At 58.7% G+C, this 230,686-nt stretch carries 210 protein-coding genes, 5 pseudogenes and 2 riboswitches (2 of these 217 cut by a window edge); of the genes and pseudogenes, 110 read left to right on the top strand and 105 right to left on the bottom strand.

The window, feature by feature from the left end; genetic code table 11:
- From OEG84_RS21495 to OEG84_RS21465, 7 genes are all read left to right on the top strand, one after another.
- On the top strand, positions 1-2,902 hold the 3' portion of the coding sequence (locus OEG84_RS21495; protein ID WP_267655642.1) for a helicase-related protein. 362 nt of this gene lie to the left of the window's left edge; 2,902 of the gene's 3,264 nt are visible here — the last part of the coding sequence; the start codon falls outside the window, past its left edge; the stop codon is at positions 2,900-2,902.
- On the top strand, positions 2,899-3,567 hold the full coding sequence (locus OEG84_RS21490) for a DUF4391 domain-containing protein (protein WP_267655641.1): 669 nt from the start codon (positions 2,899-2,901) through the stop codon (positions 3,565-3,567). The genes OEG84_RS21495 and OEG84_RS21490 overlap by 4 nt, the downstream gene beginning before the upstream one ends.
- 20 nt (positions 3,568-3,587) lie before the next feature.
- A complete protein-coding gene (locus OEG84_RS21485; protein WP_267655640.1) occupies positions 3,588-4,601 on the top strand; it encodes a site-specific DNA-methyltransferase in 1,014 nt (337 codons plus the stop codon).
- A 5-nt stretch (positions 4,602-4,606) separates the two neighbouring features.
- The gene (locus tag OEG84_RS21480) at positions 4,607-5,101 is read left to right on the top strand and encodes a DNA methyltransferase (RefSeq protein WP_267655639.1); all 495 of its coding nucleotides are present in this window, start codon (positions 4,607-4,609) and stop codon (positions 5,099-5,101) included.
- Between the two features lie 17 nt (positions 5,102-5,118).
- Positions 5,119-5,487 carry a hypothetical protein gene (locus OEG84_RS21475; protein WP_267655638.1) on the top strand — a complete coding sequence of 123 codons (369 nt, stop codon included), beginning with the start codon at positions 5,119-5,121 and terminating at the stop codon, positions 5,485-5,487.
- Positions 5,488-5,705: 218 nt separating this feature from the next.
- Entirely contained in the window at positions 5,706-8,789 is a 3,084-nt protein-coding gene (locus tag OEG84_RS21470; protein WP_267655637.1) for a type III restriction-modification system endonuclease, read from the top strand.
- Between the two features lie 185 nt (positions 8,790-8,974).
- The gene (locus OEG84_RS21465) at positions 8,975-9,520 is read left to right on the top strand and encodes an urea carboxylase-associated family protein (protein ID WP_267655636.1); all 546 of its coding nucleotides are present in this window, start codon (positions 8,975-8,977) and stop codon (positions 9,518-9,520) included.
- A gap of 259 nt (positions 9,521-9,779) precedes the next feature.
- Here the strand turns inward: OEG84_RS21465 and OEG84_RS21460 are convergent, their stop codons facing one another.
- Positions 9,780-11,021 carry a type II toxin-antitoxin system HipA family toxin gene (locus OEG84_RS21460; RefSeq protein WP_267655635.1) on the bottom strand — a complete coding sequence of 414 codons (1,242 nt, stop codon included), beginning with the start codon at positions 11,019-11,021 and terminating at the stop codon, positions 9,780-9,782.
- A 12-nt stretch (positions 11,022-11,033) separates the two neighbouring features.
- A complete protein-coding gene (locus tag OEG84_RS21455) occupies positions 11,034-11,300 on the bottom strand; it encodes a helix-turn-helix transcriptional regulator (protein ID WP_267656284.1) in 267 nt (88 codons plus the stop codon).
- Positions 11,301-11,748: 448 nt separating this feature from the next.
- Here OEG84_RS21455 and OEG84_RS21450 point away from each other — a divergent pair, with 448 nt between their 5' ends.
- From OEG84_RS21450 to istB (OEG84_RS21440), 3 genes are all read left to right on the top strand, one after another.
- Complete coding sequence (locus OEG84_RS21450; RefSeq protein ID WP_267655634.1) at positions 11,749-12,051, top strand: HNH endonuclease signature motif containing protein; 303 nt, start codon at positions 11,749-11,751, stop codon at positions 12,049-12,051.
- 359 nt (positions 12,052-12,410) lie between these two features.
- Positions 12,411-13,943 (top strand): IS21 family transposase, encoded by a 1,533-nt coding sequence (gene istA / locus OEG84_RS21445; RefSeq protein ID WP_267655633.1) that lies wholly within the window; start codon positions 12,411-12,413, stop codon positions 13,941-13,943.
- Positions 13,933-14,703 (top strand): IS21-like element helper ATPase IstB, encoded by a 771-nt coding sequence (gene istB, locus OEG84_RS21440; RefSeq protein WP_267654092.1) that lies wholly within the window; start codon positions 13,933-13,935, stop codon positions 14,701-14,703. Before istA (OEG84_RS21445) ends, istB (OEG84_RS21440) begins: the two co-directional genes overlap by 11 nt.
- Before the next feature lie 486 nt (positions 14,704-15,189).
- On the opposite strand, the gene OEG84_RS21435 is transcribed toward istB (OEG84_RS21440), so the two are convergent.
- The 13 genes from OEG84_RS21435 to OEG84_RS21385 all read right to left on the bottom strand — a co-directional run bounded on the left by OEG84_RS21435 (position 15,190) and on the right by OEG84_RS21385 (position 30,266).
- Positions 15,190-15,693 (bottom strand): DDE-type integrase/transposase/recombinase, encoded by a 504-nt coding sequence (locus tag OEG84_RS21435; protein WP_267655632.1) that lies wholly within the window; start codon positions 15,691-15,693, stop codon positions 15,190-15,192.
- A 100-nt stretch (positions 15,694-15,793) separates the two neighbouring features.
- A complete protein-coding gene (istB, locus tag OEG84_RS21430; protein WP_267652424.1) occupies positions 15,794-16,552 on the bottom strand; it encodes an IS21-like element helper ATPase IstB in 759 nt (252 codons plus the stop codon).
- 12 nt (positions 16,553-16,564) lie between these two features.
- Positions 16,565-18,094 carry an IS21 family transposase gene (istA, locus tag OEG84_RS21425; RefSeq protein WP_267652423.1) on the bottom strand — a complete coding sequence of 510 codons (1,530 nt, stop codon included), beginning with the start codon at positions 18,092-18,094 and terminating at the stop codon, positions 16,565-16,567.
- Positions 18,095-18,311: 217 nt separating this feature from the next.
- Positions 18,312-19,622, bottom strand: coding sequence for a TRAP transporter large permease (locus OEG84_RS21420; protein WP_267655631.1), 1,311 nt, complete (start codon positions 19,620-19,622; stop codon positions 18,312-18,314).
- Entirely contained in the window at positions 19,615-20,223 is a 609-nt protein-coding gene (locus OEG84_RS21415) for a TRAP transporter small permease (protein ID WP_267655630.1), read from the bottom strand. Before OEG84_RS21415 ends, OEG84_RS21420 begins: the two co-directional genes overlap by 8 nt.
- Positions 20,224-20,249: 26 nt before the next feature.
- Entirely contained in the window at positions 20,250-21,374 is a 1,125-nt protein-coding gene (locus OEG84_RS21410) for a C4-dicarboxylate TRAP transporter substrate-binding protein (protein WP_267655629.1), read from the bottom strand.
- Positions 21,375-21,521: 147 nt separating this feature from the next.
- On the bottom strand, positions 21,522-23,600 hold the full coding sequence (locus OEG84_RS25420) for a carboxyl transferase domain-containing protein (protein WP_324288267.1): 2,079 nt from the start codon (positions 23,598-23,600) through the stop codon (positions 21,522-21,524).
- Positions 23,488-24,330 (bottom strand): ATP-binding protein, encoded by an 843-nt coding sequence (locus tag OEG84_RS25415; protein WP_324288234.1) that lies wholly within the window; start codon positions 24,328-24,330, stop codon positions 23,488-23,490. The genes OEG84_RS25420 and OEG84_RS25415 overlap by 113 nt, the downstream gene beginning before the upstream one ends.
- Positions 24,287-24,841, bottom strand: a complete 555-nt coding sequence (locus tag OEG84_RS25410; protein WP_324288233.1) for a biotin carboxylase N-terminal domain-containing protein — start codon at positions 24,839-24,841, stop codon at positions 24,287-24,289. Before OEG84_RS25410 ends, OEG84_RS25415 begins: the two co-directional genes overlap by 44 nt.
- A 45-nt stretch (positions 24,842-24,886) precedes the next feature.
- Positions 24,887-26,965, bottom strand: a complete 2,079-nt coding sequence (locus OEG84_RS21400) for a 3-hydroxyacyl-CoA dehydrogenase NAD-binding domain-containing protein (RefSeq protein ID WP_267655628.1) — start codon at positions 26,963-26,965, stop codon at positions 24,887-24,889.
- A gap of 57 nt (positions 26,966-27,022) precedes the next feature.
- Entirely contained in the window at positions 27,023-28,630 is a 1,608-nt protein-coding gene (locus tag OEG84_RS21395) for an AMP-binding protein (RefSeq protein WP_267655627.1), read from the bottom strand.
- A gap of 51 nt (positions 28,631-28,681) precedes the next feature.
- Complete coding sequence (locus OEG84_RS21390; RefSeq protein WP_267655626.1) at positions 28,682-29,095, bottom strand: Zn-ribbon domain-containing OB-fold protein; 414 nt, start codon at positions 29,093-29,095, stop codon at positions 28,682-28,684.
- A gap of 1 nt (position 29,096) precedes the next feature.
- Positions 29,097-30,266 carry a thiolase domain-containing protein gene (locus OEG84_RS21385; protein ID WP_267656283.1) on the bottom strand — a complete coding sequence of 390 codons (1,170 nt, stop codon included), beginning with the start codon at positions 30,264-30,266 and terminating at the stop codon, positions 29,097-29,099.
- A 337-nt stretch (positions 30,267-30,603) separates the two neighbouring features.
- On the opposite strand from OEG84_RS21385, the gene OEG84_RS21380 reads away from it, so the two are divergent.
- Positions 30,604-31,620 carry an IS110 family RNA-guided transposase gene (locus OEG84_RS21380; RefSeq protein WP_267653408.1) on the top strand — a complete coding sequence of 339 codons (1,017 nt, stop codon included), beginning with the start codon at positions 30,604-30,606 and terminating at the stop codon, positions 31,618-31,620.
- 576 nt (positions 31,621-32,196) lie between these two features.
- Here the strand turns inward: OEG84_RS21380 and OEG84_RS21375 are convergent.
- Genes OEG84_RS21375 through OEG84_RS21355 form a run of 5 tightly spaced genes read right to left on the bottom strand, consistent with a single transcriptional unit; the run spans position 32,197 to position 37,577 of the window.
- Positions 32,197-33,162, bottom strand: coding sequence for an ABC transporter ATP-binding protein (locus OEG84_RS21375; protein WP_267655625.1), 966 nt, complete (start codon positions 33,160-33,162; stop codon positions 32,197-32,199).
- Positions 33,163-33,164: 2 nt separating this feature from the next.
- Positions 33,165-34,163: an ABC transporter ATP-binding protein gene (locus OEG84_RS21370; protein WP_267655624.1), complete on the bottom strand. Its 999-nt coding sequence runs from the start codon at positions 34,161-34,163 to the stop codon at positions 33,165-33,167.
- A 10-nt stretch (positions 34,164-34,173) separates the two neighbouring features.
- The gene (locus tag OEG84_RS21365; protein WP_267655622.1) at positions 34,174-35,049 is read right to left on the bottom strand and encodes an ABC transporter permease; all 876 of its coding nucleotides are present in this window, start codon (positions 35,047-35,049) and stop codon (positions 34,174-34,176) included.
- The gene (locus OEG84_RS21360; RefSeq protein ID WP_267655621.1) at positions 35,042-35,986 is read right to left on the bottom strand and encodes an ABC transporter permease; all 945 of its coding nucleotides are present in this window, start codon (positions 35,984-35,986) and stop codon (positions 35,042-35,044) included. Before OEG84_RS21360 ends, OEG84_RS21365 begins: the two co-directional genes overlap by 8 nt.
- 22 nt (positions 35,987-36,008) lie before the next feature.
- Positions 36,009-37,577: an ABC transporter substrate-binding protein gene (locus OEG84_RS21355; RefSeq protein WP_267655620.1), complete on the bottom strand. Its 1,569-nt coding sequence runs from the start codon at positions 37,575-37,577 to the stop codon at positions 36,009-36,011.
- 143 nt (positions 37,578-37,720) lie between these two features.
- Here OEG84_RS21355 and OEG84_RS21350 point away from each other — a divergent pair, with 143 nt between their 5' ends.
- Positions 37,721-38,659 (top strand): 2-hydroxyacid dehydrogenase, encoded by a 939-nt coding sequence (locus tag OEG84_RS21350; RefSeq protein WP_267655619.1) that lies wholly within the window; start codon positions 37,721-37,723, stop codon positions 38,657-38,659.
- Positions 38,660-39,051: 392 nt separating this feature from the next.
- Here OEG84_RS21350 and OEG84_RS21345 read toward each other — a convergent pair whose 3' ends face one another.
- The 11 genes from OEG84_RS21345 to OEG84_RS21295 form a co-directional block, all read right to left on the bottom strand.
- A complete protein-coding gene (locus tag OEG84_RS21345; protein WP_267655618.1) occupies positions 39,052-39,933 on the bottom strand; it encodes an SMP-30/gluconolactonase/LRE family protein in 882 nt (293 codons plus the stop codon).
- A 5-nt stretch (positions 39,934-39,938) separates the two neighbouring features.
- Positions 39,939-40,925, bottom strand: coding sequence for an ABC transporter permease (locus tag OEG84_RS21340; protein ID WP_267655617.1), 987 nt, complete (start codon positions 40,923-40,925; stop codon positions 39,939-39,941).
- Positions 40,922-41,929, bottom strand: coding sequence for an ABC transporter permease (locus tag OEG84_RS21335; RefSeq protein WP_267655616.1), 1,008 nt, complete (start codon positions 41,927-41,929; stop codon positions 40,922-40,924). The genes OEG84_RS21340 and OEG84_RS21335 overlap by 4 nt, the downstream gene beginning before the upstream one ends.
- Positions 41,930-41,932: 3 nt before the next feature.
- Entirely contained in the window at positions 41,933-43,435 is a 1,503-nt protein-coding gene (locus OEG84_RS21330; protein ID WP_267655615.1) for a sugar ABC transporter ATP-binding protein, read from the bottom strand.
- Between the two features lie 63 nt (positions 43,436-43,498).
- Complete coding sequence (locus tag OEG84_RS21325) at positions 43,499-44,563, bottom strand: substrate-binding domain-containing protein (RefSeq protein ID WP_267655614.1); 1,065 nt, start codon at positions 44,561-44,563, stop codon at positions 43,499-43,501.
- Between the two features lie 217 nt (positions 44,564-44,780).
- Positions 44,781-45,530 carry a GntR family transcriptional regulator gene (locus tag OEG84_RS21320; protein ID WP_267655613.1) on the bottom strand — a complete coding sequence of 250 codons (750 nt, stop codon included), beginning with the start codon at positions 45,528-45,530 and terminating at the stop codon, positions 44,781-44,783.
- Between the two features lie 93 nt (positions 45,531-45,623).
- On the bottom strand, positions 45,624-46,310 hold the full coding sequence (locus OEG84_RS21315) for an E3 binding domain-containing protein (RefSeq protein ID WP_267655612.1): 687 nt from the start codon (positions 46,308-46,310) through the stop codon (positions 45,624-45,626).
- Positions 46,311-46,347: 37 nt separating this feature from the next.
- Entirely contained in the window at positions 46,348-48,783 is a 2,436-nt protein-coding gene (locus OEG84_RS21310; RefSeq protein WP_267655611.1) for a thiamine pyrophosphate-dependent enzyme, read from the bottom strand.
- A gap of 241 nt (positions 48,784-49,024) precedes the next feature.
- Positions 49,025-49,606 carry an SDR family oxidoreductase gene (locus OEG84_RS21305; protein WP_267655610.1) on the bottom strand — a complete coding sequence of 194 codons (582 nt, stop codon included), beginning with the start codon at positions 49,604-49,606 and terminating at the stop codon, positions 49,025-49,027.
- 67 nt (positions 49,607-49,673) lie between these two features.
- On the bottom strand, positions 49,674-50,441 hold the full coding sequence (locus tag OEG84_RS21300; protein ID WP_267655608.1) for an SDR family NAD(P)-dependent oxidoreductase: 768 nt from the start codon (positions 50,439-50,441) through the stop codon (positions 49,674-49,676).
- 63 nt (positions 50,442-50,504) lie between these two features.
- Complete coding sequence (locus tag OEG84_RS21295) at positions 50,505-51,488, bottom strand: C-terminal binding protein (RefSeq protein WP_267655607.1); 984 nt, start codon at positions 51,486-51,488, stop codon at positions 50,505-50,507.
- Between the two features lie 452 nt (positions 51,489-51,940).
- On the opposite strand from OEG84_RS21295, the gene OEG84_RS21290 reads away from it, so the two are divergent.
- The 15 genes from OEG84_RS21290 (at position 51,941) to OEG84_RS21220 (ending at position 67,579) form a co-directional block, all read left to right on the top strand.
- Positions 51,941-53,509: an ABC transporter substrate-binding protein gene (locus tag OEG84_RS21290; RefSeq protein ID WP_267655606.1), complete on the top strand. Its 1,569-nt coding sequence runs from the start codon at positions 51,941-51,943 to the stop codon at positions 53,507-53,509.
- 60 nt (positions 53,510-53,569) lie between these two features.
- On the top strand, positions 53,570-54,496 hold the full coding sequence (locus OEG84_RS21285) for an ABC transporter permease (protein ID WP_267655605.1): 927 nt from the start codon (positions 53,570-53,572) through the stop codon (positions 54,494-54,496).
- On the top strand, positions 54,493-55,212 hold the full coding sequence (locus OEG84_RS21280) for a PIG-L deacetylase family protein (protein WP_267655604.1): 720 nt from the start codon (positions 54,493-54,495) through the stop codon (positions 55,210-55,212). The genes OEG84_RS21285 and OEG84_RS21280 overlap by 4 nt, the downstream gene beginning before the upstream one ends.
- Positions 55,213-55,289: 77 nt before the next feature.
- Positions 55,290-56,093 (top strand): ABC transporter permease, encoded by an 804-nt coding sequence (locus OEG84_RS21275; RefSeq protein WP_267655603.1) that lies wholly within the window; start codon positions 55,290-55,292, stop codon positions 56,091-56,093.
- Positions 56,093-57,091, top strand: a complete 999-nt coding sequence (locus OEG84_RS21270) for an ABC transporter ATP-binding protein (RefSeq protein WP_267655602.1) — start codon at positions 56,093-56,095, stop codon at positions 57,089-57,091. Before OEG84_RS21275 ends, OEG84_RS21270 begins: the two co-directional genes overlap by 1 nt.
- Positions 57,088-57,882 (top strand): ATP-binding cassette domain-containing protein, encoded by a 795-nt coding sequence (locus OEG84_RS21265; protein ID WP_267655601.1) that lies wholly within the window; start codon positions 57,088-57,090, stop codon positions 57,880-57,882. Before OEG84_RS21270 ends, OEG84_RS21265 begins: the two co-directional genes overlap by 4 nt.
- A 14-nt stretch (positions 57,883-57,896) precedes the next feature.
- A complete protein-coding gene (locus tag OEG84_RS21260) occupies positions 57,897-58,583 on the top strand; it encodes a GntR family transcriptional regulator (RefSeq protein ID WP_267655600.1) in 687 nt (228 codons plus the stop codon).
- A gap of 14 nt (positions 58,584-58,597) precedes the next feature.
- Positions 58,598-59,398 carry an SDR family NAD(P)-dependent oxidoreductase gene (locus OEG84_RS21255; RefSeq protein WP_267655599.1) on the top strand — a complete coding sequence of 267 codons (801 nt, stop codon included), beginning with the start codon at positions 58,598-58,600 and terminating at the stop codon, positions 59,396-59,398.
- Between the two features lie 109 nt (positions 59,399-59,507).
- A complete protein-coding gene (locus OEG84_RS21250) occupies positions 59,508-60,425 on the top strand; it encodes an aldose 1-epimerase (protein ID WP_267655598.1) in 918 nt (305 codons plus the stop codon).
- Between the two features lie 225 nt (positions 60,426-60,650).
- Positions 60,651-61,823, top strand: a complete 1,173-nt coding sequence (locus OEG84_RS21245) for a mandelate racemase/muconate lactonizing enzyme family protein (protein WP_267655597.1) — start codon at positions 60,651-60,653, stop codon at positions 61,821-61,823.
- Between the two features lie 198 nt (positions 61,824-62,021).
- Positions 62,022-63,044 carry an ABC transporter ATP-binding protein gene (locus tag OEG84_RS21240; protein ID WP_425602930.1) on the top strand — a complete coding sequence of 341 codons (1,023 nt, stop codon included), beginning with the start codon at positions 62,022-62,024 and terminating at the stop codon, positions 63,042-63,044.
- Positions 63,041-64,069 (top strand): ABC transporter ATP-binding protein, encoded by a 1,029-nt coding sequence (locus OEG84_RS21235; protein ID WP_267655595.1) that lies wholly within the window; start codon positions 63,041-63,043, stop codon positions 64,067-64,069. Before OEG84_RS21240 ends, OEG84_RS21235 begins: the two co-directional genes overlap by 4 nt.
- 296 nt (positions 64,070-64,365) lie before the next feature.
- Positions 64,366-65,703 (top strand): ABC transporter substrate-binding protein, encoded by a 1,338-nt coding sequence (locus OEG84_RS21230; protein ID WP_267655594.1) that lies wholly within the window; start codon positions 64,366-64,368, stop codon positions 65,701-65,703.
- 63 nt (positions 65,704-65,766) lie between these two features.
- Positions 65,767-66,714, top strand: coding sequence for an ABC transporter permease (locus tag OEG84_RS21225; protein ID WP_267655593.1), 948 nt, complete (start codon positions 65,767-65,769; stop codon positions 66,712-66,714).
- Positions 66,707-67,579 (top strand): ABC transporter permease, encoded by an 873-nt coding sequence (locus tag OEG84_RS21220; RefSeq protein ID WP_267655592.1) that lies wholly within the window; start codon positions 66,707-66,709, stop codon positions 67,577-67,579. Before OEG84_RS21225 ends, OEG84_RS21220 begins: the two co-directional genes overlap by 8 nt.
- A gap of 156 nt (positions 67,580-67,735) precedes the next feature.
- Here the strand turns inward: OEG84_RS21220 and OEG84_RS21215 are convergent, their stop codons facing one another.
- Positions 67,736-68,617 carry an AraC family transcriptional regulator gene (locus tag OEG84_RS21215; RefSeq protein WP_267655591.1) on the bottom strand — a complete coding sequence of 294 codons (882 nt, stop codon included), beginning with the start codon at positions 68,615-68,617 and terminating at the stop codon, positions 67,736-67,738.
- A gap of 194 nt (positions 68,618-68,811) precedes the next feature.
- Between OEG84_RS21215 and OEG84_RS21210 the strand changes: the two genes are divergently transcribed.
- The 6 genes and pseudogenes from OEG84_RS21210 to OEG84_RS21185 all read left to right on the top strand — a co-directional run bounded on the left by OEG84_RS21210 (position 68,812) and on the right by OEG84_RS21185 (position 74,777).
- Entirely contained in the window at positions 68,812-70,026 is a 1,215-nt protein-coding gene (locus OEG84_RS21210) for an amino acid ABC transporter substrate-binding protein (protein WP_267655590.1), read from the top strand.
- A 69-nt stretch (positions 70,027-70,095) separates the two neighbouring features.
- Complete coding sequence (locus tag OEG84_RS21205) at positions 70,096-70,968, top strand: branched-chain amino acid ABC transporter permease (RefSeq protein ID WP_267656282.1); 873 nt, start codon at positions 70,096-70,098, stop codon at positions 70,966-70,968.
- The gene (locus OEG84_RS21200) at positions 70,965-71,879 is read left to right on the top strand and encodes a branched-chain amino acid ABC transporter permease (protein ID WP_267655589.1); all 915 of its coding nucleotides are present in this window, start codon (positions 70,965-70,967) and stop codon (positions 71,877-71,879) included. The genes OEG84_RS21205 and OEG84_RS21200 overlap by 4 nt, the downstream gene beginning before the upstream one ends.
- On the top strand, positions 71,873-72,604 hold the full coding sequence (locus OEG84_RS21195) for an ABC transporter ATP-binding protein (protein WP_267656281.1): 732 nt from the start codon (positions 71,873-71,875) through the stop codon (positions 72,602-72,604). Before OEG84_RS21200 ends, OEG84_RS21195 begins: the two co-directional genes overlap by 7 nt.
- A pseudogene (locus OEG84_RS21190) lies at positions 72,597-73,070 on the top strand (ABC transporter ATP-binding protein); the annotation flags it as partial. The gene OEG84_RS21195 and the pseudogene OEG84_RS21190, both read left to right, overlap by 8 nt.
- 258 nt (positions 73,071-73,328) lie before the next feature.
- Positions 73,329-74,777 carry an aldehyde dehydrogenase gene (locus OEG84_RS21185; protein WP_267656280.1) on the top strand — a complete coding sequence of 483 codons (1,449 nt, stop codon included), beginning with the start codon at positions 73,329-73,331 and terminating at the stop codon, positions 74,775-74,777.
- A gap of 87 nt (positions 74,778-74,864) precedes the next feature.
- On the opposite strand, the gene OEG84_RS21180 is transcribed toward OEG84_RS21185, so the two are convergent.
- From OEG84_RS21180 to OEG84_RS21160, 5 genes are all read right to left on the bottom strand, one after another.
- Entirely contained in the window at positions 74,865-76,496 is a 1,632-nt protein-coding gene (locus OEG84_RS21180; protein WP_267655588.1) for an FGGY-family carbohydrate kinase, read from the bottom strand.
- A 25-nt stretch (positions 76,497-76,521) separates the two neighbouring features.
- Positions 76,522-77,250: an SDR family oxidoreductase gene (locus OEG84_RS21175; protein WP_267655587.1), complete on the bottom strand. Its 729-nt coding sequence runs from the start codon at positions 77,248-77,250 to the stop codon at positions 76,522-76,524.
- Between the two features lie 18 nt (positions 77,251-77,268).
- Positions 77,269-78,516 (bottom strand): sugar ABC transporter permease, encoded by a 1,248-nt coding sequence (locus tag OEG84_RS21170; RefSeq protein ID WP_267655585.1) that lies wholly within the window; start codon positions 78,514-78,516, stop codon positions 77,269-77,271.
- Complete coding sequence (locus OEG84_RS21165) at positions 78,513-79,319, bottom strand: ATP-binding cassette domain-containing protein (protein ID WP_267656279.1); 807 nt, start codon at positions 79,317-79,319, stop codon at positions 78,513-78,515. The genes OEG84_RS21170 and OEG84_RS21165 overlap by 4 nt, the downstream gene beginning before the upstream one ends.
- A 64-nt stretch (positions 79,320-79,383) precedes the next feature.
- Positions 79,384-80,421: an ABC transporter substrate-binding protein gene (locus OEG84_RS21160; protein WP_425602878.1), complete on the bottom strand. Its 1,038-nt coding sequence runs from the start codon at positions 80,419-80,421 to the stop codon at positions 79,384-79,386.
- Between the two features lie 205 nt (positions 80,422-80,626).
- Between OEG84_RS21160 and OEG84_RS21155 the strand changes: the two genes are divergently transcribed.
- The gene (locus OEG84_RS21155) at positions 80,627-81,673 is read left to right on the top strand and encodes a helix-turn-helix transcriptional regulator (protein WP_267655584.1); all 1,047 of its coding nucleotides are present in this window, start codon (positions 80,627-80,629) and stop codon (positions 81,671-81,673) included.
- A gap of 90 nt (positions 81,674-81,763) precedes the next feature.
- On the opposite strand, the gene OEG84_RS21150 is transcribed toward OEG84_RS21155, so the two are convergent.
- Positions 81,764-83,428 carry a GMC family oxidoreductase gene (locus OEG84_RS21150; protein WP_267655583.1) on the bottom strand — a complete coding sequence of 555 codons (1,665 nt, stop codon included), beginning with the start codon at positions 83,426-83,428 and terminating at the stop codon, positions 81,764-81,766.
- 207 nt (positions 83,429-83,635) lie between these two features.
- Between OEG84_RS21150 and OEG84_RS21145 the strand changes: the two genes are divergently transcribed.
- The 7 genes from OEG84_RS21145 (at position 83,636) to OEG84_RS21115 (ending at position 91,425) form a co-directional block, all read left to right on the top strand.
- Positions 83,636-84,541 (top strand): LysR family transcriptional regulator, encoded by a 906-nt coding sequence (locus tag OEG84_RS21145; protein WP_267655581.1) that lies wholly within the window; start codon positions 83,636-83,638, stop codon positions 84,539-84,541.
- Positions 84,542-85,034: 493 nt separating this feature from the next.
- Entirely contained in the window at positions 85,035-86,525 is a 1,491-nt protein-coding gene (locus OEG84_RS21140; protein ID WP_324288232.1) for a CoA-acylating methylmalonate-semialdehyde dehydrogenase, read from the top strand.
- Between the two features lie 209 nt (positions 86,526-86,734).
- Positions 86,735-87,811, top strand: coding sequence for an ABC transporter ATP-binding protein (locus tag OEG84_RS21135; RefSeq protein ID WP_267655577.1), 1,077 nt, complete (start codon positions 86,735-86,737; stop codon positions 87,809-87,811).
- An 18-nt stretch (positions 87,812-87,829) separates the two neighbouring features.
- Positions 87,830-88,789: an ABC transporter permease gene (locus OEG84_RS21130; protein WP_267655575.1), complete on the top strand. Its 960-nt coding sequence runs from the start codon at positions 87,830-87,832 to the stop codon at positions 88,787-88,789.
- Between the two features lies 1 nt (position 88,790).
- Positions 88,791-89,618 carry an ABC transporter permease gene (locus OEG84_RS21125; protein WP_267655574.1) on the top strand — a complete coding sequence of 276 codons (828 nt, stop codon included), beginning with the start codon at positions 88,791-88,793 and terminating at the stop codon, positions 89,616-89,618.
- A gap of 90 nt (positions 89,619-89,708) precedes the next feature.
- Positions 89,709-90,743, top strand: a complete 1,035-nt coding sequence (locus OEG84_RS21120; protein WP_267655573.1) for an extracellular solute-binding protein — start codon at positions 89,709-89,711, stop codon at positions 90,741-90,743.
- Between the two features lie 25 nt (positions 90,744-90,768).
- Positions 90,769-91,425 (top strand): cysteine hydrolase family protein, encoded by a 657-nt coding sequence (locus OEG84_RS21115; protein ID WP_267655572.1) that lies wholly within the window; start codon positions 90,769-90,771, stop codon positions 91,423-91,425.
- 32 nt (positions 91,426-91,457) lie between these two features.
- Here OEG84_RS21115 and pdxR read toward each other — a convergent pair whose 3' ends face one another.
- From pdxR to OEG84_RS21100, 3 genes and pseudogenes are all read right to left on the bottom strand, one after another.
- A complete protein-coding gene (gene pdxR, locus OEG84_RS21110) occupies positions 91,458-92,927 on the bottom strand; it encodes a MocR-like pyridoxine biosynthesis transcription factor PdxR (RefSeq protein ID WP_267655571.1) in 1,470 nt (489 codons plus the stop codon).
- Positions 92,928-93,228: 301 nt separating this feature from the next.
- Positions 93,229-93,849, bottom strand: a complete 621-nt coding sequence (locus tag OEG84_RS21105; RefSeq protein WP_267655570.1) for a LysR substrate-binding domain-containing protein — start codon at positions 93,847-93,849, stop codon at positions 93,229-93,231.
- A gap of 155 nt (positions 93,850-94,004) precedes the next feature.
- Positions 94,005-94,130: pseudogene (locus tag OEG84_RS21100) on the bottom strand (LysR family transcriptional regulator); the annotation flags it as partial.
- A 111-nt stretch (positions 94,131-94,241) separates the two neighbouring features.
- On the opposite strand from OEG84_RS21100, the gene OEG84_RS21095 reads away from it, so the two are divergent.
- Entirely contained in the window at positions 94,242-95,273 is a 1,032-nt protein-coding gene (locus OEG84_RS21095) for a YeiH family protein (RefSeq protein ID WP_267655568.1), read from the top strand.
- Between the two features lie 188 nt (positions 95,274-95,461).
- Here OEG84_RS21095 and OEG84_RS21090 read toward each other — a convergent pair whose 3' ends face one another.
- The 7 genes from OEG84_RS21090 to OEG84_RS21060 all read right to left on the bottom strand — a co-directional run bounded on the left by OEG84_RS21090 (position 95,462) and on the right by OEG84_RS21060 (position 102,650).
- On the bottom strand, positions 95,462-97,081 hold the full coding sequence (locus OEG84_RS21090) for a dihydroxyacetone kinase subunit DhaK (protein WP_267655567.1): 1,620 nt from the start codon (positions 97,079-97,081) through the stop codon (positions 95,462-95,464).
- On the bottom strand, positions 97,078-98,088 hold the full coding sequence (locus OEG84_RS21085) for an ABC transporter ATP-binding protein (RefSeq protein ID WP_267655566.1): 1,011 nt from the start codon (positions 98,086-98,088) through the stop codon (positions 97,078-97,080). Before OEG84_RS21085 ends, OEG84_RS21090 begins: the two co-directional genes overlap by 4 nt.
- Positions 98,081-99,178 (bottom strand): ABC transporter ATP-binding protein, encoded by a 1,098-nt coding sequence (locus OEG84_RS21080; RefSeq protein ID WP_267655565.1) that lies wholly within the window; start codon positions 99,176-99,178, stop codon positions 98,081-98,083. The genes OEG84_RS21085 and OEG84_RS21080 overlap by 8 nt, the downstream gene beginning before the upstream one ends.
- Positions 99,179-99,181: 3 nt before the next feature.
- A complete protein-coding gene (locus OEG84_RS21075; protein WP_267655564.1) occupies positions 99,182-99,370 on the bottom strand; it encodes a hypothetical protein in 189 nt (62 codons plus the stop codon).
- Positions 99,367-100,305 carry a carbohydrate ABC transporter permease gene (locus OEG84_RS21070; protein ID WP_267655563.1) on the bottom strand — a complete coding sequence of 313 codons (939 nt, stop codon included), beginning with the start codon at positions 100,303-100,305 and terminating at the stop codon, positions 99,367-99,369. The genes OEG84_RS21075 and OEG84_RS21070 overlap by 4 nt, the downstream gene beginning before the upstream one ends.
- Positions 100,302-101,249: a carbohydrate ABC transporter permease gene (locus OEG84_RS21065; protein WP_267655562.1), complete on the bottom strand. Its 948-nt coding sequence runs from the start codon at positions 101,247-101,249 to the stop codon at positions 100,302-100,304. The genes OEG84_RS21070 and OEG84_RS21065 overlap by 4 nt, the downstream gene beginning before the upstream one ends.
- 87 nt (positions 101,250-101,336) lie before the next feature.
- Positions 101,337-102,650 (bottom strand): ABC transporter substrate-binding protein, encoded by a 1,314-nt coding sequence (locus OEG84_RS21060; protein WP_425602929.1) that lies wholly within the window; start codon positions 102,648-102,650, stop codon positions 101,337-101,339.
- A gap of 209 nt (positions 102,651-102,859) precedes the next feature.
- Here OEG84_RS21060 and OEG84_RS21055 point away from each other — a divergent pair, with 209 nt between their 5' ends.
- Complete coding sequence (locus OEG84_RS21055; protein ID WP_267655561.1) at positions 102,860-103,879, top strand: LacI family DNA-binding transcriptional regulator; 1,020 nt, start codon at positions 102,860-102,862, stop codon at positions 103,877-103,879.
- A gap of 147 nt (positions 103,880-104,026) precedes the next feature.
- Here the strand turns inward: OEG84_RS21055 and gdhA are convergent.
- The 3 genes and pseudogenes from gdhA to OEG84_RS21040 form a co-directional block, all read right to left on the bottom strand.
- Positions 104,027-105,429, bottom strand: a pseudogene (gdhA, locus tag OEG84_RS21050) (NADP-specific glutamate dehydrogenase).
- A gap of 572 nt (positions 105,430-106,001) precedes the next feature.
- Positions 106,002-106,934 carry an MYG1 family protein gene (locus OEG84_RS21045; RefSeq protein ID WP_267656276.1) on the bottom strand — a complete coding sequence of 311 codons (933 nt, stop codon included), beginning with the start codon at positions 106,932-106,934 and terminating at the stop codon, positions 106,002-106,004.
- Between the two features lie 209 nt (positions 106,935-107,143).
- The gene (locus OEG84_RS21040) at positions 107,144-107,443 is read right to left on the bottom strand and encodes a YjiS-like domain-containing protein (protein WP_267655560.1); all 300 of its coding nucleotides are present in this window, start codon (positions 107,441-107,443) and stop codon (positions 107,144-107,146) included.
- A 752-nt stretch (positions 107,444-108,195) separates the two neighbouring features.
- On the opposite strand from OEG84_RS21040, the gene OEG84_RS21035 reads away from it, so the two are divergent.
- Both OEG84_RS21035 and OEG84_RS21030 read left to right on the top strand, forming a co-directional pair.
- Entirely contained in the window at positions 108,196-108,429 is a 234-nt protein-coding gene (locus OEG84_RS21035; RefSeq protein ID WP_267655559.1) for a GreA/GreB family elongation factor, read from the top strand.
- Positions 108,430-108,809: 380 nt separating this feature from the next.
- Entirely contained in the window at positions 108,810-109,751 is a 942-nt protein-coding gene (locus OEG84_RS21030; protein WP_267655558.1) for a mechanosensitive ion channel family protein, read from the top strand.
- Positions 109,752-109,839: 88 nt separating this feature from the next.
- Here OEG84_RS21030 and OEG84_RS21025 read toward each other — a convergent pair whose 3' ends face one another.
- From OEG84_RS21025 to OEG84_RS20970, 12 genes are all read right to left on the bottom strand, one after another.
- On the bottom strand, positions 109,840-110,901 hold the full coding sequence (locus OEG84_RS21025) for a glycerol dehydrogenase (RefSeq protein WP_267655557.1): 1,062 nt from the start codon (positions 110,899-110,901) through the stop codon (positions 109,840-109,842).
- Positions 110,898-111,686 (bottom strand): SDR family NAD(P)-dependent oxidoreductase, encoded by a 789-nt coding sequence (locus OEG84_RS21020; RefSeq protein ID WP_267655556.1) that lies wholly within the window; start codon positions 111,684-111,686, stop codon positions 110,898-110,900. The genes OEG84_RS21025 and OEG84_RS21020 overlap by 4 nt, the downstream gene beginning before the upstream one ends.
- 5 nt (positions 111,687-111,691) lie before the next feature.
- Positions 111,692-113,380: an ABC transporter permease gene (locus OEG84_RS21015; RefSeq protein ID WP_267655555.1), complete on the bottom strand. Its 1,689-nt coding sequence runs from the start codon at positions 113,378-113,380 to the stop codon at positions 111,692-111,694.
- Between the two features lie 68 nt (positions 113,381-113,448).
- Positions 113,449-114,774, bottom strand: coding sequence for an ABC transporter substrate-binding protein (locus tag OEG84_RS21010; protein ID WP_267655554.1), 1,326 nt, complete (start codon positions 114,772-114,774; stop codon positions 113,449-113,451).
- Between the two features lie 44 nt (positions 114,775-114,818).
- Positions 114,819-115,907, bottom strand: a complete 1,089-nt coding sequence (locus tag OEG84_RS21005) for an ABC transporter ATP-binding protein (protein ID WP_267655552.1) — start codon at positions 115,905-115,907, stop codon at positions 114,819-114,821.
- A gap of 3 nt (positions 115,908-115,910) precedes the next feature.
- A complete protein-coding gene (gene xylB / locus OEG84_RS21000) occupies positions 115,911-117,452 on the bottom strand; it encodes a xylulokinase (protein WP_267655551.1) in 1,542 nt (513 codons plus the stop codon).
- 1 nt (position 117,453) lies between these two features.
- On the bottom strand, positions 117,454-118,956 hold the full coding sequence (locus tag OEG84_RS20995; RefSeq protein WP_267655550.1) for an FAD-binding oxidoreductase: 1,503 nt from the start codon (positions 118,954-118,956) through the stop codon (positions 117,454-117,456).
- Between the two features lie 114 nt (positions 118,957-119,070).
- Positions 119,071-120,108, bottom strand: coding sequence for a LacI family DNA-binding transcriptional regulator (locus OEG84_RS20990; protein WP_267655549.1), 1,038 nt, complete (start codon positions 120,106-120,108; stop codon positions 119,071-119,073).
- Between the two features lie 315 nt (positions 120,109-120,423).
- Complete coding sequence (gene hisD / locus OEG84_RS20985) at positions 120,424-121,716, bottom strand: histidinol dehydrogenase (RefSeq protein ID WP_267655548.1); 1,293 nt, start codon at positions 121,714-121,716, stop codon at positions 120,424-120,426.
- A 43-nt stretch (positions 121,717-121,759) separates the two neighbouring features.
- Positions 121,760-123,055, bottom strand: coding sequence for a TRAP transporter large permease (locus OEG84_RS20980; RefSeq protein ID WP_267655546.1), 1,296 nt, complete (start codon positions 123,053-123,055; stop codon positions 121,760-121,762).
- Positions 123,052-123,525: a TRAP transporter small permease gene (locus OEG84_RS20975; protein ID WP_267655545.1), complete on the bottom strand. Its 474-nt coding sequence runs from the start codon at positions 123,523-123,525 to the stop codon at positions 123,052-123,054. The genes OEG84_RS20980 and OEG84_RS20975 overlap by 4 nt, the downstream gene beginning before the upstream one ends.
- A 168-nt stretch (positions 123,526-123,693) precedes the next feature.
- Positions 123,694-124,734, bottom strand: coding sequence for a TRAP transporter substrate-binding protein (locus tag OEG84_RS20970; protein WP_267655544.1), 1,041 nt, complete (start codon positions 124,732-124,734; stop codon positions 123,694-123,696).
- 209 nt (positions 124,735-124,943) lie between these two features.
- Between OEG84_RS20970 and OEG84_RS20965 the strand changes: the two genes are divergently transcribed.
- The 7 genes from OEG84_RS20965 (at position 124,944) to OEG84_RS20935 (ending at position 132,080) form a co-directional block, all read left to right on the top strand.
- The gene (locus OEG84_RS20965; RefSeq protein ID WP_267655543.1) at positions 124,944-125,489 is read left to right on the top strand and encodes a helix-turn-helix domain-containing protein; all 546 of its coding nucleotides are present in this window, start codon (positions 124,944-124,946) and stop codon (positions 125,487-125,489) included.
- 583 nt (positions 125,490-126,072) lie between these two features.
- Positions 126,073-127,149 carry an ABC transporter ATP-binding protein gene (locus OEG84_RS20960; protein WP_267656275.1) on the top strand — a complete coding sequence of 359 codons (1,077 nt, stop codon included), beginning with the start codon at positions 126,073-126,075 and terminating at the stop codon, positions 127,147-127,149.
- A gap of 9 nt (positions 127,150-127,158) precedes the next feature.
- Positions 127,159-128,229, top strand: a complete 1,071-nt coding sequence (locus OEG84_RS20955) for an ABC transporter ATP-binding protein (RefSeq protein WP_267655542.1) — start codon at positions 127,159-127,161, stop codon at positions 128,227-128,229.
- Between the two features lies 1 nt (position 128,230).
- Positions 128,231-129,097, top strand: a complete 867-nt coding sequence (locus OEG84_RS20950; RefSeq protein ID WP_267655541.1) for a carbohydrate ABC transporter permease — start codon at positions 128,231-128,233, stop codon at positions 129,095-129,097.
- A 73-nt stretch (positions 129,098-129,170) separates the two neighbouring features.
- Positions 129,171-130,001 (top strand): carbohydrate ABC transporter permease, encoded by an 831-nt coding sequence (locus tag OEG84_RS20945; protein ID WP_267656274.1) that lies wholly within the window; start codon positions 129,171-129,173, stop codon positions 129,999-130,001.
- A 12-nt stretch (positions 130,002-130,013) separates the two neighbouring features.
- Positions 130,014-130,295, top strand: coding sequence for a DUF2160 domain-containing protein (locus OEG84_RS20940; RefSeq protein WP_267655540.1), 282 nt, complete (start codon positions 130,014-130,016; stop codon positions 130,293-130,295).
- Positions 130,296-130,358: 63 nt separating this feature from the next.
- A complete protein-coding gene (locus OEG84_RS20935; protein WP_267655539.1) occupies positions 130,359-132,080 on the top strand; it encodes an ABC transporter substrate-binding protein in 1,722 nt (573 codons plus the stop codon).
- Positions 132,081-132,193: 113 nt separating this feature from the next.
- Here the strand turns inward: OEG84_RS20935 and OEG84_RS20930 are convergent, their stop codons facing one another.
- From OEG84_RS20930 to OEG84_RS20875, 12 genes and pseudogenes are all read right to left on the bottom strand, one after another.
- Positions 132,194-133,033 carry an NAD-dependent epimerase/dehydratase family protein gene (locus OEG84_RS20930; protein ID WP_267655538.1) on the bottom strand — a complete coding sequence of 280 codons (840 nt, stop codon included), beginning with the start codon at positions 133,031-133,033 and terminating at the stop codon, positions 132,194-132,196.
- Positions 133,034-133,426: 393 nt separating this feature from the next.
- Positions 133,427-134,317, bottom strand: a complete 891-nt coding sequence (locus OEG84_RS20925; RefSeq protein WP_267655537.1) for an amidohydrolase family protein — start codon at positions 134,315-134,317, stop codon at positions 133,427-133,429.
- Positions 134,314-135,483: a vWA domain-containing protein gene (locus OEG84_RS20920; RefSeq protein ID WP_267655536.1), complete on the bottom strand. Its 1,170-nt coding sequence runs from the start codon at positions 135,481-135,483 to the stop codon at positions 134,314-134,316. The genes OEG84_RS20925 and OEG84_RS20920 overlap by 4 nt, the downstream gene beginning before the upstream one ends.
- Positions 135,480-136,358 carry an AAA family ATPase gene (locus tag OEG84_RS20915; protein WP_267655535.1) on the bottom strand — a complete coding sequence of 293 codons (879 nt, stop codon included), beginning with the start codon at positions 136,356-136,358 and terminating at the stop codon, positions 135,480-135,482. Before OEG84_RS20915 ends, OEG84_RS20920 begins: the two co-directional genes overlap by 4 nt.
- A 2-nt stretch (positions 136,359-136,360) precedes the next feature.
- A complete protein-coding gene (locus OEG84_RS20910; protein WP_267655533.1) occupies positions 136,361-137,383 on the bottom strand; it encodes a xanthine dehydrogenase family protein molybdopterin-binding subunit in 1,023 nt (340 codons plus the stop codon).
- A 1-nt stretch (position 137,384) separates the two neighbouring features.
- Positions 137,385-138,751: pseudogene (locus tag OEG84_RS20905) on the bottom strand (xanthine dehydrogenase family protein molybdopterin-binding subunit).
- An 11-nt stretch (positions 138,752-138,762) separates the two neighbouring features.
- A complete protein-coding gene (locus tag OEG84_RS20900; RefSeq protein ID WP_267655532.1) occupies positions 138,763-139,245 on the bottom strand; it encodes a (2Fe-2S)-binding protein in 483 nt (160 codons plus the stop codon).
- Positions 139,246-139,332: 87 nt separating this feature from the next.
- The gene (locus OEG84_RS20895; RefSeq protein ID WP_267655531.1) at positions 139,333-140,133 is read right to left on the bottom strand and encodes an FAD binding domain-containing protein; all 801 of its coding nucleotides are present in this window, start codon (positions 140,131-140,133) and stop codon (positions 139,333-139,335) included.
- A 23-nt stretch (positions 140,134-140,156) separates the two neighbouring features.
- Positions 140,157-140,600 (bottom strand): SRPBCC family protein, encoded by a 444-nt coding sequence (locus OEG84_RS20890; protein WP_267655530.1) that lies wholly within the window; start codon positions 140,598-140,600, stop codon positions 140,157-140,159.
- 81 nt (positions 140,601-140,681) lie between these two features.
- The gene (locus tag OEG84_RS20885) at positions 140,682-141,539 is read right to left on the bottom strand and encodes a helix-turn-helix domain-containing protein (RefSeq protein WP_267655529.1); all 858 of its coding nucleotides are present in this window, start codon (positions 141,537-141,539) and stop codon (positions 140,682-140,684) included.
- A 330-nt stretch (positions 141,540-141,869) separates the two neighbouring features.
- Positions 141,870-142,343 carry a 6,7-dimethyl-8-ribityllumazine synthase gene (locus OEG84_RS20880; RefSeq protein ID WP_267655528.1) on the bottom strand — a complete coding sequence of 158 codons (474 nt, stop codon included), beginning with the start codon at positions 142,341-142,343 and terminating at the stop codon, positions 141,870-141,872.
- Between the two features lie 78 nt (positions 142,344-142,421).
- Positions 142,422-142,551: riboswitch (FMN riboswitch) on the bottom strand.
- Positions 142,552-142,804: 253 nt separating this feature from the next.
- Positions 142,805-143,931 (bottom strand): IS3 family transposase gene (locus OEG84_RS20875; RefSeq protein WP_267653243.1). Its coding sequence is split into 2 segments (ribosomal slippage): positions 142,805-143,667 and positions 143,667-143,931, totalling 1,128 coding nucleotides; the frame shifts between segments, so codons are not numbered across the junction.
- 682 nt (positions 143,932-144,613) lie between these two features.
- Between OEG84_RS20875 and OEG84_RS20870 the strand changes: the two genes are divergently transcribed.
- From OEG84_RS20870 to OEG84_RS20850, 5 genes are all read left to right on the top strand, one after another.
- Entirely contained in the window at positions 144,614-145,510 is an 897-nt protein-coding gene (locus OEG84_RS20870) for a sugar kinase (RefSeq protein WP_267655527.1), read from the top strand.
- 161 nt (positions 145,511-145,671) lie between these two features.
- Positions 145,672-145,863, top strand: coding sequence for a hypothetical protein (locus OEG84_RS20865; RefSeq protein WP_267655526.1), 192 nt, complete (start codon positions 145,672-145,674; stop codon positions 145,861-145,863).
- A gap of 261 nt (positions 145,864-146,124) precedes the next feature.
- Entirely contained in the window at positions 146,125-146,871 is a 747-nt protein-coding gene (locus tag OEG84_RS20860) for an SDR family NAD(P)-dependent oxidoreductase (RefSeq protein ID WP_267655524.1), read from the top strand.
- Positions 146,872-146,969: 98 nt separating this feature from the next.
- On the top strand, positions 146,970-147,722 hold the full coding sequence (locus OEG84_RS20855) for an amidohydrolase family protein (RefSeq protein ID WP_267655523.1): 753 nt from the start codon (positions 146,970-146,972) through the stop codon (positions 147,720-147,722).
- A 27-nt stretch (positions 147,723-147,749) separates the two neighbouring features.
- The gene (locus OEG84_RS20850; RefSeq protein ID WP_267655521.1) at positions 147,750-147,893 is read left to right on the top strand and encodes a hypothetical protein; all 144 of its coding nucleotides are present in this window, start codon (positions 147,750-147,752) and stop codon (positions 147,891-147,893) included.
- Positions 147,894-147,953: 60 nt separating this feature from the next.
- On the opposite strand, the gene OEG84_RS20845 is transcribed toward OEG84_RS20850, so the two are convergent.
- Positions 147,954-149,573 (bottom strand): long-chain-fatty-acid--CoA ligase, encoded by a 1,620-nt coding sequence (locus OEG84_RS20845; protein WP_267655520.1) that lies wholly within the window; start codon positions 149,571-149,573, stop codon positions 147,954-147,956.
- Positions 149,574-149,999: 426 nt separating this feature from the next.
- Here OEG84_RS20845 and OEG84_RS20840 point away from each other — a divergent pair, with 426 nt between their 5' ends.
- The 4 genes from OEG84_RS20840 to OEG84_RS20825 all read left to right on the top strand — a co-directional run bounded on the left by OEG84_RS20840 (position 150,000) and on the right by OEG84_RS20825 (position 153,669).
- A complete protein-coding gene (locus OEG84_RS20840) occupies positions 150,000-150,920 on the top strand; it encodes an MBL fold metallo-hydrolase (protein WP_267655519.1) in 921 nt (306 codons plus the stop codon).
- 71 nt (positions 150,921-150,991) lie between these two features.
- Entirely contained in the window at positions 150,992-152,248 is a 1,257-nt protein-coding gene (locus tag OEG84_RS20835) for a 3-isopropylmalate dehydratase large subunit (protein WP_267655518.1), read from the top strand.
- A gap of 10 nt (positions 152,249-152,258) precedes the next feature.
- Complete coding sequence (locus OEG84_RS20830; protein ID WP_267655517.1) at positions 152,259-152,774, top strand: 3-isopropylmalate dehydratase small subunit; 516 nt, start codon at positions 152,259-152,261, stop codon at positions 152,772-152,774.
- Positions 152,775-152,799: 25 nt separating this feature from the next.
- A complete protein-coding gene (locus tag OEG84_RS20825; RefSeq protein WP_267655516.1) occupies positions 152,800-153,669 on the top strand; it encodes an isocitrate lyase/PEP mutase family protein in 870 nt (289 codons plus the stop codon).
- Between the two features lie 232 nt (positions 153,670-153,901).
- Here OEG84_RS20825 and OEG84_RS20820 read toward each other — a convergent pair whose 3' ends face one another.
- The 6 genes from OEG84_RS20820 to OEG84_RS20795 form a co-directional block, all read right to left on the bottom strand.
- On the bottom strand, positions 153,902-154,597 hold the full coding sequence (locus OEG84_RS20820; protein ID WP_267655515.1) for an ABC transporter ATP-binding protein: 696 nt from the start codon (positions 154,595-154,597) through the stop codon (positions 153,902-153,904).
- Positions 154,581-155,375, bottom strand: coding sequence for an ABC transporter ATP-binding protein (locus OEG84_RS20815; protein ID WP_267655514.1), 795 nt, complete (start codon positions 155,373-155,375; stop codon positions 154,581-154,583). The genes OEG84_RS20820 and OEG84_RS20815 overlap by 17 nt, the downstream gene beginning before the upstream one ends.
- On the bottom strand, positions 155,368-156,294 hold the full coding sequence (locus OEG84_RS20810) for a branched-chain amino acid ABC transporter permease (protein ID WP_267655513.1): 927 nt from the start codon (positions 156,292-156,294) through the stop codon (positions 155,368-155,370). Before OEG84_RS20810 ends, OEG84_RS20815 begins: the two co-directional genes overlap by 8 nt.
- A 4-nt stretch (positions 156,295-156,298) precedes the next feature.
- Positions 156,299-157,186: a branched-chain amino acid ABC transporter permease gene (locus tag OEG84_RS20805; RefSeq protein ID WP_267655512.1), complete on the bottom strand. Its 888-nt coding sequence runs from the start codon at positions 157,184-157,186 to the stop codon at positions 156,299-156,301.
- A 1-nt stretch (position 157,187) separates the two neighbouring features.
- Positions 157,188-158,348 carry an ABC transporter substrate-binding protein gene (locus OEG84_RS20800; protein WP_267655511.1) on the bottom strand — a complete coding sequence of 387 codons (1,161 nt, stop codon included), beginning with the start codon at positions 158,346-158,348 and terminating at the stop codon, positions 157,188-157,190.
- 236 nt (positions 158,349-158,584) lie between these two features.
- Complete coding sequence (locus tag OEG84_RS20795) at positions 158,585-159,457, bottom strand: IclR family transcriptional regulator (protein WP_267655510.1); 873 nt, start codon at positions 159,455-159,457, stop codon at positions 158,585-158,587.
- Between the two features lie 128 nt (positions 159,458-159,585).
- On the opposite strand from OEG84_RS20795, the gene OEG84_RS20790 reads away from it, so the two are divergent.
- Positions 159,586-161,193: an FAD-binding oxidoreductase gene (locus OEG84_RS20790; protein WP_267655509.1), complete on the top strand. Its 1,608-nt coding sequence runs from the start codon at positions 159,586-159,588 to the stop codon at positions 161,191-161,193.
- Between the two features lie 62 nt (positions 161,194-161,255).
- Here OEG84_RS20790 and OEG84_RS20785 read toward each other — a convergent pair whose 3' ends face one another.
- Genes OEG84_RS20785 through OEG84_RS20775 form a run of 3 tightly spaced genes read right to left on the bottom strand, consistent with a single transcriptional unit; the run spans position 161,256 to position 164,286 of the window.
- Positions 161,256-162,302 carry a phosphotransferase family protein gene (locus OEG84_RS20785; RefSeq protein ID WP_267655508.1) on the bottom strand — a complete coding sequence of 349 codons (1,047 nt, stop codon included), beginning with the start codon at positions 162,300-162,302 and terminating at the stop codon, positions 161,256-161,258.
- 5 nt (positions 162,303-162,307) lie between these two features.
- Positions 162,308-163,522, bottom strand: coding sequence for an acyl-CoA dehydrogenase family protein (locus OEG84_RS20780; RefSeq protein ID WP_267655507.1), 1,215 nt, complete (start codon positions 163,520-163,522; stop codon positions 162,308-162,310).
- Between the two features lie 8 nt (positions 163,523-163,530).
- Positions 163,531-164,286: an SDR family NAD(P)-dependent oxidoreductase gene (locus tag OEG84_RS20775; RefSeq protein WP_267655506.1), complete on the bottom strand. Its 756-nt coding sequence runs from the start codon at positions 164,284-164,286 to the stop codon at positions 163,531-163,533.
- Positions 164,287-164,563: 277 nt separating this feature from the next.
- On the opposite strand from OEG84_RS20775, the gene OEG84_RS20770 reads away from it, so the two are divergent.
- The gene (locus tag OEG84_RS20770) at positions 164,564-165,259 is read left to right on the top strand and encodes a TetR/AcrR family transcriptional regulator (protein ID WP_267655505.1); all 696 of its coding nucleotides are present in this window, start codon (positions 164,564-164,566) and stop codon (positions 165,257-165,259) included.
- Between the two features lie 76 nt (positions 165,260-165,335).
- Here the strand turns inward: OEG84_RS20770 and OEG84_RS20765 are convergent, their stop codons facing one another.
- The 4 genes from OEG84_RS20765 to OEG84_RS20750 form a co-directional block, all read right to left on the bottom strand.
- On the bottom strand, positions 165,336-166,622 hold the full coding sequence (locus OEG84_RS20765; RefSeq protein ID WP_267655503.1) for a TRAP transporter large permease: 1,287 nt from the start codon (positions 166,620-166,622) through the stop codon (positions 165,336-165,338).
- Position 166,623: 1 nt separating this feature from the next.
- Entirely contained in the window at positions 166,624-167,106 is a 483-nt protein-coding gene (locus OEG84_RS20760) for a TRAP transporter small permease (RefSeq protein ID WP_267655502.1), read from the bottom strand.
- A gap of 83 nt (positions 167,107-167,189) precedes the next feature.
- On the bottom strand, positions 167,190-168,212 hold the full coding sequence (gene dctP, locus OEG84_RS20755) for a TRAP transporter substrate-binding protein DctP (RefSeq protein ID WP_267655501.1): 1,023 nt from the start codon (positions 168,210-168,212) through the stop codon (positions 167,190-167,192).
- A gap of 20 nt (positions 168,213-168,232) precedes the next feature.
- Entirely contained in the window at positions 168,233-168,934 is a 702-nt protein-coding gene (locus tag OEG84_RS20750) for a GntR family transcriptional regulator (protein WP_267655500.1), read from the bottom strand.
- Between the two features lie 526 nt (positions 168,935-169,460).
- Here OEG84_RS20750 and OEG84_RS20745 point away from each other — a divergent pair.
- Positions 169,461-170,246 (top strand): SDR family NAD(P)-dependent oxidoreductase, encoded by a 786-nt coding sequence (locus tag OEG84_RS20745; RefSeq protein ID WP_267655499.1) that lies wholly within the window; start codon positions 169,461-169,463, stop codon positions 170,244-170,246.
- Between the two features lie 99 nt (positions 170,247-170,345).
- On the opposite strand, the gene aldA is transcribed toward OEG84_RS20745, so the two are convergent.
- Positions 170,346-171,902 carry an aldehyde dehydrogenase gene (gene aldA / locus OEG84_RS20740; RefSeq protein ID WP_267655498.1) on the bottom strand — a complete coding sequence of 519 codons (1,557 nt, stop codon included), beginning with the start codon at positions 171,900-171,902 and terminating at the stop codon, positions 170,346-170,348.
- A gap of 176 nt (positions 171,903-172,078) precedes the next feature.
- Between aldA and OEG84_RS20735 the strand changes: the two genes are divergently transcribed.
- The gene (locus OEG84_RS20735) at positions 172,079-173,053 is read left to right on the top strand and encodes a dihydrodipicolinate synthase family protein (RefSeq protein ID WP_267655497.1); all 975 of its coding nucleotides are present in this window, start codon (positions 172,079-172,081) and stop codon (positions 173,051-173,053) included.
- 168 nt (positions 173,054-173,221) lie between these two features.
- Complete coding sequence (locus OEG84_RS20730; protein WP_267655496.1) at positions 173,222-174,127, top strand: dihydrodipicolinate synthase family protein; 906 nt, start codon at positions 173,222-173,224, stop codon at positions 174,125-174,127.
- Between the two features lie 75 nt (positions 174,128-174,202).
- Here OEG84_RS20730 and OEG84_RS20725 read toward each other — a convergent pair whose 3' ends face one another.
- Positions 174,203-174,445 (bottom strand): tautomerase family protein, encoded by a 243-nt coding sequence (locus tag OEG84_RS20725; protein WP_267656273.1) that lies wholly within the window; start codon positions 174,443-174,445, stop codon positions 174,203-174,205.
- 99 nt (positions 174,446-174,544) lie between these two features.
- Positions 174,545-176,047 (bottom strand): UxaA family hydrolase, encoded by a 1,503-nt coding sequence (locus tag OEG84_RS20720; protein ID WP_425602877.1) that lies wholly within the window; start codon positions 176,045-176,047, stop codon positions 174,545-174,547.
- A 306-nt stretch (positions 176,048-176,353) separates the two neighbouring features.
- Between OEG84_RS20720 and OEG84_RS20715 the strand changes: the two genes are divergently transcribed.
- From OEG84_RS20715 to OEG84_RS20670, 10 genes are all read left to right on the top strand, one after another.
- Complete coding sequence (locus OEG84_RS20715) at positions 176,354-176,986, top strand: hypothetical protein (RefSeq protein ID WP_267655495.1); 633 nt, start codon at positions 176,354-176,356, stop codon at positions 176,984-176,986.
- 106 nt (positions 176,987-177,092) lie between these two features.
- The gene (locus OEG84_RS20710) at positions 177,093-177,557 is read left to right on the top strand and encodes an Rrf2 family transcriptional regulator (RefSeq protein WP_267655494.1); all 465 of its coding nucleotides are present in this window, start codon (positions 177,093-177,095) and stop codon (positions 177,555-177,557) included.
- On the top strand, positions 177,554-179,179 hold the full coding sequence (gene ccoN / locus OEG84_RS20705) for a cytochrome-c oxidase, cbb3-type subunit I (RefSeq protein WP_267655493.1): 1,626 nt from the start codon (positions 177,554-177,556) through the stop codon (positions 179,177-179,179). Before OEG84_RS20710 ends, ccoN begins: the two co-directional genes overlap by 4 nt.
- 4 nt (positions 179,180-179,183) lie before the next feature.
- Positions 179,184-179,918: a cytochrome-c oxidase, cbb3-type subunit II gene (gene ccoO / locus OEG84_RS20700; protein ID WP_267655492.1), complete on the top strand. Its 735-nt coding sequence runs from the start codon at positions 179,184-179,186 to the stop codon at positions 179,916-179,918.
- Positions 179,915-180,079, top strand: coding sequence for a cbb3-type cytochrome c oxidase subunit 3 (locus tag OEG84_RS20695; RefSeq protein ID WP_267655491.1), 165 nt, complete (start codon positions 179,915-179,917; stop codon positions 180,077-180,079). Before ccoO ends, OEG84_RS20695 begins: the two co-directional genes overlap by 4 nt.
- A complete protein-coding gene (gene ccoP, locus OEG84_RS20690; RefSeq protein WP_267655490.1) occupies positions 180,070-180,936 on the top strand; it encodes a cytochrome-c oxidase, cbb3-type subunit III in 867 nt (288 codons plus the stop codon). Before OEG84_RS20695 ends, ccoP begins: the two co-directional genes overlap by 10 nt.
- A complete protein-coding gene (locus OEG84_RS20685; protein WP_267655489.1) occupies positions 180,933-181,097 on the top strand; it encodes a hypothetical protein in 165 nt (54 codons plus the stop codon). Before ccoP ends, OEG84_RS20685 begins: the two co-directional genes overlap by 4 nt.
- Before the next feature lie 11 nt (positions 181,098-181,108).
- Complete coding sequence (locus OEG84_RS20680; RefSeq protein WP_267655488.1) at positions 181,109-181,930, top strand: DUF2189 domain-containing protein; 822 nt, start codon at positions 181,109-181,111, stop codon at positions 181,928-181,930.
- Positions 181,927-182,106: a cbb3-type cytochrome oxidase assembly protein CcoS gene (gene ccoS / locus OEG84_RS20675; RefSeq protein WP_267655487.1), complete on the top strand. Its 180-nt coding sequence runs from the start codon at positions 181,927-181,929 to the stop codon at positions 182,104-182,106. Before OEG84_RS20680 ends, ccoS begins: the two co-directional genes overlap by 4 nt.
- Positions 182,099-182,332 carry a hexameric tyrosine-coordinated heme protein gene (locus OEG84_RS20670; protein WP_267655486.1) on the top strand — a complete coding sequence of 78 codons (234 nt, stop codon included), beginning with the start codon at positions 182,099-182,101 and terminating at the stop codon, positions 182,330-182,332. The genes ccoS and OEG84_RS20670 overlap by 8 nt, the downstream gene beginning before the upstream one ends.
- Positions 182,333-182,502: 170 nt before the next feature.
- Here OEG84_RS20670 and gntR read toward each other — a convergent pair whose 3' ends face one another.
- On the bottom strand, positions 182,503-183,525 hold the full coding sequence (gene gntR, locus OEG84_RS20665) for an HTH-type transcriptional regulator GntR (protein WP_267655485.1): 1,023 nt from the start codon (positions 183,523-183,525) through the stop codon (positions 182,503-182,505).
- Positions 183,526-183,640: 115 nt separating this feature from the next.
- Here gntR and OEG84_RS20660 point away from each other — a divergent pair, with 115 nt between their 5' ends.
- The 6 genes from OEG84_RS20660 (at position 183,641) to OEG84_RS20635 (ending at position 189,347) form a co-directional block, all read left to right on the top strand.
- Entirely contained in the window at positions 183,641-184,207 is a 567-nt protein-coding gene (locus tag OEG84_RS20660; RefSeq protein WP_267655484.1) for a gluconokinase, read from the top strand.
- A 57-nt stretch (positions 184,208-184,264) separates the two neighbouring features.
- Positions 184,265-185,287, top strand: coding sequence for a TRAP transporter substrate-binding protein (locus tag OEG84_RS20655; RefSeq protein ID WP_267655483.1), 1,023 nt, complete (start codon positions 184,265-184,267; stop codon positions 185,285-185,287).
- A 94-nt stretch (positions 185,288-185,381) separates the two neighbouring features.
- On the top strand, positions 185,382-185,960 hold the full coding sequence (locus OEG84_RS20650; protein ID WP_267655482.1) for a TRAP transporter small permease subunit: 579 nt from the start codon (positions 185,382-185,384) through the stop codon (positions 185,958-185,960).
- Positions 185,960-187,279: a TRAP transporter large permease gene (locus tag OEG84_RS20645; RefSeq protein WP_267655481.1), complete on the top strand. Its 1,320-nt coding sequence runs from the start codon at positions 185,960-185,962 to the stop codon at positions 187,277-187,279. The genes OEG84_RS20650 and OEG84_RS20645 overlap by 1 nt, the downstream gene beginning before the upstream one ends.
- Positions 187,280-187,282: 3 nt before the next feature.
- A complete protein-coding gene (locus tag OEG84_RS20640; RefSeq protein ID WP_267655480.1) occupies positions 187,283-188,488 on the top strand; it encodes a mandelate racemase/muconate lactonizing enzyme family protein in 1,206 nt (401 codons plus the stop codon).
- An 85-nt stretch (positions 188,489-188,573) separates the two neighbouring features.
- Positions 188,574-189,347 carry a MipA/OmpV family protein gene (locus tag OEG84_RS20635; RefSeq protein WP_267655479.1) on the top strand — a complete coding sequence of 258 codons (774 nt, stop codon included), beginning with the start codon at positions 188,574-188,576 and terminating at the stop codon, positions 189,345-189,347.
- 124 nt (positions 189,348-189,471) lie between these two features.
- Here OEG84_RS20635 and OEG84_RS20630 read toward each other — a convergent pair whose 3' ends face one another.
- Together OEG84_RS20630 and OEG84_RS20625 are read right to left on the bottom strand one after the other, a co-directional pair.
- Positions 189,472-189,720 (bottom strand): hypothetical protein, encoded by a 249-nt coding sequence (locus OEG84_RS20630; protein WP_267655478.1) that lies wholly within the window; start codon positions 189,718-189,720, stop codon positions 189,472-189,474.
- A gap of 138 nt (positions 189,721-189,858) precedes the next feature.
- Positions 189,859-190,302: an Lrp/AsnC family transcriptional regulator gene (locus OEG84_RS20625; protein WP_267655477.1), complete on the bottom strand. Its 444-nt coding sequence runs from the start codon at positions 190,300-190,302 to the stop codon at positions 189,859-189,861.
- A 247-nt stretch (positions 190,303-190,549) separates the two neighbouring features.
- Between OEG84_RS20625 and rocF the strand changes: the two genes are divergently transcribed.
- From rocF to OEG84_RS20600, 5 genes are all read left to right on the top strand, one after another.
- A complete protein-coding gene (gene rocF, locus OEG84_RS20620; protein ID WP_267655476.1) occupies positions 190,550-191,473 on the top strand; it encodes an arginase in 924 nt (307 codons plus the stop codon).
- A gap of 112 nt (positions 191,474-191,585) precedes the next feature.
- Positions 191,586-192,638, top strand: coding sequence for an ornithine cyclodeaminase (locus tag OEG84_RS20615; RefSeq protein WP_267655475.1), 1,053 nt, complete (start codon positions 191,586-191,588; stop codon positions 192,636-192,638).
- 67 nt (positions 192,639-192,705) lie between these two features.
- Positions 192,706-193,203 carry a YaiI/YqxD family protein gene (locus OEG84_RS20610; protein ID WP_267655474.1) on the top strand — a complete coding sequence of 166 codons (498 nt, stop codon included), beginning with the start codon at positions 192,706-192,708 and terminating at the stop codon, positions 193,201-193,203.
- Between the two features lie 187 nt (positions 193,204-193,390).
- On the top strand, positions 193,391-194,347 hold the full coding sequence (locus OEG84_RS20605; RefSeq protein WP_267655473.1) for a LysR family transcriptional regulator: 957 nt from the start codon (positions 193,391-193,393) through the stop codon (positions 194,345-194,347).
- A 202-nt stretch (positions 194,348-194,549) separates the two neighbouring features.
- Positions 194,550-195,908 carry a uracil-xanthine permease family protein gene (locus OEG84_RS20600; RefSeq protein WP_267655472.1) on the top strand — a complete coding sequence of 453 codons (1,359 nt, stop codon included), beginning with the start codon at positions 194,550-194,552 and terminating at the stop codon, positions 195,906-195,908.
- A 79-nt stretch (positions 195,909-195,987) separates the two neighbouring features.
- Here the strand turns inward: OEG84_RS20600 and rpe are convergent, their stop codons facing one another.
- Complete coding sequence (gene rpe / locus OEG84_RS20595; RefSeq protein WP_267655471.1) at positions 195,988-196,659, bottom strand: ribulose-phosphate 3-epimerase; 672 nt, start codon at positions 196,657-196,659, stop codon at positions 195,988-195,990.
- A gap of 179 nt (positions 196,660-196,838) precedes the next feature.
- On the opposite strand from rpe, the gene OEG84_RS20590 reads away from it, so the two are divergent.
- Positions 196,839-197,231, top strand: a complete 393-nt coding sequence (locus tag OEG84_RS20590; protein WP_267655470.1) for a VOC family protein — start codon at positions 196,839-196,841, stop codon at positions 197,229-197,231.
- A gap of 27 nt (positions 197,232-197,258) precedes the next feature.
- Here OEG84_RS20590 and OEG84_RS20585 read toward each other — a convergent pair whose 3' ends face one another.
- Positions 197,259-198,473, bottom strand: a complete 1,215-nt coding sequence (locus OEG84_RS20585) for a mandelate racemase/muconate lactonizing enzyme family protein (protein ID WP_267655469.1) — start codon at positions 198,471-198,473, stop codon at positions 197,259-197,261.
- Between the two features lie 181 nt (positions 198,474-198,654).
- Between OEG84_RS20585 and OEG84_RS20580 the strand changes: the two genes are divergently transcribed.
- From OEG84_RS20580 to OEG84_RS20515, 14 genes and pseudogenes are all read left to right on the top strand, one after another.
- Positions 198,655-199,857: a glycosyltransferase gene (locus OEG84_RS20580; protein ID WP_267655468.1), complete on the top strand. Its 1,203-nt coding sequence runs from the start codon at positions 198,655-198,657 to the stop codon at positions 199,855-199,857.
- Entirely contained in the window at positions 199,854-201,029 is a 1,176-nt protein-coding gene (locus OEG84_RS20575) for a glycosyltransferase family 2 protein (protein WP_267655467.1), read from the top strand. Before OEG84_RS20580 ends, OEG84_RS20575 begins: the two co-directional genes overlap by 4 nt.
- Positions 201,030-201,082: 53 nt before the next feature.
- Positions 201,083-201,286, top strand: a complete 204-nt coding sequence (locus OEG84_RS20570) for a hypothetical protein (protein ID WP_267655466.1) — start codon at positions 201,083-201,085, stop codon at positions 201,284-201,286.
- Positions 201,287-201,330: 44 nt separating this feature from the next.
- Entirely contained in the window at positions 201,331-202,113 is a 783-nt protein-coding gene (locus OEG84_RS20565; RefSeq protein ID WP_267655465.1) for a hypothetical protein, read from the top strand.
- A 24-nt stretch (positions 202,114-202,137) separates the two neighbouring features.
- On the top strand, positions 202,138-203,454 hold the full coding sequence (locus tag OEG84_RS20560; protein WP_267655464.1) for an NAD(P)-binding protein: 1,317 nt from the start codon (positions 202,138-202,140) through the stop codon (positions 203,452-203,454).
- Positions 203,417-204,313: a class I SAM-dependent methyltransferase gene (locus OEG84_RS20555; RefSeq protein WP_267655463.1), complete on the top strand. Its 897-nt coding sequence runs from the start codon at positions 203,417-203,419 to the stop codon at positions 204,311-204,313. The genes OEG84_RS20560 and OEG84_RS20555 overlap by 38 nt, the downstream gene beginning before the upstream one ends.
- 348 nt (positions 204,314-204,661) lie before the next feature.
- Complete coding sequence (locus tag OEG84_RS20550; protein ID WP_267655462.1) at positions 204,662-205,384, top strand: WbqC family protein; 723 nt, start codon at positions 204,662-204,664, stop codon at positions 205,382-205,384.
- Positions 205,371-206,151, top strand: a pseudogene (locus tag OEG84_RS20545) (cephalosporin hydroxylase family protein). Before OEG84_RS20550 ends, OEG84_RS20545 begins: the two are co-directional and overlap by 14 nt.
- A gap of 267 nt (positions 206,152-206,418) precedes the next feature.
- Positions 206,419-207,345, top strand: coding sequence for an ABC transporter permease subunit (locus OEG84_RS20540; RefSeq protein ID WP_267655461.1), 927 nt, complete (start codon positions 206,419-206,421; stop codon positions 207,343-207,345).
- Positions 207,345-208,703: a high-affinity branched-chain amino acid ABC transporter permease LivM gene (livM, locus tag OEG84_RS20535; protein ID WP_267655460.1), complete on the top strand. Its 1,359-nt coding sequence runs from the start codon at positions 207,345-207,347 to the stop codon at positions 208,701-208,703. Before OEG84_RS20540 ends, livM begins: the two co-directional genes overlap by 1 nt.
- Positions 208,704-208,714: 11 nt before the next feature.
- Positions 208,715-209,704, top strand: a complete 990-nt coding sequence (locus tag OEG84_RS20530) for an ABC transporter ATP-binding protein (protein ID WP_267655459.1) — start codon at positions 208,715-208,717, stop codon at positions 209,702-209,704.
- Positions 209,701-210,432 (top strand): ABC transporter ATP-binding protein, encoded by a 732-nt coding sequence (locus tag OEG84_RS20525; protein ID WP_267655458.1) that lies wholly within the window; start codon positions 209,701-209,703, stop codon positions 210,430-210,432. The genes OEG84_RS20530 and OEG84_RS20525 overlap by 4 nt, the downstream gene beginning before the upstream one ends.
- A 14-nt stretch (positions 210,433-210,446) precedes the next feature.
- On the top strand, positions 210,447-210,797 hold the full coding sequence (locus OEG84_RS20520) for a DUF6867 family protein (RefSeq protein ID WP_267655457.1): 351 nt from the start codon (positions 210,447-210,449) through the stop codon (positions 210,795-210,797).
- Positions 210,798-210,966: 169 nt separating this feature from the next.
- Positions 210,967-212,070 carry a branched-chain amino acid ABC transporter substrate-binding protein gene (locus tag OEG84_RS20515; protein WP_267655456.1) on the top strand — a complete coding sequence of 368 codons (1,104 nt, stop codon included), beginning with the start codon at positions 210,967-210,969 and terminating at the stop codon, positions 212,068-212,070.
- A gap of 107 nt (positions 212,071-212,177) precedes the next feature.
- On the opposite strand, the gene OEG84_RS20510 is transcribed toward OEG84_RS20515, so the two are convergent.
- The 4 genes from OEG84_RS20510 to OEG84_RS20495 all read right to left on the bottom strand — a co-directional run bounded on the left by OEG84_RS20510 (position 212,178) and on the right by OEG84_RS20495 (position 215,830).
- Positions 212,178-212,789 carry a nucleoside triphosphate hydrolase gene (locus tag OEG84_RS20510; protein WP_267656271.1) on the bottom strand — a complete coding sequence of 204 codons (612 nt, stop codon included), beginning with the start codon at positions 212,787-212,789 and terminating at the stop codon, positions 212,178-212,180.
- A gap of 32 nt (positions 212,790-212,821) precedes the next feature.
- A complete protein-coding gene (locus OEG84_RS20505) occupies positions 212,822-213,598 on the bottom strand; it encodes an ATP-binding cassette domain-containing protein (RefSeq protein ID WP_267655455.1) in 777 nt (258 codons plus the stop codon).
- The gene (locus OEG84_RS20500; RefSeq protein WP_267655454.1) at positions 213,598-214,659 is read right to left on the bottom strand and encodes an ABC transporter permease; all 1,062 of its coding nucleotides are present in this window, start codon (positions 214,657-214,659) and stop codon (positions 213,598-213,600) included. Before OEG84_RS20500 ends, OEG84_RS20505 begins: the two co-directional genes overlap by 1 nt.
- Positions 214,660-214,792: 133 nt before the next feature.
- Entirely contained in the window at positions 214,793-215,830 is a 1,038-nt protein-coding gene (locus tag OEG84_RS20495) for a sugar ABC transporter substrate-binding protein (RefSeq protein WP_267655453.1), read from the bottom strand.
- 221 nt (positions 215,831-216,051) lie between these two features.
- Here OEG84_RS20495 and OEG84_RS20490 point away from each other — a divergent pair, with 221 nt between their 5' ends.
- The 8 genes from OEG84_RS20490 to gcvP all read left to right on the top strand — a co-directional run bounded on the left by OEG84_RS20490 (position 216,052) and on the right by gcvP (position 225,612).
- Entirely contained in the window at positions 216,052-217,278 is a 1,227-nt protein-coding gene (locus OEG84_RS20490) for an ROK family transcriptional regulator (protein WP_267655452.1), read from the top strand.
- A 152-nt stretch (positions 217,279-217,430) separates the two neighbouring features.
- Positions 217,431-218,312, top strand: a complete 882-nt coding sequence (locus OEG84_RS20485; protein ID WP_267656270.1) for a metal ABC transporter substrate-binding protein — start codon at positions 217,431-217,433, stop codon at positions 218,310-218,312.
- Entirely contained in the window at positions 218,309-219,202 is an 894-nt protein-coding gene (locus OEG84_RS20480) for a manganese/iron ABC transporter ATP-binding protein (protein WP_267655451.1), read from the top strand. Before OEG84_RS20485 ends, OEG84_RS20480 begins: the two co-directional genes overlap by 4 nt.
- On the top strand, positions 219,199-220,062 hold the full coding sequence (locus tag OEG84_RS20475) for a metal ABC transporter permease (protein ID WP_267655450.1): 864 nt from the start codon (positions 219,199-219,201) through the stop codon (positions 220,060-220,062). The genes OEG84_RS20480 and OEG84_RS20475 overlap by 4 nt, the downstream gene beginning before the upstream one ends.
- A complete protein-coding gene (locus OEG84_RS20470; RefSeq protein WP_267656269.1) occupies positions 220,062-220,904 on the top strand; it encodes a metal ABC transporter permease in 843 nt (280 codons plus the stop codon). Before OEG84_RS20475 ends, OEG84_RS20470 begins: the two co-directional genes overlap by 1 nt.
- 90 nt (positions 220,905-220,994) lie before the next feature.
- A riboswitch (glycine riboswitch) is annotated at positions 220,995-221,082 on the top strand.
- 146 nt (positions 221,083-221,228) lie between these two features.
- A complete protein-coding gene (gcvT, locus tag OEG84_RS20465) occupies positions 221,229-222,368 on the top strand; it encodes a glycine cleavage system aminomethyltransferase GcvT (protein WP_267655449.1) in 1,140 nt (379 codons plus the stop codon).
- Between the two features lie 20 nt (positions 222,369-222,388).
- A complete protein-coding gene (gcvH, locus tag OEG84_RS20460) occupies positions 222,389-222,751 on the top strand; it encodes a glycine cleavage system protein GcvH (RefSeq protein ID WP_267655448.1) in 363 nt (120 codons plus the stop codon).
- 8 nt (positions 222,752-222,759) lie between these two features.
- A complete protein-coding gene (gene gcvP, locus OEG84_RS20455; protein ID WP_267655447.1) occupies positions 222,760-225,612 on the top strand; it encodes an aminomethyl-transferring glycine dehydrogenase in 2,853 nt (950 codons plus the stop codon).
- Between the two features lie 58 nt (positions 225,613-225,670).
- Here the strand turns inward: gcvP and bcsN are convergent, their stop codons facing one another.
- The 4 genes in view from bcsN to bcsA are tightly spaced (at most 25 nt apart) and all read right to left on the bottom strand, a layout consistent with a single transcriptional unit that may run on beyond the window.
- Positions 225,671-226,618: a cellulose biosynthesis protein BcsN gene (gene bcsN, locus OEG84_RS20450; protein WP_267655446.1), complete on the bottom strand. Its 948-nt coding sequence runs from the start codon at positions 226,616-226,618 to the stop codon at positions 225,671-225,673.
- A 5-nt stretch (positions 226,619-226,623) separates the two neighbouring features.
- The gene (locus OEG84_RS20445) at positions 226,624-228,783 is read right to left on the bottom strand and encodes a hypothetical protein (RefSeq protein WP_267655445.1); all 2,160 of its coding nucleotides are present in this window, start codon (positions 228,781-228,783) and stop codon (positions 226,624-226,626) included.
- On the bottom strand, positions 228,780-229,160 hold the full coding sequence (locus OEG84_RS20440) for a hypothetical protein (RefSeq protein ID WP_267655444.1): 381 nt from the start codon (positions 229,158-229,160) through the stop codon (positions 228,780-228,782). The genes OEG84_RS20445 and OEG84_RS20440 overlap by 4 nt, the downstream gene beginning before the upstream one ends.
- Before the next feature lie 25 nt (positions 229,161-229,185).
- Positions 229,186-230,686: the end of a UDP-forming cellulose synthase catalytic subunit gene (bcsA, locus tag OEG84_RS20435; RefSeq protein ID WP_267655443.1), read on the bottom strand. It continues 2,717 nt past the right edge of the window; 1,501 of the gene's 4,218 nt are visible here — the last part of the coding sequence; the start codon falls outside the window, past its right edge; the stop codon is at positions 229,186-229,188.

Genomic DNA, 230,686 nt, shown 5'->3' with positions numbered 1-230,686 from the left:
CGTGACCTCTGCGCCAATGCAACAATTCGCTCATGTTCAAAAGCCCGACACAGGCGCTGCTTACATGCCGCTGTCGGGGTTCACGGCTGTCGATCTGGGTTACCAACGCGGCAATGCGGTTTCCAGTTACACGCAGGTAATGGACGAGCCTCAGTTTGCTCAGACATACCTGAGCCTGTTTGACCAGATATGGCATGACAAGGAGAAGCTGCGCGATGTCACAGCCGAGGTGTTGGAGCACATCGAGTCAGTCTATCAGGAGAACCCAGCTGAACGTGTGTATTTCCTGATCCTGTTCAACCTGTTCAAGGACTTCCTCAGTGAGATAAACGAGGACGTCCTACCCAAGGATCGGACCGGATATCTGGAAAGCCTCGTCTGGAAAAAGTTGTTCAATTACCAGCGCGATGCAGCAGTTGGTGTCATCAACAAGCTGGAGACGTACAACGGGTGCATTCTGGCCGATAGCGTTGGCTTGGGCAAAACCTTCACTGCGCTGGCCGTGGTCAAATACTATGAGCTCCGCAACAAGGACGTGTTGGTTCTGTGCCCCAAGAAGCTCGCGGACAACTGGCGCAATTACAACGCCAATCTGACTACTAACATCTTCGCCAAGGACAGATTTCGCTACGACGTGCTTTGTCACACAGACCTGTCACGCACATCAGGCGAGTCCTTCGGGATGCGGTTGGACCGCGTGAACTGGGGAAACTATGACCTGGTCGTCATCGATGAGTCCCACAATTTTCGAAACAATGATGTCTTCAAGGACCGCGAGACCCGTTACCAGCGGCTGATGGACAAGGTCATCAAGGCAGGTGTCAAAACCAAGGTCCTGATGCTGTCGGCGACCCCTGTGAACAATCGCTTCACCGATCTGCGGAACCAGTTGGCTCTTGCCTATGAAGGGCAGTCGGACGCGCTGAGCAAGAACCTGAAAACCAAGACCAGTGTGGAAGAGATATTCCGCCGTGCGCAGGCGGCCTTCAATACGTGGTCGAACTTGTCACCGGAGCAACGGACACCGGCTTCGATCCTGCGGACCCTTGATTTCGATTTCTTCGAGCTTCTGGATGCGGTGACGATTGCCCGTTCCCGCAAACATATTGAAACCTTCTATGACACCGCTGATATCGGCAAATTCCCCACACGGTTAAAGCCGCTGTCACATCATTTGCCGATCACCCATCGCGAGGATGTCATCGGTTTCAATGAGATATTTGCGCAGCTGAGTGACTTGAAAATGGCCGTCTATGCGCCGGTCAATTACATCCAGCCCAGCCGGCTGAAGAAATATGAGGACCTCTACGATACCAAGACCGAGGGCGGCAAAGGCACCCTGAAGCAGGCCGACCGCGAGAAAAGCCTTCAGGCCCTTATGACGACCAATCTGCTCAAACGGTTGGAAAGCTCGGTCCATGCCTTCCGGATGACCCTTGGCAAACTGTCCGCCAACATTGACCATACGCTTGATGCTATTGCCCGGTTCGAGGCCTCGGGCGGCAGTGCGACCTATGAAGACCTGGATATCGACCTGGAGGCAGTAGCCGAGGAAGACGACGACTTCGCGGATTTCTCTGTTGGCAAGAAGATCAAGATCGATCTCGCCGATATGGACATCACCTCATGGAAACAAGAACTCTCTGTCGACAAGGCGATCATCGACGGGCTGATCACCGAAATGGAACGCGTGACGCCAGCTGATGACGCAAAACTCCAGCACCTGATCGCCGAAATCGCGGGAAAAATGGCCAACCCATTGAACCCCGACAACCGGAAAGTGATCGTCTTCACGGCTTATGCCGACACTGCGAATTACCTCTTCGATCAGCTCGCCCCGCATTTTGCCAAGGCGCAAGAAATCCACTCCGGCATTGTCACCGGATCGGGCAATCCGAGAACCACGCTCAAGAAATTCTATGACTTCCAGTCCGTCCTGACGCTGTTTTCTCCGCGTGCCAAGGAGAAGGAGATGATCATGCCCGATGATCCGGCAGTGCTCGATATTCTCATCGGGACCGACTGTATCTCGGAAGGGCAGAATCTTCAGGATTGCGATTACCTGATCAACTACGACATCCACTGGAACCCCGTCCGCATCGTCCAGCGCTTCGGCCGGATAGACCGGATTGGTTCGCCAAACACGCAAATCCAGCTGTCAAATTATTGGCCCGACATCACATTGGACGAATACATCAACCTCAAGGAGCGCGTCGAGAACCGTATGCATATCGTCGACATGGCGGGCACCGGCGAAGACAACGTGCTGACCTCAAAAAGCTCAGACGTCGCTTACCGAAAAGAGCAGCTGCAGCGCCTGCAGAACGAGGTGATCGAGCTGGAGGATGTCAAGACCGGCATATCCATCACCGATCTCGGGCTGAACGACTTCCGTATGGATTTGCTGAATTACCTCAAGACCCATGATGACCTGCCGCAGATGCCAAATGGGCTGCATACGGTTGTGCCTGCGGACCCAAAACGGGGACTTGTCCCAGGGGTGATTTTCGCGCTGCGCAACATCCATGACAGCGTCAACATAAATCAGCAGAACCGGCTACATCCCTATTACCTGATCTATATTGGGCACGACGGGAACATTGTGGCTGATCAGACACAGGTCAAACGCCTGCTCGACCTGATCCGGACTGGCTGCAAAGGCAATGACACCCCATTCCGCGACCTCTGTGCATCATTTAATGCGGAAACGCAGGATGGGCGGGAAATGGAGACCTATTCGGGCCTGCTGAACGATGCCATCCGTTCAATGATTGAGGTCAAGGAAGAGCGCGAGATCGATAGCCTGTTTTCTGGCGGGCATACTTCAGCACTGACCCAGACCATCGCCGGTCTGGATGATTTCGAACTCATTGCTTTCATCGTGATCCGTGAAAACACATGACCGGGCTCTACCAATACCCACCCCAAACTGCGCTCAAACGCGTTATCCCCAAATCCCGCATCTACGACAGTGTCGGTGCAAGCACAGCGCTGCGAGAGCGCTTTGCGCGGGAGCTCGACCAGATTGTGTGGGCGCACAAGCTAGCGCCTGAAACCCTGAACCTGCCGGCCACCACCGCTGTCCCGGAGATTCAGGTATTCCGTCTGATACTCAAAGGTGAAGTGCTGCATGACGATATCCTGCGCGCCATTGATCGGGCCATTCCGTTTCCTTTGCTGTATGAGATAAATTCACAAGACAATGTCATGGCCGCCGCCGCCCATAAGCGCCCATCCGATTCAGAGAAGGGCAAATGGGTTTTGTCAGACCACTTGCGCGGCGAGTGGGTTGCGCAGGATGCACCCCGCCTGGCGCTGCCGGTAGCGGTCAACATGGGCGCTCTTTATGAGCAGATGGTGTCTTCGCTGGTACCCGTTCAACCATTGCCGGGTGAGGATGTGGAAACGCGCCTTGCGCGGCTGGCCGCGATCAGGGCAAAAGAGCGGGAAATTGCACAGCTTCAGTCCAAGCTGAAACGCGAAAGCCAGTTTAACATGAAGGTGACCCTGCATGGCCAATTGGCCGAGGCGCAGTCGGAATTTGATCATTTGAAGAAGCCCGAATAACGGGCGGCAGAGAGGCCAGAATGCCAGATAGTCCAGAAAGCACTCCGATCGAAAAGCTGAAGATGCACAGCCCCGACCTGACCGCGCAGAACATCGAGAAGATTGCGACACTCTTTCCGGGATGTGTGACGGAAAGCACGTGCCCAGATGGCACACTGCGCCGTGCGATTGATTTTGACCTGCTGCGTCAGGAGTTGTCCGACAGCATCGTCGAAGGGCCGCAAGAACGGTATCACCTTGACTGGCCCGGCAAGCGGCAGGCGTTGATCGCGGCCAATGCGCCGATTGCAAAAACACTGCGCCCGGCGCGGGATGAAAGCGTGGATTTTGACACGACCCGCAACCTCTTTATCGAGGGCGATAATCTTGAGGCGCTCAAGCTGCTTCAGGAGACCTATTTGGGCGAGATCAAAATGATCTATATCGACCCACCCTATAACACAGGTAGAGATTTCGTATACAATGACGACTTCGCGGAAAACAATAATCAATTCTTAAAAAAATCACTTCAACTAGATGAAGTTGGAAATAAGCTTGTCTCGAATACAGAATCGAACGGAAGATTTCATTCTGATTGGCTATCGATGATGCATTCAAGAATCAGCCTTTCAAAAAGACTTCTTAAAAAAGATGGAATTATATTTATATCGATTGACGATGGAGAAGTGTCAAATCTAAGGAAGTTGTGTGACGAAGTGTTTGGCGAAGAACAATTCGCCGCGCAGATAATCTGGAAGAAACGGAACACACCTCCAAATGATAAATTAATTGGGACACAGCATGACTATATTATTGCCTACGTCAGAAGGGATTTTTCTGGGATTAAATTACGCCCCAGAAGTGATGACCAGATCGCACGTTACAAAAATCCCGACAACCACCCAAAAGGGCCTTGGGTTGCAGGTGATCTTACAGCAAACGTAAAGGGGGGCGTTTTGTCGAAACTCTCTTTTATCCAATTACTAATCCACGGACGGGGCAGGAATTCTATCCAGCAAACAACGGGAATTGGCGGTTCAACAGTGATCGCGTAAAGGCCTTGATCGAAAACGACGAAATCTATTTTGGAAAAGACGATAGGGCATCGCCAAAGTTGAAACGTTTTCTACGTGACGTCAAAGAAGGAATGACGTGGACAACTCTCTGGGATTTTGCACCTTTTAACACATCAGGTTCGAATGAAATGAGTGAGATATTTGGAAACTCGGTAATGTTCGAGAATCCGAAGCCCGTTGGCCTGCTTGAGCACATTATTGATATGGGTGCTGAAGGCGATGACATCGTTCTAGACTTTTTTGCTGGCGCTTCATCTACTGCACATGCGGTGATGAAAAAAATGCCTCCGACGGGGGGAAACGCAAATTTGTCATGGTTCAGCTTCCTGAATCAACTGGACACGCTTCTGAAGCAAGTAAGGCAGGCTTTGCGACAATTGCCGATCTATCGAAAGAACGCATCCGTCGGGCTGGCGCAAAAATCCTCGAAGGGGAGTGTCATCCCGATTGGAACCGGGATGTTGGCTTTCGCGTACTGAAAGTTGACAGCTCGAATATGGCCGAGGTCTACTACACTCCGGATGCAACCGCGCAAGCTGACCTTCTAACCCGGGTGGACAATATCAAAGCCGGCCGGTCGCCCGAGGATTTGCTGTTTCAGGTGCTGCTCGATTGGGGCGTGGACCTGACCCTGCCCATCTCCCGTGAAACTGTGGCCGGCAAAACAGTGTTCACCGTCGCCGGCGCCGCCCTGGTTGCGTGTTTCGACAACAATGTGGACGAAGTGCTGGTGAAGGAACTGGCTGCCCGCAAACCGCTGCGCGTGGTGTTCAAGGATACTGGCTTCAAGGACGACTCCACCAAGATCAACGTGAAGCAGATTTTCAAATCCCTCTCGCCGGATACGGATGTGAAGGCGATCTGATCCCATGAAGCAATTCGCCCTATGCCAGAAGCTGCAATCCCTGCTAGCCACCTGGCGATACAGTGGGCAAGGTGTCGATGCCAGAGAGCTGGCCTTTGGTGGCAAGATTTTTAGTACCGGTTCCAGGACGGCCCCAAGATGGAAGCTCTGCGAATGAAACCAGAACATCCTACGAAAGAAATTATGAGAGAATCGCCTGATTTACGAAAGCGGCAGTCATGAAGATCAAGTTCAAGTCGCAGCCTTATCAGACGCAGGCGGTCGACGCAGTGGTCGATTGTTTTGCCAGCCAGCTCCGGCAAGACTCGTTGAAATACACAATCGATCCTGGTGCAGCAGCCCAATCCCGGATGGAGGTGGATGGTTTCGGCAATTCTCCCATCAAGCTGCCCGAGGACGTACTGCTGGACAACATTCGCAAAGTCCAGCGCCGCGCAGTGCTGCCGCTCTCTGAAAGTCTTACGCATCATATCGATGACAAGGGCAAGAAGAAACCGGCCAAGTACAAGCCTGGTGCGCGGATCAATTTGGATGTCGAGATGGAGACCGGGACGGGCAAGACCTATGTCTACATCAAGACCATGTTTGAGCTGTACAAGAACTATGGCTGGTCGAAGTTCATCATCATGGTGCCAAGCGTTGCCATCCGTGAAGGCGTCGCGAAATCGATCCAGATGACAGCCGAGCATTTCCAGCAGGAGTACGGCCGGAAAGTGCGGGCATTCGTCTACAACTCCAAGCGGCTGCACGAGCTTGAGAGTTTTTCGTCTGATGCGGGGATCAATGTGATGGTCATCAACGTGCAGGCGTTCAATGCATCTGGTGCGGATAACCGCCGTATCTATGACGAGCTGGATGATTTCCAGTCCCGCAAGCCTATCGACGTGATCGCCAAAAATCGTCCAATCCTGATTCTGGACGAGCCGCAAAAAATGGAAGGGCCTGCCACCCAGGAAGCGCTTCCGAAATTCAATCCGCTGTTTATCATGCGCTACTCAGCAACGCACAGAACGATCCACAATAAGGTGCATCGTCTGGATGCCGTGGATGCGTTCAACGAGAAGCTGGTCAAGAAAATCCGTGTCCGTGGTGTCGAAACCAAGGGGTTGAGCGGGACAAACCCCTATCTTTTCCTGCACCGTATTGAGACCTCCCGCGCCGCCCCAGTGGCTTGGGTCGATATCGAAGTGAAGACCCAGACTGGGATCAAGCGGGTCCCCCGCAAGCTGGAGCAGGGGCGCAATCTTTTCGATCTGTCTAAGGGGCTGGAAGTCTACAAGGGGTTCATCGTCAGCAATATTGATGCCCGTGACGACACGGTCCATTTTACCAATGGCGATGTATTGGTTGCCGGTGAAGCCTCTGGAGATGTGACCGAGCGCGACATCCGCCGTATTCAGATACGCGAGACCATATCGGCCCACCTGGAGCGCGAGCAGGTATTGTTTGCACGCGGGATCAAGGTTTTGTCACTCTTCTTCATCGACGAGGTGGTGAAATACCGTGATTATGACCAGGCCGATGAACAGGGTGAATATGCCCGTGTCTTTGAAGAGGAATACGCTCAAGCCGTGGATGATCTGCTGGGAGAGCTGCCCTTGGAGAATGATGAGTATCGCACCTATTTGCAGGGCATAGAGGTTGGCAGAACCCACCGCGGCTATTTCTCGATTGACAAGAAAGGCCGGATGACTGACCCGAAGGCTGCAGCTCGGGGCGAACTGGCAGGGCAATCCACTGAATCCAGCGACTATGATCTTATCCTGAAGGACAAGGAGCGCCTGCTGTCTTTCGAAGAACCCACACGGTTCCTGTTTTCCCATTCCGCCCTGCGCGAAGGCTGGGATAATCCGAATGTCTTTGTGATCTGCATGCTCAAGCACAATGAAAGCCAGAATACGATTTCAAGGCGGCAAGAGGTCGGGCGAGGACTGCGGATCGCGGTCAACCGCAACGGCGAACGAATGGACCACCCTGTCACTGTGCATGACATCAATGTCCTCACTGTGGTCGCTTCGGAAAGCTACAAGGGGTTTGTCACCGGCTTGCAGAAAGAGATCGTCGACAACCTTTCAACCCGACCCAAGCAGGCTGATGCCGAGTATTTCGATGGCAAGACCCTCAAGACCGATGATCTGGAGCTGGTTCTTGACAAACAGTTGGCCAAGAAGCTCGAACGCTTCCTGCTCAAGAACGACTATGTCGATGACGACGGTCTCATCACAGCGGCCTACCACGAGGCGCGCAAGTCTGGCGAACTGGCAGAGCTGCCTGAAGAATTCCAGGCGCATAGCGACGCCGTCTTTGCCTTGGTTGACACGGTCTTCAACGGAAAAGCCGTGGAGGACATGTTCAGCAATGGTCGCAAGCCGAAAAAGAACCGGCTCAATGACAACTTCCATCGGAAAGAGTTTCAGGAACTATGGCGGCGGATTAACCGCAAGGCTATCTATCAGGTCGAATTTGACAGCGCTGCGCTCGTCAGGAGCTGTATCGACCGGCTGGATCGGGACTTGCAGGTCGCTCCGCTGCAATATCTGGTAACAGAAGGCAGCCTTTCCGATCAGGTGACTGATGAAAAGCTACGTGCCGGCGAAGCCTTCGTGCAAGGCAAGCTTCGCGCCGAAACCGGCAAGAGCGCGCATTCCCGTGTCTCATACGATTTGATTGGTGCGATAGCCGAGAACACTGACCTCACACGCAAGACCGTGACAGAAATCCTGTCCGGAATTCAGGCTGTGAAATTTGGTGAATTCGCGAAGAACCCTGAGCAGTTCATCGCGGACGCCTCGCATATGATCCAGGAGCAGAAGGCGATCGCGATCATCGAAAAGCTGACTTACGATGCCGTAACAGAACGATATGACTCTGAGATTTTCACAGCTGCCGAAACTGGCGCTGACTTCAAGAAAGCTTCAGATAAGCTGAAAAATCATATCTATGATTATGCCATCCTAGATTCACAGGTTGAACGAGATTTCGTCAAGGACCTCGACACCAGCACAGAGGTAGTCGTCTACTCCAAGCTGCCACGCGGTTTCCTGATCCCCACACCAGTGGGTGATTACAATCCTGACTGGGCAATTGCCTTCAAAGAGGGCGACATTAAACACCTCTATTTCGTAGCAGAGACTAAGTCCGATCAGCCCTCGATGAAAATGCGAGAGCTGGAACAGACGAAAGTCAAATGTGCCCGAAAGTTCTTTGACGAGATTGGCCGGATGATCAACGAGGACCGGGTCAGGTACGATGTCGTCACCAGCTATGCGGACCTGATCGCGCTTGTGAAGCAGGCCGCGTGACAGGGCTAAGCTACCGTGATGCGGAGCAACTAGTTCCATTCGAAGCGGAAATTATTTCCGCTTTATGAGCGGGCGCAGTGACTGCTGCTTGACGTACAATTGGTCTTTTGCGGACGATCCTTCCGAATGAGGAGAGGCGCTCAGCGATTGTGTCACGGCCGATAGAGGCTAATGCGGAGAATTTTATGAAGCCTGATCCGATCACAGAAATTCCGGAAGACGCAGCCGCTCGCAAAGCGGTCAAGCCAGTTGTATGCTATCCAATAGAGATGCTGCCGCGCCCTGATCTTGCAGCATACCGTGCTCTGCGCGACAACATGGAACTTATAGAGGCGATCGTTATACCCCCTCGCGATGCTGCCACCTGGGTCGTCCCGGCCGGACACTTCTGCCGATTGGTTTGCTCGGACGGACCTCAGGTGGGCGATCTCAATCTGCATAACCTCCACAACATCAATGAACGTTTTTACAGCGGCAAGACACGCGAACTTAACGGCACGCACGTTGGACTTGGCGATCAGCTGTTCTCAAACTTTCCTTACATGCGTCCTATTGCAACTATCACTTTGGGCAACATGTCGGCCTGCCCTGGAGGGGACTGCTCGTCCAAGCACTCCTCTGATGAAGTCGCATGCTACCCGCTCCTTGCCGAAGTGTACAAACCGACGGCACATCCCGACGGATGGCAGGAGCCAATGCCAAATGGATACGACAGAAGTCACGGCGCTTGACGCGCAGCATGCTGACCCGTTCGGTCTTTGACTCGCGGGCTCTCCAGAAACCGACAAGTCGGGGATACTTGAAATCCGTGATGCAAGAAGCTTGTCGATTTCCTGCACTTTATGGCCCACCTGTCTCGATAGCGCTCATGATTTCCTCGTGGGGTGAAATCTTTACCCTGCGGCGCTCGTTAGTCGAATCTTCAGTGAGAGAGGCCGTGTTCTTCAGACCCGCCATCACCAACTTGAGGACTGCACCGGCTGCGTCTTGCTAACGAAGCTGCCGGTTTATCCGCCGACACCGCTTGCCTATCAGATGGCCTAGTTTGTCGGCCATCTCTACGCCTCTGCCCTGCCCGCCCGAAAGCATGTCAGGTCTGGCGTCCAGCTGGCTTGCAATCTGGTCCAACATTTCACGCACACGCTTGATCACCGAGACTGGGCTCAAGCCGACAGCTTCGGCAAATCGACGCCAATCATCGCCGTGAAGCTCATTAGCATTTCGCTTTGTCGCGATCTTTTGAGGGAGCGACTGGTCTACCTGTTTGTAAGCCGCAGCGCACATCAAGTCATAGAGCGGTGCGAGTTTGGCCGTGCCGGCCGCCCCAATGAGAACGGAGTAGTTCTTGGCATGGGAGTCGGAGTTGCAGATCAGAATGTTGAAAATCACCGCGTCGAGCATCCTCAGCCGTTCTGCGGGCGAAACGTAACGAGCCAGCGCGTCAAACATCTGCACGAGTGACGCGCCACCGCGCTGACCAAGCCCAGCGCGCTCGTATTTTTCTGTCGGGAAGAACCCTAGCAGCTGGCAGAAATCCTCCTGATGGATGCGACGGATCGTGCCCTGGCTGTCTGCGATGCGATCATAGCGCTTGACCAGAAGAAAGTCCCGCTTGCCCGCCCTGTCGGTTGTCACTTCCGCCGCCTCCAGACCGCACAGCTTGGCCAAGGTCATGCAAAAGGCTTCATTCTGAACGCTGCCGGCCAGGCGTTTGATGTCGGGTTTCAGGATGTGCGTGGAAGGCGTCCCATCTACGGGGATGGCGATCTTGCCGTCTTCACCGACGTAGACTGGCAGCTTGTCCTGAACGCCCGCCAGCGACATCGACACGCCCTGCTCTCCGACCAGGAAGGGCCGCTCGGGCAGCTCGTTCAGGATGCGCTCAAGAGCTGCCTCATCGGGAACAACGCGGAAATTATTTCCGTCTCGGCGGGGCTCGCCGATCGAGAAGGCTCCCGCTGTATCGCGGCCGAGGTTCATGAGAAGGCCGACGATATCCTGAGGCGAAATCTTCAGCTGCTGGCCGATCTCGGAGAGGTGCGTTTCCGGCAGAAGATTGGCAAGCCAGGGCATGATCTGATCAGCCCCATAGGGACCTGCCCTCAGAGGCATGGTCAATGAAATCGGGAATGCAGAGGCGCGGCTTTCCCAGCTTGGATCGTACGTAAGAAAAATCCCGTCGCGGTCGATGAGGTGAGCGACGGGCCAGGTCTCGTAGTAGATCGTTGTCATAAGGGCACCCGATCAGGAGAAACGAGGCAGGAAGCCGAGATCGTCATCGGCTTCAGGGACAACGGGCGACGTGGCGGATTTCAGGTCGCCGAGATCGATGCCGACGGTGCGCGCCGCGATGAGCGATTTTTCGAGATGGCAACTGGGCTTGCCGTTCTCCAGGTCGACGATGAAGCGTTCACCGGTCCCGCAGCGTTCGGCGAGCTGGGCCTGTGTCCATCCCTGCTTTTTCCTGTTCTCTCGGACAAGTGCGCCGAATTCTGTGGCCGAACGGATCATGATCGTTTCTCCAAACTGTGGCTTACCGTACAGGAAGAACTCCCAAAAATCTATCCAAACTTCCCGATAAGGAAGATTCTGGTTTGGAAGATAAAATCCTTCCCGATCGGGCAGCCACCGGCCGAGAGATTGATCGGACCCCATTTCGTGATAGGTTGATATCGGATGGAGGCAAGACATTTGGCTTGCCTGGAGTTTTACCGAACTCGTCAGCGAAAGGCCAATATTGGTCGTTCATACCGTTCAAAGACTGCGGAGTGACGTGTTTCATATACGTCGTCTTGTGCGAGGATAATTCCTCCCAATTGAGGGATGACCCAGACGGGTCATTGCACGTCCGCTTCAGAAATGAAGCAAAGGACGTGAACTCATGCCATCAAGAAACAGACTCAAGAACCTCAGAAACCAGGCGGCCCGACAGCAAGGATGGCGCTGCCACTATTGCGAGATGCCGATGTGGGACTCCAGTCCCGAGGAGTTCATCGCGCGCTATCGAATTCCGCCGGGACTCGCCAAACGCTTTCAATGCACCGCCGAACATGTCGAGGCCCGATGCGATGGCGGCAAGGATGTGGGCCCGAACATCGTCGCCGCCTGCCGCTTCTGCAACGCGACACGGCACAAGGCAAAGAACCCTGCGGATGCTGTGACCTACGCGGCTCGTGTGCGTTCGAGGCTGGCCAACGGCAGGTGGCACCCATCACAGGTCAGCGCGGTTTTCACCGAACGAAGGGCTGACCCAGCGCAATAAGCATCATTCGGCGCTGACCCTCGTCTTTACGCTTCCCTCGGAATTGTCTTGCACGACTGTCCCCCGGGTGTGTATGACAATTTTGTCTTACAAGAACTGCGGTGATCGGATTTCACCAACCATTTCAGATGCTTGTGAGGGGGTCGAAAAACCTTAGCTGGGGATCCAGGCTCCCCAGCCAACAACCTTCTGCATTTCCGGACTGACCGTTTTGTCGCCAATAACTGTGTTTTTCCGTTGCTGAGCTGTTGATTTCCACCCAGAAGTGACCCGGGTAGCGGCCTAATTTCCATTGAGAATTGACCCATGTGACCCTTCCCCCTGCGCCATGCGCAACGGGGGACATTGGAGTGATACACATGGGACTTTTGAACATCATCCGACGTATGGCTTTGCGAGAGAAGTTGCCTCTGCGCGAGATTGCGCGGCGGACCGGAATGTCGCGCAACACCATCAAGAAGTATTTGAACTCGGGCATGATCGAGCCTCTGTTCGCGACGCCAGAGCGGCAAAGCAAGCTCGATCCGTTCGCCGAGAAGCTGGCCGGCTGGCTGAAGACGGAGGCGGGGAAGTCTCGCAAACAGCGGCTGACGCTGAAGCAAATGCATGCCGATCTGGTGGTTCTCGGCTTTGACGGGTCCTACAATCGGGTTGCGGCTTTTGCACGTGACTGGCGGGCCGATCGGCAGCGAGATCAGCAGACGACAGGCCGCGGCACCTTCGTCCCCCTGTTGTTTCGTCCGGGCGAGGCGTTCCAGTTTGACTGGAGCGAGGATTTTGCAGTTCTCGGCGGCGAACGCACCAAGCTGCAAGTTGCCCACATCAAGCTGTCGCACAGCCGGGCCTTTCTGGTCCGGGCGTATCTGCTGCAAACCCATGAGATGCTGTTTGATGCCCACTGGCACGGGTTCAGGGTCTTCGGCGGTGTCCCGGAGCGCGGCATCTACGACAACATGCGCACCGCGGTTGACCGCGTCGGTCGCGGGAAGGACCGACAGGTCAACATGCGGTTCCTTGCGATGGCAAACCACTACTTATTCGAGGCCGCGTTCTGCAATCCCGCTGCCGGCTGGGAGAAGGGACAGGTCGAGAAGAACGTGCAGGACGCCCGACATCGTCTATGGCAACTCATGCCGAGCTTTCCTGATCTCGCAGCACTGAATGACTGGCTGGAACAGCGCTGTGTCGCGCTGTGGACTGAGATTCCGCATGCAGCGCTGCCGGGCAGCGTTGCCGACGTCTGGGTCGCAGAACAAGCCGCGCTGATGCCATTGCCCCCTGCCTTCGATGGCTTCGTCGAACTGAGCAAGCGGGTGTCCCCGACCTGCCTGATCAGCTTTGAGCGCAATCGCTACAGCGTCCCGGCGTCATTTGCGAACCGCCCTGTCAGTCTGCGCGTCTATCCGGACAGGCTGGTAGTTGCCGCCGAAGGACAGATCCTGTGTGAGCATACGCGCGTGATCCAGCGCAGTCATCAACTCCCACCACGCACGATTTACGACTGGCACCACTACTTGGCCGTCCTTCAGCGCAAGCCCGGCGCATTGAGGAACGGTGCCCCCTTTGCCGAATTCCCTCCGGCATTCAAACAGCTGCAAGATCTCATGCTGCGCAAACCTGGCGGTGACAGGGAGATGGTCGACATCTTGGCGCTGGTTCTGCATCACGATGAACAGGCCGTGCTGGTCGCCGTGGAAATGGCGCTGGCTGAGGGGGTCGCAACCAAAACTCACGTGCTGAACCTTCTGCATCGTCTGATCGACGGAAAGACGATCGGCGCGCCCGACATCGACACCCCACAGGCCCTTGCTCTGCGCCGTGAGCCAAAGGCCAATGTCGAACGCTATGATGGCCTGCGGGCCCGGACCGCCGGAGGCCGCCATGCGTCATGATCCCGCCAGCGGTGCCATTATCATCATGCTGCGAAGTCTGAAGATGCATGGGATGGCCCAGGCCGTCACCGACCTCATGGAACAAGGCGCACCGGCATTTGATGCCGCGGTGCCAATGCTCACCCAGTTGCTGAAGGCCGAAGTGGCTGAGCGGGAGGTCCGGTCCATTGCCTACCACATGAAGGCTGCCCGCTTCCCGGCTTATAAAGATCTGTCCGGCTTCAACTTCGCGGCCAGTGAGATCAACGAGGCCACGGTGCGCCAACTTCATCGCGTCGAGTTCACGGACGGCGCACAGAACGTCGTGCTGATCGGCGGCCCCGGGACTGGCAAAACGCATGTCGCGACAGCCCTTGGCGTGCAGGCCGTCGAACATCACCGCCGCAAGGTCCGCTTCTTCTCGACTATTGAGCTCGTCAACGCGCTCGAACAGGAGAAGGCAAAAGGCAAAGCCGGACAGCTTGCCGAAAGCCTCACCCGCCTCGATCTCGTGATCCTGGACGAGCTTGGCTATCTGCCATTCAGCGCGTCAGGCGGCGCATTACTCTTCCATTTGCTGAGCAAGCTTTACGAACGCACCAGCGTCGTCATCACCACGAACCTGAGCTTCAGCGAATGGGCCACGGTCTTCGGTGATGCAAAGATGACAACCGCGCTGCTCGATCGGCTCACTCACCGCTGCCACATCCTGGAGACCGGAAACGACAGCTTCCGCTTCAAGGCCAGTTCGGCCGCAGCTGCGGGGAAAACCAAGGAGTAAACTAATGCCTTGACCAAAGCCTGACCCACGAAACATAACCTAAAGGTGGGTCAGTTCTCGATGGAAAATCCGGGTCACTTCTGGGTGGAAATCAACATTGCTGAGCCACAAGTCGGGATAACTGAGACGCCTAAAGCGGCCGATTTCGGGGGGCAATTCCCGCTTTGTCATTGTTTGCCTTTTCGGGGCTGACAATTTGCAGATACCGGCGTCGTCAGAGAAACGAACGCCGATCAATGAAAATCCATTGCGGTACTTTCAGCTCGCTAGCTGATGTCAATCTTTCAACGCCATGGCGCGTTTGGGCTTGAAGTTTTCTCGGCTATCGAGGTTACGCTCCTGGTTGAAATGATTGGAAACCGATGCGTGAACAGAGGCGAATTTCTGCAGACTTCCCATTTGCTGAAAACGGAGCATCGCCCGTTCACGCCTTCGAAATGGTTGGTGTTAATTTTCAACACGATTGTTCCTCCAGCGGCCGGTTTCCTACCGATCACGGATGCCGAGCTCCTTGAGCACAGCGCCATAGGAACGGAGGCGATCCGTCACCAGCTTATCGGCGCGACCATAACGTTTCAGAGATTTCTTGAGGATTTTCAACGCAGCTTTCTTGTCGCGCGTCTTCGTCACGAGGCATTCAAGCACCTCTCGCGCGTGCTCGACGGCCCGCCAAAGATAGTGCTGCTCCCCGTTGATCTTTACGAAGACCTCATCCCGATGCCACCGGCAGCCGCTTGACCACATCCCCTCAACACGTTGTTCCCTGATGGCTGCGGCGAAAATCGGACCGAACCTATTCCAACAAAACGACACGGTCTCGTGGCTCATGTCGATGCCAAGCTCATGCCGCAGGTCCAAGAAATTTGTTCTGACAGTGCCGTACGGCGGCATGCGTCGCCATTTTTTGACGTGATGCCGCGGCGCTCGCGAAACAGCCAGATCGTCGAAGATAGCTACGTTAAAAAATGCAGACAGGGCATGGATGCGCATTCCGGAGTATCCGGCCGGCCATTCCGATAACATCCGGCCACCTAAACCGGGGTATCCGGCCACCCTTATATAGCGGCTGCGAGGCCTGATGATTTGGTTATCAGGATTGGATGCTTTCGTCACCTGTTCCGAGTTTGGTTTTCCTCATGCTCTGGCCGTCGAGTTCGACGCGATAGGCGTTGTGTACGAGGCGATCGAGAATGGCATCGGCGAAGGTGGGTTCCCCGATCACGTCATGCCAGGTGTCGATGGGCAATTGGCTTGTGATCAAGGTTGATCCAACCTCGTATCTGTCCTCGACTATTTCCATAAGGTCACGACGCTGACTGGCATTGAGGCGATCCGGTCCCCAGTCGTCCAGGATTAGCAGTTGAGTTTTGGTAAGGGCCTTGAACAGACGCGGAAAGCGTCCGTCACCATGGGCCAGTTCCAATTCATCAAAGAGACGTGGCATGCGCTTGTACAGCACAGTGATACCGTCTCGGCAGGCGGCTTGCGCCAGAGCGCAGGCCAACCATGTTTTGCCAACGCCGCAGGGGCCAGTGATCATCAGGTTGCGCTTGTCCTTGATCCAGCGCCCGGTCAGCATCTGCTGGAACATGGCTTTGTCGAGGCCGCGCCGCGACTTGTAATCCACGTCCTCCGGCGAGGCACCGACGTGGCGCAGTTTTGCTGTACGCATGCGGCTTTCAAATCGCCTCGTCTCACGACTGGCGGTCTCTCGATCAATGAGCAGCCCAAGCCATTCAGCGTGGCTAAGCCCGGCTGTGCCGTCCTGTTTTTGCATCTCGGCAAAGGCTTCTGCCATGCCGTCGAGCCTGAGTGTTTTGAGCTGATCCAGCGTTGGGTGATCAAGCATTCTCTATCCTCTTCAATGGAAGTAATCCGCACCACGGATATTGGGGTGAGTGATCGCAGGGCCGTCCGTGGTGGGTTCGCGGCGCTGACGGTCCAAACCATTCTTCAGAATGGAATGCAGGGATGTGTAGGAGTGGGCGTTGATCTCAAGCGCACGCAAACAGGCGGCATCCAGGCGCTCCCGCCCGAAGGTCTTGGCCAGCCGTAAAACACCGAGGCACGTTCTGTATCCTTGTTCGGGATGTTTGCGCTGGCGCATGATCACATCGACAAAGACCTCAACATTTGGGCCGATGCGCACAGCTTGCCCGCGGATACGCTGTGGCGTCCAATCCTCGCGGAAGCGATGATGGGCGGGCATGTGATCGCGGATCGTGGAGTGCTGGCGATTGCCCGAGGTTCTGGCGTGAGAGGCAACGCGTTGCCCATTAAAGTATACCTCTACGGTGCGTGCGGTGATCCTTGCCCATAGTTTTTGCTTCAGCAACTGATGCGGCACCGAGTAATAATGGCGGCCAATATCGACATGGTAATCGAGGCCCGCGCGGCACTGCTTCCATTCGGCATAAACATAGGCCTCCATAGACAAGGGCTTCAGAGCGGGCCGATCCAGGCGTTCAAACAGATCGCGGCGGCTTGCACCAAGATGGCGACTGACTTTGCCGTTGAGCTGATCCAGCAATGGCCGGATGGCAGCGTTCACCTCATCAAGGCCAAAAAAGTGCTGGTTGCGCAGCCGCGCCAAAATCCAGCGCTCGGCCAGCAAAACAGCGCCTTCCACCTTTGCCTTGTCTTTCGGCTTTCCAGGCCGCGCCGGAACGATGGCGGTATCGTAATGTGCCGCCATATCACCATAGGTGCGATTGATCTCAGGATCATAAAAACAGGCCTTGGTGACGCCTGCCTTGAGATTGTCTGGAACCAGCTGCGCAGGCACGCCACCGAAGAACTCAAAGGCACGCACATGGCTGGATACCCAGTCCGGCAGGCCCTGTGTCCAGCTGGCTTCGACATAGGTGTAATTGGACGCTCCCAGCGTCGCGACAAAGATTTGTGCGGTGCGCACCTCTCCCGTTTTGGGGCAGACAACATCAACTGTCGGGCCCGCGTAATCGACAAACAGCCGCTCGCCTGCAGGATGACGCTGACGCATCACCGGAGACAGCTTGCCTTCCCAGCGGGTGTAGAGCTCACAGTATCGGCTATAGCCGTATCCATCGTGATGAACCCCGCGATACTCCTCCCACAGCAGCGACAGCGTCACGCCCTTGCGCCGCAACTCGGCATGCACATGCGCCCAGACAGGCTGAGGAACCGCGCGACGGACATCGCCGGGGCAAACGGGAAACAGGCGGTTCTCAAGGTCGGCGTCCGACAGATCAGCAGACAGAGGCCAGCTCAAACCTTCCAGATCAGCGCGCCGAAAATATTCCGAAATCGTCGCACGGGCCACGCACAGGCTTTGCGCCACCTGGCGGCCTGAAAATCCATCCGCCCGAAGCCGCAGGGCTTCCCTTATCTTCCGCATAGGCAATCTCTTCATAAAGGGCTCTCTCCATCCAAAGGAACGGAACAGTAGCCCTGTTACAGATCGCCTCGCAGCAGCCTAAACTGGGTTGAAATGGGGGTGGCCGGATGCCCCGGAATCCCCGGCCGGATCAAATCGGAATGGGTGGCCGGATGCTATCGGAATCAGTGGCCGGATCGCCCCGGAATACGCACATGGAGAGATCCCGACCGGCCCGCAGCTGTCTCTCTGGTCAATTGCCAATCAGGTTGGGAAGCCCTGTTACCAAGCCGGGAAACGCAATCATCAAGCCAACAACAACGAAATCAATCATAAGGAACCACCATATTCCGCGGAATATTTGTGTGGTGGAAACCTGGTTGCCGACGACACTTTTGACGACGAAGACGTTCAACCCCACCGGGGGGGTGATCATGCCCATTTCCAGCAGCTTAACGATGAGGACCCCATACCAGATGAAGCTTGCATCCGATGCTTCCATCACCGGCAAAACGACCGGCAAGGTGAGCAGCATTGCGCCGATAGGCTCCAGAATGAGACCAAGTACCATGTACAGGCAGGTCAGGCCGATTGCCAGCATCCATGGCTCGGCACCAAACCCGGCGATCGTTTTCGACAGGACCGTGGCAACATCACTTAGCGACAGAAAACGGGTGAGAAGATTGGCGCCAATGGTGATGACAAAAATACTTGCCGTCGTCACCGTGGTTTCAACGATTGAATTCCACACGACGCTCCGGTTCAGACTTCGGTTGAGTGCCGCGACGATGAAAGAAGCAAAGGCACCGACAGCACCGGCTTCGGTGGCCGTGAAGATACCGCTAAACAGGCCGCCGAAAGCGATCGCGATCAGCAATAGCGTCGGCCAGGTTTCACGCATTGCCTGTCGCCGCTCTTCACGGCTGATCGGTACGGTCGACCTGGGCGCCAGCGACGGGTTCAGTTTCACCCGCAGCAGAATGACCGCGATATATGCGATCGTCGTCAATAGGCCGGCCCCGACGCCACCAAGAAATAGAAGGCTGACGGGCGTCTGGGTGAATACGCCAAAAAGAATGAGAAGGATGCTTGGCGGGATCAGGGCTCCGATGGTGCCCGCGGCTGCGATGCAGCCGGTGGCAAGTTCGGGTTTGTAGCCCAAACGCAACATTTCCGGCACCGCAATCCTGCCCATGGCGGCTGCAGTGGCAACAGACGAACCAGTTACGGTGGCAAAGCCGGCGGCTCCCACGACCGAAGTTATGGCCAGACCACCGGGCAACCCCGACAGCCAGACCCTGCAGGTGTTGAACAATCCGCGGGTCAAACCGGCATGGAAGCAGACAAACCCCATCAGCAGGAACATCGGGATGGAGGTTAAGGTCCAGTTCGCCACAAAATCGTAGACCACTGCGGACAGGATACCGTAAGCAGCTCGCTCGCCCAGCAGGATCAGGATTCCGACAAACGAAACTGATGTCAGTGCAACCGCGATCGGAATACGGGCAAGAATGAGCAGGACTGCCACCGCCACACCGGAAAACCCGATCATTAGGTCAGTCATGATAACTCGCAGGGACAGCATCTGTATCGAGCGGGTAGTCCGCACCCAATCCATCATGCTGTGGACGGAAGAGAGCAAGGATCCTATACGCCAGCGTAAGCACCATCAGACCGAAACCAATGGGCAGGAAATAATAGCAAGGCCAGACGAAAAGCCGCACGCCCTGGCTGAAGATGAATGCGCCGATACGTTGCTTTTCAACGGCATCTAAAAATGTCTGATGCGCCAGCACCGCGAAAGTAATAATCGAGAGGATCCAGGCCACAATCAGCAGCCCGCGCTGGATCGACAGGGGCAGGATCGAGGTCACCACCTCCACTGAGATCTGAGCATTTTGCTTTTCGGCCAGCGCAAGCGGCAAGAACGCCAACCCCACCAGATAATAATTGGAAACTATCTCGACCGTCGCGGGAAAGCCGTTAGAGATCGAATATTTCAGAATGACGTCAAAGACCACATGCAGCATCATCGCGATAACAAGGATTGCGGCAATGACTTGGGTGGCATCCAGAGTGCGGGAAAGCAGGCGACCTGCCCTGAAAAAAGTGTTTGGGAACCTGACATGCGGTTGGCCTTTTTCTACAGGTCGTCGGCGAGCCATTAAATAGGCTCGCCGAAACCGTGCAATCACATGCCGTAGGTCGACTTATCGATGCTGCCGAAGACGTTCTCACGATAGAGATCGGCAACTTGGTCAGCGTTAGATGGGTCGATTTTGTCCACCAGCCCTTCCCACTTGGTTACCAGTTCACGAAAACGCTCGATCTTCGACGCCGCATCGATCACCCCGAACGTAGTTTCGTTCAGCGCAGCTATGGCGGGCACATCCTTGTCCACGAATGCCTTGGTCGCGTCGATGACTTCCTGGTCGGGCTGAACAACCTCGACTCCCAGTTCGGCAACGCCGCCATCAGCAAATGCAAGATCCTCAGCATAGGTAGCCGCCGCTGCGCGGCCAATCCCCTCGACAGCCGTATCCATCACCGCGATGCGCGTCTCGGCATCCCATTCGCGCCAAAGATCGAGATTGGTATCAAACAAGGCGTTGATGTAGAACGTACCGAGCGGCAAATCCGTCACATATTTGGCTACGTCCTTCAGGCTTAATGTCACCAATGCCTCATAGGGATGCATGTTGACGTCGATCGTCCCCTGCGAGAAACCCTGGTAAATATCGCCCGCCGGCAGGTTCACCTGAACCCCATCCAAAGCTTCCACCCAGCGGCCATACGCCGAAAAACTGCGAATCCGCTTGCCCTTGATGTCGGCGAGAGACTTGAGCGGCGACGTTGAAATCAGACGATAGGGCGGAGTCGATCCAAAGCCGAGAAAGACCTGTCCCTGATTGACGTACTCAGCGGCGCATTCGGCATCCGAGAAACAATATTCACTCGCCGCGCCAGCCATCACCACGAGGTTCGAACCGAGCATACCCAGATCACCAATGAGGTTGGATTCCTTGAGCTCTGCGCGGTGATATGCAGCCACAACGTAACCCATATCGGCAATACCATCTCGGACGCCCGACAAGGTTTCGGTGAAATTGAGCAGCGAGGAGCCGGTGAACAGCTTCGCGTCCACCTTGCCGTCAGTACGCTGCGGTATTGTCTCGGCAAAATATTTCATCGCGGACACGACGGTGAAGTTTTCCGGTACACCGATGGCAAAACGCAGGGTTTCTGCCTGCGCCCACCCAGTCACGAGCACTGCAGCGGTACAGCCAAGCGCAATTTTCCTCAGATTTCTAAGCATTCAGCATTTCCTCCCTGGCCGCATTCTGCGGGCTCCTCATCGGAAAATAAGTAAGCACAATCCTTGCAGCCAGGCAAGGCAAAAGTTATCAGACGACGCTTGTTTCATCTGATGAACCTATTGATGAAATCAAACCGCAGGCATTACTCACCAGGTATCAATGCGTGTAGCCGGAGAACCAACCGTGCCCTCACGGCGCCCCACCGCCCGGAAGGTCGCGCTGATCCGGGCGCGTGTTTCTGCCGGGTCGATGACATCATCGATTTCAAGCGTACTGGCGACATTGAGCGCCTTGCCCTTCTGGTACATCTGATCGACGAGCGTGCGGAACAGGCTGTCCCGTTCCACGCCTTCCGCGGCAGCGGCAAGATCAGCGCGATAGGCCAGCCGGACCGCCCCCTCAATCCCCATCCCGCCAAACTCACCCGTTGGCCACGACAGCGATGCTGCCGGGGCATGAAAACTACCGCCCGCCATCGCCATCGCTCCAAGGCCATAGGCTTTGCGGAGCACGACTGTCACCATCGGCACGGTCAGGCCAGCCGCAGTGATGAACATGCGCGAAACATGGCGGACAAGCGCCTTTTCCTCGGCCTTCGGGCCGACCATGAATCCCGGCGTGTCGCAGAGGGTCAGAATCGGAAGTCCAAAGGCTTCGCACAACTGCATGAACCGGGTTGCCTTGTCGGCGCAATCGCCGTCGATCGCTCCGCCAAGGGCAAGGGAGTTGTTGGCAATCACGCCAATGGCCCGCCCTTCGATTCGGATCAGCGCTGTCACGAGGCTCGGCGCAAAACCGTGTCGCAATTCCATTGTTGTTCCGGTATCAGCCAGCAACTCGATCACCGTGCGCACTTCATAGGCACGGAGCCGATTTGCTGGCACAGCCTGCCGAAGCGCATCTTGGTCCGGGACCTCCCACTCGGCCAGGTCACCCTGGAAGTAGCCAAGATAACGACGCCCGGCGGCAACCGCTTCTGCCTCGTCCTCGACCAGCAGATCGATAACCCCATTCGGCTCCTGAACCGTTGTGGGCCCAACCTCCTCGGGTTTGAAGACTCCGAGTCCCCCGCCCTCGATCATTGCCGGGCCGGCCATGCCGATGTTGGCGTCACGCGTGGCGATGATGACATCGCAGCACCCAAGCAGCGCGGCGTTTCCGGCAAAGCAACGGCCAGTCACGAGACCAACCAGCGGCACCAGTCCGTTAAGTTTGGCCAGACGTCGAAATGTCATGGAATCCAGACCACTGACCCCAGTGTAGTCCGTATCGCCAGGGCGACCACCACCACCTTCGGCAAACAACATCACCGGAATGCGCCACTGCTCAGCCAACTGCAGCATGCGATCCTTCTTGTGATGGGAATTGATGCCCTGCGTTCCGGCAAGCACCGTGTAGTCATAGGCGAGCGCCATGCAGCGGCTTGCATCTTTACCGAAAGCATCGCCATTGACATGACCAACAGCTGCAATCAAGCCGTCGGCCGGGCTGATCCGCAGCAATTCCTCAACACTGCGCCGCGACTTCTGCGCCGCGTATGTCAGGCTGCCATATTCCTCGAACTGACCACCATCAAAAAAATCCGCGAGGTTTTCGCGTATCATGCGCTTGCCAATACGGCGACGACGCTCCACGGCCTCCGGGCGAGCCCTATCAAGCAATCCTTCTCGCCGCACGCGTAGTTCCGCAAGTTCGGGGCGGATCGCCTTGGGATCACTGACAATGACATCGCCGGCATCTGCCGTGAGGTCGTCACCGGGTTCAAGATAGGCGAGCGCAGCAGCTAGATCGACGGTGCAACCTACGCTGCACCCGATATGTGAGACGCGACCGGCAAAAGGCGCTAGCACAGGCATCTCCATTTTCATGGCCTCAATGATGGCAACCTGCGATCCGGCTGCAATCATGTCACCCACGGCAACATCCATCCGGACGATCAGACCTTGCATCGGCGCGCTCACGGCGATCGCGTCAGGAGCAAGATCAACCGGCACCTCCTGTGGTTTCGTTGACGTCAAGCCATCTGTTCCAACGTCAAGCACCGCCGGCCGCCGGGTATCGGCGATGTCCGCCGCCAGGATGTCGCCCATGTGCATCTCGATGAATCGCGTATCAAATTCTCCGGCGCGAACCTCCGGCTGCGCCAGCAGGCAACGCAAAAAGCCGGTGTTGGTCTTCACGCCTTCGATTCGGGTGTCGCCCAAGGCACGATCGGCCTTTGCAATTGCCTCCGAAAAATCTCCCGAACGGGAGCGCACAATGATTTTTGCCAGCAGCGAGATCGAAGGAGGGATTGGTGCGATATCCGGTGTAGCCGAAGCTGTCGACACGAATGCCCGGACCTGAAGGGAGATCGAATGCGTGGAGCACCCCGCCGCTCGGCAACACGGATCCATCCGCCTGCAATTCCTCCATATTGATGCGCAACTGCACCGCGTAGCCTTTCGGCGATGCAATCTGCTCCTGAACAAGGCCAAGATCATCGAGGGTCGCACCCATCGCAACTTTCAGTTGGGCTTCGACCAGATCGTATCCGGTAACTTCCTCGGTCACCGTATGTTCGACCTGGATCCGGGGATTGGCTTCCATAAAATGAAACCGTGCCGGTTGATGATCAGCCTCGACCAGGAATTCAAAAGTGGCCAGTCCACGATACCGTGTTTGCCGCGCCATGCGCAGCGCGGCATCAAGAATGCCTTGCCGCAATTGCGGCTCGACCACCAATGAAGGCGCGATCTCGACAAGCTTCTGGTGACGGCGCTGCAAGCTGCATTCCCGGTCCCAGAAATGGATCGCATTACCCTCGCCGTCGCCAAGCACCTGGACCTCAACATGCCGCGCCGAAACGATGAATTCCTCCATATAGACGACGTCATTTCCGAACGCTGCAGAGGCCTCCGAGCGGCACCGTTCATAGGCTTCGGGCAATTCCGAAGCCGACCGAACAACTCGCATGCCTCGCCCGCCCCCCCGCGACAGCCTTGATCATCGCCACTCCGCCCTCACCCAAGGAAGCAAAGAAAGCTTGAGCTTCTTCCAGGGTCGTCTCACCGACAGTTCCACGCGGAACCTGGACATCAAGCGAAATCGCGAGGTTTCGGGCTGCCACCTTATCTCCGAAAAGTTGCAGGACCTCGGAGGACGGGCCCACAAAAGCAATGCCGTACTGTTCGCAAAGCCGCGCAAAGTCGGCATTTTCGCTTAAAAAGCCATAACCTGGGTGGATCATGTCGCATTTCTCGGCCACTGCCGTGGCGACGATTGCCTCCATGTCGAGATAACCGCTCGGGCCGCGACCGGGCAGGACAATGCTCTTGTCTGCCTTGAGCAAGTGCAGGTTTTCTTGGTCATCAACGGAGCAGACAGCCACGCTGCGCAAACCGAGAGACGCCGCAGCATTGGCGATCCGGATTGCGATCTCGCCACGGTTTGCAATCAATAGCGACCTTGGATTTTCCATCGGCATGCCTTCCAAACGACGCAGATCCCATCCACGCCCGGTAAATACGGATTAGTCTAGTCTGCCGGTTGTCCCGGCGCGTTCGACCAGCAACGGGGCAGGCTCCCAACCGGGAAACCGGGAGGCCGATGCAAATTCGTTGATACGATCCACGATGCGGGCCAGGCCCATGCGCTCGGCATGATGCATCGGACCGCCCTTGAGGTCTGGAAATCCAAAGCCGCGGACGTAGACGACATCAATATCGGAAGCACGCTGGGCGTGCCCCTCCTCAAGTATTTTCGCGCCTTCATTGACCAGAGCGTAAATGCAACGATCAACAATCTCTTCAGCATCAATGTTACGCGGCTCTATACCGGCACGCGCACGCACATCATCAAGCAGGTCCAGGAGTTCCGGTGAATCCAGACCTTGCCTGCTGCCTTCGAGATAAATGTACCACCCCTTGCCCGTCTTCTGACCGTACCAGCCGCGCTCGGCGGCCGCATCGGCGATTTCGGGAAACCGGTAGGATTTGTCCTCAGCCAGATGACGCTTTCGGTTCAGCCACGCGACATCATTGCCCGCCATATCAGACATTTCGAACGGCCCCATGGCAAATCCGAAACCGCGCATGGCATCATCCACCTGGCGCGGTGACGCCCCCTCCATCAGCAATTCGTTGGCGCGCAGAAAGTACTGGTCGATCATGCGGTTTCCAATGAAACCATCACAATTGCCCGCAACCACACCAATCTTACCGAGTTTCCTGACGACAGCCATGGCGGTCAGCAATGCCGCATCCGATGTATCCCGCACGCGGATCACCTCGACGAGCCGCATGATGTGGGCGGGTGAGAAGAAGTGCATCCCAAGAACACGCGCCGGGGTTTCTGTCACGGAGGCAATCTCGGCGACATCCAAAAACGACGTGTTGGTGGCAAGCACAGCATCGGGGCGAACCATGGTATCGAGCTCGGCAAAGATAGTTTTCTTGACCGCCATGTCCTCGATCACCGCTTCGACAATTAGGTCGGCATCGGCCATCGCGTCAAGCGAAGTGACGGTGGCAATGCGGGCTTGCGCCGCTTCCGCGGCCGCGTTGTCCATCTTGCCGCGGCGTTGAGCTGATGCATAGGCTTTTGATCGAATCTCCTCACTCCTTGCGAGCGAGTTGGCATTTGCGTCAAACAGATGAACCCGAAAGCCAGAATTGGCAAAAGCCATCGCAATTCCGGTACCCATCGTACCGGCGCCAACCACACCGACAAGTTTGATCGTCCGGGACGTTGCCCCTGAGGCCACGCTTTCAATTCGGTTCGCGCTTCGCTCGGCGAAGAACAGATGCTGCAGAGCTATGGCTTCGGGCGTTGCTGCCAGTTCGAAAAATGCTGCGGTATCGGCAGCTTCTGCTTCATCCGGGCGAGATCCTGCTGCCCGCGCAACACTGGTGACAATTGCCTCCGGAGCGGGACCACGGCGCATGGAACGGGCCTTGTCCATAGCCCTTGCCAGTTCTGCTTCCGGTTCGCCGTTAAACCGAACCGGCATGTCCTGTACCCGCGGTGGCGACTCTTCCGAAATTACCATTTCCGCCGCAAATTGCATGGCGCGGGTAACCGGCTCGCCTTCAGTAACCGCTTCGACGAGACCAAGCTGTTCAGCCTCTGCGCCGGTTATGAACCGACCCTCCATCATCATCTCCAACGCAATGCCGGCCATGATCAACCGCGGCAGACGCTGCGTACCCTGCGCCCCCGGCATGACCCCCAACTTAACTTCAGGCAAGCCGAGAAGCGCCTGCCCCGAGGCAACCCTGCCATGGCAGAACAACGCCAACTCGAGCCCGCCACCCAGCGCAACACCCTCTATGGCGGCAATGCACGGTTTTTCGGATTCCTCCAGCAGCCGCCCTATATCGATGATGCTGGGAAAAGCGGAAGCGTCTTCGGTATTGAACTCGCGAACATCCGCCCCACCACTGAAGCGTCCGCCCTCACCCGACAGCACCAGAGCGTCAACCCGGTCATCTGCAAGCGCGGCACCGACCGCCTCGTATATATCCTTGCGTGTTGCAAGTGACAGTGCATTCACCGGCGGATTTGACCAGGTAATATGGACGACATTGGGCTTGCTGTGGGCTTGTTTCATAATCTGACCTTGGTGGATAACTTGCGGATTTGGGACAATGACGCCCATTTTCGGCACTCAGTTTCGTTGAATTCGAATGCCGGCCGCTTCACGGTCCCAGACGTCCCCCTGAGACCGTCCGGTGCTGCGCAAAACGTGCTTTTCAATTTTCTGCGTCGGGGTTTTCGGCAAGTCCGCAAGGATGCGCACGTAACGGGGGATCATGAAATAGGTCAGATTTGAACTTAGGAACCTGATCAGGTCGGCCGGGTCGAGCGAGACATTTTTGTTGAGTGAGACCACAATCATGACCTCGCTTTCGCTGATTTCGCTCTCGGTAGCCACCGCCGCCGCCTCGCGAATGGCCGGATGGGCCATCACGGCCGCCTCGACTTCGAAGGAGGAGATGTTCTCTCCGCGGCGGCGGATCGTGTCCTTCAGCCTGTCGACAAAGAAATAGTAGCCGTCCGCATTCTTGCGGAAGATGTCACCGGTGTGGAACCAGCCATTGCGCCAAGCCCGCGCGGTGGCGTCGGCATCCTGATAATAGCCGTGCATCATTGCCCACGGCTGGTCGGTCCGGATGATCAGTTCGCCGGTGTGGCCCACCGGCACCTCACAATCGTAGGCATCAACGATCCTGAGTTCGACGCCATCACGCGCCTTACCGCAGGTTCCCGGAACCGGCGGGTTGGGTTCGGATACGATCGGAAGCGAAACTTCGGTCATGTTGAAAGAGGTGTAGATGTCGATGTTGAAACGGGCTCGCAAAGCGGGAGCATCGTCATCAAATGGCTGCTGGATGATGTAACGGAGATACCCGGCCTTTTCCGCTGGGGTTTCCGGCCTGGAAAGCAGGTACCGCGTCATCACTCCGAGCAGAATGGCAAATGTCGCCTTTGTGGCGGCGATGGTCTCCCAGAACTGGTCTGTCTTGAAGCGCTCTATAACGGCGATGGAGCCACCAAGTGACATCATCAACATGCACGGAAGGATGCCGGCGATATGATAATTTGGCAGATTAACCAGATAACGGTCCTCGGCATCAAGGAAATAGACCGCCTTCCCTGCGCTGGTGACATGCATGTATGAACACATCACGCCCTTCGATGGGCCTGTGGTTCCCGACGTATAGATTATGCATTGCAGATCAAACGGGAGGATTTCTCGCGCTGGCGCTTCAGGCTGGTCGCCGACACCATCGAGGACACCGACATCAAGCAGCGAAATACCCGGCAACAGCGTAGATGTTTCCCCCAAAGTGACGACCGTTTTCAAATCGGCGGTGGCAACCTGAGAAACCGGCTCCACCATGTCCGCGACACAGACCAGAAGCTCGGCACCTGAATTGGAAATAACGCGTTCCAGCAGTGCGCCGCGGTAAGCCGGATTCACATGCACGGCGACACCGCCGATATAGTTGACGCCGAACCAAATCCGGAGTGCGTCCTTGCCGTTGGGAAGGGCTATCAGGACCCTGTCGTCCTGCGCAACTCCGAGCGATTGCAGGCCGGCGGCGGCTTGCCGCGCCTGGCGCAAGGTTTCGGAAAAACTCCATTCTGTGCCATCCTGAAATACCGCATAGATATCATCGGGCCGCTGGGCGGCGTTGCGTTCGAGCATCGCCCTTAGAACGCACTCATCCTGTGGCAGAACGCGTGGGTCGAAGTTATGGTGGGTCTGCATGACAGGTTCGCTTCTACACTTGATGATCCGACGACAGGCAACCGTGCAGGGCTAGCCGGCAAACTCGCCGGCCGGTTTGAACACCGGCACCGGAGAACCCCCGTCGGATTCCACGAAGACGAGGCTCACGGGCATGCCGATGCTAATATGGTCTATCGCGCAATCGACAATATTGGTCATCATCGTGGGACCTTCCGCCAGCGTGACATAGGCAATCGCATAAGGGATCTTGGCGCGGCGCATGATGCTATAGGAATACACCGTCCCGCTGCCTTCAGCCTGCTCAAGTCCGGTGTCGGCCGACAGGCAACGGGGACAGCGCGAACGTGGATAGAAATAAGCTTCGCCACAACCATGGCATCGCCCTATCATCAGTTTATGCGCATCGGCGGCCTGCCAATATTCGACCGTCTCAACAGTCGGCTCCGGGGCAGCAGGAATGCGTTTTCCAAGAGGTTCGGTCATGTCAATGGCGCTCCAAAATCAGGGTCGCTGCCGCATGGCGCGTGCCGAGCGAACCACCCATGGCCTGCGCCAGTGCGAGCCGACAATTCTTCACTTGCACCTGCGGCGCCGCCTGCCCCCGCAACTGCCGCACAGCCTCGATGATCTTGGTCATCCCGCCACGGTATCCCGGGTGATTGTTGCACAACCCTCCGCCATCGGTATTGACCGGCAGGCGCCCGACCCCGGATATCAGGCCGCCATCAGCAACAAATCGACCACCATCCCCCTTGGCGCAGAACCCCAGATCTTCCAATTGCGTGATGACGGTGATGGTGAAACTGTCGTAGATTGACGCGTAATCTATATCGGAAGGGGTGACTCCTGCCTCGGCAAAGGCGTCCGCTCCGGAATAGGCTGCTGCAGAGAAAGTCAGATCAATCTGTCCACCATTTTGATGCTTGACCGCCTCCCCATGGCCAAGAACCTTGACGACCGGCTGTTTGAGGCTTGCGGCGACATCAGGACTGACAACCACGATTGCGCCGCCGCCGTCACTGACGATGCAGCAATCCATCCGGTGCAGAGGATCCGCGATCATCGGCGAACCAAGTACATCCTCCACAGTCACGACTTTGGGAAGCATGGCTAATGGATTGTGCTGAGCGTGGTGCGAGGCGGCAACCTTGACCCAGGCCAGTTGTTCGGCGGTCGTGCCATACTCATACATATGCCGCATGGCCGCGAGCGCATATTCATTGACCAGTTCCGCGCCATAGGGCAGTTCGAACTGCAAATCCGGTGTGGAAGGCGGGAAAGGACGGGGCGCGACGCCCCCGGCCGCCGCGTCGGCACGTGGTCGCCCCGCCATCGAGATGACCGCCACCTTCATCTTGCCCGCCGCAATTGCCTCTGCAGCATGGGCAACCTGGGACAAATATGTGGCCCCGCCGCTTTCAGAAGCTTCAACATGGCGCACCCGCATGCCGAGATAATCCAGCATGGAAAGTGCGCCAAGGCCCGGCGCATCGCTGTCACAAAAGAAGCCGTCGACATCACCCTTGTCAAGGCCCGCATCCGCAAGCGCTCCGGCGATCACATCCCCATGAAGCGCGGCCAATGAGATATCCGCCGCGTTCCGGGTAGGATGTTCATAGATCCCGGCGATGCAGGCTTGATTACGTATGCTCATTGCTGCTCCCTGACCCGCACTACGACAGGCCGCGGCCAAAGACTGTCCCCAATGACACCCTCCCGCACACCTCAGATGGAAAGATAGGATAGGGATCGAACTCGTGTCAACAGACAAAATGAGTTCCAATAGATAACATTTACTGCTGCAACCTGAGCTCCGCTCCCCCGAAAATCGGACGCTGACGTGAGCTGCGATTTGTTGTCTGCTGTTCTTCAACACAAAGGAGATCGGCGATGTCGAGACGAAGGCAATGAACTGATGCGGTGGATGCCCCCACCCAGCGGCATCGGGTATACCAAGACGGTTCTATATTCACCGAGCGGAGGGCGCATCAATGACATCGAAGATCAGCATTCTGGCAATCGACTTAGCAAAAGGCAGCTTTCAGGCTTGTGCGGTCGGATCTGATGGGAGGGTACTGTATAATCGGGCACTGTCTCGGAACCGGTTGGCGACGCTTCTGGGCGAGCAGCCGGCCTGTGTAGTCGCGATGGAGGCATGCGCCACGTCGCATCACTGGGGCCGGATGGCGCAGTCTCACGGTCATGAAGTGCGTCTGGTGCCGGCGGCGTATGTGAAACCGTTCGTCAAGCGCCAGAAGAATGACCGCGCGGACGCGGAGGCTATCGCAGAGGCGGCCATGCGCCCGACCATGCGTTTCGTGGCAGTGAAGAGTGCCGAAACCCAAGGCCGTGCTGTGGCGTTCCGCACCCATCAATGCTTGGTCCGGCAGCGCACGCAGCTCATCAACGCGCTCCGCGGACATCTGGCCGAATTCGGGCTGGTGGCGCCGAAGGGACCGGCGAGCCTGAAACTACTCGAGAATGCGTTGGCGGACGAGAGCAGCGACCTGCCTGACCCGGTTCGTGAGATGGGGGCGGTTTATCTCGAGCAGATCGCGCGGCTGACCGACGTGATCGAACGGCTGGCAAACGAGTTGGAAGATGCATCGAAGACAGATTGTGAGTTGCGGCGGCTTTGCACCATCCCCGGGATCGGCCCCGTGACGGCAGGCGCCGTGGCGGCGTTTGCGCCCGACCTCGACACTTTTGACAGTGGGCGGAACTTTGCGGCCTGGCTCGGCCTGGTGCCACGGCAGAGGTCCACGGGGGGCAAGGCCAGGCTGGGGTCGGTCAGCAAGATGGGGCAGACCGACATCCGCCGACTGCTAATCGTCGGAGCGATGAGCGTGATCCGCTGGGTCGTCCGAAAGGGTGGCAGTTCGAATCGCTGGCTCGCTGCTCTCGTAGCACGCAAGCCAAGGATGGTCGCGGCCGTTGCGCTGGCGAATAAGATGGCCCGAATGATCTGGGCCATGTCGACCAAGCAAGAGAATTATCGAATGGCGTGACCTGAAACCGAGAAGGGAAAAGGCACGACATGGCCGCAAGGCCGGGGTGAGCGATCGACGAGGAGTACGCGACACGGACTTCGAAGTTCAAGGCAGGGAAATTCAGACCCGGGGCTCGAGCGCTTGCAGCTCTCTGAACCGATGTGAACCCAGCTTTCCGAACAGCATACCGGCCCGTGGCGTCATCGAAGGCCACAACCTGAGGCCTGACACACGTCCGATCGAAGACCCCGCCGAAAAATCGAAGATAAAGCTTGCCAAACAGGGGGCATCCACACACGCCCCGGGTGTCATTTTGCTCTTCTGCTAAGTCGCCTGGCTAAACGCGCGCAAACTTGTCTATCGCAAACCGGAACTGGGGGCTTCTCATTGCCAGCTCTCATCCCACCCTGAGCCGTCCCCCCAAAAGCGGACAGTGACGGAAGCTACGATCAGACCATGTCAAAAAGCAGGAACCATGACACGGGCTTCAAGGCTTGCATTGCGTTGGAGGCCGACAAGGGAGCGTGCACCGTGTCGGAACTGGCCGCCGAATATTGCGTGTATTGAGAATACCTCTGCGACCACTCTTTCTATTCACAAATGACAGGCAACCAGATGATCGGTGCTCTGCGCAATCAATTGAGGTTCTTCGGTTCGACAGCGGTCAAACGCAAATGGACAGCGCGTGTGGAAGCGACAGCCCGTTGGTGGGTTGATCGGACTGGGAACATGCCCCTGCAGATCGATTGTGCCTGCCGGTCGATCCGGTTCAGGAACTGGAATTGCGGAAATCAGAGCGCGAGTATAGGGGTGCTGGGGATGGTTGTAGAGCTCTGATTTCGGAGCGAGCTCCACGATCTTGCCCAGATACATGACAGCAACTCTGTCGGCTATATGACGGACGACCGCGAGATTGTGCGAAATGAAAAGATAGCTGAGTTGCAGTTCATTCTTCAAGTCGGTCATCAAGTTGATAATCTGAGCCTGAATAGAGACGTCAAGCGCGGAAACGGGCTCATCGCAGACAATCAGACGAGGATCAAGCGCAAGGGCGCGTGCAACACCGATACGCTGACGTTGCCCGCCAGAGAATTCGTGCGGGTAACTATCCGCCACCGAGCTGGAAAGCCCTACCCTCTCAAGCAGTTCCTGCCCTCGGGCTCGCCGTTCAGGCCTGCTCATCTTTCCTTCTATCGCAAGTGGTTCGGTTACGATGTCCCAGATGCGCATTCGCGGATCCAATGAGCCGTATGGATCCTGAAAAATGAACTGACATTTCTTGCGCACGGCATGAAGTTCGGTCGCCTTGAGATTCAACAGGTCCTGCCCACCGAAGGTCACGCTGCCTTCTGTCGGTTCAATCAATCGTACAACCAGCCTGCCAAGAGTGGACTTGCCACAACCGGATTCGCCAACGAGCCCTAGTGTTTCGCCAGCCACAAGATCAAAGCTGACACCATCCACGGCTTGAACGACTTGGCGCCGCGATTTGAACAGGCTAGTGCCAATACGAAAATGCTTCTTGAGGTCCCTGACCTGAAGTAAGCTTTCTGGAGTCATGTTTAGACTACCTCATAATCGTCGTATCTTATGCAAGCGGCGCTATGTCGCTTGCCGAAGAGTTTCAGCGGTGGAACCTGTGCGGTGCAGGCTGCTTTGGCGTACTGACATCGCGGCTGAAACCTGCACCCTGCCGGGAGTTCGGTGGGTGGCGGCACTACCCCCTCGATCGCCAGCAAGCGGTCAACGTCACTATAAAGCGGAGGAATGCTGCGCAGCAGTCCTTCCGTATAGGGATGAAGGGGCCGGCGGAACGCTTCCGACACCATTGCGTCTTCAACGACCTTGCCCGCATACATTACAATCATTCTTTCAGCGAACTGTGCGACAACACCAAGATCATGGGTGATCAACAGGATTGCCATGCCCAGCTCAGCCTGCAACTGCTTCAATAACTGGAGGATTTGGGCTTGAACCGTGACATCCAAGGCAGTTGTCGGCTCGTCGGCGATGAGAAGCTTCGGTTGTGACGACAGCGCCATAGCGATCATTACACGCTGCCGCATCCCGCCTGAAAGCTCGTGCGGATACTGGTCTATTCTGTGCTCGGGTGACGGAACCTTGACCAATGACAACAGTTCGATTGCACGCATCCGTGCTGCACGACCGCGCAATCCCTGATGCAGCGTGATGGCCTCGCTGATCTGAGCGCCCACAGTGAAAACTGGGTTCAGCGAACTCATTGGCTCCTGAAAAATCATCGCGAGTTCGCCGCCGCTCATCCTCCGCATTTCGGAGCGTGACAATTTGAGCAGGTCCTTCCCGGCAAAATTGACCGTCCCGGAAGATATGCGCGCTGCATCTGGAAGCAAGCGCATGATCGAGAGCGCTGTCATCGTCTTTCCAGAGCCGGATTCGCCGACGACTGCGAGCCGCTCGTTGGCGCCGATCTCAAAACTGATATCATCAACCACTGTAATCGGTTTGCGTGCTGGGCCGAACTCGGTCCGCAAGTTGGATATCTTGAGCAATGGAGCCATGGTTGCATTTGCTTTGGTCATTGTGATGCGATCATCTCGATGTCAGCCGGGGATCGAGAACGTCACGCAATCCATCACCCAGAAGGTTCAATCCCAGCACGCTGAACCCGATGACAAGGCCTGGGAACACGCTGATCCAGGGTGCTTCCACAAGGTAATCGCGACCATCCGCAATGATGTTGCCCCAGGTCGGGACAGGCGGAGGCGGCCCGACACCCAGAAAGCTGAGCGCGGCTTCTGCAAGAATCGCATAGGCAAACACAAAGGTCAGATCAACGATCAATGGCGCCATGGTGTTGGGTAGAATATGCTTGAAGATAATGAAGCGATCGCTCGCCCCAGAGAGCCGTGCTGACTCGATATACTCCGATTTGCGCACACCAAGAACGGCGGCGCGAACGATCCGCGCGGTTCGGGGGATATAGGTTATGCCCAATGCCACAATGAGGTTCAGCAACCCCGCCCCCAACGCGGCGGCGATGGCGATGGCCAGCATGATTGATGGAAATGCCATTAATGCATCCATGCAACGCATGATCACTCCGTCCAGGCGCTCAAAATATCCAGCGATTGCACCAATCAGAACGCCAAAAACGGCAGTAATGGCAACGACGCTGATACCAATCAAAAGCGATAGATGCGTACCTGCTACCACCCGGCTCAAGATGCTGCGCCCATAATGATCAGTGCCGAAAAGGAACTCGGCAGAAGGTTCGACAAAGCGGGACTGATAACTGATTTTGAGTGGATCCCCGGCCAGGCCTAGCAGCCCGATGATCCCGGCCACCGCCATTACCGTCAGAATCGCGACACCAATGACAAGTCCGCGGTGACCAAGCGCCCGCTCGGTCAGAGGGTTGCGCAGCGCTTTCCGGGACGTGGCGGGAGTGGACGTCAGCTCAGTCATTGCGCAGTCTCGGATCAAGATAGGCGTAAAGCAGGTCAACGACGAGATTGATAAGAACCAGCAGCACGGCAACTGCAAGAATGGAGCCCTGGATAACGGGATAATCGCGCCGAAGTATGCCTTGAACCACAAGTTGCCCGACTCCGGGGAGAACGAAGATCTGTTCGATGACGACTGCGCCCGCAATAGCGATATTGACGAGCAACCCGACAACAGTAACGATTGGAATCATGACGTTGGAGAGCGCGTGCCTGCCAACGGTCTTCCATTCGGAAACACCCTTTGCCCGCGCCGTGCGAATGAAGTCTTGTCTGAGCACTTCAAGTGTCGTGGCACGTGTCATCCGTGCCAGAAGTCCGATCTGCAGGACCGCCAGCGAGATGGCAGGCAAGGTAAGTGAACGCAGGCAGGCTATAATCCCCTCGCTTGGAGGTACATATCCACTTGAGGGAAGCCATCCCAGTGCCACTGAGAATACAAGAATACCCATGATGCTCAACCAGAAGCTGGGCACGGAGACGCCGAGCAGAGCAACGGTCATCACGGTCGTATCCACCCATGTGTTTTGCCTGTAGGCAGCGAGCAAACCGGCGGCGATCCCGATCGGCATCGAGATGATGATCGAATAGGTGGTTAGCAATAGAGTCGTCGGCAGGCGCTCCTGAACTGCTTGCACCACACTGCGCCCCAACATGAACGAATTCCCGAGATCACCCTGGAACAGGTTCATATACCAGGCGCCCATCTGAATATGGAGCGGCCGATCGAGCTCAAGCAGTTCGCGGATCGACTGGACCTGGTCGGCGGATGCATCTGGCCCGGCGATCACGATGGCGGGATCGCCGGGAATGATATGGATCAGCCCGAACGTAATCAGGCTGACCCCGAACAACACCGGTATGATGCTGATCACGCGGCGCAGTATTACCTCTAGCATGAAGGCGCCTTTCCGGTGCCGCTCATGACATCCAGACGTTCCACATGCGCATGGCGTCGAATGGCTTGAAATTCTGCAAGCCCGCTTGTGCGATCTGCTTGATGCCCCTATCGCCAAGTTTCAGCAGATAGGCTTCATCGTTTAGCTGGAATTCGATCTTGTCCCAGGCAGCACGGCGGTTCTCCAGTGACTTGGCCTCCAACAACTCGACCCATGCCGATTCCATCTTCGGGTCTTCCTCGTAATAGAACCAGTTGTCCGGCCCGGAAATGAGGCGCTGATACTGGAACGGTCCGAGCATGGGCTGGATGGCATAGGCCGTGCTGAACATGTTGTAAGCAGTCGGATCGGCGCGCATGGCGTTCGCACCTGGCCAATCAAGCACCTGCACGCGAACGGGAATGCCGATGGACTTGATCTGCTCCGACATTACGACTGCAGCTTCTTCCAGTGACACTATGTCCGAACTTGTCAGGATCACCACTTCCTCGCCCTGATAGCCCGCTTCCTGAAGCAATGCTTTTGCGCGATCCGCATCGTTGGCATTGTAAACCAGCCGGTCGATGTCGTCCGGATAGTATTCGCTGTCCGGATAGACGAAAGAAGGATTGAGGTTGAACAGGCCATCTGTGGCGATGCCCATAATTTCCTCAGTATTCAGCACTTGCTGTATTGCCTTACGCACCAGGCGATTGTCGGTCGGTGCTCGCTGAACGTTCATGGGAACAAGGTTGATCGAGATGGGCAGGCGGTCATATGTGGTCAGCATCGAGTTCGACGCCAGACGCTTTGCTGCGGGAACCGGAATATCATCGGCAATAGTCAACTCCCCAGCCTGAATTCCACTTACGCGGCTGCTGGCTTCCGAGACGACTTTAAAGATCACTTCATCAAGATAGGCAGTCCGTCGCCCACCATAGCCGTCGCGTCCTTCGTAGCTTTCGTCAGGAACATAATCTTCATAGCGTTTGATACGTAACTGCGTGACGCCATCCCAATCGACGAATTCAAAAGGACCGGTTGCGATCGGAGAGATCTCGTTCGGACCCTTGTCACACTCTTCCGAGGGAATGATGGTGATGGGTGAAGCGGGTGATTTGATCAGTTCGATCCAGCTTGGCATCGATTTGTCGAGCGTCACGATGACGGTGTAAGGATCCGGCGTCTCAATGCGTTCGATAGGTGTGAGCCGGACCTTTTCGGGGCTGACACGAGCGTAACGCTCAAGTGACCGGCGCACGTCCTCTGACGTCATCTCCTTGCCGTTGTGGAATGTTACACCCTGCCTCAGCGTAAAGGTGTACACACGAAAATCGTCTGAAACATCAAGCCCTTTGGCGAGTTGAAGCTTGGGCGCGCCCGTCTCGTCAATCGTTACAAGCGTCTCATAAATATGCATAAGGATATTGCGCGCCGCCTGCGAACGCGAAAAATGCGGATCAATGGTTTCGGTCGCCGCGTTCATCGCAACGATTGCTGTTCCGCCCCGCTTTGGCTCCATGGTTTGAGCGAACGCTCGCAACGAATAGCTCGAGAACTGGCCTGCCAGACCAATCGTGGCAGCGCTTTTAAAGAAGTCGCGTCGTTTCATGGCCATGTTGCAGTTCCCCCGGTGATTATCGCGTTTTGGATTGTTTCCGTGTGGCGTCAGTGCGTTGCATTCTCCCATTGCACGCACCGAACCATCGTATACAATAATACGACTGTCAACAGGGTTCGAATGAGGGAAGCACCATGCCCAAGCCTGAAATTGTGTTCGTGGGAGGTGGCCCGGACTGGTATATCCAACGCTTCGCCGATGATTTCATCCTGCATAGGCTGCATGACGGCGATGCCAGCAAGCTGGAACAGGATGTCAGAGAACGGGTCCGGGCAATCCTGGCTGCAGGGCCAGTGACGGAGTTGCTGATCAACTCGCTGCCCAAATTGGAGCTGATTGTTAATGCCGGCGCGGGATACGACAAGATCGATATGGACGCTGCCATTCAACGCTCGATTGCGGTAACCAACACACCAGATGTAACCGACGCTTGCGTTGCCGACCTTGCGCTTGCCCTCATCCTTGCCACAGCGCGCGACCTGATTGCCGGCGACCGCTTTGTCAGATCAGGACGGTGGTTGCAGGAAGGCTACCCTTTAGTTCGCAAGGTCGGGGGACGCAGGGTAGGCATTCTCGGCATGGGCCGCATTGGACGAGCAATTGCAAAACGTGCCGCGGCTTTCGACATGTCCATCGGTTATCACAACAGGAGACCGGTGCCTGACCAAACACACACATATTTTGATTCACTGATCAAACTCGCAAACTGGTCGGATATTCTCGTCGTAGCCTGTCCCGGAGGCCGTGCCACTTATCACCTGATTGATCGCGCTGTCCTGGAAGCTCTCGGGTCGGACGGAATCATTGTGAATATTTCCCGGGGCTCTGTGATCGACGAACAGGCGATGATCAACGCATTGGATGAGGGAACAATAGCCGGGGCGGGCCTTGATGTGTTCGAGCACGAGCCCGCAGTCCCCCAACGGTTACTCCAAATGGACAACGTTGTTCTGATGCCTCATCGCGGCGGCGGTACGATCGAAACCTGGGAGGATGCTTGCGACTTGGCGAAGGCAAATCTATCCGCTTTCTTCGCAGGGCAGCCGCTTATGACGCCCATCAATGCCAGATAAACGCCTGGTAATTTGATCATTTATGGACTTGTTGGGGCTTGGTGAACCACGGCAGGTCCCACTGACCGTTGATCGTCACGAAGACCTCATCCAGATGCCACCGCCAGAGGCTCGGCCGCGTTCCCAAAACCTGATTTCTGCGGCGAAAACCGGACCGAACCTGTTACACCAGAAACGCACGGTCTCGTGGCTGATGTCGATGCCCCGCTCATGCCGCAGGTCCTCGACATTGCGGAGCGACAAAGGGAACCACCACCAGGCGGATAATTTCGGGCGAAGTTTCGAAGTACCGGAATGGGGGTCGCTGGGTCATTCCGCGACGCTAAGCGACCGCCCTGCCCACCCAAGAATTTGGTTTTGACAGTGCGGTAATGTGAGGGAAACGCGATGAGCTAACCGCCATAGGGCGGCAAGATCAGCCCCTTGCTGCCAAGGCCGGAAATAGCGAACAAACCGCCCGGCGATTGCTGGCCTGTCAACTCGCTGTCGCTTCGGCGCAAGCGTGCAGTGGTGACATACAGCACATCGAGATCCTTGCCGCCGAATTCGCAGCAGGTAGGAAGGTCGCAGGGCATGTCGATTTCCCTCATGAGCTTTCCGTCCGGATCATAGGCCAGCAGCTTGCCCTTGAATGGAATGGTGAGCCAGTAACAGCCATCCGCATCGACCGTGGCGCCATCGACAATGAAATCACGATCGGAAAGATCGATGAAGATCCGGCGGTTCGACACCTCGCCGCTTTCCGGGTCGAAATCGTACACCCAGACCAGATGGGTGTGACTGTCGGTGAAATACATCTTGTCACCATCGGGGCTCCAGGCCAGACCATTGGCGCAACCGACACCGTCAATCACCTTGTGAACGGAATGATCGGTATCGAGCCGGTACAGCGCACCGATTTTCGCGGCCGGCTTGCCCGGCGCCTCGAACATCGATCCGGACCAGAAACGCCCCTGGCGGTCGGTCTTGCCATCATTGAAGCGCGTGTCCTGAAGATCCTGCTCCGGGTCGACAATCGGCGTGAAGCTGCCGGTGTCGGGATCGAAGAAGTGGAAGCCGGTGGCCATCGTCAGCACAAGCCCTCCCGAACGGCGCAGGCCAAGGCAACCGAGGTTTTCCGGCGCGGTCCAACTGCGGTTCTCACCACTTGCGGGATCAAAGCGATAAATCGTTGGACCGTAAATATCGATCCACCACAAGACACCGGCTGAGGGATCCCAGACCGTTGCCTCGCCTAGTTCGGCGCCCGCATCGACGACACATTGGATTTCCATGGCTTCTACTCCCCTCCCTGTGGGCGTGACCTTTTGCGAAACAAAACCTGACCGAGCCTTTGCACCGTCTCGCCGCTTGCGGCCACCGTCACCAATATGACAAGGCCATAAACCACCTGCAATGCTCCACTGCTCAGGTTGAGGGCAGGCAACAGGCCGTTGAGGATCGTCAGGATGAGGGCGCCGGCGACGGTGCCGACGTAGGTGCCGGTTCCACCGAGGATCGATGCGCCGCCGATGGCGACGGCTGCGACCGAGGTAAACAAGTAGGCATCGCCCATGCCCAGATAGGCCTGTCCGGAATAGCCAGTCAGCAGGATGCCCGCCAGGGCCGCGGTAAATCCGGAAATTACATAGGTGGCGATTGTCGTTCGAACCGTGGGCACGCCTGAATAGCGGGCGACCTCGGCATTGTCGCCGACTGCGTAGAGTTGCCTGCCGAAGACCGTCCGCGATAGAACGAATGTTGCCACCACCGCAAGCACCAGCCAGATGAGGCCGAGAACCGGGACAGGACCGATGCGTCCCACGGCGAGATAGGTGATGAATTCGGGCGTCGGCGGCGTCGGGCGACCTCCCGTGAAGACTAGGATGACACCCTGCAGGATGACATTGGTGGCCAGTGTCATGATGATCGGCGGGACGCCGGCAATGGCAACGCCGATGCCGTTGAAGATGCCGACAGCCATCCCCCCGAACAGCACCAGCGGCACCACCCAGGCCAGATTCCCGTCCTGTCCGCCGGCGAGCATCGCCATCGTCACGGCGGCGCAATTGAGCACCCATGGAATGGAGAGATCGATCCCAGCGCCGATGACGACGAAAGTCTGCCCGATGCTGACAATGCCAATGAAGGCGGCGAGGATCACCGTCAGCCTGAGATTGGATTCGGAAAGAAAACCAGGCGAGACGAAGCTCGTCGCAATCAGCAGGATGATGGCGCTTGCATAGGCGAGCAGGATCTGGCTGCGGCCTTCCAGAAGTGATCTCATGAGCTTGAGGCCCTGGTTTTCTTCTCGATGATCGAGGTGACGAGAACGGCGCATAAAAGAATGGCTCCCGAGGCCACCGGCTGCCAGTAGCTGGAGATCCTGAGCACGAAGATCAGATTGCCGATGATAGTGAGGATGAAGGCGCCGATGACGGTGCCAAGCAGGTGTCCGCGTCCACCAAAAAGACTGACGCCGCCGATCACGCTCGCCGCCACCGATGCAAGGATGTAATCGCTACCGATATTGGGCGATCCGGCGCCGATTTGGGTGGTGAGGTAAAGGGCGGCCATGGCGGCAAACAGACCCGACAGCCCATAGCAGACCATATTCACGCGCATTTCCGAGACGCCGGAGAGATACGCCGCCTTGGCACTCGAGCCGACCGCCTTGATGGTCGTGCCGGTGCGGGTGGCGGCAAACCAGACCCAGAACAGCAGCAAGGCAGCAATCAACCAGACCGGCATGACTATTCCGTAAAGCTTTTCATTGGCAAAGCTGATCCACCAGCCGGGAACCTTTCCGCCATCGGTGGGCAACACCATCATTGCCACGCCGCTCAGGATCGACCACATCGCCAGTGTGACCAGGAACGGCTGCAACCGGAAGGTTGTCATGATCCAGCCGTTGAGCGCGCCGATCAGCGCCCCACCGGCAAGCACGATCGCCGACCAGACCATGACCGAAATGGCGCTGTCTCCGACCTGGGTCGCAAATACCGAGGTGCCGAGACTGATGATTCCGCCGATCGACAGATCGATGCCGCCGCGCATCATGACGATGGTTTGCGCCGTTGCCGCCAGCACCAGCGTCAGCGCCGCGGCTGAATCGATGTTGAGCTCTTCGATGGTCAGCACACCGCGCCCGAGCGAGGCGTAGACCATCAGGATAACGAGCAACATCGCAGCCGCAAACAGCAATGACATGTGGTTGCGCATAACCGCCCTGATCCGTCGGCTGGGCGCCCGAGCGGTCTGCATGCTCAGATCGTTTGTCTGTATCGACATCAATCAGTGGCCTCTCGTGTCCAGCACAGCGGCGCTCAGGATCGCTTCTTCGGTGAGATCGGGTGTGGCGATGGTATCGACCGTTTCGCCATTCCGCATGACAATGACCCTATCCGCTACATTGACGAGTTCCGACAGGTCGCTTGAATAAAACAGAATTGCGTACCCTTGCGCGGCAAGCTCGCGCATCAGCCGGAATATCTCGGCCTTGGTGCCGACATCGACCCCGCGGGTCGGGTCGTAGAGCAGCAGCACCTTGGCCCCGGTCAACAGCATCTTGCCGATAACAACCTTCTGCTGGTTTCCGCCCGACAAGGTGCCAACAGTCTGCGCGCGCGAGCCGACCTTGATGCTCAGTTTTTCAATCATCTGATCGACAGCGGAGGCTTCTCGGGTGCGGTCGACAAGCCCCGAGCGTGACAGAAGCGGCAGGATCGACAAGGTCAGGTTCTGTGCCACCGACTTGTCAAGCAGCAGGCCCTGGCCTTTGCGGTCTTCGGGAACCAGGGCGATCCCGTCTTTCCCGGTGAGCGCGTCACGGGGAGAGCCGATATTGGCCGGGCGGCCCCAGAGTTCAACACCGCCTTCTGCCGAAGAGGCGCCGAAGATCGATTGAAACAGTTCGCGCTGGCCATGCCCCTGCAATCCGCCGACGCCGAGAACCTCGCCTTCGCTGAGCGCGAACGACACATCCTTCAATCCCTGCCGGCTGTGCATGCGATCGACGCGGAGCGCAATTCGCCCGGTCTCGCTTGGCGTTCGGTGCGGATAGAGGCTCGCCAATCGACGGCCGATCATCTGGGTAACGATATCATCATCGGACACCGCATCGATCCTGTGGGTTCCGACGGTTTCACCGTTGCGAAAGATGGTCAACCTGTCGGCGACGAAACGGACTTCGGACATGCGGTGCGAGATGAAGATGACAAGACGGCCTTCCTCGGCGATTTTGCGGCTGGTCTTCAGCAACCATTGTGCCTCCGTTGCCGGCAGGGCTGAGGTCGCCTCGTCCAGGATGATGACCCTGGTATTCTTGGATAGACCCTTGGCAATCTCGGTTATCTGCTGTTCGGCCAGATTGAGGCTGCGCAGATCGGCATCAAGATCAAGCGGGGGGAAATTGTAGGCCGTCAGCAGTGCTTCGGAGCGGCGCCGCATCTCGCGCCGATCGACCATGCCGCCAAACTTTCTCGGCTCGCGGCGAAACCAGATATTCTGCTCGACCGTGAGATCGGGAATAACCGAGAGTTCCTGAAACACCGCGGCAATGCCGGCGCTGGCAGCCATGTCGGGGGTTGCCGCGGTGAACGCGGCGCCACCCAGGCTGATAGTGCCACTGTCGGGCCGCAGGGCACCGGAAAGAATCTGGATAAAGGTACTCTTTCCGGCGCCATTTTCGCCCAGCAGCGCGTGAACTTCACCTTCCGCGCCACTGAAAGACGCATTGTCGAGCGCAACGATTCCACCGAAACGCTTCGACAAACCGTTCACATCCAGGAAAACCATCACTCCGCTCCATCGTCTTCGGCAAGTTTCCCGGGAGATTGCAGTTCGGGCAAGCCCGAGCCTTCAGTTGGTGCCGGCGGATTCGGCTGGTGTGATTTCCATCCAGTCCGGCGATACCGGCAAGGTCAGGCCCGGCGCCAGATCGGGGAACGCGTTCTTGCCGTTCTCCAGTTCGACGACATCGGCTTCGGGATGCAGCTTCGACGTGAAGCCCCCTGTTGCCAGGAACGGGCCATTGACCAGGATGTGTCGTTCTTCAGGACGCTCGCCACTGTCGAGGATCTGCACGGCGAGACGGATTGCCTCGGACGACAGATAGGCCGGGTTGGATGCCAGGATGCACTTGGCGCCCTCGGTTTCCAGGCAGGTGAGCGCCGAAACGTTATAGGAAAATCCTGTCACCGGAACCACCGGACGGCCGGCATCCTGCAAGGCCTTGATGGCGCCCGAGCCGTAACCCTGGGTCAGGATGCCGTCGATCTGCGGATGTGCGGCCAGCAGCGAGCCGACGCCGGCCTGCTCCGGTCCGAGCGCATAGTCGCCATTATAGGTGCCCACGACCTCGATATCGGGATAGTTGGACAAAACCCCGCGATAGCCCTTTTCGATATTGGCCGATATCGGAACACCGGCGAGACCGCTGTCGATGATGACCTTGCCCTTGCCGCCGAGCTGATCGGCCATCCATTCGGCCATCACATTGGGAATCCGGTTCCAGTCCGATTCAACCGCATAGGCGCAAGGCGCGGAAATGGTCTGGTCGAAACTGATCACCACAATGCCGGCATCGCAGGCCTTCTGAATGGTCGGATTGAGCGCTTCCGCGGACGCTGCATCGACAAGAATCGCATTGGGCTTGCTGCGGATGATGTTGTTGAGCGAGTTAATCTGCGCCTGAACCGTGCCTTCGACATTCTCGATCCGCAGATCGACGCGGCCGGCAAACGGCTCCTTGTTGGCGGTGACTTCAGCCACGCGCAGCATCTGCTGGCGCCAGTCATTGCCGACAAAGTTGTTGGAGAGATAGATGACATATGGGTCTTCAGCATAAGCGCCGGGCATGGCCGCAGTCGTGGCCGCGGCCAGCACCGCAAAACTGCAAAGAGCGCGGATTGATCTTGATTTCATGATGAACTCCTCCCGTTAACGAATCTCGCCCGACTTCTCCGCCGGGCCGAAGGGCGCCACACCCCGCCGTCTCCCCCCAAAGTCCGTCAGACGATCAGGACGGTGTCAGACATGGCAACCATCGTTAAAAGTTATGCTATTATAATCTTATGGAGAGTCAAGCGGATTTCTGCCGCAACGCCAATCCAGAGTGTCGTTCGATTGATTTGGGGATACCCTACGGTCCCGCACTCGAGGCCTTGTAGGTAATCCGGAATTGCTCGTTGGGGTGTTCAGCGACAGTGTACTCGATCTTTTTCTGATCATCGGTCTCGAACAGCATCTCCACCACAAGGGCTGCGGACCCAGCCGGAATATTCAGATCCGCGGCCATTTCGGCATCGGCGATATCGGCGCGAATGACGACATTGGCGACTGAAACCTCGATCCCCAGCCGGTTCTGCACTGTCCGGAAAATCAAGGTGTCCTTGAAATCACTCTTTTTCAGGCTCGATCCAATTTCCGGTGGGAAATAGGTTGTAACGCGGGTGCGCCGGCCGCCGGGCCCATGCAGGATGCTGCGCAGGCGATAGCCCTTCACGCCCGCCGGCAGCCCGAACCGCTCCTGCAGGATCACGTTGTCCGACCGCTCATAGTCAAGCACTTCCAGCCGGGCGTCCTTGGTGAACATCGCCATGTCGGTGAAATTCTGAAAACTCCAGTTGAGATTGTTGTCCGCGCCGACGCCGGTGACGACCGCCGGCTTGGCGGAGCGCTTGCGAATCAGCCCTGCCGATTCGAGATCACGCAGTGCCTGGCGCACGGTGATGAGGCTGACGGAATATTTGCCGGCGATTTCCGCTTCTTTCGGCAATTCATCGCCGATGGCCAGATCACCCTGCTGGATAGCGCCGCTTAGAACCGAGGCAAGCTGCTGATAAAGCGGGCCGCGTTTTCGCGACAACTCCGCGGTGGGAAGTGCCGCCATTGCGTCCGATAGTTCTGTTGTCCGTGCCAATGCGATCACCCTTCTTGCAAGAGCGTCCAGCTATAATATCATAACACCAGATTCGCCAAGCGCTCAGCAAATCCCGCCAAGCGGATTGGCCAGGTGTTGTCGCAATGCAGCCAACAGGTTGCACTCAGCCTCGCTGAGGCCGTCAGCGTAAACCAGCAGGCAATTGTAGCTGCCGGCCGCTTCATCAATCGAGACAATCAACCGGCGCGCGACGCCCGGCCACAACGGGACAAGCATGGGTGTAAGGCCAGTGTACCGATCGATGCGAACGGACAAGTCGATCTCCCGGTCGTCAAAGCCACTATGATCTTCTTCAGCCAAAAATCGCGTGATGGCGCCGATGGAACGCTGCGCCATGGCCGGACACGCCAGCGGACCATCCGTGCGCTCAAACTGTATTTTCGCCGCTCCGCCTTCACGAAGGCCGCAGTCGTCGGCCGCCACCGCGACCAAACGCAGCACCAGCGCCTCGAAGGCAATTGCTGCGCCGGCCTTGCTGAAATCGTCCAGCAGCGACTTTACCGCCGCGGTCGATCCGGACGCAGCATAGACCGCAATCGAAGTGGGCCTCGGTGCCGGTTGTGTTTCAGCCGTCACCGGACGGTCACGACCTGCTTTGACATCCGCGAGCACGATCCGCCCCTTCGGCCCGGTGCCCGCGATTCCGGCAAGGTCGATATGCCAATCCCGGGCACGATGCCGAGCCAGCGGCGAGACTCTCAAACGCGGCGTGTTGGTATCATGAAACATAAGACTTCCCGGTCCTGGAGAAACAATGGAGTGCAGCCTATCCGGCCGCTCGGGAGATGAAGCCGAGTTCGGCTCCCATCGGAACCACCGATCCCGCAGCCTGATCGATGGCGCTCAGGACGCCTGACGCGGGCGCGTCCACCTCGACCACGGCCTTGTCGGTTTCGATTTCCACCATCACCTCGCCTTCGCTGACGCTATCGCCAACCTGCTTCAGCCATCTGACGACCGTGCCTTCCGACACTGTCAGATCACCGAACGGCATGGTGACGGCTTCGCCATCGCCGCGTGATGCGTGCTGTGCGCCGGGGGCTGCAGCAACCGGCGCAGCCGATTGACTGGACACCTTGGCGGGCGCGACCGGATCGGCCGCAGCAGATGCGGCAAGGCCAGTGACACGCCAGTGCATCGGCACCGGTGCGATTCCCCTGGTCACCTGTCTGGCCGCCTCGATCACTTTCTCGGTGCTGAGCAGCATCGCCTGCTCGAGCCCCGGCGCGAACGGGTGCGAGGTGGGCAGAGAATGCAGCCGGCCAACTGGCGCGTCCAGCTCATCGAAAGCCAGTTCGTTGATCGACTGGGCGATTTCGGCACCCAGGCCGCACATCGCCCAGGCCTCATCGACAATCAGCAGACGGTGCGTCCTGGTCACGCTCTCGACCACGGAATTGATATCGAGTGGCATGATCGTGCGCAGGTCGATGACTTCCACGGAAATCCCCTCCTGCTCCAGCGCTTCGGCCGCCTGTGTTGCCAGATGCACAGCGGTGCCGACCGCGACGATGGTCAGGTCTGTGCCTGCCCTGGCGATCCGCGCGACACCAAAAGGCACATAGTGTTCTCCCTCGGGTACCGGCCCCTTGGAGGAAAACAGTGCCTTGGGCTCGATCATCATCACCGGATCACTTGCCTGTAGAGCGGTTTTCATCAGCCCCTTGGCATCGGCCGGGGTGGAGGGAACACAGACGATCAGGCCGGGCATGTGCGCAAACATCGGGTGGTAGAGACCACTGTGGTGCGGCCCGGCGCTACGCAACGCACCGCCCGCCACGCGGATCACCGCGGGCGCGCTCATCTGCCCGTCACTCATGTAGCGAAGTTTAGCCGCCTGGAGAAAGATCTGCCCCGCGGTCTCGAACACGAAATCGGCAAACATCAGGTCTGAAACGCTGCGCACCCCGGTTGCCGATGCGCCGATCGCGGCGGCCGTGAAACCCTGTTCGGAAATCGGTGTATCGACCATCCTCTCGGCGCCAAACTCCTGCCAGAGGTTTTTTGTGTGGGCGAAACTGCCACCGCGCTCGCCGGTGCCTTCGCCAAAATAGATGATGTGCGGGTTTTCGCGCATTTCCTCGGCAATTCCGTCACGCACGGCATCGAGCCACCCCTGGACGACCGTTGCCCCTGCTGCGGGAGCGGCCAAAGCCTTGGGCGGGTTGATCGGTTCGGCAAACACATTGCGGGTTACCGTCGACGGATCCGGCGGCGGCGATGTGCGCGCGAAATCGAGCGCATCGGCAACAATTGCTTCTATTTTTGAATCGATTTCCGCAAGCACCGCCTCGTCGGCCGCCTTGAATTCGGCGATCAGGCGCCGCCTGAACATATCGATCGGATCGCGCTTGAGCCATGCATCGATCTCTTGCTGATCGCGGTAGGTGCCGACAACCGGGTCGCCTTCATGGTGACCGACCACCCGATAGGTCTTGCACTCCAGCAAGGTCGGTCCCTGCCCGGAACGAGCGCGTTTCGTTGCCGCTTCCATCGCCTGGTAGACGGCGAAGACATCATTTCCATCGACCGCGAAGGCGGGAAGGCCGTAGGCTTTGGCTTTCTCGGCAATTTCGGGGTTGAGCGTCACATCCGACAGTGGGGTGGCGGTCGCATAGAGATTGTTCTCACAGACGAAGACGGTGGCGGATTTCAGCACTGCGGCGAGATTGACCGCCTCATGAAACGCGCCATGATTGCTGGCGCCATCACCGAAGAACGCCACACCGATGTCGTCGGTTCCGCGCAGGCGGGCACCCAGACCGATGCCAACCGCATGGCCAATTCCGGCCGCGACGATGCCGTTGGTGCCAAACAGTCCGACACTCTTGTCGTAAAGATGCATGGTGCCGCCACGGCCGCCGCAGATGCCCCCGGACTTTCCGAACAGTTCCGCCATGACCCGGCGTGGCTGCGAGCCCTTGGCCAGAGCGTGACCATGCCCCCGATGGTTCGATGTCACCCAGTCGGTCGGCCGCAAATGGGCGCAGATCCCCGCGCCGGTCGCCTCTTCGCCAATATAGAGATGGAGAAAGCCCGGGGTTTCGCCCTTCCGACATGCGGTCTGCGCGACGGTTTCAAAACGCCGCAGCAACACCATGGTTTCGTAGAGATCCAGCAAAACAGCGTCATCTGGTTTGTTTGAACCTTTCGCAGATCCACCCTCCACCGGATTTCCCTTCGGTTTTTCGCTGTCCAACACTTTTACATCCTCCACCTGAAAACCGAAGCGTGGGCAAACCCCACACGCTCGCCCTTAGCCTAGTGAATTTCATATAAGTATAATAGTATAATGTCTAGTGTCGACTTATGCGAATGGGGAAGCGAGCACGGTATCGTGCCGCGCCATCGCGCACCGCACGTCCAGGCCCAACAGTATTTCACATGGGGTTTCGCGCGGGCTCACTACACAGCAATTGGCCCAGGCTAGGTGGCAGGCCGGGTCAGAAATTGCGCCCGTACCCGACACTCCAGCCGCCATCGACGCACAAAAGCTGGCCATTAGTGTAGGAATTGAGCGGGTCGCAGAAGAACAGAACCGTATTGACGATGTTGTCGTGGGTGCCAGTTCTTGGCAGCGGGACATGTCGCAAGAAGGCAGGATCGCCGATGATGTTATCGCCGTCAGCGACATGACCGACACCGACCGCATTGACCTGAATTTTTGCACCATAATCCATCGCCAGCACCCGCACACAGGAATAGGCCGCAGCCATAGCCTGCGAATATTCGCGGCGATGGCGGATCGGCACCGCCGCGGCGGCGGAGAGAACCACCACGATGCGGCCGCCGCCGCGCGCATGCATTGCTTTTGCTATCCGTTCCAGTTGGGCGCATATCTGCGTGAGAGCAGGGACCTGTGCGGCCGGGTCCAGCGGCAAGACGGCCACGGCAATATCGCTGGCTTCGGGGTTGAGGCTGGAGGTCGCCCCCTGCGCGCGAAGCGCATTGCCGATTGCCTTAGCCACTGCGCAGCTTTCGCCCAGTACGGACGATCTTGTGTCATCTGGCAGGGTAATTCTCATCCAGACCTCCCACATTTCCCTGCGTGTTGCATGGTATCTCCTACCCAGCAGCGCCCGTTCACCCTGATCATGACGCACCAATGGCGGAATAGCCGGCGGTCCAGCCACCGTCGACGCACAGAACCTGCCCGTTGATGTAGCCCGCTTCTTCAGATGCCAGAAACAGGGCCACTTCGCCGATCTCTTCGGGCTGACCCGGACGGCCTGATGGAATATGGGTCATGAATTCCTTCGCTTTTTCCACGAACGAACCGTCGTCGTCGTAGAAAAGCTGCCGGGTCACCGCCGAGGCGATCGACCCCGGGGCGATCGCGTTGGTCACAATTCCGCGCGGCCCGAATTCCAGCGCCATTACCCGAGTCAAATGCGCCACGGCGGCCTTGGCTGCGGCGAACGGCGCCTGCAGGCGCATCGCCGCGACACCAACAACGGAACCGATATTGATGATACGTCCGCCGCTGCTGTTGCGGCCCAGCAGGTCGACCGCCGGTCCGGTCATCCGGAACAACCCGTCAAGATCAATGCCGATGATCCGGCTCCATTCGTCGGCAGGATAGTCGTCCAGCGTTACCCGATGTTTGACACTGTTGACGCCAGCATTGTTGACGAGAATATCCAGTCTCCCGAAGGCATCCATGGTCGCCGCAAGCGCATTGGCGACGGAAGCATGATCGGTGATATCGGTCGCAACCGCAATTGCATCGGGTAGTTCGGCTGCCACACCCCGGGCGGCTTCCTCATCGATATCGGCGATTACAAGACGCGCGCCATTGGCCGCCAGACGCCGGGCGATGGCCGCGCCGATCGCGCCGCCACCACCGGTTACGATCGCCACTCTGCCGGTCAAGTCGCATTGCATGGCTGTGCCCTTTCCATGGCCGTTTCCCTCACCCACGCACTATCCGCTGGCAGGTACAGGACAGCGCGGTTCCCTGCCTGCCAGGCCGCGGGCGATTTCATCGGCTACACAGGACTGCAACTTGTCAATCGCCGAATCCGAGTACCATGCCGCATGCGGCGTGAGGGTAAGGTTTTCCAAGCCGCGGAACGGGTGGTCGGCCGCCAATGGTTCGGCCTGAAACACATCAAGTGCCGCAGCGGCAATGGTCCCAGCCTGCAACGCCACCGCCAGCGCTGCCTCATCGATCAGGTCGCCGCGTGCCGTGTTGATCAGGATGGCGCTGTTTTTCATTTGCGCCAGCGCAGAACTTGAAATGATGTGTCGGGTCTCGGCAGATGACGGCAGATGCAGGGTTAGCACGTCGGCCTGTGCAAGCAGGGTCTCCAGATTTGATGCATGCTCGGCGCCCAGTTGAGCTGCATCCTGATAGGACAAGGCGGGGTCGCGGATCAGAAATCGGAAACCGAATGGCTTCAGGCGCTCGAGCACGGCGCGACCAATCCGTCCAAGACCGAGAAAACCGATACATGTTTGCGAGAACGCCGGCATCGGCCGGGCACGAGCGACCGCGCTCCACTCGCCAGCCCGCACACTTCGGTCGAGATCCGCAACCTTGCGCAGCCGCGCAAGGATCAGCGTTGCCGTGTGGTCGGCAACTTCATCGGTGCAATAATCGGGAACATAGGCGACCGGGTGATTGTTCCGGAGGGCCGAGGCGATGTCGATATTGTCGTATCCGACGCCATAACGAATGATGCGCGCCCCCGGCGCCAGCCCGGCGATGGCTTTCGCGCTCAGCGGCGCAAACTGCACAGCCACCACCGTGGCCCCAGCGACCGCATCGATAACCTCGGTTTCACTGGCGCACTGGAAGGCGGCGAACCGGGCCTTGCCGCTGGCCGCTGCGGCTTCTTCCCTGGCGAGGGTCGGAAACGTGTAATCGGTGACGACGACATAAGGCAATGGCTGGTTCTTGCTCAAGGCTTCCTCCCTGGATTCTTGCGCAATGCGGATTATTGATGTAAGTATTATACTATTATGTTACTTGTCAATCACATGCTTGCGACACCTGGTACGCGTCGGCTTATCCAGCTTCCGTATCTTGCGTTCGATGATTGCGGGTTGTGATCACCGTCGTGGACCGCGATCACGGTCCCAGTGACGTAGGAAACAGGCTGTTTGTCCGCCATGTAGAGGAGGCGCCCGCAGGTCCTGTCAAGCAAATCGAATTAAGCCGAGCAGGCTCGTCGGGTAAGATCTGGCCATGAACCAGCGATCCCCATTCCTGTACTTAAAAACCTCGCCCGAGATCATCCGACCGGCAGTGATGATGCATGAACGGTGCCCTTTGCCGGCAATTTGACATTCGGTATACCGTATGTACTACTCTGTGAGCTAACTTAATTTTGCACCGAACACGGATAGGATACACCATGAGCGATTATCGCAAGGGCGACCTCGGGTCGTCAATTTTGCCGCAGTCTCGGCGGTCATTCTTGAAGACCATGGCAGCAACCGGTTTATCCAGCGCGACCCTTGTCGGGCTGTCGAGTGTATTGCCGGCGCAGGCGCTCGCGCAGGACGGAGTGCCAGCCGGCACTTTAACCTTTGGCAACGCGGAGCCGCCAACAGCCAACTACTGGGATCCGGCCGCTGGCTTTGGCCTGGTGGATGAACAGGTCGCCTCGCTGGTGCACGACACCCTGCTTTCCCACGACGAGGCAGGCACGCTGCAGCCCTCGCTGGCAACCGAATGGGAACTCAAAAGCCCCACCGTGGTTGCGCTGACACTGCGCAGCGATGCCAAGTTCCATGACGGAACCCCGGTGACGGCGGAGGACGTGAAGGCTTCAATCGACCGGCTTGGCGCAGGCTCGCTGGCGCAGGCAATGGTGGTAACGCCGGGCATCTCCGTCAATGTGACGTCGCCGACGGCGATCGAAGTGGTGTCGCCGACCGCATTTGGCGTTGTGCTGAGCGCTTTGGGCTTCGTCAAGATTTTGCCCAAGGCCAATATCGATGCGCCGGACAACTTCAAGAGCGGGGCATTGGGATCAGGGCCGTACAAGTTCGTGTCCTATACCGGCAACGATGTGACCCTGGAGGCAAATCCGGACTACTGGGGCGGTGCCCCGAGAATCAAGACCGTCACGTTCCGCTATATCGAAGACGCACAGGCCCGTATCAACGCGCTTCTGTCCGGTCAGGTTGATATCCTCAGCCGCGTGTCGTCCGATGATCTTGATCGGGTTCAGGGTAACGATGAATTCCACACCGTGAATATTTCGCCACCTGCACAGATCGTCGCGATCTACCAGCACAATGGCCCGCTCGGCGATCTCAAGCTGCGCCAGGCCATGGCACATGCTATCGATCGCGAAGGCATCGCAAAATCGATCATGGGCGGTTACAACCCGGTGCCGTCATCGAGCCTGCCAACCAACTCCCCATTCTACACGCCACTTGAACCAAAATTTGAATACGATGTGGAAAAAGCCAAGGCGCTGCTAGCCGAATCTGCTTACCCCGACGGGGTGACACTCCGCATGTCGACATCGACATTGGTGCCACATCAGATCGAAATCGATCAGATAATTGCGGCATCGCTGCAGCAAATTGGTATCAAGGTTGAAATCGAAAGGCTGGAAGTCGGCGCATTCCGTTCTTCCTACAATACCTACGATATCAACCTGAACACGCTGGCAACCTTCACCGGTGATCCAGACTTCCTGCTCGGCTTCTATACATCCGACCTTGGCGAGGCCGTGTTCCACTACAATGACGAAACCTACAATGAATTGCACGCCGCCCAGCGGGCTGCGACACCGGATGTTCGTCCGGCGGCGGTCACAGCGGCTGCCCAGTATTTGTGGGACAATCAGGCGACACTCTATCTGGCGGACGAGGTTTGGTACTTCATCGTCAACCAGCGGGTTGAAGGTTACACGCGCGTACCGCTGATCGGTGAGCCGATGGTGGCAAAGGCCTCTGTCACCACCTAACCTTGAAGAGGAGGCGGAGCACGCTCCGCCTCCTCTTCGCGCTAACCCTCGGAGCCTATCGTGGGCACATATGCTTTCCGAAGAATCCTCCAGTCGATCATAATCGTCGCGGTGATCGCGGTTTCGGTTTTTCTCGTATTGCGCCTCTCGGCCGGTGATCCCGCGCGCATCAGAGCGCCGGTATTTGCGCGCGCCGATGTGATCGAACAATACCGGCGCGAGTTCGGTATTGACCGTCCGCTGATCGAGCAACTGGGCTCCTTTATCGGCAACGCGCTTCGCGGCGACTTCGGCGATTCCTTTCGGTTCCAGGCCCCGGTGATGGATCTCATCCTTCAGGCATTGCCCAAGACGTTGATGCTTGCTGGCGTGTCACTTGCGTTGTCATTGTTCATTGCCGTTACACTCGGCAGTATAGCGGCACTCAGACCGAAATCTTTCTGGGGCTGGCTGAGTTCGGCGCTCGCAGCATTTGGTCAATCGGCTCCGGTGTTCTGGACCGGCGCGGTGCTGGTACTGATTTTCGCTGTTGGTCTGCGCTGGCTGCCATCGGGAGGATTTAACGGGCCGCTCAGTCTTGTGCTTCCCGCAATCGCCGTGACGCTCTCGATCCTGCCGACGCAATTGCGCGTGTTGCGCTCATCGATGGAAGCAGTGCTGAAGGAGGAGTTCATTCTCACCGCCACGGCGTTCGGCATGCGGCAAAGCCGCATTACCTTCGTCTATGCGCTCAAAAATGCATGTCTTCCGCTGCTCACAGTTATCGGTGTCGACGTCGGCTACCTGCTTGGCGGCGTGATCGTCGCCGAAGTGGTGTTCGCATTCCCCGGCATCGGTGAACTTGCATTGGTGGCGCTCAACGCCCGGGACTATCCGCTGATCCAGGGCATCACAATAATCACGGCAAGCACGTTCGTCATCGTCAACCTGCTGATTGATCTGCTTTACTCGCGGATCGACCCGCGCATTCGAATGGAACAATCATGAATATTCTCGCCATAGGCGCACACCCTGATGACATAGAGTTGCAGTGCGCAGGCACCCTGGCGCTTTATGCTGCCCAGGGCCACAAGGTCTTCATGGCCATCGCAACAAACGGAAACGTCGGATCACCGCACCTCAGCCGCGATGAAATTGGAGCGGTCCGCCATAAGGAACAAATTGCATCCTGCGCCTTGATCGGGGCGGAGTTGATCTGGATGGATTTCGACGACGAATGGTTGTTCAATGATCGACCGACCCGAACGCGCTTCATTGATGCGATCCGTCAGGCCGACCCGGACGTGATGATCATTCATGGCCGGACCGACTATCATCCAGACCACCGGGTTTCCGGTCAGGTCGCTGAGGACGCGCGGATTCCGGCATCGGTGCGCCTGGTCGAAACGAGCCTGCCGCACATCAACAAGGTCCCTCACCTTTTCTATATGGACAATCCCGTTGGCCTGGAGTTCGAGCCAGAGGCCTATGTCGACATTTCCTCGGTAATCGAGACAAAGCGAAAGATGCTGCTGAGCCACGAAAGTCAGGATTCGTGGATTCGTGCCGTGTTTGGCGAACATACCTCGATCACCGACATGATGGAGAAAAATGCGGCGTCGCGGGGCAGTGCTGCCGGAGTTGCCTACGCCGAGGGTTTTCGAGAGGTCAAAACCTTCCCCAGAACGGGTTCATTTGGCCTGTTGCCGGGCATCGGAATGTGACCATGGCTGCGAGCAGTTCCACTCCTCAACCGGCGAACCGGGCTGGATGGGCGAAGCGCTTCAATCCCAATATTGCCTTGAGCACGGGCGTTGTGCTGCTGACTGTCATGGTGGTTTCGGCCATTGCCGCGCCGCTTCTTGCGCCATCTGGCCCCACCGCCGTCGACCTTTCATCGGTGAAGTTGTCACCGAGCCTGGACCACTGGTTTGGCACCGATGCCATCGGCCGGGACGTATTGGCGCGTGTGCTGTTCGGTGGTCAGGTTTCACTGCTTGTGGCCAGTGCGGGCATGGTGGGATCGCTGACGCTGGGCACGGTGATGGGCATGCTGGGCGCGTTCGGGCACCGGTTCGTACGGCCGGTGGTCGACCGCGCGATTGATGTGCAGCTGGCTTTTCCATACGTGCTTCTGGCCATCGCCATCACCAGCGCCGTGCGCCCATCGACGCCGGTATTGATCTTGTTGATGGTGCTTGCTGCCTGGGCGGGTGCTGCACGTGTTGTACGGTCGATCGCGCTGCAGGAACGGGGCAAGGATTATGTCAAGGCGGCCGAAGTCATTGGCGCGTCAAAGCTGCGCATTGCCGCTTTTCATGTGTTTCCTTCCGTCCTCCCCAGCCTGATGGTGCTGGCCGCCATGCAAATGGCCGCCATGATTGTGTTTGAAGCGACGCTGTCGTTTCTGGGGATGGGTGTGCAACCACCGACGCCGTCCTGGGGCGGCATCATGCTCGATGGAAAAAATTACATCACAAGCGCCTGGTGGCTGACATCGCTTCCCGGACTGGCCATCGTTGTAACGTCATTAAGCCTGGTGTTGATCGGTGACGGCCTTCAGGCGCGGACAGACGCTGCACGACTGCGCGAAGGAGACGAATAATGAGCGGCGAACAGGTTCTTTCTGTCGAAAATGTCTCCGTCAGCTTTCCGGGCAACGACGGCCCGTTATGCGTGGTCAAACAGGTCTCGTTTGGGTTGAACGCCGGAGAATGCCTTGTCATCGCCGGGGAATCCGGATCGGGCAAGTCGATGATTTGCAGAACGTTACTGGGCATTGTGCCTGACCAAGCGAAAGTCGCGGGAACGCGCATCGACTGGCTTGGGCGTGACCTGCTGACCTTGGAATCCAAGGATTGGCGCGCGATCAGGGGAGCCGAGATCGCCATGATTTTCCAGGACCCTACTGCGGCGCTGAACCCGTTGATTACCGTCGAACATCAGATCAGCGATACGATCAGAGATCATCGCCGCTGTACCCGTTCCGAGGCGCGCGCCAGAACAATTGAAGTGTTGGGCATGGCAGGGTTTCCCGATGCCGAGCATCGCATGAAAAGCTATCCGGCCGAATTGTCTGGCGGTTTGCGTCAGCGTGTCGCCATTGCGTTGGCGCTCTCCTGCAGCCCCAAACTGATCATCGCCGATGAGGCCACAACCAATCTGGATGTTTCCATCCAGGCGCAAATTGTGAAACTGCTCAAGGATTTGCAGCGCGATCTGGATCTGGCCCTGATCTTTGTGACCCATGATCTCGGGCTTGCTGCCGAAATCGGCGACAAACTCATGGTCATGTATGCGGGCCATTCTGTGGAAACAGGCAAGGTACGTGATGTGCTCGATGATCCTTGCCATCCCTATACGCGGGGCTTGTTGCGCTCAGCGCCAACACTGAAATCCAGTCGCGACAATCCACTGCGCCCGATTCCGGGACAATCACCGAAACCCGGCAGCATTGGCGAAGGCGCGCCGTTTCGCAGCAGGTGCCCGGTGGTCGTTGACGGGGTTTGCGAGGTCAGTTGCCCGGATTGGACGGAAGCGGGTCCGGATCATCTAGTCGCGTGTCACCGCTTCGCCCGGGATGGACGGGAGGGGTTGCAATGAATGCGCTGCTTGAAGCCCGCAATGTCGTCAAGGTGTTCACAACCACACGGGAAGGCAAGACTCAGAAAATTCAGGCCGTGCGAAACGTCAGCATCAACATACACCCTGGTGAAATAGTCGGACTTGTTGGCGAAAGCGGGTGCGGAAAATCGACGATCTCACGGATCATGATCGGCATTGAACCCTCGACGTCAGGCAGCGTGATTTACGAAGGGAAGGAAGTGCGAACCCGGGCTGACTGGAAGGCGCTGCGCCGTCATGTCCAGTATGTTTTCCAGGACCCGTTTACAGCCCTCTGCCCGACAATGCGGATTGGCGATGCCCTGGCCGAGCCATTGATAATCCACCGGATCGGAATCCCTCGGGAGCGCGTCGACCGGGTGGCGCATATGCTGGAGATGGTGGGTCTGCATCCCGACATGGCCCGTCGCATGCCGAGCCAACTCTCGGGAGGCCAACGGCAAAGGGTGAATTTGGCACGCGCGCTGATGCTGGAGCCGAAAATCCTGATCTGCGACGAAATCGTGTCCGGTCTGGATGTCTCTGTGCAAGCGCAAGTCCTGCAATTGCTGATCGACTTGCAGGAAAAGTTGGACTTGAGTCTGATGTTCATTTCACACGATCTACGTGTAGTACACTACCTGTCTAGTCGGGTGCTCGTGATGTATCTGGGTGAGATTGTCGAACAAGGCCCTACAAAGGTCGTTTTTGATAACCCCGAAGATGCCTATACACGATCGCTACTGGCAGCCATTCCAGACCATTCACGCCGATCGGCGGCGAACACTTAAGACAAGGACTAGTAATGCCCATTTCAACTGAGAGAGGTTCCGGTGCTCTGTCACCGATCACCCGCCCCAAGTCGACGGCGGAAGAAGTCGAGGACCGCTTGATCATGGCGATCGCCCGTGGCGACAAGGTCGCAGGAGAACGGATCACCGAGGCCGAATTGGCGTCAGCGTTGAAAGTCAGCAGGGTCCCTGCCCGCGAAGCGATGCAGAAACTCAATCTGCGCGGTATTCTAGTTGGTGGGGCTTCCCGCGGACTGCGCATCGCTGACTACGGACCGGAGCGGCTGGAGGAACTGATGGAGCTGCGCCTCAGCATCGAAAAAATCGTGCTGCGGCAACTCATGAAGGAAGGCGCAGACAATTCTGCACTGATCACCGATCTTGAACGGATTGTGGCCGGTATGGCGTCCTTGTCGAATTCCGGTGATCCAGTCGAGTTGGGGTCGATCGATCTGGAATTCCACCGGACAATCATGCGCTATTCTGAAAAGAGCCTCGCTGCCCAGATCTGGGAAGGTCTGGCTCAACACATGCTGATCGTCTTTTGCCGCGACTGGAATGATGCGTTTGATCGCACGGGTGAAGTCGCGCTGCACGAGACCCTTATCAAATTCCTGCGCGAAGGAGACGTCAAAGACGTCGAATCCGTACTCACTCAACACTATTCGACGCCGTTGGAACGGCCACGAATGAAGAGCTGAAAGGCTGGTAGTCGATGGCGGATACGCTGCAAAAATCCGAGGCGCTTTCCGGGCGTGTTGCACTTGTGACAGGTGCTGCACGTGGTATCGGACAGGCCATTGCCACACATCTTGCACGGATGGGCGCGAGCGTCGCACTGGTTGATCGTGATCACGAAGAACTGGAGGAAGCGACGGCTACGCTTGCCGCAGACGGACATGACGTGCTGGCAATAGTTGCAGACATCACCGACGAAAATGACTTGGCCAGAATGCAAACAGCGGTGGCTGATCGCTGGGATCAGCTGGATATTCTGGTCAACAACGCTTCCATCCTTGATGCGACACCGATCGCCGAGCTGACGCGATCACGTTATGATCAGGTGCAAGCGGTCAACCAGAACGCCGCCCTGTGGGTGACTCTGGGATTGCTGGAAATGCTGCGAAAATCGAAGACTGGCCGCGTGGTCAACATCGCCTCGATTCTGGGGATCCGCGGCGCCGAGGATACATTGCCTTATTCGACGGCAAAGGGCGGTGTGGTCAACATGACGCGCGGGTTGGCGGTCGATCTTGCCTCAGACGGCATATTGGTCAACTGTATTTGCCCCGGTTTTGTCGACACGCGCATGGCGTTGCTGCCCGATGGCAGTGGCCACGAACATCAGACAGACTGGTTCCAGGATATCTATATCAAGTACGGGCGCATTCCATTGCGCCGTGCAGCTGACCCCGCTGATATTGCCGCTGCGGCAGCTTTCTTTTGCGGCGATGATTGCCGCTACGTCACGGGTCAGGTCTTGCTGGTTGATGGCGGCGTCTCTGCCACATTCTGATTGGAAGAGCCATGAGTATCCAATCAAGAGTATTGCTTGTTCCAATCGGTTATGGCTGGAATAAAGCCACCGAACTGGCGAAAGATCTGCAGACCGTGTTGAGCGGCAAGTGAGCGCGCCTGTGCGCATTGCGGCCGGTGATCTGAGCCTGGATTTGCGCCCGGAACTCGGCGGTTCGGTTTCCTCATTTCGGTTAGACTCGGGCCCCGGCCCGTTCGATTTGATGCGGCCGCTGGCTGCGCCGGAAGGTGCCGCCCCGCACGCGCTCCATTCCGGTATGTTTCCAATGGTTCCGTTCGCCAACAGCATTCGCGACAATGCGTTTCGATTTGACGGCGCCAGATACTCAATCTCCCCCAACATGCCGGATACGCGCCTGAACTACCACGGATCAGGCTGGCAGCTTCCGTGGCGTGTTGCGCGGCACGACGCCTCTCGGGTTGATTTGGTGCTGGAGGACGCGACGGTCGATGACGTCTATTTGTTTGCCGCACGTCAGACGTTCGCGCTAACGCCGCACACTCTGACAGTTGAACTGGCGGTTGAAAACCGGAGTGAGCGGACAATGCCGTTCAGTTGCGGTCTGCATCCCTGGTTTCCGCGTCATCGGGGGGCAATGGTGAGATTTAGCGCCGGTTGGTACTGGGCGGAGGACGCCGAAGGCCATGCCACAACCCTCACAGCACCGGAAGATGACACGGATTTTGGCGACTGGAACGCGCCGCCAACCATCTATCAGAACAAATGCTTCACTGACTGGAATGGCGTGGCGGAAGTCCTCTGGCCAGACGCGGGAATTCTGTTGCGCATGAGGGGCGATCCTTTGATGAATCACTTGATGTTTCATGTACCGCCGAACGGCGCCCCGGTATTTTGCCTTGAGCCGCAAACCAACGCGCCTTGCGCATTCGACGATTTGGAACGTGGTGTAGTCAACAAGGGGGTGCATTTGCTCGCGCCCGGACAGGACCTCAGCGTTTCTTGTCGTTTCGAGGTGCGCACAGATCTACCCCTCAATCAGACCTGATCTGCCAGGTTTGCGTAGTTTACCCGTGAAAACCTGGATTCTGTATCTCTGCCCACGATAAATCCTGTTGCTGATCTCGTCTAAAGCTTGCGACCCATTTTGGTATATCGTATGCAATAAGACGAAAACCATCGAATGAACTCCATAAGGGGCCGATGCATCAATGCCGCAATTTGAAGTCCCGGGGTTCAAAACGAGCCAAGCAAGAACAAGAAGGCAGGAACCATGAAGATCGAGAGTGTGGATTTTTTCTACCTGGCTATGCCCGAGGTCACCACCGCCGCTGATGGCAGTCAGGATGCCCTGATCGTACGGGTGACTGCCGGGGGGCATGTGGGCTGGGGAGAGTGTGAAGCATCACCATTACCTTCGATCGCTGCATTTGTGACGCCGATGTCGCATGGCGCCTGCCGTCCGGTTTCGGATTCGGTGCTCGGCCAGTCCCTTGATGACGCCGAGGATATAAAACGCATCGCCGACCTTTTGGCTTACAACAGCATGGACCTTCTGCAAGCCGCGCACACGTGGTCGGGCATTGAAATGGCGCTGTGGGATTTGCTCGGGCGCGCGCGATCTCAACCGGCCTGGCAGTTACTGGGCTATTCCGAAAACCACCCAAAGACCCCCTACGCTTCCGTGCTTTTCGGCGCTACTGCTCAGGAAACCCTGGAGACCGCAGTGGCCATGCGCGGACGCGGGTTCAAAGCCGCAAAATTCGGATGGGCCCCCTTTGGCGACTCGCTGGAAGGCGATGTCGCGCATCTGGACGCAGCCCGTGAGGGATTGGGCACAGACGGGATTTTGTTGGTTGATGCTGGTCAGATATTCGGCGAGGACGTCGACGCGGCGGCATTGCGGCTCGATGCAATGGAACGCAATCGCGTGACATTCTTTGAGGAACCGTTCGGCGGCTCAGCATTGCGTGCTTATGCCGGGCTCGTCGCCAAAGCGCAAACCGTGAAAATCGCTGGTGGCGAAGCCGCACATAACCGGCATATGGCAGAGCACCTGATCGACTTTGGCAAAGTTGGCTACATTCAGATTGATTGCGGCCGCATTGGCGGACTCTGGCCGGCCAAATTGGTTGCCGACTATGCCGATCAGCGCGGCGTAACCTACATAAATCACACTTTCACATCCAACCTGGCATTGAGCGCCTCCCTGCAACCCTTTGCGGGTTTGGAAAACCACAAGATCTGCGAATATCCAACTACCCTGCAACAGTTGGCAGCAGATCTGACGGTCAATCACATCGAGCCAGACGAGAATGGCGAAATCAGAGCCCCGGATGCGCCTGGCCTGGGCATGGAGATCAACACCGCTACCTTGAAGCAATATGCCGTCGACGTGGAAATCAGGGTTGGTGGCAAGACGCTGTTCTCGTCGCCCACCAAATAGTCTGAGCGGAGAATTCCAAGACGACCCAAATCGACCTGAATGAACAATTGGCGGTCGCCGCCAGCAGCTCGAATAGCGCTAGCCTTGGAGATACCGAAAACGCGCGCCAATACATCCGATGGATTTCGATACCCCGTTCGCTACGCTGCTTTTCTCCATCAACACTATGCGGGCTTACGGACGATCAGAGGTGAGGAAATGGGTGATCCATTAATCCAGGTTTCCGGGTTGACTGTTCGTCTCACCGGCAAAGATGCGGCGACGCTGGTGGACGACGTGTCGTTTTCATTATCGGCGGGCGAAGTGGTCTGCATCGTCGGGGAGAGCGGATGCGGCAAGACCGTGACCGCGCGGTCCATAATCGGATTGAACCGCCACGATCCGCGTATTTCCCTGTCGGGCGAGATCATGTTTGACGGTCGAGATTTGCTCACGCTGGATGAAGTGGCGATGCGTCGTGTGCGTGGCGCGCAGATATCGATGATCTTTCAGGATCCGATGACCTCGCTCAATCCGCTTCACACGATCGGCGAGCAGATTGCCGAGGCAATCAGTGTCCACGAGCGGCTTACGCCCGAGGCGCTGAGGTTGCAGACCATCGATCTGTTGAGCCAGGTCGGCATTGCCAATGCCAGCGGCCGTGTTGACGAATATCCGCATCAGTTTTCCGGTGGAATGAGACAGCGGGCCATGATCGCCATGGCATTGGCATGCAGGCCGGCATTACTGATCGCCGACGAACCGACGACCGCCCTTGACGTGACCACACAAAGGCAAATTCTGGCGCTGTTGTCACAGCTCAAGGACGAATACGGCATGGGTGTAATTCTGATTACCCATGATCTTGGCGTGGTCGCCGAAATCGCCGATCGGGTGATGGTCATGTATGCTGGCCAATGCGTTGAAATGGGCCAGGTGCGTTCTGTATTCAAATCACCGAGCCATCCCTATACGGCGGGTCTGCTGGCATCCATCCCCGCTGCCAACCGGGTGCGCAGTGCCCGTCTTCCTTCAATCAGGGGAACCCCGCCGCTGCTGAGCGAAGGGCGACCAGAGGGGTGCGCCTTTCGTGCGCGCTGCGACTTTGCGTTTGAAAAGTGCCTGGAATCACCAGGCCTGAAACCGGCGGGCCAGGATGCGGATCACCTGCAACGCTGCTGGTTGTCACATGAAGAAAAACAGCAGGTCTTGAAACCGGCAGATGCAGGAGCAAAAGGATGAGCGCCCGGGATGGTGGACCGTTTCTGAAAGTTGAAGCGCTGACAAAGCACTTTGAACGCCGGAAGAGCCTGTTCGGTGCAAAATCCCGTGTCTATGCCGTCGATGGCGTTTCGTTCGAAATTGCGCAAGGCGAAACTTTGGGCCTTGTCGGCGAATCCGGCTGCGGAAAGTCCACTCTCGGCCGCTGCGTTATCCGCCTGCTGGAGCCCAGCACGGGGCAAATCGAATTTGAAGGGCTGGACATCACCCACACGCCGATGGCCCGGCTAAGGTATTTGCGCCGCCGTCTGCAACTGATCTTTCAAGACCCTTATGCCAGCCTCAATCCACGCAAGAAAATCGGCGCCACCCTAACCGGCGCTTTGAAATTGCATGGCATCGGCGCTGACCGTGAAGAGCGTAAACAGCGCGCGCAAAAATTGCTCGAGCGGGTCGGTTTGCCGGCATCTTTCTTTGACAGAATGCCCCGAGATCTGTCCGGCGGACAACGTCAACGGGTCGGGATCGCCCGCGCATTGGCTCTTGATCCCAAGTTCATCGTCGCGGACGAACCGGTATCGGCGCTGGATGTGTCGGTTCAGGCCGAGCTGCTCAATTTGCTGAAAGAACTGCAGGCCCAACTCGACCTCACCCTTTTGTTCATTTCCCATGATTTGGGAGTCATCCGTCATATGGCTGATCGGGTCGCCGTCATGTATCTGGGCAAACTGGTGGAGGTGGCACCGGCGGATGCCTTTTACGAGGCGCCCATGCACCCCTATTCCGAAGCGCTGTTTTCGGCGGTGCCACTGCCCGATCCCGATGCCCATTTGTCGCGCAAGAGAATTGTGTTAACCGGGGATATTCCCGACCCTTCCTCGCCCCCATCGGGGTGCCGGTTCCACACCCGCTGCCCATATGCGCAGCCCAAATGTGGCGAAGTTGAACCTGCCCTGGAATCTGGCGGAACAGACCATTTGGTAGCCTGCCATTTCCCGTTAATCGCTCCTGCCAAGGCTGACCAAGGTGAAAAACAACCATCTTGACTGGTTCAGTATAAAGTATACCATCTACTAAATTAGCGTTTTGGGAGGGAGCTATTATGACTGACAAAAATGATAATCTGGGCCCCGTCAGTGGGTTCAAGGTCAACCGCAAGGAATTCCTGCGGCTGTTTGGCGCCGCAACTGCGATGACTGTGATGCCCGCGATGCTGGGCGGCGCTTCTGGCGCATTTGCTCAGGAAAGCGGTGACCTGATAGTTGGAATTTCCAGTGATATTCCGACGCTTGACCCTCAAATGTCGCCCAATGACGTCTTCCGTCACACAATCCGGTCAGCGGTGTTCGAGGCGCTGGTCTTTATCAATCCCGATACGCTTTCCGCCGATCCCATGCTGGCTGAATCCTGGGATATCTCAAGTGACGGTCTGACCGTTGCCCTCAAGTTGCGCAGCGGTGTGACCTGGCACAATGGCACGCCTTTCACCTCTGCAGATGTGGCCTATTCAATCGCCCGCGTTCAGGATACCGAGGTTGGAAGCCCGTTCGCGCCGCAACTGACTGCAGTGACCAATGTCGACACTCCTGATGATTTGAGCGTGACCTTGACGCTTGCCAATCCGGTCCCTGGCATTCTTGCAAACCTTGCAGTGATCCAGATCGTAAACGAGGCCACAATCGGTACGATCACAACCGAACCCGTTGGCACCGGCCCGTTCAAATTTGCCAATTGGTCTCCGGGGGACAAAATTCGCGTCGAGAAATACGACGGCTATCGCAAGGCAGGGTTCCCTAAGCTCGCAGCTATCGAATGGCGGATTGTTCCTGACTCTCAAGCACGCCTGGCCGGGCTGCAGGATGGCACTCTGCAGATGGTGGCCCTGGTCGAGGGCAAGGACGTGGTGCAGGCACAAAGTGTTGCTGGTATCAACGTCATCCAGACGAAGCCCTACATCCTGTACGAGAACTTCAACATCAACACTGCGCGCGCACCCTTCAGCGACAAGCGTGTGCGTCAGGCGCTGGCTCATGCCTTTGACCGTGAAAGCTACGCCAAGACAGTCTGGTTCGGGTTTGCGCGCCCCACCATCAATCCGGTACCGCCCGAAATGGCCACCTATCTCGAAGGGTCAGCAGAGCGTTATCCGTTTGACCTGGACAAGACCGCAGAGCTGCTCGCCGAGGCCGGCTTTACGGCAGATAAACCGCTGGAGATGGAAATCCTGACCATTCAGGGCTTTGATGCCTTGAAGTCGATGGCGCTGATCATGCAGGACGCGCTTAACCGCATTGGACACAAGGTCACTGTACGTGAGCTGGAAGTTACCGTTTGGCTCGATCGTGTATTGACCAACCCGGACTACGACATCACGACCGACAACTTCAATACCGGCCCTGAAGATCCTGCCAGCATGTTCAATTCGCCGAACCTGGCGCCAGCGAGCAACGTCAACCAGTGGAACCCGGATGGTTACGCCGATCTGGTTGCCCGTGCGGCGGCGGAGTTGGACCCTGACAAGCAGGTGGAACTCTATCACGAGCTGCAGGAATTGATACTCGAAGAAATGCCCCAGATTACGGTCGACCATCTGCCGTTGTTCTTCCTGGGTACGGATGCCGCAAAGGCGCTTGTCATCGGGCCGAGCGGTATTGATGATTACACGCAAATCGAGCCGTAAATCATCCCAGAAAAACGCACGTAGTGGCCAGGCGGGCCACTACGTGCCGAATGGAAATGTACAATGTTAGGCTATCTACTTGGGCGGTTGACCGGTGGCCTTGTGACGCTTCTGGGTGTTTGCGCGCTGGCCTTTTTTGCCACCGCTCTAGCCCCGGGAAACCCCGCGGCTGTATTGCTGGGCAATCAGGCCACGCCAGAGCGCATCGCAGCAGTCACCCACCAACTGGGCCTGGATCAGCCGTTGCCAATACGGTTTGCGATCTGGCTCGGACAAACGGCTCAAGGCGACCTTGGCACTTCGAACCTGAGTTTCAAACCTGTCAACGATCTGGTTCTTGCTGCGCTCCCGCCAACCCTTGAACTGGCGCTGGCCAGTCTGACCCTGGCCATTGTTGTTGCCATTCCCCTGGGGTTGCTGCTGGCACAACATGCCAACAAGTGGTGGGCGCGTCCGGCGGCTTCATTGGTAACGCTGGGGATTTCAGTGCCAGGCTTTTGGGTGGGACTGATGTTGATCACCATTTTTTCCGTGATGCTGGGACTTCTGCCCTCCGGCGGCTTCGTACCGGTTTCGCGCGATATCGGCGAAAACATCCGCTCATTGATCCTGCCAACGGTGACCTTGGCGATTTATCTCATTCCCTCGATCGTCCGCTTTGTCCGGGTCACCGCGGTGGCAGTCCTGCAAGAGGATTACGTCGACACCGCCCGCGCAAAAGGCGTTTCGCCAGGCCGCATTCTGATGCACCATGTGGCCCCCAATACCTTAATTACAACGATGACCTATCTCGGTCTGCAACTGGGGGTCCTGATCTCCGGCGCGATCGTCATCGAAATCGTCTTTTCAATTCCCGGGCTTGGGCGGTTGGGCATGAATGCGGTGCTCAATCGCGACTACCCGGTGATTCAGGGCGTCGTCCTGATTGCGGCAAGCGGCTATGTGCTGGTCAATCTGCTCATCGATCTGACCTATGCATTCATCGACCCGAGGATCCGGACGAATGACTGACCTGGCTGAAACAGCACGCACGGAGCCCGTGCCTCGCCGCAACCGGTTCGCCGTCCTTGGGTTTCTGATCAGGCGAGCGCCTCTCGCTTTGGCGCTGGTCAGCCTTTTCCTGCTGGCCGCTATTTTCGGGCCTTGGCTCGCACCCCATTCGATGACGGATACGAATCTGCTCGCTGCCTTGCAAGGTCCGAGCGCCGAGCATTTTCTGGGCACCGATCCACTGGGGCGCGATGTATTCAGCCGGTTGCTGGGCTCGACCAGAGTTGCTGCACAGGCCTTCATCATCGTTGTGCTGATTGGTGGCGTGTTTGGCACAGCCATCGGCTTGATTGGCGGTGGTCTTGGAGGCTGGGCCGACCTGGTGGTTTCCCGGGTGACGGAAGTGCTGCAGGGATTCCCGACCATCCTGGTGGCGATCGTTATCGTCGCGCTGATAAGCCCGTCTCTTACCAATGCGATGATCGCCGTTGGACTGGCCGCCATCCCGGATTTCGCGCGCGTCTCACGAAGTGTTGCCATTCAACTGAGGGACCGGGAGTTCGTTCAAGCGGCGCGTGGTCTCGGCGCGGGAGAGACCCGCATTCTGGTTAGCGAAGTGCTGCCCAATCTGGTGGGGCCGCTGATCATCATCGCCAGCTTTGACGGCGCCCAGGCAATCATGTGGGAAGCAGCACTTTCCTATCTCGGGCTGGGAGTTCAACCGCCGGCCCCTTCATTCGGGTCGATGTTGCGCGATGCGCAAAGTTACCTGTCCATCCAACCAGCCCTTGCCGTGACCGCTGGCACCGCTGTCACGGCGGTCATTTTCGGATTGAACCTGCTCGGCGATGCGCTCGGCGACTTTTACAACAAGTCAGACCGGTAAATGTGAGCTTTCAGCGTTCTCAGGAGGTTCCCACGGGAGCCATCGGTGCAGCGCCATGATGCGTTTGAATTTGACGTATTCACGGCTGCGAAGATGATCCGCCAGCATGAACGATTTCAAACCAAAGGATGACCGCGACGCATTTCTGCAAGCCGCTCATGGCCAGGCTGCATAGGTGCGGTCGCCCTGCTCGCGTCGGTGGCGCAGGACATGGCGATACTTGCCGGGGCTCTGCCCGGATTGCCGGGTGAAGAAACGGTTGAAATAGGCCGGATCAACAAACCCGAGCCGGAAGGCGATCTGGCTCACGGGAAATCCTGTGCTGGCAAGCAATTCGCAGGCATCGCGCATGATCTCGCGATGCAAATAAGCTTGCGGGGACAATCCGGTCGCGCGCCTGACCGCCACACCCAGCCGGTCCCGTTTGGTGGCCAATGCACGGGCGTAATCTTCGACTGTCCAGTGCTGATGCTTGTGCACACCGGCGAGCATGAGGAAGCGCTCGGCAAGCCCCTGCGGCGAACGCTCGTGCGAGACCAGGTTTGCGCCAAGCAGCCGCCAAAGGTGCAACAAGACCAGACCGACGTAATGTTCCATGGCTTCGGAGCTGCCTGGGCCATGGGTCTGTTTTTCGGCGGCGATGCCCTCCACCAGTGACACGATCGCGTCAGTGCCACCGAGCGACTGCGACAGAGCCTGCTTGAGGACGATCCCCATCCGGTCCGCAAGCAGGCTTTCGGGCAAGGCACGGACCAGAGTCTGCTGGGATGCGAGCATGATGATTCCTCTGGAGCCGGCCTCGGCCGCCAACTCGGCAGCCTTGCCGGCGGGGATCCAGACCAGTCGGGGCGCTTCGAACTGCTGCGCATCTTCCAGCGCTTCCGGCACAAAAATCTTGGTGAGGCTGCCCGCGAACAACAGCGCCAGGCAAGCCGATCCGGCCGGCACGCTGTAACCAACCCGCGTCTGCGGGCTTTTGATGTGCAACAGGGTCAAAAGCGACCGACCATCGCCAGCGGGCATACTGATGTTTGTCATGGCGGCAATTTCCGACGTGCGCGTCGAGAATGCAATCAAAAGTACAATTCTTAGCCGCAAAAGTGCATATTCATATATCGGATGCTGATCGATACTCATTTCAAGCCGTGAACGGGAGTCCGGCTGAAGCAAGGCATATACGGGGAGAAGCATCCGCTTGTTCCGGAACATGCCGGCAATTGGGAGGAGCACTTATGACCATTACCCGACGCAACACCCTGCTCGCGCTCGCATCAGGCGTGGCAATGACCCTGCTTATGGGCGCGAATATGGCGCATTCAGCCGACGAGACCGTCAAAATCGGCTATGCCGTCGCCAAGACAGGCCCCAACGCCACCGGCGCCGGCATCACCACCATTCCTAATTATGAATTGTGGGTGAAGGACGTTAATGCCAACGGCGGACTGACCCTGCCCGATGGTACTCAACGGATGATCGAAGTCATCGAGTATGATGACCGCTCGTCGAATGAAGATCTGGTTCGCGCCATCGAACGTCTGGCCACCAAGGACAAGGTCGACCTGATCCTGCCGCCCTGGGGGACGGGATCCAATCTCGCCATCGCACCGCTGATGGACCGGTTCGGCTACCCTCAACTGGGCGTCACTGCGGTGACCGACAAGGCGCCGGAATTCGCCGCGCGCTGGAAGCGCAGCTACTGGATGCTTGGCGGCGGGCATGACTACGCCGAAGGCCTGGCAAGTGTTCTCAAGGACGCGGTCGCGGCGGGAACGATTAACAACAAGGTCGCCGTCGTCTCGGTTGCCGACGGCTTCGGCATCGATCTCGTCAACGGTGCCCGTCCGGCTTTTGAAGAAGCCGGCCTGGAAATTACCTACGACAAGACCTACCCGCTCGGTACCTCTGACTTCGCCGCCCTGATGGCGGAAGCGCAGAAGAGCGGCGCCGACAGCTTCGTTGCCTTTTCCTATCCGCCAGACAGTTTTGGAATGACCAAGACCGCCCAGTCGATGGGTTACAACCCGAAGGTGTTCTATGTCGGGGTCGGCGGTGCGTTCCCGATCTACGGCAAGATTGCCGATGGTAAGCAGGATGGTGTGATGTCGATCGGCGGCGTCGATGCGGCGTCCCCGGCAATCAAGGACTATTTCGCACGCCATACCGAAAGCGCCGGTGCACCGCCGGATAGTTGGGCTTCGGCAATCACCTACGCCTCGCTCGAGATGCTGGCGCAGTCTATCGAACGCGTCGGCCTCGATCATGCCAGGCTGGCTGAAGAGTTGTCGACCGGCACGTTCAGCACGGTCATCGGCGACGTAAAGCTGGAAGACAACCAGTTGCGCGATCTCTGGTGGGTCGGACAATGGCAGAACGGCACCTTTGTGGCCGTGAACCCGTCCAGCAGGGAAGGCGCCGTGGCGCCGGTTGTTCCCAAACCCGACTGGTAACGTACCTCGCATGAGAAGGGCGGCCACGAATGGCGGCCCTTCTTTTCCGGCAATCGACAAAGGCGGAACATCGCAATGACGACGCTTGTGCTCGGCTTGGTGCTGGGCGGCACTTATGCGCTGCTGGCACTCGGGCTGACGCTGCAATACGGCATCGCCCGGATCATGAACCTGGCCTATGGCGAGGTGACATTGCTGGCCGCTTTCGTGCTGGTCTTCCTGTTCCAGTCGGCAGGCCTGTCGCCGCTGGCCTCCATTCTGCTGATCGGTCCGGCCGGTTATCTGATGGGCTCGCTACTCTATTCCGTGATGATGCGGCCGCTGGTTAAACGGGCAGAAGGCAAACCTGGCAAGCTGGAAGTAGATTCCATTCTGGCGACATTCGGGCTGCTGTTCGTCCTTCAAGGCGTCATGCTAGTGTTATTCGGCGCCAACTTCACCTCGATTTCCTATCTCGACCAAGGCGTCGACGTGTTCGGCGTATCCGTTGCGCTGAACCGGCTGATTGCCTTTGCGATCTGTCTGGTCGCCGGCCTTTCGCTGGTCATGCTGCTCGCGCGCAGCCGTTGGGGGCTGATCCTTCGTGCGGTGGCGTTGACCCCGGGATCGGCTCCGCTTGTCGGCATTGATGTCAACAAGGTCAGCCGCCAGGGTTTTGCGCTCGGCACCGCACTGGCCTCGATCGGCGGCGCCAGTGTTGCCATGTACCAGACGTTTTCAGCCAATGATGGCGTCGTCTTCACCATGAAGGCGCTGATCATCGTCATCATGGGTGGGGTCGGCAATGTCGCCGGTGCGCTCGCAGCAGGCTTCGCGCTGGGACTGGTGGAAACCTTCGTTGCCACCATGTTCGACCCTGGACTGACACTCGCGGCCACCTTTGCTATCTTTCTCATCGTGCTGATCTGGCGTCCGCAAGGCCTGTTCGGGAGGCGCTCATGATCCGTCTGGTCTTTGGCCTCCTGGCACTTGCTTTGCTCGTCATCGTGCCGCTGTTTGTTTCCGAATACGAACTCGGGCTGATGATCGGTATGGCCACCTATGTGGCGCTGGCTTCGGCCTGGGCCTTGTTCTCCGGCCACACCAATTACATCTCGCTGGCGACCGTGGCCTTCTACGGCACCGGCGCCTACACCGTCGCCGTGCTCAACGAGTCCCTGCCCTACCCGGCAGTGATCCTGTGTGCGGGTCTTATCGGTGCGGCGATGGCCTTGCTGGTGGGGCTTTCCACCTTGCGTCTTTCCGGCATCTACTTTGTGATCTTTACCTTTGGTCTGGCCGAACTGGTGCGCCAACTGATCACCTGGTACGAGGTGACGATCACCGGTACGCTTGGCCGCTACATCTTTCTCGATCTGACCGCACGCGACATCTACTGGCAAATGCTGGCACTGGTGGTTGTTTCAATTGGCCTGACCGCATGGATCAACCGCTCACGGCTGGGGCTGGCGCTCAGGGCGATTGGCGATGACGAAGTGGTTGCGGCTCATTCAGGCATTCCACTGGCGCGCACCAAGCTGATCGCCTTCACGCTCTCGGCGACACTGATCACGCTTGTCGGCGCCGTGGCTTCGCCGCGCTGGGTCTATGTGGAGCCGCTGATCGTGTTCAACCCGACCGTCAGTTTCCTCACCGTGATCATGGCGCTTCTGGGCGGGGCCAACCGGTTGTGGGGACCACTGGTTGGCGCCATTCCACTGTTCCTGCTGTTTGAATGGCTGTCAGTCAATTTTCCCGACACCTATCCGATCTTTCTCGGGCTGATGTTCATCGCGGTCGTCTTCGTTCTGCCAAACGGCATTATTGCCGGACTGGACAACCTGCGCGCATCACTCAAGGGGAGCAAATCATGACCCTTTTGCAGATTGAAAAGGCCGCACGGAATTTCGGCGGACTGAAGGCCGTCGACCAGGTTTCCTTCGAGATCGAAAGCGGCACGATCATGGGGCTTCTGGGGCCTAACGGTTCTGGCAAGACGACATTGCTCAATCTGATCTCCGGCTTCCTCACCCCGTCGGCGGGCAGGATCGTGTTCAACGGACGCGATCTGGCCGGCGCCAGACCCGACAAGATCGCCCGCGCCGGCATCGCCCGTACGTTCCAGCTGGTGCGGATCCTGCCGTCGCTGACGCTGCTTGAAAACGTCATGCTGCCCGCCGTCTTCGGTCACCGCTCGCATTGGGGCAAGGAGGCCGATCGGGTGGCGCGCGCAGCACTCGAGAAAACCGGTCTCGGCGAGCGCGCTTCAGCAAGTGCCGGAGATCTCAACTACATCGATCAAAAGCGTCTGGAACTGGCGCGCGCGCTGGCGGCCGAACCCGAGCTGTTGCTGCTTGATGAGTGGCTTGCCGGTCTCAACCCGACCGAACTGCAGGAAGGCATCGCACTGATCCGCTCGCTGTCAGGTTCGGGTATACCAATCATCATGGTCGAGCACATCATGGAGGCAGTGCGCGCACTCTGCCCGCGCTGTGCCGTGATGAACGCAGGCAAGCTGATCGCCGATGGCGAGACGGCCAAGGTACTTTCCGACAAAGCCGTGATTGCAGCCTACCTGGGAGACGCGGAAGATGCTTGAAGTCCGCGATATCAGCGTCATTTATGGCAAGCATGTTGCCATTGACTCTATCTCGCTCGATGTCGGCGAGGCCGAGATGGTGGCGATCCTGGGCGCCAACGGTGCGGGCAAATCCTCGTTGCTGGGCGCCATCGGCGGCCAGATCAAACCCGCCGGCGGCCAGGTTCTTTATCACGGCCGAGACATTCTGGCTTTGCAACCGCATCAGGTGGTCGAGCACGGTATTGTCATCGTACCGGAAGGGCGCGGCATCTTCCCGCTGCTGTCTGTTGCCGAAAACCTTAAGCTCGGTGCGCTGCCAAAACGCGCCCACGCGAATGCCAAGAAGAATCTGGATCTCGTTCTGACGCTTTTTCCCAGGCTGGCCGAACGCCAGACCCAACTGGCGGGAACCATGTCGGGCGGCGAACAGCAGATGGTCGCCATCGGCCGCGCCATGATGTCGGCGCCTGACCTTCTATTGCTTGATGAACCCTCGCTCGGGCTGGCTCCGATCGTGGCGCAGGAGGTCTTTGCGGCATTGGCCAAGATTGGCGAGACAGGCATGACCATCGTCATTGTCGAACAGAACGCCCGCGCGACGCTGGCGCTGGCCGACCGCGCCTACCTGATTGAAACCGGCTCGATTACCGGCTCCGGCACTGCCGCTGATCTGCGCAGCGATCCGGCCGTCATTCGCGCCTTTCTGGGCGGAAACCAAAACTCCACAACGAGGCACAGCACCATGAAAAATCTCGACCTCTATATCGACGGAAAGCACGTCGCTGCTTCCAACAACGCCACGTTCGAGCGGAAGAACCCGGTGACCGGAGAAACCGTGACGATTGCGGCTGCGGCGTCCCTTGAAGACGCAGCAAAGGCGGTTGACGCGGCAGCCAGGGCGTTTCCGGCCTGGTCGGAAACCGGCCCGGCGGAGCGGCGCAAGATGCTGCTTGATGCTGCTACGTCTCTCAACAGTCGCGCCGACGATATTGTGAAGGCCATGGGCGAGGAAATCGGCGCAACCGAGGGCTGGGCACGGTTCAACGTGATGCTGGCTTCGAACATGCTGATCGAAGCCGCTTCGCTGACCACGCAGATCAAGGGCGAAATTGTTCCGTCGAACCGGCCCGGATCGATGGCAATGGCCATTCGTCAGCCAGCGGGCGTAGTGCTGGCAATGGCGCCCTGGAACGCGCCGGTTATTCTCGGGGTGCGCTCGATCGCAACGCCACTGGCCTGCGGCAATACGGTAGTGATGAAGACGTCTGAGCTCTGCCCGCGGACGCACGCGTTGATCATCGAGGCCGTGGCCCAAGGCGGCCTGCCTGACGGCGTGCTGAACGCGATTTCCAACGCACCCGAAGACGCGCCGGCATTGGTAGAGGCAATGATTGCAAACCCGGCAGTCCGGCGGATCAATTTCACCGGCTCGACGCGGGTCGGCAAGGTGATCGGCGAACTGGCGGGTCGCTATCTCAAGCCGGCATTGCTGGAACTTGGCGGCAAGGCCCCGATGATCCTGCTCGAAGACGCCGACGTCGATGCGGCAGTCGCTGCGGCCGGTTTCGGCGCCTACATGAACCAGGGACAGATCTGCATGTCGACGGAACGCATCATCGTGGTGGGGGCCGTCGGCGATAAATTTGTCGAAGCGTTTTCAAAGAAGGTGGCGCAGCTAACTGCCAGCGATCCACGCGAAGGCTCGACGCCGCTTGGCTCACTTGTCACCCTCAGCGCGGCCGAACGGATTCAGGATCTCATAGAGGACGGCGTTGCCAAAGGCGCCAAACTCATCGCCGGTGGCGGCAAAGGCACCATATTAAACGCAGCGGCGCTTGATTACGTCACCCCCGACATGCGGCTTTACACCGAGGAAAGCTTCGGACCGGTGGTCAGCATCATCCGTGCCGGTTCGGTTGACGAGGCCGTGCGGATTGCCAACGACAGCGAGTTCGGGCTTTCCTCGGCTGTGTTCAGCAAGGATGTCATGCACGCCATGAGTGTTGCCAAGCGGATTGAAAGCGGTATCTGCCATATCAATGGCCCAACTGTGCATGATGAAGCGCAAATGCCCTTCGGCGGCGTCAAGGCTTCCGGCTATGGGCGATTTGGCGGCAATTGGGGCATTGCCGAATTTACTGAACTGAGATGGATCACAATTCAGGACGGCACCCCGCATTACCCGATCTGATCCCTGCCCCCCGTCCGGTCACATTGAGTGTCGTGACGGGGGAATTTCTCCCGCAAATTGGTGCGCTCAACCTACGATCAGATCAGGTCAAATGCCAGCGGCCGTCCTCGCCACGGTCTGCAACTGCTGGAATATGTCGAACCGGGTATCATGAAGATCCCGAACTGCACCTTGCTTCGGTTGATAGTGCGATGAGAAGGAGGACATCTTCGACATCGCAATGTGAATGTCTTCATGTATCCCGGCCGCCACGCTGCCCAGAATTGCCGCGCCCAGGAGAACCGGCTCCTCGGTTGCAGGGGCGGCGAGTTCGACGCCCGTTGCATCCGCCAGCAACTGCCGAACCAGATCGCTGCGGCCCGCGCCGCCGCTGATGACGATGCGGTCCACCTTGGCTCCCGCCTTGGCTTGTGCATCGATGATCTGGCGCAAGCCGTACGCGATGCCGCACAGGCCAGCGATATAAAGCGCGACCAGGTTGTCGACGTCCCGTTCCATCCCCAGACCGGCAATGACGGCGCGGGTCTTCGGGTCTGCATAGGGCGCCCGGTTGCCAAGGAATTCCGGCACCACATAGACTGATCCAGCCAGTGCGCCCGCATTGGAACTGCCATTTAACGTGGCACCAGCGCGCCGCGCCAGCCAGGCCGGTAGGGACAGGTCCTCGCGCGCGGCCGCGGCGTGGGCCTCGGCGGCATAGGGGTGGAAATCCAGCAGTTGATCAATGGCTGCCCCGGCCGCTGACTGGCCGCCTTCATTGAGCCAAAGACCCGGGACCATCGCCGAGAAATAAGGGCCCCATACGCCCGGCACGAAGACCGGCTCACGGGTTGTGGTCATGGTGCATGAGGATGTTCCGAACACATAGGCGAGATTGGCGTCGGCTCCGCCGCCTCCCTCTGCCCCGACAGACCCGATACCACCTGCATGGGCATCAATCAGGCCTGCCGCCACGGGCGTTCCGGGCAGTAGGCCCAGGTCGTTTGCAGCCTGACTGGTCAGGCCTGAACCAAGAGGCGAACCGGCGGCAACCACATTCGTGCCTATGCGCTCAAAGCCCTCGTCGACCAGTTCCTGCAGTCCGATGGCATTAAAATAGTCAGGATCCCATCTGTTTTCGTGCGCCAGATAGGTCCACTTGCAGGTCAATGTGCAGATCGAGCGGGAAAGATCGCCGGAGGCTCTCCAAGTCAGGTAATCGGTCAAATCCATGAATTGCCAGGCCTTGGCGAAAATCTCCGGACGGTTCTCCTTGAGCCACAGCAGTTTCGGCGTTTCCATCTCCGGCGAAATCTGTCCGCCCACATAATTGAGCACCTTTTGGCCAGTCGCATTTATGCGTTCTGCCTGTTTTATCGCCCGATGATCCATCCACACCATGATATTGCGTTCAGGGTAATCAGGGTTCCCCACAGGCAGCGGTGTGCCGTTCTCGCCAAGCACGACAAGTGAACATGTAGCATCAAAACCAATGCCGCGAATTTGTTCTGGCGCCACGCCTGCTGCGGCCACCGCACCGCGCACCGACTTTACAACTGCCTGCCAGATGTCCTCGCTCGATTGCTCGACGACATCGGCTCCTTCACGGTAAATCGACACTGGAGATTTGTCGGAGCCGACCAGACGTCCGTCTGTCGTGAAAACACCTGCTCTGGCGCTCCCCGTCCCCACATCTATTCCCAGTACATAGCCGTCTGAGCCATTGTTCATTTTGGTCATGGGTTCCCCCCAAGGCTTGAACCGATCACAGATCAACACTGTTTGGCAGGATCACCATGTCGCGGATAACGACACCGCGAGAACGCGTCAACATGAACAATACAGCTTCGGCAACTTCGCGCGGCTGCATCAGCGAGCCATTGGCAAGCGCCTCTTCCATCTTTTCCTTGGGCCAGTCGTCCAGCAGAGCCGTGACAACTGGTCCGGGGAGAACGGCGCCCATGCGGATGCCGTGTTGCGAAACCTGGCGGCGTGTGGTGTGAAGAAACGCCTGCACCGCAAATTTCGAGGCCGTGTAGATCGGCTCCCAGACCACCGGGACAACACCTGCGATGGAGCTGGTAAAGATCACGTCTCCGGTTTTGCGCTCAATCATGCCCGGCAAAACGGCCTGCACACTGCGGAACGCCGCGTTGATGTTGAGATTGAGAACCCGGTCCCATTCGTCCGGATTGCCTTCCGCGGCAGCCCCGCCCACATAGGCGCCGGCATTGGCATGAAAGATATCGAGCGGACCAACCAGCGCTTCGATCTGCGGCACCATCACCGAAACTTTGGGGCCGTCGAGAAGATCAATCACGAGCGGTTTGGCATTGTCGCCCAATTCCTCGCAGAGCTCGTTCAGCCGATCCTTCGCCCGGTCGATCAACACGACCTGCGCACCTTCTTCGATCAGGATCCGGGCACATTCGAGCCCGATCCCCGATGCCGCACCGGTAATGGCTGCAGTCTTGTTTTCCATCTTTTTGTTCATTGCATTTTCTCCCGGGACCTAGGCGCGACCGTGGCTTGCACGCGACCGGCGTGCGAGCGAGTCAACGATGACCGCAATGGCGAGAACGGCGCCTGTGATCATGTAGCGAAGCGATGAGCTCAGATTGAGCAATGTCAGGCCGTTGGAAATTGCCATGATGACGAGAACACCCAACAAGGCTGACCACGCCGACCCGCGCCCGCCGAACAGCGACGTGCCGCCAATCACCGCGGCGGCGATCGCATTGAGGTTGACGTCACCGGTTCCCGCCTGCTGGCTGGCGGAGGCAAGGCGGGCGGCTGCGAACACGCCTCCAAGGGCTGCGAAGGTCGAACAGACCACGAATGCCGACAGGCGAATGCGCTGGACGTTTATCCCCGAACGGCGGGCTGCTTCAGCATTGCCACCCACGGCAAACATTGACCGGCCCCATTGGGTGCGGGTCAGGGCGTAATCAAGGATCATGACGAAAAGCACGAAAACACCGAACATCCAGGGCACGCCGCGCCCCTGCCCCAAATAGAACACTGCGAAGACCAGCGCGGCTGTCAGGGACACGGCCTTGACGACCGTCACACTCATTCCGGACGAAGAAAGGTTCGCCGCAGTTCGCCGTTGATTGGTGTGGATGCCGCCAATCACCAATAGCGCACCGGGAATGACAGCAACCAGATAAGAAAGCCATGCTGGCATGATCATGATCTGTCCGAACCGCACGAGCGCCGAGGTGAAGGGCATATTGATCGATCCGGTCGGCCCCAGAATATAGAGTTGCATTCCCAAGAGCGCCAGCAGCCCTGCCAGGGTTGCCACGAAACTTGGCATCTCGAAGCGATTGCGCAAAAAGCCGTACAGAAGCCCGACCAGCGCGCCAGAGACCAGCACGGCAAGGATCGTGACAGGCAAGGGAATGCCCATATTGACCCAAAGCACGCCGGTAATCGCGGAGGCAAGACCGCTCATCGAGCCGATCGACAGGTCAATCTCTCCAAGCAGCAGAACGCAGACAACCCCGAGCGAAATGAAGCCAACGGCTGCGGCATCAAAGAGCAGGTTTACCAGATTATTAGGTGCAAGAAATATCGGGTTGAGGGTGCTGAAAACCACCGAAATCAGCAAGAGACCAACGACGACCGGCAGCATTCCAAGGTCACCCGAGCGAACCCGGTCGGTAAAGCCGCGCAGCGCGCCCGACAGGCCCGCGTCATGGCGCATGCGCGTATCAGCGCGATCAAGTTGTGGAGCGGATTGTGTTTCCTGAGTCATTGGTTTTCACTCACGGGCTCTAGTTGGCGTGCTGCACGGCGCGAGACCGAATTTTCGCTGGCGCCGGTAATGGCCGCCACGAGGTCCTGATGCGATGTTTCGGCGGTGAAGACGCCATTGTTCTTTCCCAGACGCAACACGACGACGCGGTCTGCAACAGCGCGGACATCTTCCATATTGTGCGAAATCAGAATGACGCCGTGACCGCGATCACGAACCCGCTCGATCAAATTGAGGACCTCTGCCGTCTGGGCCACACCCAGTGCCGCAGTCGGTTCGTCCAGCATGATGATTTTGGGGTCCAGCAGCAACGAGCGCGCGATGGCCACCGTCTGCCGCTGACCACCCGAAAGAGAGGCGATGGGCTCGCGCACCGACGGGATGCGGGCCGCCAGTTCCTTCAGCAGCGTCCAGGCGCGCACTTCCATTTGCACCTCATCCATGCGCCACGGCGAAATTTCGTGGCCGAGAAAGAGGTTGGCAACAACATCGAGGTTCTCACACAGCGCCAGATCCTGAAAAACCGTAGCAATGCCCATCTCCAGCGCCTTGCCGGGTGTATCCAGCGTTACTTTCTTTCCAAGATACTCGATGGTGCCGGAGGTCGGTTGATGCACACCGGCCAGAACCTTGACCAGCGTCGACTTGCCCGCACCGTTGTCCCCCACCAGGGCGACAACCTCACCTGCATGAACGTCGAGCTCAATGTCTTCCAACGCGGTCACGGCACCGAATTGTTTGCCGATACCCCGCAAGCGAAGAATCGGCTCGCCGCTGCCCGGGCCGGTCTGTTGCTCTGTCATGACGTTTCTCTCCCAAAGAATGGTTGCGTGGCGCCATCTAGAGACGCCACGCAATAGGCCCAATTTATTTGATGTCGAGAGCGGCGCAAGCATCGGCATATTCGGCCGTGCAGACTTCGGCAGCGGTCTGGATGCCGGCATCAAAGATTTCCGCCTTGATGTTCTCCTTGGTCACCACGGCCGGCACAAACAGCTTGGACGGCGTATTGTACAGGGTGGTGCTGGCTTCAGGTGTTTCACCCTTGAGCAGCATGACGGCAATATCGGCGGCCGCAGCGGCGACGATTTCAGACGGCTTGGAAATCGTGTTGTACTGATCGCCGGCAATAATCAGCTGCAGTGCGGCAATGGTCGCGTCGTTGCCTGTGACGGGCGGAAGCGGATCAACACCCGCAGCTTTCAGAGCGGCAATTGCACCACCGCCGGTTCCGTCGTTGGCTGCCACGATGCCCTTGATGTCCGCTCCAAAACGGGTGATCTGACCAGCAGCCCATTCCTGTGCCTTAGGCGGGGCCCAATCGGGCGTGTCAAACTCGGACAAGGTCTTGTAGGGCGACGCATCAAGCGCGCGATCGATACCATCGCGGATCAGGCCGGCTGCCGCATCGGTGGGCGAACCGTTGATTTGAAGAACCCCTGAACCTTCGGGCACGCCCGACGCCTGCAGGTGCTCGACCAGCGACTGTGCGATAGCGTAGCCGATGCCTTCATTGTCAAACGAAACATAGAAGTCCGCCGGAGAGTCCGGGATTGGCCGATCATAAGCGATCACCTTGACATCCTGGGAGTGGGCAATCTGCACCAGCGCAGCTGCGGCGGCGGAATCTACCGGGTCAAGAACGACCACGGTCGCACCCTGGGTGATGACCGAGTTGAACTGCTGCTGCTGAAGCGCAACGTCGGCGTTGCCGTTCTGGTAAATCAATGTGCAGTCCGGGCAGGCCTTGGCCATTGCCGCCTGAAAGCCGGGCCAATCATGCTCTTCATAACGTGTCGAAGCCTGATCGGGCATAAGGAAAGCGACAGTCTGCGCATATACAGGCGTGGCAAACATGGCCGCGACGAGCGTCGATGCGGCCGCAAGCAAAGTGGTCCTGGTCATTTGAATTTTCCTCCAAAAGCGTGTGAGCGACTCTTATGCGGAGGACGGATAACAAAGGAGATACCGCAGTTCTGACCGCCCGTCGGAACGGGTTGCTGCGGCTCGCATTAATGTCCTCCCCCGCACATATTCAGGTGCGCAATCGAATGAACATTGTGCTCATTCGATTGAGCAAACATTGCTCCATCGATTTATCTGAGTCAAGATGCATTTCCAAAGCGCCGGAAAACTGCGCCGGGCCGAGAAGGGCAAGATGGATAAAAATACAAAAAGAACAACTATTTACGATCTTGCAACGCTGGCCGGCGCCTCTCCGAGCGCGGTCAGTTCCATTCTCAACGGGACCTGGAAGAAGAGAAGAATCGGCCAGAAGCTGGCTGAGCGCGTGATACGGCTTGCGGAAGAGCAGGGATACGCTGTCAATGTTCAGGCCAGCCTCTTAAGACGGGAGCGCTCCAACATAGTCGGGATGATCGTCCCGAAATACGACAACCGGTATTTTGGCAAGATTGCAGAGCAATTTGAGCAAGTCGCGCGCGAGCACGATCTTTTTCCGGTCATTACCTGCACACAGCGGGACCCGGAACTGGAATTCGAGGCCGCAAAGGAACTGGTTTCGTACCAGGCTGAATGCGTTATCTCGACCGGGGCAACCGACCCGGATCGCATATCCGCGTTTTGCAGGGCATCTGGCGTGCAATCGATCAATCTGGATTTGCCGGGAAGCGACGCGCCTTCAGTGATCTCCGACAATTATACGGCGGCACGAGATCTGACCGATCTCATTCTTGATCGTTGTGAGAAGGATCTGGGGTGGAACGGCCCCTTGAAATTCGTCGGTGGCCGGTTGACCGACCACAATACGGCTGCGCGCCTCGAAGGCTTTCTGGCAGCCCAGCGCGCACGCGGAATTTCAGTTCCCGATACGTACATCATGGCATCGGGCTACTCGGCCGAGAAAGCAGCGGGGGCTCTGGCAGACTTCGCGCCCGATGGCCCCTCCGGCCTGTTCGTCAACTCGACCATTTCTCTTGAGGGCGTTGTCCGCTGGCACAGCGAACTAGCGAGTGGCGCCGACTGGGTAAGATATGGTTGTTTTGACTGGGACCCGTTCGGTTCTTTCCTACCGGGCAACGTGGGGATGGTCGAACAGGATGTCACCACCATGCTCAACACGGCATTCACGCTGGTCGGCACACAGACCGAATCGAAAGAACGAATATTGATCCCCTGCATACTCAGGGCTTTCTGATAGGAACAAGGCGATGTCAGATCGCGCTCAGTGATCAGCCCTGGATCACTGAGAAGCCATCCCATAGCCACGTGAAAACGCGCAGTTGCGCTATCGGCCGGACAGGATCCAGCGTGCGGCTTTTTCGGCGATCATCAGCGTCGGGGAGTTGGTATTGCCGCTGGTAATTTCCGGCATGATGCTGGCATCCACGACCCGCAAGCCTTCAACGCCCTTGAGCCGCAATTGCGGATCAACCACCGCGCTGGAATCGTCCACACGGCCCATCTTGGCGGTGCCTACCGGGTGGAAGATGGTTGTGGCGATATCCCCCGCCAGCTTGGCCAGTTCGTCATCACTCTGGTACTGGGTGCCGGGCTTGAATTCTTCGGGCTGATAGACCTGCATCGCCGGTTGCCCCATCAACTGCCGCACCTGCTTGAGGCTTTCGGCGGCAATCTTCCGGTCTTCCTCGGTGGCAAGATAATTGGGCGCGATTTTCGGCGGATCCCGGAAATCGGCTGAGCCGATATGGACATGGCCGCGACTGGTGGGATTGAGATTGCAGACACTCACCGTCACGGCGGGAAAATCGTGCAGGTCCTCACCGAACGCCTCAAGGCTGAGTGGCTGGACATGGTATTCGAGGTTGGCATAGGGGCGCGCCGGATCGGAGCGCACGAACGCACCGAGCTGACTGGGCGCCATGCTCATCGGGCCGGAGCGCTTGAGAAGGTATTCCAGCCCGATCAGCGCCTTGCCGAACAGGCTGTTGGACAGGGTGTTAAGCGTCCGTGTGCCCCTGACCTTGTAGACTGCGCGGATCTGAAGGTGATCCTGCAGATTTTCTCCGACCGGCGCGTCGAGGATAACGTCAATTCCGTGAGATTTCAGAAGTGCAGCCGGACCAATGCCCGACAATTGCAGGATCTTCGGCGAATTGACCGCTCCGGCCGACAGCACGACTTCGCGCCTAGCACGGACGCGCTCGGTTTGCCCACCGCGATGAACTACCGCCCCCGTACAGCGCAGCGTGCCGTCCGCAGCGGTCTCAAAGTTCAGCTTCTCGACTTGTGCCTCAGTCCAGATCGTCAGATTTGACCGCGACTTCGCCGGCCGCAAAAACGCCTTCGAGGTATTCCAGCGCCAGCCGGAGCGTTGATTGACGTCAAAATAACCGACACCCGCATTGTCACCGCTGTTGAAATCATTGGTCTTCTCGATCCCCATTTCGACTGCCGCTTCGGCGAAACTATCGAGCACATCCCAACGCAGCCGCTGCTTTTCAATGCGCCATTCGCCGCCATGGCCGTGAGTATCGGAAAACCGGCTATTGCCCCCGGTTTCAGGATCGGCGCCATCATCGAGCCGATAGTGATCCTCATGCGCCTTGAAATCATTCAGGGAATTTTCCCAGTTCCAGGCCTCGTCGCCGGTCTGCCTGGCCCAGTTGTCATAATCGCGGGCCTGGCCGCGCGTGTAGAGCATACCGTTGATCGAGGAACATCCGCCCAGCGTCTTGCCACGCGGATAGCGCAAACTGCGGCCATTGAGCCCCTTGTCCGGTTCAGTGTGGTACATCCAGTCAGCGCGCGGATTACCTATGCAATAAAGGTAGCCTACGGGGATATGTATCCATGGATAGGTATCGCGCTTGCCGGCCTCAAGCAGCAGCACACGGTTGGCCGGATCTGCGCTCAGGCGGTTGGCCATCAGGCAGCCGGCGGTCCCCCCACCAATCACGATATATTGGAATGTCGCATCATTATTGGTCAAGGTTGCTGTTTCCCTTCATTCAGCGGCCGGAGGCCCTATGGAGGGAACAGTCACGAGATAACCCACCAAGCCCCTGCGACTGTGGTCCGGAGCTTGAATAGCGGGTATAGCCGCGCCCCTCCCAGTCCGCGACCTGACACGACCCTAGAAATGCTGGCCAAAGAAATCCAATGACAAAATGCACAATACGATATTAGGGTTTTTTATATGGACAGACTTTCCAACATCAACACATTGCTGGCGTTCGTTACCGTTGCACGGGAAGGCAGCGTTTCACGGGCGGCCGAGATGCTGAATCTGACCCAGCCGGCAGTCAGCCACCAGATCAAGCGGCTGAGCGAAGAGACGGGGATCACATTGTTCCGGCGCACAGCGGCAGGGCTTCAGATCACCGAGGACGGCGCGGCAATCCTGCAAAAGGCCGAACATGTGCTGTTGGCCATGAACGAGTTCCGGCGCAGTGCGCGCCAGCAATTGGGCCGGGTAGCAGGCACGCTGAAGATCGGAACCATTGTCGATCCTGAATTCATCCGCCTCGGTCGGCTGCTCAGTCAGCTCAGGGTCGAGTTTCCCGAAATCGCCACAGAGCTCATCCACGGCGTCAGCGGAGATATCCTAAACCAGCTCAAACGCGGACGGATTGACGCCGGTTTCTATCTCAGCGCGCCCGACGCGGTCGAACATCCTGATGCCGAAGAACCGATCCATGCCGTCAAGCTCGCGGACTTTTCCTATCGTGTGATCGCACCGTCGGGATGGGACAAATGGGTCGAGAACGCTGGCTGGGGTGAACTGGCGGTGCTGCCCTGGATCGGAACACCCGAAGATTCGGCGCATAACCGGTTGTTAACGAGCATTTTTGCCGAGCAGGGGTGCAAGCAGAATATCGTGGCGCTGGTCGATCAGGAAGCATCGATGTTGGAGATGGTGCGCTCGGGTGTCGGCCTGAGTCTGTGCCGCGAGTCGATCGCGCTCCATCAAAGACAATCCTTCGGGCTTGCCATTGGCAACGCGGTCTCGGTGCCCGCATGCCTGAGTATCATCACGCTGGAGCGACGCAAGGATCACCCGGTCGTTTCAGCCCTCTTCAGCCTGCTTCAAAACACCTGGTGATCAGCTCGATCAACACGGCAGCCGCTGCTTCTGCGCAGGCCAACAGATTGTTGCTGTTGGAAAACCGAGACAAGTTTGCATTGGCCTGACACAGTCGGGTTGTGTTCTGCCCCCCAATCACCACCCTGCTCGGCTCAACCGGGCCACCTGAAGCGGGTCGGGAGATCGTTTCCGGGAAAATGCTGCCCTTCAGCCAGGCCTCCGACGTCCCGCAGCAACAAAAACACCGATCTCTGTCGCGCCAGCCACGTCATTTCACGGGACACGCCCCACGTCGGAGGTCAGGGAAACAACCGGCAGCCACCAGATCGTACCCAACTTGATGGCAGCCCACCCGCCGGCACTCTGAATGCAAACGCCCGCGCGGGCCAGTTGCCGTGACATCTGTACCCATCTTATTCGCCGCCCTGTACCTAGAAGAAACTCGGAAGTTCGCAGAAGCTATTGATCGTAATACGTTCGTGCCACGCAAAGTTATCATTACCTCCGCGGCATGTTTATCCAAAACTTCCCCAAGGGATGGATTCTGATGAACGACCTTCTTACACTTCCCAATGTCGCTTCGATTGTTTCGGGAAAACCATACGCGACAGAAACAACTTCACTCGTTATCGACCCGTCACTTGATAACCCTGTTGCGCGGCTTTCCCATGCCGATGACACGATCGTCGAGCGGGCGGTCGAAGCTGCTTCTGCCGCGTTCAAGACATGGCGTGACGTTACCCCTGCCCAGCGCGCGCGCTGCCTGATGCGGTTTCGCGACATCGTTGACCGCAATCGTCAGGAACTGGCGGCCGTAATCGTACGCGAACATGGAAAGCCGACCGCCGACGCGATGGGATCAATCGATCGGGGACTGGAAGTGGTGGAGTTTGCCATGGGCGCTCCGCACCTGCTGAAGGGCGAGAATTCGGATCATGTCGGGACCGGTGTCGCCACCCGCTCATCGCGCCGGCCTTTGGGGGTCTGTGCTGGAGTTGTGCCATTCAACTACCCGGCCATGATACCAATGTGGATGTTTCCGATGGCCCTCGCCTGCGGCAACACATTTATCCTCAAACCCTCGGAGAAGACGCCAAGCGCAGCCAATATGATCGCGCAGATGCTCGCAGAAGCCGGCGTTCCCGAAGGCGTCTTCAGCGTTCTTCACGGCGGACGGGAAGTCGCGGAAGCGCTGATTTCGCACCCCGATGTGGCGGCTGTGTCCTTCGTCGGATCAAGCGCTGTTGCCAAATCCGTCTATCAGACCGCGACCCGGCACGGCAAACGCGTGCAGGCACTGGGCGGCGCCAAAAATCACGCCATCGTAATGCCAGACGCAGACATGAAAAGCACTGTAGACGCAATACTCAGTGGCGCATTCAACTCGGCCGGTCAGCGCTGCATGGCGATTTCGGTGTTGGTTACCGTCGCCCAAGCCCACGACCAACTCATGCCGGCTCTTGTGGAAGCGGCTTCCCATCTCAAACTGGCAGCTGGAAAGCGCGCAGATTGCTTCGTTCCACCTGTCAATTCCGCCGATCAGTATCAGAGGATACTGCAGCATATCGATAACGGTATCGAGGAAGGCGCGTCGCTGCGTCTCGACGGAAGGCAGGGCAGTGAAACGTCGAAAGGATTTTTCATCGGACCCGTCATCTTCGATGACGTAACGCCTGCCATGTCTATCTACCAACAGGAAATATTTGGACCTGTCCTCGTTGTAATGCAGGTAGATGATCTCGATGAAGCCATCGAACTAAGCAACAACCACGCCCTTGGTAATGGCGCAGTTATTTTCACCAGCTCCGGAAAATCCGCAAATACATTCGAGCGCGACATCCTGTGCGGCATGCCTGGTGTCAATGTCCCGGTGCCATCCCCCGTTGCGTACCATTCCTTTGGTGGAACCAAGCAGTCTCTTTATGGCGACCTCGCCGTTCATGGGCCGGATGGCATTAACTTCTACACACGCAGGCAGGTGTTGACGACCCGATGGCCCTGAAAACCTGCCCACAGCCTGCCTGTTTTAGACGCCATGCCTTCGCTTTGTTCGAGCAGCGCAGCAGACGCTACTCGTGCCCGACAGCATCCTCTCCCTGCAACCATTCCTGTGAAAACGTTGTCTTCGTGAAATTACATCAAGTTCAAAGGTCCACCATCAAGGTTACTTAATCGGCGGCATGCGTGTCGAAAAACTATTGGAGCCACTCAGTGACAATAGAATTCAACTCCGTTAGCAAGATATTCGCCAACAGCGGATCAACCCGCGTTCTGGATGACGTAAATCTGGTGATTGAGGACAATGAGTTTTTCACGCTCCTTGGCCCATCTGGCTGCGGCAAGACCACATTACTTCGCATGATCGCCGGTTTCGAGCATCCAACTTCAGGTTCCATCACCCTGTTTGGGGACCCGCTTGAGGCAACACCGCCAAACGCGCGGCCGGTCAATACGGTTTTCCAGCACTATGCGTTGTTTCCCCACCAGACAGTCGAACAAAACGTAAGTTTCGGCTTGAAAATGCTGCGCCGTCCGGCAGCAGAAATAAAAGTTGACGTTGAACGGGTTCTCGATCTGGTTCAACTCGGCGATCTGGCGAGGCGGTTGCCGCATCAGCTTTCCGGAGGACAACAACAGCGCGTCGCCCTGGCGCGCGCCCTGGTGACCCGCCCGCGCGCGCTGTTGCTTGATGAACCGCTGTCGGCTCTCGATTCCAAGCTGCGTGACGAGATGCGCGTCGAACTGAAAACGCTGCAGCGCGAAATGGGTATCACTTTTGTTTTCGTCACCCATGACCAGGGAGAGGCGCTGGCGATGAGTGATCGCATCGCGGTCCTGTCAGGAGGTCGTATCCAGCAGGTCGGCTCTCCGGACGAAATATATGATCGGCCCGCCAACCGCTTTGTCGCCCAGTTCGTCGGAGACACCAATTTTCTGGAAGGGACAGTTTTTTGCGGACCTGGGCGAGAGTCCGTATTCCGCACCAGTGCGGGCGCAATCATCCCCATTGCCGACACCTCTTACCAGGAAAATCAGTGTGCAACTCTGGCCTTCATCCGTCCGGAAAAACTTCATCTGAGCAGTTATGCTGATGCGGAAGCGAGCGGACGTAAAGGGCTGCGTGGCGTTGTCAGCAACAAACTCTATCTCGGCACAGACACAGTCTACTCGATCGATCTGGACGGCGGGGAAACCTTGCGGGCTCAGAATCCAGAACACGAGCGCAGCGGAAAACCATTTCGAGATTGGCGTCCCGGTCAATGTCAGCGCCGAGCACAACGCGTTTAGAACATTGGGCGTGCCATCATGAGTTTCATCCCTGCCAAACTGGAAACAACACCCCGGCGCAGCGTCGGTACGCAACCGACACGAAACGCGATGAAGTTTCTTCAAGCCAAACTTCTTGTCCTGCCGGCCGTTCTCGTTATCGGGATATTCCTAGTCGTTCCACTTCTGATCATTGTCACCTATTCTTTTCTGGAACCGGCGACATTTGGCGGCGTGGTCTGGACCTTCTCGACGGAAGCCTACACTCAGTTTCTGTTCGAGCGAGACATCTTCGATGACACGCTGGCCTTCAACACGTCCTATCTCCAGATCTTTTCCCGGTCCGTCTTTCTGGCAGTTACAGCGACTGTTATCAGTCTCATAATTGGATTTCCGACGGCCTATTTCATAGCCACCCGATCGGAAAAGCAGAAGAACATACTGATATTTCTGATAACCCTGCCGTTCTGGACGAACCTCCTTATCAGGACCTATTGCGTGTTGCTTATCTTAAGGGACGACGGGATCGTTAATTCGATCGCTATAGGCCTCAACATCTACGACACCCCTGTTACGTATCTTTACAATAACTTCGCGATGGGCGCCGGTCTCGTATACAGCTACTTGCCGTTCATGATTTTGCCGCTCTATGCGAACCTCGAAAGAATGGACAAGCGCGTCATTGAAGCGGCATATGATCTCTATGCGACGCCGCTTCGCGTCTTCACTCATGTGATACTGCCACACGCACGATCCGGCATCATCGGCGGCTGCCTGCTGGTTTTCATTCCGAGCCTTGGCACGTATCTGGTCCCCGACATGCTTGGCGGCGGCGGAAAGTTGCTGATCGGAAACCTGATTGCCATGCAGTTCGGCATGAGCCGCAACTGGCCATTTGGCGCAGCATTGGCGGTCATTCTTCTCGCAGCCATCCTCGTCGTGCTGATGGTCGCGGCCGGGCGCATTCGTGCATCGCGTGCCGCGCTGGAAGGACACTGAAATGGGGATCCTGTCGCACAAGAAGCCAAAGTCTATCGTTTCATTTCGCGGCTTCGGCCTCGTCACGGGCCTGTGTCTTTTCATCCTCTACGTTCCGATGATGGTGCTCGTCTTTTTTTCGTTCAACGCCAACCGCGCCGTAACCGTTTGGGGTGGCTTCAGTTTTCAATGGTACGTCAAGGCGGCCTCCAATAGCGGCCTGCAAAACGCTGCCCTGAATTCACTAACAGTGGCGGTAATCGCCACGACGTTGGCTACCGCAATCGCGACGGCGGCCGCCCTAGCAACGGGCCGGGGCCAACGTTTCCGCGGCGCACAGTCGTTCTACATGTTGGTAAACCTGCCGCTGATGCTACCCGAAATCATTATCGCGGTCGGTACCCTGTCGTTTTTCGCGCTGGCCGGCATGCAGCTCTCTCTCGTGACAATTGTCATCGCGCATACCGTTTTTTGTATCCCTTTCGCCTATCTGCCGATCCGCAGCCGCCTGGAGACGATGGACGGCAGGCTCGAGGAGGCCGCCGCCGATCTCTACGCATCTCCGTTTGAGGCCTTCCGTTACGTGACAATGCCGTTGCTTATGCCGGGCATTGTGGCCGGCGCAATGCTCGCATTCGTCGTTTCGTTGGATGATTTCATCATCACCGCGATGGTTGCAGGTGCGGGATCCGGCACGCTGCCCGTCTACGTCTACACGCAACTCAAGCAAGGCGTAACACCCGAGATCAATGCCATCTCGACAGTCCTGCTTGCCGTATCGGTCGTTCTGGTCTCCGCATCCTATTTCGTTTCGCAAGCAGGTTCCAAGACCGTTCGTACGTCCGTTTAGCACCAGATGAATTCAACACGGAGGGAGGCAGCAAAACGTTCGTGGGTCCGCATGGGAGTGGACAACTTAATCAACAAGGGAGGAATCAAAATGAGACATTTTTTGAAGGCCGGCTATGTGGCTATCGCCGCTTGTATGTTGCCAACGCTGCCTGCCCACGCCGAGGGGGCGCTCGCCATATTCAACTGGGGTGACTACATCTCGGACGAGATGGTGAAGAAATTTGAAGCCAAATATGATGTCAAGGTTACGGTTGATACGTATGATTCAAATGAAACAATGCTCGCCAAGCTGCAGTCAGGCATATCCGGGTATGACCTGGCGGTTCCCGGCGACTACATGGTCGAAATCCTTATACAGGAAGGATTAATCGAAAAGGTCGAACCGAATACATTTGAAAACTACGGCAATCTCGAGCCCAAGTGGGCAGATGTATATTGGGACCCCGGTCGGCATTATTCTGTGCCCTGGGTGTGGGGAACAACCTCATTCACGGTCAGCACGAAGGTCTACAAGGGCGACGTCGACACACTCGCTGTGATGTTCGATCCCCCAGAGGAGTTAAGGGGACGGATCAATCTGCTTCGCGATGTCAACGATGTCATCAATGCCGCGTTGCGCTACCTGGACCTTCCGCGCTGCAACGAAACGCCGGAGGATCTCAAGAAGGTTCAGGCGTTGCTTGCGGACCTGAAGCCGTCGGTGAAAAGCTTTGCCTATGAATCGAAAGAGCTTGCGGAATCCGGTGAAGTCGATCTTGCTCAGATCTGGAACGGCAAGGCATATATTGCACGACAGGGCCGCCCTGAACTCCAATACGCCTACCCCAAAGAGGGCTATACGGGCTGGATGGACAATCTTGTGGTCGTCAAAGGCGCTCCAAATTTGGAAAATGCAAAACTGTTCATGAATTTCCTCATGGATCCCGAAAACGCGGCGATGATGACGAATTTCACGGGATACCCTAACGGCGTTCTCGGCAGTGAAAAATTCGTCAATGCCGACTTGCGCGATTCGCATGAATACCGTCCGCCGGAAGGCGCGCCGGATCCGGAGTTTGTCAAAGTCTGCAATGAAACAGTCATCAAACTCTATGACCGGGTTTGGACTAATTTTCTGAAGTAGTAGCTCTCTACAAAGGCTGTTCAACATGGCACTAGGAAACCATCCACAATGGGGCGAACTCGAACTCTCCGAGTTTCTAAATGGCTCCGCGCTGCTGGTGATTGACCCCACCAATGGCGTTCTTCATCGGGATGGTGCGCAATCGGCCGACGGTCTTTGGCAACGGGCGCGGCGCGAAGGCGGCTCACTGAACGGAATACTCCGGTTGGTCGCCTTCGCGCGTTCGCGAAACATTCCAGTCGCCTGGCTTCGCTACGAGTATATGCGACAGCATTTTCCGGCGACGCCGCTCGATGCGGCCCAGTATGCCTATTGGTATCAGAACCGGCGATGGACACCCGAGCAGAAAGTCTGGGAACGGTCGGCTGTTGAGGAGATCGCCACCATCAAACAGGATGGCGATCTCGACAGTGTCTACACCAGTTTCGGCAATGTCTTCATCGGCTCCCCGCTGCTTCCGACATTGAATACCTGGGGAGCCCGGACACTTCTGATCTGTGGCTACCATCTCGATCACTGCGTCGAGCAAGCAGCGCGATCAGCCCGTGATTTCGGGTTGATGCCATTCGTGGTGGGCGATTGCTGCGGGGCTTCAGAGGAATCGGATGAGGCGCCGACATTGGCTCGAATCGACGCCAATTGGGCACCGGCGATTTCAGTGAAGGATGTTATCACTGGTTGACCGGCGGATGTCTTTACCGGCCTGATCGCATTTCATTCCGAGGCCGCAAGCGCGAGATGCGCAACACCTGGCCAGATGCGTTCATCCGGTATGGATGAAAAGCTCATTCGGAAGTAATTTCGCCCCTGTTCGGGATCTGCGAAATATACGTTTCCAACTTCTATTACCACGCCTCGCCGCATGGCCCGAGCCGCAAGGGTGCTCGCATCGAGGTTTTGGGGCCCCTCAACCCAGAACGAGGTACCGCCGAAAATCGGCGCGTGTGCCCAGCCAGAGAAATACTTTCCAAGGGCGGCCGACAGGGTTTGCCAACGCATCGCATAGACCTGATGGAGTTTCGCTATTAGTGCGTCGTGATGACCAAGCGATAAAAACAAAGCGGCGACGCGCTGATTGTTAACCGGAGGATGGCGAATAAGCAGTCGCCTGAGAGCCCGTGCTTCGCGGATCAACTCTCTGGGGGCTACCATGAACCCGATGCGCAAGCCGGGCATGAGCGATTTCGACAGGCTGGAGGTGTAGAGTACGCGTCCGGTTGTATCGAGGGACTTGAGCGCTGGAATGGGGTTCCCATTGTAATTCGTCTCGGATTCATAGTCATCCTCGATGATCAACGTGTCTGAGGCTGTTGCCCAATCCAGCAACTGACGTCGACGCTCCAAACTCATCGTGATATTTGTCGGAAACTGATGGCTTGGCGTGACAAACGCAATCTGCGCATCCTTCAATTCGTCAACCCGAATGCCCTGCGCATCGATTGCCACAGATCGGACATTGGCTAACAGCAGTGAGAACATGTTGCGGACGTCAGCGTAACCCGGATCTTCCATGGCGATCGGCATGCCCGGCCTGATCAGCAGACTGGCGAGCAGATATAGGGAATTCTGCGAGCCAACCGTCACCAGGATTTCATCGGGAGCCGCGTGGATACCGCGCCGTGTAAGCACGCGCCGACGGATTTGCTCGACCAGCATCGGATCGTCTTCGGTATAGCGGTCTTCCGTCCAGGCATAGATGCCTTTTCGGCTCATTGCCTGGCGAGTGCATTCCCGCCAGGCGCTGACCGGAAATGAATCGGCATCGACCTGCCCGTAAATAAATGGATATGGATACTTATACCAATTAACCGGCTTTGTTATATTGTATTGCTTGGATGGATTGAGAAACAACTTCGATTTCCAGCTAACACCGGAAGCCTTCTCCTCGACGATATCGTCCTCTGGTGAAGCAACTTCGGCGAGCTTGTTTCCGCATATTCCTTGCGTAACATAGTAACCCGAGCGGACACGGGAAATAAGGTACCCATCGTCGACCAGCGACCGATACACTTGAAGAACTGTGTTCAGCGAGACGTCCAGGCGCTTTGCCATCGCTCGGCTCGACGGGAGAGGTGAACAGGGAGGAAGGTGTCCCGCCAGTATGGCGTCTACTAGAAATTCTCGAATTTGAACTTGCAAGGTCCGTTTGCTTGATCGATCAATGTAAAAAAGGATATCTCGCATGGACGCATCCGGTTGGGACTTAATTGTCCCATTTCACATACCTGTTTATACATGCGGACTCCACACCTGGCTAGACCCAGTCAATCTTGATGGGTATCCCGTGAATTGCCTCTGCGAGGAGCCATAGTCGTGTGCCCTGTGGGGATCAGAGCTCGCTGCGGATTTATGCTGAGGCCTGGGCCCGGTGGTGTCATCGAAAACGCCCCTGAGATGGGCATATCGGAACTGGTTGCGGCCCAACCATGAACCCCGCCTTTTCCTGCACGGGATCCCGGTCGGGTCAGAGCATTACAAGCGGGCGTCAGACAATCTCGTCAACTTCGGATGGTTCGCTCAACAGATCCATCATCGCCCGTACCGAGCGTGCGACGTGATGGTCGGCATGACGGATCATCGTGAAATGCCGGACAGGCAGGCTGAAATTGACCTGATGAAACGCACCCTCGGCAAGTCGCGGCAACACCGCACGCCTGGATAACGCCGTCGCACTTTGCCCAACCTGAACGGCTGCCAGACAGGCCTCGTTTGACGGCATTTCAAGGATCACCTGCAACTCCGACGGATCCTGGCCAAGCGCCCTGATATCCGATTTGAAAGCAGCCCGGGTACCCGATCCCTGTTCACGCATTATCCAGGTAGTCGCGTCCAAATCCGCAACATCGACAGGGCGACCGTCCGCCCAGGGATGATGCTCGCTGACGACGATCACGAGGCGGTCTTGCGCGACGATCTGCTTGATCAGCTTATCGTTTTCGATCTCACCCTCAACGATGCCAAGATCGCAGCTTCCATCCAGAATGGCGCCTGCAACAGTGCGGGTGTTGCCTGGTGTGAGCGCAATGTCCACCTGCGGGTTGAGCGCCCGGTAGCGCACCAGATAGCGCGGCAGCCAGTAGTTGGCGACCGTCTGGCTGGCGTGCAAGCGCAAGCCCCCCGAGGCGACACCGTGCAGATCGGCGAGAAAGCGCTCCGCTTCCTTGGCCTGGCGGAGAACCCCCTCGCCTCGCTCATGAACGACCGGCCAGCCTCGGTCAGCTCAATACGGCGGCCGATGCGGTTGAACAGGACAACGCCATGGCGCGCCTCGAGTGCGGATACGGCAGCGCTGACCGCGGACTGGGTCATGTTCAGCGCCTGCGCGGCACGGGTGACGTGCTCGAAAGTTGCCACCTCAAGGAAAATCCGAAGTTGGTCAAGTGTCATCACGGCACGCCTTCATTCGATAAAATCGAACAGAATAAAACTATTTACTCGTTGGATCGATTGATTTGCAAGAACTAATCATACGGAAAGTTCAAGACAAGGCGTCATCGTATGAAGACAAGAATTGGCATCGATTTCCTTGACATCACGGGAGCCCAGGAAGATTTCAACTCACTTTTACCCGGACTGGTTCTGACCGCAAGCATTGCGGTTATCGCCATTGCGGCGAACAAGCTATTTGCGATCACGGCGCTGAGCCCGATGATCCTGTCGATCATTTTGGGGCTGATGCTGCAAAACACCCTGGGCACTCCAAGCGGTATCGCACCGGGGGTCACATTCTCAATGAAGCGCCTGCTGCGTCTGGGGATCATCCTCCTCGGCCTGCAGATCACCTTGGCCGACGCTCTCAGCCTCGGTGGCATTTCTGTGGCAATCATCGCGGCAACCCTGACGATATCCTTCATCGCCATCCGGCTTGTGGGACGCGTCCTCGGCGTCGATGACGCGCTGTCGAACTTGATCGCCGCCGGCACCTCGGTTTGCGGCGCCTCGGCCGTCATCGCCGCAAACACCGTGGCGAAGGGCAGTGATGAAGATGTGGCCTACGCAATCTCTTGCGTCACCGTGCTCGGCTCGGCCTCAATGTTCATCTATCCGATGCTGGCCAGCCCGCTCGGCCTCAGCGATCTGGCTTACGGCGTTTGGACCGGGGCAACTGTTCACGAAGTGGCGCAGGTTGCCGGCGCAGCATTCCAGCATAGTGATGCCGCAGGCCAGTACGGCACGATTTCGAAGCTGACCCGCGTTGTCATGCTGGCGCCACTGGTGCTGGCAATGGCAGCCGTCGGCAACATCGGGCATCAGGGCGAGATACGTGGTCACGTAACGATGCCATGGTTTGTCATGGGCTTTGTCTGTCTCGTGCTGATCAACAGCGCAATCGATCTGCCACGCATGGTCCTCGACAACGCTTCGCTGGTCACGACTTTTCTGCTGTCGATGGCCTTGGCCGCGATGGGAGTGCAGACCGACATCCACAAATTGCGCGCCAAGGGCGTTCAGCCGCTGCTGCTGGGAGTATTCGGGTGGCTCTTCATCACAGGCTTCGGGCTGTTGATGATCAAGAGTGCCGGCTATTGATCAACCCGTGAAATGGTGCGCGCATCTCTGAACGTTGTTTGGAGACCTTCCGTGAATGCCGTTGCATTGGCTGGCAACGAACACACTTCTGCAGCGCCGCACATCCAATCGGATGCGCGGCGCTGTAGAGGTTTGAAAATACGCATGTACGTTACCGTTCAAATGAAGCCGTTTGAGCGCGGCATGCATTAACCTTGCAGATGCTCGAACAAGCGCGCCACCGCTTCAGCGCCTGGATCGGTATGTCCTTCAAGCTGCTGGGCATTGATGTAGGTTGCCCGGCCCGCGTTCGCCTTGGTCAGGGTCGCTGTGTGATCCGCACCCGCACGCGCGGCCTTGGCCGCCAGATGCAGATTGTCTTCCAGAGCCTCAAGTGCCGGATAAAGCGCATCCACCATGGTCCGGTCGCCCAGTTTGGCGCCACCGATTTCCTGCATTCTGACCAGACCTGCCTTGAGCGCCCCGGTCATCGAAAGGCCACTTGAAGCTGCATCGCCTGCCGCTGCGAAGAAGATGGCAAGCAGCACACCGGAGGAACCACCCATCGTCTGGCTGAGTTCCTGGCCGAGGGCGCGGTAAAGTTGGGTGTGATCTGCCAATGGAAGCGTATCCATCGTCGCAATCAGCGCGCGCGCAGCCCCGGCCAGCGTCGATCCGGTATCGCCATCACCGGATTTCGCATCCAGAGCATTCAGGTCGCTTTCGGATTTGATCAGGATCTCGCAGCACTTGGTCAGAAACGCGCGGGTTTCTGCGTGTTCCGATGGGAGCGGCTTTATCGGCGCCAGCCCATCGGGCAAGTTGAGGATTGTCACCGGCGTGATCTCGGAGATGCCCGGCCAGGCCGAAAGCGGCGTTGGGTGAGAAAGCGCCTCAAGGTCTTCGACATCGGCCGGATAGACCGATACCGAGAAACCGCGCATATCCAGAGATGTAACCATTGCGGCCGGGCCGATGATCCATTTCAGCTTGCCGGCAATACTCGAATTGGCCAATTCGTTGGCCAGAATGGCCATTTCGAGAACAGAAGCGCCACCGAGATTGTTCAGCAAGGCGACATGCTGGCCCTCACCCATATGCTTGCCGAGCTTGGCGGCAACCGCATCCATGGCTTGCCGTGCATCGGAATACTGGATTTGCTCCACGCCGGCTTCGCCATGGATGCCAAGACCGAGCTCGGCCATCCCTTTCGGAATTCTGCTTTCTTTCGGTGATCCCGGAACAGTGCAGGTATCGAGCGACATGCCAATGGTCTTCGTGCCGGCGATGACTTTCTCGACCCGCCGGGTGATCTCGTCAAGCTTGACACCGCGTGCCGCCAGCGCACCGGCGATCTTATGTACAAACAAGGTTCCGGCCACGCCACGTGCCTGTGGCAGATCCGGCAAAGCAACATCGTCGTCGACAACGACCATACTGACATCGAGACCAAAGGCCCTGGCGCGTTCCGCCGCCAACCCAAAGTTCAGCCGGTCGCCAGTGTAATTCTTGACGATCAGCAAGCAGCCGGCAGGACCGGTCACGGCCAGGATTCCGGCCAGCACAGCGTCAACCGACGGAGAGGCAAACACATCGCCACACACGGCAGCGGTCAACATGCCTTCACCGACAAATCCTGCATGCGCAGGTTCGTGGCCTGATCCTCCGCCGGAAACCAAAGCCACTTTCGACTTGTCCCAATCGTTGCGGAGCACCACCCGGATGTGCGGGTAACCATCCAGCCGGGCAAGCTTGCCGCCCGATACCGCAATGACACCGTCAATTGCTTCGGTGACGATATCTTCCTTGTTGTTCATAAACTGGGTCATCGGACGTTCTCCTCGGCAATTCGCGCGCCGTCAGCATCGAAATAGAACGGCTTCTCGGGCCTGATTTTGACGATGTCGCCTTCACTCAACGTTGTGTGAGCATCCGTCACGGACACCAGATCATGGTTCTTGAAAGACAGATGCAAGCGTGTCTGGTCACCCAGATGTTCGACGCGTTTGACAACGCTGTCTTCGCCGGCCCCCTGGACAATCTGCTCGGGCCGCAAGCCGATCTTGACCGCCCTGGCAGGCGCTCCCTTGAACAGATCGGCGGGCAGAATATTGATCCTCGGCTGGCCGAGACGGCTGGCTGCGTAAATACTCACCGGGTTTTCATAGATTTCCCGCGGGCTGCCGAACTGGACCAGCTTTCCGCGGTCGAGCACGCCGACATGGGTCGCCATGGTCATGGCTTCGATCTGGTCGTGGGTGACATAAAGCAGGGTGGCGCCGGACATGGATTGAATGCGCTTCAATTCAATCCGCAAATCGGCGCGAAGCTTGGCGTCGAGCGAGCTCAGCGGTTCATCCATCAGGTAGATGGAGGGGCTTCTGACAAGCGCGCGGCCTATGGAAACACGCTGCATTTCTCCGCCGGACAGGGCTGTCGCCTTATTGTCGAGCTTGTGGGAAATCTGCAGAACCTCGGCAACCTCCTTGATCTTGCGGGCGATCTCGTCGGCAGGCGTATTGAGCAAGGGCGACTTCAGCGGAAACGCCAGATTCTCGCGCACCGTCAGATGCGGATACAGCGAGTATTGCTGGAACACCATGGCCACGTTTCTCTGGGCTGGTGTCAGCCCGGTCATCGATTGGCCACCGATGAAAATTTCGCCTGAATCAGGTGTATCAAGGCCAGACACCATGCGCAGGGTTGTGGTTTTGCCCGCGCCCGTGGGCCCAAGCAGAACCACGAAGGATCCATCCGGAATCGTCATGCTCACATTATCGAGGGCAACCTCGGAGTCGAAGCGCTTGGTCACATTTTTCAAGATGACATCAGCCATGTCCCAAGACCTCCTGATTGGCTTGTGACAGCAAAGCCCGTCCCCTTGCGGTATCGAAGATCGTGATGGTGCGTGGATCAAATTCCAGCCCCACCCGTTCGCCAACAGTGACCGGTTGAGCGGCACTGATGCGCGATTTCAAATCTCCGTTGGGCGTGGCGACGGTGATGATCTGCGTCGTGCCAAGATACTCGGTTGCAAGAACTTCGCCCCTGTAGGCGCTAGCATCAGAAAACCGCACGTGTTCCGGCCGCACCCCAAACGCCAGCTTCCCCGCTGCACCCTCAAGCAATGCGGGGATTGCGAAATCGACCCCATGCATCTCGATCGTGGCCTGGTTGCTTGCCAGTGAACCCTCGAAATTCAGGAAATTCATCGATGGGGAGCCAAGAAAACTGGCCACAAACATGGTCGAAGGCCAATCATAGATCTGTTGCGGACGCCCGAACTGTTCGACAACGCCGTGGTTCATCACCACGATCTTGTCGCCCATTTGCATCGCTTCCAGCTGGTCGTGGGTGACATAGACAGTTGTCGCCCCCATCCGGTCGTGAAGCGCGCGAAGCTCTTCCGACATGTGTTCGCGAAACTCGGCGTCGAGCGCTCCCAGCGGTTCGTCCATCAGGAAGGCTTTGGGGTCACGGACAATTGCACGCCCGAGTGCCACCCTCTGGCGGTCGCCGCCTGACAGCCCACCCACCGGGCGATTGAGAATATCGGTAATCCCGAGAATCTCGGCAACCTCTCCGACTTTCTTTTTCACCTGAGCCCTGGGCATGCCCTGGCTGATCAGCGGATAGGAAATGTTCTTGCCGACATTCATGTGCGGATAGAGTGCAAACATCTGGAAGACGAAGGCGATGTCGCGCTGACTGGCAGGCTTCATGCCCACCTCCTCACCACCGATGTAGATTTCGCCGCTTGTCGGAAGTTCAAGCCCGGCCATCATCCGCAAGGTCGTGGTCTTGCCGCAACCGGAGGGACCGAGCAGCATGAAGAATTCACCGTCCTCAACCGTGAAGGTGGATGATTTGACCGCATTGAACGACCCAAAGTCCTTGCGCAGATTCTTGATCATGATCTGTGCCATGGGCTACTCCGGGAAATGGCTGACGATGATGAACATCACGGTGCCAACCAAGGTTATGATGAAGGAATAGGTGAACAGCCACAGGGCGAACGGTTGCATCAGCATGACGACGCCCAGCGCGATCAGAATCGATGCCAGCATTTCCCATGACCCGCGCCGCAAGCGCAGCAAACCATTGAAGAAGTTTGTCATTTGCGAACCGCTCCAAAGGTGATGCCACGAAGCAGATGCTTGCGCAGGAGGATGGTAAAAACCATCACCGGGACCAGGAAGATGGTTGCGCCGGCTGCCACTGCCGGCCAGTCCTGGCCGCCCACGCCAATGATCGTCGGAATGAAGGGGGGCGCGGTTTGTGCGGTGCCGGAGGTCAGCAGCACGGCAAGCGCATATTCATTCCACGAGAAGATCAGGCAGAAGATGGCGGTGGAGGCGATCCCGGTGGCGGCCTGCGGCAGCACGACCTTGTAGAACGCCTGAAACCGTGTGTAGCCATCGATCAGTGCCGCTTCTTCATATTCGATCGGGATCTCGTCGATAAAGCCATTGATCAGCCAGACCGCAAGCGACAGGTTGATCGCCGTATAGAGCAGAATCATGCCGGCGTGGGTGTCGTTCAGCCCCAGGTTCCTGAACATCAGGAAGATCGGAATCGCGACCGCGATCGGCGGCATCATCCGCGTCGACAGAATGAAGAACAGTAGATCATCCTTGAGCGGTACCTTGAATCTCGAAAACGCATAAGCAGCAGCGGTTCCCAGCACGATGGCAAAGAATGTCGACCCGAAGCCGATGATCACGGAGTTGAAAAACCGCTCGGAATAGCGCGATGCGCCGACGATCGTATTGCCCTTGTTGCGCACCAGTTGCTCGTACCAGGGCAGGTCATCACGTGGCTCGGCGGCAAGTTCAGCGCTTAGGCGCGTCTGCGCCGTGAAGACGTTGACATAACCCTCAACCGTCGGCTCGAACAGGATTTTTGGCGGATAGGCGATGGAATCGACGGATGACTTGAAGCCCGTGGCGACGATCCACAAAAGCGGCAGCATGGTGATCAATGCATAGCCAATCACCAGAATTCCGGCGATCCATTTCTGCCTGACAGACGGCTGCGTAACGGAGTAGCTCATCTTTGTTTCACCTTGTTGAGCGCCTTCACATAGATCGATGCGAGGCCAAACACCGTGACAAAGAGGATCACGGCATAGGCGGAAGAAAATCCGGTGCGCCATTTCTCAAAAGCTTCGCGCTTGAGATCGATTGACGTCAGCGTGGTGGTGTTGCCCGGCCCGCCGCCGGTCAATTGGACCACCAGATCGAACATCTTGAAATTCTCGATGCCGCGGAACAGTACCGCCAGCATCAGAAATGGCAGGATCATCGGGATGGTGATGGTCCAGAACTGGCGCCATTTGCTGGCCCGGTCGCATTCCGCGGCTTCGTAGATGCTGTCGGGGATGGACCTCAGTCCTGCAAGACAGATCAGCATGACGAAGGGTGTCCACATCCAGGTGTCGACAATCACGATGGACCAGGGTGCGAGTGAAACCTCGCCGATCATCGAAAAGCTGGAAGGATCTGCACCGGTGACAAAGCCGACGACATAGTTGAAAAGGCCTATTTGCGGCTCGTAGAGGAAGGTCCAGAAATTGCCGACCACTGCGGGCGAAAGCATCATCGGAAACACGATGATCGTGGTCCAGAGATCATTGCCCTTGAACTTCTTGTTGATGAGATAGGCCAGCGCAAAGCCGATCACCACCTGGCAGACAATGGTCCAGATCAGGAAATGGGCAGTCGCCTGCATGGTCATCCAGATATCCGCGTCGCCCAGAATGCGCTCGTAATTGCGCAACCCGACCCATTCGATGGCATTGTTGGGACGGTTCACCCGGAAATTGGTGAAGCTGAGATAAATGGTCCAGATGAGCGGGAAAATATTGATCGCCAACAAAATGAAGATTGTCGGGGCGACGAAGATCCAGGCAATCGCTCTGTCTGAAAGCCCTTTTACCTTTTGCGCGACAACAGTCGGGGTCGCCCGAGCAGCGCGGTCTATCACTGAGTTTGACATAGCAGATTCACCTGATTCCCATCGGTGAGGCCGGAGTACGATCTTCCGGCCTCACCGCTCATTGGGAGGAGCACAAGGGGTTAAGGCTTACTTTTTGCCTTCGTCTTCAAAGACCTCATCCCAGTCCTTGACCAAGCCATCCAAGGCTTCCTTGGCGGTGCCGTTACCGGCAACAACGTAGTTGTGCACACGCTGCTGCATCGGCAACAGCAAAGACGCATAGGAAGGCTCGGCCCAGAAATCCTTCACGATGGCCATGGAATCGAGGAATGTCTGGGCGAATGGCTGGCTTGCAGCAAAGCCCGGCGCTTCGACGACAGCACGCATTGCGGATGCACCGCCCACGTCCCACCATTTCTGCTGGACTTCCTTCTGAGCGAACCACTTGATGTATTCCAGCGCCGCATCCATGTTTTCAGTGTTCGCAACAACGGAAATACCCTGACCGCCGAGCTGCGCGAACTGACCTGCAGGGCCGGCCGGGTTGGCAAAATAACCTGACTTGCCGCCGCCCACATTCGGATCGGCTTCAACGCCGGGCCAAATAAACGCGAAGTTCATCTGCATGGCGACCTGACCAGACTTGTAGGCGTCGATGTTCTGGGACATGTAGGCATCTGATGCGCCCGGAGGGGTGCAGCAATCATACAGGGCCTTGTAGAATTCGAGACCTTCTATAGCGCCGTCAGAATTGACGAAGCCTTCCAGGTCGTAAGGCTTGTCAGGGTTCTCGTACTGGAAGCCATAATTGTACAGGACGTTGGTGACGCCCATGGTGATGCCTTCCGAACCGCGCTCGGTATAGATCGCTGCACCATAGACCTTCTTGCCATCAATCTCGCGCCCCTGGAAAAACTCGCCAACCTGCTTGAGCTCTTCAAGGGTCTTCGGCGCGTCCAGATCACGGCCGTATTTTTCCTTGAATTCAGCCTGAATTTCAGGCCGCGAGAACCAGTCCTTGCGGTAGGTCCAGCCGACTACGTCTGCATAGGCCGGCAGCGCATAATAGTTCGGCGTGTTCTTGGGCCATTCAGCATAACCGGTCACTGTGGCCGGCAGGAAATCATCCATCTTGATGCCTTGGGCATCGAAGAAGTCGTTCAGTTTCACATACTGACCATTTTCGGCAGCGCCACCAATCCACTGGCTGTCGCCGATCAGCAAATCACAAAGCTTGCCGCCGGAATTGAGTTCATTGAGCATGCGGTCAGCGAAGTTCGGCCACGGAACAAACTCGAAGCTCATCGTGTGTCCGGATTCGGCTTCGAAATCCTTGCTCATTTCGACCAGCGCATTGGCCGGATCCCAGGCAGCCCAGCACAGCGTCAGATCAGCGGCCTGGGCAGAACCAGCGCCTGCCGTCGCTCCGAACATAAGACCGATCGCTGCAGCGGAATTCATCAGATTGAATTTCATAGTAGATATTCCTCCCGGTTTACAATCCCGCCAGCATGGCAGGGCCTCCTGTTATCACCCATAATGAGGTGCGCACCTCATTGCAAGCGAATCATGAGGTGCGCACCTCAAAAGTTGCATTCCGGCAATTTTTATTGAACAAATCGGCTGACGAGCGATATGAGCAACCCGATTGACGCGGAACATTTCAACTGATGCGACCAACAGCAAAAGACTTAGCGGCAGAAGCAGGCGTCAGTCTCGCCACGATTGACCGCGTATTGAATGGCCGTCCGGGCGTCAAACAGCACACAGTGTCCAAGGTAAACGAGGCGATTGACAGAATTGGCTTCGTTCGCAATCTGTCGGCGGTCAATCTTGCGCGAAAGAAAACATATCATTTCCGATTTTTACTTCCCGAACAAGGAGATCAATTTCTAGACGTTCTGATCAAACATATAGAAGAAGCCAACAGGGCATTTTCTGCCGAAATGGTCGATGCCGCCGCCGTCCGCCTTCCCGCCGAAGATCCGTACTGCCTGGCAGGCTATCTGGGCAAACTGGATGCCAAACTGGTCCATGGCATCGCCATCGCGGCGCCGGAATCACCACAGGTTCGCGATGCCATCAACCGTCTTCTGGAACGCGGTATAGAAGTCGTCCAGTTTCTTGCCGGACAACCCAAAGCAGCCAGCATCGACTTCGTCGGCATCAACAACCACGCTGCAGGTGCCACAGCCGCGCAACTACTCGGCCGCTTTCTGGGCGGACGCGAAGGGAAAATCGTGATCGTCTCCGAGACCATGCAATCGCGCGACAGCATTGAGCGCCGGCTGGGTTTTGACGACGTCATCAACCGGGAATATCCGGAACTCAAGACCCTGCCTTCAATCGAAACCCACGGAGACCTGCAGAGAACCAGACGGATTTTCAGCAACGTTTTTGCCAATCATCCAGATATTTCAGGTCTGTATATTCTAAGCGCAGAAGCTCGCATCCCGATTGAGGAAATATCAAAGGTCGCAACAAAACCGCTGGTGAAAATCGTCCACGAGCGTACTCCTTTCACGGAAGCCGCACTGCAAAATGGACAAATCGATGCCGTGATTGCGCAAAACCCTGGCCATCTGGTCAGAAGTGCAATCCGCATCCTCAAGGCCAGGCATGATCAACGGGAGCCTCTGGCCTCACAAGAGCGAATACGTATTGAAATTCTCTTGAAGGAGAACCTGTAGGGGCGCGGTAGCATTAACCGGCATCGGTCACCGATGCCCCTGCCTGCACGATCGGGCTTGCAAGCTGATATTGGTTCGCCCTGCAAGCCCATGCGGCCTCGAATCGTACCGAGACCGGATCATTTCATCTGCGTGCGGCGTGACCGATCAAATTATGCCCATCGCCCGCATGGCGTCGGCCACGCGCACGAAACCGGCGATATTTGCGCCGAGGACATAATCACCCGGTGCACCAAATTCCTCGGCGGTCTGGTCGCAGGCCTCGTGAATTCCGCGCATGATCTCAGCCAGCCGGTCTTCCGTCTTCTGGAACGACCAACTGTCGCGGCTTGCATTCTGCTGCATTTCCAGCGCCGATGTGGCGACCCCGCCGGCATTTGCAGCTTTGCCCGGAGCGAACATGACGCCAGCGGTCCGGAACTGCTGCACCGCTTCGGGCGTGCTGGGCATGTTGGCCCCTTCGGCAACGGCGATCACGCCGTTCTTGATCAACGCCTTGGCATCTGTGCCATTCAGCTCGTTCTGGGTAGCGCAAGGCAACGCGATCTCGCACGGGACCTGCCAGACCGAACCACCCTTGATGTAGGTGCAGCCCTGTCCCTTGAGATCGGCATATTCGGAAATCCGGGCCCGCCGCGCCTCCTTGATCTGCTTGACCAGATCGAGATCGATACCGTTTTCATCTACAATATAGCCGGCGGAGTCCGAGCAGGCGACGATCTTGCCTCCAAAAGACAGGATCTTTTCCATGGCATAGATGGCAACATTGCCCGAGCCTGAGACGACACAGCGCTTGCCTTCGAAATCTGTGCCTTTCTTTTCCAGCATCGATTGCACGAAATAGGCCAGACCAAATCCGGTCGCCTCCTTGCGCGCCCGGGAGCCACCGTAGGCCAGACCCTTGCCAGTCAATACACCGGCTTCAAACCGGTTATTCAGTCGCTTGTACATGCCGAACATGTAGCCAATCTCGCGCGCACCGACGCCAATATCGCCTGCCGGAACGTCGACATATTCGCCGATATGGCGGTGCAGTTCGACCATGAAGGATTGGCAGAAACGCATGATTTCCCGGTCCGAGCGCCCCTTCGGATCAAAATCCGATCCGCCCTTGCCGCCGCCAATGGGCATGCCCGTCAGCGCGTTCTTGAACACTTGTTCGAAACCGAGAAACTTGATGATCCCGACATTGACCGAAGGGTGAAAGCGAATCCCCCCTTGTAGGGGCCAAGTGAAGAATTGAACTGAACGCGAAATCCGCGATTGATCCGCACCTGATTGTTGTCGTCGATCCAGGGAACCCGAAAGATGATCTGTCGCTCCGGCTCGCAAATGCGCTCGATCAGCGCTTCATCGGAATATTCGGGATGTCGGGCGACGACACGCCCCAGGCTTTCCAACACCTCGCGGACTGCCTGGTGGAATTCCGGTTCACCGGCATTGCGGTGCAGGACGGTAGCAAGGATGGGTTGTAGTTTTTCATCAATTCCATTCAACGGAGTCAGACCTTTTCTGCTATGCTGATCGTGTTTGGCGCACGGTTGCCACATTTGCAATGGCGCAACCTGCCTGCCAATCTCTTTTTGCTTTGCCGACAACATACCGGGCTATGCGGCAGGCAAGGTTTCGCCCTGAACCTGTCGGCACTTGCTCAACGGCGATCATGGCGAAGCGCTGCTGGCCGAAAACTGAAATGAGTCCCGCCCACAAAACCACATCTACGCCAATGCGGAGACGTCTTCAACGATCCCGCGCTTCAGGTCTGAGCGGCTTGCCACTTACAGGAATTGCTCGCTGGCAAGGTCACCCCGCTCGCAATCATCCGTCTGGCCTCGGGCTGCGGTCGCACATGACCGCTGACCCAGATGGTTTCCGCGACGACGCACAATTCAGGCCGGTTTACAGCGTGCCGAGGGCCTTCGCCGGACTGGGTCACTGCACCCCATTTTCGGGCGAAATCTTAACGCAAGACGTTCCAGGAGCCGAGCCCCCGGCTGTACGGCATGGCGCTTATCCGGAATCGTCACGGCGGGCTGCCTGGTGCAGGCTATGAAAGCCTGCATGCCCTGTCAGAATTTTCGGGCTGTACTTCCAGCCGCTGCGAAGCCTGAAGCTATGCCATTCAAGCTTGCGTGGCCGCCCCAGCTTCGCTGACCGCCAATTCGGCCATGGTGAGTGCTGCCTTGCGAGTCTTGGCGGCGGCGATGAAGCGGCCATTATGGCAAAAGCTTGCGCCTTCCACACCGCAAGCGGCCTCCAGTTCGCCATTGGTCAAGCCGGCCCAGGCTGCGGGCAGATCAGCGCGAAGCTCAAAGCCCTCATCAGCACGGCGGATGCCGGTCAGGCACCAATCCTTGTCGCGCGGGTGAACCACGAACAGCAGATGATCCGCGCCTGATTTCATGACTGCCGAACGGAACGGCATCCCCATCGGTAGTTCCAGAACCCGGTTTTCGCCTGCATCCACAACTGCCTGGAGCACGATGTCCTCAGCCCGGAGCTTTGCCGCACTTCCGGCGATCTTGGCCTCGAGAAAACTGCGCGCAATCCCAAGTGCCGCGTGGAACGCAAGCTCCAGCGCCTCGGGATCGGGCTCATCGAAGACCGGCTTCAGGGTTTCAAGCAGAACCGGCAATGTCAGCACCGCCAGCGGTCCTGCAACGGCGGGACTCATCGCGCCGTTGTCCATCAGATCGATGGGCAGGACAAAACTGGCGTCCAATGCCGAATGGATGGTATCGATATGGGCTTCGGGAAGTCCCCGGGCAGCAAGATAGGCGTGGCCATAATGCTTCCAGATCAACCCGAAGGAGCTGTAGGGCTGTCCATCCTCCCGCAGCGGCGCGCCGCGCTGATGGTGATCGAAGATCCGCGCATCTGCATCATAGGCGCCGCCCACATCGTAGACGATCCGGTCCGTGCCGGGCGTGATCCATTCCGGTGACCGGCTGCGGACCACGTGCGCCTGCGGAAACAGTTGCGTCAGGACGACGCTGGACAACAGTTCGTCGGCATGAAAACCGCCGGAATGGGTAACGAGAAAATCTGGGGTCACGGGAGAATGCGCCTTGTTGTTCGCGGTGTTCCGCATGGGGCAAACTCCAGATAGCCACATGCGGGCACCAACTCAAGCCGATGCTGTCGAGATGGCGGCCGGAAAAGCACTTTCCCCAAGCAATCCGGCTCATAATCCCGGCACATGCGCGGTCTCTGCTTGTAACGACCGCACTTCCGTTGCCACCACCAAGCTAAAACCGATGGCGGTCATGCCGCTTTCCTGAAATCCTCTGTCTTTATCCGGGAGACGGTATTGAGAGGCGCCAGGGGCATCATTCGCACTTGGTGGTCGACACTCCCATTCACCGCGCGTGTAATGTCAGCGCGATAGAGGCCAATGTCTCGCAGCAACCTGTCATCCATGGCTTCAAGCGCCAAGATCGCCTGGTGGCACCCCCATTTCCGAACAAGAAACTGCCATCCCCGGCGGAGAAATCCGGACCGCTTTTCCATTTTCAGCGGGTACAAATCGGGGTTGAGCATATGGCGGGTGATGTAGATGGACATGTCGTCCTCCAATCCAGAAATTACCAATACCGGGACATTGGTTGTGCTAGGCCGGGCCGGGAGGAATTGTCTTCCCCGCCATCCCCGTGCTTCGCGCACGCCGCCGTCCATTTCCTTCGATCATTTTCAGATCGTCCGATACCCCGAGACGAAGGCCGGCGCATGGCACCGTCTCCGCTCGGGGTTACTGGCGGTTGAGTAATTGTCCTGCGGAAAGCAGGGATCTCTTGAGAATCCTTGACATGGTCATGATCTTTAAATGGCCATCACGACCGATGCCTTCAATCGGGGAACCTACGTCTGCGACCTTTCGGCACAGAGGCCCCGATTAAGGCGGCATTCGCGGCTTACGGCTGCTTACAAGCCCCCTGCCAGATCCCCGACGATTGACTAATACAGAGCCCGTACCTACCTGTATGGGCATGTTGAAGTATGCAAATCATTTCCGGTTTCTTCTGCTCAACCGCCTGTTTCCCCGGGCGGTGTAGGCGCCCGCGCGCCTGTCCGACCTCCCGGGGTTTCCGCACAATTCTGAATTGAGCGCGTGACGATGATGTCGTCCGAGGAGAAGTCATGACCAGCATCCGTCGTATCAATCCATCCACCCCCTGTATCCTTGCCGATCCGAAGTCGCCGCCACCAAGGCGGCTTCCCTGGACGGTGCTTCCGCATGCTCGAAGCGACCCCCGCTTCCCTTCATTTTGCCCTCCCGTCTCCGTTCGCTTTTGCGAGTCCCTGTAGGAGTTTTGAGAATGACGTCCCACATGACCGCTTCGGTCACACAGCATCTCGGACTGCTGCCCTATAACGCCGTCAACGTCGATATCGACCATCAGCAGGGTTTGGTGGCGACACCAAACGGCGTGGCGCTTTTGGGTCTGACTGAAGGCACCATGTCTTGTTGGAATATCCGCACCAACCAGCGCCGAATATTGACCGTAATCCGTGCCGAGCGGGCCACCAGCAACAATGGGGGACCAGACTGAAAATGCAGATTTCTGTGAGGAACTATCCAGTCGCACATTCCACGCCCGAAGGAGGCAGCATCGTGATCTAGACCAGTGACATTGCTTCCTTCGGGCTACCCAAGTGCCACGCCGCATTCAGCCTAATTTCCCGGAGCAAGCAAGATGACGACTCTTCTCGCGCGCAATAGCTGCGCCCACTGTAACAAGCCCCTGCCCCGCGCCGCATTCAGCAGATGTCTGTTCTGCTTTGTGTCGATCGGCAGACCCGGCGTCAGCCCCAACATGATCTGCCGCCGCTGCAATACCCATATCCCGCACGCCCATGCGGGCCAGTGCCCCTCCTGCCTCATTTCCCATCGTGCCACCTACAGTACAAGCGCATCGGGAGGTCACCGCCAATGACCGCAAGACAACATGTCAAACGCCTTGCCTGGCCGGCATTCTTCATGATTCTGAGCCTTGGGCTGGTTTTGTTTCACACCGATCTGGCGCGCTATTTCGGATTCAGCGAGACGGTTTCACTTAGCCTGACCGCATTGGCCTATTTCGCGTCCGCGTGGCTGGTCAGTCGGATCTTCGCGATGGCTCTGGACCAGGCAGCGTCGAGCACCCGACGCTATCCCAGATTGCTAAACGACATCGTCGCAGCACTCCTGTTCCTGGTCGCGTTCGCGGGAACCGTATCCCTGTTCATGGGCCAGGGCGCATTCGGCGCGCTGGCGGGATCCGGACTTATCCTGGCCATGCTGGGCTTTGCAATTCGTAACGTCGTGGCCGATACATTGTCCGGGGTCGCCCTGGGCATCGAAGGACCGTTCCGGATTGGCGACTGGGTCGACATCGACGGATTGGCGCGCGGCAAGGTGATCGAGATTGGCTGGAGGACGACGCGGGTTCTGACCCGGGATTCGGCCTATCTGATCCTGCCCAACAGCCAGATCGCCCGCCAGCGGATCACAAACTACTCCGCCCCCAAACCGCAATACCGCGCGCAGGTCACCATCACGCTCGACCATACCCTGCCCATCGGCAAGGCCCGAAAGGTGATGCTGAATGCCATGAAGGAAGCCAGATTGATCCAGTCGGAACCCGAGCCCGACGTGCGCGTCCTTGCCTATGAGGCAGGGGGCATCACCTATGCCCTGCGCTACTGGCTCAACCGGTATGACAGAGATATCGATTGCCGCGATGAGGTGTACTGTCTTGTTGACGATGCGTTGCGCCGTGCCGGAGGGGGCGTTCCCTCCCGCAGGATAGAGCTGCTCCCTCCACAGGTAACACATCTCTCCAGGCAGCCCGATGATCAGTCAGCATCGGTGCCGGACCAGCCGCCCTCATGAACACCGGGATTGAGCAGTTCTTCCCGATCCCCGCAGACATCCGCTGACCGGCATTCTGATGCATTCAGACCAAGCGTTGATGGGTTGATCAGTGCTGCTCCAGGCTCCGGATTGCGCCGGCAATGATGGCTGCGGTGACCGGACGCTCGAAATTGCGGATATAGGGGGAACTTTCGAAGGTCACCTGGGCGATCCTTTCGGCATCCTCGTCGGTACCGCCGAAATCGGACAGCCGTCGCGGCAGACCGAGTTCGCCTAAAAGCTGGAAAAATTCATCCCGCTCGGCATATGAATCAGGTGTCATCGCCAATTGCACCAGCGTCCCAAATCCGACCTGCTCGCCATGCAGAAATGCCTGCAAGGCAGGGATCACCGAAAACCCGCGCGTCAGCGAATGGGCAATCGAGAGCCCGCCATTCTCAAATGCCAGCCCGCTCAACAATACCGCCGCTTCGATCACCGATTCAACCTCGGGACTGGTGCGGTGCGCCCGCACATCATTGGCGGCAATAACCGCGTCACGGCGCAGGACCACATCGCAATGGTTAGCGATCGCCCGCAGACATTCGGTCTGCGCGCCACCATAAAAATTCGTGGCGCCGGAATTCACACATTGAATCGCCTCGTATTTCTTTGACAGCGCGTCACCCACGCCCGAAAGAAAAAACCGCACCGGCGCTTCAACGATCAGCTTGCTGTCAACCAGAACCGCGTCCGGGTTTGTCGCCATCAGCCGGACCTCGGAAATCGAGTGGTCTTCCTTGTAAATGACCGAAAGCCGCGACGTCGGGCTGTCATTGGAGGCAATGGTCGGCACGATGACAATACGACCGCCGCGCTTGATCCGCACGCCCTTGGATGTGTCGATCGCCTTGCCGCCGCCCATGCCGACAATGACGTCGGCTCCATGGCTATCGGCAAGCCCGACCATGCGGTCAATTTCGGCAGATGTGCATTCACCGCCAAAAGCTGCAACCACCGCAGACGGTCCAAGCAGTTCGGCAAGCCGCGAGCCGTATCTTTCCGCGACGAACGGATCGGCCACCATAAACACCTTGCTGCCCAGGCCGGACAGAAGCTCAGGCAGCCGCTCAAGAGTATCCGGCCCCTGGATATAGAGGTGCGGAGCGCCGAAGATACGTGTCGTCATGATGCAGTCCCGTCCTGGTCCCAGTGAAAATCACGCTTGCCGCCATCAATACAGATCAGCGCACCATTGATGAAATCGGCCGACCGACCACACAGATAGGCAGCCAAGGCACCCACTTCAGCCGGCTTGCAGAAACGGCCGATCGGGTTCTGACTGGTAATGACATGACGCTGGTGGTCGGTGAAGCCGGAAATCAGGTCAGTTTCGACATAACCTGGCGCAATCGCATTAACGGTGACCCCGCGCGGGCCCTGCTCCTTGGCGCTGGTCCGGGTGAAGCCGGCGATCCCGGCCTTGGCTGCCGCATAATGGGCCACTCCGGGACGACCACCACCGGTAAAATTCATCGAGGAAATATTGATGATCCGGCCATAACCCGCATGCCCCAGATGCGGCAGGGCTGCGCGCGTGCATAAAAACGTCGCGGTGAGATGGCTGTCGAGGATGATGCGCCAGCTTTCATCGCTGATGTCCTCGACCCGGTGACCAAGATGGCGACCACCGGCCCCGGCATTGTTGATGAGAATATCGAGCTGTCCGAAAGCCCCGGCCGCATCTTCCACCACGGAATTGGCGCTGTCGGGTTTCGACACATCGCCCGGAACTGCAATCGCTTCAAACCCTTCGAGGTGGAGCAACTTGACCGCATCGACTGCGCGGTCTGGATCAAGATCATTGATCACCAGCCGCACCCCCTCGCCTGCCAGCGCCCGCGCCTGTGCCATGCCCAGGCCTCCGGCACCACCGGTAATCAGCGCAACACGGCCGTCGATCTGCAAGTCCATCGAGACTATCCCTTCACCGCGCCAGCGCTCATGCCCTGAATGAAATACTGCGAGAGCAGCGCAAAGGCGCCAAACAATGGCAGCGCGATCAGCGTCGACCCGGCCATGATCTCGCCCCAGCGCAGATCGAACGAGCCGATCATCGAGGCGAGACCCACCGGAACCGTCTTGTTGGCATCCGAGCCGATCATGATCAGCGCAAAGGTGTAATCGATCCACGACAGCAGGAACGAGAAGATTGCGACGGTAAGCAGGCCGGGCAGCGACAGCGGCAGAACCACGCGCAAGAACGCCCCGAGCCGAGTGCAGCCATCCACCATCGCCGCTTCTTCAAGCTCGAACGGCATGTTCTTGAAAAAGCCCCAGAGGAACCAGACGCCGAGCGGCAAGGTCATGGTCAGGTGTGCAGCCACCAGGCTGGTCAGGGTGTCGCCAAGGCCGATCCGCGTGAAGAACGTGTACATCGGAATGGCGATCAGCAGCGGCGGAAACATGTAGGCGTAGAGCATCGAAGCGACGATCACCTTCTTGCCGCGAATCCGCTGCCGGGTGACGGCATAGGCGATGATCACCGAGAAGAACATCGTCACCACCACGGTGATCAGCGCCACCGTCAGGCTGTTCATGAACTGCGTCGGGTAGTCGGTCAGCTCAAGCAGGTTGGCGTAGTACTCGCTGGTGAACGGACCGGGCCAAAGCGAACTGCTAGAGAACATCGACTGCGGCGCACGCGTCGAGGAGACGATCATCCAGTAGACCGGGAAAGCGGAATAGATCGCGATGACGATCGCTGTCAGATACAGCGCCAGACGGCCAAAAAGCGAACGGGTCATGATTCTTCCTCGTCGAGTGGAAAGATGCGGAAGTAGATGAAGACGGAAATTGCCAGGAACAGGAACGAGAGCGTTGCGATTGGCGCCGCCACCGATATCGAACTTGGTGAAAGCGGTGGTGTAGGACAGGATCGCCAGATGCTCGGTGCTGCCCACGGGGCCGCCGCCGGTCAACAGCCAGATCACGTCGAACTTGTTGAAGGTCCACACTGCGCGCAGCAGCACAACCACGGTCAGAACCGGCTTCAGCATCGGCAAGGTGATGTGATAAAAACGCTGGATGGCGTTGGTTCCATCCACCTTGGCCGCCTCGTAAAGCGAGGTCGGAACTGTTTGCACGCCGGCGAGAAACGCGGTGGTGACAAACGGCGTCCACAGCCAGACCGATACCATCACGCTCGAGGCCATCGCGGCCTGCGGGCTTTCAAACCAGTGGACCGGCGGCAAACCCAGCGCCGCAATCCCCTTGGTGATGATGCCGATCGAGCCATCCACCATCCATTTGAAGGTCAGGACAAAAACCACGGTTGGCAAGAGATAGGGCAGGATCGACAGGCCGCGAACCAGGTTGCGTCCCGGAAACGCCTGGTTGAGCACCAGCGCCATGCCAATGCCGAGAACGACCTGCAGCACAATCGTCGAAATCGAATATATCAGCCCGTTACCGAGCGCATTCCAGAACGCGCCGGTCGAGAGCACACGGACATAGTTTGCCAGCCCGATCCATTCCGGATCGGCGACAAAGCTGTCCATTGTGTAGAAGCTCAGACTGATTGCGTAAAACACCGGCGCGGCGATCAGCGCCAGGGTGATCAGGAGCCCAATGGTCAGGAATAACGCGAATGTGGCTTTGGAACTCATTGAAGCATCCTGCGAAGAATAAGGGCACTGGAGCGGATATCGCTCCAGTGCTTTGAGGTACGCGTCGATCAGGCGATCGCGTCACGCATTTTCTGGGCGCCCATTTCCAGAGCGGCATCCGAGGACGTGCCGAGCAGGCATTTCTGCTGCAGCATCTCCGACAGGGCAAAGGATTCAAACACCTTGCCCGGACGCAGATCCGGCTCCGGACCCTGTGTGTCGATCGAGGTGATCGTCAGGTCGGGATCCGTCAGGAAGCCCTTCATCGATTCCACCAGACCGGCATGCTTTTCGATCAGCGGGTGAGCCTTCCAGCGCTTGTCGTCATAGATGTCGAGACGCGCTGGCTGGAAATGCAGCGGTGCGGTATGCAGGAAGTTGATGAGCTGGTTTTCCGTGAACCATTCCATGAACTTCATGGATTCCTCGGCTGCGCCGGTGTTGAGCACCACCCAACCGTCATAGCCGTGATTGACAGCCTTTCCGGTGCCACTGGAGTCCATGTAGGGGAAGATACCGAACTTGTCGGCGAGATCCGGCGAGTTGCGTTCGATGGTTTCGACCAACCGGCCGGCATAGGCGGAATGGGCCACCGAGCCGGAAGTGAAGCTGGTCAGCATCTCGCTGTAAGACGCCTGGCTCGTGCCGCTCGGCATGGTCTTGTAGAGATCGCCGAAGAAATCCAGATAGGCCTTGGTCTTTGGCGCATTCTCTTCGCTGTCGATGATGATGTTCCACTGGTCGTCAAATATCTCGACGCCCTCGGCCCAGAGGAAGCCCGGCGACAGCCAGTTGGTGGCACCGTTCGAGGCGATCGGGAAGATCGATCCCGACATGTTGTCCTTGGTCAATGCCTGGGCGTTGGCGAGGAACGTTGCCTGATCCTTCGGCACTTCAAGCCCGTTCTGCTCGTAGAGATCCTTGCGGTAGTAGATCCAGGCGAGGTTGTAATCGTAGGGATACCAATAGGTCTTGCCATCCATCGGGAAGAGGATGTTCTTGCCCCACTCCTGCTTGCTGGTGAGCGGCGTCATGTCGACCAGGTGGCCTTCATTGGCGAGCAAAAGCACATGGCCGACAAAGGCCACCGTTGCGATATCGTAAGGCTTGCCGCTGCGCAGCGATGTGGTTACCTTGGTGAACACGTCGCCCAGCGGAACGGAATCGATCACCACTTCAACGCCGGTCTGGCGTTCGTATTCAGCGGCCGCCACCTTCAGTGCGCGAATGCTGTCGATCGAGGTTTCCGCGTTGAGAAAGCGGATCTGCTTGCGGCTTTGGCCGAACACGGCAGGCGTCGAAAGACCCGTCGCAGCGAGTGCGGCTCCGGCTGCTCCTGCGGTTCGCAGGATCGTCCTGCGGCTCACGCCGCCATTGTTGTTTTGATTGCTCATCGTAGTCTCCTCCCAGGTTTTCTATCGTCCGATAGATGGTGCAATTAGTGCTCAGTAGAGATGCGTTTTCCGGTTTGCGTGTCGAAGAAATGCAGACGGTCAGCGGGAAAACGAAGCGAAAAGCCCGAGCCCCTGTGAACGTCATCCCGCCGGGTCGTCATCACCCGTAGTCTCACGCCCTGCGCGGTGCCCGCGCAGAGTGTTTGTGCGCCGAGCTGCTCGATGATGTCGGCGGTAAAGGCGATATTTCCGGCGCCTTCGTCGATCTCGATGTGTTCAGGCCGAATGCCGAGCGAGATCGCGGCATTTTCCTGTGCCGTCATGCCCTTCGGCAGGTCGATCGAGAATTCACCGGCCTGAAACCGCCCCTGCACGATGCTTCCCTCGACAAGGTTCATTTCTGGTGATCCGATGAAGCCCGCAACAAACAGATTGGCCGGCCGATCATAGACTTCGAGCGGCGCGCCGACCTGCTGAACATGGCCATCCTTCATGATCACGATCCGGTCAGCCAGCGTCATTGCCTCGACCTGATCATGGGTCACGTAAACCATCGAGGTGCCGACCTGCTTATGCAGCCTGGCGATTTCCTCCCGCATCTTCACACGGAGCTTTGCGTCCAAATTGGAGAGCGGCTCGTCGAGGAGAAACACTTCCGGTTCGCGAACCAGCGCCCGGCCCAACGCAACCCGCTGCATCTGGCCACCGGAGAGCTGGCGCGGCTTGCGGTCGAGCAGTTCATCGAGACCCAGAACGTTGGAGGCCTCGCTGACGCGCTTGTCTATCTCGGCGCGATCCATCTTGTGCATGCGCAGGCCGAAGGCCGAAGGCCGAAGGCCGAAGGCGAGGTTCTCGCGGATGGTCTTGTGCGGATAGAGCGCGTAATTCTGGAACACCATCGCAATGTTGCGATCTTTCGGCTCCAGCTTCGTCACATCGCGGTCACCGATATGCAAGGTGCCGCTGGTAATCGTCTCCAGCCCCGCAATCATCCGCAGTGTCGTGGACTTGCCACAACCCGATGGGCCCAGAAACACCACCAGTTCGCCATCTTCTATGACCAGGTCGACCCCATGGACGGCAATCACCGATCCATAGGCTTTGCGCACGGCCGAAAGTGTGACTTGCGCCATGGGTTAATCCTCTTTCATCGGGGAGACGCCGCGGTTGCCTTGCAGGCGGGCGATACGGTGATGGATAGGCGACAACGCCTTCTGAATGTCGACGTAGATTGAGTGGGCCTCGGTATAGAAGGCTGCATTATCGGGATTCGGCGCAATGCGTTTGGCGACCCGAATGGCGGCCTTCGCCGCTGCCGCTTCATCGGCAAAGGCACCGACCCCGACACCGGCAAGAAGCGCAGCACCAAACGAGGCGTCGCCATTGCCCGGCAGTTCCACATCAACACCAAGCACATCGGCAACGATCTGGCACCAGAGCGGACTTTGCGTGCCGCCGCCAATCAACCGGGCGGTGGAAAACTCCAATTCCTGAGCAGCCAACGCTTCGCGACAATCGCGCAGCGAAAAGGCCACGCCCTCATACAGCGCGCGGACAAAATGGCCCGCGCCGTGCTGAAAACCGATCCCGGCAAACTCGGCCCGCAACAGCGGATCCCAGTGCGGGCTCCGCTCGCCGTTGAGGTAGGGATGAAAGAACAATCCCTCCGACCCCACCGGCACCGACGATGCAAGTGTTTCCATTCGGTCGAATGCCGCGGAGCCGTCTGTTTCCGGGCTCATGAAGAAAGTGTCGCGAAGCCATTTGTGGGCAGAAGCACATGAATTGGTCGCCGCAATCACATAGAACTGGTCCGGCATGACATGCGGATAGTTGATCACCGTGTTGCTGGCATGAAGGTCAGGCGACAGCACGCTGACCGTTGCTGCGGTTGCGAGCTTGATCACGCCCAACCCCGGCTCGGTCAGTCCGGCACCATAGGTTTCCACGGCCGTATCGGATGCACCGACGATGACCGGTGTTCCTTCTGCCAGTCCCGTCTCTCTCGCAGCCTGCGCGCTCACCGTTCCGGCTCTGGCGGTCGACGGTGAAATCGGTGGCAGGGTTTCCAGGTTCCAGCCAATCATGTCGCAGATTTCGGCTGACCAGCTTGATCCGTCGGCCACTGACATCAAGGTTCCGGCCGCATCGATCGGGTCGGTCATCCAGTCGCCGGTAAATCGGCTGCGGATCCAGTCCTTGGCGAGATAGAGACGTTTGACGCGCGCGAAATTGTCAGGCTCGTTTTCCTTGAGCCAGAGCATCTGCGGAAGCGTCCAGGTCGGATTGGCGCGGTTGCCTGAGATTTCGAGAATCCGCGCATCCGCCGCGTCGCGCAAGGCTTGAGTCTGGGTTGACGCGCGCTGGTCATTCCACAGGATCGCCGGGCGGATGACAACGCCGTTTTCGTCTTCGAGCACCTGGGTATGCGCGCCAGCGGAAACCGACAGCGCGGCGATCCGTGATGCCGGAACCCCAGCCTTTTCCAAGAGCCGTGGCAGGGCCGTGCAAACGGCAACCCACCAGTTGTTCGGGTCCTGCTCGCTCCAGCCGCTTTGGGGCGCAGATGTTGTTACCGGTGCGGCAGCGTCGGCAATAACGGCGCCTGCCGCGTCGATCAGCGTCGCCTTCAGCGATCCGGCACCCAGATCAATACCTAGAAAAAGGTCGTTGCTCACATCAACTCTCTTGGCGCGGTGTTGCAGGATTGAGTTGACCGACGACCACGGCGCCTTCCGGCAACCGCAGGCCGAGCTTGCCCGGGTTCATCAGATTGCCAGGGTCAAGCGCATCCTTGATCTGCTGCAGCATCGGCAGGGCGCCGCCAAGCTCGCGCTCGATCCAGCCATTGCGGAACACCCCTACACCATGGTGATGGGCAATTGAGCCACCATGCTCCAGAGTCAGATTTTCGATCGCCTGCCACATCTGCGCATGCAGGGGCAGCGCCTTTTCATGATCCATGGGCGGAAGCCGGATGGTCATGTACTGGCACGCGCCCTCGGGATAGATATGCGACCAATGCGCGCCGAAGTGGACTTCTGGGCAAATTTCCCGGACCGCCTTGCCCATCGCCTCGAACATGGCCGGCAAAGCCGACCAGTTGCCGGTGATTTCGATCGTGTCGTTGAAGTACCCGGCCTTCTGCCACTGCGCGGAAAACGCCACATAGCGGTTCTTGCGCCAATGCTCATAGGGCTCCTGGCCTGCTTCCACCGCACCATAGCTACCAAATATTTCCATGGCCATCTGCTGTTCGGTGGTCACCATGGGTTCTCGGCCAGCAAAGACATAGACGGCAAGAATTGGACGCGACTGGAACTCGGGCATGTTTTCCGTGCGTTCGCGGCTTTCCTGAGCATCATAAATCCGCGCCACCAATGGCCGCAGTTCCGCCTGCATGACATCGCGCGCCGCATCCAGCGCTGCCGCCTCGGTCGGGAATGCCAGCACTACGCCGCGCTCGACCTCCGGCAACTTCCACAGCCGCATTGTAATTTCGGTGATGATCCCGAGTGTTCCTTCGCTGCCCACCAGGATATCGCGGATCGACGGACCCGTCGCACGGCGGGCCACCGGGCGAATGTTGATGGCGGTTCCGTCCGGCAGAACAGCCTTGAGCCCGACGATCATGTCCTCGATCTTGCCGTAACGGCTGGAGGCCTGACCGCCGCCGCGGCACGCAGCCCAGCCTCCGACCGTGGAAATCTCGATCGACTGCGGCAGATGGCCGGTCGAATAGCCTTGCGCATTGAGTTCTGCCTCAAAGGCGGCACCGTTCATCCCCGCCTGAACCGTGACCATGGCATTGCCCGGATCAACCGAGACGATCTGGTCGAGCCGCCGAAGATCTACCGTTACCTCTGCCGAAACCGGAATGGCACCACCAAGCACCCCCGATCCGTTACCGAACGGGATCAACTGCACGCCCAAACGCCGCGCTGTCTTGACGATCGCCTGCACTTCGTCGGCAGTGCCGGGCCGCAACACCAGACGCGGCAAAACGCCCGCCAACTTGTCCTGCCGTTCGCAGAAATTGGCAAAAGGCAACCGGTCATGCGCATAGGGGCGCCGACCGGCTTCGTCAGAAAGCACATTCTCCGCACCGACAATGCTTGTGAACTCGGCCTGAAGAGCACTCAGTGCTGCGGGCGCCGGCGATTGGGGCTGCGAACTCGACATCAGGTTTCCTTTTTAATGGCTACAATTTCTGGTTAAGCCGCCCAAACAACTTTGAACAATCGTTTGTTCATTGCTACAGTCAGCAATCGCGACCTGTCAAGCAAAGGAAGCTGATTATTTGGAAATTCGTGCGCCGATTCGCGGGGCGACCGTTGAATCGCGGATGATCAGTCGCCCCGGCGGCAAGGCCCGAACCGGCTCGGGATCTGCCCCGGAAAGCTTGCTGATCAACAGTTCCGCCGCCACACGCCCCATCTCTTCAGTCGGCATCATGACGGTGCTCAGGGCCGGAAACAGCATTTCGGCAAAAAGTGCATCGTGAAGCGCGATGACCGACATTTCCTGTGGCAATTGCCAGCCGGCAAGCCGCAATTCTGCCATCGCGCCTGCTGCTGAAACCAATGTGGCCGCCATGATCGCGGTGGCATCAGTCTTCGCCAGTTCCCTGACCGACACCCGACCGGCGTCGAATGTGTAATCACCCATAGCCACCAGCAGCGGGTCAAAGGGGATGTTTGCCGCATCGAGCGCTGCCCTGTAACCGGCCAGGCGTTCCTGGGCGTTAAAACCACCGGGGCGCCCGCCGAGATGACCGATGCGGCGATGCCCGAGCGACATCAGATGCTCCGTAGCGCGCCGCGCCGCCTCCCGGCTGTCGAGAACCACTGAAAGGGCTGTGCCCGGCAATTGACGGTTCAAAAGCACGTAGGGAACATTTGCCTCGGCCAAATCGCTGCGCAAAACTTCATCGGCGTCGAGGCTCGCCACCAGCAAACCGTCTACCCGGTTCATCTGAGAAAGCTTGGCAATGGTTGGCCCCGCCTCGCCCGGATCACGATGGGAAATCAGCAGCGAATAGCCGTGCTGGGCGGCAACATTTTCAGCGCCGCGGATTGCCGCCGAGAACACCGGATTATCGAGCTGCGGCACGACAATACCGAGTGTAAAGGTGCGCGACATACGCAACGCCCGGGCCGTGTAATTGGCGCGATAATTCAGCTTTTTCGCAACTTCGAGAATGCGGTCCCTGGTTTCAGCGCGAATGCGTTGCTCGCTTTGGCCACGCAGAACCCGTGATACCGTCGACACATCAACTTCGGCCATGGCGGCAACTTCGGCGAGCGTGGCTTTCCTTCCCTGCTTTTTCGTCACCTGAAACTCCCCCGTCCCTGTTCTCGGCCTGTCTTACCATCATAAGCACCGAAGCTGGATAGGGGGTATTCTTTCCGAAGGTCAGGTGCCACCTGGTTTTGGGCCCAATGGAGGCCGGGGTTTCTGGCCTCGAATGCACTTCATGAGCGAGTTCGACCTTGTCCTGCCAATCTCGCTGCGGGAGGCGCACTCGGTTGTCCTTGCTGTAAGCCTCCAGTTTGCCCTTAGACGCTGCGGCGCACAAAAAACCCGCGCGCCGTGGCACGCGGGTCTTGATCCTTAGCGGCAGGGCGCATGGCGCTCCTTGCTCGAAATTTACTTTCCCTGCGCCTGCAGCCGGTCGAGCCGCAACTGGGCGGCACGACGGTGGCCCTCCAATCCTTCATTGGCACTTTGACGTACGGCCGGAGGCGCAACCTGCTTAACGCCTTCAGCGGTCAGCCATTGATGGGTAGCGATCTTCACATAAGTACCAACCCACAGCCCGCCGGTATAACGACCTGCCGCCATGGTCGGCAGTGTGTGGTTGGTGCCCGAGCATTTGTCAGAATAGACAACAGAGGCCAGCTCACCGATGAACAGCGACCCGTAATTGCGCAGCTTCAGCGCCAAACCCTTGGCATCGGCGGTATGGACCTGCAGATGCTCGGCCGCGATGTGGTCGGAATAGGCAATCATCGCCGCTTCATCGGCACACAGGGCGATTTCGCCGTAATCCCGCCATGCCGCACCTGCGGTCTCGGCGGTGGACAAATCGACCAGCTGCCGTTCGACTTCGGCAAGCACCGCACGCGCCAGCGGCTCATGGGTGGTTATCAGGCCGACCCGTGTACGCACGTCATGCTCGGCCTGCGCCAGCAGGTCGGTGGCAATCATCTCCGCATCGCCGGTTTCATCGGCAAGGGTATAGATCTCCGAGGGGCCAGCTAGCTGGTCGATGCCGATCGGGCCAAAGACCTGACGCTTGGCTTCGTTGACGAAGGCATTGCCGGGGCCGACGATCTTGTCGACATTGGGCACGGTTTCAGTGCCGTAGGCCATTGCCGCGATTGCCTGCGCGCCACCGATCTTGAAGATCCGGTCGGCGCCCGACAGATGACAGCCGGCAATCATTGCCGGATGCGCGTTTGGCGGCAGACACGCCACAACTTCACCAACGCCTGCAACCTTGGCCGGGACGATGGTCATCACCGGTGCCGATAACAGCGGATAGCGCCCGCCGGGCACATAGCAGCCGACCCGGTCGATCGGGATCACGCGATGGCCCATATGCACGCCGGCCAGCAGTTCGACCTCCAGCGGTTTCATTGTCCCAAGCTGTGCCTCGGCAAAGGCGCGAACATTGGCGATCGCAAATTCGGTATCAGCGCGGCTCTGCGGTTCAAGCGCGGCAAGGGCTGCCTCACGCTCGGCCTGGGTGACCTCGAACGCGTCCAGATCAGCCTTGTCGAATTTGCGCGAGTATTCCCGTACTGCTGCATCGCCCTTGGTGCGCACCGCAGCCAGAATTTCGGCCACCAGCGTTTCGACCGGAGCGTTGTCAGACACGGCGCTGCGCGTGGGGTGCTTGACGAAAGAGACGCCTGGAAACTCAGTCTGTACTGTCATTATATCAGTCCATGTTGTTGGGAATACGGGAATTCCGCCACGATCAGCCGCCGAAAAACCCCATTACGGTGCGCGGAAGCGTTGTGGTCAGGAAGGGTACATATGTCAGGATCAGCAGCACGACGATTTCCATCAGGATGAAGGGTCGCACCTCTCGGATCAGGTCCTCCAGCCGGACCTTGCCGACCGCCGCGCCAAGGAACAGACCCGATCCTACCGGCGGCGTGTTCAGCCCGATCAGCAGATTGACGCAGAACACAACGCCGAACTGGACCGGATCCACCCCATAGCTCTGAGCGATCCCGGCAAAGATCGGCCCAAAGATGATGATCGCCGGGAACAGGTCCAGCACCAGACCGATCATCAACAGCGAGATATTCATCAGCATCAGGAAGACGTATTTGTTGTCGGTGACAGCCTGGAAAGAATTGGCGATCATCGTCGGCACGCCCTGCGTCGCCAGGATGTAGCTCAGCACCGAACTGGTTGCCAGAAGCAGGAACATGATCGAGCTGGTCTTGGCGGTGCTGAAGAAAACATCCGGCAGCTCGCGAAATTTCAGCGTGCGCGTCACCACCATGCAGATCACCAGCGCATAGATCGAGGCCACGGCGGCGGCTTCGGTAGCGGTGAAATCACCGCTGAGCACTCCGACCACGATCAGTACCGGCATCACCAGCACCAGCAGACTGCGGCGCACCGTGGTCAGGACGAATCCGACCGAATAACGCTCTGTCCGCTTTTCATAGTTCCGGGCCAGCGAAATCCGGTAGTTCATTACCATCAGGGCAATGGCCACGAGCACGCCGGGAATGATCCCGGCGAGAAACAGCTCGCCAACCGAAACACCACCTACCGCCATCGCGTAGATCACGAAAGTCAGGCTCGGCGGGATGATCGGACCGATCACCGAAGAGGCAATCGTCACCGCGGTCGCGTAAGCGCGGCTGTAGCCTTTTTCCGCCATGGTCGGGATCAGCACCGAACCGAGCGCAGTGGTATCCGCCGAGGCTGAGCCGGTTATGCCGGCAAAGAAGACGCTGGCGGCGATATTGGTGTGGCCCATGCCGCCGCGGATGCGGCCGACGATGACATCGGCAAAATCGGTCAGAGCGCCGGTCATCCGCCCCTTCAGCATGATCTCGCCGGTCAGCACGAACATCGGCACTGCGACCAGTACGAAGGAGTCCACCCCGATATACATGAAATGCGACAGCAGGGTCAGGCTTTGACCGCTGATCAGCAGTGCGACAAGACACGCGGAGCCAATCACGAAGGCAATCGGCATTCCCAGAACGGTGAGAACCACGAAGGTTACGGCAAGTGCTAGAATGGTCATCCCGGGTTCCGCCACTGCTCAAAGGATTCAAGGATGATCCGGATCGAGACGACAATATAAAGCGCGCAAGCTACCGGGATGGCCAGGTTGGGAACGGCCCGGCTGATGCCAAGTGCTCCGGTACGCAACCGCGCGACGGAGCCGAGCTTGTCAATCGAGCCATAGATGACGGCTGCCGCAAACAAAATGATCAGAAGATGCATCGCCGCGACCAACAGGGCACCCGTTTTCGGCCCCAGGCGCTCGACAAAATAGGTGATCCCGACGTGACCACGTTCATTGAGAACATAGGCGGCGGCCAGGAGCAGCCCCCAGATCATGAGGATCACGCTCAGTTCTTCGGGCCATGGCAGCGCGCCAATGGTGCCGCGCGCGACAACCTGAAGACAGATCGCCAGCATGATGCCTGCTATTGAGAGGCCTATGGCAAAGCGCAGGGCTGTATCAAAAAGGGCAAATGCAGACCGCATCCAGATCTCCTGTCGTGTCTCTTGGGAATGGCGAAGCCGGCACTGGGCCGGCTCCGTCAAGACTAACCCACACATCCAGCAGGATGCGCAAGGGACGCTGCAACAGCTTGAATGAATGCATGTGCGTTGTCGTTCAGATCAACCAATCTGAACGCGCCATGCATTGGCTCAGCGGTTCAGTCGAGCTTCGATCGCCTTGACCTCGGCAAAGACCTTTTCAACCAGCGCCGGATCGACCTGTTCCTTCAGCCACGGCAGAACACTTTCCTGCGCTGCTTCACGCAGCCGTTCGCGCTCGACATCGGAAATCGGACGGATATCAACGCCGTTCTCTTCCAGAGTCTGCAGCCCCTCGACACGGTTACGGTAGGCTGCAACACCGAACTCGGTCGCCGCGCCGATCTGTGCGCCGCGCTTCAGGGTGGCGCGCTGCTGGTCGTCGAGTCCCTGCCAGAATGCCTCGTTGACGAGGTAGAAATTGACAACGCCGAAGCTGTTATCCAGCGTTACATTCTTGGCAACCTCATAATATTTCTGGTCGACCATGATGCCGATCGTATGTCCGAGCCCGTTGATCACGCCGGTCTGAATCGAGGTATAAATTTCACCCCAGGATACCGGGGTCGCCGATGCACCCAAGCCTTCCCAGGCACGGATCGTCATCTCGCTGCTGGGCAACGTGCGCAGCTTGAGACCAGCGAGGTCTTCCAGGCTTTCCACCGGACGGGTCTTGTTGATGAAATTGTAAAAGCCGTAGGGTGACGCGGCCAGGGCCCGAACTCCCAGGTCGGCTGCCATTGCCTCGTTTATCTCGGCGAAAGTTTCGCTGGCGAAGAATTCCTTCATTACCACTTCGTCGGCAAACAGATAGGGCGTGAACCAGGTCATCATCGGAGCATAGGCACCTGTCAGGGTCTCGTCGCCCTGCACCATCTTGTTGATGCCGATCATCGCGCCCTCGAGCAGCTTTTCGGTGTCGCCCAACTGGCCGGAGTGCAGCAGTTCGACATCAATATCGCCACCACTGGCGGCCTCGACATACTGCTCGAACGCTTGCCAGCCCAAAGAGTTGGCTCCGGTCGGGGATTCGATCGTCCCGATCTGGAGGGAAATCTCGGCGGCGTTGGCTGCTGCCGGCACGAGCGAAAGCCCGGCGACGCCCATTGCCAAAAGCGTGCGGCGTACGGTTTGTTTCTGTCTGACGATCATCCTCGCCTCCCATTACGTGATTGAAACAGATCAAGGAGGAACCATTAGGCAGTGCTGCAAAACATGCACCTACCTCCTCTTCCGTTCATTGTATATTTTGATCAGAGAGGGGAAGGAACCCTCTGCCCCCTTGGTGTTGCATATACTTTACAGCCGATGGCTACCAGTGATAGCACTACCCCCATAGTACGCATCTTCTGGATAGTATAATGGCCAAAATCGGAACCAATTTGAAGGCGCTTCGGCTGCGGCGCCACCTGAGCATGCGCGACCTCGCTCAACGCTCGGGCATCTCGCACACCACGATCTCGCTGATCGAGCGAGATCGCATCAGCCCCACCGTTGATACACTGCAAGCGGTGCTCGATGCGCTCGGCAGCCGCTTGTCGGAATTTCTCGGAGGTTTGACCGAAGGCAGCGGCAGCCCGTTCTATCCCGCCGATGACACACCCGAGATCGGCAACCCCGAGACGATTTCCTATCGCCTGATCGGGCTTAATCATCCCTATCGCGCCTTCCAGTTCCTCAGAGAAACCTATGCGGTCGGAGCCGATAGCGGCGAACTCCTGTCACATGTCGCTCAGGAGGCGGGCTGCGTTGTCTCGGGCGCAATCGAGCTGACGGTGGGAAATCAGTGCCGGGTGCTGCACAAGGGTGACGGTTACTATTTTGACAGTCGCGAATTACATCGCTTCCGCAATGTCGGCAAGACTACCGCCGAGGTCATCAGCGCGATTTCTCCGCCGTCTTATTGATCGCTCAATTCAGCAACTGTTCTCGCAACCGAAGACTGCTGCAACACGGCGACCTGCCAGCAGTTCCATGCGCCGTACGCCGACTGGATAACGGTTCAGCCTTTTATCGATCCGAGCAAATTGGAAAATTTCCGCAACACTTATGCAAAAGCCGGCACACGCCGGCGCATTGTTGCCCGACGTCCAGATTTCCGGGCTTCACATCGCCGCCAGGTGCTTCAAAAATTGAGGCGCATATTTTTCCAGTATGGGTTTGCGAAAATGCCGCGGCACCCTGAGCAAAAAAGGCGCGAGGCGAGAGATCACCAGCACCGTTGCGGGATTGCATCTGCCCCGATTACACCACATCCTGAGGCTGCAGGCGCATTGTTTTTGGATAGGAGCAGAAGCCAACAGATCCGGCGTTGTTCAAAGCCGGCTCAGGTTTCACTTATTTTCGTTTGACATTCGGTTAAGGTTCCTTTTATCCTCAATCAAATAGGGAGTGCAGGGAGTAAGCTCACCTGCGGCGAGCACCGGTAGCGACCTTGATGGCGCGACCGATCCGCACCTGGGAGGCAAGGCTTGGGAGGGCTTCTTCTATATGCTGGAATTGGACAAAGTCTCCAAGGTTTCCAACGGGGAAGCACACGTCACCGATGTGTCGCTGCGGCTCGATAGCGGTACGCTGAACGTGCTCTTGGGACCGACCTTGTCGGGCAAGACCAGCCTGATGCGGATCATGGCGGGCCTCGACCGTCCGACGCGCGGACGGGTTTTGAGCGATGGCCAGGATGTGACCGGCCTGGCTGTGCAAAAGCGCAATGTCGCGATGGTCTACCAGCAATTCATCAATTACCCGGCCATGACGGTGTATGAGAACATCGCCTCGCCGCTCAGGATTTCCGGCGCCGACAAGGCAACGATCGAGCGCGAAGTCGACCGTGCCGCCGAGTTGTTGCGGCTCGGGCCCTACCTGCAGCGCACACCGCTCAACCTGTCGGGCGGACAGCAGCAGCGCACCGCGCTGGCACGCGCCATCGTCAAGAAGGCCGGGCTGGTGCTGCTCGACGAGCCGCTGGCCAATCTCGATTACAAATTGCGCGAGGAATTGCGCGCCGAACTGCCGAAGATCTTTTCGGAATCGGGCGCCATTTTCGTTTATGCCACGACCGAGCCGTCAGAGGCGCTGCTTTTGGGCGGCAACACGGCAACGCTCAGCGAAGGCCGGATCACCCAGGTCGGCTCCACGGTCGAGGTGTTCCGCAACCCCGTCGATATGGTGACCGCGCAGACTTTTTCCGATCCGCCGATGAACCTTCTGCCGATGGAGAAAAGGCAGGGCAAGTTCGTCAAGCCGGGCGTGCGCGACATCCCTGTTCCTGCAGCGCTTTCTCACCTTGCCGACGGCCCCTGCACTTTGGGCTTCCGCCCGCACAATCTGTCACTTACGGCCGAAGCCGGCACGACGCCGCTTTCGGCCGAGGTGCGGGTTACCGAAATCACCGGGTCGGAAAGCTATATCCATCTCATTCACGAAGGCAGGCGATGGGTGATGCTGGTCAAGGGCATTCACGACATTGAAGCCGGCACGATGCTGGAAATGCACCTCGACACGCGATACCTGCTGGTGTTCGATCGCGACGGACGCACGGTTCGCGCCCAACCGTCAGGGGCATGAGGAAAAACCATGGCTCGCATCGACCTCGACCATATCCGCCATGCCTACATGGCAAATCCGTCCCGCGACGAAGACTATGCCCTGCGTGAGGTGCATCACTCCTGGGATGATGGCGGGGCCTACGCTTTGCTCGGGCCCTCGGGCTGCGGCAAGACCACGCTGCTCAACATCATTTCGGGGCTGCTGACACCGTCCGAAGGCAAGATCCTGTTTGATGGCAAGGACGTCACCGGGCTGCAGCCGGAAGAACGCAACATCGCCCAGGTATTCCAGTTCCCTGTCGTCTACGACACCATGAGTGTGGCCGACAATCTGGCCTTTCCGCTCAGGAATCGCGGCATGGCCGAAGCCGATGTCCAGGCCCGCGTGTCTGAAGTGCTGGAGATGATCGATCTTGTCGACATCGCCAATCGGAAGGCCCGCGGCCTGACGGCAGATCTCAAGCAGAAGATCTCGCTCGGTCGCGGCCTGGTGCGCGCCGATGTCAACGCCATCCTGTTTGACGAGCCGCTGACGGTGATCGATCCGCATATGAAATGGCAATTGCGCTCGCAGCTCAAACTGTTGCATCGCCGCTTCGGCCACACCATGGTCTATGTCACACACGATCAGACCGAGGCACTGACCTTCGCCGACAAGGTGGTGGTGATGTATGGCGGCGAAATAGTCCAGATCGGCACGCCGCAGGAATTGTTCGAACGCCCGAGCCACACCTTTGTCGGCTACTTCATCGGCTCGCCGGGCATGAATGTGCTGCCGGTCGCACTCGATGGCGCGCGGGCCCAACTGGGCGAGCAATCAATTGTGCTGCCGGGGGCTGCAAGCCGGACAGACGGCAAGCGCACCGAGCTCGGCATCCGGCCCGAATATATACGCCTCGGCGCCACTGGCATGCCAGTCAGCGTCCGCGCGATCGAGGACATCGGGCGGCACAAGATCGTCCGCGCCATGATCGAGGGCCATGAACTGGCCATCGTGCTTGACGAGAATTCGTCCGTGCCCGCCGATCCGCACGTCACCTTCGATTCCACTGGTATCAACATTTACGCCGACGACTGGCGCGTAAAGCTGGGAGGCTGAGATGGATAAGCCCTGGAACAACAAGGCCTGGTTCATGGTGCTGCCGATGCTCTTGCTGGTGGCATTCTCGGCCGTGATCCCACTGATGACGGTGGTCAATTATTCGGTGCAGGACACGTTCGGCAATAACCAGTTCTTCTGGGCCGGCACCTCCTGGTTTTCCGATGTGCTTTCATCGGACCGCTTTCACGACGCGCTTTTGCGCAACCTCGCGTTCTCCGGCATTATTTTGTTGATCGAAGTACCGCTCGGCATTTTCATTGCGCTTAACATGCCACGCAAGGGGCTGGGCGTGCCGTTCTGCCTGGTTTTCATGTCGCTGCCGCTGCTGATTCCGTGGAACGTGGTCGGCACCATCTGGCAGGTGTTCGGACGCATCGACATCGGCCTGCTCGGTTACACGCTCAACGCGATGGGCTTTGACTACAATTACGTCAACGACCCGTTCGACGCCTGGGTGACTGTCATCACCATGGATGTCTGGCACTGGACCAGCCTGGTGGTGCTGTTGTGCTATGCCGGTCTGGTGTCGATCCCGGATGCTTATTACCAGGCCGCCAAGATCGACGGCGCCTCGCGCTGGTCGGTGTTCCGCTATATCCAGCTGCCGAAGATGAACCGGGTGCTGCTGATCGCCGTGCTGCTGAGATTCATGGACTCATTCATGATCTACACCGAGCCGTTTGTCGTCACCGGCGGCGGCCCCGGCAACTCCACCACCTTCCTGTCGATCGATCTGGTCAAGACCGCGATCGGCCAGTTCGACGTCGGACCGGCGGCGGCGATGTCGCTGATCTACTTCCTCATCATCCTGTTGTTGTCATGGGTTTTCTACACCGTGATGATCACCAACGATGCCAAGGGCTGAGGGAAAGCGCACTATGAGCCATACCGAAAACACCGCCCCCACCTCACTGACGACCGACGACGCCACGGCTGCAATGGCGCGGCGGACACGGCGCTCCAACGCGATCGCGCGCTTCTCCTTCCTGGTCCCGGTGATCTACATCTTCCTTCTGATGTTGCCGATCTACTGGCTCATGAACATGAGCTTCAAGACCAACACCGAGATCCTCGGCGCGTTCTCGCTGTGGCCGCGCAATCCGACGATTGCCAATTACACCGTCATCTTCACCGATCCGGCCTGGTACAATGGCTACATCAACTCGATCATCTATGTGGTGATGAACATGGTGATCTCAGTGGCGGTCGCGCTTCCGGCAGCCTATGCGTTTTCACGCTACCGATTCCTGGGCGACAAACACCTGTTCTTCTGGCTTTTGACCAACCGGATGGCACCGCCGGCGGTGTTCGCGTTGCCGTTTTTCCAGCTCTATTCCGCCTTCGGGCTGATCGACACCCATATCGCCGTGGCCATCGCCCACTGCCTGTTCAACGTACCGCTGGCGATCTGGATCCTAGAAGGCTTCATGTCGGGCGTGCCCAAGGAAATCGACGAGACCGCCTATATCGACGGCTACTCGTTCCCGAAATTCTTCGTCAAGATTTTCATGCCGCTGATTGCGAGCGGGATCGGCGTGGCCGCGTTCTTCTGCTTCATGTTCTCATGGGTCGAATTGCTGATCGCCCGTACGCTGACTGTCACCGACGCCAAGCCGATCGCAGCCACCATGACCCGCACGGTTTCGGCCTCGGGAATGGACTGGGGAGTTTTGGCCGCAGCCGGTGTGCTGACCATCATTCCGGGCGCGCTGGTGATCTGGTTTGTCCGCAACTACATCGCCAAGGGCTTTGCCCTGGGCCGGGTCTGAGGAGGCTACGCTATGGATCTTTCCTGGATGGCCTGGACCGGGCCAACGGCAACCTTCTTCATCGTCATCTTTATGCTGCTCGTCGGCATGGGCGTGTGGGAGCATTATGTGCCCGGCGGCTCGCCGCGGGTCGGAATCCTGCGCTTTGAAACAACGCGGGGTGACCGTCTGTTCGTCTCGCTGCTGGGTTCGGCGTTCATCAATCTTGCCTGGCTCGGACTGGTTGGTCCGAACCTCTGGTGGGCTCTTGCCCTTTCCGTGGTCTACGCCATCGGCGTGTTCCGCTGGGTCTAGGGTTTGAATACCGGAAGCGGCAATACCGCCGTTTCCGTTTTCGCAAGTCGGGAGGAAACTGCAATGCGGAAACATCTTCTACTTTCAACAGTGGCTATGGCGCTGGTGTTCAGCGCAGGTGCCGCGCAAGCGGGCATGGACGAGGCCAAGAGCTTCCTCGATGCAGAGATCGGCGATCTGTCGACGCTCTCGCGCGCTGACCAGGAAAAGGAAATGCAGTGGTTTGTCGATGCCGCAAAGCCTTTTGCCGGCATGGAAATCAAGGTCGCCTCCGAAACGCTGACCACGCATGAATATGAATCAAAGACGCTGGCGGCCGCATTTACCGCGATCACCGGCATCAAGGTCACGCATGACCTCATCGGCGAAGGCGATGTGGTGGAGAAACTGCAGACCCAGATGCAGACTGGCGAGAACATCTACGATGCCTACGTCAATGACTCCGACCTGATCGGCACCCACTGGCGCTATCAGCAGGCCCGCAGCCTGACCAAGTGGATGGCCAATGAGGGCAAGGATGTCACCAATCCGATGCTCGATCTTGACGATTTCATCGGGCTGAGCTTCACCACTGCGCCGGACGGCGATCTCTACCAGCTGCCCGACCAGCAGTTCGCCAACCTCTACTGGTTCCGGTATGACTGGTTCAACGACGAGAAGAACAAGGCAGACTTCAAAGCGAAGTATGGCTACGACCTCGGCGTGCCGGTGAACTGGTCGGCTTATGAGGACATTGCCGAATTCTTCACCGGCCGCGAAATCGATGGCAAGAAAGTCTATGGCCACATGGACTACGGCAAGAAGGACCCGTCGCTCGGCTGGCGCTTCACCGATGCCTGGCTGTCGATGGCCGGCAACGGCGACAAGGGCCTGCCGAACGGCCTGCCGGTTGATGAATGGGGGATCAAGGTTGACGAGAACTCCCGTCCGGTAGGTTCTTGCGTTGCACGCGGTGGTGACACCAACGGCCCCGCAGCAGTCTACTCGATCCAGAAATATCTCGACTGGATCAAGGCCTATGCGCCAGCAGCGGCGGAAGGCATGACCTTCTCTGAATCGGGTCCGGTTCCGGCCCAGGGAGAGATTGCCCAGCAGATGTTCATGTACACCGCGTTTACCGCTGACATGGTCAAGGAAGGCCTGCCTGTCGTCAACGAGGACGGAACGCCGAAATGGCGCTTCGCTCCGAGCCCCCATGGCGTCTACTGGAAGGACGGCATGAAACTCGGCTATCAGGACGTGGGATCCTGGACGCTGATGAAGTCCACCCCTGACGATCGCGCCAAGGCCGCATGGCTCTACGCGCAGTTCGTGACGTCAAAGACGGTCGACGTGAAGAAGAGCCATGTCGGTCTGACGCTGACGCGCGAATCGACCATCCAGGACAAGAGCTTCACCGAGCGTGCTCCGAAGCTCGGCGGTCTGATCGAGTTCTATCGCTCGCCGGCCCGCGTGCAATGGTCGCCGACGGGCACCAACGTTCCTGACTATCCGAAGCTGGCTCAGCTCTGGTGGCAGGCAATCGGTGACGCTTCTTCGGGCGCCAAGACTGCCCAGGCAGCCATGGATTCGCTGTGCGAAGAGCAGGAAAAGGTGATGGCCCGCATCGAACGCTCCGGCGTTCAGGGCGACATCGGTCCGAAGCTCGCCGAAGAGCATGATCTTGAATACTGGAATGCGGATGCCGTCTCGAAGGGCAACCTCGCTCCGCAGCTCAAGATCGAAAACGAAAAAGAACAGCCGTTGACCGTCAACTACGACGAACTGGTCAAGAGCTGGCAGTAAGTCTGGTCGGCTGACGCCGAACCGACAGAATTACGATCGGGGCCTTCGGGCCCCGATCTGTTGTTGGGGAATGCTGTCCCCAGGTGCTGCAGCCTATCAGCTTCGCACGCGGGTCAGCTCTTGGCCGTGTCGTCTTCGTTGAGATTCAGGAACGCCACACCACTGTTGCCCAGTTCAACCGCTGCGAACGGGCCACCGTGATGCATGTTGCCGGGGTCTTGCGGATCGAGCGGACCGGCTTCAGCATAGATTTCCTTGGCGAACTGTTCGGCATTGTCCTTGGGGTGATAGCCAAGATGGTTGGCCTTGGCATTGTCCACCGGGGCGCGGTCGTTGTTGGACACGCCATAGACAATTGAAAAGCCGGTGACGGGCGTATCGATGGCACGCTCCACCAGTTGGATCAGGTCATCGTAGCTGAGCCAGGTGCCTACCGCGCGGGGATTTGTGACCTGGGCGCAGGAGAGAATCCGCATGCAGACCGATTCCAGCCCGCGCTTGTCCCAGTAAAGGCTCGCCAGATCCTCGGCAAAGCACTTGGCCAGGCCATAAAAGGTATCCGGCTTGTGCGGTGCGTCGATGCCGATAAAATCAGTCTTCTTGTGCATGCCGACAGCATGGATCGAGGAGGCGTAGACCACCCGGCGCAGGCCGTTGCGATGGGCTGCCTCCCAGACGTTGTAGGCGCCGATGAAGTTCGGGCCGAGCAGCGTTTCAAACGGGGCTTCGTCGCCAATGGCGCCGAAATGGACTACCATGTCGGCGCCCTCGAGCACCGCGACCATGGCGTCGAGATCCTCCAGATTCGCTTTCACATAGGTTTCGCCGGGATAGGTCTTGCCAATATCCTCGGCCAGATCTGTCGAAACCAGTTCATCGCAAAGCTTGCTCAATGGTTCCCGCAAATATGAACCAAGGCGGCCGGCGGCACCGGTAAGAACGAGTTTCTTCATGTCAGCACTCCAGTGATTTGATATTTTTCACTTGTATAACTGCTGCAACGATCCGGTCCACCGCTGTCGCCAACACTGCGTGGAAAATGACGTGCCGTGATACCTTTTGTCAGGTTCTCGGCACCGCTGCCGCAGGCGGAGAAGCCGTTTCGATACTCGGATGGGCCGCCGGAATATGATCGAAGCGGAAACGTCTCCGTCCGAGCGTGCCTGATTCACGATACGTGAACCAGTTTCGGCCGAGCCTTACGCTGGCGTAGAGTCCTGCAATCCGTGACCCGATTACACAAAGGATATGGAAAGAGGGGTCATCCAGACATGGCTGTGGGCGACCGGCCCTGCATGGTAATCGGCCGGCCAGCCCGGCCAAAAGGCCAGTCGTACGCCAATACCTCAATCCAGGCGGTAGACCCGCGCGGCGGTGTTGCGGAAAATGTCGGCCTGGGTAGCCTCATCGAGTTTTCCGGCCGCATCGCGATAGGACGTCACCATGGTCAGGTGATCGGTCCAGAGCTTTTCGATCGGGAAATTGGAGCCGAACATCAACCGGTCGCTGCCGAGGATATCGACAGCGTTGGAGACAACATAGTCGATCATGGCCGGATCGTTGCGGTGCAGGAATGTGCCGAGACCCGACAGTTTTGCGCTCAGGTTGCGATAGGGCGCGAGTTTGCCCAAGCCCTCACGCCAGGCCGCCTGGGTTTCGGGCTCCATTCCGGTCAGCATGCCGGTATGAGTGAGGATGAACTGTGTTTCCGGGTTCTCTGCCACCAGTGCCGCTCCGTCCTCCATCTGGGCGGGAAACAGCTGCAGATCGAACGACAGGCCATAGTCTTTCAACCGCGCCACATTGGCGCGCACATTCGCATCAAGCACCTGTTTGGCCGACGGCGCAAACCGGTAGTCGGGTTCTTCGTGCCAGTGCAATTGCATGCGCACACCGCGCAGCAACGGGTATTTCTTCAGCCGGTCGAGTTGCGGCCGCACATCCCCGACCGCCATGTCGGCGTAGCCAACAATCGCGTGCGGCCAGCCGGTGCGGTCGGCGGTTGCCTGCACCCAGGCCACTTCGTCTTCGAAATGCTCCTTGGCCCAATTGGTCTGCACATAGACCGCCTTTTCAACACCTGACGGCTGCTGGTCGGCCAAAAATTCCTCGATCGGATAATCACGGCGGATAGGGTCATACGGGCCAAAAATGCGCGGCACCATCGGGCCCATCAGCCATGGCAGATCCTGCTGGCGCCAGATGTGAAAATGAGAGTCAATAATTCCGAGCGTCATGAGCCCCTCCCCGACATGGGTTCAATATCCGGAGCGGACCGCCCCAATGACAGAATAAATTCCGAGAGACCGGCGATCGATGAACCGTCGACGAGGTCATCCAGCATTGGCATAATCGCCCGCAAGGCTGCAGTCTCCGGACGAAAGCGCGGATCACCGGCTAGTGGCGTTGCCAGGGACAGACGATGCGCGGCGCCAGCGAACCGACGAAAGGCAGTTTCCATCTCGGTGGAGTCACCACGCTCGAGCGCGTCGGACAGGATCACCACCACCGCGCCTCTGGCAAATGCCGAAAACCGCGGCACCGAAAGAAACGCGAGCAACGTCCGACCGATGCGGGTGCCGCCATCCCAGTCTTCGACAAGCGCGCCGGCGCGCGCCAGTGCCTGGTCCCGGTTCTTGATCCGCAATGCCGGGGTCAGCCGGGTCAATCTGGTGCCGAAGCAGAACACTTCGGCCCCACCGGTGCCCTGCACCGCAGCATGGGCAAGCTTGAGGTAATCGTCGGTGTAAAGCTTCATCGATCCGGAAACGTCGATCAACATCAACAGCCGCCGCGGCACGGTCTGCCGGCGGCGCAGGCGCGGTGACGGAATGTCGCCATCGGCCGAGAGTATCTTGCGCATGGAGCGGCGCAGATCGAGATTGCTGCCGGTCGAGGTCCGCACCGTGCGAAACGACCGTCGCCAGGGCAGCGCCGCGCCGATCCGACGTTCAAGTTTATCAAGCCGAAGATCGTCGCTGGGGAACGTGCGGGTGTTGAGCTGTTCGGCGCCCGAGGTCAGTTCGCCACCCTTTGCATCCTGTATGGTGATGATCTGTTCTTCGGCGGTCGCATTGTCGTCCTTGATTTCAGTCTCTTCCTCGTCCTGCTGATCTCCCGGCGAGAGCATGCCGGTGTCGCCGCAAAACCAGCTTTCAAACAGGGCATCAAACTCGACGCGTCGTTCAGGCGCCGGCGCGAATGTGGCGACCGCCGAGCGGCGGACATCATCCATCGAGCGAGGCCCGAGCAGGCTTACCGCCTGCATGAAGGCGATCGCCTGTTCCGGCGCGATCGCGAAGCCGAAGCGCCGCAACAAGCGGGCAAAACCAAAAAACGGGGCTGAACCGCGCGGCAGTTCGCGTGGTGTTTCAGCCGTGTCGCAGACCAGAAACTTGTTCATGACATTGCCGCCTCAATGATGTGACGCATTTCGGGCTCGATGTAGTGAATGTCCTCTTCGTCCTTGATCAGGACGCCAATCGCCCGGCGGAACGCCTCGGGCCAGGGACTTCCACCTTTTTCCAGAATGGTGGCCGCATTGGCCCACTCGATGGCCTCGGCGATGCCCGGAGGTTTGGCCAGCGGCCGCGCGCGGATGTCGCGCACCGCGTCGGCAACCGCCTTGGCTGTCTCGCGTGCCACATCGCCCGAGCGCGCCATGATGATCGCCGCCTCGCGTTCGGCGTCGGGATAGCCGATCCAGTGATAGACACAGCGGCGGCGCAACGCCTCGGCCAATTCGCGGGTGCGGTTGGAGGTCAGCACCACCAGTGGCCGGGTCTTTGCACACAGGGTGCCGCGTTCGGGAATGGAGATCTGAAAATCGGACAGAAATTCGAGCAGCAGGGCTTCAAATTCATGGTCTGAGCGGTCGATCTCATCAACCAGCAGAACCCGTTGATCGGGCGCCTGCAAGACCTGCAACAACGGACGGGCGATCAGGAACCGGTCGCCATAGATGTCGGTCTCGGCTTCGCCTGCCTGCCGGATGGCCAGCAATTGCCGCTGATAGTTCCATTCATAGAGCGCGTGCGCGGCATCAATGCCCTCATAGCATTGCAGCCGCACCAGTTCGCGCCCCAAAACCTCGGCAACAGCCTTTGCGGCTTCGGTCTTGCCGACGCCGGGCGCTCCTTCCAGCAACAGCGGCTTGCCCAGCCGAAGCGCCAGGAAAATCGCTGTTGCTAGTTCTTCATCGGCCAGATAGTGCGATTGAGCCAGACGGGACATCACCGCTTCCGGCGAAGTCGCTATCCCCTCCCCTTCGTGTGCCATCGTCACTCAGTCCGGCCTTCGCCCGCTGCAGCTTTGGCCTTGATGGCGCGCAGAATCCGCTCAGGCGTGATCGGCATGGTGTCGATGCGGACCCCAACGGCGTCGTAGATCGCATTTGCCAGCGCCGGAATCTGCGGGTTGGCGCACATCTCTCCCGGTCCCTTGGCCCCGTAGGGACCATCGGAAGACGGCCGCTCCAGCACATAGGTTTCCGTCTCCGCCAGATCACCCGGCCCGGGCATGAGGTACTGGTTGAAGTCAGTGCCGCCATGATCGCGCTTGGGATAATAGGGCTCGGTGGTCTCGTAGAGTGCGTGACTGATGCCCATCCATGACCCGCCGACCAATTGTTGCTCGACCATTTTCGGGTTCAGCGCCCGGCCGACCTCATAGACATTCTTGACCGACTGCACCGTAATTTCACCGGTCTCGTCATCGACTTCGACATCGGCGACCACGCAAGCATGGGCGTAGCAGGTGGCCGGTTTCATGGCCCCCGTCTCGGTATCAGGATAGGAACGTTGCACCAGAAACATGCCACGACCGGAGATCGACCGGCCCTGTTTGAAATGGGCGGCAAGTGCTGTGTCGAATATCGAGATCGACTTCTGCGGCGCGCCCTTGACGTGGATATTGCCTTCGCCATCGGTATCGAGGTCGGAGGCGTTGACCTCAAGTTCCTCGGCGGCCACTTCGAGCATCACCTGACGGGCCTCACGGGCGGCCTCCACCACCGCATTGCCGACCCTGTGGGTGCCGCGCGAGGCAAATGTGCCCATGCAGTGCGGCCCGGTGTCGGTGTCGGCAGTGTCGATGGTAACGAACTCGGTCGGCACGCCAATGGTCTCGGCGCAGATTTGCGCCATCACCTGCTTGAGCCCCTGGCCGAGATCGACACTCGACAATGACACCATGAAATTGCCGGTGGGGGTGGAATGAACCAGCGCCTGGCTGGGGTCGCCACCCAGATTCATGCCGGTCGGATAGTTGATTGCGGCAACGCCGCGGCCATGTTTCAAAGCCATTTCAAGCCTCCCTGGTTCGCGAGGACATATCGAGATATTGTTGCGCCACCGGCCATCCGGAGACCCGTGAAGCCTCCTGCATGCACTCGATCAGCGCCGCGCCCTCGGTGGGCTGGCGGTGCGCCTTCATGTCTCCGTCCCGATAGGCATTGATGAAGCGGAACTCGAGCGGATCCATACCGATCAGGCGAGCCAGCTTGTCCATTTGCACCTCAAGCGCAAAATCGGCGATGGTCACGCCAAAGCCGCGCATGGCGCTCGACGGCGTCCGGTTGGTGTAGACGCAATAGGTGTCGATCCAGACATTGGGTACCGTGTAGGGGCCGGGATAATGCGCAGCCCCTTCTGCGCGCCATAGGGCGAGTGCCGTGAATAGGCGCCGGCATCGGTGTAACCGGTGACTTGCCGGGCAACGAGGCGGCCATCATTGGTGACGCCATCCTTGAGGATGATGGTTTCGGCAGCGCGTGGCGAGGAAATCTGCATTTCCTCCTCGCGGCTGTAGATGAACGACACCGGCCGTCCCGTGAGCTTGGCTGCCAGGATGGCGATCGGCTCGACGATGACATCGACCTTGCCGCCAAAGCCGCCGCCGACGGTACCACCGACCATATGCAGCTTGTGGCCCGGCATCTGCAGGATGATCGAGGCGTTATCGAGGGTGAAGAACATCGCCTGGGTGTTGGTGTGACAGGTGAAACGGTCATTACCATCCGGCGTGACGATACAGCCGGTGGTCTCGGTGGGCGCCTGTTCAATCGGTGAAGACTGATAGGTTTGCTCGAGGATGTGGTCGGCGGCGGCAAAACCGGCATCGATATCGCCATACCGAACCTTGCGGTGATCCCCGCTGTCATAGTGGTAATAGTTGCCCGGATGGTGCTCGTTGACCTGCGGTGCATCCGGCTTGAGCGCATCGAGCACGTCGAAGACAGCCGGCAACACCTCGTAATCAACCTTGACCTTGGCGGCGGCTTCCTGGGCGGCGCGTTCGCTGGTGGCCAGCACCGCAACCACGGCCTCGCCCTTCCAGCTGACCTTCTTGTCGGCCAGAACGGTCTCGTCCTCGGGACCGACCTGGATCAGGATCAGGATGGTGTAGAGATTGTGCGGCACATCCTTGGCCGTGATCACCCGAATGACGCCGGGATGCTTTTCGGCTTCGGAGGTGTCGATCGAGCGGATGTTGGCGTGATGATGCGGGCTGCGCACCATCTTCAGATGCAGCAAGCCGGGGAAAGTCCGGTCGGCGAAATAGGATGTCTTGCCGGTGACATGACCGGGCGCATCTGAACGCGGGCGGGAATGGCCGATCTCGTTGAGGTCGTCCTTGCGTTCGTCGGCAAAATAGCTCTTGCGAAGTTCCATTTTCGACCTCCTCAGCCGGCGTTCTGCGAATTGGACCGGGCAGCGGCAAGCACCGCGGCGATAATCGGCTCATAGCCGGTGCAACGGCAGATGTTGCCCGAGATTGCCTCGACCACATCTTCCCGGCTCGGGTTTGGCGTGCGGTCGAGCAACGCCTTGGCAGCCATCACCATGCCCGGGGTGCAGAAGCCGCATTGGGTGGCAAAGCCATCAAGGATGGCGCGCTGCACCGGGTGCAACACCCCATCCTGCCCCAGACCTGCGGTTGTCTCGATTTCGGCGCCTTCGCAGGTTTCAGCCAGGGTCAGGCAGCTCAACCGCAACTCGCCGTCAATGATCACCGAGCAGGCACCGCACGAACCCTGGTGGCATCCACCCTTCGGCGACATGTCGCCCATGGTGTCGCGCAACGCGTGAAACAGCGTCGTGCCGCTTTCGATGAATTCGGCCCTGTCGTCACCGTTGAGCCGAAATTGAACTGGAATTCTGGCCATTTGTTCTCCTCCCGCCACCTGCTAGCCCAGCAACTGGCAAATTCCTCTGTGCAATCGGCCTCCCCAGCCGAGTTGCAACTGGTCTCCTCAGCTAAGCAACAGCCTGCTGAAATGCACCGGCAAGACTTCACCCCGATACCATCCACTGGCGATCGGGTCGGTGATCGGATCTGTGCCTTCGCCGATGACGGCAACGGCCTGAGCGATTCCGTCTTTTGTAAGCGGCTGGCCTTTAAGGGCAGCCTCAGCGGCGCGCGCCCGGATCGGACGATCCGCCATGCACCCCAGCCCAATGCGGGCATTTGCAACCACGCCCTGCGCATCGGTGTCGATGATCGTGGCGATGCTGAGCACCGACACACCCTTGGGCTTGACCCGAGAGACCTTCAAAAAGCGAAAGCTGTCTGCCGCCGGGATATCGAAACTCACGGCAGTCACGATTCCCCGCCCGGACGAATTGTCACGATCGGCGAGAAAATCATCGATACTCAAATCGGCGTCGGCACAGTGCACCGTCGCACCAAGCGCAAGCAGCGCGACAGTGAAATCGCCATAAGGCGCCGGTGCGAACAGATTGCCGCCCACCGTGGCCATATTGCGAATGGCGGGACCGCCGACGGCTTTGGCGGCTCGCCATATGGTTTCCAGTTCCAGGCAACGGGCAATTGATGCCATCGTCGCAGATGCGCCGATGCGTGCCCGTTGTCCCGAAACGTCGATTTTCGTGAGTGCCGGGTCAGTGGTGCGGACATAGCCGGTAATGGCTATGTCCCCCTCATTGACCGCGCGCACCACCAGAGTGCCGCCGCCGAGATAGTGAGCGCCGCCCTCATTGAGGGCAACCGATGCTTCCTTGGCCGATGCGAACGTACTCAGAGCAAGCGACATGGCGATACTCCTTCAAGCCTGGATCAGGATTTCGAGGTAAAATGCTCCTGCAGCGCATTGAAGCCGCCCTGGAACACGTTGGCGCCCATGCCGGCGGCAAGTTCGTCGGCTTTTTCGGCAGGCGCATCGAATGTGGCAGTCCATTCCGCATAGGTGCGGTCGCCATCGGTGACGCGGCGCAGCTGCAATGTGGAGCTGTGATTGGTGATTGGCTGCGGCGTTTCCAGGATCGCATAGCTGACCAGAAACTCATCGTCAGAAAACGCGGTCAACTGCTCGCGCAGCTTGGGTCCGCTGGCCAGGGTGAAATTGCGGACACAGCCGATTTCGGTAGCAGGCTTGCCATCCTCGATGTGGCTTTCAACCATCCGCGGATGCCAGCTTGGCAAGCCGTTGAAATCGCGAATACGTGCCCAGACCTTTTCAACAGGCGCGTCGATGATGCTGGAAATGGTTACAGTCGTCATTGATAAAAGTCCTCACGAGTTCAACAGGACCCAACTGTAGGGCGCCTCGGCTCGTGGTGCTTATCAATGCGTCTTGACGGTTTATCTCTCAGTCGGAAAAACCGACGCCCATTCAATACGGGCTGCTGCCGCCTTGCGATATTCTATCGGCGGAACGCCAACGTGATCCCTGAAAAAGCGAGAGAAGTTGCCTTGGGTGGTAAAACCGAGATTGCAGGCAACGGAGATCAGCGAATCCTCAGAGCATTGCAATTGACGGCGCGCTTCGTCCATCCGCAGCGTGTTCCAGTAGACATTCGGTGTCAGCCGGGTCTGCTCCTTGAACAGGGAGAAGAAATGCGCCCGCGAGAGCCCAACCTTGCGCGCCAGATCGTCAAAGCAGATGCGTTCGCAGATATTGAGCTTCATCAGGTCAATTGCCTTGCGGACACGGTAATCCAGCGAGTTGCTCTGAGCGTGCAACGGACGCAGCCGCACCGATTGCGCTTGCGCCACATCCAAAAGGCTGTCGATCAACCGCTCGATTTCATAATCGACAAAATCGTCAATATTGCCCTCGTCACGCAGAAGGTTGAAAATATCGACGACCGCGCGGTAGAGTCTTAGATCCATCGGAATTGTGGGCTTGGCGAACAAGGCCGTTCCCGAAGGCAGACCGCGACGCCGCAGGGCCCATTGGGGATCTATGTAGAAAGCCAGGAACAAGCCGGATTCATGTTCACTGGCCATGGAATGGCTGTGCGGCTCAAGTGAATTGACCGCAGCGGCGGCAGCGGGACCGGGCGTTACCGCTTCGCCTCCGATCACCATGTTTCCCGCAGCGCCTTCCAGCCAGATGATGATGTGGGCTTCAGTATGGGCGTGGGTGACCAGATTGCTGGAAACGTTGAGCACGGAAACATGTCCGAACTCGCCCCGATAGAGCTTGATCGATGACATAGGCAATTCCTCCCGAAGCGACATCCTCCTGCGCTTCTGGTTGAAATCTTGGTCTGCCCAGACGTTTCAGTCAAGCGTCAGCCGATTGTGACCGGGAAATGAGCCGGGTGTCACCGACGCGATCGGGTCAGGCTCCTCTGCCTGGCACGGGATGGATTCTGAAAGATCAGTAAGCTTTGCTACTGCCCGACCTGCCCTGCAGCGCTGCACATCCAACTGGATGCGCGCAGCCCAACACCGGGGTGCTGCTGGCAGGTTCATTGGCCAGCACCGACCACGCGCGGTCAGCCGCGCGTGGTAATTTCGAACGCGTGCCGATGCTACCGCCTGTCAGGCAGCCCGCGCCGCGTCGGCAACCGGTACAAGCTCGGCATTCAGCGCGATGATTTGTGCCGCCGCATCTGCGGCTTCGCGGCCCTTCTGAACGAAATGGGTCGTGAAGAACGCTTCATGCTCGCCCTTGGGCTGGAAATGATGGGGCGTCAGCGAGACCGAAAACACCGGCACTTCGGTCTTGAGCTGCACATCCATGAGACCAGTCACCACTGCCTGGGCTACGAAATCATGCCGGTAGATACCGCCATCGACCACCAGTGCGGCGGCAACAATGGCGTCATAGGCACCGGTTTTTGCAAGCTTCTGAGCCAGCAGCGGCATTTCAAACGCACCTGGCACATCGAAGCTGACCACCTCCGCATCAAGGCCAAGTTCATCAACCCGCGCCATGAAACCGGCGTGCGCCTGGTCGACGATATCGGCATGCCAGCGTGCCTTGATGAAAGCGATTTTAAGGGATTTTGTCATTGCTCGGATCCTTTCAATAATGACAAGATCCCAGAGCGCACGAGCCTTCGGCACAGATCTTGCGACCTGATGCCTCAAACCCATTCTCTACCATCCGGACTATGACCGTCGGCCCTGGAATTTCACCAGTGTCTGCTGACCCACCCGAGGGTGGCGCTCGCGGGCTGTAACCGCCGGTGGGGAATCTCACCCCGCCCTGAGAATCCAGATTTGTTAGCGTATCGGCCAGCACCCGTCAAAGCCAAAGTCGCTTTTGAAGCATCGTTGCACGAAGCCACTGTCAGCGCGCGCCAACCCGTTCGGAAGCCCCAGTCGTTGGTCCATCAGGTGAAACATCAAGGGCTTATGAACGGGCCGGCCGCAGAAGCGAAAAACACTGGCACGTCCGGCAGTTTCGAAGAGTGAAATGAATACGACACCGCCCGCCTGGCGTGCCCCCATCAGGTGGTCCGGTTTGATTGTTAGTGCATCATGGGCGTCTGGTCCATCGGGACAATGCTTTCCGGCGCGGGCGGGCGGTAGCCCAGAGCGCTATGCGGCCTGACGGTGTTGTAGTGGATACGCCATTGCTCGATCAGGATTTGCGCCTCCCTTAGGCTGTAGAAGATTTCGCCGTTCAGCAGCTCGTCGCGGAACCGGGCGTTGAAGCTTTCGCAGTATCCGTTCTCCCATGGTGAGCCTGGCTCTATGTAGGCCGTCTTGGCTCCAACAGCTGCAATCCAATCCCGCACTTTCTGGGCGATAAATTCCGGCCCATTGTCCGACCGAATGTATTCCGGCGGGCCGCGCAGGATGAATAGGTCTGTCAGAGCATCCAGCACGTCCGTTGAGTTGAGCTTGCGGTCCACGCGGATCATGAGTGCCTCCCTGGTGTATTCGTCGATGATATTCAGCGTCCGATAGACGCGGCCGTCAGCGGTTCGATCCTGGACGAAGTCGTAGGACCAGACGTGGTTTGGCCGTTTCGGTCTGAGACGCACACATGATCCGTCGTTCAGCCAAAGCCGCCCCTTTTTCTTCTGCTTTTGTGGCACTTTCAGCCCTTCACGCCGCCAGATGCGCTCAACCCGCTTATGGTTTACCTGCCAGCCCGCGTTGTTCAGCAGACCGGTGACCATGCGATACCCATAGCGCCCGTACTTGTCGGCCAGTTCGATGATATCATCGGTCAGCCGTTCTTCATCTGCCCGGCCCTGTGGCACCTTGCGCTGTGTGGATCGGTGTTGTCCGAGCGTGCGGCAGGCGCGGCGTTCTGATACGCCGAGCTCCCGCCGCACATGGTCGATGCACTTGCGCCGACGCGAAGGGCTTAGAAGTTTCCCTTTGCCGCCTCGGTCAGGATGAGTTTGTCCAGTGTCAGGTCAGACACCGCCCGCCGAAGCCGCTGGTTCTCCTTCTCCAGCTCTTTCAGCCGAGTGAGTTGAGATCGCTGCATCCCGCCATAGAGCTTCCGCCATCGATAAAACGTCTGCTGTGTCACGCCGATCTGGCGCACCGCGTCAGCAATCGTCGCACCTTGCCCTTGCAGAACTTCAACCTGCCGAAGCTTCGATACAATCTCTTCCGGCTTCTCTCGTTTTCCAGCCATCGCTGATCCTCCAATTTGAGGGATAATCTATCCCAGTTGGTGGACCACTTTCAGGGGGCAACTCCACCAGCCTATTGAGCCTGTTTTAGGGTGATCTGAGCGACTATTTGCGCCTAGTGGTTGTATTTCATACCTAATTCCCGTTAAAAAGGGTCACGATGGATGACTACATTGAGCGAATAGGCACACCAGTGGTTGGAGAACTGAATTCACTTTCTCATTCCGGTGTTGAGCATTGATTCGCCTGCAGAGGTGCGCAAATTATCGTATTGAAGCTTCAGTGACCGACATGGACTTTCGACCTTTGTGCTGCAGGCGATGCTTGCATCTCGACTATGATTCTTACCCCGGTGATGTTTCGTTTCGAATTCGCTGACCTCCCGACGTTAAAGATCAGCGAATGACATAGGTGTCCGATCGTCGGGCTTCGTCTGTTGTACGGTCATACCGAATTCGTGCTCACTCGCTCAGAATTCCCCCGCTACCGCCGAACCACGCTGCCACAACACCGGATAAGGCCTCGAATGCTCAACGCCTGGCAGCGCTTTTAGTTCGGCTGTCCCAGGCTTGCAAGATTGTTACAACCGGTCAGCCACAACAAGGTCCATCAGGCGTTCGACGAGGCCCGGGTGACATGATAGTTGGAGCGTCCTGCTTTGTTACAATCTCCAGAGTGAAGCGCATGAAAATTCTTTGTATCGGCGAAGTGATGGCCGAAATCAGCGGACCGCCCGGCCAGTTCCGGGTCGGTTTCGCCGGGGACACGTTCAATACCGCTGTCTATTGCCAGCGGTTGCTCAAGGGCAAGGGACAGGCCTCCTATCTCACCCGGCTGGGGCACGATCCACTGTCTGGTGCCTGCCGGTTATTCGCACAGGAGCACGCGCTCGACCTGTCGCATTGTGCGTCCGATGCCGAAGCGAACATCGGCATCTATGCCGTGCAAACCGACGACGCCGGAGAACGGACTTTTTCCTATTGGCGTTCGAATTCTGCGGCCAGGAAGCTATTCCAGGATGCGGCTGATTTCGATGCGCTCAATGGCGCCGAGCTGATCTACTTTTCCGGCATCACACTTGCGGTCATGGCGCCGTCGGCGCGGGCCGCCCTGTTCGACCGGTTGGCGGCGCTGAAATTAGGGGGCGTCCGGATCGCGTTCGATTCAAACTATCGTCCGAAATTGTGGGAATGCCGCGACACGGCTCAGCAAGTGATCACGCAGGCCTGGGCGCTGGACGACCTCGCTTTACCTTCGCTCGACGATGAGATGGCCCTTTTTGGCGACGCCGATGAAGAAGCGGTGCTCATGCGACTGAACGGACTCGGGTGCCATCACGGTGCGCTGAAGCGCGGGGCGCTGGGCCCGCTTCCGCTCGATCGCTCGGTTGCCGATGGCGGGGAGTTCTTACCAGCTGACAAGGTGATCGACAGCACGGCAGCCGGTGACAGCTTCAATGCCGGCTACCTTGCGGCCACGGCGCTCGGCCATTCGCAAAACATGGCGATGGCCTGGGGCCACAGTCTAGCCGCACAGGTGGTTGCGCAACGCGGCGCCATTGTATCCACGGCAGAAATGTAGCTGCGTGCCCGACCGTACAGGCCTGCGAGAATGCGGTGACGCCGGTATTCGCGTAGCAACCCCACCCCAGAATGCAGCTCCCGCGTTCGTCGCAAGTGGCGATATTCGTACGTCATTCCATTGCGGCACTTTCCCGCAGATGGAATACGCAGGTCGAACGCATGAAACGCGTGCATCCGGCTTGGCCATGGGTAGACGTGAAGGATATCATCAGTAATATTGAACTATCGCTGATGATTATGAACGCGCGCCCGGAGCATCCGAACCCGGATTTGGTTCTTGCAGTGAAGCTGCCATTCAAGGCACGACCAAATTTGAAGAGCCTGACATGGGCAGCACAAACCGAAGCATAACGCTCAAGGACCTATCCACAGTAGTCGCCCCGTCCGTCATTACAGTCACGCATAATGCGATTGCCCGGATTGCCGACCTTGTCACGGGCCGGCGCGCGCTGGGCGGTTGGAAGACAACATCAAAACCAGGCTCGCTCACGAAATCCTTGTGTGCAGAGCAGATGCGCAACAATACCGACCCGAGAGCGGGCTCAACAAAAGCGGACACGTCGCTTCGGGCGATCAGAAAATCCATTTCGAACCAGAGGGAATGCACTCACCATGAATAAGACCGACTTCACCAATCGCACCGCCATTGTCACCGGGGGAGCGCAAGGCATCGGCGAGGCTGTTGCCCGCCGGCTTGCGGTCGGCGGAGCACGCGTGGCGATCTGGGACATGGACCACGATCTGGCGAAGGCCACCGCCGCCGACATCGGTGGCGGCGCGATTGCGACGCAAGTCGACATCGCCGATTGGGGCAGCGTGCAGAGTGCCTTCGCAGCAACGATCGAGGCCTTCGGGCGCGCCGACATTCTGGTCAATTCGGCAGGTATTGCCGGTTCCAACGCCCCGCTGGCGGACTATTCGCCGGATGAATTCCAGAAGATCGTCAACATCAATCTGGTCGGCACATTCCACGTCAACCGGGTGGTGGTACCGTCAATGCGCGAACATGGCTATGGCCGGATCCTCAACATAGCCTCGATTGCCGGCAAGGAAGGCAACCCAAACGCCTGCGCCTATTCGGCATCAAAAGCGGGCGTGATCGGGCTGACGAAATCGCTCGGCAAGGAACTTGCCGACCTCGACATCGCCGTCAACTGCATCACGCCGGCGGCTGCCCGCACGCGCATTTTCGACCAGATGAAGCAGGAGCACATCGACTACATGTTGTCGAAAATTCCCCGCGGCCGTTTTCTGGAACTCAACGAGGCGGCAGCGATGATCGCCTGGCTCGTCTCGGAGGAAAACAGCTTCACCACCGCCAGCGTGTTCGACCTCTCCGGCGGTCGCGCGACCTACTAGTCCGCGATCCCTGGCTATACGAGAAGCAATCAAGGCCTGAGGAGCGACGCGGCATTGGTGACACATGAAACAACCCGGGCGACAGTCAGCGCCCGGGCATGCCCACGGCCCTCGTCGATTCCCACCATCATTTGTGGGAGCTCGGGCGATTTCCCTATACGTGGCTGTCGCCGAGTGCGCCGCCCAAGCCGTTCGGCGATCATAGCGCGATCAAGACCGACTATCTGCCGCACGACTATCGCCGTGACATGGAAGGGCTTCCGGTGGTTGCGACCGTGCATGTGCAGGCAAACAGCGGCGCCCCGGACCCAAGCTCGGAAACGGAATGGCTCGCCGGTCTGACGAGGGAGATCGGCCTGCCCGATGCCGGGGTGGGGGGTACCGATCTCACCGCGCCCGACATCCGAAAGGTTCTGGAAGCGCACATGCGCTTCGAGATCACCCGCGGCATGCGGGCACTTGTCGCCTATGAGGAAGATGACCGCTGGCACTTTTCCGACCGGCCGCACATGCTGCGCGAACCGGCGTTTAGAAAAGGCGTCGAGGCGCTCGCCAGCCTCGGCCTCAGTCTCGATCTGGTAATCGTCGCCGGCCAAATGCCTGAGGTAGCCGAGCTGGCGCGCGAATTTCCCGAGCTTCCAATCATCGTTGATCATCTGGCGATGCCGCGCCCGGACAAGGCGAGCGACGTGGTACTCTGGACCGACGGGCTGCAGGCACTTGGCGAAACGGCAAATGTCAGCACCAAACTGTCCGGATTGTGGACTATCGACCCGCACTGGAACCGCGACGCGTTGGCGCCGTTCATCGAGCAAACGCTTGGCTGTTTTGGCCCCTTACGGGTGATGTGAGGCTCCAACTTGCCGATTGAAAAACTGATGTGTCCGGCGCGCGCGCAAGTCGAAATTCTTACTGACATTCTGGCGCCGATGGGAGCCGATGTGATTGACGCCGTGTTTTACGGCAATGCCGCGCGGCTCTACCGGCTCACGTACCTGCCTGCCCGCCCATTGCAGGGTTAGCGAGCACAGGTCACGCGTCCCGCATGCAGGGCGGCATCGATCACGTTCGCCGTCAGACGATTATTTCATCCGGTCGGCAAACTGTTCCCGAAGCGCGAGCTTGTTGATCTTGCCGGTGGCGGTATGAGGAATGGCGTCAACGAAAGCCACCTGATCTGGGATCCACCATTTGGCGATCTTCCCCTGCATGAAATTTAGAATTGCGTCAGCGTCGGGCGTGGCCCCTTCGCGCGACACCACGATCAGCAAGGGCCGCTCGTCCCATTTCGGATCGGCGATGCCGATGACAGCCGCTTCGGCAACATCGGGATGGGCAACAGCAAGATTCTCGAGATCAATGGTGGAAATCCATTCGCCGCCGGACTTGATGACATCCTTGGCGCGGTCGGTGATCTGCATGTAGCCGAGCGGATCGATATGGGCGACATCGCCGGTTTCAAACCAGCCCTCGCTGTCAAAGCTGTCCGATCCGGCATTACGGTAATAGGACGAGGCGACGGCCATTCCGCGCACCTTGAGACGGCCGAAGGTCTTGCCGTCCCAGCCAAGCTCCCGCTCGGCGTCATCGGCCAGTTTCATCTCGACACCAAAGGGGGCGAAACCCTGCTTCTGCTTGAGATCATAGAGCGCCTCGCCCTTGAGCGCGACATATTCGGGCTTGAGCGTGGTCAGCGACCCGACCGGCGACATTTCGGTCATGCCCCAGGCGTGGATCACCTCAACGTCGTATTCCTTCTCAAATGCCTCGGTCATGGCCCGTGGCGACGCCGATCCACCAATGACCACGCGCTTGAGCCAGGGCAGTTTCTTGCCAGTCTTGCGCAGATAATCGAGCAGCATCAGCCAGACGGTCGGCACAGCGGCGGTCAGGGTGACGCGCTCGGCGTCGAGGATCTCCCAAATCGCTTCGCCATCCATCCGCCCGCCCGGCATCACCAGCTTGGCGCCGGCCATCGGCGCGGCATGGGCGATACCCCAGGCATTGGCGTGGAACATCGGCACCACCGGCATGACCACGTCGCGCGAGGAAATCTCCATGGCGTCGGGGCGCGTGACCATCATCGCATGCAGCACGTTGGAGCGGTGCGAATAGAGCACGCCCTTGGGGTTTCCGGTGGTTCCCGAGGTGTAACACAGGGCTACCGCATCGGTTTCATCTGCACTCACCCAGCCCGCCTCGGCGGTCGATCCTGCGATCCACTCCTCATAGGCAATGGCGCCTGGCAACGAGGTGTCCGGCATATGAGCGGCATCAGTCAACACCACCACCTTGACAAGGCTTGTCACCAGCGGGGCGATCTTTTCCATCAGCGGCACGAAGGTAAGATCGACAAACACCATCCGGTCCTGAGCATCGTTCATGATCCAGGCAAGCTGCTCGGGAAACAGCCGCGGGTTGAGCGTGTGACAGATCATGCCGGCGCCCATGATGCCGTACCAGGCCTCGACATGGCGCGCGGTATTCCATGCCAACGTGGCGATACGGTCATCGCGGTTGAGCCCCTCGGCCGCCAGACGCTCACTCACTTTCAGGGCGCGGCTGCGCAGCTCTGTATAGGTGGTGCGAGCGATCGGTCCTTCGACCGAGCGCGAGACGACCTCGCGGGCACCATGCTGAATGGCGGCATAATCGATTATCTTGTGGCAGAGCAACGGCCATTCCTGAATCAGTGCGCGCATGGGGACCTCTGGTAACGTGTGGTGGATGGAACAGTGCCGACGGGCTCACCGGCCTGCTGCTCGATCATGTATCGGATTTCAATCAGGTTTGCGCAGGCGCCGCCAGTTGCCAGGCGATATGGACTTCGTTGCGAATGCTCATTCCGGCTCCCTAACGCGCAATACGGAAGGGACGCAGCCTGTAAGCGTCGCCATATGCTTCCTCCTGCTGCCTTCAGGCCACAAGATAGAATAGCCATCAAATTTGTGTCAACAGACAAAATGCATTGCATTATACAATACAAAGCCTCACCATCCGGTTGCATGAACAGGGTTCGTCAAAACACCCGGATTGACACCATCGTGTCATAGTGTGAACCATCTTTTGTATATTGACACTCCTATGAGGCTTGGCTATCTGTGGGTGGGGAACGAGAGGAGAAAATCATGACAACTTTCACGGTTGGCAATGTCACCATCCTTCGTATCGAAGAGGTTCTCGAACTCGGCTACCCTCCCGAATTCCTGCTTGTTGGTTTTGATCCGTCAATGCTCGAGCGCCATCCAGTGGCGGCCGACGCCCGGTTCTTTAATCGGGAATCAGGGCAGTCATGGAGCTCGATCCATTCCTGGCTGCTGAAAATCGACGGCAAGACCATCCTGATCGACACCTGCTCCGGCAACGGCAAGGCGCGCGCGCTGCCAATTTTCAAGCGCTTTCACATGCTTGATCTGCCCTATCTCGACAATCTCGCTGCCGCCGGCGTGGCGCCCGAGGATGTCGACATCGTCTTCTGCACCCATCTGCACATCGACCATGTCGGCTGGAACACCCGCCGCGAGGGCGACGATTGGGTCCCGACATTCCCCAATGCACGCTACATCTTTGGCCGCGGCGAATACGAGCACTGGACCGGCGACGGCAAGGGGCCGCAGGTGTTTCCCGAAAACGCCGCGGTAATCGAGGACAGCGTGTTGCCGATTATCCAGGCTGGAATGTTCGAACTGATCGACGCCGGACAGGAGATTGTACCGAGACTTCGCGTAGAGGCGGCGCCCGGCCACACCAAGGACCAGTTGATCGTCAAATACGAGTGCGGCGATGCCAATTTCGTGATCTCGGCCGACGTGCTGCATCACCCGGTTCAGGTTTTTGAGCCGTCCGTCACCAGCCGGTTCTGCGAATATCCGGATCTGGCGGAAAAGACCCGCCGCGAGTTGTTGGCCTATTGCGCTGATACCGATGCGCTGTTGCTGCCGATGCATTTTGGCGCGCCGCATGCCGGTCGGGTTGCCCGCACGGCAACCGGGTATGAATTCCTGCCGGAAGCGGCAGCTGACGAAAATCCCGAGCAGGCGCGGCCCTGACCTGATCAGGCAACGCCCGCCGCATACCACACTGCAAAGACGAGACCGCGAGAACAAGAAAGCAAGAGACCATGGGCTACACGATCACCGAAAAGATCCTCGCACGCGTATCAAACCAGGAGCACGTAAAGGCGGGTGACGAAGTGATGGCAAAGCCCGACTTCGTCATGGCCTATGACTTTCCCGGCTATACCGATCTCTATTTCAAGCAGATGAAAGAGGATTTCGGCATCGAGCGCGTCGCCGAGCCCGAACGTTTCGCCATGTTCATCGACCATATGGTGCCGGCCGCGACGCCCAAGGAAGAAGAGCTGCATATCGGCACCCGCAAATGGTGCGCGGAAAACGATGTGCCGCTGTTCGAGCGCAAGGGTATCGGCCACCAGGTTGCCTCGGAAGTGGGCTATGCGGTTCCCGGCGCCTTCGTGGTGCATTTCGACGGCCATATCAGCCAGCTCGGCACCTTCGGCACACTCGCCATGGGCATTCGCCGCAACCTGCTGGAAGCGCTGGTCAACGAGCGGATATCGATCAAGGTGCCGCACACCGTTCGTGTCAATCTCACCGGCACGCTCGGCAAGGGCGTGATGGCGCGCGATGTATTCCACCATCTGGTGCGGGAAATGGGCCCGGCCTCCTGCCGCTTCCAAGTTCTCGAAGTCGGCGGTCCTGCCCTGTCGCAACTCTCCACCGAGGGCCTGCAGACAATTACAGGACTGGCAATGTTCACCGGCGCCATCACCGCGGTCGTCAACCCTGACGACGCCCGCCTCGCCTATGCCCTGCCGCGGGCGCGCAAGCAGCTCGAGCCGGTCTACAGCGATCCCGACGCGGAATATGCCAAGGTCTACGACATCGACTTGAGCAAACTCGAGCCGCTGATCGTCATCCCGCCGACCCCGGCCAATTCGCGTAATCTGACCGAGTATCTCGGGCTTGAACTTACCAATGGCTATCTCGGCTCCTGCGCCTCGGGGCGGATTGAGGATCTCGAGATTGCCGCGCGGATTCTACAGGGCAAACAGGTAGCGCCGGGCTTCCAGCTCAATGTCGTGCCCACCAGCAATGAGATCATGGTGGCGGCTGGCCGCGCCGGATACCTCGCCACGCTGACTGAAGCCGGTGCTTTCGTCTCCGCGCCAAGCTGCGACTACTGCTTCGGGCGAATGGGCGCGATGTCGGCAAAACAGCGGGCGGTGTCGACCGGAACCCTCAACGTGCGCGGGCGCATGGGCAGCCCGGATTCCGAAATCTATCTGTGCAGCGCCGCCACGGTGGCTGCATCGGCGCTGGAAGGCAAGATTGCCGATCCACGCAAGTATCTCTGAGGTAACGGACATGGCGTTGGAAAATTTACGCGGGCGTGTCGCCTTCATCTTCGAGGAAGTCAATTTCGACGTCGACCAGATCGTCGGCGTGAAGAACATCAAGATCACCGATATCGACGAACTGGCCGATGCGGCGATGCAGAGTTACGATCCGGACTTCCGCACGAGTGTCCGCCCCGGCGACCTGATCATCGGCGCCGACAATTTCGGCTACGGCCACCCGCATTATCCACCGATGCGGGCGATGCGGCATATCGGCATCACCGGCGTGCTGGCGGAATCGTTTTCGCCCGGCTACTGGCGCGGTGAGATCTCGATGGGGTTTCCGCAGGCCACCTGCCCCGGAATTCTCGGGCTGGTCGAGCGCTGGGATGAGATCGAAGTCGACTGGACCGCAAACGAGGTCCGTAACCTGACCAAGGGCACTTCGTTGGCGATCGAACCCTTGTCAAAGGCCGACCGCGCCATGCTCGATGCCGGCGGATTGATCGGCTATCTGCAAAACCAGCGCCAGTCGGCCACCTGATTTTAACAAACGAAAGGTAGACACCATGTCCCATGGTCTCAGCGATGACTATCGCCAGCGCGTGCTGGCCCAGAAGACCGTTTGGTCTGCCGGCGCCTATGACGCGTTTTCCGCCAGGATGATCGAACGTGCCGGTTTTGACGCGGTCATGACCAGCGGCTTTGGCGTTTCCGCCTCGCTGCTCGGCATGCCCGACGCCGAACTCTACACCATGACGGAGAATGCCGGTGTGGTCCGCAATGTGGCCAATGCCGTCGACATTCCGGTCATCGCCGACATTGACACCGGCTACGGCAACGCCATCAACGTCATGCGCTCGGTCCGCGAATTCGAAGGTGCCGGCGCATCTGCCGTGATCCTGGAAGACCAGGTTGCCCCCAAGCGTTGCCCGATCTGCGTTAGCGGCGTCGAGGTAGTGAGCATCGAGGAAGGCACCAAGAAAATCGAGGCCGCTGTGGAAGCGCGCCGCAACCCCAACATGCTCATCATCGCGCGGACCGATGCCGATTCCGTGCCCGAAGCCATTCGCCGCGCCAAGGCCTATGTCGCCGCGGGCGCTGACGTGATCCAGCCGATCAGCAACACCTTCAAGGACTATGAAGGCCTCAAGACCCTGCGTGCCGAAGCTGGCGTGCCCCTGTCACTGCAGATCCTGGGATGGCTTGAACGCGACCTCACGCCGGAGCAGATCTCCAGTGTTGCGGGGATGGCGACATTTGCGCTGGTGCCGTTGATGACGGCGGCCGCGGCGCTCGAGACAAACCTTGCCGAACTCATTCGTGACAAGACCACGAAAAACTTGAGCATGCCGCGCACGGAGCACCCGAAGTTTATCGACATGATCGGCTTCACGGAAATCGAGGCGCTGCAGCTGAAATATCTCGAACAAACCTGACCGAACGCCTTCGGGCGGATTTTCCCTGTGTCAGGATAACTGGAGGCAAGGCCAACCACCTTGCCTCCTTTTTTGTGGCCACCCGCAATCGGGCCAAAGCCATGTTCCGATCCATCACGATGCCACACGTGTTCACGCAACCGCGCCGTCCGCATCTCGATGCAGACGGCAGCAGTGAGTTCAAACCTGGGAACAGAAGAGGATATGCAGGAAAGCGAGGGGAGCCCGCGTCTCAGCCGAGATAGGCTTCAAGCACTTCGGGGTTCTCGCGTAGCTCTTCGGGGCTGCCCTTGACGACGATCTCGCCACGCTTGATGACGTAGCCATAATCGCAGACCGACAGCGCCAGCGCGGCATTCTGCTCGACCACGAGAATGGTCTGCCCCTGTTTGTTCAGCGCAACGATGGCCTCGAACACAAGATCAACCACCGAGGGCGCCAGTCCCATCGACGGCTCGTCGAGCAGCAGCACCCGCGGTTCGGTCATCAGCGCGCGGCCGATGGCCAGCATCTGCTGTTCGCCACCGCTCAAAAGCCCCGAGGGCTGGGTGCGGCGTTCCTTGAGGCGGGGGAACAGGTCAAACACCCTCGCCAGTGTATCGCCATCGCCCTTGCGGCCCGAGAACCGGCTCAGCAACAGGTTCTCTTCCACCGTCAGCGGCGCCACCACCATGCGACCTTCGGGAACTAGGGCGAGCCCGGCGCGAACCACATTGTGCAGGCTCAGTTTGGAGATATTGTGCCCGTCGAGCATGACGCTGCCGCCGATCGGCCGATGCAGGCCGGCAATGCTGCGCAGGGTCGTCGACTTGCCGGCGCCATTGGAGCCGAGAACAACGCTGAGCGAGCCGACGTCAACCGTCAGGCTGATGCCCTGGACCGCGCGGATTGCACCATAGCTGGCGGTAAGATTAGTGACCGTGAGCATCGCGCTTCTTTCCAAAATAGGCGATCTGGACATCGGGATTGTCGATGCAGGCACGCGGGGTGCCTTCGGCGAGCAATTGTCCGAAATTGATGACCGTGCAGGATTCGCAGAATTCGGTTACGAGGCTGATATTGTGCTCGACCATCAGTATGGTCAGGCCGCTATCACGCAGTTCGTGCACCAGCTTGCCGATATCGCTGGCTTCGGAATGGTTCATGCCCGCTGTGGGTTCATCGAGCAGCAGCAGCTTCGGATCAGATCCGAGCGCTCGGGCGATCTCGATGCGTCGTTGCTCGCCGTAGGACAGTGTTTCGGCTAGCTCATCCGCGCGGTCGGCCATACCGACACGTTCGAGAAGATGCATCGCCGTCTGCCGCGACGTTTTCCATTTGCGCCGCGCATCGGAAGTGCCGAGAAACGATGCAAACAGATTGGTGCCGCGACCGAGATAGCATCCGGTCAACACTTGCTCGAGCACCGACATGCCGCTGAACAGCCGCACATTCTGGTAGGTGCGGCTGATGCCCAGCCCTGCAATCTGGTGTGGTTCGAGCGTATCGGTGCGGGTGCCGTTGAACAGGATGGTTCCGCCGCTCACGTCGAACAGACCGGTAATCAGGTTGATCACCGTGGTCTTTCCGGCGCCGTTCGGCCCGATCAGGCCGTGGACAGTTCCCTTGGCGATTGACATCGACAGGTTGTTGACAGCTGTAACGCCGCCGAATTTCTTGACCACATTCTTGAGTTCATGAATGGTCTGGCCGCTTGTATCAGTCATGGGCTTGCCCCGCATTCTTGACCAGCTTGGACGCATTGTCCTGCTCGCGAACGGCCGCGTCCTGGCGCTGGCGGGCTGCCTTTCGCAATCCACGCGCACGCGGATCTATCAGGCCGCGCGGCAGATAGATCATGATCACCAGCAGCACCACGCCCTTGGCGATGTCCTGAAGCTCCGGCAATACGGCTTGCGTCACGGAGGGAAGCGCCGTGAAGACGAAGGCGCCGACGATCGGCCCGAACCAATGGAACGAACCGCCCAGCACGGTCCCCGCGATCATGGTGAAGGCGACGCCGAGGTAGAAAGTGTCGGCAGAGATATATTGCAAAGTGGTGGCCATTGCCGCCCCGGCGAGTCCGCCGACCACACCGCTGATCAGGAAGGCGATCAGCTGTATGTGGCGCAGGCTGACGCCCATGGTCGAGGCCGCGGCGGCGTCTTCGCGCACGGCGCGTATCGCCAGCCCGTACCAGGAATTGTGCAGGCGGTAGAAGACCAAGGCGACGATGGCGACCAGTATGGTCAGTTCCAGCACCGAGGCGCGCACCGGCACCATCATGCCCATCACGCCGCCGGTAAGCGAAGGTGTGTTGAGCACCGTCACCCGTGTAATCAACACCATGGCAAGGCTTGCCAGCGCCATCCAGTGGGTTTCGAGCTTGAGGAAGATCGCGGCGATGATCGCCGATCCGATCCCGCCGGCGATCCCCGCAAGCGGAAACGCGACCCACAGCGGCAAGCCGAACGTGCCGATCACCTGAGCTGCAGCAAAGCCGCCAATGGCTGCGAAGACGACCGTGGTAAAGCTCAGTATCCCCGCCGACAGCACGGAATACATGCTGAGCGCAAACAACGAATTGACCAGACCGAAGGCGATCGCCGCCGAATAGGCGGACCAGAAATCTAGAAGCGCTTCCACAGGATCAGGCCCTCACGAAGTCACGGCTGCCGAACAGGCCGCGTGGCCGCGCCACGAGGAAGGTAAGCAGCAGAATATAGGTGAAGCCGTCGCGGTAGGTTGTGGACAGATACTGCGCCACGAAGACCTCGGAGATGCCCAGCAGAATTCCGGCAATGACCGTGCCGCGGACATCGTCAAAGCCGCCCACCACCACGGCGGCGAACCCTTTGAGCAAAAGCCCCTCGCCGAGCATGTAGGACACGTTCGAGGTGGCCGCGCCGCCAAGCACACCGGCCAGGCCGGAGGTGGCGCCAGCAAGAAATGCGGTCAGCAGGATAATGATCCGTGGATTGACGCCGCTCAGCGCTGCCGCTTCGGCGTTCCAGCCGACGGCCCGCATCGCAGCCCCAATCCGGGTCTTCTGGATCAGCAGATAGATGCCGCCGCCGCAGATCAACGTCGACAAAATGATGATGATCTGCATCTGCGGAACCTGGATGGCTCCGAAATCAACCATGCCGCTGGGGAAACTGTCGGACGGGAAGGCCCAGCTTTGGTGGTTGGTGGCCATACCGGCCAGACTGTCGAGAATGATAAGAAAGGCGATGCTGGTGATCAATGCCCCCAGCATCCCCGATTTCCGTCCCCTGAGCGGCTGGAAACCGATCTGGTCGACGACGATGGCAATCAGGCCACCGCCGAGAACCCCGATCGCCACGGCGACCGGAAACGGTACGCCGAAATACTCGACGCTGAAATAACCCAGGATCGCCGCCCAGCTTGCATAGACGCCATGGGCGGCGTTGAGAATTCCGAGCGTCGCGAAGACGAGCCCGAAACCGATGCCGAACAGGGCATAAAGCGACCCCAGGGATATTCCATTAACCAGCTGCTCAAGGAACAGGATCATTTTATGGCTTCTCCCAGAACTTGACTTCGCCGTCCTTGGTCCAGTTGACGATCAGCGTCGAAGGCGTACGAGCCTGGCCGCTTTCCATGGCCTGACCACCATAAGGATTGACGTTGATTTCAGTGGTATTCCACATGGCGTTTGCGAGATCCTGACGGGTAGGCTTGCCATCAAGCGACTTGATGCCCTGGGCAATGAACTGGATCGCCATGTAGCCTTGTGCGGCATAGACATCCGGCAACGCATCATATTCAGCCTTGTAGGCTTCGATGAAGGAGACAGCGGCTTCGCTGTCGGACACACCCGGCTGGAACGACAGTGCAAACGGAATGCCGGCAATCGTGTCGCCTGATTTCTTGAAGACAGCAGGCGGGGAAAGCACCTCGGAGGTGACGATCATGCCCTCATAACCGCGCTGACGCAGAGCGGTGATGATACCGACGGTCGGCTGCTGCGTGGTCATGACCACGATCAGATCCGGATTGGTGGCAATGCCCTGGGTCGCCGGACCGGTAAAGTCGGTGTCAGCGCTCAAAGTGGTGATTTCAGCGACTGTTTCAGCGCCGGACTTTTCGATCACTTCCTGCATCGCCAGTGCGCGGGTCTTGAAGATGTCATTGTCGCCGGACAGAAAATAGGCGACCTTCTTAGGCCGCAATTCCGAAGCAATCCGCTCAGACATCTGCACTTCCTGCGGACCAGGCAGCGCCACTACCGATGTCACAAACGGTTCTTGCGGCAACGACGAGCGGGTCGCGCCGTAAATTACCAATGGCACTTCGTTGCTGGCTGCAATCGGGCTCACTGCCGCAGCGATGGAGCTAAGGATACAGCAGGTAGTGGCCAGTATCTTGCGGTCGGAACCGAACTGGGTCATCGCCTGAACGGCGCGAGCGGCATCGGATCCGCTGTCCTTGACATCAAGAACCAGCGTCACGCCTTCACCAGCCAGACCCTTGCTGTTGATTTCGGCAATCGCGATATCGGCGCCCTGGTGATAGGACTGTCCGGCCGATGCGATCGGGCCGCTGTCATCGGACACCATGCCGATGCGGTATTCGCCGGCGTCGGGTTCGGCATAGGCAGGCGCGGCGACGCCGAGCGCGAGCGCCATATAGCCCGCGGACAGCAATGTCCGTTTACTCAATTCAATCATGTTCATGAAGACCTCCCAAGTGTCGGTACCGTTTCGCTTCGGAGGAAAACCACCGCGCCGGGAGATGCGAGGTCTTATTCAACCTCTGCCCCTCAAGCCGACACTGAAACCTCCTCCCGAAAGCTTCCGTGCATGCTGCTGCAATGCAGGTACGACCTTGGCGGCAGGCCACTTACAAGTCAAGCAACAAAATTTGGTTCATCTGGTGAAACGACCGATTGTGCTAATCGCATACCGCGAAATCAGATCCCGGCACCGACCCGCACGGCCTCGGCTGCATCCTTGAGACGTTGCAGAAATACCGGGCGACCGCGCTCGACCATTTGCGGCGTCAGGCCGGCCATACTGACACAGCAGGCGGCGTCGCCATTTTCATCGAGCACCGGAACGGCAAGCGCGGTGATGCCAACCGCCACGTCGTCGATCGCACACTCCCAGCCGCGCTTGCGGATCAGCCGTAACTGCTCGCGCAGCATATCCGGATCGGTCACCGACTTGGCGTTGAGTTTCTGCAAGGGTTCGGACAGGATCCGTTCGATCACCTCCTCGGGCTGATAGGCGAGGAAAACCTTTGGCGCACCGCCGCAATTGAGCGGCAGCGTTCCGCCGATTGCCCACCAGTGCACCTCAATGCCGCGCATATCGTGCACGCGGTCGAGACAGACGGCGCTGTTGTCGCGGAACACCGAAAGGAAAGCGGTAATGCCTAGCTCGTTGGCTAGCTGCAGCAGGATCGGCTGGGCAATGCTGCGCAGGTCGCGACTGTCTTCGACATTGGCCGCAAGCTTGCGAATCGCCGCACCCAGCCGATAATGCTGAGTCACCGGGTCCTGGGCGATGAAATCGCTGTGCATCAGCGTCAGCAACAGCCGCCTCGTCGTGCCCTTGTCGAGTTGGGTCGCGGCGCTCACCTGTGCCAGCGACTGCAGGTTTTTCCCTGCAAAGGAGTCAAGCACGGAAAGTGCACGGGTAACCGCCCGGACATTCTGTGCGGCCGCCACCTTCTTGTTCGGTTCATCCACCATGGTCGTGTTGATTTCCCAGAATAATATTTCATCAGCTGCACCGCGCGCGGCGCCCGAGATGTAGATATCCCATTGCCCCGGCTTGGCCAAGATGCAGGAGCCCTGCAAGTGGATCGGAACAGAATTTCATATAATGAAATGTAATTTATCTGTTGACACCACGCAAGCTTCAGACTTTTTTGCGTGTCGTTCGGGAATGCATGCGGAGGACAGGACAGATGACCATCAGTGAACATATTCGGGCTGACGACCTCATGGCGCTGGAAACGCTGCGTCAGGCGCTCGGTGACGACCTCGTGCGCCACGACGTCGAAACCCGGACCTATTATGCAAACGACGTGTTCTGGCAGCCGGGCATTCCGCCGCTGGCTGTGATCCTGCCGACGACCGCGGCGGAGGTGGCGCTGGCAGTGAGCACCGCGACCGAGTGCGGGCTGTCGGTGGTACCGCGCGGCGGTGGCATGTCCTACACCAAGGGCTACGTTCCCGACCGGGTCGATTCGGTGATCATCGACACCCGCAAGCTCAACGAAATCATCGAGGTCAACACCGCCGACCGCTATGTCACGGTCGCAGCCGGCACCACCTGGGAACAGGTCAATGCAGCGCTCGAAGGCACCGGGCTTCGCACCGGCTACTGGGGCCCGCTTTCCGGTCTCAACGCAACGGTTGGCGGCGCGCTGTCGCAAAACAGCGCGTTTTTCGGATCGGCGCTCAACGGAACCGTTGCCGACAGCGTGCTCGGCGTCACCGTGGTGCTGGCAGACGGCCGCAGCGTGACCACAGGTTCAGGCGGGCGCAAAGGCACCAAGCCGTTCACCCGCTATGGCGGTCCCGATCTCACCGGTATTTTTCTTGGCGACAACGGCGCCTTCGGCATCAAGGTCGCGGCAACGCTCAGCCTCTGGCCGAAACCCGAAGAGGTCGATTATCTTTCTTTCGGCTTCGCCAAATTCAGCGACATGACCCTTACCCAGACACGGATGGCCGAAACTGGGCTGGTGTCCGAAGGCTTCGGCATCGACAGAACAAAGGTCGAGCATTCGGCCAGCGTCAACAAGCTCTCCGATGGCTTGCAGGCATTGGGCAATGTGGCGAGTTCCGCCAAGTCGCTTGTCTCCGGGGTCAAGCAGGCCGTCAAGGTGGCGACGTCGGGCACCGCCTTTCTGAAAGACCACGCCTTCACCCTGCACATTGTTACCGAAGCGCGCTCGGCGTCGGGCCTTGCCGAGAATGTTGCAGCGCTGCGCGCCATTGCCAAACAGACGGGCGTCGAATTGCCCAACAGCGTGCCCAGGGTGATGCGTTCCAAACCCTTCGGGCCGGTGCGCGGCATGCTCGGACGCAACGGCGAACGCTGGGTTCCGATCCATGCCGTCTTCCCGCTCAGCGAAGCTGTGAAGATTGCCGACGCCAACGAAGCCTTTTTCCGCGACGAGGCGGACTATCTCAAGCGCAACGGCATCATCTATTCGGTGATGACAATGACCGTGGGCAACGAGTTCTTCATCGAACCGGCGTTCTACTGGATGGACGAAATCACGCCGCTGCACGCAAAAAGCGTCGGCGAGGCAACGGTGGCTCCATGGATCGACCGGCCCGCCAACAACGCCTCGCGTCAGGCGGTGGTCGAGTTGCGGCGTAGGACTCAGGAATTCTATGCCTCGCTCGGCGGTGTGAGCTGGCAGGTGGCGGGAGATTACCCGTTCCGAGAGATCATCAATCCCGATACCTATGCCATGCTTGAGGCGATCAAGGGCGCGCTCGATCCGCAGCGCCTGATGAACCCGGGCATGCTCGGCCTCGACAAGGTCCCAAGACGCTGACCAGCGTTTTACGGCGCGCCGGCACCCGGTGTGGGCGCGCCGTTTTCATTGCCTGATGGCCGCTACCAGGCGCGTTCGCCGTTGATTATTTCGCGGGCCCGCACGGCCAGCCGCGCCGCCATCGGCGCAAGCTTGGCGGCATCGGCAGCGGCGGCGTTTCCGGCCCGAGCGCGATCGACCACGCCGATAAAGATCACCGCAAAGCGAAACAGCGAAAACACCACATGGAACGGATCCAGCCGTCCGCCGGCTGCAGATTGGGCAAAATAGCGCGCGGTGAATTCGGCCTGTGTCGGAATGCCCGCCGTGGCCGATTGCATGCCCAGGATGCCGCCATATTCGTCCGGCGTGGTATGCCAGGGAATGCAGCAATAGCCGAGATCGGCCAGCGGATGGCCGAGCGTAGCCAGTTCCCAGTCGAGAATGCCGATCACCTCGGCGCGGTCGGGATGGAAGATCAGATTGCCGAGCCGGTAGTCGCCATGGGCAATGGCAACGCGGCCGTCATCAGCCGGCACCCGTTCACCCAGCCATTTGCCAACATCTGCTAGATGGGGCACCACATCGCCAGTCGATTGTTCAAGCTGACTGGTCCAGCGGGCGATCTGGCGTTCGAAATAATTTCCGGGGCGGCCGAAATCGCCAAGCCCGACAGACGATGGGTCCACCGCATGGAGCTTGGCCATGACATCAGCCATAGCCATGTAGATGTCGTGGCGCTCGGCTATATCCATGCCTGGCAGCGCGGCATCGTGGAACACCCTGCCCTGCAGCCGCTGCATCAGATAGAATGGCGTGCCCAATATTTCCGCGTCACGCTCATAGAGTAAAGGCACAGGCACCGGCACGCCGGTTGGCGCCAGCGCCTCCAGCACCCGATGCTCTCGGTCGATGGCGTGTGCCCCGCGCAAAATTGGTCCATTGGGCTGCTTCCGCAACACCATCTGACGTTCGCCCCAGCCGACGAAATAGGTCGGATTGGATTGCCCACCGGATATGCGTTCAAGTGACAGGTTGGCTGCGCCAAAGCGTCCGGTCAGATAGGTGACGAGCACTGCCGGATCGAAATCGACCGGACCGGCGATGACTGTTTCGGGTTGCTCCTGCACCTGGGTCAGCCTTCCTGTCCAGCGACATCCCAACGCCAGAAGTCGCGATCCTCTTCGGCCAGGTGCCGGTTGAGCACCATCTTGTGGACCTCGTCGGCGCCATCGACGAGCCGCGCCTGGCGAGCATAACGATAGATCCATTCGAGCACCGTGTCGGCAGAATAGCCGCGACCGCCATTGATCTGGATCGAAACGTCAGCCGCCTTGTGCAGCAGATTGGCGACATGCACCTTGGCCATCGACACTTCTTTCTTGGCAAACCGTCCCTGATCAAGTTCCCAGGCAGCCTTCATGACCAGCAGACGGCCGATCTCGATCTGCATGGCGAGGTCGCCAAGCATCACCTGAACGGTTTCCCGGTCGGCCAGCCGCACGCCGAAACCTTCACGCCGTTCGGCATATTCGCGCGCGATCTCGACGCAGCGCTTGGACAGGCCGAGCCAGCGCATGCAATGGGTCAGCCGTGCGATGCCAAGACGAACCTGGGTCACCTTGAGGCCGCGGCCTTCGCCGCCGAGAATGTCGGAGGCCGGAACCTCCATACCGTCAAACTCGATTTCGCAATGGCCGCCATGCTCTTCCGGCCCCATGATCGGAATGCGGCGGATGATCCGCCAGCCCGGTGTGTCCTTGTGGAACAGGAAAGCGGTCAGACCGCGACGCGGATCGTTTGAAGTGCGGGCCATCAGGATGAAGTGACTAGCTCCGTCGGCGCCCGTAATGAACCATTTGCGCCCGGTGATCCTGTAGACATCACCATCGCGCTCGGCGCGGGTCATCATCATCGAAGGATCGGACCCGCTGCCCGGCGCCGGCTCGGTCATGGCAAAGACTGACCGGACCTGGCCACTGACGATCGGCTCCAGCCAGCGTTGCTTCTGCGCTTCGGTCCCCATCGCCTCGAGCACCATCATGTTGCCATCGTCCGGTGCGCTTGAATTGAACACCAACGGGCCGAAGATCGAGCGGTTCATCTCTTCATAGCAGACCGCCATGCCGACCTTGCCGAGCCCAGCGCCACCGGTTTCCGGCTTGAGTTGAAGGCACCACAGGCCTTCCGCCTTTGCCTGGGCGCGGAGTTCGTCAAGCAGGTCGAGCCGGATATTTCCGTGGCCGTCATAGTTCGCCTTGTCGGATTCCAGCGGCAGAACGCGGTTTTCGACAAAGGTGGCGATGCGGGCGCGATAGCCTTCGACTTCGGGGGAGATGGTATAATCCATGGTGGACCTCACAGAGATGAAACGAGATGGCCGCCGTCGGCGACAAGGGTGGTACCGGTGATGTAGGCGCCGGCGTCGCCGAGCAACAGAAGCAGAGCTCCGTCGAGATCCTCGGGGCGTCCGAGACGACGTTGCGGAATCCGCTTGATCAGTGCCTGCCCCGCCGCAGTTTCGAAAAATGCGCGGTTGATGTCGGTCTCGATATAGCCGGGGCAGAGGGCGTTGACGCGGATGTTGTCGCCGGCCAATTCCAGCGCCAGCACCTTGGTCAGATGAATCAACCCCGCCTTGGAGGCACTGTAGGCGCTGACCCCGCCACCCGCCCGAATGCCGAGGATGGAGGCGACATTGACGATGGCACCGCCACGTTGCGCCGCTTTCAGGCTGCGCGCCACACTCTGGGCGACAAGAAACGAGCCCTTGAGATTGGTATCGACCACAGCATCAAATTCAGCCTCGTCCATGTCGAGCGCACGGCCCTCGCCACTGATGCCGGCATTGTTGACGAGAATATCGAAGGGCCGCTCAACCGAGGCCAGCGCCGCGGTTACCGAAGCGCCGTCGGAAACATCCATTTCAAGTGCATCGGCGGTGCCGCCCGAGGCGCGAATGTCCTCACATGCGGTCGTAAGCTTGGCCATCCGTCTGGCCGCAAGCGTGACTTCGGCGCCGTTGCGCGCCAGCAGTTTGGCGAAGTGCAACCCGAGCCCGCCGGATGCACCGGTAATCAGGGCGGCCTTGCCGGCGAGGGGTAAAATTGTCATGTAGATTTCCTTTTTCGAGCGAGCGCTCGCTTTATTGCTGATTTCCATTTAAGATGCAAGACAGGATGCAATTCTTGCCAAACACCACGGTTTGAAACCAAGTTCGATTCGAGCTTGCAAAAGTGAATGTGATTTTGTGAATCTGGGCCCTGGGCATGGCAGCAACCGACCGGTTGATCGGGCAGGCGTCAGAATGAAGCGAACGCGTGTCAGAGGTGGCACGGGCCAATGCGCGGAAAAAATCCGCATCAATAATCAAGGACGGCAGGAAGAGACGATGCAGCAGAGCCCGGACAAACAGTTGCGCAACGAATATTCCAACACCGCCCTGTGCGCGCGCATGTATCGTCGGCACAGTGCCACCATCAAGGTGCAGAAGGAAGCGGTCGCGGTTACAAACCTCGTGCGGATTTGCGAGGCAACAATCAAGCTCTCAAACGAGAAGGGGTTTCATGCAGCGTCGCTGAGAGACCTGTCACGCGTCTCCGGCATCAGCATGGGCGGGCTCTACGCCTATTTCGACAACAAGATCACGTTATTGTCGATGATCCTTGAGGCTGTCACCTCCAGCGCAATGGAGATCATTGCCGAGCCGCCTGAGGCCATCGCCAATGATCCGCGCGCGCATCTACGCTGGCTGATCGAGCGTCACATCGCGCTTACGGAAATCATGCAACCCTGGTTCGCCTTCGCCTTCATGGAGGCCAAGAACTTTCCCGCCGCCAACCGCAGAACCGCGGTCGAGAGCGAAGCCGCAACCGAAGCCGCCATCGCCTCGGTTCTGCACCAGGGTGTCAGGACCGGCGCGTTCAAGATCGAAGACCCCTCGCTCACCGCAGCGTTGATCAAACCGCTGTTGCAGGATTGGTATGTCAAGCGCGGCAAATACCGAAAACGTAACATTGCCGCCGCTGCCTATGCCGGCGCTGTATGCGACTTCGTCGAGACCGGCCTGCTGGCGGAAAAGCCATAATTGACGGTGGGCAGAATGCCGATGTTGACGTACTTTGTTCGCCTGCCGAATGATCCGTTCGAAGTCCCCTGTCCGGTCAGTAACCCGCAGCCTGCGGAATGAACAGGACCAGTTCAGGAAACAGGATGATCAGCAGTAGCGCGATCAGCAGCGTCAAGATGAAGCCCCAGATTTCGCGTATCAGTTCGGCCAGCGGTATCTTGGAAACGCCACCGATCAGGAACAGCAACTCGCCATAGGGCGGGGTGATGAGGCCGATCATCATGTTGACGATGACGACCACCCCGAAATGCACCGGATCGATGCCCAGCGCATGAACCGATGGCAACAGGATCGGCACCATCACCAGCAGCATCAACAGGGTATCGAACACCGCGCCGAGCAGCAGGAACAACAAAGCCGTAACCAGCAGAAAGGCCAGTGGCGAGAGCGACATGGAAGCTATCCAGTCCGCCACCAAGTTCGGAATCTGCTCGCCGGCCACCACATAGTTGAAGAATAACGCACCAACCACGGTGATAGCAACAATCGCCGTGCCGCGGGCCGAGGCCAGCAACGTCTGCCACATCGACGCAAAGGTCATGTCGCGAAAGGCGATTGCCAGGAAAATGGCATAGAGTGCCGCCACCGCGGCGGCCTCGGTCGGGGTCACCGCCCCCGAATAGATGCCACCGAGCAGAATGACGGGCAGCAACAGCGGCGGCACGGCCCGCACCGAGATCCGCCCCGCCTCGGGCAAGGTGAACTTTTCCTCGACCGGGAAATTCCGGCGCCGGGCGACGATGAAGGTCTGGATCGCCAGCACCAGCCCCATCAGCAATCCGGGAATGATGCCGGCGAGAAACAGCGCGCCGATCGATGTTCCCGAGATCGCGCCATAGATCACCATCGGAATTGACGGCGGGATGATCGGCCCGATGGTTGCCGAGGCAGCCGTCAACGCGCCGGCAAAGGCACGCGGATAACGGTTGTCGCGCGTCATCATGTCGATCATCAACTTGCCCGGACCGGCGGCGTCGGCCAGCGCGCTGCCGCTCATGCCGGCGAAGATGATGCTGACGATGATGTTGACATAGGCCAGCCCGCCGCGCACCCGACCAACAATCAGGATCACAAATTGCAGCAGACGGTTGGAAATACTCGAGGAGGTCATCACTTCGGCGGCAAAAATGAAAAGCGGGACCGCGAGAAGAATGAAAGACGAAAACAGTCCATTGATGCCCTGTGCGGCAACCAGTCCGAGATCGCTGCCGGTAATCAGAAGATAGCCAAACCCGCTGACAATCATGGCGAAACCGATCGGCACGCCGATGCCGCCGGCCACAAGGAACAGCACCATCATAAAAGCTGCAGCAAAACTCATTTTACAGTTCCCGTTCCCAGTCGCCCCGCACAAGGCGATGGATACGAACTGCCGAGTTGACGATTAGAAGCACCAGGAAAACACCGAAAGCGCCGAAGACCATGGTCATTGGAAGCCGCAGCGTCGGCGACTTCTGGCGCGCGGTAAACGCGATGTAGTCGTAATTGCCATAGGCTGAGACAAGCAGGATGATGAGGATCAGTCCGGTGCCCAGCAGTGCCAAAATCCTGCGCTTGTGAGGGCTGACGCTTTCGTACAGCAGATCGAACGAAACATGTTCGCGCTCCTTGACGATGGTCGCTGAGCCCACACAGACAATCCACACGTAAAGCATGCCGGCAACTTCCTGTGTCCAGGACAATGGGTCGTTGAGCACATAACGGAAGAATACTTGCACAATGAAAATGGTGAACAATGCGGCGAAGCCGAGGACACAAAAGACCTCCGCCGACTTGGTCACAAACCCCCAGAATTTTTTGATCACCCTGCCACTCCGGTAGCTGCGCCACGGCCATGATGGCCGTGGCGTCATACTGAGATTGTTACCGATTGAGCTTCTGCGGCGCCTTACAGCGCGTTGATGCGGTCGATCAGCCCAGCGGGCCATTCCTTGGCATAATCACTTTCCAGATAGACACCCTGGACATGCTTGCGGAAGGCTTCGAGATCCGGCGTGGTGACTTTCAGGCCATTGGATTCGAGCAGGCTGGTGCCTTCGGCTTCTGTGGCGAGGGTGCCTTCATCGACCAAGGTCGACTGTGCGGCAACCGCATCGCTTACCGCCTTCTTTTCCTCGTCAGTCAACCCATCCCAGAACGAGTTGGACATGGCGAAGAACAGCGGCGCGACCATGTGGGCGGTGAGGACGAGCTGTTCGCTGACTTCATAGAACTTGGCAGCGAGCATGTCGCCAATGGGGTTTTCAAGGCCATCGACCGTACCCGTCGAGAGTGCCAGATAAACCTCGTCAAAGGCAATCGGAGTCGGGTTTGCGCCGAGCGCGCTGCCCAGGAACTGCCAGGTATCGGAACCGGGAACGCGCAGCTTGAGGCCGGCGAGGTCGGCCGGTGTCTTAACATCCTTGGCCTTGCGCAGGATCACGTGGCGTGTGCCGAGATATTGCGAACCGAGAATGGTGACGTCCATCTCCTTGGAAACACGTCCGCGGTATTCCTTGCCGACGTCGCTGTCACCAAACACCTTGTGCATGTGGGCGGCGTCACGCAGCAGGTAGCCGGCAGTGAAGACCGAATATTCGGGAATGTAGCTGGCTACGTCCTGCGGCGAGATCATGCCGACCTCGAGATTGCCGCGCTGCATGGCGGCGATTTCGGTGCCCTGGTCAAACAGCGTCGCATTGAGGTGAACCTGGACTTCCAGTGACGGCGCTGCGGCCTCGACCAGTTCCTTGAACTTCATCAGTCCCTTGGCCTGCCATTCCGCATTTGCGGCAGGTGTCGAGATGCGGATGACCTTCTTGTCCTGCGCGAACGAAACCCGTGACAGTGCGGGTGCCGCCAAAGCTGCACCGGAGGCTGCGAGAAGTGTTCTGCGCGTAACGTTGTGAATACCTTGCTTGCTGTTTTTCACTTTGCTCTCCTTGGTTGACGTTAGCCCGGATTTTCCCGGCCTGTATCTGCGGATTTCTCACTGGCCCCCGCGGCCAGAAGGCGCTCCACCTCAGCGCTATTATGACTGGTTGCGAGTTCCGCGGCCCGGACGGCATCGCCGCTGATGACGGCATCCTTGAGAGCGCGGTGGTCTTCGAGAAGATGATGGAAGTCGCGCGCTGTCAGCCCGATATGGGTCATCTGAAAGCGTACCTGCTGGATCAGCTTCTCATGCTCGCGGACAAGACGACGATGGCCGGACATGCCGACCAACACCCGGTGCAGATCGAAATCCGCATCGATGATTTCCTCACGGTTTTCGGTCTTGGCGGCAGCCTCGAGAGCGTCAAAGGCCTTTTCCAGTTCGGCCCGGCTTTCCGGAGTGGCGCGTTCCGAGGCCAGCCGAGCAGCAAGGCCTTCGAGGACGGCGCGCAATGTATAGAGTTCCCATGCCTCATGGACCGAGGCGGGTGCCACTTCCCACTTGGTGAAGGCGACCTGGCTCACCAGGCCCTCTTCGGTCAGCTGCATCAGAGCTGATCGGATGGTGCCACGGCTGACTTCGAGCGTGCGGGCGAGATCGGTTTCAAGCAGCCTGTGGGCAGGCGGCATCGTGCCGTTGACGATCTGACGGCGGATGCTGTTGGCCGCCTGGCGACCGAGAAGCCGATCCTTTGTCTTGAGGCTTTCGAGACCAGTCATGATTGTTCATGTCCTTTTTGGTAATTGCAGTCGGTTACGCCGTTCATACGACACCAGCCAACAATACCAAAGGGAGAGGTGAGCCCACTGCACCACTAACTTCATAGGGGCGATTGGCGCTGCCAAAAGGCACAGTTGTAGCGCAATCCTGCATTTGATCCCCCCTCATGTTGTTCCCTGCCGCCATTTCTTGGCAGCTCATTATTATCGCGCCCGTTGAAATCTAACGTGGCTGCTTCAGCAATGTGAGCGCTTCACCGGTCGATTGTCAACAATTGATTATCGATTGCCAAAATTAGATTATGGTGGCGCTCGATTCACAATCACGATAGATTGCTGACAATCTACTATTGCCAAACCTACCGAGGTGCGACCAATTCCCTTCCAAGCGCCATCACCCTGAAGCGGAACACCTGTTGCGATCAACGATAAAGCGGACAGGGCTTAGCGCCACCAGTAACAACCAACCTACAGAGAGCCCCCTGCGGCGATTGACGACCTGCGGGGAATATAAAAGGAGACCCGTGTGACCCTAACCAAGACAGCCGTCGTAACCGGTGGTGCCAGCGGAATTGGCGAAGCCAGCGTGATGCGGTTTGCGCGCGCCGGATGGAATATCGTGATCGGCGACATCAATGAACGCGGCGGCGAAACGGCAGCAGAAGCCGCTCGCGAAGCCGGCGCCGCGTCAGCCAGCGTGCTGCCGCTCGATCTCGGCGAGGAGGCCAGCGTCACCGCGTTTACCACAGGCGCCTATGAGCAACACGCCCGCGTCGACGCCGTCGTCAACTCGGGTGGAATCCTGCAGAACGGCATTCGCTTCACCGATATGCCGGTTGAGGAATTCGATACGGTTTGGCGGATCAATGTCCGCGGCACGCTGCTGATCAACCAGGCTTTCGGCCGCCGGATGATGGCGGCCGGGTCGGGCAGCATCATCAACATGTGCTCGCTGACCACGTACCGTGCCTCACCGCAACCGGCCTATGCGCCTGCCAAGGTTGCGCTCAAATCCATGACCGAGACCATGGCCGCCGATTTCGGCCCTTCGGGTGTTAGGGTCAATGCGGTGGCCCCGGGCTACACCCGGACGCCGGCCATGCAGGCGCGGATCGATGCCGGGGTCCGCGACCCCCAGGCGATCCTCGACAAATCGGCAATCAAGCGGCTGGTGGAGCCCACCGACGTCGCTGAAGCGGTGTTCTTCCTGTGCTCCGACGCGGCCTCGGCGATAACCGGGGTTGTGCTGCCGGTCGACTGCGGCTGGCTGGCAACCTCAGCCTACACATCCTACGCATCGCAACCCGAATAAGCCGCCGAGACATTGAAAGGCCGACGGGAGCAATTCCGCCGGCCTTAATTCATCTTTTCGGCATCGTGCTCGAATGAACCCATTCGAGCACGACAGGCATCAATTGAAGTTCAGATACATGGTCTTTTTCTGGAAATAGCCTTCGAGGCCGTATTTGCCATCCTCGCCGCCGATGCCGCTGTCGCGCATGCCGGCATGGTGGGCCTGGACCACGTCTCCGCCGGAGCGATTGACGTAGATCTCGCCGAATTTCAGCTCGCGCGACAGCCGCATGATGCGGCGCATGTCCTTGGTGAAGACATAGGCTGACAGGCCGTAGCGGCTCTCATTGGCAAGCCGCATGGCTTCATCGAAATCACCGACGCGCATGATCGGCACGACCGGGCCGAAAACCTCGTCCTGCATGATCTCCATGGCATTGTTGTCGACGCCGAGAACCGTCGGCTGGAACCAGTGGCCGCGCGAGAACGCACCATCAGTCAGCCGCTTGCCGCCGGTAAGAAGCTCCGCGCCGGCATCCATCGCACGCCCAACCATTGCCTCGACCTTGCCAAGCTCGTCGCCGCTGAACTTGGGACCAATATCAACGAGCTCGCGCGGATCACCCACCTTGAGCGCCTCGACCGCCTTGATGAAGCGTTCGGTGAACTCGTCGGCAATCTTTTCGTGCACATACATGCGCTCGTTGCAGATACAGATCTGGCCGCAATTTTCGAACCGCGACAACACGGCCGCGTTGACCGCAGAGGCGATATCGGCATCTTCGGCAACAACAAACGGCGCCTTGCCGCCCAGCTCCAGCCGCAGCACCTTGAGATCGTCGGCAGCCGAGCGGAAGATTGCCTTGCCGGCGCGAACACTGCCGGTAAGCGTGATAAGCCGCGTATAGGGATGCTTGACCAGCGCCTGGCCAATGCCTTCACCGGTGCCGGAGACAACATTGATGACACCGGCGGGAAACCCGGCTTCGAGTGCGAGCTGGGCAATCTCGAAACTCGACAGCGGCGTGCCCTCATGGGACTTGACCACCACGGTGTTACCGGCCAGCAACGCCGGCCCGATCTTGCGCGTCATCAGCGCCGCGGGATAATTCCAGGCGGTCAGTGCGACGACAACGCCGTGCGCGACCTTCTGGATCCAGATCTGTTCATTCGGGTTATCGGAGGGAATGATGTCGCCAGTGACACGGCGGGCGTCTTCGGCCGCATAGGTGAGATAGAGAGCGGCCCCCTCGATTTCGCCACGGGCTTCAGCCAAGGGCTTGCCCTGCTCTGCGATGACGACCTGCGCCAACCGTTCGCGGTTCTGAAGGATCAGCCGGGCCAGTCGCTTGAGCAGTTCGGCGCGCTGGATGGGCGGCAACGCTTCCCATTCGGGCTGTGCCCGCCATGCGGCAGACACCGCCCGGTCCGCGTCTGCTTCGCTGCCGCGTGGCACCGAGGCAATGATTTCTTCAGTTGCGGGGTTTTCGACCTCGATCCATTCCTTGACGGTCGAATCTACCCATTCGCCATCAATGAAATGGCGATAGCGGTCAGACCCTTTGACCAGTTCCTTCATAGGCTGCAAAGCAATCACTCCTGTATCCGTGTCGGCCTGGACAGATGGCAGGGCCCGTGAGCGCGACAATTCGCGGCGTTCTCCGGGGGATTGCACCACGCGTTTCAGTCACGGGCGCGCTTCCGCGGGAGCGAGCATATCGGCTCCAGGACCTGCCTTATAGCGCCACAATTGCCCGACCGGTTGAGCACGGTCAAGAAGAATGTTGACAATTAGCGATTAATCTTGCCATGTGACGGCACCATTGTTCCATACCGCGAGTCCGTTTTCCGATGCCCCTTCTGCCTTCCCGCAATTGCCTTGCAGCCGCCGTTGCGACGCCCATGACCTCCGATCTGCGGCCGGATTCAAAGCGCATGATCGAATTTGTGCACTACCTGTTCAGCCAGGGCGTCGACGGCATCACCATCTTCGGTACCACCGGCGAGGGGCCGGAATTTTCGGTCAGCGACCGCATGGCAACGCTCGATGCGCTGATCTCGGCGGGGATCGAGCCACAACGGATCATGGTTTCGATCGGCGCACTCGCCTTTGAAGATTCTGTCACCTTGCTGCGGCATGCAACCGGTCAGGGGGTCTATGGATGTCTGCTGATGACGCCCTGCATGTACCGCGGGGGGATCACCGACGATGGCGTGTTCGAGTTCTACCGGCAGATCATCGAGCGTGGCGGACGCGACGATTTGCGGCTGTTCGTCTACAATTTCCCTGACATTTCCGGGGTGACCATTTCGCTGCGGATGCTGCGGCGGCTGGCGGAAAAATACCCGCGCAACATCATCGGCGTGAAGGACAGCGGCGGCGACCCCGACCTGACCAGGCAATACATTCTATCGTTCTCGGAAATGTCGATTTTCACCGGCAACGAAATCGACCTGCCCGAGCTCAATCCGCTCGGCCTGACCGGCACCGTCTGCGGACTGGCAAACATCATGCCGACTTTCATGCGCACGCTGACTGACACGGCAAACAGCTATGAAGGCCGACCGCTGGTCGAAGCCCTGCGCGCAGCCGACGCGATCCTGTCGCGATACCCGTTCATCCCGTCAGCAAAGGCAATCATCGCCGACACGATGAGCGACCGGAACTGGCTCAGGCTGATGCCGCCGATGGTGCAGCCCCCGGCACCGCAGAGCGCCCAGATGGTGGACGCTTACCGGAGATGGGAGCAGGGAGCCGCCGAGCTGCTGCCGGCCGCACCCGAAATTGCGGTACACAGTAATGTCACCCCGATCAGAATCGCCTGAACGGCGCAGCCTTTCAACTTCGCTGGTGCGGTCATTCGCGACCGTCACCAGAAATGTGGTGGACACGGCAAACCTGCGGTTGGCCGGCGTTCGCTGGACCGCAATCCGACATATTATATAGACTGAACCGTCTCGCCGGAGCGGCGGACAGCAACAAAGGAAACAGACATGACCTGGAGCGGCGTTTTCCCTGCAGTGACCACCAAACTCAAGGCGGATGGCAGCTTTGACCAGCAAGCGATGGCCAGCAGCATCGAACGACTGATCGCCAATGATGTTTCCGGCCTGATCGTGCTGCCGATGCTGGGGGAGAATGCCTCGCTCAGCCAGAAGGAGCGCGACGAGGTTCTCGACCTCTCGGTGGCGACCGTCGCCGGGCGGGTGCCGCTGCTGTCAGGTCTGGCGGCAACATCGACCGCTGATGCAACTTTCATGGCGAAAAACGCCCAGCAGCGTGGGCTCAAAGGGCTGATGACCTTCCCGAGTCTGGCCTACAAGACCGACCGGCGGGAAACCGTAGCCTGGTACAAGGCAGTCGCCGCAGCCAGTGACCTGCCGATCATGATCTATAACAACCCGATCGCCTACAAGGTCGATGTGGACGTCGAAACACTTGAGCATCTGCGTGATGTCGACACGATCACCTGCATCAAGGAAGAAACCGGTGACACACGGCGCGTCACCGACCTTATCAATGCCTTCGGTGACCGCTACACATTGTTCTGCGGCATCGATGATCTCATCGTCGAAAGCCTGTCGCTTGGTGTCACCGGCTGGGTCTCGGGCATGACCAATGCCTGGCCGAAAGAATGCGTCGAGATCTTCAACGCCGCGCGTGCCGGCCATTACGAGGCAATCCGCCCGCTCTATCAGTTGATGACGCCGGCATTCCACCTCGATACCGACGTGAAGCTGGTCCAATATATCAAGCTTGCCGAGAACATCGTCTATGGCGCACCTGCCGGCGTGCGGCCGCCGCGGCTGGAACTCGAAGGCGAGGAACTGGCCCGTGTCTCGGCGGTGATCCGCAAGACCGTCGATGATCTTGCTGCCTACCGGGCAAAAGCCGGATAACAAGACTATTGCGGGCATCCGGCCCCAACGGGTGCCCGCGTTCCAAAACGCACTGTCGGGAATACCAATGTATGGTCAGGCAGTATTGGCGGATATCGCGGTTATGGCAGATTTGTCGGCGACCAGCCGACCGCCATTGGCCCAATCTTGCGGCGCTACCTCGTTAAACACCACGGCCACATCGTCTCGACTGCAGCCGAGAATGTCGGAGGCCGCATCAGTAATGACGGCCGCAAAGGCGCGCTTCTGTTCAACCGAGCGGCCGGGCAACATTTCTACGCGAATAATTGGCATATCACGGTCTTCCTGGTTTCGAATTTGGTCCGCGCAACCGACGATCTTGCTGCGCCGACCTTTTTTTCGGCTATCATCCGCTCACCGTGTACAGCGACTGCTCTCTTGCAGGCCCTGCTCTACCTAGAGCCAGGCGTTGATGTGCCAGGGCGCGAATTCATCTTCTCCGTAGCCGAGGATCTCGCTTTGCGTGGCCTGGCCCGATGCTGTGGCCAGCATCAACTGAAATATACGCTCGCCCATCTCTTCAAGACTTTCGGTGCCATCGAGCACCGTGCCGCAATCGAAATCCATATCATCGCGCATCCGCTCGTACATCGGCGTGTTGGAGGCAAGCTTGATCGACGGGCTGGGCCGGCAGCCGAAGCACGAGCCACGGCCGGTGGTAAAGGCAATTAGGTTGGCGCCGGCAGCCACTTGACCGGTGGCCGACACCGGATCAAATCCCGGCGAATCCATGAAGATCAGACCCGGTTTGTCTGCTGGCTCTGCGTAATTGATGACGTCGACCAGATTGGTGTTGCCGCCCTTGGCGACGGCACCCAGAGATTTTTCAAGAATGGTGGTCAATCCGCCTTCGCGGTTGCCCGGCGAGGCATTGCCATCAAAGCCATGCGGTTCGCGCTTGGTGTAATCCTGCCACCAGTCGAGCAGAGCCACCAGCCGTTCGCCAACCTCGCGGGTGACAGCGCGCTCGAGCAGCAGGTTCTCGGCACCATGGATTTCCGGCGTTTCGGCAAGGATCGCAGTGCCGCCACAGGCGACCAGACGATCAACCGCGGCGCCCAGCGCGGGGTTTGCAGTCAGGCCGGAAAGCCCGTCCGAACCGCCGCATTGCAGGCCCACCACCAGTTCCGAGGCGGGAACCGCGCTGCGCTTTGCGTTTGCGGCTTCAGCCAGCATTTCACTGGTCTCGGCAATGCCGGCTGCGATTGCAGCGCGGGTTCCGCCCGCCTCCTGGATGGAAAGCGTGCGCAACATCGGGCCGGGAACCAGTTCCTGATCCTGCAGCATCGCGGTTATCTGGTTGTCCTCACACCCAAGCCCAACAATCAGCATGCCGGCAAAATTGGGATGGCGTGCATAGCCGCCAAGGGTTCGCCGCAGCATGTCCATGCTGGTGCAGCCGTCCGAGACGCTGCAGCCGGATTTGTGGGTGAGCGCAACCACACCATCGACGCCGGGCCAGGCATCAAGCACACCCGGCGCGCTGAAATGATCGGCAATCTTCTTGGTCACCAGGCTCGAGCAGTTCACCGAGGCAATAACACCGATGTAATTGCGGGTGCCGACCTTGCCGTTGGCGCGGCGATAGCCCTGAAACTCTGGAACCTCTTCGGCAGGCAGGAAATGCGGATTGCGCAGCCGCGAACCGATGTCGCGGGCGGCGTGGGACGGCTCATAGCCAAGATTGTGTTCATGCACCCATTGGCCCGGGTCGATATCGGCCTTGGCACGCCCGATCACCAGCCCCATGCGACGAACTTCCTGCCCCTTGGCAATTTTCGTCACGGCAACCTTGTGGCCAGCAGGGATGCGTTCGAGAGTGTTGATATCGGTATCGGGGAGATGGTCACCGGATTCGATACCGTCGACTGCGATGGCGATCTCATCGTCCTTGTGCATATGAAGCAGTCTTGTCAAAACAATCTCCGGTTTAATGGTAGAATCCTGCGCACAGGTCGACCTTGCAAAGACCCCGGCTGCGCGAATTGCTGGCAGACTAACTGCAAATCGAATGATTGTCAGTAATCATAAAATAATTGTCGACAAAAAATCCTACCATTAAACTTCTCCCACAACACCTGACCGGGGGGACGACAGAATGCGGGTAAATGCCGACGCCCAGCGATTTGCAGAGCGGCGGTGCGCGGGTTATCTCCCATCCCCCACTTAGCCCCAATTCCACACTTCGCACGGAGTATGCCAGCAATGCCCACCGAAGCCGTCAACAGCTTGCAAATTACCGGCCTGAAACAGTTGATAGCGCGCCTGGGCAGCAACGACACCATCCTGTGCCTGGGCAATGGCCCCTCCTCAGAAGACCCGCGGCTTGCAGACTATCAAACGGCGATGCTGTTCAGGGTCAACTGGATATGGACAAGGCGGACATGGTTCGACGCTCCCGACATGGTGTTTACCGGCGACCCGGACCCTGTTCAGCTGCCGCGGCAACCGATCGTCGCCTTCCCGACCGAGGCGCTCGGCGCAGCGATCCTGCAGAACCAGTTGCGCGAAGGTTTGCGGCCAGAGGCGGGTTTTGCCTATCTCGACCGGTTCACGCCCTCTCTCGCCGATCTTTCCAAACCGCTTATTCCGACAAATGGTGCACTTATGATCGCACTGGCGGCAGCGCTACGGCCCCGCAGGCTTGTAGTGGCAGGCATCGATCTCTACCGCCATCCGCAAGGCAAATATCCCGGCGGCGCGGACAATTGTGAAGGCTACACAGACCAGCATAGCGCCGAGGTCGACCTCAACCTGATCAGTCGCGCACTGGCCGGATTTGAAGGTGAGACGATCATCCTCAGCGACAATTTGCGCGACGCGCTCTCTGCTCCATAGGACAAAGGTTGCATCTATCTGGGGATTCCAACCCTTAAATAGGTATTTACAATGCGTATTAAAACGGCATAATCGGAATCACAAATACCCATTAAAAGAGACAGTGATGCGCCTCACCTCCTTTACCGATTTCGGCCTGCGCGCCCTGATGCGCATCGCCTCGGATCCCGAGCAGGCGTTTTCGAGCGCCGAACTGGCTGACGAATTCGGACTGTCGCGCAACCACCTCGCCAAAATCATGGGCGCTCTGGCCCAGGCCGGCATCGTAACCACACGACGTGGCTCGGGCGGTGGCGCAACGCTGGCGCGGCCGCCCGCTGACATCAGGCTGGGCGATGTGGTGCGGGTGCTTGAGTTCGGTCAGCCGCTGGTCGAATGTTTCGCGGCCTCGGGCGGCGACTGCACAATTTCCGGCTGCTGCCGGCTCAAGACGCGTCTGAGGTCGGCTGAATCAGCCTTTCTCGCTGACCTCGATCGCTCAACGCTGGCAGACGTGGCCTTGCCATCTCTGGCCGCGGACAAGCCCCCGTCCGGCACAGGCCGGCCTTCACCTGCAAGGAATGTTGCATGATCGCGCGACTTACCATTACCGAACGCCAACTCGCCATCGTGCTGGCCGGTTTGCTGGCGCTAGTTGGCCTGACGATGGCGGCCGCCGCACGACAAGGGCCGATGGCCGTGCACGGTTTCATGGCGATTGCTATCGGCGGCGCGCTGGCTTCGGCGGTGATCGGCAAGCTGTACGCGCCCGAACCTTCACCGGAACGGCTTTCCCACTACTATGATGACCCGATCAAGGCGGGTATTCTGATCGCCATGGTCTGGGGCATCTTCGCCATGGCCGTAGGCCTCTGGGTCGCAGCGCTGATGGTCTGGCCGGAGGCGACATTCAACCAGGCCTGGGCCAGCTACGGACGGATTCGCCCGGTGCATACTACCGGAGTGATTTTCGCATTCGGCGGCAACGCCCTGATCGCCACCTCGTTTCACGTCATGCAGCGCACTTCGCGTGCCCGGCTTCCCGACCAGCTGAGCCCATGGGTGGTGCTTGTCGGCTACAACCTGTTCTGCCTGTGGGCGGTGACCGGCTACCTGATGGGCGTCACCCAATCCAAGGAGTATGCGGAACCCGAATGGTATGCCGACATCCTGCTGGTGGTCGCCTGGGTGATCTATTTTGTGCTCTATCTGCGAACGCTGGCGCGCCGCGCTGAGCCGCACATCTATGTCGCCAACTGGTACTACCTGGCGTTCATTCTGGTGGTGGCGATGCTGCACATCGTCAACAGCCTGGCGCTGCCGGTGAGCTTTGCCGGCGCCAAGAGCTACTCGCTGTTTTCAGGCGTTCAAGATGCCATGGTGCAATGGTGGTACGGCCACAATGCCGTGGCCTTCTTCATGACCTCGGGCTTCCTTGGCATGCTGTATTACTATCTGCCGATGCGGGCACAGCGACCGATCTTCTCCTACCGGCTGTCGATCCTGAGTTTCTGGGGCATCACCTTCTTCTATATGTGGGTCGGTTCGCATCACTTGCACTACACGGCGCTGCCGAACTGGGTGCAGACATTGGGGATGACCTTCTCGGTGATGCTGTTGGTGCCGAGCTGGGCCTCGGCCGGCAACGCGCTGATGACACTTAACGGCGCCTGGCATCGGGTGCGCGACGACGCGACGCTGCGGTTCATGTTCGTGGCGGCGGTGTTTTACGGGCTCTCCACCTTCGAAGGGTCGTTCATGGCGATCCGCCCGGTCAACGCGCTGTCGCATTACACCGACTGGACGGTTGGCCATGTCCATTCCGGCGCTCTCGGCTGGCTGGCAATGGTCACCTTCGGGGCTTTCTATTCGGTGATTCCCGCGCTCTGGGGCCGCGAGCGGATGTATTCGGCGCGGTTGATCGAGTGGCATTTCTGGCTAGCGCTGGCAGGGCTGCTCACCTACGTGTTTTCGCTGTGGAATGCCGGCATCACCCAGGGGCTGATGTGGCGGACCTACAATGAGGCCGGCACGCTGAACTACTCCTTCCTGGAATCGATCGAGGCGATGCGCCCCTATTACATCGCCCGCTTTGCCGGTGGTGCGCTGTTCCTGTCAGGCATCGTGGTTGGCGCAGCCAATATCTGGATGACGGTACGCGGCCCCCGCGGCACGGCCGCCGACCGGCCCCTCGCACTACAAGCGGCGGAGTGACGCCATGTCCCTGTTCAAACTGCACTACAATCTCGAGAAGCACTCGATCGGGCTGGTGCTGGGCATCATCCTGGCGGCCAGCGTCGGCGGCTTCATCGAGATCGCACCCTTGTTTACCATTGATGAAACAGTCGAGACCACCGACGACATGCGGCTCTATACGCCGCTGGAACTGGCTGGCCGCAACATCTACATCCGCGAGGGCTGCTACGCCTGCCACAGCCAGATGGTGCGCACGTTGCGCGACGAGGTGGAGCGGTACGGCCCCTATTCGCTGGCCGCTGAATCGCAATACGATCACCCGATGCTCTGGGGGTCGAAACGCACCGGGCCAGACCTGGCGCGGCTGGGCACGAAATATTCCGACGACTGGCACGTCGCCCACCTGACAGATCCGCGCGCCGTGGTGCCAACTTCAATCATGCCTGCCTATCCGTGGCTTAATGAAAACGAAGCGGCGATTGATGACCTGCCTGCTCATCTGGCGACGCAACAACGGCTCGGCGTGCCCTATACCGACGAGATGATTGCCAACGCCGCCCGGGATGCGCTGGGCCAGGCCTCGCCGGACAGCGATTGGGCCGAGGGCGTTGCCGAGCGCTACGGCGAAGCGACCAACATTCGCAGCTTTGACAAGGGCGAGCGCCTGACCGAGATGGATGCGCTTGTCGCCTATCTCCAGGTGCTGGGGCAAATGACCCAAGCTCCCTATCAAACTCCGGAGCAGGCCGAACAATGACGCACGATACCCTCGTATTCATCGCCAAGACATTCGGACTTTTCTATCTGATGGGATTCTTCGTGATTGTCACAGTGCTGACTTGCCGCCCCTCGCGCCGTGCCGCAGCGGAACACGCGGCGCGCTCGATCCTCGAAGCGGAGGACCGGCCATGTCGATAATCGAACGCGACCCCGTCACCGGGCATATTACCACCGGTCACAACTGGAACGGCATCAAGGAACTGAACACGCCGATTCCGCGGATTGTCATCGCCTTCATCATCGTCACCCATCTTTATGCGCTGGTTGCCTGGGTGCTGCTGCCGACCTGGCCTTTGGGACAGACCTACACCAAGGGATTGCTCGGCATTGACCAGCGTAATGATGTTGAAACCGACATCGCCCGCGCCGATGCGGCCCGCGCGGACTGGACAACGGCGCTGGCGACACAGGACTTTGATACGATCCAGTCCAATGCCGATCTGATGGCCAAGGCCACGGCCACGGCTGCGGCGCTGTTCGGGCAGAATTGCCAGGCTTGCCACGGCACGGAGGGCGCCGGCGGACCGGGCTTCCCGCAACTGTCAGACAACACCTGGCTGTGGGGCGGGACCATGGAAGAAGTGGCCGAGACCATCCGCGTCGGTGTCAACAGCACCCATCCAGACAGCCATTTCGCCCAGATGCCCGCCTTCGGGCGTGACCAGATGCTGGACCGTTCGCAGATCTCGACCCTGACCGACTACGTGATGTCGCTGTCGGATGGAGTTCAGCCAGACGACAGCTCCGAGGGAGCAGTGCTGTTTCAGGACAATTGTGCTGCCTGCCATGGCGAAGATGCTCTCGGTGTCGAAGGCACCGGCGCACCGAACCTGACCGATGCGGACTGGCTCTATGGCGGCGACAAGAACACCATCCACACCACCTTGATGAACGGCCGGCAAGGCCAGATGCCAAGCTGGGCCGATCGGCTGAGCGAAGCACAGATCAAGATGCTGGCAATCTACGTGGTCAACTTGTCGAAGCCTGCATCATGACCGGCGCCCTGCGTCTGAAATTGTCGATCGGTCTTGCTGTCGCAGCCGGCGTCGGACTGTTCATCGCCGCTAACTGGCAGTTCGTGGAGCTGGCGTTTTCATCCAATCCCGGCTGTGTCTCGGTGGAGCCGTCGCGGGCGGCAGCACAACGTGCGTGTTGAAGGAAAAAATGATGCTTGAACCGCTTCCCGCCGTCGAGGCACCGCTGCCGCCGGCCTACAGTTTCAAACGCGATCTACCCGCCGGCGCGGCGTTCGGCTGGCTGGCGGCCGGCTGGCGCGACCTTCGCCAAAACCCGTTCTCAAGCATTGCCTACGGGCTGACCGTGTTTTTGGTTTCGGTGCTGGTGATCTGGGCGCTGGTGGCAATCGATTTGCCGTCGTTCATCTTTCCGGCGTTGTCGGGCTTTCTCGTGGTGGGGCCGCTTGTCGCCATCGGGCTCTATGAGAAAAGCCGGCGTCACGCCGCGGGCGAGCGCGTGCGGCTTATCAACATGGTTCTGGTGCGTCCGGCTTCGGGCGGGCAAATCCTGTTCGCGGGGCTGTTGCTGTGCCTTCTGGTGGTGCTGTGGCTGCGCGCCGCGGACCTTCTCTACGCGTTGTTCTTCGGGCTACTGCCGTTTCCCGGCTTTGACCATCTGATTGCACAATTGCTGACGACACCGCGTGGCTGGGCGCTGATCCTCACCGGGTCGGCAGTGGGCGGGCTGTTTGCCGCCTTCGCCATGGCCATCAGCCTGTTCTCGATTCCGATGCTCCTGTCGCAGCGCACCGACGCGCTCACCGCGCTTGGCACCAGTTTCGCGCTGACGGCGCAGAACCTGAGGGTGGTATTGCCGTGGGGAATCATCGTTGCGATTGGTTTCGCCGTGTCAGTGCTCACCGGGCTTTTGGGCCTGATCGTGATTTTCCCGCTGCTCGGGCACGGCACCTGGCATGCCTTCCAGGCGATGCGCCAGGACCCCGAAGCCGCAAGGCAGGAGAACGGATCATGAGCGGCGCGCTGTTTCTGATCCCGGTCTCGCTGGCGCTTGGACTGGCCGGGCTGGCGGCATTTTTCTGGAGCATGCGCCACAACCAGTTTGAAGACCTCGATGGCGATGCCGAACGCATCCTGATCGCTCCCGACACCCCCGCAGCACCAAAACCAAAGGAACAGTACCATGGATAACTGGCTTCCAACCCTGATCACCGCGACACCAAGTGAAGGCTATGACCTGGCTGTCAAACTTGCCCGCATCGCGATCAAGAAGACCCAGCCGGATGCCGCCACGCGCGACAAGGTGCGCAAGGATTACGAAGCAGACGCCGGCGCATTGATTGCCGTTTCCCAGGTCGTGGCCACGCATTTCACCACCATCTCGGCCGCCAATGACTATTGGCGTGGCAGCAAGTAAGTCCTGCCGAACCTGAAAACTGCACACCGCCCGCTGACAGCAGTATGCCTTCGTGCTGCCCACGGCCGAAGCGTCTCCGATTCACGTTTTGAGAACAGTTAAAAGGCCGGCCCATCGTCGATCTCCGCTGCGGCAAAACCGCGACAGAGATGCCTTGCGCAAGCGCCTGCTCAGCTTTGAATTTCCGCCAACGGCTGTCGCAGCGTGCTGGCGCGGATCATGACTTCGAAACCCAGATCGGTGGTTGTTGCCGGAATCTCGGGTTTTGTCAGCGCTTCGTTGAGCATCGTCATCGCCATCCGTCCCATTTGCAGCCGGTGAGTCCTGACGCTGGTGATGGCCGGATTGGCAGCCGCCATCATCTCCAGATCGTTAAATCCGCAAATACCCATCTGCGCCGGAACATTGATGCCGCGCCGCTGACATTCGAACAGCGCCCCAAGCGCCAGATCGTCATTGTTGCACAGCACCGCATCGGTCTCGGGTGCTTTTGCAAGCAGGTCCGCCATCAACAATCCGCCCAGCGTCACCGATGACGGCTTGGGCGTTGCAATGATCCGCTGCTCACCAAGCATGCCCGCCGCTCCAGCCACATCACGAAACCCCTGGAGCCGCCGCTGTGTGCGTGGATCAAGCCGCGCCGCCAGAAAGCCGGGCCGGGTGTAGCCAGCGTCAAGAATATGGCGTGTGGCCGCGCGTGCGCCTTCGAGGTGGGAGAAGCCAACCATCATGTCGAAAGGCTCAGGCCCGGTTTCCATGATCTGCACGATCCGGCAGGAAGCAGATCGCAACAGTTTAGATGTGGCATCCGACTGATCAATGCCGGAGATGATGATGCCTGCCGGCTTCTGGTGCAGAAACGCTGTAACCAGCCGCTCCTCTTCGAGCGGCGAATAGCGCGAATTGCCCAGCAGGATCTGCCAGCCCGTGCCTTCGGCCGATTCGTAGATCCCGCTCATGACATCGGCGAAGACGGCATTGGTAATCGACGGCACGATCACGCCGATGATGTTGGAGCGGCGCGCCGCAAGTGTCTGGGCGGCGGGATCGGGGGTATAACCGAGCTTGTCGATAACCGCGCGAATTCGCTCAAGTTTTGCTTTCGAGACTTTGTCGGGCTCGCGCAACGCTCGCGACACCGTCATAGCGCTAACGCCAGCCTCGCGCGCAACATCCATAATCTTTGGGCGCATTCATCTATTCCGATCAATGGATTATCGGCACGTGCCTCTGGATTCACATTGTAGCACAGACAAAATTGTTGACAAATGATAGCGCTAACATACTGTTCTCGACGGAGGAACCAGTATGAAGCCGCTTCAACAAGCACAAGCTCAGAATCCGCTCGTGCTCATCGTCATGGGAGTCTGCGGTGCTGGCAAGAGCCGTATGGCCTCGCGTCTGGCTGCGGAACTACCTGCCACATTCATCGAGGCGGATGATTTTCACACAAAAGAAAACAAGACGATCATGACCGCTGGCGGTGCCTTGACCGACACACAGCGGCAGCCATGGCTGCAGGCTGTGGCGGATGCAGCACAGCGTGCGCTCGACCAGTCGGGCAACACCGTGGTGATCGCCTGTTCCGCCTTGCGGCGGATCTATCGCGATCAGTTTCGCAAGACCCTGCCGGGCGTACGGTTCATCCATCTGACGGCTGATCGCCATATCATCGCCGCGCGGCTTGCCCGGCGCCGGGACCATTTCGTGGGCGAAGCGCTGCTGGATAGCCAACTAGCTGTACTCGAGGCGCTCGACCGCGATGAAAAAGGTACCCAATTTGACATGTCCGTCGAATTTGACACGGTATTTAAGCAGGCGCTCAGATCGGTTCACGCTTGGTCCGCCGCACAAGCGGCAAACCAGAAGAGTTGAACCGGAAACAAAATCCAATACCAAACCACCTATCGACAATCCAATGGAGGAAACAAGATGTTGAAATCAATCGTGAAAATGGGCCTGTCGACACTTGCGGTGATCGCATTTGCCGCTGGCGCACAGGCGCAGGAAATGACGCTGAAGTTCCAGTCGTCCGATCCCGCAGGTAACCCCAATTTCGTTTTGCAGCAGGGCTGGGCGGCCGGCATCGCTGAAAAAACCGGCGGCAAACTTGCCATCGAACTGCTACCGGTTGAATCGATTGTCGCCCATAACGAGACCCAGGATGCGATCGCCGCCGGCATTCTCGACGGCCACATCACCGACACGTCCTATTTTGCCGGCAAGGACCCGGCATTTGGGTTGATTGCCAACCCGGTCGGCGCCTGGTCTTCGCCGGATGAGATGTTCACCTTCATGTCCAAGGGCGGCGGCAACGAGTTGATGAACGAACTGCTTGAGCCCTATGGCCTGCACTTCATCGGCGCCACCACGCCGGGCCTTGAAGCTTTTGTCTCCAAGAAGCTGCTCAATGGCGTTGACGATCTTAAGGGATTGAAGATGCGCGCGCCCGAAGGCCTCGTGCAGCAGGTGTTTGCCGCTGCCGGCGCTGCTCCGGTCAATCTGCCGGGCTCGGAAGTGTTCACCTCGCTCGACAAGGGCGTGATCGACGCGGCAGACTATTCGGTGTTTTCGACCAACCAGGCACAGGGCCTGCACGACGTGGCGCCCAATCCGGTCTATCCCGGCTTCCACTCCATGCCGCTCGTGGAGATTTCCATGAACAAGGAAAAATGGGACGCGCTTTCCGATGACGTCAAGACCGCGCTGGAAGAAAGTGTGGCCGAGTTTGCCCAGTTGCAGGTGTCAACGCTGGCAGCCAAGGATCTTGAAGCGGTTGAAGCCGCCAAGGCCAGCGGCAAGGTGACCGTCACCGACTGGTCGGCCGATGAACGCGCCAAGTTCCGCACCATCGCCACCGGCGAATGGGCGAAAGTGGCCGAGCGCTCAGATAATGCCCGCAAGGTCTATGATACGCTGACCGCCTATCTCAAAGAAAACGGCCTGATGAAGTAAGCAACGCCTATGAAGACACCGGCCGGATGGCGCAAACTTTCCGGCCGGTATCACTGCACGGCAGATCGACCCGACACAGCCTGGAGGACGCCCGATGAACGAACCGGATCGCAGTGCGGTCGAAACGGCAAAGGCCGTCGACACCGTTGAGCGAAGCGATGCCGGCGCCATTGCCGAAGCCGGGCTGATCGGCCGGTTGGTCGACAAGGGCGGCATCGTGTTTGCAATCGGCATCGTGGCGTCGATGGCAATTCTCATCAACGAGGTTTTCCTGCGCTACGTCTTCAACGCGCCGACCATCTGGGCGCATGAGACCACCATCTTTCTGTGCGGCATCGCCTTCATCTATGGCGGCCTCTACTGCACGGCCCGAAACAGCCACATAAGGGTGGTGCTGATTTACGACTTCGTTCCGGCAAGCATCCGGCGGGTGTTCGATATCATCATCTCGATCGTCTGCGCGGCGGCGAGCGCGATGTTTGCCTGGGCCGCCTATCTGATGGTGTTGCGCTCCACATTCAGGCCGGACGGCTCGTTTCGCCTGGAACGCTCCGGCAGCGCATGGGACCCGGTGTTTCCCGGCGCGCTGAAACTGTTTCTTCTCTTCGTGCTCACGGTGATGGCTTTGCAGTTCATCGTGCTGGCAGTCAATTACGCAAGAAAGCGCACATAATGGAATTTTTTGGCGCGCTGCAGGATATCGGGATCGCCAACGGCACATTCCTGATGTTCGCCATGCTGCTCGGGCTGCTGGTGACCGGCATTCCGCTGGCCTATGTGACTTTGCTTGTGGCGCTGGTGTTTGCGCTGGGCTGGTTCGGGCCGATGGTGGTGCCGCTGATTACCAGCCGGGTCTATTCGTTTGTCTCCTCCTTCGTATTTGTCTCGGTGCCAATGTTCGTACTGATGGCGGCGATTCTCGATCGATCCGGCATCGCCCGCGATCTGTTCGATGCGATGAAACTGCTCGGCGGACGATTGCGCGGCGGGGTCGCCATCCAGACCATCTTCGTGGCCGTCATCCTGGCAGCGATGAGCGGGATTATCGGTGGCGAAGTGGTGCTGCTCGGTCTCGTGGCACTGCCGCAAATGCTCAGGCTTGGCTACGACAAGCATCTGGCAATCGGCGTGGTGTGCGCCGGTGGCGCGCTTGGCACCATGGTTCCGCCGTCGATCGTCTTGATCATCTACGGGCTGACAGCCAATGTGTCGGTGGGTGACCTGTTCACCGCCGCCTTCATTCCCGGATTGATGCTGGCGAGCTTCTATGTCGCCTATGTGTTGATCAGGGCCTATCTCAACCCGGCGCTGGCGCCCGTCCCCGACCAGAACGACGTGGTGCCGCTGGCGGAAAAGCTGCGGCTGCTCAAGGGACTGATCCTGCCGCTGCTGGTCGTCACCGGCGTTCTCGGCTCTATTTATGGCGGGGTTGCCAGCGTCACCGAAGCCTCGGCCGTCGGCGTTGCCGGCGTTATTGTCTCCACCCTCATCCGCGGTGAACTCACCATCGCACTGATGAAGGGGGCGGCGCTGCAAACGCTGCAGACCGTCGGCATGATCGTCTGGATTGGCATCGGCGCCAGCGCGCTGGTCGGCGTATTCAACCTGATGGGCGGGATCAAGTTCGTTTCCGACATGATCACCGGCATATCCGAAAATCCGACCATCATCCTGTTGTTCATGATGGCGATCCTGTTCGTGCTCGGGATGTTTCTTGACTGGGTCGGAATTGCGCTGCTGACAATGCCGATCTTCGTGCCGATCATCATCAAGCTCGGCTATGATCCGGTGTGGTTCGGCGTGTTGTTTGCCATGAACATGCAGGTCTCGTTCCTGTCGCCGCCGTTCGGGCCGGCCGCATTCTATCTCAAGAGCGTGGCGCCGGCCGGGATATCGCTGGCGACGATCTTCCGCGCGCTGGTGCCGTTCATCGCGCTACAGGTGCTCGCCGTGGCGATCCTGATTGTGTTTCCGGGCATCACGGGGAGGTAACCTATGCAGATCACCGCCCTTCGTACTCTTCGCCTCGAGGAATTCCCCAATCTGATCTGGGTCACGATTGAGACAGATGAAGGCGTAACAGGCCTTGGAGAAACCTTCTTTGGCGCGTCGGCCGTAGAAGCCTATCTTCACGACTGGTGTGCGCCAAAGCTGCTGGGCACAAATCCGCTGCATCTGCAGGCGCGGGTTAACTCGCTGAATGACTATATCGGTTGGCGTGGTGCGGGGGTCGAGACCCGGTCCTATTCGGCCATCGATATCGCGCTGTGGGATCTGTTCGCAAAGGCCCACGACCGTCCGCTGGCCGACATGCTGGGTGGGCGGTCGCGTGACCGGATTCGCACCTACAACACCTGTGCCGGTTACAAATATGTGCGCGATGCGCGCGCCCAATCGGTCGCGAACTGGCATGCCGGCGAGACCGACGGCCCTTATGAGGACCTGGAAGCATTCCTGTCGGATGCCGGCGCGCTTGCCCGCTCACTGCTCGATCAGGGCATCACCGCGATGAAGATCTGGCCCTTCGACATCGCTGCGGAGCGCAGTAGCGGGCTCGACATCACGCCAGATGAACTGCGTCAGGCATTGCGGCCCTTCGAACAGATACGGGAAGCGGTTGGCGATCAGATGGACATCATGGTGGAGTTTCATTCGCTCTGGTCACTGCCCATGGCCAAAAGGCTCGCCCGCGAACTCGCCCCGTTCAAGACCTACTGGCACGAAGACCCGTTCCGACTCGACACGCCCGCCGATCTCAAGAATTACGCCACCGCGTGCGACACGTGGATCTGCGCCTCGGAGACGCTCAACGGCACTGCGGCCTTCAGGGATTATCTCGAAACCGGCGTGGCCGGGGTCGTCATGCTCGACCTTTCATGGTGTGGCGGAATTACCGAAGCGCGCAAGATCGCCGGAATGGCCGAAGCCTACAAGGTGCCGGTAGCGCCGCATGATTGTACAGGTCCGGTGGTCTATGCCGCATCATGCCATCTCTCGATGCATCTGAAAAATGCGCTGCTACAGGAATCGGTGCGGGCCTTCTACACCGGCTGGTATCGCGAACTGGCAACAGGACTTCCGCAGGTGGAAGGCGGCATGATATCACTCAACGAGAGCGCGGGCCACGGGATAGCGCTGAATCCGGGCCTGTGGTCACGAGCTGATGCGGTCACAAGAACCACGACAATCACTAACGGTTAGACAGGATCATTTGCTGTGGTGGGTTGTTAACTGCTAGATATTATGGTGTCGGAAGCCTTAAATGATCTGTCACCGGGAAACCTTCATGAGAAATGCACCCAGCTACCTGGCAGCAACACTTGCCGCCGCCGCCTTTGCCGTCGTCCCGCAGGCCCAGGCTTCTGACGTAAGCGGCCCCGGTATCTCGTTTGAACTGGGTGTTGCCGGCAAGATGACGCCGCGCTATTTCGGTGCAAGCAATCTGGTACTTTCACCGGTGCCACTGTTTCGTCTGAAGCGGCTGGAACTGCCCAACGGTTTTTCTATCGGCGACGGCTCGGATGAGGGCTTTTCGCTGAGCCCGTCAATCGATGTAATCGGCGAACGCTCGGTCAAGCATTCCCCGGAACTGGTGGGATTGACGGCGATCGACACCGCGGTCGAGCTCGGCATAGCCGCAAAATATCAGACCGCGAATTTTCGGGTTATGGGCGCCGTGCGGCGCGGCTTTGGCGGTCATGAGGGCTTTCGGGGCGAACTCGGTGCGGATGTGATCTACAAGGCCAATGAGCAACTGACTTTCCACGGCGGCCCGCGTCTGAATTTTGGCGACAGCAAATTCGCCAACACCTATTTCGGTGTCACCGCGTCGGAGGCCTCGGGCTTGTTTCCCGCAACCAATGTAGGCGGCGGGCTGATCAGCGCCGGTCTGGAGGCGGGCTTGCGTTACCAGTTTGATGATTATTGGGCCGTGGAAGCCGGTGCCGGCTGGTCGCGGCTCACCGGCGACGCAGCCAAGTCACCGATCACCGCCCAAGGCTCCAAAGACCAGTATACGCTTTCATTCGGCGTATTGCGGCGGTTCGACATCGGCTTTTGAGCCGCGTCATGTCATGGGCGCCGGTTTGCCGGACGCGTCATAAATGTTCTGACGAAACCGTCGATCCTTCTCATATCCGAGGACTCCAGCTTGTGGAACCTCGGATCAGATGGCATTGCCACAATCAGAGCGTGGCGGCGCCGGTGTCCTCGATTGAAACAGGTTCAGCAGCCAGGTCTTCCAGCGTCTGATCAAGCAGCTTGAGATCATCTCCAATCTCGTTGTCATCAACCATGGCGCTTTCGCTGCCAGCGCGCATTTCCGCCCGCGCATTTTCGCGCATGGTTTCGAGCTTCTCGATCCGTTCGCTGATCGAGAGCTTGTCGTTATCCAGAATCTTCTGAATGTCAGCTTTCGTGTCCTGATGCGCCATTGTCGCCATCCTTTGCATAAAATCGAAATTCGTCGATAGACGGCATCACGCCGTCCTGTGCATCAATGCGACAACAGATCAATCGTTCCATCAGCAAGCCAATCCGGACCCGGCTCCGCATCAGCGGGGGCAACACCACTACCGCCGGGTTGACGGCCGCCGTGACGACAGGATCAGGTTGGTTTCGCTTGAGGTGATACCATCGAACTTGCGGATCCGCACCAGCGTGTCGTCAAGCTCCTGCAGGGTGTCGGTGGCAAGCTCGATGATCAGATCCCAACGGCCATTGGTGGAATGAATTGCCTGCACCGCCGGCATGCCCTGCAACTGGGCGATAACCCGTTCGGTTCCCCGCCCCTCGATGCAGATCAAGGTCAGCCCCCGGACCGGAGCGGCGGTAACATCGGCCTTGGTCAACACCGAAAATCCGGCAATCTCGCCGCTAGCCATCAGCCGCTCGATGCGGCTGCGCACCGTGGCCCGGGCAATCTTCAGCCGCGCGGCCAGATCGGAAATGGAGGCGCGCCCGTCGCGCCGGAGCGCCGCTATCAGCCGAATATCGGTATCATCCAATGTTGCCATGGCGCCTTACCGTTTTGGTTTATTGATGTTTCGATTTGATCATAATCATCCACGATTTTTGTTCAATCGATATGTTTTGAAGCCCGATCAGTTCGTCAACAACGATTATTCCGGACATTCCCCGGACCGCATGTTCCAATATGGAAGATCGGACTGACGCAAGTGCTGGTTCGGCCCACAAATTGGCAATATCTCCAATTCAAACCGCCATCAGGCTCTGCGAGGAATCGGCTTCAAGGAGATACCGATGAGTCAGAACTGCATTCTTGTTGGCGCGCCAGTGGACAGCGGACAATCCAACCCCGGCTGCCTGATGGGACCCGCGTCCTACCGGGTCGCCGGCCTGGCTTCGACGCTCGAGGAGCTTGGCTGTTCGGTCAGCGACCGCGGCGATGTCGTGCCGCGCCGGCCAGAAGCCGCAATCAGTGCCAACCCGGCGGTGCATTCGCTGGCAGAAGCGATCGCCTGGACACAGGCCCTGTCAAAAGCCGCCCAGGAGGCCGCAAGCGCCGGATTTCCGATTTTTCTTGGCGGTGATCATAGCCTGGCGCTTGGCACGGTTGCCGGCGTCGCAGCTCATGCCAAGCAGCAGCAGCGGCCACTGTTCGTGCTGTGGCTAGATGCCCACAGCGATTTCCATACGCCGATGACAACCCGCTCGGGCAACCTGCACGGCACGCCGATGGCCTATATTGCCGGACTCGGCGATTTCGACGCCTTTCCACCGTTTCCCGATCCGGTGCCGGTCGAACGGATCTGCCTGTTCGGTATTCGCTCGGTTGATCCGGATGAACGCAAGGCGCTGCATGCACATGGGCTGACACCGGTCGACATGCGCGAACTCGACGAACGTGGTTTCGTGGCGCCGCTGCGCGGGTTTTTGGAGCAGGTCCGCGCCGCCAATGGCTTGCTGCATGTCTCGCTCGATGTCGATTTTCTCGATCCCTCGATCGCGCCCGCGGTCGGCACCACCGTGCCCGGCGGGGCCACTTTCCGGGAAGGCCATCTGGTGATGGAAATGCTGCATGAATCAGGCCTCGTCAGTTCGCTCGATCTGGTCGAGCTCAATCCGTTTCTCGACGAACGCGGTCGCACCGCACGGCTGATGGTCGACCTGACGGCGAGCCTGATGGGCCGCAAGGTGTTCGACCGCGCCAACAGGAGCATCTGATGCTGCTCGCGGTGTCGACAATCAAACCGGCCGGCGGATCGGTCCGCTGCATGATCGCCGGCATTCACCTGATGCCGCGCGCGGCCACCGTACATTACCATGGAGAGTTAGCATGACACCCCCATCAAATCTCGCTTACGTCCCCTTCATCAGTGTCGAAAACATGATGCGGCTGGTGCACAGCATCGGCGTCGAAACGGTTCTCAAGGAACTGACCGACGCGATCGAGCACGATTTCACCCGCTGGCCGCTGTTTGACAAGACGCCGCGGGTGGGCAGCCATTCCGATGTCGGGGTGATCGAACTGATGCCGACCTCGGACGGCGAGCTCTACGGCTTCAAATATGTCAACGGCCACCCGACCAACACCAAGCAGGGTCTGCAGACGGTAACGGCGTTCGGGCTACTGGCGCAGGTCTCGTCGGGGTACCCGGTGCTGTTGTCGGAGATGACGGTGCTTACGGCGCTGAGAACCGCGGCAACCTCGGCGATGGCAACCCGGCATCTGGCCCCCAAGGGATCGAAGGTGATGGCGATCATCGGCAATGGCGCGCAATCGGAATTCCAGGCGCTGGCGCTCAAGGCGGTGGTCGGCATCGAGGAAGTCCGGCTCTACGACATTGACCCGAGCGCGACCGCAAAATGTGCCCGCAACCTGGCCAAAACCGGGCTCAAGGTGGTCTCCTGCCGCTCGTCCCAGGAAGCCATGGAAGGCGCACAGGTTGTCACCACCTGCACCGCCGACAAGCAATATGCGACAATCCTGACCGACAACATGATCGGCGAAGGCGTCCACATCAACGCCATCGGCGGCGATTGCCCCGGCAAGACCGAGCTGCACAAGGACATCCTGCTGCGCTCCGAGATCTTTGTCGAATACCCCCCACAGACCCGGATCGAAGGCGAAATCCAGCAGATGGCCAAGGATCACCCGGTGACCGAGCTGTGGCAGGTGATCAATGGTGAAAAGCCGGGCCGGCGCTCGGCCAAGCAGATCACCCTGTTTGACGGTGTCGGCTTTGCGATCGAGGATTTCTCGGCGCTCAAATATGTCTATGACCGGGCGCTCAAGACCGGCCACTTCCAGCAACTCGACATGATCGCCGACCCCGACGACCCGCGCGATCTGTTCGGCATGTTGCAGCGCGCCGCCGAACCGGCATAACCGTCTAGAAGAATTGCGTGGCGCCACCCTACTTGGCGAAAGCGGCGTCCCGGGGTATGGCACAGCCATGACCCAGGACGCCCCAGACACTCCGCCACTCGATACGCCGCCAATCCATCTGCTTGTTGATGCCGACGCCTGTCCGGTGCGCGAGCAATGCGTCAAGGTCGCGCTTCGCCACGGCATCAAGGTGACCTTCATCTCAAACAGCTTCATCCGGATCGAAGACGATCCGCTGGTGGAGCGCGAGATAGTGCCGGGCAAGTTCGACGCCGCGGATGACCGGATCGTCGAGCATGTGACGGCGCGGTCGGTGGTCGTGACCGCCGATATCCTGCTCGCCGAGCGCTGCCTGAAGGCGGATGCCGCGGCAGTGCTGAGCCCGATAGGCAAGCCCTTTACCCATGATTCGATCGGCATGGCTGTGGCAACCCGGTCGATCATGGCCGACCTGAGAGCCGGTGGCGCGCAGGTCGGCGGACCGGCTGCGTTTTCGCGCACCGACCGCTCGCGTTTCCTTTCGGCACTGGATCTGGCGTTGGTCCGGCTGAAACGACACGGTTAGCAAAACGATTGATTGCGTCCGCCATTTTGCGGGATTAGCATCGCCGAAGAGGAAATCTTTCCGGCTTTCTGGTTTTTCCAGACAATCGGACGGTCGCACCAATATTTGCGCGGCCCGAACCTCGTTGAGATTGTGGATTGATGAGGTGTCTGGCTGATGCATTGGGGCATTCGGACGCATCGGTTAAATGAGTAGGGGGAGAGCGATCATGGCCTATGTGGACATGCTCAGGACATTTGTGCGGGTATACGAGTTGGGCAGCATGTCGGCTGCGGCGCGCGACCTGCGGGTTTCCGCAGCGGTCTCGTCGAGCCGGATATCGGACCTGGAAAAAAGCCTCGGCGTGCGGCTGTTCAACCGCACCACCCGCAGCTTGCGCGCCACCGCGCATGGCGAATTGTTCTACAAGGGCGCGATCAAGATCCTCGACACCATCCGCGAGGTAGAGGGCGGGATTGCCGAGATCACCGAGCATCCCAAGGGCACGCTGTTCATCTCGGCGCCACTGGCGCTCGGCAAGAAACTGGTGGCGCCGCTGATTCCGGCGTTCAAGGCGGAATATCCCGACATCAATGTCCGGCTCAGACTGTCGGACCGCAAGGTCGACATCGCCCAGGAGGGGCTCGATGCCGCCTTCGTGCTCGGCCCGCTTCCCGATTCGGATCTGCGGGTTCGCGCGATCCATGATTTTCAGCGGGCGCTGGTCGCCTCCCCCGGTTACGTCAAGAGCCATGGCATGCCCGAAAGCGGCGACGACATTCTGTCAAACAGACACAAATGCCTGTTGCTGCGCTATCCAGGTGCCACCGAATTCTTCTGGAATCTGGTGGTCGGCGGCGAAACCCGTGGCTTTCATCCCGAGGGTTCACTGGAAAGCGACGATGGAGATGTGCTTACCGCTTGGGCGCTGGCCGATTGCGGCATCGCCAGCAAGACCCGGTATGACGTGTCCGCGCATCTGGATTCCGGTGCCCTGATCGAGGTGGCAACCGCAACGCCGCCGGTGCCGCAGCCGTTTTCCTGCCTGTACCCGCACAAACGGCTGCAGGACCCGAAGGTGAAACTGTTCATCGACCACGTGATCAAGGGAGCGCGGGTGGAGATAGAGCGGGTCGCGGCCTCAACATCTTCGGGAAAAATTTGAAACTGAAAAGGATTTTTCCGGGTTACGATCAGCATACTCCAGCATTCGCCCGGGAGGGGCGGCGCCGGGAGGCGACATCAGGTAGGATGTCGGAATGCAGGTGCGTTGCGATTGCGCAGTGCCCGGCAGAGAGGCGGGGATCGGGGCAATGGGGGGCCGCGATCCGGCGTTGATAGCGCCCCTGAGGGAAGAGGAAACGGCCATGGCCGATACATCGCTGGGCACCGCGGAACAATTGCGCGACCCAAATTACACACCACCACTGGCAAAGGCTGTGCCGCTCGGCATCCAGCATGTGCTGGCCATGTTTGTCTCCAATGTCACACCGGCGATCATCATCGCCGGGGCCGCCGGCATCGGCTTCGGATCGGATCAGGGCGCGCTCGGTTTTCCCGACATGACCTACATGATCCAGATGTCGATCCTGTTTGCAGGTATCGCCACACTGCTGCAGACCATCGGCATGGGGCCGATCGGCGCCCGGTTGCCGATCGTGCAGGGCACCAGCTTTGCTTTTGTGCCGATCATGATCCCGGCCGTCGCAGGCCTCGGTGTCAATGGCCTGGCCGGGTTGATGACCGGCGTGATGATCGGCGGCATGTTCCATTTCTGCCTGGGTTTTGTGGTCGGGCGGATCCGCTATGCGCTGCCGCCACTGGTGACCGGGTTGATCGTGCTGATGATCGGGCTGGCACTGGTCGAGGTTGGCGTCCAATACGCAGCCGGCGGGGTGCCGAAAATGGGCACGCCCGATTTCGGCAGCCTGGCGATGTGGGGCCCGGCGCTGGTGGTCATCGTTGTCACCCTTGCAATCAAGTTCTTCGCTCGCGGCTTTGCCGCGGTCGCCGCCGTGCTGATCGGCATCATCGCCGGTTACGTGGTGGCCCTGTTAATGGGCCAGGTGAGCTTCGGAAATCTGGCCAAGGCCAGCTATTTTGCGCCGCCGATTCCGTTCAAATGGGGCTTCGAGTTCAATTTCGCCATCGTCCTGGGGATGTGCTTCATGGCCATCGTTTCGGCCATCGAGACCGTCGGCGACACCTCGGGTATCACCAAGGGCGGTGCCGGCCGTGAAGCGACCGACAAGGAAATCGAAGGTGCCACCTTCGCTGACGGGTTGGGCACCGCAATCGCCGGTGTATTCGGCAGCCTTCCCAATACCTCGTTTTCACAAAATGTCGGGCTGATCGCCATGACCGGCGTGATGAGCCGGCATGTGGTCACCATCGGCGCGCTGTTCCTGATTGTCTGCGGTTTCATCCCGAAAATCGGAGCGCTGATCAACACCATCCCGATCAACGTGCTGGGCGGCGGCGTGATCGTGATGTTCGGCATGGTCTGTGCCGCCGGGGTCAACATGCTCTCGGACGTCAACTGGAACCGCCGCAACATGGTGATTTTCGCGACCGCGCTGTCGGTCGGTTTCGGGCTGCAACTGGTGCCTGAAGCACTGCAGCACGTGGGCAAGACCGCCCAGATCCTGCTCACCAGCGGCCTGCTGCCGGCAGCGGCAATCGCCATCGTGCTAAACCTGGTGCTGCCCGAAAATCTCGACGACTGAGATCGACGCAAGCGGACCTGAAAAAGCCCCCGGTTTCCGCCGGGGGCTTTTACGTTGACCGAGCCGCTATCCGGCGGGATCACGCGTTTTGCGCGGCAGCCCGGATGGCCGTGATGTTTTTGGCCCAGTCGGCTTGGCCTGCGCCCTTGAAGACGGCGGAACCTGCGACCAGCACATCGGCGCCGGCGGCAGCGACCAGCGGCGCGGTATGGGGTGTAACCCCGCCATCGATCTCGATGTGGATCGGCCGGTCGCCGATCATCTTTTTCACCCGCGCCACCTTGTCGACCACGGAGGGGATGAATGCCTGGCCGCCAAAGCCCGGGTTGACGGTCATCAGCAGCACCAGATCGAGCCGGTCGAGCACATATTCAATGACGCTTTCCGGCGTCGAAGGATTGAGCGATACACCGGCTTTCTTGCCGAGCGAGCGGATCGCTTGCAGCGACCGGTCGAGATGCTTGGTGGCTTCGGCATGGACGGTAATGATGTCGCAGCCGGCTTCAGCAAAAGCTTCGAGATAGAGGTCGCAGGGCTCGATCATCAGGTGGCAATCGAACACGGCCGTGGTGCGCGGCCGCACCGCTTTGACGATACCGGGGCCAAAAGTGATGTTGGGAACGAAGTGGCCGTCCATCACATCGAGATGGATCCAGTCGGCGCCGGCGCGCATGACGCCTTCAATATCATCGCCCAGCCGCGAGAAATCGGCGGACAGGATCGAGGGGGCAATCAACACGGGACGGGTCATGGCGCTTTCCTTGAAAGTGGAGCGAAGGCCCGCCCCATGGTCTCGTGCAGCGGTTTGCCCGATCAGGCGGCAGATGGTCAAGCCGCAGCTCGAACTTGGCTGTTGAAACCGCGCCCACCGCTTGCGCGAATCGCGATGCCTTGCGCAAGCTTGCCCGCCAGAAGCAAGGAGCCATCGCCATGCCACGTCCACCGATCAGCCATTCCATCGTATTTACCTACACCGACGATCTGCCGCGCGCCTCGGCCTTCCTGCGTGATGTGATGGAGCTCGATTTCGTGGTCGATCAGGGCGCCTGCCACATCTACCGGCTGACACCGCTGAGTTATATCGGCGTGTGCAATCTGCCTGATCGTCCGCAAGGGACCGCCGGCGTGACATTGACGATCGTCTCGCCGGATGTCGACGGCTGGCGCGACTTTCTGGAAGCCAAGGGCGTGACCTATGTCAGCGGTCCGGCGCACAGCGCCGAGTTCGGCGTCTACAGCTCGCTGTTTCATTCACCCGACGGCTACCGCGTCGAAATCCAGAGTTTCGACGATCCGGATTGGGACAAGGGCAGCATCACCTAACACTGCCCCTCACCGCTTTGACTGTACTCAGAACCGGATCGGCTCGCGGGTCATTTCCAGATGCAGCGTATCGCCACTCCACGGATTGGCTTCGCAGACCTGCTCATCGAGCTCGACGCCGATCCCGGGTTCGCTCGACGGAATCACATAACCGTCGTCCCACTCGATCTTCTTCTTGAGCAATTCAGCATGAAATCCGTCCCAGGTCTTGATCGATTCCAGCACGAGGAAATTCGGCAGCGTGGCAGCAAGCTGGATGTTGGCGGCGGCAACCAGCGGGCCGCAATAGCAATGCGGCGCGATCTGAATGCCGAAGGCCTCGGCCATGCCGGCGATCTTCTTGGTTTCCAAAAGCCCGCCGGAGCGACCGAGATTGGGCTGCAGGATGGCCGCAGCGCGGGCTTCGATCACGCGTGCGAATTCGTGCTTGGTGACCAGCCGTTCGCCGGTGGCGACAGGAATTGAGGTGGCGCGCGCGACTTCGGCCATGGCGGCGATCTGGTCGGGCGGCACCGGTTCCTCGAACCACAGCGGATCAGCCGCCTCGATGGCGCGGGCCATACGGATGGCGCCGGCTGCAGTGAACTGGCCGTGAGTGCCAAACAGGATGTCAGCGCGCGTGCCAACAGCTTCGCGCACGGCGCGGACCATGCGTGCGCAGAGATCGATATCGGTGAGCAGTGGCTGGTGTCCGCCTTGGACGCGGTAGGGGCCGGCTGGATCAAACTTGACCGCGGTAAAGCCCTGACGCACCGCCTCAAGGGCTGCGCCGGCAGCCAGATCTGGGTCGTTGTAGACGTTGGAGCCGCCTTCCATATCCACCGGATAGACATTGCCCGAGTCCGGATAGAGATAGGTGTAGGAGCGAAGCCCTTCATGCACCCGTCCGCCGAGCAGCTTGTGCACCGGCTGGCCGGCTTCCTTGCCGATGATGTCCCAGCAGGCGATTTCGAGCGCCGAGCAGCAGGCCATCATGGTCATGTCCGGCCGCTGCGAGAACCCGGAGGAATAGCAGAGCCTGAAGAAATTCTCAACGTCATGGGGATCGCGTCCGACCAGATAGCGCGATGCCACATCCTCGATCAACCGGGCGGTCAGATGCGGATCGAACGCCGCGTCATAAGCTTCGCCATAGCCCACCACCCCGCCATCGGTGACCAGTTTGACGAACAGGAAATAGCGTCCGCCGGTCTGTGGTGGCGGATTGGCGACAACAAAGGTCTGGACGTCCTTGATCTTCATGAGGCTCTCCGGAGGTTTTGGGTCGGGCAGGTGCAATCGAGCAGGATTTTGCCGCGGAATCCAGCCATCAATGCACGCTTTTTGACCTGGGTTGCCAATCCGTGCGGTTCCTCAGGCAAGCATCGGGCAAGGTTGGACTGACACTGTGGTTTACGCAAAAGGCCTCATGCGAAGAAATATAATGACCCAACTTTCCATTTGCCTGCCCACCCGCAACAGGCAACGCTATTGCATCGAGACGATCCGCGCGATCGCAGCCAGCGACGGCACGGAATTCGAAGTCATTGTCGGCGACAACTCCGACGACAGTTCAGTGCTGGCTGATTTCTTCGCGCATGATTTCGACGATCCGCGCTTTCGCCTGATCGGCCCTGAAGACAGGGTGTTGCCAATGGTCGACAACTGGGAACGGTTGCTCGGCGAAACCAAGGGGCGCTGGATCACCGTCATCGGCGATGATGATTACCTCGATCCGAAGCTGGTGTTGCTGCTCAAGCACTACGAACATCTCTACTCGGATGCGGATGCCGTCAGTTGGGGGCGAATGAACTTCAACTGGCCGGACAACAGGCCGAACCCGGCGCTCTCCGTGCTCCCGATCAACCACGGCACCATAGTGGCGCCGAAATCCGATGTTCAGAACCGACTGTACCGCTGGAGCGAAGGCAAACACCGCCCGGCGATAGGTTTCGGCATCTATCACGGTGCCGTCCGCAGATCGCTGATGGATCGCATCAAGCGCAAATTTGGCGGACGCTATTTCGAACATCCCAATGTCGATTTCGAGAATTCCTGCAAGGTCATTCACCAAGCCCGGAAGCTGATTTACTGTCAACGCCCGTTTTCGGTTCTTGGCGCCTGCGCAGCTTCAAACTCAGCAGGCACCAGGTCGCAAAAGGTCATGGCCGAGCGCACCAAGGTTTTCAAAATCGAAGCGGCTGGCAAGGTCGATATGGATGACCCCATATTTCCCTTTCCGATCAGCAACAAAGGCGCATCGTTTTGCGCAGCCATCGCTTCAACGACATCCTGGTTTTGCCGAACCTATGGCGTGGATTTGACAGGGTTCCCGGAGAACTTTGCGCGTGCGGCGATGGACGAGTGCGATCGCACCACCGACGAGGAAATATACAAACTCAAGACAGCCTATTTCGAACGGGGGTTTGACATCTGGGAGGACGGAAAATGGCGGGATCATTTCAAACCCGCTCCCTTCTGGGGGGACCGTCCGGTCAATGAACTGTCGGGTGTTCTGAGGGAAAACCTCTACATCCGCGAAGACGCGGTGCCGTCGCAGACGCCGGCTGAATTTTACCGTCACAGCGAGCATATGATTCTGCCCGCCGAACTTGTGGCTTCCGGCACACGGACCTTTGCGCGATGACCCGATTGACGATCTGCATCCCGACGCGCAACCGCCAGCACTATGCGATGAATGCGGCACGTCACATGCTGGCCTCCACGCGGCAGGATTTCGAAATCCTGATCGGGGACAATTCAGACAACGCGGCGCCCTTGGCGGAATTTGTCGAGAGTACTGGAGACAGCCGGTTGCGGCTGTTATCTCCTGAGCAAGAGCCGCTCTCGATGCAAGACAACTGGGAACGGATGCCGCAGCATGCGCGCGGCGAGTGGGTCAGCTTCATCGGTGATGATGACTATCTGGATCCAGAACTGTGCGAAGCGCTGCGCGTGACCAGTGCACGCGTGCCCCATGTCGATGCCTTCACCTGGGGTCGAAGCTATTTCATCTGGCCCGATGCAAGGACTGACCGCGAAATCACCACGGTACCGACCGGAAGTCATCTGATCCACATGGAAAAGAAGGATCTGATGCGCAAGATTTTCTTCTGGGAAGACGCCAAGGACCGGCCGGCCTGCCCGTTCGGCATCTATCACGGCGCACTCAAGAAAGAGCTGCTGAACAGAATCCGCGATGCCTTCTCGAACCGGTACTTCGAGAATGCCAATCCCGACTATGACAGCATCTGTAAAACGGTAATGATGGCCGATGCCTGCATTTATTGGGAACGACCGCTGTCGGTGTTCGGAGCGTGCAAGGCTTCCAACACTGCCGGCCTGCGGGACTATGCGGTCGGCCTGGAACGCCTCAAGACCGTGCGCGAGGAAAATGAGGATGAACTGGAGGTCGCCAACTTTCCGTTCCCGATCGAGCTCGGAATTACTGCGTCTATCGTGCACACGATCGAATCGTTCAAGCAGCGCTACGGCATCGAGCTGAACGGGTGGGAAGAAGGTTTCATCAAAGCCTGCGCCGGAGACTGCGAAAACCAGGGAGACCGTGCACGGTTCGATGCGAAGAAAGCCGGGTATGCAGCCGCCATCAAGGCCTGGCGCGGACCCAAGGCGCTAAAGCAGTTCAACCCGGTCTTCCGCTACCGCGCCGAGGTGCCCAGGTTCATGGGACACGCCGAGGGGCATCTGTATTTCGACATGGCGATCGGCAACGCCCAGACTGCCGGCGAGTACTACAAGCTGCTTGACGGCATGCTGTTCCCTGTTCACTTGCTTGAAAGCCGCCTGAACGACGCTTGACACACATTCCGCTGGCGTCACCACGTCAAGGGAACTTCTAGAGGATCCCCGAGATGCAGTTGGGTCAAGACCCAGTGAACGAATTTACCCGAAACGGTTTTATCGTCATCAAGGGATTTTACCACCGCCGGGACAACGGGGCGGTGCAGACCGGTATTCACGCCATCATCGGCGCGGTCATGGCCCGACAGGACGGCGTCACCGGGTTGAAATGTGTATTTGCGAAACGGTACCAAGCGTCAAATTGTCACCAATAGCTATTGTCGAGCTCTTCTGAAGTAAATTCGGATATTCTCGACAATTGCGCCAGAAGGAATTCAAATTGGAGCAGTCAAATTCCAATAATTATCGCGAGGATGAAAAGAAATATTTTTCTGACATTGGAAACTACTTCCAAAAATCAAGCGGAAGTTTCAGTGAAAAAATGCACGCTTTTTGCCGGTATATACCGAGGCAATCCTTAGGGCATTTTTTGGCAAGGCACGAGATTTTCAAGGAGATCCTGGATATCCACGGTTCTGTCTGTGATTTCGGGGTCTATCGAGGGTCTTCATTCTTCGCATGGCAACAATTGAGCGCCATATATGAACCTTACAATCATACCAGAAAAATCATCGGTTTTGATTCCTTTGAAGGGTTCTCTGACATCGGTGAATTTGATGAAAACCGATCTGATGAGACGATTGAATTGAAAAAACCGGGCGGCATGGCTTTCTCAGGTGAAGATGAAATTCGCAACGGAATAGACCTGATGGATCTTAACCGGCCGCTAGGCCATATGCCAAAGGGTTCAATTGTCACTGGAGCGTTGCCGGACAGTTTCGATAGCTATTTGGATGAACATCCCGAAACAGTGATATCGCTCGCCAATTTTGGACTTGGGCTCTACGGCCCAACGGTGGAGTTGATGCGGAAGATCAAGCCCAGATTGACCCAGGGCAGCATTGTTGTGCTTGAAGAAATCAACCAGGCGATGTGGCCCGGAGAGACCAAGGCGCTGGCCGAAGTATTTGGATTAAACAATCTATCGCTGAACCGTGTGGCGTTCTGCCCACAAATAAGCTGGTTTAAGTTGGGCTCCTGAATAATGCGGACGAACAAAAAGACCGTGGGTATTGTAGGCGCTTCCATCGGCGGCCTGGTGTCCGCTGCGGCATTAGCCGACCGACAGATGAATGTCACATTGTTCGAACGGGGGCGCTCTGTAACCGGTCTTTACAACAAGATTGACACGCCGTTTGGCCGGCAAGAACTGGGAATGCACGTGATTTACGTCAGTCACGATCAATATGCATATCTGTGCGAAATTTTTGGGGCAGAAGTTTTCGAGTTGCTTGAGGGCGTGAACGTCGACCTTGGCGCCAGCAATAATTTCGGGATGAACAATTTCAGCAGCGTGTATCCCGATGTCAGGCATCATCCGGATCTGGAACGAATTCTGATTGAGATGTGTGCGGAAAACGGTTCGGAAGATCGAGCCGTAAGTGCGCGGGATGAAGCCATTCGCAGGTTTGGGCGTACCGCTGCGCTTGATGTCACCATTCCAACACTCGAAAAACTTTGGCATTCAAAGGCTGAAAACCTTACCAAACAGGCTTTGCACTGCTTCTATGATCTTCGAAGAATGGTGGTGTGCGATAAACGGCAGGCGGATAGTCTGAAGCAAGACCCATGGCTGGATCAGGTTGTTGCAAATCCGCTGCAAACCGAGCCGTTCGGGAAAGTATATGGTGACCGGGTCGGGCTGGTTTTCAAGGCTGAATACACGGACCTCAATGAACGTGTGATCGCATGGGCCGAAAAGAAACACATCAAGATCGAATTCGAAAAGCAGATCAGCATCGATGGCGGGCGGTTGTTAAGCGACGGGGTGGCTCTGTCTGAAATCTGCGATGCGTGTATCATTGCTGCCCCGATCCATACGCTGGCACAGCATTTGGTCGATGAATTGGACCAAATTGAACTGTCCATCGCCTATTTCCAGCTCGACAACCGCATAGGGGCGGATTTCCCTGCCTATTATCTTCTATGCCATGATCCTGTTTTGAAGTCGTCGCGAATCGTCAATTATGAAGCTTACAACTCGGACAGACGCGATGATAACCAAAGCGTGCTTTCAGTCGAGTTTCTTCACCCCGTTGGCCAGCCACCGGAAACAGCCGAAATAACCGATGAGATTTCCCGGATATTTCCGAACTGTGCTGTGGTTGCGTCGCACCGTTTGGAAAAATCGATGAAGCTGTGCAGCCCGACACTCGCAAACAAGAATGTTCTGGACAAATTCGAGCAGGAAGTGTCGTCGTCGTTTGGCGGCAAGCCGATATATTTTTCGGGGATGCGCACTGATACAGGCCAGTTTTTCTCTCACAATACCGTAGGATCTGCATATGCGGCCGCACTGGACTGTTACGAGCGATTGCGTTGAAATTGCAAGAATGCCATTTTATTGGCGCTTGAGCGGTTCCACTGAAGGTTCGCCAAATATCGATCAGACTCTGCCTATTCGGGTCACCATCGACCATGAATTTGACTATCTGAGATTTCAGCCAACCGAGCTGGAATGGGGCAACATAAACCGCGCTTATCAGATGAACGAGAACATTGGTTTTCTCAATCCAGAGTCCGGCCAGATGGACACCTATGGGTCGAGTGTTAATCGGTTTTTTCTCGGTGAAGTCCAACGCTTTTCGCCAAAAATCGCTTATGAAATTGGCTGCGGAGCCGGTTTTTCCATCGAGCATTTGAAGGCCAATGGATTTAGGGCGGTCGGAATTGACCCGTCAGAATACTCCAAGAAATGGAGCCAAAGGCTGGGATTCGAACTCATAAACGAATATTTCGGCCAAGGCTTGATCGAAAATCCCGCCGAATTCATCTATTGTAATGATGTTTTTGAGCACATCCCCGATGTTGTCGAGTTCAGTGCACAGGTCTTTGCCTGCTTGTCCGATGGTGGCGTATTCTGTTTTTCAACGACGAATTCCACCCAATCCATTGAACTGGGGGATATATCGCAGTTCGAGCACCAGCATGTGAACATGTTCACAACCCGTTCCATACATCTGATTTTATCAAGTGCGGGTTTTTCGGAAATCGAGGTTCGCGGCGGGAGCTATGGCAATACCTTTCATGTCACCGCACGCAAGCTTCAGGGCCGGAAAGCTGCCGTAGGGACGATTGCCCCCCGACATGTGATGGATATTTTGGCCGTGCGGCACGTGCCATTACCGCGTTTCAAAATTGGTATGATGGCACTGAAAACAAGAACTGCTACGTGCCATTGAGGTCTTTCCCCTACTTGGCGTCCGTTGGGGATTTTGGCCGTACGCCAGTATTCGATTCCAACACCTCATGGACAGACAAATTTATAGATGGCTATGGATTGGCAATTGCATCTCTCGATGCAGTGCCGAGGAATCAAGGCGCCCATTTTTTCGTTGGCTCAATGACTTTCTTTGATGAAATCAGGAAATCACTCATTGTCAGAGGCGTGGATGCAAAGAATATCGTTTCCATAAGAGATCTCCTGAATTGAAGTGCTTCCCGATTTTGGACCGCTTAAAGAGGACTGCTCCGTCTGAGCAATGGCTTGCCGGTTTGGTGGTGACACGCAAAAAGGAGCATTTCACACCATGAGGGTCGTCATCAGCCAGTCGATGTATTTTCCCTGGGTCGGGATGCTTGAGCAGATCCGGCTTGCTGATGTTTTCATCCATTATGATGACGTGCAGTTTTCCAAGGGAAGTTTTTCCAACCGGGTTCAGGTCAAGACGCCCAGCGGTATGACCTGGATGACGGTCCCACTCAGCGATCATCGGCTCGGCCAAACCATTGAGGAAGTACAACTGCAGCCGTTGCCGCGCTGGCGTGATCGCCATCTCGACATGTTATCAAGTTCCCTCGACGGCACGGCATTTGCCGGCGAGGCGCTCGACCTGGCGCGCGGCGTGATTGATGGCAATCATGAAACCGTTGCCGCGCTATCGCGGACCAGCATGCTGGCACTGAGTCGCTATTTTGGCCTTGATGCGGACACACGGTTTGCCAGTGCCTCCGATTTCGGCATTGCCGGTGCGGGAAGCGAGCGGGTGCTGGCGCTGGTCAAGGCGGTCGGCGGTACCGACTATATTACCGGCCATGGGGCCAGAAACTACCTCGACCACGAACTGTTCGAGGCGGCAGGCGTATCGGTGTCCTACATGGATTACAAATGTGCACACTACCGACAATTGCACGGGACGTTCACCCCCTTTGTGACGGCGCTCGATCTGGTGGCCAACTGCGGTCAAGATGGGCTGGGCGTGATCGGATCACAGACACGAGACTGGAAGGACTTTATACATGGATCCTCATGAAGAATTCCGCACTGAGGTGGAGAAGAATATTGATGGTCTGGTGGCTGACACCGATCTGCAGACTCTGTCCAGGACCTGGCTTAGAGAGAGCGCGCATCACAAATATTGCTATAATTTCTCCTGGCTCGGCCGCCCGGCAATCCAGTTTCCCAATGACACCTGGGCCCTGCAGGAACTGGTCTGGGCGATACGCCCGGACCTGATCATCGAAACCGGGATAGCCCACGGCGGCTCGCTGATCTATTCAGCCTCGTTGCTCGCGTTGCTGGAAATGTGCGACGCCACCGAACGAGGTGAAACACTCGATCCACGCAAGCCCGCGCGCAAGGTACTGGGCATCGATATCGATATCCGCACCCACAACCGCCAGGCAATCGAAGCGCATCCGATGGCACCACGCATCGAGATGATCGAAGGTTCGAGCATTGCCGTAGAAACCGTGGCCAAGGTCAGGCAGATCGCTTCGGGCTACAAGCGCATCCTCGTTTGTCTCGATTCCAACCATAGCCATGATCACGTGCTGGCCGAACTGGAAGCCTACGCGCCGCTGGTTTCGCCGGGCAGTTACTGCATTGTATTCGACACCCTTGTCGAGGATATGCCGGCGGAGCTGTCGGCCAACCGTCCCTGGGGACCGGGCAACAGCCCCAAAACCGCTGTCCACGCCTTTATCAAAAACCGCGCCGATTTCGTCATAGACAAGCAGAATCGACCAGAAACTCCAGATCACAGTCGCACCGGATGGATTTCTCCGCCGCACCGCGTGAGAGTGAGGGCCGCAAACCAGATCACCCGGACTTGCCTTTTGCCGGCGGAGCTCCTTCCGCCACGGAAGGTGCAGCCGCATATCGAACAATTTTGGGGAACCCAATCAAGAGTTTACAACTTTCAATCGGTTTAATGATTGACGGCGGTGCAAAACGAGTTTTTGGTGTTCACGGCCTTCGAAAAAAGGCTATACAGGCTGCAAGGGGAAGAGGGTGCAACCAAAGCGCCTCCCAAAGCAAAAGCAATAAGACGGGGACAGCTGCCTCATGGAATATTTTCTGCAACAGCTCATTAACGGGCTGACTCTGGGTTCGATCTACGGGCTCATCGCCATCGGCTACACCATGGTCTATGGCATCATCGGCATGATCAATTTCGCCCATGGCGATATCTTCATGGTGGGTTCATTCATCGCCCTGGCGACATTTCTTGCGCTGGTCGCGATCGGGATTTCGGCGCTGCCGCTGATCCTCATTATCACACTGATCGTCGCCATGGTGTTCACCTCGGCATGGGGCTGGGCGGTGGAGCGAATGGCCTACAGGCCGTTGCGCGGATCGTTTCGGCTGGCGCCGCTGATCACCGCCATCGGCATGTCGATCGTGCTGCAGAATTTCGTGCAGATCACCCAGGGCGCGCGCGTCAAGCCGCTGCCGCCCCAGATCCAGGGTGGCATCACGTTGATGGAAGGCGTGACCGACAACGGCACCATCGCCGTGCAACTGTCCTATATGCAGATGATCATCATCTTCACCACACTGGCGCTGATGATCGGGTTTTCGCTGCTGATTTCAAAAACCCCGCTGGGCCGCTCGCAGCGGGCCTGCGAACAGGATCAGAAAATGGCCGCGCTGCTCGGCGTCAACGTTGACCGTACCATCTCACTGACTTTCGTGATGGGGGCTGCACTTGCTGCGGTCGCTGGCTTCATGTTCCTGCTGCTTTACGGCGTGGTCGATTTCTACATCGGCTTCCTGGCTGGCGTGAAAGCCTTCACCGCCGCCGTTCTCGGCGGTATCGGCTCCCTGCCCGGCGCAATGCTCGGCGGTTTGCTGATCGGTCTGATCGAGGTGTTCTGGTCAGGCTACTTCACGGTTGAGTACAAGGACGTCGCCGCCTTCTCCATCCTGGTGATCGTTCTCATCTTCATGCCGTCCGGCTTGCTTGGCAAACCCGAAGTCGAGAAGGTCTAATGTCCGCCATTCCACAGAATCCCAGCCTTCTGGCTGACTCCGTCAAGGATGCCGTCATTGCGGCCATCCTTGCCGCCATCCTCGGATTTTTCTTCTTCGCGCTGCGAACCGACATCGTCACCGGTGGTCTCGACCTGACCTACCGGTGGGGGTTGTGGTTTAGCGCCACCGGCATCGTCTTTGTCGTGCGGTTGGTGTTGAACCTGCTCCTGTTCAAGACCCGCAATCCGATTACCCAACACCTGAATTTCAGCATTCCGGAGCGTACCCTGAGCGGTGTCGGCCGCGTCCTCGGACCGGTGCTGCTGGTGGTGGCGATGGGCCTGCCGTTCATCGTCATGTTGCTCTTCCCCAACCGCGACCGGCAGTTCATCGACCTGGCGATTCTGATCATGACCTACGTCATGCTTGGCTGGGGGCTGAACATTGTCGTCGGGCTCGCCGGGCTTCTCGACCTTGGTTACGTCGCTTTCTACGCTGTGGGCGCCTACTCGTTCGCTTTGCTGGCCCAGTATTTCAGCATCGGCTTCTGGACGGCGCTACCGCTGGCCGGTTTGCTGGCCGCAACATGGGGGGTTATTCTCGGATTTCCTGTGCTCAGGTTGCGCGGCGATTACCTCGCCATCGTGACACTCGCCTTCGGGGAGATCATCCGCATCGTGCTGCTCAACTGGTACCAGTTCACCGGCGGCCCGAACGGCATCTCCGGTATTCCAAAGCCGTCGTTTTTCGGTCTGGAATTCAGCCGCAAAGGCGGTTTCGCAGACTTCTTCGGCCTCGACTACGATTCGATCCACCGTTTCATCTATCTCTATTATATCATCCTGCTTCTGGCACTGATCACCAACTTCGTGACACTGCGGCTGCGCAAGCTGCCGGTCGGGCGCGCCTGGGAAGCGCTGCGCGAGGATGAAATCGCCTGTCGGTCACTTGGCATCAACACCACCAACACCAAGCTGACTGCGTTTGCCATCGGCGCGATGTTTGGCGGTTTTGCCGGATCGTTCTTCGCTACCCGGCAGGGGTTCATCTCGCCGGAAAGCTTCACCTTCCTTGAATCGGCGATCATCCTGGCGATTGTGGTGCTGGGCGGCATGGGCTCGCAGATCGGCGTCGTGATCGCATCGGTGGTGATGATTGGTGGCATTGAGCTGCTGAGAAACCTCAACTTCCTCAAGGAAATCTTCGGACCCGATTTCGAACCCACCCAGTACCGCATGCTGATTTTCGGCCTGGCCATGGTGCTGATCATGGTTTGGAAACCGCGCGGCATCATCTCCAATCGAAATCCTTCCGCGGTCTTCAAAAAGCGCAAGAAGATCGGCTCCGACATGGTCGCTCAAGGTGAGGGCCACTGATGGAAACCGCAATGAAAACTGCATCCGAAAAAAATTGGGACACCAATGTGGTGCTCTCTGTCGAACATCTGACCATGCGCTTTGGCGGTCTGGTCGCCATCAACGATCTAAGCTTCAATGTCGGTCGCGGCGATATCACCGCGCTGATCGGACCTAATGGCGCCGGCAAGACCACCGTGTTCAACTGCGTAACGGGATTTTACAAGCCGACCGAAGGGCGCATTGTCATGCGCCATGGCGAAGGCCTGCAGCAAGACAAGGTCGACGCGCTGACCCGCACCGGCCGGCAATTCGATTCACGCGAAAAATCCGGCGTGTTCCTGCTCGAGCGGATGCCCGATTTCGAAATCACCAAGCGCGCCAAGGTTGCCCGCACGTTCCAGAACATTCGCCTGTTCGGCGGCATGACAGCGCTGGAAAACCTGCTGGTGGCCCAGCACAATCCGCTGATGATTGCCTCATCGATGACCATTGGCGGCATCTTCAACCTGCCCGGTTTCCGCAAGGCACGTGGCGAGGCGATCGATTTCGCCGCTTACTGGCTGGAAAAGACCGGCCTCATCGACCGTGCTGACGACCCGGCGGCGGACCTGCCTTACGGGGCACAACGACGGCTCGAAATCGCCCGCGCCATGTGCACGCGGCCGCATCTTCTGTGCCTTGACGAACCGGCGGCCGGGCTCAACCCGCGGGAGTCGACCGAACTCAACGATCTGCTTCAATATATCCGCCGCGATCACGGCACCTCGATCCTCTTGATCGAGCACGACATGGGCGTGGTCATGGAAATATCGGATCATATCGTGGTGCTCGATTACGGTGAGAAAATCTCGGATGGCAACGCCGAACACGTCAAGAACGACCCGCGGGTGATTTCCGCCTATCTCGGGGTTGACGAAGATGAAGTCGCAACAATCGAGGAGATCGCCGCCGATCTGCCGGAAATCGCGGCAAAAGCAGGCAAGAAACCGTCGGAGAACGGTAAGGGAGGCAAGGCATGAGCGGCGGCGAAAAGCTTCTGACCATCCGCGGGGTGGAGACCTACTACGGCAAAATCGTTGCGCTTCGCGGCGTTGACGTCGATGTCTACAAGGGTGAGATCGTTACCCTGATCGGCGCAAATGGCGCCGGAAAGTCGACGCTGATGATGACTGTCTGCGGCAGCCCTCAGGCGCGCACCGGCGAGATCATCTTCGACGGCCAGGATATCACCCGCAAGCCGACACACGAGATCATCCGGATGGGCATCGCCCAATCGCCGGAAGGCCGCAGAATCTTCGGCCACATGACCGTGCTGGAAAATCTCCAGATGGGCGCGCAACTGGTTTCCGACGAATATTTCGACGAAGATCTGAAACGGATGTTCGATTTGTTTCCACGGCTCAAGGAGCGTGCAAGCCAGCGCGGCGGCACACTGTCTGGCGGCGAACAACAGATGCTGGCCATGGCCCGCGCGCTAATGAGCCGACCGAAGCTGCTTTTGCTGGACGAGCCCTCGCTCGGCCTGGCGCCGTTGATCGTCAAGCAGATCTTCGAGATCATCAAGGAACTCAACAGCAATGAAGGGCTGACCGTGTTTCTGGTTGAACAGAATGCGTTCCACGCTCTCAAGCTCGCGCACCGCGGTTATGTGATGGTCAATGGCAACATCACGCTGTCGGGAACCGGCGACGAATTGCTCAAGCGCGATGAGGTTCGCGCCGCCTATCTTGAAGGGGGCGCACATTGATCGAGGAACAGGTCATGGCCAATAATTTCTTGTGGGAAGTCTCGATCAGCGAATTCATCTTCGTGACGATGATCCTGGGCGGCGGCACCGCCTGGCTGACCGGGCGCGCGGTAGCGTCAACCTGGAGAACGCCGCTTCAGCTCGTCGGATACATGATTATCCTGGGCTTGGCAGTGCGCTTCATTCACTTCGCATTGTTCAGTGGCACCTTGCTGTCGCCCTACTATTACGTGGTGGATTTCATCGTCATCATGATCTTCGCGTTTCTCGGCATGCGCTTTACCCGCGCCGGCCAGATTGCGCAGCAGTACAGTTTCGCATTCGACCGGGCAGGCCCGTTCGGCTGGCGCCGGAAGGGCAATTAACCGCATAGCGAAACGTCGCGAACCACCATTGAAAAAGCACTATATTTCTTTTGAAATATCGGCTTAGATGGTTGCACACGGGGCATAATGCCCCCCACCCCGGCGCCGAACCGTATGTACACCTGCGGTGCCAGGGAAAGGAAACGAACAGGTGTTACTGGGAGATGACATGAAGAAGATACTTTTGGCAGGAGCCGCTCTTGGCTTCGCAATGTCTTCGGCTTCGGCCGATATCGTCATTGCGACCGCTGGTCCGATGACTGGCCAATACGCATCGTTTGGTGAGCAGATGAAGATCGGCGCCGAACAGGCTGTGGCCGATATCAACGCCGCCGGTGGCGTCAATGGGGAAATGCTGAAGCTGGAAATCGGCGATGACGCTTGCGATCCGAAGCAGGCAGTTGCAGTTGCCAACCAGTTCGCAGGTAACGGCGTGTCCTTCGTGGCAGGTCACTTCTGCTCAGGTTCTTCGATCCCGGCGTCGGCAGTGTATTCGGATGAAGGCATCATCCAGATTTCGCCAGCTTCGACCAACCCGACATTCACCGACGAGCGTCCGGGCGGCGCCGATGGCGGCATCTACCGCGTTTGCGGCCGTGATGACCAGCAGGGCGAAACTGCAGCAGCCTACCTGCTGAAGAACTTTGCCGGCAAGAAGATCGCCTTCGTTCACGACAAGACCGCCTATGGCAAGGGTCTTGCAGACGCCACCAAGGGTTCTTTTGAAGCCGGTGGCGGCACCGCAGCGATGTACGAAGCCTACACCGCTGGTGAAAAGGACTACACGGCACTCGTGTCGAAGATGAAGCAGGAAGGCATCGACGTTCTTTATGTCGGCGGCTACCACACCGAAGCCGGCTTGATGGTGCGTCAGATGCGCGAACAAGGCATGGATACCGTCCTGATCTCGGGCGATGCCCTGGTGACCGACGAGTATTGGGCAATTACCGGTGACGCCGGCGAAGGTACGCTGATGACCTTCTCCCCGGATCCGACCAAGAACCCGAATGCTGCGGATGTCGTGAAGGCACTTCAGGATGCCGGCAAGACCACCGAAGGCTACGTGATGTACACCTATGCGGCCATCCAGGCCTATGCACAGGCCGTCTCGGCAGCCGGTTCGACCGACTATGATGCGGTTCGCGAAGCACTCAACGCTGGTGACTTCAAGACCGTGCTCGGCGACCTGGCCTTCGACGACAAGGGCGACGTTTCGCTGCCGGGCTACGTGTTCTACAAGTGGCACGACGGCAAGTACGAGCAGCTCGACTAGGGTTTTTGACAACCTGATCTGATTGAGCCCCGGCGTGAAAACGCCGGGGCTTTTTGTTGTGGGGGTCGCTGAAGGGGCGGCCCGGCGTCAACGCCGCGGGCCCGCCCTCATACCTGGTTGAGGATTTCCAGATCGGCCCCGCGGGAGGCGTTGATGACCAGTTCGGCATTGGGAATGTCATTGGACATTGCCCGGTCCATAGCCTGGCTTTCGTTCAGGCCGTGGACGATCCAGCGCTCGATCAGCCTTTGCCGCAGCACCGTGTGATCGGCCTTGAGCAGCACACGGAAATCGAACAGCGCTGCCATCTTGAACCAGGGCTCCTGGTCCAGCAGAAGGTAATTGCCCTCGGCAATCAGAAACCGATGCCTCGGTTCAATGATACGGGCGCTGGCGCGGGCGAGATCAAGCTCCCGGTCAAAGACCGGAATGGCAATCTCGCTGTGCGGCGTGGTTTTAAGCCGTCGCAGCAATTCGGCATAGCCATCAGCATCGAAGGTGAAAGGCGCCCCCTTGCGAGCTCGCTGGCCGCGGCTATCGAGCACCGCATTGTCGAGATGAAAGCCATCCATCGGAACAATTGCTGCGCCGTGGCCACGTCGCTTTAGTTCCGCCGCAAGGGCTTCCGACAAGGTTGATTTGCCAACTCCCGGCGGACCGGCGAGGGCGATGATGAAACGCTGCGCTTCCCCTGCCCCGGCAATCGCCCTGTCGGCGATAATTTCCGCGTTATACCGCCCCCCATCCGGTCTCAGGCCGCCTGCGCTTCTAGCGGCGGTTCCTTGGCGCCGGTCATGAAGGCCACCGCATCGGACATCGTGTAATCCTTGGGATTGATGACGCAAAGCCGCTGGCCGAGCCGGTGAATATGGATCCGGTCGGCAACTTCGAAAACATGCGGCATGTTGTGCGAGATCAGGATGATCGGGATGCCGCGTGCGCGCACATCGAGGATCAATTCCAGCACGCGCCGGCTTTCCTTGACGCCGAGTGCGGCCGTCGGCTCATCGAGAATGATCACTTTGGAGCCAAAGGCTGCGGCGCGCGCCACCGCCACGCCCTGACGCTGGCCACCCGACAGGGTCTCGACTGCCTGATTGATGTTCTGGATCGTCATCAACCCGAGTTCGTTGAGCTTGTCGCGGGCAAACTTGTCCATCGCCTTGTGGTCGAGCTGCCGCATCACCGAACCCAGAAAGCCGGGCTTGCGCAATTCGCGGCCCATGAAGATGTTGTCGGTGATCGACAGCGCCGGCGACATGGCCAGCGTCTGGTAGACCGTCTCGATCCCCGCATGTCGCCCATCCAGTGGCGAATGAAAGCGGATTTCCTTGCCTTCGAGCCAGATCTTGCCCTCATCGGGCGTTACCGCCCCCGAAATCGCCTTGATCAGCGTTGACTTGCCGGCACCATTGTCGCCGATCACAGCCAGGATCTCGCCGTGATGGAGATCGAAATCGCAATTGTCGAGCGCCACCACGCGGCCATAGCGCTTGTAGAGATTGCGTCCCTTGAGAATAGGTTCCATCAGACTGACACCCTTCTGATCCACTGGTCCACCGTCACGGCGGCGATGATGAGAACGCCGATCAGCAAATAGGTCCATTGCGCATCGGCGCCCATCAGGCGCAGACCGAGCGAGAACACGCCGACAATCAGCGCGCCGAACAGCATGCCCATGATCGACCCACGCCCGCCAAACAGCGAGATCCCGCCGATCACCACCGCGGTGATCGATTCAATATTGCCCAATTGTCCCGACGTCGGCGAGACCGAGCCGATGCGACCGATCAAGGCCCAGCCAGCAAAGGCGCACACCAGTCCGGACAGGACATAGACGGAGATCAGCGTGCGCTTGACCTGCACGCCCGACAATTCCGCGGCTTCAGGATCATCGCCGACGGCATAGACATGGCGTCCCCATGCAGTCTGCTTGAGCATATAGGCCATCACCAGTACCAGCAGCACCATGAAAATCACACCGTAGGTGAAGATAGCGCCACCAATGGCGATCTTGTTGCCAAAGAACTGCAACAACGGCGCCTGATCGGCAATATCCTGGGCGCGGATGGTCTCGTTGGCGGAATAGAGGAAATTGGTGGCCAGCACGATCTGCCACATGCCCAGCGTAACGATGAACGGCGGCAGCTTCATCACCGCAACGAGAAAGCCGTTGATGTAGCCGCAAATGGCGCCGCAGGCGATGCCGGCAAGCACGGCAATCGGCACCGGCAGGCCATAGCGGAAGGTGAACAGCCCCATCACCACCGAAGAAAGCACCATGATCGCGCCGACCGACAGGTCGATACCTGCGGTCAGGATCACCAGCGATTGGGCGACGCCTAGAATGCCAACAATCTGCACCTGCTGCAGGATCAAGGTAAGTGCGAAGGGCGAGAAGAACTTTTCACCCAGCAGCGCGCCGAAAACCAGGGTAGAGCCGATCAATACGATCAGCGGCACCGCCGAGGGGGTCTGGTGCAACGCATACTGGATCCGCTTGATCGCGCTTTTGTCGTGCACTGCAAATTCAGCGACAGCCGTCGGGCTCGCGGCCGCAGCCTTTTCGAATTCCTGCGTACTGGACATGGTTCCTCCCAAACGTCACGCGGTATCCGTCCGCTTTGACACCCGACCAGGCAGATGCCTGATCCGGGCCGTCCTTTGGCAGTGAGGCGGCCCGAATGCCGCCCCACCACTGTTTACTTGCAGGAAGAAGTTATCAACCCCAGCACTTGTCCATGCCTTCGGCGACCGAGATCGACTCGACGCCCTCAACCGGCTTGTCGGTGACAAGTGCTACGCCGGTGTCGAAGAAGTCCTTGCCTTCGGTCAGCGCCGGCTTGGTGCCGTCCTTGGCCCAGGCGGCAATTGCCTCGATACCGAGCGAGGCCATCAGCAGCGGATATTGCTGCGAGGTGGCGCCGATGACGCCATCCTTGACGTTGGCCACACCCGGGCAGCCGCCATCAACGGAGACGATCAGCACATCGCCGGCGCGGCCGATGGCCTTGAGCGCTTCATAGGCACCGGCTGCTGCGGGTTCGTTGATGGTGTAGACGACGTTGATCATCGGATCGGATGCCAGCAGGTTTTCCATGGCCTTGCGACCGCCTTCTTCATTGCCGGCAGTCACATCATGGCCGACAATGCGTGCATCGTCTTCGTCACCCCACTTGGCGGCGTCCTTGATGTCGATACCGAAGCCGGTGAGGAAGCCCTGGTCTCGCAGAACGCCAACGGTTGGCTGACTGACGCCGAGGTCAAGCATGCCAATCTTGGCGTTGGCCGCTTCATCGCCGAGCGATGCGGCGGCCCATTTGCCGATCAGTTCGCCGGCGAGAAAATTGTCGGTGGCAAACGTCGCATCAGCAGCGTCAATCGGATCGAGCGGCGTATCGAGAGCAATCACCAGCAGACCGGCATCGCGGGCCTGCTTGACCGAACTAACGATCGAGGATGTGTCGGACGCGGTGATCAGAATGCCCTTGGCGCCGTCGGCGATGCAGGTTTCGATGGCGGCGACCTGGCTTTCATGGTCGCCGTCAATCTTGCCGGCATAGGATTTCAGCGTGATTCCGAGTTCGGCTGCCTTGGCTTCGGCGCCTTCCTTCATCTTGACGAAAAACGGGTTGGTGTCGGTCTTGGTAATCAGGCATGCGCCGACGCTGTGGCTGGCGGCATAAGCAGGGGCTGCAGCCATGACGCCCAGAGCGGCGGCGGCCAGAAGCCCGGTCTTGAGTGTGGAAATCGTGTTCATTCTATCCTCCCGGAATTTGCTTCGCAGATAAGTCTGCATGCGCAGTGACCCAGAAAACGCTCTCTCCCGATCCCGGGTCATTTCTAAAACATCATGGTTTGGTTGTTTCTGTCAATAAATAAATCATTCTTATTTACTAATTGACCGAGCTTGATCTTTGCCCCATTGTTTTGCAAGTGGACATCGGGCTTTTCAGTAGAATGCCGGGGGGAGACATACAGGTGCCACATGACCATAACGCCGGCGAGAAGACCGCGAGGCCAACCGTGTCGCCCTTGAAGGGATCAAACCAGAGCGGCCTTCGCGCCTACAATCAGCGCCTGGTGCTCAGCCTCGTCTATGCCCATGGCGGCCTTACCAAGACCGACATCTCGCGCATGACCGGGCTGTCAGCGCAAACCGGTTCGGTGATCATGCGCGAGCTGGAGGCGGAGGACCTGATCGTCAAGGGCGAACCGATCCGTGGCAAGGTCGGGCAACCCTCGGTGCCGCTGTCGATCAATCCCGACGGGGCATTTTTCATCGGCCTCAAGGTCGGACGCCGCAGCGCCGAACTCATTCTGATCGATTTTCTCGGCGCTACCAAGGCAATGCTGCGCAAAAGCTACCCATGGCCGACACCGCCATCGATCATCGATTTTGTTCGCAACGGAATCGACGAGATGCTGACCGACCTGCCCGCGGAGCACAGAGTCAGGGTCGCCGGACTTGGCATCGCCACCCCGTTCGAATTGTGGAACTGGACCGAGCAGGCCGGCGCGCCGCGGGCGGAAATGGATTTGTGGCGCGGTTGCGACCTGAGAGCCGAACTGGCCGCGGTCTGCAATCTGCCGGTCTATCTGCAGAACGACGCCACCGCGGCCTGCGCTGCCGAGCTGGTGTTCGGCCGGCACCAGGGCCTGCACGATTATCTCTATCTCTATATCGGCACCTTCGTCGGCGGTGGCGTGGTGCTCAACGGCAGTGTCTATGCAGGCCGGCACGGCAATGCCGGCGCCCTCGGCCCGCTTCCGGTCGCCGGCCCCGACGGCAAGCCGGTGCAATTGCTCGACCGCGCCTCGATCATGCTGCTTGAACGAATGCTGCAGGCCGAAGGCCGGGATCCGTCGGCGCTGTGGCACAGCCCCGAGCATTGGGAAGGGTTTGAGGATCTGACCGAAGAATGGATCGGCATCGTCGCCCGCGGGTTGGCGCAGGCAGTTGTCTCGGCGGCGTCAATCATCGATTTCGAGCATGTGATCATCGATGGCGGCCTGCCCGTCCCGATCCGCGAGAAAATCGTCGCGGCAACACGCACGGAAACCGGTCATTACGATCTACGTGGCCTGCAGATGCCAGCTATCCTGCCCGGAACGGTCGGCACACTGGCCCGCGCGCTGGGGGCCGCCAGCCTGCCGCTGTTTGACAAATACCTGATCGACCGGAACGCCCAACTGGGCGGCGCCTGACCCTCTCGCCCAGACTTGCAGTCAGCAACCACCTCGCGGCAGCGCAACCGCGATCATGCCTTCTTGCAAATGATTTGCAAAAGCATTGACAACAGATCAAATCCCCATAGATTGTTGTTGCAAACCATTCGCAGGAAGCCCGCATGCACTTTATGACCGTACTGGGACTAATCATGGCGCTGAGCCTTGGCGCCACATCGCCGTCACTGGCAAAGATCAAGGTGCTGACCTCCTTTACCGTTTTCGCAGACATGGCCCGCAATGTGGCCGGAGACCATGCCGAAGTGGTGTCGATCACCCGTGAGGGCGCGGACATCCACATGTTCCGGCCGACACCGGGCGACATCAAGCGCGGTCTTGGCGCCGATGTGGTGCTGTGGAACGGCCTTGATCTGGAAATCTGGTTCGAGCGCTATCTGGAAAACCTCGGCCACGTCAAAGCCTACATTCTCTCCGATGGCGTCGAGCCGATGCTGATAGGCGAAGGCGCCTATCAGGGCCGGTTCAATCCCCATGCCTGGATGTCGCCCGGCAACGCCGAGATCTATGTCGACAACATTGTGCGCGCACTGTCGGAAACCGATCCGGACAATGCGGCCGACTATGCCGCCAACGCCGAACGCTACAAGGCAGAGATTGCGGCGACCTTCGCCCCGATCCGGGCAGAGATCGACGCGTTGCCGGAAAACCACCGCTGGCTGGTAACCAGCGAAGCGGCATTTTCCTATCTGGCAAGGGATTTCGGCCTCAAGGAAGCGGCGATCTGGGCGATCAACGCCGACAGCCAGGGCTCACCGCAACAGGTCAGGCGCATTATCGACCTGATGCGCGCGGAAAAGATCCCGGTGATCTTTTCCGAAAGCACGGTCTCGCCGAAATCGGCCCAACAGGTGGCGCGCGAAACCGGCGCGGCCTATGGCGGTGTGCTCTATGTCGATTCACTGTCGAAACCCGACGGACCGGTGCCGACCTATCTCGATCTGCTCAGAGTAACCTCCGAAACCATTATCGCGGGATTGAAGGCGCAACCATGAATATTGGCAAACCGATCCAGGCCGCGGCGGCGGACACCACCGGACTGGATGTGAATGACGTATCGGTGATCTACCGCAACGGCAACCGGGCACTCGACGGCGCATCCTTTTCGGTGCCGAAGGGCTCGATCACGGCGCTGGTCGGAATCAACGGCAGCGGCAAATCCACCCTGTTCAAGGCACTGATGGGGTTCGTGCCCACCGCCAGCGGTCAGATCTCCATCATGGGGCTCGCGGTCAACGAGGCGCTGAGCCGCAATCTGGTGGCCTATGTGCCGCAGAGCGAGGAAATCGACTGGTCGTTTCCGGTGCTGGTCGAAGACGTGGTGATGATGGGCCGCTACGGGCACATGAATTTTCTGCGCATGACGCGGCCCGAGGACCGCGTCGCCGTCGACGAAGCACTCGAGCGGGTCGGCATGTCGGCATTTCGCAAACGCCAAATCGGCGAATTGTCGGGCGGCCAGAAAAAGCGGGTGTTTTTGGCCCGGGCACTGGCGCAGGAGGGCCAGGTGATCCTGCTCGACGAGCCTTTCACCGGCGTTGATGTCACCACCGAAACCCAGATCATCGAGTTGTTGAAAGAGATGCGCGCGGAAGGGCGGGTGATGCTGGTCTCCACCCATAACCTCGGCAGCGTACCCGAATTCTGTGACCGCGCGGTGCTGATCAACAAGCGCATTCTCGCTGAAGGGCCAACTGCCAAGGTGTTCACCCATGACAATCTGCAGAAAGCCTTTGGCGGCGTGCTCAGGCACTTCGTTCTGGGCGGCGAGGATCTGCATGATGATGACGACAGCCGTCAGGTTACGGTTCTCACCGACGACGAGCGCCCCTTCGTGATCTACGGCGAAACCGAACGCAAAGCCCGAGAAGAGGGTGGCGCATGAGCTGGCTCGCTGAACCATTTTCCTATGACTACATGGTCAACGCCATGTGGGTGTCGGCACTGACAGGCGCAATCTGCGCGTTTCTGTCCTGCTACCTGATGCTCAAGGGCTGGTCGCTGATCGGCGATGCGCTGTCGCACTCGATCGTCCCCGGCGTCGCCGGCGCCTACATGCTCGGCCTGCCGTTTGCCGCAGGGGCATTTCTGGCCGGCGGACTGGCCGCAGCCGCAATGATGCTGATCCGCGCCCGGACACGGCTGCGCGAGGATGCGGTCATCGGTATGATCTTCGTCTCCTTCTTTGCACTAGGGCTGTTCATGGTGTCGATCTCGCCGACACCTATCAATGTGCAGACCATCGTGCTCGGTAATGTGCTGGCGATCACACCCTCAGACACAATGCAATTGCTGATCATCGGCGTGGTGACGCTCACCGTGCTCACCGTGATCTGGAAAGATCTGATGCTGGTGTTTTTCGACGAAAGCCATGCGCGCGCCATCGGCATCCGCGCCACCGCACTCAAGGTCGTCTTCTTCACCCTGTTGGCCGCCTCCACCGTGGCGGCGATGCAGACCGTTGGTGCGTTTCTGGTGATCGCGCTGGTGGTGACGCCAGGAGCCACTGCCTACCTTCTGACCGACCGATTTCCGATCCTGATCCTGATTGCCGTGGCGATGGGCTCGATCACCTCGTTCGTCGGCGTCTATCTCAGTTATTTTCTCGACGGCGCCACCGGCGGCGTGGTGATCATACTGCAAACCGGCGTGTTCCTGCTTGCCTTCCTGTTCGCGCCACGGCACGGGCTGGTGGCCCAGCGGGCCAAGGCGCGCGGCGCGGGCGCCGATGTGGGAGCCGCATGATGGAGAATTTTATCGACTTTTTCGTCGACCCGTTTCGCTTTGCCTACATGCAGAAGGCGTTCCTGATCACCTTTCTGGTGGCACTGCCAATGGCCGCCATGAGCAGTCTGATGGTGCTCAAGGGCTGGTCGCTGATGGGCGACGCCATGAGCCACGCGGTGCTGCCGGGCATCGTCATCGCCTATATTGCCGGCCTGCCGCTGGCCGTCGGTGCCTTTGTTGCCGGGCTGTTTTGCGCAGTTGCCACCGGCTGGCTTAGCGCCAACAGCCGGGTGAAGGAAGACACGGTGATGGGCATCGTGTTTTCGGGCATGTTCGGCCTCGGCGTGGTGCTGCATGTCAGCGTCCGCTCGAGCCTGCATCTTGATCATATCCTGTTTGGCGACATGCTCGGTGTGCTCTGGTCGGACATCGGCACGACCGCGTTTCTGGCGTTGTTGTGTGGCGGCTTCCTGATCGCCAAATGGCGTGATCTGGTCGCCCAGGCCTTTGACGGTCTGCACGCGCGCGCCATCGGCCTGAAAACCGGCTGGCTGCACTACGGGCTGCTGACCGCGATCGCGCTGATGATTGTCGCCAGCCTCAAATCCGTCGGCATCATCCTGTCGATCGCGCTGCTGGTGGCGCCGGGCGCAATCGCCTTCCTGGTTGCGCGAACATTTGCGGGCATGCTCACGGTGGCCATCGGCTCGGTCTCGCTGAGTGCGCTGATCGGCATCTTTGCAAGCTATCACATCAACAGCGAACCGGCGCCGACGATGGTGCTGACGCTGACCGGGTTGTTCATACTGGCGCTGGTGGTCTCGCAGGTTCGAGATCTCAGAATGCGGCAGCAGGCCTGATCGGGGTTGGTATCGGGTACTATTTATTGTTGGTATTGAGCGGCTTGAACGAATTCATCTTGCCAGACTGCGACAATTCGGCATAGGTATGGCGTCCCGTTGGGAGAATCCGGAGCAATCCGGTGCCGAAGGAGCAACCGCCCCGGAAACTCTCAGGCAAAAGGACCAACGGCATGGACGGACTCTGGAGAGAGGCGCCAAACAGCGCCCGCCGAAGGGATAACAATCTCAGGCGAAAGGACAGAGGGGGCTTTCTCAGGGCGCGTAGCGCCTGAAGATTGGCCCGTGCGCGGCATTTGCCGGCACCCTGTTGGAGACTGGCGTGTGAACACCAGCGCAGACCTTCTAAAAACTCCGCTTCATTCCCTGCATCTTGAGCTTGGCGCGCGTATGATGGCATTCGCCGGATACGACATGCCGGTCCAGTACCCGATGGGGGTAATGAAGGAACATCTTCACACCCGCGCCGAGGCCGGGCTGTTCGACGTATCGCACATGGGGCAGATCCTGATCCGTGCCAAGAGCGGCGACATCCGCGATGCGGCGCTGGCGCTCGAGAGCGTGACGCCGGTTGACGTGGCCGGAGTGGCCCCGGGCCGGCAACGCTACGGGCTTTTCACCAATGAAGCGGGTGGCCTCAGCGACGATTTCATGGTCGCCAATCGTGGCGATCATCTCTATTTGGTGGTCAATGCCGCCTGCAAACATGAGGACCTCGCCCGGCTTCAAGCCGCTCTGTCGGACTCTTGCGAGATCGAAGCCCAATTCGACCGCGGGCTGATGGCACTGCAAGGCCCCGAGGCCGAAAGCGCGCTTGCGGCCTATGCGCCCGAAGCCGAAGACATGCGCTTCATGGATGTGCGCGAGCTGAGCATTGCCGGCGCGCGGGCAATCGTCTCGCGATCGGGCTATAGCGGCGAGGACGGCTATGAGATTTCACTCGACGCCGATGACACCGACCGCATTGCCCGGCTGCTGCTCTCCGACGAGCGGGTGGCACCGATCGGGCTTGGTGCCCGCGATTCGCTGCGGCTCGAGGCCGGGCTCTGCCTTTATGGCAACGACATCGACGAAACCACCACACCGGTCGAAGCCAATCTGAAATGGGCGATCCAGAAAGCGCGCCGCAAGGGCGGCGAGCGCGAAGGCGGCTTTCCCGGCGCCGAGCGCATTCTCGGCCAGTTCGAGACCGGCGCCGAACGGACGCGGGTGGGCCTGCAGCCTGCCGGCAAGGCGCCGGTGCGCGCCGGAGTCGAACTGTTTGAAAGCGACACCGGCGGCACGCCGGTCGGCGTCGTCACCTCAGGCGGCTTTGGCCCCAGTGCCGGCAACCCAGTGGCGATGGGCTATGTGCCCACAGCACTTTCGGCCACCGGAACCCAGCTTTATGCGGAAGTGCGCGGCAAGCGGCTTGAAATCGCCGTCGCCGCCCTCCCCTTCGTCCAATCCACCTACAAACGCTAATTCAGTACAGGAACAGCACCATGCTCAAATTTACCGAAGACCATGAATGGCTCAAGATCGAGGGCGATGTGGCCACCGTCGGCATCACCGAACACGCCGCCGAACAGCTTGGCGATCTGGTTTTTGTGGAACTTCCGGATGCAGGCAGCACATTTGACAAGGGCGGGGACGCAGCGACCGTTGAATCGGTCAAGGCCGCCTCCGATGTCTATTGCCCGCTCGCCGGTGAAATTGTCGAGGTCAACCAGGCGATCGTCGATGATCCGTCGCTGGTCAATTCCGACCCGACCGGCGCCGGCTGGTTCTTCAAGCTCAAGCTCGCCAATGTCAGCGATGCCGATGCGCTAATGGATGAAACCGCCTACCAGGCCATGATTGGTTGAGATCTGCGATGAGCATTACCCTGCCTGATTACGATCCTTATGACTTTGCCAATCGCCGTCATATCGGCCCCTCGCCTGCCGAGATCGCCGACATGCTCAAGGTGGTGGGCGCCGCCTCGCTTGATGCGCTGATCGATGAAACCGTCCCCGGTTCGATCCGCCAGCAACAGCCGCTGGCCTTTGGCGAACCGATGAGCGAGCGCGGTGTGCTCGACCATCTGCGTGCTACGGCGAACAAAAACACCGTAATGCTGTCGCTGATCGGTCAGGGATATCACGGCACCATCATGCCGCCGGTGATCCAGCGCACCATTCTCGAAAATCCCGCCTGGTACACGGCCTATACGCCCTACCAGCCGGAAATCAGCCAGGGCCGGCTGGAAGCGCTGTTGAATTTCCAGACCATGGTCAGTGACCTCACAGGTCTCGACATCGCCAATGCATCGCTGCTGGACGAAGCAACGGCGGCAGCCGAAGCCATGGCGATCGCCGAACGGGTTTCCAAATCCAAGAGCACCCTTTTCTTCGTCGATCACCATTGCCACCCGCAGACCATTGACGTGATCCGCACCCGCGCCGAGCCGCTGGGCTGGGACGTCAAGGTGGGCGATCCGTTCACCGAACTGGATCCGGCCGCGGTCTTTGGCGCGATCTTCCAGTATCCGGGCACCTATGGCCATGTGCACGACTTCACCGATTTGATCACAGCGTTGCACGCGGAAAAGGCAATTGCCGTTGTCGCGGCCGATCCGCTGTCGCTGACATTGCTGAAATCGCCGGGCGAAATGGGCGCCGACATCGCCATCGGTTCGATGCAACGCTTCGGCGTACCGATGGGCTATGGCGGTCCGCATGCGGCCTATATGGCGGTCAAGGATGCCTACAAGCGGTCAATGCCCGGCCGCCTTGTCGGCGTCACCATCGATACGCGCGGCAACCAGGCCTACCGTCTGGCGCTGCAGACCCGCGAACAGCATATCCGCCGCGAAAAGGCCACATCCAACATCTGCACCGCGCAGGTGCTGCTCGCCGTCATCGCCTCGATGTATGCGGTATTTCACGGGCCGGTCGGGCTCAAGGCCATCGCCGGGCGCGTCCATACCCGCGCAACCACGCTTGCCAAGGGGCTCAAGCAACTCGGCTTTGTGATCGATCCGGCAATCTTCTTCGACACCGTGACGGTGTATGCGGAAGGCAAGCAGGCGGAAATTCTCGAGGCGGCACGCGGCGAGGGCATCAATCTGCGCAAGGTTGGCGACGATCGCATCGGCATCGCGCTCGACGAGGTCTCGCGTGCGGCCACTGTGGAAGCGGTGTGGCGCGCCTTTGGCGGCGACATGACATTCGGCGACCTTCAGGCCGGGCCGGACATCCCCGATCCGCTGGTGCGGCAGTCGCACTATCTGGAACATCCGATTTTCCACATGAACCGCGCAGAAACCGAAATGACGCGCTATATCCGACGCCTGTCGGACAAGGATCTGGCGCTGGACCGGACGATGATTCCGCTCGGCTCGTGCACTATGAAGCTCAATGCGACGGCGGAGATGCTGTCGATCACCTGGCCGGAATTTGCCGACATCCACCCGTTCGCACCGGCCGATCAGGCGCTTGGCTACAAGCAAATGATCGACGATCTGTCGGACAAGCTGTGCCTGATCACCGGCTATGACGCGATCTCGATGCAGCCCAATTCGGGCGCCCAGGGCGAGTTCGCCGGTCTGATGACGATCCGCGCCTGGCACCGCGCCAACGGCGATGACCATCGTCATATCTGCCTGATTCCGACATCGGCGCATGGCACCAACCCGGCCTCGGCGCAGATGGCGGGGATGACCGTCGTTGCCGTCGGCACCCGCGAGAACGGTGACATCGATATCGATGATTTCCGCGCCAAGGCGGAGTTGCATTCGGCCAATCTGGCGGCCTGCATGATCACCTATCCGTCGACACACGGCGTGTTCGAGGAAACGGCCCAGGAGATCTGCAAGATCACCCACGCACATGGGGGCCAGGTCTATCTCGATGGCGCCAACCTCAACGCGCTGGTGGGTCTCGCCCGTCCCGGCGACATTGGCGCCGATGTCAGCCATCTCAACCTGCACAAGACCTTCTGCATTCCCCATGGCGGCGGCGGTCCGGGCATGGGGCCGATCGGGGTGAAGGCGCATCTAACACCGCATCTGCCCGGCCACTGGGCCACCGACGGCAAACCAGGTGCGGTTTCCGCAGCCCCCTTCGGCTCGGCCTCGATCCTGCCGATCTCCTGGGCCTACTGCCTGATGATGGGCGGCGACGGCCTGACCCAGGCGACCAAGATCGCGATCCTCAACGCCAACTACATCGCCGCCCGGATGAAGGGCGCCTATGACGTGCTCTACACCTCGTCCAAGGGCCGGGTTGCGCATGAGTGCATCCTCGATACGCGTCCGCTTGCGGTCAGTGCCGGGGTCAGCGTCGATGATGTCGCCAAGCGGCTGATCGATTGCGGCTTCCATGCGCCAACCATGAGCTGGCCGGTTGCGGGAACGCTGATGATCGAGCCGACGGAATCGGAGGTCAAGGCCGAGCTCGACCGGTTCTGCTCGGCCATGCTGGCGATCCGCGCAGAAGCCCAGGCGATCGAGGACGGAAGCATGGACCGGGAGAACAACCCGCTCAAGAATGCGCCGCACACGATCGAGGATCTGGTTGGCCCCTGGGACCGGCCGTATGACCGCGAAGCTGCCTGTTTCCCGGCAGGGTCGATGCGCAGCACCAAGTATTTCGCACCGGTCAACCGGGTCGACAATGTCTATGGCGACCGTCACCTGGTCTGTTCCTGCCCGCCGATGTCGGACTATGCCGAAGCGGCGGAATAAGCACGGAAATCCAGGAGGCGGCTAACTTGCCGCCTCCTGTTCTCATGAATTGAAGCGTCTACCGATCGAGATCGCCGGGTAGCGGTATGGCTGGCGCTTTGACCGCGACCGGCTTGGTGGCCACTTTACTAGCAACCGCCACGGTTGCAGGCATTGATGCCTGGGCATTCTTGTAGCCGGCGAGTTCTTCAGGCTTGAGCACACGCGGGCCACTGCGCACCGGCAGCGCGGCGGTTTTTGCCTTCCCGCTCGCCGTTGCCACCACCGCCTTCGGCCGCAATGCCGTGGGGCGTTTTTGCACCGGCTCCGGCTGTTGAATGGCATAGGTGGCGCGGCCGGCAACACCTGAGCCTTCAGCAAAACGCAGCATCTCGACCGTGGCTTCAGAGACTTCACGTATCCGCAATCCCGCCATCAGCGAGACCAGAGACCCTTCCGTCATTGTCGGGTGGCAATAGCGCAGCCTGACCTTGGCAGCGTAGCGGGTGCGTCCGAACCGAGCGAAACCGGTTTGATCGTCACGGCTGATGTCGCGGGCGGTTTGCCAGGCGAAAATGCAGGTGCCGCCATTGGCGCTGGCGCCGATCGCATAGCCGAAAGGCCCGTTCTGGTTCTGACCAGCAGTGGCCATGATGCGCATAGGGACGCCGGGCAGTTGACCGCGCATCTCGCGGACGACTTCACGCTGGGTTGGAGCCTGGAAATAGGATTTGTCCGAAGATGGCGGCGCGATCGACACCGTCAACTGGTTCTCGCCATCGCTGTAGCCGGGATTGGGATAGAGGATGGTCTGGAAGATGTGATCAGTGCGCGAGGTTTGCCGCACCGCATCGACGCGACCGGCGACCTGCGGCAGGTAGGCTGCGGCATAATCGGGCGACACGTCGGCGGTCAGCGTCGGTGCGACAGGTTTGATCGCTCCGGTAAACATTGTGGGGTCATCCCCGGTGGCGCATCCGCTAACGGACATTGCCAGGACCATCATGGTCATGAGACGCGGCGTCATCAGGATCATCTCCCTTCCCTGCTGTCGATCTGCTCGATGGCGGCCAACGCCCCGGCATCCCGAATAACCATGTTGAGTTCGCGGAAAACCGCCTTGGCCCGCTGCGACTGGCCCATGTGATAATAGGCCCAGGCCCGCATCTGCATGAGATCGCGCGGCTCGGCGTCCAGCGCCGCACGGGCGTCGAGCGCCTGCACCACCCGGTCGTATTGCTTGTGATCGAAGGCGGATCGGGCGCGCTGGTAGTAGATTTCCAGCTTCAATTCACGATCCCGGACGGATGACAATGGCCAAGCGCTGATCAGCGCTTCTGCTTCGTCGGTCAGCCGCGCGCCGAGCAGGGCCAGACCAGCCCCGTAGACGGCATCCGTGCCGACCTGTCCGGAACCGGCCATGGCGGTCTCGAACGACATCCGCGCCGCGCCGAACCGCTTCAAGCCGAGTTCACACCAGCCACGGATCACCGCAACGGAGGGCTTGGCGCCGCTCGCGCCGAGGCGGTCGATCTCGCGCAGGCAGGCCGGGTAGTTCTTGGCCTCGAACAGCCGCACATAGCTGGTCTTTACATCCGATGCCGGCCCACCGATTGCGGCAGCCTTGCGCTTTTTTGGCGCCGGTGCGGCATCGATTTCAGGCCAGATATCAGGATAGTTGGCAACGTACTCGGTCTTCAAAGCCGCATAGTCGCGGTTCTTCTTCAGGCGCAACAGGCTCAGGGCCAGTCCCTTGAGCCGGTCGGGCGAAGCCTCCCAGCCATAGGATTGCCGGAACCAGGCTTCAGCGGCGTCGAACTGGCGCGAATTATAGGCGTACCAGCCAAGAATTTCGGCATGGTCAGCAGCGCTTGTTTCCAAAATAGCGGTGGAATAGGAATGCACCACCTCCGCGCTCATCCCGCCTTCAGCAGGATTGCCGAAGCGCGGCGAGAGCACGTTCATCAGAAACACCGGGTCATCGGAAATGTCGCCAAGATGAGCCGCAGCAAAGGCATAGGCCTGGCTCTCGAGCTTCTGACGCGCCAAGCTGAGATACATCCCCTTGGCGTTTTCCGGATCCGGCGCCACCTGCATGGCTATCTCGAACCACGGCTGGGCCTCTGCCGGGGCTTCGACCTTGAGCGCGTGCCAGCCGAGCAGCGAAAGATCTTCGGGCCTGCGCGACTTGCGCGCTTCAAGCGCCAGCATTGCTAGTGCTTCAGACGAAACCGGGGCGATGTCCTTGCCGGCGTTGAATTCGGCCACCTGCTTGCGCGCCAGATCAAGACGCAGGACAGCAGGCAGATAGCCGCCACTGGCTTCCGGCCACAACATTGCAGCCAGCGCGCGGATTTCGGAGGCCGGAAAATCCCGCAGCGCCTTTTGCAGGGTGACGATCAGATGTTCGTCGGTCAGTCGCTTATCACCTTCGCGCACCAGCAGTCCGCGCAAGGTGCGAGCCAGCCCGTCGCGGTCACCGGCAGCAGACAGCGCGTCGATCTTCATCCAGACCAGATCAACATCTTCTTCGCTCGCCGGGTCGATGGCAGCGGAAACATCGAGCAGCGCCAGCCAGTCTTCGGTCGTGGCCAGTTCCTTCATCCGCACGCGCTGCTTCTTTTGTTCTAGTTTGGACTGGAAATCCGGTGTCGGCTCCCAGGCAGGATCGGCGGCCTTGCGGCGGATGATCTCGGCATCGATGCCGGTGAAATCGTCAGCGCCGAACATCTGCCACAGATTGCTTTCGTCCGGCACGATCTTGTCGGCGGCAATGTAGAGATCGCGCGGCGGCGTGAACCCCGGGTGCAGGGCCTGCAAGCGGATGATTTCAGCCTCGACACGGTCGATCTGCCGCTGCTTGGCATAATAGTAGAGCGCCGCAGTCTGCACCGGATCGAGATCCGGGCCCTGCGCCGGACGGGCCGCCGCTGTGGCGAGCTCACCCTGTTGCGCGCTAGGAGTTGGCGCATTGGCAAATCCGGGCAGAGCTGGAAAAGGTTGGCCGGAACTGGCGATAATCAGCTGGGTTCCATCATCGGCCACGCTCTGCTGCACGCCCGGCAGCAGCACCGAGCCGATGCCGGCAAGCGCCAGCGCACAACCGAGAGCAAGATGCCGGCGAGTGCGGTGATGAATGGCCCGGTTGCGAACAAGGCCGGTCAGGCGCGGGTGACGTTCTTCAGATTTCATTGGTCGGTCCTCACGCCAGTCTTGGGGACGGCACGGCCGATCCAGATCGCGAACACGGCCATCAGGCCAATCACCAGAGCCACATAGATGCGGAAATGATCCGAGAACCATGCTGCGGCGAGCCGGCGCAGATTGCCCGGCCCGTAATCTGTGACATTGAGGGCAAAGTAACTATCCGGGCGCACCGTCCTGAGGCTGTGTTCATCAAGATCGAACACCACATCCTCGCCTTCCAGCCGGTTCCATATCTGCGGATCGGCCAGCATGTATGAAGCGTCCATCAGGTCGAGCGGGGAATCGGCGGTCAGCCAGGTAACAACACCTTTGCCGGAAACGCCCGGCCGCTGTGAAAGCACCGCCCTGCGGCGCGGGTCCACTATCGGTGCGGCATCGGAAGGCCGCTCATAGTTGAGCCAGTAACGAAAGCGATCGGTAGGCGGCGCCGACGCGATCACCGAGCCCCTGAAATGATGCGCTGCCATCACCCTGATTACGGGTGGTCTGGTGAAACGCATCGAGCAGCGCCGTCGGGTCGGAGGCCAGAGCCATCGGGATCGCTGCGCCGGGAAGGTTGATCGACGAGGTCGAGATCATATCCGGCGAAAATCCGCTGGCGGCGAAATCGATGCGCTGCGACGATGTCGACAAGGCGTCGGGGCCGCGATTGGCGAGTTCATCGATAGCCCGTTTGGAGGCAATCACAAGGGCATTGCCGGCGTGATTAGCCGCGGGCGGTCCAAATGCCAGGCGCGTAAGCAGCGGCGCGCGAGCCGCAAGGCTCATCTTGGCGACCATCGTCAGTGCGGTGGAAATCGAATGCGGTTCGGGCTTGAGCGCATAGACATCGACACCGCTTGCACCCGCGTATGGATACGCGGCACCCGCCATCGCCGCCAGCTCAGGAGAACGCCCTACGCGCGCCAGTGCCGGGACCCGGATTTCAGTGGTGTCGAGCAGGATGAAGCGCGGGGTTGAATCGTCACGCTCGGCAAAGACGCAGCTGTCATCGGAAGCCCGTTCCAGCTCAGCCAGCAGCTCGATCTGGTTGCGGCCGGGGCGAAAGGCGCGCAGCGGCAGTTCCAGCTTGCGCCCGGAAAACACCTCGCCGTCGATGTCGCGCATCGGCAAGCTCTTGACGATGTGGCCGTTGACGCGAACCAGCAGCTGCGAGGTCGGCTTGAGCCCCGGCGACGTGGCCGCATGCAATGTGAGATCGAGGGTCGCGTATTCAGCGGGGTAGAAGTCGGCCGGCATGACCATCTCGAAACCGGTTCTAAACAACCGGCCGCTAAACGGCGTCGCCATATAGCCCGCGTCGGCGAGGGTGTAGCTGCTTGCCGCGTCAGCACGAATTTCGCCCTTGCGCACGGCGCGGACGCCGGAATCGAGCACCGCCTTGAGCGGCCCGCCGATGGCCGACAACAACAGGTCGGGAAGCTCGCGGCCGGTTGCCGCGCGCAGCACCACACGGGCACGGAGTGGATTGGCGGCGGCGAGCACCGAGAGTCCGTAATCGGCATCGCCGGGAACAGCCTCGAGCGACAGCGGATCGTCATCAGTTGCGACGAACAGATCGATTCCGGGACCGTTGCCGGCAGAATCTGCGACAGTGACAGAAATATCATCGCGGTTGAGCGCCAGCGCCATGGTCTGCACCAGCGGCACAGCACGGTTGAGCGCATCGGCTCCGGCGGTTGCCGGCAACACCAGACGCAGATCAGTCAGGCCCTCACCGTTGCGACCAATCGTGCGAAGGCTGGCAAAATCGGTCAACGCGCTGCGGTTGCCGGGATGAAACCCCGATGCCCCCGCGTCGATCTCGGTCCACAGTTCGTAGGTTGCTTCCATCGAGCAATCGACCCGGTGGTGCTGCACGGCGCGCAGGCGGACATCATTGACACCA

This window comes from Hoeflea algicola (genome assembly GCF_026619415.1).
Lineage (GTDB): Bacteria > Pseudomonadota > Alphaproteobacteria > Rhizobiales > Rhizobiaceae > Hoeflea > Hoeflea algicola.
Note: the sequence above shows the minus strand (reverse complement) of the source record. Positions and strands in the feature narration are given on the sequence as shown.

Bases quoted from the DNA above. Each gene is read 5' to 3' on its own strand.
- OEG84_RS25410 (WP_324288233.1), bottom strand. From the start codon at position 24,841: ATGCCGATGGAAAATCCAAGGTCGCTATTGATTGCAAACCGTGGCGAG.
- OEG84_RS20765 (WP_267655503.1), bottom strand. From the start codon at position 166,622: ATGAGTTTTGCTGCAGCTTTTATGATGGTGCTGTTCCTTGTGGCCGGC.
- OEG84_RS20625 (WP_267655477.1), bottom strand. From the start codon at position 190,302: ATGGCAACATTGGATGATACCGATATTCGGCTGATAGCGGCGCTCCGG.
- OEG84_RS20825 (WP_267655516.1), top strand. From the start codon at position 152,800: ATGTCCCATGGTCTCAGCGATGACTATCGCCAGCGCGTGCTGGCCCAG.
- OEG84_RS21400 (WP_267655628.1), bottom strand. From the start codon at position 26,965: ATGAAACAAGCCCACAGCAAGCCCAATGTCGTCCATATTACCTGGTCA.
- OEG84_RS21410 (WP_267655629.1), bottom strand. From the start codon at position 21,374: ATGCTTAGAAATCTGAGGAAAATTGCGCTTGGCTGTACCGCTGCAGTG.
- OEG84_RS20585 (WP_267655469.1), bottom strand. From the start codon at position 198,473: ATGAAGATCAAGGACGTCCAGACCTTTGTTGTCGCCAATCCGCCACCA.
- OEG84_RS21340 (WP_267655617.1), bottom strand. From the start codon at position 40,925: ATGAGATCACTTCTGGAAGGCCGCAGCCAGATCCTGCTCGCCTATGCA.
- istB (WP_267652424.1), bottom strand. From the start codon at position 16,552: ATGCTTGATCACCCAACGCTGGATCAGCTCAAAACACTCAGGCTCGAC.
- OEG84_RS20950 (WP_267655541.1), top strand. From the start codon at position 128,231: ATGGATAAGCCCTGGAACAACAAGGCCTGGTTCATGGTGCTGCCGATG.
- OEG84_RS20975 (WP_267655545.1), bottom strand. From the start codon at position 123,525: ATGCGGTCTGCATTTGCCCTTTTTGATACAGCCCTGCGCTTTGCCATA.
- OEG84_RS20770 (WP_267655505.1), top strand. From the start codon at position 164,564: ATGCAGCAGAGCCCGGACAAACAGTTGCGCAACGAATATTCCAACACC.
- OEG84_RS20980 (WP_267655546.1), bottom strand. From the start codon at position 123,055: ATGACCATTCTAGCACTTGCCGTAACCTTCGTGGTTCTCACCGTTCTG.
- OEG84_RS20780 (WP_267655507.1), bottom strand. From the start codon at position 163,522: ATGGATTATACCATCTCCCCCGAAGTCGAAGGCTATCGCGCCCGCATC.
- OEG84_RS20720 (WP_425602877.1), bottom strand. From the start codon at position 176,047: ATGCACAAGGACGATGAGATCGCCATCGCAGTCGACGGTATCGAATCC.
- OEG84_RS20615 (WP_267655475.1), top strand. From the start codon at position 191,586: ATGACACCCCCATCAAATCTCGCTTACGTCCCCTTCATCAGTGTCGAA.
- OEG84_RS20540 (WP_267655461.1), top strand. From the start codon at position 206,419: ATGGAATATTTTCTGCAACAGCTCATTAACGGGCTGACTCTGGGTTCG.
- istB (WP_267654092.1), top strand. From the start codon at position 13,933: ATGCGTCATGATCCCGCCAGCGGTGCCATTATCATCATGCTGCGAAGT.
- OEG84_RS21095 (WP_267655568.1), top strand. From the start codon at position 94,242: ATGAAGACAAGAATTGGCATCGATTTCCTTGACATCACGGGAGCCCAG.
- istA (WP_267655633.1), top strand. From the start codon at position 12,411: ATGGGACTTTTGAACATCATCCGACGTATGGCTTTGCGAGAGAAGTTG.
- OEG84_RS21075 (WP_267655564.1), bottom strand. From the start codon at position 99,370: ATGACAAACTTCTTCAATGGTTTGCTGCGCTTGCGGCGCGGGTCATGG.
- OEG84_RS21485 (WP_267655640.1), top strand. From the start codon at position 3,588: ATGCCAGATAGTCCAGAAAGCACTCCGATCGAAAAGCTGAAGATGCAC.
- OEG84_RS21220 (WP_267655592.1), top strand. From the start codon at position 66,707: ATGACTGACCTGGCTGAAACAGCACGCACGGAGCCCGTGCCTCGCCGC.
- OEG84_RS20920 (WP_267655536.1), bottom strand. From the start codon at position 135,483: ATGAACAAGTTTCTGGTCTGCGACACGGCTGAAACACCACGCGAACTG.
- OEG84_RS21215 (WP_267655591.1), bottom strand. From the start codon at position 68,617: ATGACAAACATCAGTATGCCCGCTGGCGATGGTCGGTCGCTTTTGACC.
- OEG84_RS21140 (WP_324288232.1), top strand. From the start codon at position 85,035: ATGTTTATCCAAAACTTCCCCAAGGGATGGATTCTGATGAACGACCTT.
- OEG84_RS21130 (WP_267655575.1), top strand. From the start codon at position 87,830: ATGAGTTTCATCCCTGCCAAACTGGAAACAACACCCCGGCGCAGCGTC.
- rpe (WP_267655471.1), bottom strand. From the start codon at position 196,659: ATGACCCGTCCCGTGTTGATTGCCCCCTCGATCCTGTCCGCCGATTTC.
- OEG84_RS20660 (WP_267655484.1), top strand. From the start codon at position 183,641: ATGAAGCCGCTTCAACAAGCACAAGCTCAGAATCCGCTCGTGCTCATC.
- pdxR (WP_267655571.1), bottom strand. From the start codon at position 92,927: ATGCGAGATATCCTTTTTTACATTGATCGATCAAGCAAACGGACCTTG.
- ccoS (WP_267655487.1), top strand. From the start codon at position 181,927: ATGAGCGGCGCGCTGTTTCTGATCCCGGTCTCGCTGGCGCTTGGACTG.
- OEG84_RS20735 (WP_267655497.1), top strand. From the start codon at position 172,079: ATGCCCCTTCTGCCTTCCCGCAATTGCCTTGCAGCCGCCGTTGCGACG.
- OEG84_RS21080 (WP_267655565.1), bottom strand. From the start codon at position 99,178: ATGGCACAGATCATGATCAAGAATCTGCGCAAGGACTTTGGGTCGTTC.
- OEG84_RS25415 (WP_324288234.1), bottom strand. From the start codon at position 24,330: ATGCGAGTTGTTCGGTCGGCTTCGGAATTGCCCGAAGCCTATGAACGG.
- OEG84_RS20715 (WP_267655495.1), top strand. From the start codon at position 176,354: ATGCCCACCGAAGCCGTCAACAGCTTGCAAATTACCGGCCTGAAACAG.
- OEG84_RS21170 (WP_267655585.1), bottom strand. From the start codon at position 78,516: ATGACTCAGGAAACACAATCCGCTCCACAACTTGATCGCGCTGATACG.
- OEG84_RS21085 (WP_267655566.1), bottom strand. From the start codon at position 98,088: ATGGCTGATGTCATCTTGAAAAATGTGACCAAGCGCTTCGACTCCGAG.
- OEG84_RS20750 (WP_267655500.1), bottom strand. From the start codon at position 168,934: ATGACTGGTCTCGAAAGCCTCAAGACAAAGGATCGGCTTCTCGGTCGC.
- ccoN (WP_267655493.1), top strand. From the start codon at position 177,554: ATGATCGCGCGACTTACCATTACCGAACGCCAACTCGCCATCGTGCTG.
- OEG84_RS20840 (WP_267655519.1), top strand. From the start codon at position 150,000: ATGACAACTTTCACGGTTGGCAATGTCACCATCCTTCGTATCGAAGAG.
- OEG84_RS21325 (WP_267655614.1), bottom strand. From the start codon at position 44,563: ATGAAATCAAGATCAATCCGCGCTCTTTGCAGTTTTGCGGTGCTGGCC.
- OEG84_RS20960 (WP_267656275.1), top strand. From the start codon at position 126,073: ATGCTGGAATTGGACAAAGTCTCCAAGGTTTCCAACGGGGAAGCACAC.
- OEG84_RS20605 (WP_267655473.1), top strand. From the start codon at position 193,391: ATGAGTAGGGGGAGAGCGATCATGGCCTATGTGGACATGCTCAGGACA.
- OEG84_RS20890 (WP_267655530.1), bottom strand. From the start codon at position 140,600: ATGACGACTGTAACCATTTCCAGCATCATCGACGCGCCTGTTGAAAAG.
- OEG84_RS20655 (WP_267655483.1), top strand. From the start codon at position 184,265: ATGTTGAAATCAATCGTGAAAATGGGCCTGTCGACACTTGCGGTGATC.
- OEG84_RS20885 (WP_267655529.1), bottom strand. From the start codon at position 141,539: ATGTCATCGATCAAGCTCTATCGGGGCGAGTTCGGACATGTTTCCGTG.
- OEG84_RS20530 (WP_267655459.1), top strand. From the start codon at position 208,715: ATGAAAACTGCATCCGAAAAAAATTGGGACACCAATGTGGTGCTCTCT.
- OEG84_RS20710 (WP_267655494.1), top strand. From the start codon at position 177,093: ATGCGCCTCACCTCCTTTACCGATTTCGGCCTGCGCGCCCTGATGCGC.
- OEG84_RS21015 (WP_267655555.1), bottom strand. From the start codon at position 113,380: ATGAGTTCCAAAGCCACATTCGCGTTATTCCTGACCATTGGGCTCCTG.
- OEG84_RS20610 (WP_267655474.1), top strand. From the start codon at position 192,706: ATGACCCAGGACGCCCCAGACACTCCGCCACTCGATACGCCGCCAATC.
- OEG84_RS21455 (WP_267656284.1), bottom strand. From the start codon at position 11,300: ATGATCCGTTCGGCCACAGAATTCGGCGCACTTGTCCGAGAGAACAGG.
- OEG84_RS20515 (WP_267655456.1), top strand. From the start codon at position 210,967: ATGAAGAAGATACTTTTGGCAGGAGCCGCTCTTGGCTTCGCAATGTCT.
- OEG84_RS20895 (WP_267655531.1), bottom strand. From the start codon at position 140,133: ATGTCGCTTGCTCTGAGTACGTTCGCATCGGCCAAGGAAGCATCGGTT.
- istA (WP_267652423.1), bottom strand. From the start codon at position 18,094: ATGAAGAGATTGCCTATGCGGAAGATAAGGGAAGCCCTGCGGCTTCGG.
- OEG84_RS20790 (WP_267655509.1), top strand. From the start codon at position 159,586: ATGACCATCAGTGAACATATTCGGGCTGACGACCTCATGGCGCTGGAA.
- OEG84_RS20635 (WP_267655479.1), top strand. From the start codon at position 188,574: ATGAGAAATGCACCCAGCTACCTGGCAGCAACACTTGCCGCCGCCGCC.
- OEG84_RS21415 (WP_267655630.1), bottom strand. From the start codon at position 20,223: ATGGCTCGCCGACGACCTGTAGAAAAAGGCCAACCGCATGTCAGGTTC.
- OEG84_RS21420 (WP_267655631.1), bottom strand. From the start codon at position 19,622: ATGACTGACCTAATGATCGGGTTTTCCGGTGTGGCGGTGGCAGTCCTG.
- OEG84_RS20830 (WP_267655517.1), top strand. From the start codon at position 152,259: ATGGCGTTGGAAAATTTACGCGGGCGTGTCGCCTTCATCTTCGAGGAA.
- OEG84_RS20630 (WP_267655478.1), bottom strand. From the start codon at position 189,720: ATGGCGCATCAGGACACGAAAGCTGACATTCAGAAGATTCTGGATAAC.
- OEG84_RS20860 (WP_267655524.1), top strand. From the start codon at position 146,125: ATGAATAAGACCGACTTCACCAATCGCACCGCCATTGTCACCGGGGGA.
- OEG84_RS21490 (WP_267655641.1), top strand. From the start codon at position 2,899: ATGACCGGGCTCTACCAATACCCACCCCAAACTGCGCTCAAACGCGTT.
- OEG84_RS20550 (WP_267655462.1), top strand. From the start codon at position 204,662: ATGAGGGTCGTCATCAGCCAGTCGATGTATTTTCCCTGGGTCGGGATG.
- hisD (WP_267655548.1), bottom strand. From the start codon at position 121,716: ATGACAGTACAGACTGAGTTTCCAGGCGTCTCTTTCGTCAAGCACCCC.
- gcvP (WP_267655447.1), top strand. From the start codon at position 222,760: ATGAGCATTACCCTGCCTGATTACGATCCTTATGACTTTGCCAATCGC.
- OEG84_RS21305 (WP_267655610.1), bottom strand. From the start codon at position 49,606: ATGAGAATTACCCTGCCAGATGACACAAGATCGTCCGTACTGGGCGAA.
- OEG84_RS21370 (WP_267655624.1), bottom strand. From the start codon at position 34,163: ATGACCAAAGCAAATGCAACCATGGCTCCATTGCTCAAGATATCCAAC.
- rocF (WP_267655476.1), top strand. From the start codon at position 190,550: ATGAGTCAGAACTGCATTCTTGTTGGCGCGCCAGTGGACAGCGGACAA.
- OEG84_RS21270 (WP_267655602.1), top strand. From the start codon at position 56,093: ATGAGCGGCGAACAGGTTCTTTCTGTCGAAAATGTCTCCGTCAGCTTT.
- OEG84_RS21390 (WP_267655626.1), bottom strand. From the start codon at position 29,095: ATGACCGAACCTCTTGGAAAACGCATTCCTGCTGCCCCGGAGCCGACT.
- OEG84_RS21180 (WP_267655588.1), bottom strand. From the start codon at position 76,496: ATGACCAAAATGAACAATGGCTCAGACGGCTATGTACTGGGAATAGAT.
- OEG84_RS21145 (WP_267655581.1), top strand. From the start codon at position 83,636: ATGGACAGACTTTCCAACATCAACACATTGCTGGCGTTCGTTACCGTT.
- OEG84_RS21160 (WP_425602878.1), bottom strand. From the start codon at position 80,421: ATGACCAGGACCACTTTGCTTGCGGCCGCATCGACGCTCGTCGCGGCC.
- OEG84_RS20695 (WP_267655491.1), top strand. From the start codon at position 179,915: ATGACGCACGATACCCTCGTATTCATCGCCAAGACATTCGGACTTTTC.
- OEG84_RS21395 (WP_267655627.1), bottom strand. From the start codon at position 28,630: ATGCAGACCCACCATAACTTCGACCCACGCGTTCTGCCACAGGATGAG.
- bcsN (WP_267655446.1), bottom strand. From the start codon at position 226,618: ATGACGCCGCGTCTCATGACCATGATGGTCCTGGCAATGTCCGTTAGC.
- OEG84_RS20815 (WP_267655514.1), bottom strand. From the start codon at position 155,375: ATGACTGATACAAGCGGCCAGACCATTCATGAACTCAAGAATGTGGTC.
- OEG84_RS20820 (WP_267655515.1), bottom strand. From the start codon at position 154,597: ATGCTCACGGTCACTAATCTTACCGCCAGCTATGGTGCAATCCGCGCG.
- OEG84_RS20645 (WP_267655481.1), top strand. From the start codon at position 185,960: ATGGAATTTTTTGGCGCGCTGCAGGATATCGGGATCGCCAACGGCACA.
- gcvH (WP_267655448.1), top strand. From the start codon at position 222,389: ATGCTCAAATTTACCGAAGACCATGAATGGCTCAAGATCGAGGGCGAT.
- OEG84_RS21030 (WP_267655558.1), top strand. From the start codon at position 108,810: ATGACCGCAAGACAACATGTCAAACGCCTTGCCTGGCCGGCATTCTTC.
- OEG84_RS21290 (WP_267655606.1), top strand. From the start codon at position 51,941: ATGAGCGATTATCGCAAGGGCGACCTCGGGTCGTCAATTTTGCCGCAG.
- OEG84_RS21240 (WP_425602930.1), top strand. From the start codon at position 62,022: ATGGGTGATCCATTAATCCAGGTTTCCGGGTTGACTGTTCGTCTCACC.
- OEG84_RS20805 (WP_267655512.1), bottom strand. From the start codon at position 157,186: ATGATCCTGTTCCTTGAGCAGCTGGTTAATGGAATATCCCTGGGGTCG.
- OEG84_RS21115 (WP_267655572.1), top strand. From the start codon at position 90,769: ATGGCACTAGGAAACCATCCACAATGGGGCGAACTCGAACTCTCCGAG.
- OEG84_RS20680 (WP_267655488.1), top strand. From the start codon at position 181,109: ATGCTTGAACCGCTTCCCGCCGTCGAGGCACCGCTGCCGCCGGCCTAC.
- OEG84_RS20955 (WP_267655542.1), top strand. From the start codon at position 127,159: ATGGCTCGCATCGACCTCGACCATATCCGCCATGCCTACATGGCAAAT.
- OEG84_RS21335 (WP_267655616.1), bottom strand. From the start codon at position 41,929: ATGTCGATACAGACAAACGATCTGAGCATGCAGACCGCTCGGGCGCCC.
- OEG84_RS20945 (WP_267656274.1), top strand. From the start codon at position 129,171: ATGGCGCGGCGGACACGGCGCTCCAACGCGATCGCGCGCTTCTCCTTC.
- OEG84_RS20600 (WP_267655472.1), top strand. From the start codon at position 194,550: ATGGCCGATACATCGCTGGGCACCGCGGAACAATTGCGCGACCCAAAT.
- OEG84_RS20910 (WP_267655533.1), bottom strand. From the start codon at position 137,383: ATGGCTTTGAAACATGGCCGCGGCGTTGCCGCAATCAACTATCCGACC.
- OEG84_RS21155 (WP_267655584.1), top strand. From the start codon at position 80,627: ATGCATTTCCAAAGCGCCGGAAAACTGCGCCGGGCCGAGAAGGGCAAG.
- OEG84_RS20730 (WP_267655496.1), top strand. From the start codon at position 173,222: ATGACCTGGAGCGGCGTTTTCCCTGCAGTGACCACCAAACTCAAGGCG.
- OEG84_RS21315 (WP_267655612.1), bottom strand. From the start codon at position 46,310: ATGTTTCATGATACCAACACGCCGCGTTTGAGAGTCTCGCCGCTGGCT.
- OEG84_RS20650 (WP_267655482.1), top strand. From the start codon at position 185,382: ATGAACGAACCGGATCGCAGTGCGGTCGAAACGGCAAAGGCCGTCGAC.
- OEG84_RS21365 (WP_267655622.1), bottom strand. From the start codon at position 35,049: ATGACTGAGCTGACGTCCACTCCCGCCACGTCCCGGAAAGCGCTGCGC.
- OEG84_RS21450 (WP_267655634.1), top strand. From the start codon at position 11,749: ATGCCGATGTGGGACTCCAGTCCCGAGGAGTTCATCGCGCGCTATCGA.
- OEG84_RS21360 (WP_267655621.1), bottom strand. From the start codon at position 35,986: ATGCTAGAGGTAATACTGCGCCGCGTGATCAGCATCATACCGGTGTTG.
- OEG84_RS21065 (WP_267655562.1), bottom strand. From the start codon at position 101,249: ATGTCAAACTCAGTGATAGACCGCGCTGCTCGGGCGACCCCGACTGTT.
- OEG84_RS20590 (WP_267655470.1), top strand. From the start codon at position 196,839: ATGCCACGTCCACCGATCAGCCATTCCATCGTATTTACCTACACCGAC.
- OEG84_RS21465 (WP_267655636.1), top strand. From the start codon at position 8,975: ATGAAGCCTGATCCGATCACAGAAATTCCGGAAGACGCAGCCGCTCGC.
- OEG84_RS21165 (WP_267656279.1), bottom strand. From the start codon at position 79,319: ATGACAGAGCAACAGACCGGCCCGGGCAGCGGCGAGCCGATTCTTCGC.
- OEG84_RS20870 (WP_267655527.1), top strand. From the start codon at position 144,614: ATGAAAATTCTTTGTATCGGCGAAGTGATGGCCGAAATCAGCGGACCG.
- OEG84_RS20495 (WP_267655453.1), bottom strand. From the start codon at position 215,830: ATGAACACGATTTCCACACTCAAGACCGGGCTTCTGGCCGCCGCCGCT.
- OEG84_RS20930 (WP_267655538.1), bottom strand. From the start codon at position 133,033: ATGAAGAAACTCGTTCTTACCGGTGCCGCCGGCCGCCTTGGTTCATAT.
- OEG84_RS20925 (WP_267655537.1), bottom strand. From the start codon at position 134,317: ATGACGCTCGGAATTATTGACTCTCATTTTCACATCTGGCGCCAGCAG.
- OEG84_RS21380 (WP_267653408.1), top strand. From the start codon at position 30,604: ATGACATCGAAGATCAGCATTCTGGCAATCGACTTAGCAAAAGGCAGC.
- ccoO (WP_267655492.1), top strand. From the start codon at position 179,184: ATGTCCCTGTTCAAACTGCACTACAATCTCGAGAAGCACTCGATCGGG.
- OEG84_RS21175 (WP_267655587.1), bottom strand. From the start codon at position 77,250: ATGAACAAAAAGATGGAAAACAAGACTGCAGCCATTACCGGTGCGGCA.
- OEG84_RS20900 (WP_267655532.1), bottom strand. From the start codon at position 139,245: ATGGCCAGAATTCCAGTTCAATTTCGGCTCAACGGTGACGACAGGGCC.
- OEG84_RS20505 (WP_267655455.1), bottom strand. From the start codon at position 213,598: ATGGAACCTATTCTCAAGGGACGCAATCTCTACAAGCGCTATGGCCGC.
- OEG84_RS21350 (WP_267655619.1), top strand. From the start codon at position 37,721: ATGCCCAAGCCTGAAATTGTGTTCGTGGGAGGTGGCCCGGACTGGTAT.
- OEG84_RS20525 (WP_267655458.1), top strand. From the start codon at position 209,701: ATGAGCGGCGGCGAAAAGCTTCTGACCATCCGCGGGGTGGAGACCTAC.
- OEG84_RS20520 (WP_267655457.1), top strand. From the start codon at position 210,447: ATGGCCAATAATTTCTTGTGGGAAGTCTCGATCAGCGAATTCATCTTC.
- OEG84_RS20575 (WP_267655467.1), top strand. From the start codon at position 199,854: ATGACCCGATTGACGATCTGCATCCCGACGCGCAACCGCCAGCACTAT.
- OEG84_RS21055 (WP_267655561.1), top strand. From the start codon at position 102,860: ATGCGACCAACAGCAAAAGACTTAGCGGCAGAAGCAGGCGTCAGTCTC.
- OEG84_RS20580 (WP_267655468.1), top strand. From the start codon at position 198,655: ATGACCCAACTTTCCATTTGCCTGCCCACCCGCAACAGGCAACGCTAT.
- OEG84_RS21435 (WP_267655632.1), bottom strand. From the start codon at position 15,693: ATGCGCATCCATGCCCTGTCTGCATTTTTTAACGTAGCTATCTTCGAC.
- OEG84_RS21060 (WP_425602929.1), bottom strand. From the start codon at position 102,650: ATGAATTCCGCTGCAGCGATCGGTCTTATGTTCGGAGCGACGGCAGGC.
- OEG84_RS20940 (WP_267655540.1), top strand. From the start codon at position 130,014: ATGGATCTTTCCTGGATGGCCTGGACCGGGCCAACGGCAACCTTCTTC.
- OEG84_RS21385 (WP_267656283.1), bottom strand. From the start codon at position 30,266: ATGAGCATACGTAATCAAGCCTGCATCGCCGGGATCTATGAACATCCT.
- ccoP (WP_267655490.1), top strand. From the start codon at position 180,070: ATGTCGATAATCGAACGCGACCCCGTCACCGGGCATATTACCACCGGT.
- OEG84_RS20640 (WP_267655480.1), top strand. From the start codon at position 187,283: ATGCAGATCACCGCCCTTCGTACTCTTCGCCTCGAGGAATTCCCCAAT.
- OEG84_RS20880 (WP_267655528.1), bottom strand. From the start codon at position 142,343: ATGACAAAATCCCTTAAAATCGCTTTCATCAAGGCACGCTGGCATGCC.
- OEG84_RS21470 (WP_267655637.1), top strand. From the start codon at position 5,706: ATGAAGATCAAGTTCAAGTCGCAGCCTTATCAGACGCAGGCGGTCGAC.
- OEG84_RS20670 (WP_267655486.1), top strand. From the start codon at position 182,099: ATGGATAACTGGCTTCCAACCCTGATCACCGCGACACCAAGTGAAGGC.
- OEG84_RS20570 (WP_267655466.1), top strand. From the start codon at position 201,083: ATGCAGTTGGGTCAAGACCCAGTGAACGAATTTACCCGAAACGGTTTT.
- OEG84_RS20470 (WP_267656269.1), top strand. From the start codon at position 220,062: ATGGAGAATTTTATCGACTTTTTCGTCGACCCGTTTCGCTTTGCCTAC.
- OEG84_RS21460 (WP_267655635.1), bottom strand. From the start codon at position 11,021: ATGACAACGATCTACTACGAGACCTGGCCCGTCGCTCACCTCATCGAC.
- OEG84_RS20865 (WP_267655526.1), top strand. From the start codon at position 145,672: ATGAAACGCGTGCATCCGGCTTGGCCATGGGTAGACGTGAAGGATATC.
- OEG84_RS20485 (WP_267656270.1), top strand. From the start codon at position 217,431: ATGACCGTACTGGGACTAATCATGGCGCTGAGCCTTGGCGCCACATCG.
- OEG84_RS21265 (WP_267655601.1), top strand. From the start codon at position 57,088: ATGAATGCGCTGCTTGAAGCCCGCAATGTCGTCAAGGTGTTCACAACC.
- OEG84_RS21125 (WP_267655574.1), top strand. From the start codon at position 88,791: ATGGGGATCCTGTCGCACAAGAAGCCAAAGTCTATCGTTTCATTTCGC.
- OEG84_RS20995 (WP_267655550.1), bottom strand. From the start codon at position 118,956: ATGTCGAGTTCGCAGCCCCAATCGCCGGCGCCCGCAGCACTGAGTGCT.
- OEG84_RS21225 (WP_267655593.1), top strand. From the start codon at position 65,767: ATGTTAGGCTATCTACTTGGGCGGTTGACCGGTGGCCTTGTGACGCTT.
- OEG84_RS21280 (WP_267655604.1), top strand. From the start codon at position 54,493: ATGAATATTCTCGCCATAGGCGCACACCCTGATGACATAGAGTTGCAG.
- OEG84_RS20775 (WP_267655506.1), bottom strand. From the start codon at position 164,286: ATGACAATTTTACCCCTCGCCGGCAAGGCCGCCCTGATTACCGGTGCA.
- OEG84_RS20480 (WP_267655451.1), top strand. From the start codon at position 218,309: ATGAATATTGGCAAACCGATCCAGGCCGCGGCGGCGGACACCACCGGA.
- OEG84_RS21005 (WP_267655552.1), bottom strand. From the start codon at position 115,907: ATGGCGCAAGTCACACTTTCGGCCGTGCGCAAAGCCTATGGATCGGTG.
- OEG84_RS21330 (WP_267655615.1), bottom strand. From the start codon at position 43,435: ATGGTTTTCCTGGATGTGAACGGTTTGTCGAAGCGTTTCGGTGGAATC.
- OEG84_RS20970 (WP_267655544.1), bottom strand. From the start codon at position 124,734: ATGATCGTCAGACAGAAACAAACCGTACGCCGCACGCTTTTGGCAATG.
- OEG84_RS21475 (WP_267655638.1), top strand. From the start codon at position 5,119: ATGGCCGAGGTCTACTACACTCCGGATGCAACCGCGCAAGCTGACCTT.
- OEG84_RS21025 (WP_267655557.1), bottom strand. From the start codon at position 110,901: ATGACGACACGTATCTTCGGCGCTCCGCACCTCTATATCCAGGGGCCG.
- OEG84_RS20555 (WP_267655463.1), top strand. From the start codon at position 203,417: ATGCGGCCGCACTGGACTGTTACGAGCGATTGCGTTGAAATTGCAAGA.
- OEG84_RS21020 (WP_267655556.1), bottom strand. From the start codon at position 111,686: ATGGACTTGCAGATCGACGGCCGTGTTGCGCTGATTACCGGTGGTGCC.
- OEG84_RS21320 (WP_267655613.1), bottom strand. From the start codon at position 45,530: ATGGCGGCACTTCCCACCGCGGAGTTGTCGCGAAAACGCGGCCCGCTT.
- OEG84_RS21010 (WP_267655554.1), bottom strand. From the start codon at position 114,774: ATGAGCAATCAAAACAACAATGGCGGCGTGAGCCGCAGGACGATCCTG.
- OEG84_RS21035 (WP_267655559.1), top strand. From the start codon at position 108,196: ATGACGTCCCACATGACCGCTTCGGTCACACAGCATCTCGGACTGCTG.
- OEG84_RS20835 (WP_267655518.1), top strand. From the start codon at position 150,992: ATGGGCTACACGATCACCGAAAAGATCCTCGCACGCGTATCAAACCAG.
- OEG84_RS20445 (WP_267655445.1), bottom strand. From the start codon at position 228,783: ATGAAATCTGAAGAACGTCACCCGCGCCTGACCGGCCTTGTTCGCAAC.
- OEG84_RS20845 (WP_267655520.1), bottom strand. From the start codon at position 149,573: ATGCGCGCACTGATTCAGGAATGGCCGTTGCTCTGCCACAAGATAATC.
- OEG84_RS20855 (WP_267655523.1), top strand. From the start codon at position 146,970: ATGCCCACGGCCCTCGTCGATTCCCACCATCATTTGTGGGAGCTCGGG.
- gntR (WP_267655485.1), bottom strand. From the start codon at position 183,525: ATGCGCCCAAAGATTATGGATGTTGCGCGCGAGGCTGGCGTTAGCGCT.
- OEG84_RS21355 (WP_267655620.1), bottom strand. From the start codon at position 37,577: ATGAAACGACGCGACTTCTTTAAAAGCGCTGCCACGATTGGTCTGGCA.
- OEG84_RS20935 (WP_267655539.1), top strand. From the start codon at position 130,359: ATGCGGAAACATCTTCTACTTTCAACAGTGGCTATGGCGCTGGTGTTC.
- OEG84_RS21210 (WP_267655590.1), top strand. From the start codon at position 68,812: ATGACCATTACCCGACGCAACACCCTGCTCGCGCTCGCATCAGGCGTG.
- OEG84_RS20965 (WP_267655543.1), top strand. From the start codon at position 124,944: ATGGCCAAAATCGGAACCAATTTGAAGGCGCTTCGGCTGCGGCGCCAC.
- OEG84_RS20850 (WP_267655521.1), top strand. From the start codon at position 147,750: ATGTGTCCGGCGCGCGCGCAAGTCGAAATTCTTACTGACATTCTGGCG.
- OEG84_RS21090 (WP_267655567.1), bottom strand. From the start codon at position 97,081: ATGACCCAGTTTATGAACAACAAGGAAGATATCGTCACCGAAGCAATT.
- OEG84_RS21245 (WP_267655597.1), top strand. From the start codon at position 60,651: ATGAAGATCGAGAGTGTGGATTTTTTCTACCTGGCTATGCCCGAGGTC.
- OEG84_RS21375 (WP_267655625.1), bottom strand. From the start codon at position 33,162: ATGACTCCAGAAAGCTTACTTCAGGTCAGGGACCTCAAGAAGCATTTT.
- OEG84_RS21120 (WP_267655573.1), top strand. From the start codon at position 89,709: ATGAGACATTTTTTGAAGGCCGGCTATGTGGCTATCGCCGCTTGTATG.
- OEG84_RS21235 (WP_267655595.1), top strand. From the start codon at position 63,041: ATGAGCGCCCGGGATGGTGGACCGTTTCTGAAAGTTGAAGCGCTGACA.
- OEG84_RS21185 (WP_267656280.1), top strand. From the start codon at position 73,329: ATGAAAAATCTCGACCTCTATATCGACGGAAAGCACGTCGCTGCTTCC.
- OEG84_RS21200 (WP_267655589.1), top strand. From the start codon at position 70,965: ATGATCCGTCTGGTCTTTGGCCTCCTGGCACTTGCTTTGCTCGTCATC.
- OEG84_RS20500 (WP_267655454.1), bottom strand. From the start codon at position 214,659: ATGTCCAGTACGCAGGAATTCGAAAAGGCTGCGGCCGCGAGCCCGACG.
- OEG84_RS21070 (WP_267655563.1), bottom strand. From the start codon at position 100,305: ATGAGCTACTCCGTTACGCAGCCGTCTGTCAGGCAGAAATGGATCGCC.
- OEG84_RS20915 (WP_267655535.1), bottom strand. From the start codon at position 136,358: ATGGCACACGAAGGGGAGGGGATAGCGACTTCGCCGGAAGCGGTGATG.
- OEG84_RS20475 (WP_267655450.1), top strand. From the start codon at position 219,199: ATGAGCTGGCTCGCTGAACCATTTTCCTATGACTACATGGTCAACGCC.
- OEG84_RS20800 (WP_267655511.1), bottom strand. From the start codon at position 158,348: ATGAACATGATTGAATTGAGTAAACGGACATTGCTGTCCGCGGGCTAT.
- livM (WP_267655460.1), top strand. From the start codon at position 207,345: ATGTCCGCCATTCCACAGAATCCCAGCCTTCTGGCTGACTCCGTCAAG.
- OEG84_RS20685 (WP_267655489.1), top strand. From the start codon at position 180,933: ATGACCGGCGCCCTGCGTCTGAAATTGTCGATCGGTCTTGCTGTCGCA.
- OEG84_RS21345 (WP_267655618.1), bottom strand. From the start codon at position 39,933: ATGGAAATCCAATGTGTCGTCGATGCGGGCGCCGAACTAGGCGAGGCA.
- OEG84_RS21255 (WP_267655599.1), top strand. From the start codon at position 58,598: ATGGCGGATACGCTGCAAAAATCCGAGGCGCTTTCCGGGCGTGTTGCA.
- OEG84_RS21040 (WP_267655560.1), bottom strand. From the start codon at position 107,443: ATGTCCATCTACATCACCCGCCATATGCTCAACCCCGATTTGTACCCG.
- OEG84_RS21260 (WP_267655600.1), top strand. From the start codon at position 57,897: ATGCCCATTTCAACTGAGAGAGGTTCCGGTGCTCTGTCACCGATCACC.